170 protein-coding genes and 2 pseudogenes (2 of these 172 cut by a window edge) are annotated in these 230,686 nt (G+C 67.7%); 103 read left to right on the forward strand and 69 right to left on the reverse strand.

All coding sequences use genetic code 11. The features are described from left to right. Nucleotides 1-2,320 carry the end of an NAD-glutamate dehydrogenase gene (locus ABD188_RS05680; RefSeq protein ID WP_344059371.1) on the forward strand. It extends 2,471 nt beyond the left edge of the window, so 2,320 of the gene's 4,791 nt are visible here — the last part of the coding sequence; the start codon falls outside the window, past its left edge; the stop codon is at nt 2,318-2,320. Between the two features lie 68 nt (nt 2,321-2,388). On the opposite strand, the gene ABD188_RS05685 is transcribed toward ABD188_RS05680, so the two are convergent. The 4 genes from ABD188_RS05685 to ABD188_RS05700 all read right to left on the reverse strand — a co-directional run bounded on the left by ABD188_RS05685 (nt 2,389) and on the right by ABD188_RS05700 (nt 6,151). Next, nucleotides 2,389-2,880, reverse strand: coding sequence for a GtrA family protein (locus tag ABD188_RS05685; RefSeq protein ID WP_344059373.1), 492 nt, complete (start codon nt 2,878-2,880; stop codon nt 2,389-2,391). Next, a complete protein-coding gene (locus ABD188_RS05690) occupies nt 2,873-3,619 on the reverse strand; it encodes a polyprenol monophosphomannose synthase (RefSeq protein ID WP_344059375.1) in 747 nt (248 codons plus the stop codon). The genes ABD188_RS05685 and ABD188_RS05690 overlap by 8 nt, the downstream gene beginning before the upstream one ends. 4 nt (nt 3,620-3,623) lie before the next feature. Continuing rightward, entirely contained in the window at nt 3,624-5,132 is a 1,509-nt protein-coding gene (locus ABD188_RS05695; RefSeq protein WP_344059377.1) for a glycosyltransferase family 39 protein, read from the reverse strand. Nucleotides 5,133-5,314: 182 nt separating this feature from the next. Continuing rightward, nucleotides 5,315-6,151, reverse strand: a complete 837-nt coding sequence (locus ABD188_RS05700) for an undecaprenyl-diphosphate phosphatase (protein WP_344059378.1) — start codon at nt 6,149-6,151, stop codon at nt 5,315-5,317. Nucleotides 6,152-6,319: 168 nt separating this feature from the next. Between ABD188_RS05700 and ABD188_RS05705 the strand changes: the two genes are divergently transcribed. The 3 genes from ABD188_RS05705 to ABD188_RS05715 are packed head-to-tail and all read left to right on the forward strand — an operon-like array spanning nt 6,320 to nt 8,317. Then, nucleotides 6,320-7,003, forward strand: a complete 684-nt coding sequence (locus ABD188_RS05705) for a response regulator transcription factor (RefSeq protein ID WP_344059379.1) — start codon at nt 6,320-6,322, stop codon at nt 7,001-7,003. Continuing rightward, on the forward strand, nt 7,000-7,974 hold the full coding sequence (locus ABD188_RS05710) for a sensor histidine kinase (protein WP_344059380.1): 975 nt from the start codon (nt 7,000-7,002) through the stop codon (nt 7,972-7,974). The genes ABD188_RS05705 and ABD188_RS05710 overlap by 4 nt, the downstream gene beginning before the upstream one ends. A gap of 13 nt (nt 7,975-7,987) precedes the next feature. Continuing rightward, nucleotides 7,988-8,317: a hypothetical protein gene (locus ABD188_RS05715; protein ID WP_344059382.1), complete on the forward strand. Its 330-nt coding sequence runs from the start codon at nt 7,988-7,990 to the stop codon at nt 8,315-8,317. Between the two features lie 127 nt (nt 8,318-8,444). Here the strand turns inward: ABD188_RS05715 and ABD188_RS05720 are convergent, their stop codons facing one another. After that, nucleotides 8,445-9,089, reverse strand: coding sequence for a phosphatase PAP2 family protein (locus ABD188_RS05720; protein ID WP_344059383.1), 645 nt, complete (start codon nt 9,087-9,089; stop codon nt 8,445-8,447). A 111-nt stretch (nt 9,090-9,200) separates the two neighbouring features. Next, nucleotides 9,201-9,974, reverse strand: coding sequence for an ABC transporter permease (locus tag ABD188_RS05725; protein ID WP_344059384.1), 774 nt, complete (start codon nt 9,972-9,974; stop codon nt 9,201-9,203). 181 nt (nt 9,975-10,155) lie between these two features. On the opposite strand from ABD188_RS05725, the gene ABD188_RS05730 reads away from it, so the two are divergent. The 4 genes from ABD188_RS05730 (at nt 10,156) to ABD188_RS05745 (ending at nt 17,341) form a co-directional block, all read left to right on the forward strand. Next, on the forward strand, nt 10,156-10,989 hold the full coding sequence (locus ABD188_RS05730) for a COG4705 family protein (protein WP_344059386.1): 834 nt from the start codon (nt 10,156-10,158) through the stop codon (nt 10,987-10,989). 66 nt (nt 10,990-11,055) lie between these two features. Beyond that, the gene (locus ABD188_RS05735; protein ID WP_344059388.1) at nt 11,056-11,736 is read left to right on the forward strand and encodes a response regulator transcription factor; all 681 of its coding nucleotides are present in this window, start codon (nt 11,056-11,058) and stop codon (nt 11,734-11,736) included. Beyond that, nucleotides 11,733-13,082, forward strand: coding sequence for a sensor histidine kinase (locus ABD188_RS05740; protein ID WP_344059390.1), 1,350 nt, complete (start codon nt 11,733-11,735; stop codon nt 13,080-13,082). Before ABD188_RS05735 ends, ABD188_RS05740 begins: the two co-directional genes overlap by 4 nt. A gap of 305 nt (nt 13,083-13,387) precedes the next feature. Continuing rightward, nucleotides 13,388-17,341 carry a DUF7507 domain-containing protein gene (locus ABD188_RS05745; RefSeq protein WP_344059393.1) on the forward strand — a complete coding sequence of 1,318 codons (3,954 nt, stop codon included), beginning with the start codon at nt 13,388-13,390 and terminating at the stop codon, nt 17,339-17,341. Between the two features lie 165 nt (nt 17,342-17,506). On the opposite strand, the gene ABD188_RS05750 is transcribed toward ABD188_RS05745, so the two are convergent. Continuing rightward, nucleotides 17,507-17,851 carry a nuclear transport factor 2 family protein gene (locus ABD188_RS05750; RefSeq protein WP_344059395.1) on the reverse strand — a complete coding sequence of 115 codons (345 nt, stop codon included), beginning with the start codon at nt 17,849-17,851 and terminating at the stop codon, nt 17,507-17,509. Between the two features lie 272 nt (nt 17,852-18,123). Here ABD188_RS05750 and ABD188_RS05755 point away from each other — a divergent pair, with 272 nt between their 5' ends. Further along, nucleotides 18,124-19,230 carry a class I SAM-dependent methyltransferase gene (locus ABD188_RS05755; RefSeq protein WP_344059397.1) on the forward strand — a complete coding sequence of 369 codons (1,107 nt, stop codon included), beginning with the start codon at nt 18,124-18,126 and terminating at the stop codon, nt 19,228-19,230. Between the two features lie 446 nt (nt 19,231-19,676). Here ABD188_RS05755 and ABD188_RS05760 read toward each other — a convergent pair whose 3' ends face one another. Beyond that, the gene (locus ABD188_RS05760) at nt 19,677-20,645 is read right to left on the reverse strand and encodes a LacI family DNA-binding transcriptional regulator (RefSeq protein ID WP_344059399.1); all 969 of its coding nucleotides are present in this window, start codon (nt 20,643-20,645) and stop codon (nt 19,677-19,679) included. Between the two features lie 199 nt (nt 20,646-20,844). Here ABD188_RS05760 and ABD188_RS05765 point away from each other — a divergent pair, with 199 nt between their 5' ends. The 7 genes from ABD188_RS05765 (at nt 20,845) to ABD188_RS05795 (ending at nt 28,443) form a co-directional block, all read left to right on the forward strand. Next, a complete protein-coding gene (locus ABD188_RS05765; protein ID WP_344059401.1) occupies nt 20,845-22,374 on the forward strand; it encodes a mannitol dehydrogenase family protein in 1,530 nt (509 codons plus the stop codon). A gap of 43 nt (nt 22,375-22,417) precedes the next feature. Further along, nucleotides 22,418-23,422: an L-idonate 5-dehydrogenase gene (locus ABD188_RS05770; protein ID WP_344059403.1), complete on the forward strand. Its 1,005-nt coding sequence runs from the start codon at nt 22,418-22,420 to the stop codon at nt 23,420-23,422. Nucleotides 23,423-23,475: 53 nt separating this feature from the next. Then, complete coding sequence (locus ABD188_RS05775) at nt 23,476-24,873, forward strand: MFS transporter (protein WP_344059405.1); 1,398 nt, start codon at nt 23,476-23,478, stop codon at nt 24,871-24,873. A 79-nt stretch (nt 24,874-24,952) separates the two neighbouring features. Further along, a complete protein-coding gene (gene manD, locus ABD188_RS05780; protein WP_344059407.1) occupies nt 24,953-26,194 on the forward strand; it encodes a D-mannonate dehydratase ManD in 1,242 nt (413 codons plus the stop codon). After that, nucleotides 26,184-26,852, forward strand: a complete 669-nt coding sequence (locus tag ABD188_RS05785) for a bifunctional 4-hydroxy-2-oxoglutarate aldolase/2-dehydro-3-deoxy-phosphogluconate aldolase (protein ID WP_344059409.1) — start codon at nt 26,184-26,186, stop codon at nt 26,850-26,852. Before manD ends, ABD188_RS05785 begins: the two co-directional genes overlap by 11 nt. 14 nt (nt 26,853-26,866) lie before the next feature. Continuing rightward, nucleotides 26,867-27,802, forward strand: a complete 936-nt coding sequence (locus ABD188_RS05790; RefSeq protein WP_344059411.1) for a sugar kinase — start codon at nt 26,867-26,869, stop codon at nt 27,800-27,802. Between the two features lie 269 nt (nt 27,803-28,071). Then, entirely contained in the window at nt 28,072-28,443 is a 372-nt protein-coding gene (locus tag ABD188_RS05795; protein WP_344059413.1) for a hypothetical protein, read from the forward strand. Nucleotides 28,444-28,774: 331 nt separating this feature from the next. Here ABD188_RS05795 and ABD188_RS05800 read toward each other — a convergent pair whose 3' ends face one another. From ABD188_RS05800 to ABD188_RS05825, 6 genes are all read right to left on the reverse strand, one after another. Then, a complete protein-coding gene (locus tag ABD188_RS05800; RefSeq protein WP_344059415.1) occupies nt 28,775-29,128 on the reverse strand; it encodes a lycopene cyclase domain-containing protein in 354 nt (117 codons plus the stop codon). Continuing rightward, nucleotides 29,125-29,430, reverse strand: a complete 306-nt coding sequence (locus ABD188_RS05805) for a hypothetical protein (RefSeq protein ID WP_344059417.1) — start codon at nt 29,428-29,430, stop codon at nt 29,125-29,127. Before ABD188_RS05805 ends, ABD188_RS05800 begins: the two co-directional genes overlap by 4 nt. A gap of 456 nt (nt 29,431-29,886) precedes the next feature. After that, on the reverse strand, nt 29,887-31,293 hold the full coding sequence (locus tag ABD188_RS05810; RefSeq protein ID WP_344059419.1) for a cellulase family glycosylhydrolase: 1,407 nt from the start codon (nt 31,291-31,293) through the stop codon (nt 29,887-29,889). A gap of 140 nt (nt 31,294-31,433) precedes the next feature. Next, the gene (locus tag ABD188_RS05815) at nt 31,434-32,552 is read right to left on the reverse strand and encodes a LacI family DNA-binding transcriptional regulator (protein WP_344059421.1); all 1,119 of its coding nucleotides are present in this window, start codon (nt 32,550-32,552) and stop codon (nt 31,434-31,436) included. 101 nt (nt 32,553-32,653) lie between these two features. Further along, nucleotides 32,654-33,970 carry a diguanylate cyclase gene (locus ABD188_RS05820; RefSeq protein ID WP_344059423.1) on the reverse strand — a complete coding sequence of 439 codons (1,317 nt, stop codon included), beginning with the start codon at nt 33,968-33,970 and terminating at the stop codon, nt 32,654-32,656. 147 nt (nt 33,971-34,117) lie between these two features. Next, the gene (locus ABD188_RS05825) at nt 34,118-35,344 is read right to left on the reverse strand and encodes a low temperature requirement protein A (RefSeq protein ID WP_344059425.1); all 1,227 of its coding nucleotides are present in this window, start codon (nt 35,342-35,344) and stop codon (nt 34,118-34,120) included. A gap of 174 nt (nt 35,345-35,518) precedes the next feature. Between ABD188_RS05825 and ABD188_RS05830 the strand changes: the two genes are divergently transcribed. Next, nucleotides 35,519-35,755, forward strand: coding sequence for a DUF7455 domain-containing protein (locus ABD188_RS05830; protein WP_344059427.1), 237 nt, complete (start codon nt 35,519-35,521; stop codon nt 35,753-35,755). Nucleotides 35,756-35,832: 77 nt separating this feature from the next. Here the strand turns inward: ABD188_RS05830 and ABD188_RS05835 are convergent, their stop codons facing one another. From ABD188_RS05835 to ABD188_RS05860, 6 genes and pseudogenes are all read right to left on the reverse strand, one after another. Continuing rightward, complete coding sequence (locus ABD188_RS05835; protein WP_344059429.1) at nt 35,833-36,435, reverse strand: TetR/AcrR family transcriptional regulator; 603 nt, start codon at nt 36,433-36,435, stop codon at nt 35,833-35,835. A 94-nt stretch (nt 36,436-36,529) separates the two neighbouring features. Further along, nucleotides 36,530-37,396 carry an alpha/beta fold hydrolase gene (locus ABD188_RS05840; protein ID WP_344059431.1) on the reverse strand — a complete coding sequence of 289 codons (867 nt, stop codon included), beginning with the start codon at nt 37,394-37,396 and terminating at the stop codon, nt 36,530-36,532. Continuing rightward, a complete protein-coding gene (locus ABD188_RS05845; protein ID WP_344059433.1) occupies nt 37,393-38,442 on the reverse strand; it encodes an NADP-dependent oxidoreductase in 1,050 nt (349 codons plus the stop codon). The genes ABD188_RS05840 and ABD188_RS05845 overlap by 4 nt, the downstream gene beginning before the upstream one ends. Before the next feature lie 286 nt (nt 38,443-38,728). Further along, the gene (locus ABD188_RS05850; protein ID WP_344059435.1) at nt 38,729-40,291 is read right to left on the reverse strand and encodes an alkaline phosphatase family protein; all 1,563 of its coding nucleotides are present in this window, start codon (nt 40,289-40,291) and stop codon (nt 38,729-38,731) included. 66 nt (nt 40,292-40,357) lie between these two features. Beyond that, nucleotides 40,358-41,257, reverse strand: a pseudogene (locus ABD188_RS05855) (MIP/aquaporin family protein). Between the two features lie 243 nt (nt 41,258-41,500). Next, complete coding sequence (locus ABD188_RS05860; protein WP_344059437.1) at nt 41,501-42,199, reverse strand: TetR/AcrR family transcriptional regulator; 699 nt, start codon at nt 42,197-42,199, stop codon at nt 41,501-41,503. Nucleotides 42,200-42,264: 65 nt separating this feature from the next. On the opposite strand from ABD188_RS05860, the gene ABD188_RS05865 reads away from it, so the two are divergent. The 4 genes from ABD188_RS05865 (at nt 42,265) to ABD188_RS05880 (ending at nt 47,744) form a co-directional block, all read left to right on the forward strand. After that, nucleotides 42,265-42,963 carry a DUF4386 domain-containing protein gene (locus ABD188_RS05865; RefSeq protein WP_344059439.1) on the forward strand — a complete coding sequence of 233 codons (699 nt, stop codon included), beginning with the start codon at nt 42,265-42,267 and terminating at the stop codon, nt 42,961-42,963. A 495-nt stretch (nt 42,964-43,458) separates the two neighbouring features. Further along, nucleotides 43,459-45,420: a LuxR C-terminal-related transcriptional regulator gene (locus ABD188_RS05870; protein WP_344059441.1), complete on the forward strand. Its 1,962-nt coding sequence runs from the start codon at nt 43,459-43,461 to the stop codon at nt 45,418-45,420. Between the two features lie 180 nt (nt 45,421-45,600). Then, nucleotides 45,601-46,689, forward strand: a complete 1,089-nt coding sequence (locus tag ABD188_RS05875) for an NAD(P)-dependent alcohol dehydrogenase (RefSeq protein ID WP_344059443.1) — start codon at nt 45,601-45,603, stop codon at nt 46,687-46,689. A 2-nt stretch (nt 46,690-46,691) separates the two neighbouring features. Continuing rightward, nucleotides 46,692-47,744, forward strand: coding sequence for an oxidoreductase (locus ABD188_RS05880; RefSeq protein WP_344059445.1), 1,053 nt, complete (start codon nt 46,692-46,694; stop codon nt 47,742-47,744). 136 nt (nt 47,745-47,880) lie between these two features. On the opposite strand, the gene ABD188_RS05885 is transcribed toward ABD188_RS05880, so the two are convergent. Then, nucleotides 47,881-48,792, reverse strand: a complete 912-nt coding sequence (locus ABD188_RS05885; protein ID WP_344059447.1) for a helix-turn-helix transcriptional regulator — start codon at nt 48,790-48,792, stop codon at nt 47,881-47,883. Between the two features lie 249 nt (nt 48,793-49,041). Here ABD188_RS05885 and ABD188_RS05890 point away from each other — a divergent pair, with 249 nt between their 5' ends. The 3 genes from ABD188_RS05890 to ABD188_RS05900 all read left to right on the forward strand — a co-directional run bounded on the left by ABD188_RS05890 (nt 49,042) and on the right by ABD188_RS05900 (nt 51,195). Further along, nucleotides 49,042-49,437 carry a cyclophilin-like fold protein gene (locus ABD188_RS05890; protein ID WP_344059449.1) on the forward strand — a complete coding sequence of 132 codons (396 nt, stop codon included), beginning with the start codon at nt 49,042-49,044 and terminating at the stop codon, nt 49,435-49,437. 193 nt (nt 49,438-49,630) lie between these two features. Next, nucleotides 49,631-50,623, forward strand: a complete 993-nt coding sequence (locus ABD188_RS05895) for an NADP-dependent oxidoreductase (protein ID WP_344059451.1) — start codon at nt 49,631-49,633, stop codon at nt 50,621-50,623. Between the two features lie 77 nt (nt 50,624-50,700). Further along, nucleotides 50,701-51,195, forward strand: coding sequence for a hypothetical protein (locus ABD188_RS05900; RefSeq protein ID WP_344059453.1), 495 nt, complete (start codon nt 50,701-50,703; stop codon nt 51,193-51,195). A gap of 60 nt (nt 51,196-51,255) precedes the next feature. Here ABD188_RS05900 and ABD188_RS05905 read toward each other — a convergent pair. Further along, nucleotides 51,256-51,561, reverse strand: a pseudogene (locus tag ABD188_RS05905) (dihydrofolate reductase family protein); the annotation flags it as partial. A 57-nt stretch (nt 51,562-51,618) separates the two neighbouring features. Next, nucleotides 51,619-54,399, reverse strand: coding sequence for an Ig-like domain repeat protein (locus ABD188_RS05910; RefSeq protein ID WP_344059455.1), 2,781 nt, complete (start codon nt 54,397-54,399; stop codon nt 51,619-51,621). A gap of 166 nt (nt 54,400-54,565) precedes the next feature. On the opposite strand from ABD188_RS05910, the gene ABD188_RS05915 reads away from it, so the two are divergent. Beyond that, entirely contained in the window at nt 54,566-55,075 is a 510-nt protein-coding gene (locus ABD188_RS05915) for a phage tail protein (RefSeq protein ID WP_344059457.1), read from the forward strand. 83 nt (nt 55,076-55,158) lie between these two features. Beyond that, on the forward strand, nt 55,159-57,003 hold the full coding sequence (locus ABD188_RS05920; protein WP_344059459.1) for a phosphoenolpyruvate carboxykinase (GTP): 1,845 nt from the start codon (nt 55,159-55,161) through the stop codon (nt 57,001-57,003). Nucleotides 57,004-57,108: 105 nt separating this feature from the next. Here ABD188_RS05920 and dinB read toward each other — a convergent pair whose 3' ends face one another. Further along, nucleotides 57,109-58,305, reverse strand: coding sequence for a DNA polymerase IV (gene dinB / locus ABD188_RS05925; RefSeq protein ID WP_344059462.1), 1,197 nt, complete (start codon nt 58,303-58,305; stop codon nt 57,109-57,111). 165 nt (nt 58,306-58,470) lie between these two features. Here dinB and ABD188_RS05930 point away from each other — a divergent pair, with 165 nt between their 5' ends. From ABD188_RS05930 to ABD188_RS05940, 3 genes are all read left to right on the forward strand, one after another. Further along, entirely contained in the window at nt 58,471-60,051 is a 1,581-nt protein-coding gene (locus ABD188_RS05930; RefSeq protein WP_344059464.1) for a hypothetical protein, read from the forward strand. A 65-nt stretch (nt 60,052-60,116) separates the two neighbouring features. Next, entirely contained in the window at nt 60,117-61,664 is a 1,548-nt protein-coding gene (locus ABD188_RS05935; protein WP_344059466.1) for a tyrosinase family protein, read from the forward strand. Further along, complete coding sequence (locus ABD188_RS05940) at nt 61,661-62,428, forward strand: copper chaperone (protein ID WP_344059468.1); 768 nt, start codon at nt 61,661-61,663, stop codon at nt 62,426-62,428. The genes ABD188_RS05935 and ABD188_RS05940 overlap by 4 nt, the downstream gene beginning before the upstream one ends. Before the next feature lie 31 nt (nt 62,429-62,459). Here ABD188_RS05940 and ABD188_RS05945 read toward each other — a convergent pair whose 3' ends face one another. After that, nucleotides 62,460-68,930 (reverse strand): DUF5979 domain-containing protein, encoded by a 6,471-nt coding sequence (locus ABD188_RS05945; protein ID WP_344059470.1) that lies wholly within the window; start codon nt 68,928-68,930, stop codon nt 62,460-62,462. Between the two features lie 267 nt (nt 68,931-69,197). Between ABD188_RS05945 and gnd the strand changes: the two genes are divergently transcribed. Beyond that, on the forward strand, nt 69,198-70,259 hold the full coding sequence (gene gnd / locus ABD188_RS05950) for a phosphogluconate dehydrogenase (NAD(+)-dependent, decarboxylating) (protein ID WP_344059472.1): 1,062 nt from the start codon (nt 69,198-69,200) through the stop codon (nt 70,257-70,259). Nucleotides 70,260-70,329: 70 nt separating this feature from the next. On the opposite strand, the gene ABD188_RS05955 is transcribed toward gnd, so the two are convergent. Continuing rightward, nucleotides 70,330-72,318, reverse strand: a complete 1,989-nt coding sequence (locus ABD188_RS05955; protein ID WP_344059474.1) for an aldo/keto reductase — start codon at nt 72,316-72,318, stop codon at nt 70,330-70,332. A 246-nt stretch (nt 72,319-72,564) separates the two neighbouring features. Here ABD188_RS05955 and ABD188_RS05960 point away from each other — a divergent pair, with 246 nt between their 5' ends. The 13 genes from ABD188_RS05960 (at nt 72,565) to ABD188_RS06020 (ending at nt 102,893) form a co-directional block, all read left to right on the forward strand. Continuing rightward, the gene (locus ABD188_RS05960; RefSeq protein WP_344059476.1) at nt 72,565-73,566 is read left to right on the forward strand and encodes a Gfo/Idh/MocA family protein; all 1,002 of its coding nucleotides are present in this window, start codon (nt 72,565-72,567) and stop codon (nt 73,564-73,566) included. A 31-nt stretch (nt 73,567-73,597) separates the two neighbouring features. After that, entirely contained in the window at nt 73,598-73,972 is a 375-nt protein-coding gene (locus ABD188_RS05965; protein WP_344059478.1) for a cupin domain-containing protein, read from the forward strand. Further along, the gene (locus ABD188_RS05970) at nt 73,969-74,721 is read left to right on the forward strand and encodes a sugar phosphate isomerase/epimerase family protein (RefSeq protein ID WP_344059481.1); all 753 of its coding nucleotides are present in this window, start codon (nt 73,969-73,971) and stop codon (nt 74,719-74,721) included. Before ABD188_RS05965 ends, ABD188_RS05970 begins: the two co-directional genes overlap by 4 nt. A gap of 260 nt (nt 74,722-74,981) precedes the next feature. Further along, nucleotides 74,982-82,712 (forward strand): SpvB/TcaC N-terminal domain-containing protein, encoded by a 7,731-nt coding sequence (locus tag ABD188_RS05975; protein ID WP_344059483.1) that lies wholly within the window; start codon nt 74,982-74,984, stop codon nt 82,710-82,712. A 130-nt stretch (nt 82,713-82,842) separates the two neighbouring features. Further along, nucleotides 82,843-92,217, forward strand: coding sequence for a Tc toxin subunit A-related protein (locus tag ABD188_RS05980; protein ID WP_344059485.1), 9,375 nt, complete (start codon nt 82,843-82,845; stop codon nt 92,215-92,217). 238 nt (nt 92,218-92,455) lie between these two features. Further along, a complete protein-coding gene (locus ABD188_RS05985) occupies nt 92,456-93,187 on the forward strand; it encodes an alpha/beta fold hydrolase (protein WP_344059487.1) in 732 nt (243 codons plus the stop codon). Next, the gene (locus ABD188_RS05990) at nt 93,187-93,561 is read left to right on the forward strand and encodes a hypothetical protein (protein WP_344059489.1); all 375 of its coding nucleotides are present in this window, start codon (nt 93,187-93,189) and stop codon (nt 93,559-93,561) included. Before ABD188_RS05985 ends, ABD188_RS05990 begins: the two co-directional genes overlap by 1 nt. A gap of 319 nt (nt 93,562-93,880) precedes the next feature. Further along, nucleotides 93,881-94,660 carry a TolB family protein gene (locus ABD188_RS05995; protein ID WP_344059491.1) on the forward strand — a complete coding sequence of 260 codons (780 nt, stop codon included), beginning with the start codon at nt 93,881-93,883 and terminating at the stop codon, nt 94,658-94,660. Nucleotides 94,661-94,670: 10 nt separating this feature from the next. Further along, nucleotides 94,671-95,555 carry an LLM class flavin-dependent oxidoreductase gene (locus ABD188_RS06000; protein ID WP_344059493.1) on the forward strand — a complete coding sequence of 295 codons (885 nt, stop codon included), beginning with the start codon at nt 94,671-94,673 and terminating at the stop codon, nt 95,553-95,555. Between the two features lie 90 nt (nt 95,556-95,645). Continuing rightward, complete coding sequence (ggt, locus tag ABD188_RS06005; protein WP_344059495.1) at nt 95,646-97,487, forward strand: gamma-glutamyltransferase; 1,842 nt, start codon at nt 95,646-95,648, stop codon at nt 97,485-97,487. Nucleotides 97,488-97,571: 84 nt separating this feature from the next. After that, nucleotides 97,572-97,994, forward strand: coding sequence for a CoA-binding protein (locus ABD188_RS06010; protein ID WP_344059497.1), 423 nt, complete (start codon nt 97,572-97,574; stop codon nt 97,992-97,994). A gap of 120 nt (nt 97,995-98,114) precedes the next feature. Further along, a complete protein-coding gene (locus tag ABD188_RS06015) occupies nt 98,115-99,293 on the forward strand; it encodes an aminotransferase class I/II-fold pyridoxal phosphate-dependent enzyme (protein ID WP_344059499.1) in 1,179 nt (392 codons plus the stop codon). Between the two features lie 558 nt (nt 99,294-99,851). Further along, a complete protein-coding gene (locus ABD188_RS06020) occupies nt 99,852-102,893 on the forward strand; it encodes an ExeM/NucH family extracellular endonuclease (protein WP_344059501.1) in 3,042 nt (1,013 codons plus the stop codon). Here ABD188_RS06020 and ABD188_RS06025 read toward each other — a convergent pair. Further along, nucleotides 102,880-103,674, reverse strand: a complete 795-nt coding sequence (locus ABD188_RS06025) for a hypothetical protein (RefSeq protein WP_344059503.1) — start codon at nt 103,672-103,674, stop codon at nt 102,880-102,882. The genes ABD188_RS06020 and ABD188_RS06025 overlap by 14 nt on opposite strands. Before the next feature lie 52 nt (nt 103,675-103,726). Beyond that, complete coding sequence (locus ABD188_RS06030; protein ID WP_344059505.1) at nt 103,727-104,770, reverse strand: aldo/keto reductase; 1,044 nt, start codon at nt 104,768-104,770, stop codon at nt 103,727-103,729. A 497-nt stretch (nt 104,771-105,267) separates the two neighbouring features. Between ABD188_RS06030 and ABD188_RS06035 the strand changes: the two genes are divergently transcribed. Next, nucleotides 105,268-111,825, forward strand: a complete 6,558-nt coding sequence (locus ABD188_RS06035) for a neuraminidase-like domain-containing protein (protein ID WP_344059507.1) — start codon at nt 105,268-105,270, stop codon at nt 111,823-111,825. 10 nt (nt 111,826-111,835) lie between these two features. After that, nucleotides 111,836-115,129 (forward strand): Tc toxin subunit A-related protein, encoded by a 3,294-nt coding sequence (locus tag ABD188_RS06040; RefSeq protein WP_344059509.1) that lies wholly within the window; start codon nt 111,836-111,838, stop codon nt 115,127-115,129. Between the two features lie 12 nt (nt 115,130-115,141). Here ABD188_RS06040 and ABD188_RS06045 read toward each other — a convergent pair whose 3' ends face one another. Beyond that, a complete protein-coding gene (locus tag ABD188_RS06045) occupies nt 115,142-115,753 on the reverse strand; it encodes a glyoxalase (RefSeq protein WP_344059511.1) in 612 nt (203 codons plus the stop codon). Nucleotides 115,754-115,869: 116 nt separating this feature from the next. Continuing rightward, entirely contained in the window at nt 115,870-117,831 is a 1,962-nt protein-coding gene (locus ABD188_RS06050; RefSeq protein ID WP_344059513.1) for a heparinase II/III domain-containing protein, read from the reverse strand. Nucleotides 117,832-117,962: 131 nt separating this feature from the next. On the opposite strand from ABD188_RS06050, the gene ABD188_RS06055 reads away from it, so the two are divergent. After that, entirely contained in the window at nt 117,963-119,948 is a 1,986-nt protein-coding gene (locus ABD188_RS06055; protein WP_344059515.1) for a DUF2264 domain-containing protein, read from the forward strand. A gap of 19 nt (nt 119,949-119,967) precedes the next feature. Here ABD188_RS06055 and ABD188_RS06060 read toward each other — a convergent pair whose 3' ends face one another. Further along, nucleotides 119,968-120,594, reverse strand: a complete 627-nt coding sequence (locus tag ABD188_RS06060) for a GNAT family N-acetyltransferase (protein ID WP_344059517.1) — start codon at nt 120,592-120,594, stop codon at nt 119,968-119,970. A gap of 146 nt (nt 120,595-120,740) precedes the next feature. On the opposite strand from ABD188_RS06060, the gene ABD188_RS06065 reads away from it, so the two are divergent. The 3 genes from ABD188_RS06065 to ABD188_RS06075 are packed head-to-tail and all read left to right on the forward strand — an operon-like array spanning nt 120,741 to nt 124,277. Further along, complete coding sequence (locus tag ABD188_RS06065; protein WP_344059519.1) at nt 120,741-123,152, forward strand: hypothetical protein; 2,412 nt, start codon at nt 120,741-120,743, stop codon at nt 123,150-123,152. A gap of 13 nt (nt 123,153-123,165) precedes the next feature. Then, nucleotides 123,166-123,828 (forward strand): hypothetical protein, encoded by a 663-nt coding sequence (locus ABD188_RS06070; RefSeq protein ID WP_344059521.1) that lies wholly within the window; start codon nt 123,166-123,168, stop codon nt 123,826-123,828. A gap of 59 nt (nt 123,829-123,887) precedes the next feature. Then, on the forward strand, nt 123,888-124,277 hold the full coding sequence (locus tag ABD188_RS06075) for an MmcQ/YjbR family DNA-binding protein (protein ID WP_344059523.1): 390 nt from the start codon (nt 123,888-123,890) through the stop codon (nt 124,275-124,277). A 15-nt stretch (nt 124,278-124,292) separates the two neighbouring features. On the opposite strand, the gene ABD188_RS06080 is transcribed toward ABD188_RS06075, so the two are convergent. Continuing rightward, the gene (locus ABD188_RS06080) at nt 124,293-124,688 is read right to left on the reverse strand and encodes a VOC family protein (protein WP_344059525.1); all 396 of its coding nucleotides are present in this window, start codon (nt 124,686-124,688) and stop codon (nt 124,293-124,295) included. 161 nt (nt 124,689-124,849) lie between these two features. Between ABD188_RS06080 and ABD188_RS06085 the strand changes: the two genes are divergently transcribed. The 3 genes from ABD188_RS06085 (at nt 124,850) to ABD188_RS06095 (ending at nt 127,312) form a co-directional block, all read left to right on the forward strand. Further along, entirely contained in the window at nt 124,850-125,290 is a 441-nt protein-coding gene (locus ABD188_RS06085) for a VOC family protein (protein ID WP_344059527.1), read from the forward strand. A gap of 12 nt (nt 125,291-125,302) precedes the next feature. Continuing rightward, on the forward strand, nt 125,303-126,616 hold the full coding sequence (locus tag ABD188_RS06090; protein ID WP_344059529.1) for a glycoside hydrolase family 27 protein: 1,314 nt from the start codon (nt 125,303-125,305) through the stop codon (nt 126,614-126,616). 66 nt (nt 126,617-126,682) lie between these two features. Then, the gene (locus ABD188_RS06095; RefSeq protein WP_344059531.1) at nt 126,683-127,312 is read left to right on the forward strand and encodes an FMN-dependent NADH-azoreductase; all 630 of its coding nucleotides are present in this window, start codon (nt 126,683-126,685) and stop codon (nt 127,310-127,312) included. A gap of 26 nt (nt 127,313-127,338) precedes the next feature. Here ABD188_RS06095 and ABD188_RS06100 read toward each other — a convergent pair whose 3' ends face one another. Continuing rightward, a complete protein-coding gene (locus ABD188_RS06100) occupies nt 127,339-129,408 on the reverse strand; it encodes a DUF5054 domain-containing protein (protein WP_344059533.1) in 2,070 nt (689 codons plus the stop codon). 153 nt (nt 129,409-129,561) lie between these two features. Between ABD188_RS06100 and ABD188_RS06105 the strand changes: the two genes are divergently transcribed. Then, entirely contained in the window at nt 129,562-132,585 is a 3,024-nt protein-coding gene (locus tag ABD188_RS06105) for an alpha-mannosidase (protein WP_344059535.1), read from the forward strand. A gap of 290 nt (nt 132,586-132,875) precedes the next feature. Here the strand turns inward: ABD188_RS06105 and ABD188_RS06110 are convergent, their stop codons facing one another. The 3 genes from ABD188_RS06110 to ABD188_RS06120 all read right to left on the reverse strand — a co-directional run bounded on the left by ABD188_RS06110 (nt 132,876) and on the right by ABD188_RS06120 (nt 138,647). Then, nucleotides 132,876-134,795 carry a glucosidase family protein gene (locus tag ABD188_RS06110; protein ID WP_344059537.1) on the reverse strand — a complete coding sequence of 640 codons (1,920 nt, stop codon included), beginning with the start codon at nt 134,793-134,795 and terminating at the stop codon, nt 132,876-132,878. Continuing rightward, nucleotides 134,792-136,237 carry an alpha-N-arabinofuranosidase gene (locus ABD188_RS06115; RefSeq protein WP_344059539.1) on the reverse strand — a complete coding sequence of 482 codons (1,446 nt, stop codon included), beginning with the start codon at nt 136,235-136,237 and terminating at the stop codon, nt 134,792-134,794. The genes ABD188_RS06110 and ABD188_RS06115 overlap by 4 nt, the downstream gene beginning before the upstream one ends. A gap of 67 nt (nt 136,238-136,304) precedes the next feature. Continuing rightward, entirely contained in the window at nt 136,305-138,647 is a 2,343-nt protein-coding gene (locus ABD188_RS06120; RefSeq protein ID WP_344059541.1) for a glycoside hydrolase family 31 protein, read from the reverse strand. 17 nt (nt 138,648-138,664) lie between these two features. Here ABD188_RS06120 and ABD188_RS06125 point away from each other — a divergent pair, with 17 nt between their 5' ends. The 14 genes from ABD188_RS06125 (at nt 138,665) to ABD188_RS06190 (ending at nt 159,929) form a co-directional block, all read left to right on the forward strand. Continuing rightward, the gene (locus ABD188_RS06125) at nt 138,665-139,705 is read left to right on the forward strand and encodes a LacI family DNA-binding transcriptional regulator (protein ID WP_344059543.1); all 1,041 of its coding nucleotides are present in this window, start codon (nt 138,665-138,667) and stop codon (nt 139,703-139,705) included. A 38-nt stretch (nt 139,706-139,743) separates the two neighbouring features. Continuing rightward, entirely contained in the window at nt 139,744-141,558 is a 1,815-nt protein-coding gene (locus ABD188_RS06130) for a glycoside hydrolase family 2 TIM barrel-domain containing protein (RefSeq protein WP_344059545.1), read from the forward strand. A 35-nt stretch (nt 141,559-141,593) separates the two neighbouring features. Beyond that, nucleotides 141,594-142,826 carry a glycoside hydrolase family 32 protein gene (locus tag ABD188_RS06135; protein WP_344059547.1) on the forward strand — a complete coding sequence of 411 codons (1,233 nt, stop codon included), beginning with the start codon at nt 141,594-141,596 and terminating at the stop codon, nt 142,824-142,826. Further along, nucleotides 142,823-144,595 (forward strand): ABC transporter ATP-binding protein, encoded by a 1,773-nt coding sequence (locus ABD188_RS06140; RefSeq protein WP_344059548.1) that lies wholly within the window; start codon nt 142,823-142,825, stop codon nt 144,593-144,595. The genes ABD188_RS06135 and ABD188_RS06140 overlap by 4 nt, the downstream gene beginning before the upstream one ends. A gap of 153 nt (nt 144,596-144,748) precedes the next feature. Further along, nucleotides 144,749-146,806, forward strand: coding sequence for a beta-galactosidase (locus ABD188_RS06145; protein ID WP_344059549.1), 2,058 nt, complete (start codon nt 144,749-144,751; stop codon nt 146,804-146,806). Between the two features lie 179 nt (nt 146,807-146,985). Further along, the gene (locus tag ABD188_RS06150; RefSeq protein WP_344059550.1) at nt 146,986-147,963 is read left to right on the forward strand and encodes an ABC transporter permease; all 978 of its coding nucleotides are present in this window, start codon (nt 146,986-146,988) and stop codon (nt 147,961-147,963) included. Further along, nucleotides 147,950-148,930 carry a carbohydrate ABC transporter permease gene (locus ABD188_RS06155; RefSeq protein ID WP_344059551.1) on the forward strand — a complete coding sequence of 327 codons (981 nt, stop codon included), beginning with the start codon at nt 147,950-147,952 and terminating at the stop codon, nt 148,928-148,930. The genes ABD188_RS06150 and ABD188_RS06155 overlap by 14 nt, the downstream gene beginning before the upstream one ends. Before the next feature lie 118 nt (nt 148,931-149,048). Beyond that, a complete protein-coding gene (locus tag ABD188_RS06160; protein ID WP_344059552.1) occupies nt 149,049-150,599 on the forward strand; it encodes a DUF3502 domain-containing protein in 1,551 nt (516 codons plus the stop codon). A gap of 83 nt (nt 150,600-150,682) precedes the next feature. Then, nucleotides 150,683-151,351, forward strand: a complete 669-nt coding sequence (locus ABD188_RS06165; RefSeq protein WP_344059553.1) for a YesL family protein — start codon at nt 150,683-150,685, stop codon at nt 151,349-151,351. After that, nucleotides 151,348-153,750: a glycoside hydrolase family 2 TIM barrel-domain containing protein gene (locus tag ABD188_RS06170; protein WP_344059554.1), complete on the forward strand. Its 2,403-nt coding sequence runs from the start codon at nt 151,348-151,350 to the stop codon at nt 153,748-153,750. The genes ABD188_RS06165 and ABD188_RS06170 overlap by 4 nt, the downstream gene beginning before the upstream one ends. Next, nucleotides 153,747-155,060: an ROK family transcriptional regulator gene (locus tag ABD188_RS06175; RefSeq protein ID WP_344059555.1), complete on the forward strand. Its 1,314-nt coding sequence runs from the start codon at nt 153,747-153,749 to the stop codon at nt 155,058-155,060. The genes ABD188_RS06170 and ABD188_RS06175 overlap by 4 nt, the downstream gene beginning before the upstream one ends. Before the next feature lie 55 nt (nt 155,061-155,115). Further along, the gene (locus ABD188_RS06180) at nt 155,116-157,761 is read left to right on the forward strand and encodes a beta-galactosidase (protein WP_344066883.1); all 2,646 of its coding nucleotides are present in this window, start codon (nt 155,116-155,118) and stop codon (nt 157,759-157,761) included. 285 nt (nt 157,762-158,046) lie between these two features. Next, complete coding sequence (locus ABD188_RS06185) at nt 158,047-159,063, forward strand: diacylglycerol/lipid kinase family protein (RefSeq protein ID WP_344059557.1); 1,017 nt, start codon at nt 158,047-158,049, stop codon at nt 159,061-159,063. 83 nt (nt 159,064-159,146) lie between these two features. Continuing rightward, entirely contained in the window at nt 159,147-159,929 is a 783-nt protein-coding gene (locus tag ABD188_RS06190) for a uracil-DNA glycosylase family protein (RefSeq protein WP_344059559.1), read from the forward strand. Here ABD188_RS06190 and ABD188_RS06195 read toward each other — a convergent pair. The 3 genes from ABD188_RS06195 to ABD188_RS06205 all read right to left on the reverse strand — a co-directional run bounded on the left by ABD188_RS06195 (nt 159,926) and on the right by ABD188_RS06205 (nt 162,590). Beyond that, on the reverse strand, nt 159,926-160,276 hold the full coding sequence (locus ABD188_RS06195; protein WP_344059561.1) for an MmcQ/YjbR family DNA-binding protein: 351 nt from the start codon (nt 160,274-160,276) through the stop codon (nt 159,926-159,928). The two genes, ABD188_RS06190 and ABD188_RS06195, sit on opposite strands and share 4 nt — an antisense overlap. A 122-nt stretch (nt 160,277-160,398) precedes the next feature. Continuing rightward, nucleotides 160,399-161,781 (reverse strand): diguanylate cyclase, encoded by a 1,383-nt coding sequence (locus ABD188_RS06200; protein WP_344059563.1) that lies wholly within the window; start codon nt 161,779-161,781, stop codon nt 160,399-160,401. Next, the gene (locus tag ABD188_RS06205) at nt 161,778-162,590 is read right to left on the reverse strand and encodes an alpha/beta fold hydrolase (RefSeq protein WP_344059565.1); all 813 of its coding nucleotides are present in this window, start codon (nt 162,588-162,590) and stop codon (nt 161,778-161,780) included. Before ABD188_RS06205 ends, ABD188_RS06200 begins: the two co-directional genes overlap by 4 nt. A gap of 169 nt (nt 162,591-162,759) precedes the next feature. Here ABD188_RS06205 and ABD188_RS06210 point away from each other — a divergent pair, with 169 nt between their 5' ends. After that, the gene (locus tag ABD188_RS06210) at nt 162,760-163,521 is read left to right on the forward strand and encodes an EAL domain-containing protein (RefSeq protein WP_344059567.1); all 762 of its coding nucleotides are present in this window, start codon (nt 162,760-162,762) and stop codon (nt 163,519-163,521) included. 1 nt (nt 163,522) lies between these two features. On the opposite strand, the gene ABD188_RS06215 is transcribed toward ABD188_RS06210, so the two are convergent. From ABD188_RS06215 to ABD188_RS06225, 3 genes are all read right to left on the reverse strand, one after another. Then, nucleotides 163,523-163,777, reverse strand: coding sequence for a hypothetical protein (locus tag ABD188_RS06215; protein WP_344059569.1), 255 nt, complete (start codon nt 163,775-163,777; stop codon nt 163,523-163,525). Between the two features lie 22 nt (nt 163,778-163,799). Next, nucleotides 163,800-164,153 (reverse strand): DUF7882 family protein, encoded by a 354-nt coding sequence (locus ABD188_RS06220; RefSeq protein ID WP_344059572.1) that lies wholly within the window; start codon nt 164,151-164,153, stop codon nt 163,800-163,802. A 138-nt stretch (nt 164,154-164,291) separates the two neighbouring features. Beyond that, nucleotides 164,292-164,885: a fasciclin domain-containing protein gene (locus ABD188_RS06225; RefSeq protein WP_344059574.1), complete on the reverse strand. Its 594-nt coding sequence runs from the start codon at nt 164,883-164,885 to the stop codon at nt 164,292-164,294. A 229-nt stretch (nt 164,886-165,114) separates the two neighbouring features. On the opposite strand from ABD188_RS06225, the gene ABD188_RS06230 reads away from it, so the two are divergent. Next, nucleotides 165,115-165,666 (forward strand): RNA polymerase sigma factor, encoded by a 552-nt coding sequence (locus tag ABD188_RS06230; protein ID WP_344059576.1) that lies wholly within the window; start codon nt 165,115-165,117, stop codon nt 165,664-165,666. Then, entirely contained in the window at nt 165,653-166,429 is a 777-nt protein-coding gene (locus ABD188_RS06235) for an anti-sigma factor (RefSeq protein WP_344059578.1), read from the forward strand. The genes ABD188_RS06230 and ABD188_RS06235 overlap by 14 nt, the downstream gene beginning before the upstream one ends. Nucleotides 166,430-166,456: 27 nt before the next feature. On the opposite strand, the gene ABD188_RS06240 is transcribed toward ABD188_RS06235, so the two are convergent. Next, on the reverse strand, nt 166,457-166,807 hold the full coding sequence (locus ABD188_RS06240) for a metalloregulator ArsR/SmtB family transcription factor (RefSeq protein WP_344059580.1): 351 nt from the start codon (nt 166,805-166,807) through the stop codon (nt 166,457-166,459). An 86-nt stretch (nt 166,808-166,893) separates the two neighbouring features. Here ABD188_RS06240 and ABD188_RS06245 point away from each other — a divergent pair, with 86 nt between their 5' ends. The 3 genes from ABD188_RS06245 to ABD188_RS06255 all read left to right on the forward strand — a co-directional run bounded on the left by ABD188_RS06245 (nt 166,894) and on the right by ABD188_RS06255 (nt 168,991). After that, a complete protein-coding gene (locus ABD188_RS06245) occupies nt 166,894-168,207 on the forward strand; it encodes an NAD(P)-binding domain-containing protein (RefSeq protein WP_344059582.1) in 1,314 nt (437 codons plus the stop codon). 14 nt (nt 168,208-168,221) lie between these two features. After that, a complete protein-coding gene (locus ABD188_RS06250) occupies nt 168,222-168,716 on the forward strand; it encodes a GNAT family N-acetyltransferase (RefSeq protein WP_344066886.1) in 495 nt (164 codons plus the stop codon). Between the two features lie 83 nt (nt 168,717-168,799). Continuing rightward, entirely contained in the window at nt 168,800-168,991 is a 192-nt protein-coding gene (locus ABD188_RS06255; RefSeq protein ID WP_344059584.1) for a hypothetical protein, read from the forward strand. Between the two features lie 140 nt (nt 168,992-169,131). Here the strand turns inward: ABD188_RS06255 and ABD188_RS06260 are convergent, their stop codons facing one another. Then, nucleotides 169,132-169,557 carry a nuclear transport factor 2 family protein gene (locus ABD188_RS06260; RefSeq protein ID WP_344059586.1) on the reverse strand — a complete coding sequence of 142 codons (426 nt, stop codon included), beginning with the start codon at nt 169,555-169,557 and terminating at the stop codon, nt 169,132-169,134. Between the two features lie 135 nt (nt 169,558-169,692). On the opposite strand from ABD188_RS06260, the gene ABD188_RS06265 reads away from it, so the two are divergent. From ABD188_RS06265 to ABD188_RS06285, 5 genes are all read left to right on the forward strand, one after another. Then, nucleotides 169,693-170,232 carry a YaeQ family protein gene (locus ABD188_RS06265; protein ID WP_344059588.1) on the forward strand — a complete coding sequence of 180 codons (540 nt, stop codon included), beginning with the start codon at nt 169,693-169,695 and terminating at the stop codon, nt 170,230-170,232. 221 nt (nt 170,233-170,453) lie between these two features. Beyond that, nucleotides 170,454-171,713 (forward strand): ABC transporter substrate-binding protein, encoded by a 1,260-nt coding sequence (locus ABD188_RS06270; RefSeq protein ID WP_344059590.1) that lies wholly within the window; start codon nt 170,454-170,456, stop codon nt 171,711-171,713. Next, the gene (locus tag ABD188_RS06275; protein ID WP_344059592.1) at nt 171,713-172,666 is read left to right on the forward strand and encodes a carbohydrate ABC transporter permease; all 954 of its coding nucleotides are present in this window, start codon (nt 171,713-171,715) and stop codon (nt 172,664-172,666) included. The genes ABD188_RS06270 and ABD188_RS06275 overlap by 1 nt, the downstream gene beginning before the upstream one ends. After that, nucleotides 172,666-173,493, forward strand: coding sequence for a carbohydrate ABC transporter permease (locus tag ABD188_RS06280; protein WP_344059594.1), 828 nt, complete (start codon nt 172,666-172,668; stop codon nt 173,491-173,493). Before ABD188_RS06275 ends, ABD188_RS06280 begins: the two co-directional genes overlap by 1 nt. Before the next feature lie 12 nt (nt 173,494-173,505). Further along, nucleotides 173,506-175,629, forward strand: a complete 2,124-nt coding sequence (locus ABD188_RS06285; RefSeq protein ID WP_344059596.1) for a right-handed parallel beta-helix repeat-containing protein — start codon at nt 173,506-173,508, stop codon at nt 175,627-175,629. A 142-nt stretch (nt 175,630-175,771) separates the two neighbouring features. Here the strand turns inward: ABD188_RS06285 and ABD188_RS06290 are convergent, their stop codons facing one another. From ABD188_RS06290 to ABD188_RS06325, 8 genes are read right to left on the reverse strand one after another with little or no spacing between them, the layout of a single operon-like run. Next, a complete protein-coding gene (locus tag ABD188_RS06290) occupies nt 175,772-177,283 on the reverse strand; it encodes an aldehyde dehydrogenase family protein (RefSeq protein WP_344059598.1) in 1,512 nt (503 codons plus the stop codon). Continuing rightward, nucleotides 177,280-178,470 (reverse strand): fumarylacetoacetate hydrolase family protein, encoded by a 1,191-nt coding sequence (locus ABD188_RS06295; protein WP_344059600.1) that lies wholly within the window; start codon nt 178,468-178,470, stop codon nt 177,280-177,282. Before ABD188_RS06295 ends, ABD188_RS06290 begins: the two co-directional genes overlap by 4 nt. Before the next feature lie 60 nt (nt 178,471-178,530). Continuing rightward, complete coding sequence (locus tag ABD188_RS06300) at nt 178,531-179,313, reverse strand: enoyl-CoA hydratase/isomerase family protein (RefSeq protein WP_344059602.1); 783 nt, start codon at nt 179,311-179,313, stop codon at nt 178,531-178,533. Further along, on the reverse strand, nt 179,310-180,458 hold the full coding sequence (locus tag ABD188_RS06305) for a hypothetical protein (protein WP_344059604.1): 1,149 nt from the start codon (nt 180,456-180,458) through the stop codon (nt 179,310-179,312). The genes ABD188_RS06300 and ABD188_RS06305 overlap by 4 nt, the downstream gene beginning before the upstream one ends. Further along, the gene (locus ABD188_RS06310; protein ID WP_344059606.1) at nt 180,455-181,696 is read right to left on the reverse strand and encodes a CaiB/BaiF CoA transferase family protein; all 1,242 of its coding nucleotides are present in this window, start codon (nt 181,694-181,696) and stop codon (nt 180,455-180,457) included. Before ABD188_RS06310 ends, ABD188_RS06305 begins: the two co-directional genes overlap by 4 nt. 43 nt (nt 181,697-181,739) lie before the next feature. Beyond that, complete coding sequence (locus tag ABD188_RS06315; RefSeq protein ID WP_344059608.1) at nt 181,740-182,792, reverse strand: Gfo/Idh/MocA family protein; 1,053 nt, start codon at nt 182,790-182,792, stop codon at nt 181,740-181,742. After that, entirely contained in the window at nt 182,789-183,751 is a 963-nt protein-coding gene (locus tag ABD188_RS06320; protein WP_344059610.1) for an MBL fold metallo-hydrolase, read from the reverse strand. The genes ABD188_RS06315 and ABD188_RS06320 overlap by 4 nt, the downstream gene beginning before the upstream one ends. Beyond that, nucleotides 183,751-184,905 carry a mandelate racemase/muconate lactonizing enzyme family protein gene (locus tag ABD188_RS06325; protein WP_344059612.1) on the reverse strand — a complete coding sequence of 385 codons (1,155 nt, stop codon included), beginning with the start codon at nt 184,903-184,905 and terminating at the stop codon, nt 183,751-183,753. The genes ABD188_RS06320 and ABD188_RS06325 overlap by 1 nt, the downstream gene beginning before the upstream one ends. 111 nt (nt 184,906-185,016) lie before the next feature. On the opposite strand from ABD188_RS06325, the gene ABD188_RS06330 reads away from it, so the two are divergent. After that, a complete protein-coding gene (locus tag ABD188_RS06330) occupies nt 185,017-185,769 on the forward strand; it encodes a FadR/GntR family transcriptional regulator (protein ID WP_344059614.1) in 753 nt (250 codons plus the stop codon). 209 nt (nt 185,770-185,978) lie between these two features. Here ABD188_RS06330 and ABD188_RS06335 read toward each other — a convergent pair whose 3' ends face one another. Further along, a complete protein-coding gene (locus ABD188_RS06335) occupies nt 185,979-187,052 on the reverse strand; it encodes a YihY/virulence factor BrkB family protein (protein WP_344059616.1) in 1,074 nt (357 codons plus the stop codon). Nucleotides 187,053-187,241: 189 nt separating this feature from the next. Further along, entirely contained in the window at nt 187,242-188,714 is a 1,473-nt protein-coding gene (locus tag ABD188_RS06340) for a glycoside hydrolase family 43 protein (RefSeq protein WP_344059618.1), read from the reverse strand. 129 nt (nt 188,715-188,843) lie between these two features. On the opposite strand from ABD188_RS06340, the gene ABD188_RS06345 reads away from it, so the two are divergent. The 3 genes from ABD188_RS06345 to ABD188_RS06355 all read left to right on the forward strand — a co-directional run bounded on the left by ABD188_RS06345 (nt 188,844) and on the right by ABD188_RS06355 (nt 191,688). Then, nucleotides 188,844-189,713 carry a hypothetical protein gene (locus ABD188_RS06345; protein ID WP_344059620.1) on the forward strand — a complete coding sequence of 290 codons (870 nt, stop codon included), beginning with the start codon at nt 188,844-188,846 and terminating at the stop codon, nt 189,711-189,713. 173 nt (nt 189,714-189,886) lie between these two features. Further along, the gene (locus tag ABD188_RS06350) at nt 189,887-190,732 is read left to right on the forward strand and encodes a PfkB family carbohydrate kinase (RefSeq protein WP_344059623.1); all 846 of its coding nucleotides are present in this window, start codon (nt 189,887-189,889) and stop codon (nt 190,730-190,732) included. Then, entirely contained in the window at nt 190,729-191,688 is a 960-nt protein-coding gene (locus tag ABD188_RS06355) for a nucleoside hydrolase (protein ID WP_344059626.1), read from the forward strand. Before ABD188_RS06350 ends, ABD188_RS06355 begins: the two co-directional genes overlap by 4 nt. Here ABD188_RS06355 and ABD188_RS06360 read toward each other — a convergent pair. Continuing rightward, on the reverse strand, nt 191,673-192,752 hold the full coding sequence (locus tag ABD188_RS06360) for a LacI family DNA-binding transcriptional regulator (RefSeq protein ID WP_344059629.1): 1,080 nt from the start codon (nt 192,750-192,752) through the stop codon (nt 191,673-191,675). The genes ABD188_RS06355 and ABD188_RS06360 overlap by 16 nt on opposite strands. 272 nt (nt 192,753-193,024) lie before the next feature. On the opposite strand from ABD188_RS06360, the gene ABD188_RS06365 reads away from it, so the two are divergent. From ABD188_RS06365 to ABD188_RS06380, 4 genes are all read left to right on the forward strand, one after another. Further along, nucleotides 193,025-193,183: a hypothetical protein gene (locus ABD188_RS06365; protein ID WP_344059632.1), complete on the forward strand. Its 159-nt coding sequence runs from the start codon at nt 193,025-193,027 to the stop codon at nt 193,181-193,183. 40 nt (nt 193,184-193,223) lie between these two features. Further along, nucleotides 193,224-194,315: an alpha/beta fold hydrolase gene (locus tag ABD188_RS06370; protein ID WP_344059635.1), complete on the forward strand. Its 1,092-nt coding sequence runs from the start codon at nt 193,224-193,226 to the stop codon at nt 194,313-194,315. A 121-nt stretch (nt 194,316-194,436) separates the two neighbouring features. After that, nucleotides 194,437-195,282 carry a class I SAM-dependent methyltransferase gene (locus ABD188_RS06375; protein WP_344059638.1) on the forward strand — a complete coding sequence of 282 codons (846 nt, stop codon included), beginning with the start codon at nt 194,437-194,439 and terminating at the stop codon, nt 195,280-195,282. Between the two features lie 149 nt (nt 195,283-195,431). Continuing rightward, a complete protein-coding gene (locus tag ABD188_RS06380; RefSeq protein ID WP_344059641.1) occupies nt 195,432-195,695 on the forward strand; it encodes a hypothetical protein in 264 nt (87 codons plus the stop codon). Between the two features lie 25 nt (nt 195,696-195,720). Here ABD188_RS06380 and ABD188_RS06385 read toward each other — a convergent pair whose 3' ends face one another. Together ABD188_RS06385 and fdhA are read right to left on the reverse strand one after the other, a co-directional pair. After that, nucleotides 195,721-196,122: a GlcG/HbpS family heme-binding protein gene (locus tag ABD188_RS06385; protein ID WP_344059643.1), complete on the reverse strand. Its 402-nt coding sequence runs from the start codon at nt 196,120-196,122 to the stop codon at nt 195,721-195,723. 62 nt (nt 196,123-196,184) lie between these two features. Continuing rightward, a complete protein-coding gene (gene fdhA / locus ABD188_RS06390) occupies nt 196,185-197,405 on the reverse strand; it encodes a formaldehyde dehydrogenase, glutathione-independent (RefSeq protein WP_344059645.1) in 1,221 nt (406 codons plus the stop codon). Nucleotides 197,406-197,514: 109 nt separating this feature from the next. On the opposite strand from fdhA, the gene ABD188_RS06395 reads away from it, so the two are divergent. Then, nucleotides 197,515-200,460 carry a glycosyl hydrolase gene (locus ABD188_RS06395; RefSeq protein WP_344059647.1) on the forward strand — a complete coding sequence of 982 codons (2,946 nt, stop codon included), beginning with the start codon at nt 197,515-197,517 and terminating at the stop codon, nt 200,458-200,460. Between the two features lie 373 nt (nt 200,461-200,833). On the opposite strand, the gene ABD188_RS06400 is transcribed toward ABD188_RS06395, so the two are convergent. Further along, nucleotides 200,834-201,631, reverse strand: a complete 798-nt coding sequence (locus ABD188_RS06400; RefSeq protein ID WP_344066889.1) for an alpha/beta fold hydrolase — start codon at nt 201,629-201,631, stop codon at nt 200,834-200,836. After that, nucleotides 201,631-204,351 carry an MGH1-like glycoside hydrolase domain-containing protein gene (locus ABD188_RS06405; protein ID WP_344059649.1) on the reverse strand — a complete coding sequence of 907 codons (2,721 nt, stop codon included), beginning with the start codon at nt 204,349-204,351 and terminating at the stop codon, nt 201,631-201,633. Before ABD188_RS06405 ends, ABD188_RS06400 begins: the two co-directional genes overlap by 1 nt. Nucleotides 204,352-204,457: 106 nt before the next feature. Here ABD188_RS06405 and ABD188_RS06410 point away from each other — a divergent pair, with 106 nt between their 5' ends. From ABD188_RS06410 to ABD188_RS06420, 3 genes are all read left to right on the forward strand, one after another. Beyond that, complete coding sequence (locus ABD188_RS06410; RefSeq protein WP_344059651.1) at nt 204,458-204,760, forward strand: hypothetical protein; 303 nt, start codon at nt 204,458-204,460, stop codon at nt 204,758-204,760. Between the two features lie 34 nt (nt 204,761-204,794). Next, complete coding sequence (locus ABD188_RS06415) at nt 204,795-205,610, forward strand: MBL fold metallo-hydrolase (protein WP_344059653.1); 816 nt, start codon at nt 204,795-204,797, stop codon at nt 205,608-205,610. Nucleotides 205,611-205,711: 101 nt separating this feature from the next. Beyond that, nucleotides 205,712-206,602, forward strand: coding sequence for an aldo/keto reductase (locus tag ABD188_RS06420; RefSeq protein ID WP_344059655.1), 891 nt, complete (start codon nt 205,712-205,714; stop codon nt 206,600-206,602). A 16-nt stretch (nt 206,603-206,618) separates the two neighbouring features. Here the strand turns inward: ABD188_RS06420 and ABD188_RS06425 are convergent, their stop codons facing one another. Further along, nucleotides 206,619-206,924, reverse strand: coding sequence for a hypothetical protein (locus ABD188_RS06425; RefSeq protein ID WP_344059657.1), 306 nt, complete (start codon nt 206,922-206,924; stop codon nt 206,619-206,621). Nucleotides 206,925-207,127: 203 nt separating this feature from the next. Here ABD188_RS06425 and ABD188_RS06430 point away from each other — a divergent pair, with 203 nt between their 5' ends. The 3 genes from ABD188_RS06430 to ABD188_RS06440 all read left to right on the forward strand — a co-directional run bounded on the left by ABD188_RS06430 (nt 207,128) and on the right by ABD188_RS06440 (nt 209,374). Continuing rightward, on the forward strand, nt 207,128-207,685 hold the full coding sequence (locus ABD188_RS06430; RefSeq protein ID WP_344059659.1) for a putative immunity protein: 558 nt from the start codon (nt 207,128-207,130) through the stop codon (nt 207,683-207,685). Between the two features lie 196 nt (nt 207,686-207,881). Continuing rightward, entirely contained in the window at nt 207,882-208,481 is a 600-nt protein-coding gene (locus ABD188_RS06435) for a carboxymuconolactone decarboxylase family protein (RefSeq protein ID WP_344059661.1), read from the forward strand. Further along, entirely contained in the window at nt 208,478-209,374 is an 897-nt protein-coding gene (locus tag ABD188_RS06440; protein WP_344059663.1) for an RNA polymerase sigma-70 factor, read from the forward strand. The genes ABD188_RS06435 and ABD188_RS06440 overlap by 4 nt, the downstream gene beginning before the upstream one ends. A gap of 16 nt (nt 209,375-209,390) precedes the next feature. Here the strand turns inward: ABD188_RS06440 and ABD188_RS06445 are convergent, their stop codons facing one another. The 4 genes from ABD188_RS06445 to ABD188_RS06460 all read right to left on the reverse strand — a co-directional run bounded on the left by ABD188_RS06445 (nt 209,391) and on the right by ABD188_RS06460 (nt 213,199). Further along, nucleotides 209,391-210,143, reverse strand: a complete 753-nt coding sequence (locus ABD188_RS06445) for an ABC transporter permease (protein WP_344059665.1) — start codon at nt 210,141-210,143, stop codon at nt 209,391-209,393. Next, nucleotides 210,140-210,862, reverse strand: coding sequence for an ABC transporter ATP-binding protein (locus ABD188_RS06450; RefSeq protein WP_344059667.1), 723 nt, complete (start codon nt 210,860-210,862; stop codon nt 210,140-210,142). The genes ABD188_RS06445 and ABD188_RS06450 overlap by 4 nt, the downstream gene beginning before the upstream one ends. Further along, nucleotides 210,859-211,401: a TetR/AcrR family transcriptional regulator gene (locus ABD188_RS06455; RefSeq protein ID WP_344059669.1), complete on the reverse strand. Its 543-nt coding sequence runs from the start codon at nt 211,399-211,401 to the stop codon at nt 210,859-210,861. Before ABD188_RS06455 ends, ABD188_RS06450 begins: the two co-directional genes overlap by 4 nt. Nucleotides 211,402-211,699: 298 nt before the next feature. After that, a complete protein-coding gene (locus ABD188_RS06460) occupies nt 211,700-213,199 on the reverse strand; it encodes an MFS transporter (RefSeq protein WP_344059671.1) in 1,500 nt (499 codons plus the stop codon). Between the two features lie 97 nt (nt 213,200-213,296). Between ABD188_RS06460 and ABD188_RS06465 the strand changes: the two genes are divergently transcribed. Then, nucleotides 213,297-213,923: a TetR/AcrR family transcriptional regulator gene (locus ABD188_RS06465; protein WP_344059673.1), complete on the forward strand. Its 627-nt coding sequence runs from the start codon at nt 213,297-213,299 to the stop codon at nt 213,921-213,923. On the opposite strand, the gene helR is transcribed toward ABD188_RS06465, so the two are convergent. Further along, a complete protein-coding gene (gene helR / locus ABD188_RS06470; protein ID WP_344059675.1) occupies nt 213,818-216,139 on the reverse strand; it encodes an RNA polymerase recycling motor ATPase HelR in 2,322 nt (773 codons plus the stop codon). The genes ABD188_RS06465 and helR overlap by 106 nt on opposite strands. A gap of 185 nt (nt 216,140-216,324) precedes the next feature. On the opposite strand from helR, the gene ABD188_RS06475 reads away from it, so the two are divergent. Further along, nucleotides 216,325-217,803 (forward strand): amidohydrolase family protein, encoded by a 1,479-nt coding sequence (locus ABD188_RS06475; protein WP_344059677.1) that lies wholly within the window; start codon nt 216,325-216,327, stop codon nt 217,801-217,803. A 171-nt stretch (nt 217,804-217,974) separates the two neighbouring features. Here the strand turns inward: ABD188_RS06475 and paaI are convergent, their stop codons facing one another. Further along, nucleotides 217,975-218,397, reverse strand: a complete 423-nt coding sequence (paaI, locus tag ABD188_RS06480; protein ID WP_344059679.1) for a hydroxyphenylacetyl-CoA thioesterase PaaI — start codon at nt 218,395-218,397, stop codon at nt 217,975-217,977. A 175-nt stretch (nt 218,398-218,572) separates the two neighbouring features. Here paaI and paaA point away from each other — a divergent pair, with 175 nt between their 5' ends. The 6 genes from paaA (at nt 218,573) to ABD188_RS06510 (ending at nt 223,433) form a co-directional block, all read left to right on the forward strand. Beyond that, nucleotides 218,573-219,595, forward strand: coding sequence for a 1,2-phenylacetyl-CoA epoxidase subunit PaaA (gene paaA / locus ABD188_RS06485; RefSeq protein WP_344059681.1), 1,023 nt, complete (start codon nt 218,573-218,575; stop codon nt 219,593-219,595). Next, nucleotides 219,595-219,900: a 1,2-phenylacetyl-CoA epoxidase subunit PaaB gene (gene paaB / locus ABD188_RS06490; protein WP_344059683.1), complete on the forward strand. Its 306-nt coding sequence runs from the start codon at nt 219,595-219,597 to the stop codon at nt 219,898-219,900. The genes paaA and paaB overlap by 1 nt, the downstream gene beginning before the upstream one ends. Further along, nucleotides 219,897-220,727, forward strand: a complete 831-nt coding sequence (gene paaC / locus ABD188_RS06495) for a 1,2-phenylacetyl-CoA epoxidase subunit PaaC (protein WP_344059685.1) — start codon at nt 219,897-219,899, stop codon at nt 220,725-220,727. Before paaB ends, paaC begins: the two co-directional genes overlap by 4 nt. Continuing rightward, nucleotides 220,721-221,248 carry a 1,2-phenylacetyl-CoA epoxidase subunit PaaD gene (paaD, locus tag ABD188_RS06500; protein WP_425561331.1) on the forward strand — a complete coding sequence of 176 codons (528 nt, stop codon included), beginning with the start codon at nt 220,721-220,723 and terminating at the stop codon, nt 221,246-221,248. The genes paaC and paaD overlap by 7 nt, the downstream gene beginning before the upstream one ends. Further along, nucleotides 221,248-222,522: a 2Fe-2S iron-sulfur cluster-binding protein gene (locus tag ABD188_RS06505; RefSeq protein WP_344059687.1), complete on the forward strand. Its 1,275-nt coding sequence runs from the start codon at nt 221,248-221,250 to the stop codon at nt 222,520-222,522. Before paaD ends, ABD188_RS06505 begins: the two co-directional genes overlap by 1 nt. A gap of 143 nt (nt 222,523-222,665) precedes the next feature. Further along, entirely contained in the window at nt 222,666-223,433 is a 768-nt protein-coding gene (locus ABD188_RS06510) for an enoyl-CoA hydratase/isomerase family protein (RefSeq protein ID WP_344059689.1), read from the forward strand. Between the two features lie 314 nt (nt 223,434-223,747). Here the strand turns inward: ABD188_RS06510 and ABD188_RS06515 are convergent, their stop codons facing one another. After that, nucleotides 223,748-224,371 carry a TetR/AcrR family transcriptional regulator gene (locus tag ABD188_RS06515; protein WP_344059691.1) on the reverse strand — a complete coding sequence of 208 codons (624 nt, stop codon included), beginning with the start codon at nt 224,369-224,371 and terminating at the stop codon, nt 223,748-223,750. A 135-nt stretch (nt 224,372-224,506) separates the two neighbouring features. Here ABD188_RS06515 and ABD188_RS06520 point away from each other — a divergent pair, with 135 nt between their 5' ends. Further along, nucleotides 224,507-225,253: an enoyl-CoA hydratase/isomerase family protein gene (locus ABD188_RS06520; protein ID WP_344059693.1), complete on the forward strand. Its 747-nt coding sequence runs from the start codon at nt 224,507-224,509 to the stop codon at nt 225,251-225,253. A 31-nt stretch (nt 225,254-225,284) separates the two neighbouring features. Continuing rightward, nucleotides 225,285-227,351 (forward strand): phenylacetic acid degradation bifunctional protein PaaZ, encoded by a 2,067-nt coding sequence (gene paaZ / locus ABD188_RS06525; RefSeq protein ID WP_344059695.1) that lies wholly within the window; start codon nt 225,285-225,287, stop codon nt 227,349-227,351. 341 nt (nt 227,352-227,692) lie between these two features. Here the strand turns inward: paaZ and ABD188_RS06530 are convergent, their stop codons facing one another. Both ABD188_RS06530 and ABD188_RS06535 read right to left on the reverse strand, forming a co-directional pair. Next, nucleotides 227,693-227,821, reverse strand: a complete 129-nt coding sequence (locus tag ABD188_RS06530; RefSeq protein WP_344059697.1) for a hypothetical protein — start codon at nt 227,819-227,821, stop codon at nt 227,693-227,695. A gap of 84 nt (nt 227,822-227,905) precedes the next feature. Next, a protein-coding gene (locus tag ABD188_RS06535; protein ID WP_344059699.1) for a helix-turn-helix transcriptional regulator crosses the window boundary here: on the reverse strand, nt 227,906-230,686 show its 3' portion. Its footprint extends 153 nt past the window's final position; the window shows 2,781 of its 2,934 coding nt (coding positions 154-2,934); the start codon falls outside the window, past its right edge; its stop codon occupies nt 227,906-227,908.

Consider the following 230,686-nt stretch of genomic DNA (forward strand, 5'->3'; position numbering starts at 1 on the left):
GAACGCCGTGATCGTGCCCACCGGATCCAAGGGCGGGTTCTTCGCGAAGCGTCTTCCGGCGCCCAGCGGCGGGGCGGCATGGCTCGAAGCCGGCAAGGCCGCGTACCGCACCTTCATCCGCGGTCTGCTCGACGTCACGGACAACCGCGTGGGAACCGACATCGTGCCGCCCCGGGGCGTCGTGCGGCATGACGGCGACGACTCCTATCTGGTGGTCGCGGCCGACAAGGGCACCGCATCCTTCTCCGACATCGCCAACGCGATCTCAGAGGGATACGGCTTCTGGCTTGCTGACGCATTCGCGTCGGGCGGATCGGCAGGATACGACCACAAGGCAATGGGGATCACGGCCCGCGGTGCGTGGGAGTCTGTCAAACGGCACTTCCGCGAACTTGGTGTGGACACCCAGACGGAGGACTTCACGGTCGTGGGCGTCGGCGACATGTCGGGCGACGTGTTCGGCAACGGGATGTTGCGGTCGCCCCATATCCGACTGGTCGCGGCGTTCGACCACCGCCACGTGTTCGTCGACCCGCAGCCGGATGCCGCGGCATCCTTCGCGGAACGTCAGCGCCTGTTCGACCTGCCCAGGTCCTCCTGGGACGACTACGATCGCGCGCTCATCTCCGCTGGTGGCGGGGTGTTTCCGCTCACGCTGAAGTCGATCGCCGTCACGGCCCAAATGGCCGAGGCGCTCGGCCTCGACCCCTCGGTGACGACCCTCACGCCGCTCGAGCTCAAGAAGGCCGTGCTGCTGGCCCCCGTCGACCTCTTCTGGAATGGCGGCATCGGCACGTACATCAAGGCGAGCGACGAAACCGACGCTGAGATCGGCGACCGCGGCAACGACGCGATCCGTGTCAAGGGCAACCAGCTGCGAGTGCGGGTGGTCGGCGAGGGCGGCAATCTCGGCGTGAGCCAGCGCGGTCGCATCGAGGCCGCCCAGTCCCGCGTCAGCATCAACACGGACGCGATCGACAACTCGGCGGGAGTGGGGACATCGGACCGCGAAGTGAATATCAAGATCCTGCTCGGCGCCGTCGAACGCGCCGGACGGCTCGACCGGGATGCCCGCAACGTACTCCTCCGCTCCATGACCGAAGAGGTCGCCGTGCAGGTGCTGCGAGACAACTACGAGCAGAACGTGCTGCTCGGAAACTCGCGCGCCAGCGCAGCCGTGATGCTGCCCGTGCACGAACGCCTGATGGAGGTGCTCGAAGCGCGCGACGAACTCGACCGAGAGCTCGAATTCCTTCCGAGTCCGGCTGAGGTGCAGGTGCGCGTGGCCGACGAGCGCGGCCTCACCCGGCCCGAGTTCGCCGTGCTCGTCGCCTACGCGAAGCTCGCGCTCAAGACCGACCTCACCGCAACCCACCTCGCCGATGACCCGTGGTTCGCAGGAACGCTCGCCGACTACTTCCCCGAGCCGATCCGGGACGGGTATGCGGGAGACCTCGCCGCGCATCCGCTGCGCACCGAGATCATCGTGAACTCGGTCGTCAACTCGATGGTCAACCGGGGCGGCATCACCTTCGCATCCCGGGCAGCGGATGAGACGGGTGCGTCGAGCGAGCAGATCACCCGCGCGTACGTTGCGGTGCGGGAGATCTTCGACCTGCGCGGCTTCGTCATCGCCGTCGAGGCCACCGACAACGCGGTGCCCACCGCGGTGCAGACCGATCTGTACCTCACGTTCCGGCGGCTGCTCGATCGCGCCACGCGCTGGTTCGTGCAGCACCGCCCCGACGGGTTCGACATCGGGAGGCAGGTCGAGGACTTCCGAGGTCCGATCACGTCGCTGTGGGCGGATCTCGGCGACCTGCTGCAGGGCGGCGATCTGCGACGCTTCGAGGGGCGGATGCTCGAGCTTCAGGAGGCCCGCGTCCCCGCCGAACTCGCGCGGCACGGAGCGGGCGTGCTCGACGCGTTCTCGCTGCTCGACGTCGTCGAGTGCGCGCGCCTGCGCAGGTGGGACACCCGGAAACTGACCGCCCTCTACTTCGCGCTGTCCGCGCGACTGCGGCTCGAGCAGATCCTGACGAAGACGACCGCGCTGCCGCAGAGCGACCGATGGGGGTCGATGGCCCGTGCGACCATGCGCGACGACCTCTACGCGGTGGTGATCGAACTCACTTCGACGATCGCCCAGCAGACCGCACCGATCGAAGCTGCATCGCGCATCGACGCATGGCTCGACCAGCGCGGTCCATTGGCCCGGCGCACGCTGGAGGAGGCGCTCGCCGCCGCACACGCCGAGGACGGCTCAGGGCTTGCCACCCTCTCTGTGGCGGTCAGGCGTCTGCGTTCGCTCGTGCGGTGAAACCCTCCGGCCCGGTACTCGCCGGAGAGCGCTGTGGCGGCTGTCGCACCCCGCTGACGTGCGGTTCATCATCGGCCACCGCCAATCGGCAGCGCTGCCGCTGCATCCGAGGTCAGTCGGGCCCCCCGGTCGCGGAAAATCCAGGTCCTCGCGACGAGGAAACGGAATGCCGATCCCAGTGCGAGTCCGATGACATTCGCCGATACGTTGTCAGCGAGCACCGACGTCAGGTCGAGGACGTAATGGCTGACGGCGAGGCACAACAGCGAGATCCCGCTACCGACGAGACTGACGACGAAGAACATCACCGCTTCCGAGACCGCGTTCGACCGACGGTGCGCGCGGAACGTCCACCAGCGGTTGCCCGCCCAGTTCGCCATGATCGCCAGGCTGGCGGCGAGCGCCTTGGCGATCAGCACAGCTCCGCCCACATGCCCATCCGTCAGGGATGACTGGCGCAGAAGATTGAAGACGACCACATCCAGAACGAGGCCCAACCCGCCTACGAGCACGAACCTCGCGAGGTCCGCAAGCAGGGAACGCATCCGGCCGTCACGCATGGCTGGCAACCGTGCGGCGTCCGAGTGGCGCGAGTCGGGCGGCAAGGCCCCACATCGTGACCCGCCACATTGCTTCGATGACGATTCGGCCGCGCATCTTCGACGCACCGAGGATCCGGTCGCTGAACGTGATCGGCACTTCTCGCACCCGAAGCCCGGCACAAACGGCTCGCCACAGCAGTTCGATCTGGAAGCAGTACCCCTGGCTGTTCACGCTCTCGAGTTTCAGTGCGAGCAACGCGGATGCTCGATATGCACGGTAGCCGCCCGTCACATCGCGCAGAGGGATGTCGAGCATGACGCGTGCGTATGCGCTGCCTGCGCGCGACAGCAGACGCCGCGATATCGGCCAGTTCTCCACCTTGCCTCCTTCCACCCATCGCGACCCGACCACGAGGTCGCTGTTCTCGATGGCGACGAGCAGGCGGGGCAGGTCCTCGGGGCGGTGTGAGCCGTCGGCATCCGATTCGACGATGAGGTCGTACCCCTGGCGGAGCGCCCACGCGAATCCCTCGAGATATGCACCGCCGAGTCCGGCCCTGACGACTCGATGTGACACGTGCACGTTTCGGAGCTCGTCCGAGAGACGGTCGGCGAGCCATCCGGTACCGTCTGGCGAGTTGTCGTCGACGATCAGGATGTCGACGTCGGGAGCGCTCTGCTGCAAGCGGCGCACGACACCTTCGAGATTCTCCAGCTCGTTGTAGGTGGGCAGGATCACGAGTGTACGAGTAGTCATGATGTCAGTTCCTCGACAGGTCGTAGATGGTGGTGCGGTGTATGAGAACGGCGGAGTCGACGTGGTAGCCGAGACTCTTGAGCAGGGCGACATCCGGCGGTGTTGCGCCGCCGTGTGCGACTTCGATCGCCCACGCCTGCTTGGCATCTGAGGTGCGCGGTGTCACCACGGCGTTCGCGGCGACGGTGTCCCAGAGTCCTGGCCGCTCGTCGAATCGTGCTTCCAGAGCGACATCGTCGAGACTCGCGAACGCGGCTGGGTACAGATCCAGGATGATGCGCGGATCACGTGAGGGTTTGGTTGTCTGATCGAACAGCACCACACCGGCGTGCGCGTTCTGCTGGATGTATTCCGCGACAGCCCGCCAGTCGCTGCCGCCATCTTTCGCCCACGGCGTTCGCTGGCCGAGGTAGACGGGGACGGATGCCGCCACCAGCGTCGCGGTGAGAGCCGCGCTGAGGGTGAGGCGCCGGTGCGGTGCCACGGCCTCGGCGATGGCTGCGATTCCGAGGGCGATGAGCAGCGCCGCTGCAGGCGTGCAGAACGACAGGTAGCGCACGTTGTACATCGGCGAAAGCACGGCGTTGCCGATGAGGAGCCCCGCAGTCGGGATGACCAGCCACGACAGGGCGAGCACCGTCAACCGCATTCGTTGCCCCCGCGGCCGGCGTCCGCCAAGAGCGAGCACCAGCCACCACGTGGCGGCGAGGACGAGCAGCCAAGCGAAGACCGCCGGAAGGGGATACCCGAACCACTGCCTGGTCAGGACGTTAGCGGCGTTGGCGTACTGCCGGCGTGCGAGGAAGCCGATCTGCTCCCGCTGCGTAGCGCCGATCACCATGATCGGAGCGGCGAGCAGCATGGAGAGTGCCGCGAATCGTATCCATCTCCGAAGGGATGCGCTGTACAGCACCGCGACAACGATGCCGTGAACGAGGAGCAGCAGCCCCAGGTAGAGGAAGAGGTACATCGCTCCGGCGCAGGCAACGCCATACGCCAGCCACAGCCGCCTCGACGTTGCACGCCTCAGTGCGTGCCCGAGCAGGACGGTGATCCACACCGCGATGGCGGCGCCGACGGCGTAGGAGCGGGCCTCGGCAGCGATGGCGGTCGAGCGGGGGAGTATCGCGCAGACGATGCCGGCAACCACCGCGATGCGGGTGCCGACGAAACGATTGGCCAGGACGACCGTGCCCGCCGCCATCAGCCCGACACCGATCGCACTCGGAAGGCGGGTCGCCGCTTCGGAGGGGCCGATCATCGCAATCCACACCTTGAGAAACCCGTAATACAGGCCATGCACCGCGTCGACGTGACCGAGCAGAGCTGCGAGACTCGGCCAGGACCGCGAAGCCGAAAGTACACTCGCCGCCTCGTCGCCCCAGTACGAGGGGATCCAGGAACCCGCGAACCCCAGGACCGCGCCGACGATCCCGACGAGCAGAGCAGGATGCCCGAGCCATCTCTGGGTAGGCGAGCGCAATGGCTTGCCGGCTGCCTCGAGCTGGAGCATCCCGATACCTCCTCCCGTGACTAGCTGTGGTGCTTCTGGCCACCATGCCGATCGAGGATCGGAGGCTCATCTGTATCGCGACGATTGGGGCTGAGAAGGCTTTCAGGAAGAGACGGACGGTCTCGTGGAATCGACCCCGCGACGTCATGTCGCTGGCCCGGGAGGATTCGAACTCCCACTGATCAGGTCGCGCTGAGGACTCCTGTCACCAGCAGGATCGTGATGAGGGCCGCAAGTGCGAGCCGGTACCAGATGAACACGGTGATCGGATGCCGCGCCACGAGCCGAAGCAGCCATGCGATGGTCGCGTAGGCGACGATGAAGCTGACGCCTGTTCCCACGATGACCGGTGGCCAACCGATGCTGGCGCTCACGGCCGATGCTTCACTCACGCCTTCGTAGACGCCCGCCCCCACGAGCGCCGGGATCGCCAAGAAGAAGGACAGCCTCGTGGCCGCGACGCGGTTGAGGTTGCGCAGCAGCCCCGCGCTGATGGTCGCGCCGGACCGCGACACCCCCGGGACGAGCGCGATGCATTGCACGAAACCGATGATCAGAGCATCCTTCAGCGTCAGACTCTCCTCGGGGCGCGTCTGTCTGCCGAGACGCTCCGCGACGTACATGACGATGCTCCACAGTGCGAGGCCCGCGACCACCACCCAGAGGTTGCGCAACGGCCCGGCGATCAGATCCCGGGCCAAGAACCCGATGACACCGATGGGAATCGAACCGGCGATCACGTACCAGGCGAACCGATAGTCGGGATTGGTACGCGCCGCTCGGCTGAACAACCCTCGCCACCATGCCGCGATCAGTCGGCCGATATCGGCGCGGAAGTACAAGATCACCGCGACGATCGCGCCGAACTGGATGATCGCCGTAAAGGCCGTCACCCCTGGATCGTCGATCGGCAGCCCGAGCAGGTTCTCGGCGAGCGTCAAGTGCCCGGTGCTCGAGACGGGGAGGAACTCGGTGAGACCTTCGACGAGGCCCAGGATGACGGCGTCCAGGAAGTCCATGCGGGGTGTCCGTTCTGTCGGGTGGCAGATGATCAACCGCGCTGTCGGTGTGCTCAGGTTATGGGTGCGTGCCGACGCCAGTGGTGTGTCTGAAGGAAGTCTCAGACTCGCCAAGTCGACCACGGCTCGTTCCCCAGTGGCGTTGGAAAGGATCATGGCGGAGGTGCCATGCGAATCCTGCTGGTGGAGGACGACGCGCTGCTTGCCGCGACCGTCGCGCAACTGCTGCGCGAAGCCGGTTACGCCGTCGACGTCGAATCGGATGCCGCGTCCGGACTGGCGACGTTCGAGATAGAGCCGGTCGATCTCGCCGTGCTCGACGTGCGGCTGCCTGGCATGGCAGGTGGCGGGGTCGAGCTATGCCGGGGCATTCGGGATGCGGCAGCGGACACCCCGATCCTGATGCTCACGGCGATCAGCGCCCGCGCGACGATCGTGCAGTGCCTGGATGCCGGCGCCGACGACTACCTCGTCAAGCCGTTCCACGTCGAGGAACTGCTCGCCCGCGTGCGCGCGCTCCTGCGCCGCGCCCCCACCACGATTCCCCCTCGGCTCACCGTGGGGTCACTGACGCTCGACCCGGGCCGCCGCGCCGTGGAGCGTCGCGGCCGCATCATCCCGCTCAGCCCGAAGGAGTTCTCCGTGCTGGACTACCTGATGCGACACCCGGATTCCGTGGTGACGAGCAGCGAGCTCATCGACCACGCGTGGGATCGCAACTACGAGGGATACAGCAACGTGGTGCCCACCTACATCCGCTACCTGCGCCGCAAACTCGCCGTACCTGGTGCGGCCGACCCCATCGTCACCCACCGTGGCGCCGGGTACTCGGTGACCAGCGAGGCGTCGTGATTCTGCGACGCGCCCGCTGGCGTCTCACGCTCGGCTTCACGGCAGTCCAGCTGATCACCTTCGCCGTGTTCGCCGTCTCCGTCTACGCGTTCGTCACCACGACGTTCGACTTCGACGCAATCGAAGACGGCGGGTCAGCCCCGACCGCTGAGGCGGGCTTTTCGACACTTCGGACTGCTCTGCTCATCGCGTTCACCGGCCTCCTGCTGATTGCGCCCCTGTCGAGCTGGATCCTCGCCGGCATCGCGATGAAACCGGTCGCGGCTGCGCTCGCCGCCCAGCGACGATTCGTCGACGACGCATCTCACGAACTGCGAACGCCGTTGACGGCCATCCAAGCTCAGCTCGAGCTGGCGCTGCTGCGGCCCAGAAGCGTCGCCGAGTATCGGGACGCGTGCGAGAAGGCGCTCGAGGCGACGCACGCCCTCGGTGCAATTGCGGACGATCTGCTGGTCGCTTCAGAAGACGCCCGCGAGCGCTCGGATCTCAGCTTCGTCGCGATCGGCGACGCGGTCCAGCGAGCTCGAGCACTGCTCGTGCGGCCGGACCGGGTGATGATCGATGTGACCGGTCAGCCGAAAGTCGAGGCATCCGCTGCAGCCGTGCAGCGAGTGCTGCTGAACATCCTCGTGAACGCATGCCGCTACTCCGTTGATGAAGCTCCCGTCGTCGTGCGAATTTTCACGAAAGGGCGGTGGGCTGTCGTCGAGGTCGAGGACCACGGCATTGGAATGACGCGGTACGAGTCACGACGTGCGTTCGATCGGTTTTGGCAGGCAGATCCTTCGCGTGCAACCGAGGGGAGCGGACTCGGCTTGTCGATCGTCCAAGACATCGTGAACTCGCTGCGCGGCGATATCTCACTCAGCTCGATGCCGGGGGTGGGCACGGTGGTGCGCTTGCGGCTGCCCCTCTCACGTTCATCTCACGATCCCCTCCGTAGCGTCGAGGCGACGGCAGATTCCGTCTGAGAGGAAGTCACACATGGAAGCCGAAAAGAAGAAGAAGGTCCGGCTCGCGATCGGATCGGGCATTGCCGCAGTCGTGCTGGCATCGGGTCTGGCGATCGGGATCCCCGCCCTCGCGCAGGCATCCTCATCGTCGCCGTCGCCGTCGCCGTCGTCGACCGAGGTCGGGGTCGACGATGGCACGAACGACGGTGAGACTGCCGACGATCAGGGCATCGAGGATGGCACGAACGACGGTGAGACCGCCGACGATGAAGGCATCGAGGATGGCACGAACGACGGTGAGACCGCCGACGATGAAGGCATTGAGGATGGCACGAACGACGGTGAGACCGCCGACGACTGATTGGATTCCCCGCGCCGACCGTCCCTCGCCCACATGAGGAACGGTCGGCGTGCTGTGCTCAGGTCACCGCATCGAAGAGTCTCCTTGTTCAGCCCAGCCTGAGCGCGATCTCAGCAGCGCTGCGGACTCACGTGGCCGACAGATCGTTCGCCGCGATGAGAGCGTGTTGCTGGACGGCGCGCCGAAGATCGGCGATGACGGCCCAAACGAGTACGGCCACGGAGGCACCGAGAACGGCGCCGGCGGACACGTCGGTGAGCCAGTGCGCTGACAGGTATGTGCGGCTCCACGCCATCGCCATCACCCACAGCACGGCGGCCAGCCACATCGCATCCGCTCGGATCAGCAGCGCCAGCACCACCATGACCGTCGCTGCGAGCGTCGTGTGCCCCGACGGGAAGGACGTCATCGCGTCGGTGACGAGAGAATCCGGGGGTCGGGGTCGCGCGAACGAGACCTTCAGGACGCCCGTGATCGCCTGCGATGTCAGCATCGCCGCAGTGACGGTGAGTGCATCCCACGGTCGGCGGGCGGCGAGGAAGCCGACGACGATGACGATTCCGATCACCGTCATCGCAGTCACACCGCCGACGACGTCGAAAGCGAGCGCAACAGCCAGCCACGATTCCGTCCGCCAGGTGAGCATCAGATCATGCCACCACGTATCGATCGCGAGCGGGCCATTGCCGAGCGCGTTGATGCCGACGCCCAAGAGGATGACCGCCACGCCTCCGGCAAGCCCACTCGCGATAAGCGTGGTACGAAAACGCATCCACGCCTCCGTCACCTTGTCGTCGCCTCGTCCGACGAGTCCGGACGATCGACGCTAGAACGAGGCCCTGATCATTCGGGGTGATTCAAGCCCTCGCGCCTGAGAGAACACTCAGGACTTCGCTGCGCGGACCAAGACGTTGATGTCGGAAGGTCGCTGAGCGATTCCTCCCGGCATCCGGAGCAAAGTTGTTGCGGTGAGCGCGCCGGCCGCGAGGATTCCGGCGAGCACCACGAGCTGGAACCGCCCGGCTTCGAAGGGGGAGGCTCCGGCGAAGATCGCCCCCACGAACGCTCCGGGAAGGACCACGATCCCGGTCGTCCGGGTCTGGTCGATCGAGGGGAGCATCGCGGTGCGAATCGCACCGCGAGCAAGGCCTCGGGTGGACTCCCATCTGGAGGCCCCCAGTGCGAGCCACCCTTCAACCTCATCCCAATGATCGTGGACCGCACCCCGGTAGAGACGTTCAGTGAGGATGGCGACTGTCATGGTGTTGCCGATGATGATGCCGCCGATCGCCAGGGCATATCGCGGGGTGAGCTCGAGCGCACCGGTGGCGAAAGCGACGGTCATCACCGTCAGCGGCCCGAGCAGCATCGCCAGCGCCAACAGCGGTACGCCGCGCCACGGGATGCGCGAGCGGCGCGCCGCGGTCCAGACCGCGGCGATGAGCATGACCATCAACCCCAGCCCGACGAGGAGCGGGCTGTCGATGATGCCGGCGAGGACCAGGCTCAGCAATGACAGCTGGAGCACCGCGCGGGCCAGCGCCCACACTCCGGCCCACGGGGCGGGCACCCGCATCGCAATCAAAGCGACTGTCGCGACCGCGGCGAGGACGACAACGGCCAACACGGTCGAAAGCCAGGGCGGCAGAGCATCCATGGAGCCGACCCTAGTCACCGCCTCGATGCGCGGCCGCCCGGACCGTGCCGGCGCAGGCCGCTGAGTCCCACGGCTGAGAACACTTTCAGGAATCGCATCGAAGCAGGATTCCTGAGAGAACGCTCACGCCGCGCCGCTCCAGCCAGGGGAAACGCCAAGCCGCCGTCGGAAAGGTGACGGCATGACCAACACCATGCCGGAGCACATCCGAACCATTCTCTTCAACCGCGTCCCAGAGGTGACCCTCGCCTTCTGGGTCATAAAGATCCTGTCGACCACCACCGGAGAGACGTTCGCCGACTACCTCAACGTGGATGTCGGCCTCGGCCTCACGGTGACGACCTGGATCATGGGTGCGCTGCTGGCGATCGCCCTGGCCGCGCAGTTCGCAACGAAGCGGTATAAGTCCGGGATCTACTGGACAGTCGTGGTGCTGATCAGCATCGTCGGCACGCTGCTCACCGACAACCTGACGGACGTGCTCGGTGTGGAACTCTGGGTCAGCACGTTGATCTTCAGCGCAGTCCTGGCCATCACCTTCGGCATCTGGTTCTCTCGCGAGCGCACCCTCTCGATCCACACCATCTTCACCCGTCGCCGCGAGGCGTTCTACTGGGTGGCGATCCTCTTCACCTTCGCGCTCGGCACCGCCGCAGGGGACCTCATCTCGGAGGGTCTCGGGCTCGGATACCTGATCGGCACCATCTTGTTCTCAGCCCTCATTGCGGTAGTGGTGATCGCGCGCTTCGCCTTCAAGGCCAACGTGGTGTTCTGCTTCTGGGCCGCCTACATTCTCACCCGCCCGCTCGGCGCCTCGATCGGCGACCTGCTCTCGCAGGAGCCGGCAGACGGCGGATTGGGCCTGGGCACCACGGTGACAAGCGTTGTCTTCCTAGTCCTCATCGTGGGGATCGCGATCTTCCTCGGAATGAAGGTCCGTCGCCAGCGTGTCTCTGCCGTGGCTGAATTCGGCGGAACGCCAGCCGCCGCAGCGTGGGCGGAGGTCCCGGCGTAGACCCGTTCACGGTCAGCCCTCCTTGCGCGTCACCGTAGGATCACAGCAGGCAAGGAGGTCGGACCCATGTCGCTGCGCATTCTGACCGTCGAGGACGAGCCCGAGATGGCCGACCTGCTCGCCCGCGGACTTCGCGCCGAGGGCTACAGCGTGGATGTCGCCGACAACGGCATCGATGCGCTGACCCGCGCGAAGGACGGCAACTACGACATCGCAGTTCTCGATGTCATGCTGCCCGGGATGACGGGAATCGAGGTCTGCCGGTGGCTGCGGCGCCAGAACGACGGTCTGGCGATCATCCTGCTCACCGCCCGTGACGCCGTCGATGACCGCGTCGCAGGGCTGGACGCCGGTGCCGATGACTATCTGACGAAACCGTTCGAATTCGCCGAACTCGCCGCCCGACTGCGGGCTCTCCGTCGACGAGATGCGATCGGTGCCTCCCGGCTCGACATCGGCGGTTTGCAGATCGACATGCTCCGGCATGAGATCTCCGCGGGTGGCAGAGAGCTCCGGCTCAGTCGCACGGAGTTCGACCTGCTCAGGCTGCTGGCGATCAACACCGGTCAGGTGATGCCGCGCTCAGAGATCCTCGACTCGATCTGGGGATCCGCGAGCTACATCGATGCCAACATCGTGGACCAGTACGTCAGCTACGTCCGCCGGAAGCTCGAGGCGGTGGGCGCGCCCGTCCGGATCGCCACGACGCGAGGCGTCGGCTACGAGCTGATCTCCGACGTCTCGTGAACCTCTCACGGCTGTCGATCCGCGCCCGCATCACGTGGGGCAGCCTGCTGATCGCGATCATGATCTCAGTCGTCGTGGGGATCGTGATCTTCACGCAGGTCGAGCGCATCGTCAGCGAAGGTCAGCAGCGTCTCCTCGTGGGGATCGAGGGCCCATATGTCACGGCGATCAATGGCGGTGACACGCATGAGATGGACCTCCCCGGACCGGGTCAATTCGTGGCCGTCGTAGATCCCTCGGGGGCGGTGGTCCTCAACACCCTTCCCGACGCGCTTGCCGATCAGGTTGCGACGATCGCGGAGCGTTCCGACAGTGTGCGAACGCTCGGCGATGACTATCTGGTCCGGTCGGCATCGGTGTCCACCACCGATGGCGCGTGGCAGGTGATCACCGCGAGCGACAACGACGAGGAGGTCCTGCGGGCCGTTGCGCTGCTCCTCATCGGCAGCCTCACGGTGATCAACGTCGCATTCGGTGCGGCTGCATGGCTCATCGGATCGGCGGCGCTCGCCCCCGTGACCCGCCTTCGACGGAGTGCCGAGGAGTTGGTCACCAGCCCCGGTACGGACCTCCTGCCAGTCGGACCGGCCGAAGACGAGATCGCCGAACTCGCCGCGACCCTCAACGAGCTGATCGGCGATCTGCGCGCGTCAGCGGAACGCGAACGACAGATCGTCTCGGACGCTAGCCATGAATTCCGGACACCCCTCGCCATCATCCAGACTCGCCTCGAGCTTGCCCAGCGTCAGGCCGAGAATCTCCCCGACATGAAGGCGGATGTCGCCGCCGCGCAGAAGACGCTGTCCCGCCTCTCGTCGCTGGCGACGTCCATGCTCGAGTTGTCTCGTATCGAGTCCCAAGCTGAGCCGGGCAGATCATCGGCCGCCGACTTGGCGCGTGAACTCGCGGATGCCGCTGACCGTGGGCGCCAACGAGCGGCGGCCCGCGACATCCGCATCGACTACTCAGCCGATGTCGGCGGCGACGCCATCGTCAATGTGAGTGAGTCTGACTTCGGACGCGTGTGCGACAACCTGGTCGGAAACGCCCTGGAAGCGGTCGGCGACGCTGGCAGCATCGAGATGCGCCTCGTGAAAGTGGGTGACGCCCTCCGGCTCACGGTGAGCGACGACGGCGGCGGGATGGACCCGGCCTACGTTCCTCATGCCTTCGATCGCTTCTCCCGAGAAAGCAAAGCGCGCACCCGAGGCGGTACAGGGCTCGGACTATCGATCGTGGCGGGCATCGCGGCCCTCTCCGGAGGCACGGCCGCCCTCCACAATCAGCCCGGCGTCGGGCTCCGCGTTGATGTGACTCTCCCGGACGTCAGCTCTGATCCAGCCTGACAGCACAGCTGGCAGGCTCTATCAACTGACCCTGTCGCCGCGGCTGGGTGTGACAGGTGTCGCGCGAGTGCACTTCAACTGGCAGAGTGGCCTCGTGGAGCGACCGCGAGGGTGGGTCCGACGTGTGATGGCCGGTGCGGTCGCCACACTTCTTACTGCCGCCGCGCTGGTAGCCGTTACCGCGGCACCCGCGTCGGCGGTCGACCCGCTCCCCAAACCCTTCAATCCCTGCACAGTGCGGGCTCGGAGTCACACTTGTCCTCGACGCGAGTGGGTCCGTTCAGTCGTCGAACGCGGTGGGAGCGGTGCGCGCCGCTGCGGAGGCCTTTCTCGAAGCATTCCAGGACACCGGGTCGACGGCTCGGGTCACCCAGTTCGCGAGCCTCTCGGAAGAGCTCGCGCCGAGGGAGATCGTGGATGCCGCCAGCATGCAGAACGGTGGTCTCTTCCGGGAGGCGATCAACGGGTACTACAACCCCATCCCTCCTCGTCCTTCCGACGTCGAGATCAAGCGCTACAACAACGGGAGTGCCTCGAGCGCAGGGAGCTGGCAGAGCTCCAATTCCAGCAACCAGTACACAAACTGGGATCAGTCGCTTCGGGACGTCGCGACCGCTCCGGGCGGCCCGGGGGATCTCGTGGTCTACATCACCGATGGGGACCCGACCGCGTACGACTTCAATCGCCCGGGTGACCCGTTCAGTCCAGGGCCTCCACCCGATGTGGGGGTCGGCACGGACAAGAACAGCACCGTCGCGCGGCTCACCCTGGACCGGGCCGTCGAACGCGCCAACCAGGTGAAGACCGCGGGCGGCCGTGTGCTGGCCCTGGGCGTCGGTGCGGCGCTTCAGAACCAAGCAAGCGTTGACCGCCTCATCCAGATCTCCGGGCCCGATGTCGCTGACACGATCGACGAGTTCGATGTCGAGACGACGGATGTGGCACTGATTGCCGATTTCGATGACCTCGCTGAGGCCGTCCGGGCACTCGTGCTCGATCTGTGCTCTCCCTCGCTCACGATCCGCAAGTTCGCCCAGTCGGCGACCGACGCGTCCTACCAGCCGGCCTCCGGCTGGGACATGACGGTCACCCCGACGGTCGAGGGCGGGTTCGACTGGGTTCTGCCGGCTGGTGCGACGCCGCCCTCCACGACCGTGACCACCAGCACGAACGGCTTCGCGCAATTCCAATGGGAGCCCACCGCTGAGGACGCGACATCCGATGCGCTCGTCGTGGAAGATCTGGTCTCCGGATTCAGCCCCGGCAGACCGGGAGACGCCAACGACTTCCGGTGCGAGTTCCGCAACTCCGCAGGCGAAACCAGAGTGGTCACCGGCGAACTGACGGACGGCGGGACCACGGCGTCGTTCAACCTGACGGGCGTCGGCAATGAGATCGGAACGTGCTCCGTCTACAACTCGTTCGACTATGCGCCGGACATCGCGATAACGAAAGTCAACTCGCCCGCCAGTGTCCGTGCGGACCTGACCCCGCCGGCCGTCGTGCGATCGTCGTACGTGGTCACGAACCCGGGCAACACGCCGCTGGGCAACGTCACGCTGACCGATGACAAGTGCGCACCGGTGCAGCCCGTGCTCAACGGTTTGTTCAACGTCGGCGACCTCAACGGCAATGCGCGTTTGGAGACGACGGAGAGCTGGCAGTTCGTCTGCGACCGCGCCGCACGGGCGTCGGCGGGCAACATCGGCCCCGTGAACGTGGAGAACATCGCGACGGTGCACGGCACAGATCCCGCCGGCGCAACCGTGACGGACGCCGCGACTGACGATGTCGATGCGTTCGTGCCGCGCATCCAACTCACCAAGCTCGTGAACGGAGAGGAGTCCGTCACGGTGGCGGCGGGAACCACGGTCACCTACACCTACCAGGTCGTCAACACGGGCAGCACACCCCTGCAGTCGCTGACCCTGACCGACGACACACCCCCATGCCAGAGCCCCGTCCTCACACCACCTCCGGACGGCAACCTGGTGCTCGCGGTCGGTGAGACATGGAACTACACCTGCACGGCCGCCCCGACCACGTCGGTGGTGAACACGGCGACTGTCAGCGGCATCCCCATCGACCCGACGACTGGCGTTCCCTTCACCGGCCTGAATCCGCCGGTCACCGATACCGACATCGCCGAGGTGAACACGATCACTCCCGACCTCGTCCTGACCAAGGGGGTCGATCAGTCCGTGGTCTTCCCGGGCACGACCGTCCCATACACCTACGCGGCGACGAACAGCGGCACTGCGGATCTGCGGAACGACACCGGGAGCGCCGGCTGGGTCGCCGACAACCGCTGCGCCCCTGTCCAGCAGGTCGTGACGGCGGGTTTCAACGTCGGCGACGTCAACGCAGACACCCTCCTCAGCGTTGGAGAGACCTGGCAGTTCACGTGCCAGACCGCGATAGCCGTCCCGACGCTCAATCTGGCGACGATCGTCGCGCAGCCGGTCGCAGCCGGCGTCCCGGTCGGCGGCCCCCTGACTCGCGTTGACGTCGCATTCGTCGATGTCGTGCGGCCTGGCATCGAGATCGTGAAGACCGCCCTCATCCCGACCGTCCTCGATTCGGACGCCACCCCGTTCGACGGACCGGACTTCCCGGATCCGCGCCCTGCCCAGTACCTCTATGAGGTGTCGAACTCCGGCACCGTGCCACTGCGGGACGTGGCTCCGACCGATGATCATTGCGAGTCCGTCGAATTCGTCGACGGCGATTTCGACATAGACGACATACTGGACGTCGACGAGGTCTGGTCGTATTTCTGCGAGACCGCCCAGCTCCAGCGCGAGCAGGGCACACCTCCACCGCTGGGGGCGGAATCGGGACTCGTGATCAACACAGCGACGGTGACAGGGGTGCCCTTCCTGCCGGATGACCCGGCGAGCACCGGGCCCACGCAGACCGCGACCGACACCGCGCAGGTGCTGGTGGTTCAACCCGCCATCGCGATCACCAAGACAGCATCCGCCGCCGTCGTCCAGACGGACGGGGCCGTCACGTACACCGTGGCCGTCAGCAACACCGGCGACGTCGGCCTCGATGTGATCGGTCCGATCGACGACAAATGCGCCCTGGAGCCCGTCGACGAGAACGGGGATGGCATCATCGACGGCGACCAGGCACCCGGGCATCCGTCACCGGGGAACGGCATTCTGGATGGGGCGAACACCGCCGATCCCGAGACATGGACCTACACATGCACCCGGGTGATCGGCCTCCCAGCCGCGCCGGACACCACTGACGTCAACACCGCGTCCGTGGTCGGCGTCGACACCCTCGGCAACAGTTACCAAGCCGAGGCCAGCGCCGAGGTCGCGGTCCTCGACCCGGCCATCAACCTCGTCAAGACGGTCAGCGACAACCTCGTGCTCACAGGTAGCGGCGTGAATTACACCTTTGAGGTCACGAATGTCGGCCGCAGCCCCGTGGCGGCGGATGATGTGCTCGCCGATGTCATCCTCACCGACGTGGCGAACCCGGCGGCCCCATCGTGCTCGGCACCCACCTTCGTCGGCGGTGATGACACCGGGGACGGACTGCTCGATCGCGATCCCGCGGAGGTGTGGACGTACGAGTGCGCAACGGTGATCAGCGCGCCGACCACGAACCTCGCGGTGGTGGAGGGGATTGGCGGCACCACTCTGGGACTGCAGCTGCCCGTTTCCGCGTCCGACGTCGAATTCGTCCAGACCTTCAACCCGGCGATCGAAGTGCTGAAGACCGCCAACCCTACTCAGACGGTTGCGGGCGGTGAGGTGGTCTACAGCTATGAGGTCCGCAACACCGGCGATGTGCCGCTGGCCGATGTCGCTGACCGGATCACCGACGACACCTGCGCCCCCGTGCAGTATCGCAGCGGCGATGATGATGGGGACGGTCTGCTCGATACCCCGCTGAGCATCTTCGAAGACTCCGCAGACGAGGTCTGGCGGTTCGAGTGCACAACCACGGTTGGCGAGACCACCACCAACACGGTCGTCGTCGAGGGAACTCCGACCGACCCTGTCGGTGAGCGACTGTGCGAAGACGTGGCCGAGCCCGAGGACGACGGGCAGGTCATCGCGCTCGCGATCACCACGTGTGACCCGACCGATCAGGATGTCGCCACCGTCACCGTGGTGCCGCCACTGCCGCCGACGGGGGGACAGCTCATGTGGCCGCTGCTCGCGCTGGGGCCTCTTCTCATCGCGGTCGGCGCGTTCGCCGTCATCGCGGCACGCCGGGCTGCCCGACAGCTCGGCTAGCCGGCTGCCGTCCGCCTGGTCGCACCCGCCGGGATGTGAACAACGGCGTGACAAGTGAGGAGATCACGTGCCGGCGAGGTGACGTCTGCAGACTCGGGTGCACATCCCACCGTCACGGCCCATTCCATTTGTTCCGTTTCGTTCGGTTTTCGGATGTGGGTCTGATCAGCCGCCGATGCCGTAGCAACGGATCGCGACGATCAGGTCGTCCTGAACGTCGTATGCGACGCAGTAGTGGTCGCGGCCGACTGTTCCCGGCGCTTGCGCTGCGCAATCACCCTCCAGGTAAGCCGAGTCCTCTCCGACGACGAGCTTTGTACTGCGCAGATCCGTCAACGACGCATGAAGGGCGACCACATAGTCCCTCACGGCGTGGGCGCCCTGGATCACGTCGCCGGTGTCTGCGACAAGCCAGGTGACATCCTCCTGGTAACACGCGTCGAAGTCGATCCCCTGACGCATCAGGTTGAAGTACCGGTCCATGGCCCGTTGCGAATCGACGACGGTCATTGCACACACCTCCACGGATGACAGCGCGCTTCCGTGGACTCGTGGGGGCCCGGACGCGCGGACACCCCAGGGTCCCGTACGCATGCCATGAGCGCCAGACCACTTCCGTTTTCCACGCCGGTCGCGGTCGCGCCCCAGCACACCGTGCGGGACGCGCATCCCGGATCCCGCCCGCGAGCCGACCGTGCGTGGGCACGGAGAGCCTGGTGGATGGCGGGTGCGAGTTCTAGCATGTCGCTCGTGATGCCGTCATATCGACGGGGAGGGGCGCGATGGACGACACGGTGGATCGCGACGGCGAGAATGCCGATGAGCAGGCGGTCGAAGATTTCGCGGGGTGGGTGTTCGACAGGTTCCTCGGTGGGATGGAGACGCTATCCATCCATATCGGTTCCAGCCTGGGGCTCTACGCGGCGCTCCGGGATGCGCCGGCCACGGCGGCTGAGCTCGCCGCGCGGACCGGCATCGATCGGCGGTACGCGCGCGAATGGCTCGAGCAGCAGGCGACTGCCGGCATCCTCGACGGCGACGGCGACGGCGACGGCAAGGGCGACGACCTGAGGTTCCGTCTGCCCCCCGCGCAGGCCGAGGTACTCACCGACCGCGCATCTCTCGGGTATTCCGCGCCGCTGGCGGACATGTTCGCCGCGGTCGCGCTGCGCATGCCCGACCTCACGGACGCCTACCGGTCGGGTCGAGGCGTTCCGTGGGCGGCGTTCGGCGCTGCCGTGCGCGATGCTCAGGGCGATATCAATCGTCCGTGGTTCGAGAATGTGCTTGCGAAAGCGCTCGCATCCGTCCCGCGGGTGCACGAGGTGCTGTCGCGACCTGATGCCGGGATCGCCGATGTCGCGTGTGGGCACGGGTGGTCGACGATCGGTCTTGCCCGGGCGTACCCGGATGCGATCGTCGACGGGTTCGACATCGATGCGCCCGCCATCGAGGCGGCACACGAGCATGCCGCAGGGCTCGAGAATGTGACATTCTCCGAGCTCCGAGGAGAGCAGCTCGCCGACGAGGGCGAAGACCGCTACGACGCCGCATTCGTCTTCGAAGCACTGCACGACATGCCGGACCCCGTCGCCGTGCTCTCCTCGATCAGGCGCGCGGTCCGATCCGACGGTGTCGTCGTGGTGATGGACGAAGCCGTCGCCGAGACGTTCTCGCCCCCCGGCGACGACACCGAGCGGGCGATGTACGGATACAGCCTGCTGATCTGCCTCCCTGACTCGATGTCAACGCCGGGCTCCGTCGCCACCGGCACCGTCATGCGACACGCGACCCTCGAACGCTACGCACAGGAAGCAGGCTTCTCGGCAGTCAGCATCCTGCCGATCGACGGGTTCGCCGCCTTCCGGTTCTACCTCCTGGAGGGGTGAGGCGCGATTCCAGCCCGAGTATCAAGTCGCAACCTGATGTGGCGGCGATCATTGCGGCCCTGATCGCTGTCTGGTGGCCAAGCTTGCGAGCCTGACAGATTCGTGATCGCTTCCGAGGCAGCTCGAGGACGTCCAAGCTGACGTCAGACGCGAAGGTGTGGCAGGACCTCATCCGGGAATCAGCAGATTGAGGATTGGCTGCGGGACCCTGTCCACTCCGGCGGACGTCGGCCGAACACGACCGATTGGACACTCGTTACGGAGAGTCTGGGTTGCTCCCATCCCGAAGCGCTCTTCACCCGATGCGCGCGCCGAACCCTCGTTCTGGGCGTAGCTTGAGGTTGAAGCTGCCCCAGACCCCGGTACCCGGTCGCTGCGTCGCGTTACTGCGGGTTTGGAGTCTCATGGGCACTGGACAAGCAGCCGCGCTGCGCCGCCCCGACCCTTCAGGCGCGAGACTTCGGTCGACCCGTCGAACCCCGGACGATGAGCTGCGAGTCCAGTCGATACGTGGTCGGTTCGCTCGATCCCGCGATCTTCTCCAGAAGCAGGTCGACCGCGAGGGCGCCCGCTCGCTCGATCGCGAGGTGGACTGTCGTGAGCGGGGGCTGGACTGCCGCACCGATTTCGATGTCGTCGATGCCGACGATGCTGATGTCGTCTGGACAGCGCAGTCCGAGATCTGCGATTCCGGCCTGCACGCCGAGGGCGACGAGGTCGTTGTAGGCGATCACGGCGGTGGCCTTGCTCGCCATCGCAGTCGCCGCGGCCGCTCGGCCGCCGAGAATGGACGCCGCGTGGTGGGTGAGCCGAGTCAGTTCGAGCCCGAATTCCTCGCTGAGAGCCGTGATCGTGTCGGCACGGCGCCCATCCGCCCAAGAGTGCAGAGGGCCCGCCGCATAGGCGATGTGATGGTGTCCGAGCGCGCCGAGATGCTCAACCGTCTGCCGCAAACCGTGATCAGTGTCCATCATCACGGAAGGCGCACCCGAGATCTCTCGATTGACCACGACGAGCGGACGATCGCCGGCGTGATTGATGATCTCGTCCTCGGTCAGGCGAGGGGAGCACAGGAGGAGCCCGTCGAGCTGACCGCCCTCCTCGATCTGTTCCCGTTCCCGATGAGGGTTCTCATCCGTATTGAAGAGCATCACACGATGGCGCCCATGCCAGGCCTGGGCATTGATCGACCGGATCAGTGCGCCGTACACCGGATTCGAGACATCCGGAACCACCACGCCGAGCGTCCTGGTCGCCTGCGCTGCCTGCGGGGCCGCATACTCCAGATCGAGAGCCGCCCGGATGACCTTCTCGCGGGTCGCCGTGGCTAGGCGCGAAGGATCGCCGAATGCGCGCGAGGCCGTGGCGAGCGACACGCCTGCGCGCCGAGCGACGTCGGTCAGTGTGGCGCTCATCGGGCAGGTCCCTCCCCACGTGGTCCCTCATCCATTGTGCTTCATGCTATTCCTCTGAAAAGGACTTGACAAGCTTGTACAACTCTTGCAATCCTATTTTCATGCCAATCGTCACCGCTGACTCGACGTCCGTTTCGGCCCCGCCGCGCTCAGCAGTACGCGTCGACGCCGACCGCGGTACGGATGCCGGGGTGACGCGATGACGGCCCTCGAGCTGCTCCGGCGCGGTGCGCACGGTGGCCTCGCGGTTGCGACGAGTCCGACTTCGGCGGGCATTCTGCACCTGGGGCTCGGCAACTTCCATCGCGCACACCAGGCGGTCTACACAGCGGCAGCACTGGCGGATGCCGGTGGCGACTGGGGGATCGTGGGCGTCGCATCCCGCTCCCGCGACGTCGTGGACGCGATGCGATCGCAGGATCAGCTCTACACCGTCGCCGAGATCTCGCCGCGCGGATTGTCGCTGAGCGTGCCGGCCGTTCACACCGATGTCTTCGTCGGCGGGGAGGAGCCAGGCCGTGTCATCACGACTCTCGCGAACCCCAGCATCCGGATCGTGACGATCACGGTGACCGAGAACGGCTACAGCTACTCGCCTGCCACCGGTCACCTCAACACCTCCGACCCGCTCGTCATCGCGGATCTCCAGGGCGGCGCCCCTCGCACCACCATCGGGCAGCTCGCCCGCGGGCTGCAGCTTCGCGCAAGCAGTGGAGCGCCCATCACCATCCTGAGCTGCGACAACCTCTCCGCGAACGGAGCGCACACCGAGCGGCTCGTTCGCGAGTTCCTCGCGCTGCTGCCCGGTGCCGAGGGCACCGAGGCGCTCGCATACCTGGATCAATCCGTGGCGTTCCCCTCCAGCATGGTCGACCGCATCGTGCCGTCCACGGACGCAGGCCTCCGTGAGCGCGTCTTCTGCGCACTCGGAGTGTGGGACGAGGTGCCGGTGCCCGCCGAGCCGTTCACGATGTGGGCGATCGAGGATCGGTTCGCCGCAGGGAGGCCCCAGTGGGAGGCCGGTGGCGCGATCTTCACCGACGAGGTGGATCGGTACGAGCAGCTCAAGGTGCGTCTGCTCAACGGCACGCACTCGCTGATCGCCTATCTCGGCGCGCTCAGCGGGGTCGCGACCATCCCGGAAGCCATCGGGCTCAGCCATATCGAGCAGTCCGCGCGTGCCGTGCTCCGGCGCGAGTACGAGCCCTCGGTCGAGGTGCCGTCCGGACTGGATGTCCGCGAGTACGAGGCGCAGCTGTTCGACCGCTTCGGGAACACAGCGCTCGGTCACCGCACGTCGCAGGTCGGCACGGACGGGTCGGTGAAGCTTCGGCAGCGGATCCCGGAACCCGTCGCCCACGCGCTCGACAACGGCGAGATGCCCCACATGATCGCCCTCACCGTCGCCGGCTACCTCTGCTCGATTGCGCCGCTCCCCGGCTTCCTTCCAGGGCCGTTCGCGGAAGCCATGACCGACACCGCGCGCGGACGCTTGGGTGAACTCGCGACCACCTCCCGCGACGGCGCCGACCTCGCCCATCGCGTGATCGGCGACCTGCAACTGTTCGGCCAGGACCTGTCGACCCGTTCATCCTTCACCGCCCGGGTCGGCGAGCTCGTCGACATCATCGTCCGTCACGGGATCGGGGCAGCCATCACGGATGCGCTGGATGCCTCCGTCGCACCAACTCCCGCCAGCGGATCGCTGACCGCGCCACCGGCACCCTGACCATCCACATCTGACCCCCGATCGCACGCGACAAGGAGCAGCAATGAAGACGCTCGCCATCCACGGCAAGGAAGACATCCGCTGGGAGGACCGGCCCGTGCCCGAGCCCGGCGATGGCGAGGTTCGGCTGCGTGTGAAGTACGTCGGGATCTGCGGATCGGACCTGCATTACTACTTCCACGGCGCCAACGGCGAATACACCATCCGCGAACCGCTCACTCCTGGCCACGAGCTTTCGGCAGTCGTCGACCTCGATCCGTCGGGCCGACTGACGGCTGGCACGCAGGTGACTGTTCACCCGGCGCGCTACGGCGCTCCGGTCCAAGGCCTCGAGAACCGGCCGCATCTTCTGCCCGGAGGCGATTACCTCGGCAGCGCGGCGGCCGACCCGCATCGTCAGGGCGGCGCGGCCGAGCTGCTGATCGTCGAAGAAGGCATGATCCGGGTCCTTCCCGATGTACTCCCGCTCGAGCGCGCGTCGCTCGCCGAACCTCTCGCCGTCGCGTTGCACGCGGTGGGTCTGGCCGGCGGCCTCGACGGCAAGCGCGTCCTCGTCATCGGGGCGGGACCTATCGGCCTTCTGGTGATCGCCGCCGCGCGCAGGGCCCGAGCCGCCACCATCGGCGCCAGCGACCTGCGCCCCGAGCCCCTCACCCGGGCCGCGGGGGTGGGCGTCACGGAGTCCTACCTCGTCGGGCAGGACACGATCGCCGATGAATCCTACGACGTCGTGTTCGAGTGCTCCGGCGTCGGAGTTTCACTGACCCAGGCGGTGCGTGCCGCGCGCCGCGCAGGCACAGTGATCCAGGTCGGAATGCTCCCGAACGCCGACATAGGCGTCAACCTCGCCCCGATGCTCGCGAAGGAACTCACCCTTCGCGGCGCCTTCCGATTCTCCACGGAGATCGACGACGCCATCGCGATGCTCGCGGAGTCCGATGCGCTGGACTCCGTCATCTCGCACGTCATACCCGCTGCCTCCGCCGTTGAGGCATTCACCATCGCCCGCGACTCGTCCGCCTCGGCCAAAGTCCTGCTCAGCCTCTGAGCCTCGCAAGCCCCCGCCCACCCAGCAGCACTCACCTACAAAGGAGTATTCACATGAGTTCCAATGTCCCAGATGTGGACGCGCCCGCACCGCCGCCCACCGTCATCCGATCCACCGCGGACCTCGTCCGTGCCGCCGTCTCGGGCTGGCTCGGCACCGCGCTCGAGTTCATGGACTTCCAGCTGTACTCGCTGGCAGCCGCGCTCGTCTTCAACGAGATCTTCTTCTCGGGCAGCAACCCTGCCATCGCCGTCGTGCTCGCCATGGCGACGTACGGCGTCGGCTACCTCGCCCGTCCGCTCGGCGCGTTCTACTTCTCGCGCAAGGGCGACAAGATCGGCCGCAAGAAGGTGCTGTTCCAGACCATCCTGCTCATGGGCCTCGCGACGACCCTCATCGGCTTCCTGCCTACGTACGAGGCGGTCGGTGTCCTCGCTCCGATCCTGCTGGTGCTTCTCCGGCTCGCGCAGGGCTTCGGTGCCGGTGCCGAGATCTCGGGCGCAGGCGTCATGCTCTCGGAGTATGCCCCCACTCACCGCCGCGGCATCATCGCGTCGCTCGTGGCGCTGGGCACGAACTGCGGCACGCTCCTCGCTTCTGGCATCTGGGCGATCCTGCTGGTCGTGCTCACCCAGGAGGAGGTCATCGCCTGGGGATGGCGCATCCCGTTCATCGCCAGCGCGCTGATCATGCTGTTCGCCGTGTGGGTCCGGCTCAACCTCAAGGAGAGCCCGGTCTTCGAAGAGCGCACCGACGTGGTCGACGGACGCGCGATGACCCACGTGGAGTACGTCGAGCAGGCCGTCGAGACCAACGACATCCGCACGCTCCAGTCGCTCGAGCGCAAGCCCATCAAGGCCATCGTGGTCGCGTTCTTCCTGCGCTTCGGTCAGGCCGGCAACTCGGGCATGATCCAGACGTACCTGATCTCGTTCATCACGGTCACGCTCGCGATGGATAAGGGCGTCGGCGCGAATGTCGTCATCATCTCGTCCTTGATCGGGTTCGCCACGATTCCGATCGTCGGATTCCTCGGTGACAAGTTCGGGCGTCGCCGCATGTACATCATCATGACGTCCATCGCGCTCGTGCTCATCATCCCGACAATGCTCGCGATCAACTCGAAGGAGCTCGCAGCGGTCTTCGTCGGCTACGTCGTGATCCACAACATCGGGGTGCTCGGGCTGGCTTCTCTCGAGAACATCTCGATCCCCGAGATCTTCGGCGCTCGCAACCGCTACACGCTGACGGCAATGGTCCGCGAGATCGCGGCGATCATCGCGACGGGCATCGGCCCCGTCATCGTGGCAGCGTGGGTCGCCGCCACGACAGGCAGCGTCATCCCGATCATGGTGCTGCTGGGCGTGTACACACTCCTCGCCCTGATCGCCGCGATCATCGCCCGCGAGTGGACCGGTCGCGATCTGACCGACCCGCGCCCGGCGATGTAGCGCAGCATCCCGTCACCATGCAGCACTCCGGGGGCGGCCAGCAGCCTGGCCGCCCCCGCACACACGGAGAGGATGATCGATGAGCATCGAGAGCGTCGACGTCAACATCACAAGTCCCGGACGCAACTTCGTCACGCTGAAGATCGTCACGAGTGACGGCGTCGTCGGATGGGGTGACGCCACCCTGAACGGACGCGAGCTGGCGGTCGCCGCCTACCTGTCCGAGCACGTCGCCTCGACCCTCATCGGGCGAGACGAAGACCGCATCGAAGACACCTGGCAGTACCTGTACCGAGGCCCGTACTGGCGGCGCGGTCCGGTCACGATGGCGGCCATCGCCGCGGTCGACATGGCGCTGTGGGACATCAAGGCGAAGAAGGCCGGGATGCCGCTCTACCAGCTGCTCGGCGGCGCGAGCCGCGAGAGCATCCGCGTTTACGCGCACGCGTCGGGGCCGGACTATCCCGCTCTCAAGGACGCGATCGCGGCGTACGTCGACGACGGCTTCACCGCCGTGCGCGTGCAGACCGGGGTGCCCGGCCTCGGTCAGATCTACGGTGTCTCGGCCAGCAGTCCCGGCGGCAAGTACAACTACGAGCCGGCGCACCGCGCGGCCGACGGCAGCTCTGCCGTCGCTCCGATCGAGGAGACGTGGGACACGAGCGCGTATCTGGCGCACATGCCGGGCGTCTTCGCGAGCATCCGCGAGGACTTCGGGACGGGCCTGCGAATCCTCCACGACGGTCATCACCGGATGTCGCCGATCGAGGCTGCTCGTTTCGCCAAAGACATCGAGCCCTATCACCTGTTCTGGCTCGAGGACTGCACGCCCGGCGAGGACCAGACCGCGTTGCGGCTCGTTCGGCAGCACTCGACCACGCCTCTGGCCATCGGTGAGATCTTCAACACGGTCTGGGACTACCAGACGCTCATCACCGAACGACTCATCGACTACGTCCGCTCCGCAGTCACCCACACCGGTGGCATCACCGCGATGAAGAAGCTGCTCGACTTCGCCGCGATCTACGGCATCAAGTCGGGGATCCACGGACCGACCGACATCTCTCCCGTGGGCATGGCCGCTGCGCTGCACCTCGACCTCGCGATCCACAACTTCGGGATCCAGGAATACATGCCGCACAATGACACCACGCTCGAGGTGTTCCAGACCTCGTACACCTTCGACCGCGGGTTCCTGCATCCTGGCGACGCGCCCGGTCTCGGCGTCGAACTCGACGAGGCCGCGGCATCCGGATTCGAATACACGAAGGCGTATCTCCCGGTGAACCGCCTGCAGGACGGCACCGTCCATGACTGGTGAGGCGGATGCCGCGACCCCGCGGCTGCCACTGTCCCAGCGGACGGCTCGTGCGCGGCTGATCATCGTCGCCCGCGCCCAGGACGCGCGCGACTACGATCGGGTGCTCGAAGCGCTCATCGAGAGCGGCATCCGCAGTGTGGAACTGACGCTGACCACTCCGGGAACGATCGAGCGGCTGCCGGAGATCGTCGCCCGCTTCGGCTCGGATGCCGACATCGGGGTGGGCACAGTCACCGACGACGCTCAGCTGCGGGCCGCGATCGCGGCTGGCGCTCAGTACATCGTGACGCCGATCACCGATCCGCGACTCGTGGCGACCTCCATCGAACTCGGCGTGCCGATCGTGCCGGGAGGCCTGACGCCGACCGAGCTGTACTCGTCGTGGCGGGCCGGTGCGTCCGCCGTCAAGGTGTTCCCTGCGGGCCAGGTCACCGCCGGCTACGTCAAGGACCTCCGTGGTCCGTTCCCCGGCATCGAAGTCATACCCTCGGGCGGGGTGGACCTGACAGGTGCTGCGAAGTGGTTGAGCGCGGGCGCCGCGGCCGTGAGCGTGGGCGGCCCGCTTCTCGGCGATGCGTTCCATGGTGGCGACCTCATGGCATTGCGCGCTCGCGCAGCCGCCTTCGTCGATGCCTGTGCTCCAGGGGGCGAGGCATGAACGAGCCTCGAGTCGTGACCATCGGGGAGACGATGGCGCTCTTCCGCACTCGGGAGATCGGCTCGCTCCGGCACGCATCGGACCTTGTGCTCGGCATCGGGGGAGCGGAGAGCAACGTCGCCATTGCACTCCAGCGGCTGGGAGTCAGCACCTCATGGCTCGGTCGGGTCGGCGCAGATGCGCTCGGTGAACGGGTCGTCCGTGAGCTGCGGGCCGAGGGCCTCCAGGTGCACGACATCATCGACCCTCAGGCCAGCACGGGACTCATGGTCAAGGAGCGCCCGACGAGCGCAAGCACCTCCGTGTATTACTACCGATCGGGGTCCGCGGGATCACACCTCAACGCCGACGACATTCCCTCCGGCTGGATCGAGGATTCAGCTCTGCTCCACGTCTCTGGGATCACCGCACTCATCTCCGAGAGCGCGAGAGAGGGCATCTCGGCCGCGGTCGATCGGGCACGCGCCGCCGGCGTCCTCGTCAGCTTCGACATCAATTACCGCTCCGCGCTGGCTCCGGCAGAGCACGCCGGCCACATCCTGCGCTCGTTCGCCGAGCGCGCGGACATCGTCTTCGGCGGGCCGGAGGAACTGACCCTGCTGAATCCCGATCGCGACCCGGCCCAGATCGCGGGTGATCTCCTCAGAGGGGGATGTCGGGAGATCGTGCTCAAGCGCGGAGCCGACGGAGCCGCCGTGTTCAGCCCGGACTCCGTTGTCGAATCCCCGGGCTTCATCATCGATGTGCTGGACACCGTCGGCGCGGGTGACGCCTTCGTGGCGGGGTACCTCAGCGGCATGCTGCATGGACTGGATGTCACCGACAGGCTGCGGCGAGCCAACGCATGCGGCGCGTTGCTCTGCATGAGTCCAGGCGACTGGGAGGCGAGCCCTCGCCTCGTCGAGATCGAGCGCTTCGTCCACCCGAGCGGCGATCCCGTCGCCAGGTGAGCAGCCTCCAAGACCCGCGGCGGCCGCTTCCGAACGAGAACCAGCCCGAGCCGACGAGGTCGACGCAGGATCTGACCGTGTTTTGCCCACATTCGTTCAAGCGGGTTGGTCGCTCACCGCAGTCGCGCCACCACGGGTACGAACATCCGATGTCCCGTCGGAGTATTGCCTTGCGGTTCTCCAACCTGTCACTCACACTGAAACGGGCAATTGCCGGCTTCACCGTGTGGCTTTACCGACGATCGAGACTGAATTGAGGCGGCTCCGCAATGACCGACATAAAACTCGACAACACCGAAACCGTAATTGCTGTCGCTCCCGTATTCAAGGTGGAGGGCCACGACATCATCCTTGATGCAGCGGAGCGTAGGAGATCGGATGGCGCCTCATTTCGACGAGCGCTTGTGCATGATCAGAACGACGGGCTCACCGTCAACTTCAACAATGACTATCCTGGCGGCGTGACAATCAATGGCGTGACATCCTTGACAGTTGCAGGGGATATCGAGTTTCGGATATCCCACCAGGATGAGGTACTCCTCGAGGGGGGCCATCCGCCGGACGAAGTCGTCAACTTTGCCGAGGTCATCAAGACGCTCCGAAATGAGATTCGTCAGTTGCAGTCCCAACTGGCCGAATAGAGGGGAGTTCGCATGCCGACAGTGCGAGACGTTCTCCGCCGCCGTGAGCCCGAGCTCAGCGTTGTCTCGCTCAGGGCGCTCGCGACTCTGCCTCGCGTACGGCCGCACCTGACAGAGTCGCCTGATGAGGGGATTTCTTTGGTCGACCTGCTCCGGATGATCGAGATCTTCGACGTTACGCCTCGCCGCAGCCGCGGCGGACCCGAGCAGCGCGGACCCGAGTTCCCAGGACCGGATTTTCCTGAGCCGATCCGGCCGACTCTCTGAGTCGCGCAGACCTCGGCCCGCCTGCCGGCTAGGTTCCTCACGCTCATGAGCTCGCCGCCATGCGTCATCTGGGACTGCGATCCGTTTGTCGAACGCCGTGCGAGTTGCCGGGGTGTTCCGTCGAGCGCATGCGTCCGTACTTGTCGAGCACTGCCACGAAGAACACAACTCCGGCGATGTAGAGCAGATCTTCAACTGGTGCCCACGGCAGGTAGATCCCGAGAGTCTTCTCGCGGTTGAAGACATAGACGGGGAGCGCAGACAATACGTTGTCGAAAACGAGCGTGGTGACGACAAGAATGCCGGCGGTACGCAGAACGTGCCGGGTGAAGATCACCCGAGTGCGAAGGATGGCATAGTCCAGGACGATCGCCATCCCGATGAGGGCCAGCGCAAGCAGGAGGAATGTGGCCATCATTTGTGGATCCGCAGCATGACGAGTGTGAAGTACCCGAAGAAGGTAAGAAGGAAGATCTCCTCGAGCGGCATGTCTCGCGAGAAGAGGAAGATACCCATCACTCGCGAACCTGCGGCAAACACACCCAGCAGCAGGCCGCAGATGTCGAAGAGAAGAAGAACTACGAGGGTGATCGCGACGACGACGATTGTGTGGCCGGGATCTCGGAAGAGTGCAACCTTCCAGCGCCAATCGATGATTCCCATGCCCATGAAGGCGACAATGATGCCCCCGAGGTAGAGCAGATCAGGAATTGTCGTCATTGCGTCTGTCCAATGCTCGGTCCCTGCGTCGCGCGGGCCCGAGGATCGCGCTTAGCTGGTTGTACTCTCGCGGAACCCTCGCCCAGTGCTTGCCCGCTTCGGCGTGCGCGTGGTCGAGCGATTCAGGCCGTGGGTGCCGGTTGGGTCGGCGTGGCGTACCCGTACCGCCAGCATCCGCTCTTCGGTGCGCGCGCGCAGAGTCCAAGGTCCCGCGGTGAAGTCGACCCGGGGCGCACCGGTGCGCTCCCGCGGGGTGATGGAGCGAGTCGCGGTCGCCAGCGGTTGTGCAGTCGTCTCACCGCTTGCGGCGGAATGCGCGAGATGTGCACTTTGATCAGCACCCCGTCTTCGGCCACCGTTCACGATGTCCCGAAACCAGACACCTTCTGCAGCCCGACGCATCGTGCGCGCCCGCCCTCCACTGGAAGGCGGGCGCGACACGGCGCAGCCCGTCCGCTAGCCGCGGGTCCACTGCTGGGTCGGGGCGGCGGAGTCGCACGTTGCAAGCGCTACGCCCCACTGGTCTTGCGGAGTCGACCAGCACAGGTTCGGAGCCGCGACACTGCTGATTGTGAGGTCACTTCTGATCTCCCACTGCTGTTCGATTGCGTCGGTGCAGTCGGCGATCATCAGCTCGCTGCCCACAGCGACTGCGCCGACCGGAGTCACGCACATGTCCCCGTAGATGGACAGCTGCTTTTCGGACGTCCAGTTGAATGACTGGTTCCCGCCACCGTTGCAGTACCACAATCCGATAGTCGTGCCGGGGGTTGTGGAGAAGCCGGGCACATCGACGCACACGCCGTGCTTGACGCTGACGAGCGGCTCGCCGGGAGGGGCGGGGGGCCGGTCGTTGAGTTGCTCCTTCTTGAGGAGGCCCCATCCCCACTGGATCTGTGCAAGCCCGCTCTCATTCGTCACCTCGAGGTTCCCGTTGGAGGTGAGTTCCGTCAGGGTGTATGCATCGCCGGACCGCAGGCCGGGCCAGTAGACGACACCGATGCCCTGGTCACGGGCCACCTCGGTCAGGGCGCCGAGATACGACGTGTAGACGTCGCCCTCGTGATTGCCGTAATTCAGGCCGGTCGTCATGGGTGAGCCCGCCTCGGAGATGATCGTGCGCCACCCGTATTCACCGATTCGCGGCAGCAGGTTCGCCTTCCACTCCGCCTCCGTGGTGGAGGAGGCCCAGAATCCGTAGAAGTGAAGGGAGAGCAGCGTGCCGTCGAGCGCCTTGGCTGCACCCACTCCGGTGACGTTGTCGTTGTAGCCCGTGCCGGATACGATCACGCGCTTTCGCGGTACCTGGTGGTGGTCCTGGAGCCAGCCAGAGGCGACCGTCACCCACTCGTCCAGGGAGTAGCCGAAAGGCTCGTTCATGATCTCGAAGTAGACGTGGGGGTTCTTGCCGTACTTCGCGACGACGGTATCCCACATGGCGTCGAAGGCGGGTGGGCTGTCGACTCGGCCGTCCTTGGCGTTGTCGGCCTCCCAGTAGCTGAGGATGACCTTGAATCCGTGCCGGGCGGCCGCGTCGATTGCGCCCTGGTAGGAGTTCCACCAGTCGGTCCCGACACTCGAGGGATTTATGGGCAGCCGCACGGTGTTGGCCTTGAGCTCATGCCGGAACTCCGACACGACATTGGATGCCTTTGCATAGGTGGTGCGGTAGTCGTCTGCCGTGCTCAACCCGGCCGGTACGACCTCGTCGTCGGCGTAGTTGTCCCGCGGATCCGCCCAGTTCACTCCACGGAACTCGCTCGTACCGCCCGGGCCGTTCGAAGGGGCTGCCACGGCCGGAATGGGGGCGGCCATCGCAATCAGGAGGGCTGCGCCAACGGCGAGCCCGAGTGCTTTTCTCATCAGTCTCCAATCATCCGAGGCGCGTCGATGCGCCGCGGGCGTTCGCATGTTTTCGCAAACATCCAGACAAGCTCTCACAACAATCATCGGTTGGCAAGAGGCGGATGCTGAGACCGCCGGTTACTTGGGAGGCTCCAGACTCAGCCCGCCGGCGTCGCCGTGGGGCGCCCGGGAAGCGTCGGCGCGGGACCTGTGCTCGCTCGTACCATCAGTTCGGTGGGGATGAGCGTGGTCTGCGGTGCGGCGTCCGGAGCTTCGATCTGTGCCAGAAGTCGCGCCATCGCCACGCGCCCGACTTCGCGGAAGTTTTGACGCACCGTGGTGAGCGGGGGCCAGAAGGCGCGGGACTCGTCCATGTCGTCGAAGCCGACGACGCTCACGTCCGTGGGGATGAGGCGGCCGAGCTCGTGCAGCGCCTTCATGGCTCCGAGCGCCATCTGGTCGTTCGCAGCGAAGACTGCGGTGAGGTCTCTCTCACCCACCAGCTTCAGCATCGCGCGGTGGCCGGATTCGGTCGACCAATCGCCGTGAACGATCGGCGGCGGGGTGATGCCGGCGCGCTGGAGGGTCGCTCGCCACGACTCTGCGCGGTGACCCGCCGAGAACGATGTCGTGGGACCGGCGATGTGCCATACCTGACGGTGCCCCAAAGACAGCAGGTGCTCGGTCGCCATCCGCGCCCCCTGTGCCTGATCGGTGTCGACGACCGCGTACCCGGAGCCGGCATTCGAATCGATCACGACGACCGGGAGCCCGGGAGGCAGTGTGATCTCCACTCGATCGAGCAGCGACGCCTCGAAGATGATGATGACGCCGTCAACGGACTGTTCGCTCAGGCGTCGATAGGCCCCCGACACCGCCCCGAGCGTGGGATCGGGAACGGGCATCAGTGTCACGCTGTAGTCGGCTGCTGCCGCCTCAGTGGCGATCGCGTCGAGGGTGCGGACGTTTCCGAGCGTTTCCAACGTGAACATGATCACGCCCACGGTGTGGAACCTGCCGTACTTGAGTGCGCGCGCAGCACCGTTGGGCCGGTATCCGACCGCCCGCATCGAAGTCAGAACCCGCTCACGAGTCAATTCTTCGACGTTGCTCATGCCATTCGCGACGCGTGACACCGTTTGCGCCGATACGCCGGCGTGTCGAGCGACATCCTGCATGGACGGCGGACGGCGGCGGCTTCCGTCGGTCTGGTCGAGAGACCCCATCGCCTTGCCAGCCCTTCGCTCGGAGCAAGTCTTGCATGATTGGGCAATCATGCAAGACGGAGAGCCGCCCACCAGGTCCGTCCTGCAGCAGCGCACCGGAGTGGCCAATGGTGTCTACGCAGTGAGCACGCGAGAGGGCAACGAGCGCGGGTTCAGTCTTCTGCAAACGCGATCCTGTTGCCGCCGGCCGTCTTCGCCCGATACATCGCGAGGTCTGCGCGACGAATGACCTGCTCCGCGACCAGTTCGCTGCCGGGCGGAGCGATGGCAACCCCGATGCTCGCACTCAGTGGTTGGTGAGTGCTCGGGCGCGTCGGGTCGCCGCGGAGCAGGGTGAGGATCCGCTCCGTGATCTCCACTGCGACGGACGGCTCGGAGATCTGGCATACGACGACGAACTCGTCACCGCCATACCGGGCGACCAGATCGCCGGCCCGCACGCCCGTCAGCAGTCGCTGCGCCACGTCGTGCAGCATCCGGTCTCCTGCCTGATGGCCCCATCGGTCGTTGACGCTCTTGAAGCCATCGAGGTCGATGAACAGCACCGCGCACCCGGTCGCGCTCACGATCTCGCCCATCTGAGTTTCCAGCAGCCGCCGGTTCGGCAGGCCGGTCACCTCGTCGTGGGTTGCTGCGTGTGCCAGCCGGGCTTGCAATCGAAGGGTGGCGAGCGCCTGCGCGGCCTGGCCGGCCAGAGCTTCGGCCAGCGGAGCCGCCTCATCATCGAAGGTGCGCTCGTGATGGAACCAGCTGATGAACGCGCCGAAGTCGATCTCCTCATGGTGCAGCGGCGCCGCGATGAGCGCGCGGATACCGGCGGCCTTCATCGCGGACCCCAGGCCGGTCATCAGACGCTCGCCGTCCTCATCGTCGACCACCTTGACCACCTGTCGCGGCTCACTGACCAGTCCGATGAGCGAGTCGGCGTCGAGGCGGCCGCCGAGCGCATCGCGTCCGGCGGCGATCGCGCTGGTCCCGTCCTGCTCGTGCAGGTAGACCGTGGATTCCTCAGCCCGGTAGGCGCGCGCGGTGGAGTCGGCGAGGATCTCTGCGAGATGCTCTTCGGTCGATGCGGTCGAGAACGCGACGGACGTGTCCATGACGAGCTCGAGCCGAGTGCGCGTGCGGTCAGCCAGTGCGTAGCGGCGGCGCAGGTCGGTCAGTGCGCGGAACCGCTCGGATGCCTCGGCGATGACGAGGACATCGTCCGCACCGTCACGGTGACGGCTGACCATGACGGCTCGGTCGTGCTCACGCGCGTGAAGCATCACCCACGGGCCGGGTCCGACATCGGCAGGGAACAGATCTTCTTGTGCGTGAACCAGGAATTCATCGATCGACCTGCCCACGATCCCGTCGAGTGCGGTTCCGACCCACTCTGAGAACCACCGGTTCGCCTCGGAGATCTCGCCGGACCGTCTCAGGCGTACCAGGCCGACCGGGAGCGCATTCGCGCCGTCCTCGTCCACCCGCACCCCCCCATCAACTGCACGCCCCGCGGGAGTGGTGTTCGAACACTACCGCCGAAGGTCCGCCAGCGCTCTTCACGACGGCGGCAAATGCTGAGGAACGCCGCCCGGTTGCGTCGCGTCCGCCGGCGCGTCCCGCGGTGGATCTCAGGTCGTGTGCTCGTGCGCGTTCGATTCCGGTGAGGTGCGGAACGAGGTGACCGCCTCGAAGACGGCCAGCGTGCACGTCAGCGCAAAGACGCATGCCAGCGACCATAGGCCGGGTAGGAGCGACCAGACCGGGATCGCGGCGGCGATCACGATTGCCGCCACCAGCCGAGCGAGGAGCAGGCGTCGTGACATGCGAAGCCAGAACGCGATTGTCGCCACGAGGAACAGGGCGACGCCCCCTCCGAGCGCTGACGCTCCCACCCATCCGAGGTGTTCCTCACCGAGATGTCCCATGACCTCCTCTATGCCGAAGGCGGTGATGATCACGCCCAGGATGATCGGCAGATGGAGATACGTGTAGCCGTCGGAGGCCATCTTCGCGCGGGCGACCCCGTCGGTCATCTCCAGCAGGTGCTCGGCGTCATCGGCGATGCGCGGGAAGTACGCCCACCAGAGCGCGACCGACAGACCGATGGCGAGTACCGAGCCGAGGACGATCTGCGCGGTGATCGGATCGAGCGAGACACCGACGCCGATCGCGACGATCGACTCGCCCAACGCGAGGATCACGACGAGGCGGTGCCGCTCCGTGAAATGCGCGACCGACTGCACGCGCCATGACCCGCCGATGTTGGAGGTCACGTAGATGGCCAACAGGTCGATCACTACCGCGGCGCCCCAGATCGGCAGGCGCCACTGTTCATCGGCGAGCGCGCCGATCACGAGCAGCACGATTGACGGCAGCGCTGACGTCAGAAGACTCGCGAGCACCTGGCGGCGGAGCGCTGCGTCGGATCCAGCCGCGACCAAATAGGTCGAGAGATGGAAGATTCGTACGACGGCGTAGCAGCACGCGAAGACGATCGGCGCGTACAGACCGCCTTCGAGATCGTGGAACGCCTCGGGAATCGTCAGCGAGAGAACGAAGACCGCCGCCATCGCCACGATCAGCGCAGCACGCAGCACGCCTTCATTCGCGTGCGCCTGGTTGCCCAGCCACGCGAACGACGACCACGACCACCACAGCAGCGCCAGCACGACCACACCCTGCGCGATCGATGCCGGTGGCTCGCCGTGAGACATAAGGAATGTGACCTGGGTGAAGGCGAACACGAAGACCAGGTCGAAGAGCAGCTCGAGCGTCGTGACCTGGTCGCCTTCACTCGCCGTGCGCACACCGAGGATTCGCGGTCGTCGATCTCGTCCGGGCGGCCGTTGCGACATGGCAAGAACCCTAGCGGCGTCTCGTCGGTCCGTCGTGGTGTCGTCCAGGATGACTCTTCACGCACGGGATGCAGCTTGGTGATCGATGGCGACCGTATCAAGACCGCACCGATCGGCCTCAGTAGACGCAAAGGCATCAGGCGAAACCAGTCATAGCGAAAGGGGGTGCGACTCATGGATGAGCCACCGGTCGACATCGTCGACCGACACCGCGCCAACTGCATCGACGCAGCCCCGGAGTATTGCGACACATGCGCCGGCAGTGGCGCGAACGTCGAAGCGTTCGTGTTCGCCGAACTCCCTTCGGGGCTCTCGGTCACCTACTGCGCGCATCACGGCACGATCTACCTCGAACGGCTCCGCGAGATCGCGCTCGTCCTCATCGACCACCGTCACCTCGTGGTGGCGTGACCCGCACAAGCAGCCGAGGGAGAACGTCGAAGTCGTCTGCGGCCGCGCAGTCGGCGCGTCCTCGTGACGAAATCAGCTCATCGGAACAGAACGACGCTGACCTGCGCACGAATGTCTTGCATGATGTCGTCGACACTGAGGGCGGCGTTCGCGCTCGCGGCCATGCTGACGAACATGATGGCCGACACGACCCGGGCGAGGTTCGCAGCATCCGCTTCTTCTCGCCGATCATCCCTGCGAAGGACCGCGGCGATCGCATCGCCAGTCCGCGCGGCGATCGCGAGGGCTTCGCCGTGCCGGGGGTCGACCGGGTCGCCGAAGGCCATCTCTCGCAGGTAGCTGCGGCCGTTCTCGACCTGGATGCGGTTGCACTCCACGATTGATCGCACGATGGCCATGACGGCATCCAGAGGATCCCGGATGGCGTCTGCAGCCACGAGACCGCGGTCGAGAGCTTCGGCGTAGTGTGCGTTCTGCACCAGCAGGAGGAGCTCCCCCTTGGTCTTGGCGTAGAGGAACAGTGTTCCGGCCCCGATGTCGGCCTGGTCCGCGATCTGCTGCGTGGTGACCTCGTCGATGCCGCGCAGAGCGAAGAGCTCGCTTGCGGCAGCCCTGATGCGGTCGAGCTTCTCTTGCTTGTTCCGCTCGCGACGTCCCACGGTCTGTGACTCGACGGTCATGACAAACCTCTCTGCGCCGATCCAGCTCGGCTCAGTTCTGAGCGTAGTCACGACTCGAGCCGCGTCTGCGCCGGGAGCTGAGCCTGCCGTCTGCTCAGGGGGAGAGGAAGTTCGCGGCGATCGGGGCGAAATTCGCGTGGAATTGGAAGATGCCGCCGTGACCGGAGTCCGGGTAGATGATCAGTTCCGATCCCTTGATGCGGCGATGCAGGTCCTCGGAGAGCACGGAGGGCACCATGCGGTCGTTGTCGCCGTTCGCGATGAGCGTGGGCAGCGTCAGCTGGGACAGGTCTGATGGTGCGGAACGGCCGAAGTCCCGGATCGCTTTCAGCTGGGTCCGGAACGCGCGGGTGGTGATCGGCTTGTCGCGGTCGACGGTGCGCTCGTGCAGTCGGGCGATGAACGCCTTCGCCGCGCGCTTGCCGGTGTCGTTGCGGTTGAAGAACAGGAACTCCTTCGGGTCCGACCGGGTGAGCGTCGCACGGAGCAGGTCCCAGTAGGTCGTGCCGACGACCTTGTCCATGTCCTTGCCGCCCCGCGGTCCGGTGCCCGTGAGAACGAGCCTGCGAACGAGATCGGGGTGCCGGAGCACCAGGTCTTGGGCGATCATGCCGCCCATCGAGAACGAGAAGACATCGATTCTGTCGAAGCCGAGCGCTGCGATGAACGTGTACGCGTCGTCAGCCATCGCCTCGATGGTGGCCGGGACCTGCCCGCTGGAGGCACCGACGCCCGTGTTGTCGAACGTGATCACGTGGCGAGTCTTCGCGATGGGGTCGATGATGCGCGGGTCCCAGTTGTCCAAGGTCGCGGCGAGGTGCACGAGGAACACCACGGGGACGCCGCCCCTCGGGCCGAGCTCGCGGTAGGCGAATGTCGTCCCCGAGGCAGTGAGCGTGCGGGTGGGCGCGTCCGCGTACGACGTGATGGGGGAGGGTGCCGAGACGTCTGACTCGTTCATGACTTCTGGCTCTCCTGGTAGATCGTCCCTTGGCCCTGACCGACCGCTGGACGCGCGCCGATGAGGACGGCTTTGCCGCGGATGCCGCCTTGGGCGAGCGACCGGAGGGCTCGTGGTGTCTGCTCGAACGCAACGACCTTGCCGAGGATCGGGCGAAGCACGCCGCGGTCGCTGAGAGTCGCGATCTCGCGCAACTGGTCACCGCTCGCACGCATCCAGAGGAATTCGTATGTGACACCGAGCTTCTTCGCCCGGGAGCGAATCTTGGCGCTCAGTGCGGCGATCGCCCAGCGCAACGGCGCGTTCACACCGGACCGGCGGGCGAACGCGGGGTCCGGCGGTCCGGCGATACCGATCACCCTGCCGCCGGGCTTCAGGATGCCGAGTGACTTCTCGAGGACCTCGCCGCCGAGACTGTCCAGCACGAGGTCGTAGCCACTCAGCAGCTGTTCGAAGTCCTCCGAACGGTAGTCGACGACGATGTCCGCGCCCAGTCCACGCACGAAGTCGGCGTTCGACGCGCTTACCGTCGTGGCGACGGATGCACCGAGGTGCTTGGCGAGCTGGATCGCGATCGAACCGACGCCGCCCGCCCCGGCGTGGATGAGGACCTTCTGGCCGGGCCCGACCTTGCCGCGTTCGACGAGGGCTTGCCATGCCGTGAGTGCCACAAGCGGCAGCGAACCCGCCTCTGCCATGCTGATCGAGACAGGCTTGAGTGCGAGGTCTCCCTCCGCGACGGCGATGCGCTCCGCGAACGTGCCGATCCGTGCCTCCGAAGGGCGGGCGTAGACCTCGTCACCGGGCCTGAATCCGCGCACGTTCGCCCCGACGGCGATGACCGTCCCCGCGAGGTCGTGGCCCAGGATCACGGGCAGCCGGTAGGGCAGTATCCGCCGGAACGCACCCAACCGGATCCTCTCATCGAGGTGATTCACGCTCGCAGCCTCGATGCGGACGAGCACGTCGGCCGGCCCCACGGTCGGCTCGGCGACCTCCGCTTCCTGCAACGGCTGTCCGTACTTGCTGACGACGAATGCTCTCATCTCTCTCCTCCACGCGATACAAACCGAGTGTACTCGAAAATGAGCATACTCATAAATAGGTACGCCTCATTCGAGGTTGGAGGGAGGGTTGCCGTCGTTGTCAGTGAGGATCCGGAGCGGTCGGCCGCGAGTCTCGATGAGTGCAGCCCGACGTCTCGCGGCCACCTCCTGCCGGCACCCCGCAGATGGCAACGGCCTGCCGGCCCCGGCCGGCGCCGAGTGCCGGGACGGCATCGCGGACGAGCTCGCAGATGCCGTCAGACAGGTTCCGTTCGAGCTGGTTCGATCAGCTCTCCTCGCTCGGTGCCTGAAGGAGTGGGAAGAGGTGACCGACCGTGGCACGCAGGGCCGCGAGTGCGTGGGCGCCGTCGAGTTGGTCGACGTTGGGGATGTCTGGCGCCGTCGGGTCGAGATTGCGTGCGAGTGCGGCTCCTCCGCCGACGACGGCCTTCGCCAGCGGGGAGAGCGGCTTGTCGAGCGGAACCAGTGCTTCGTCGAACTCGGGCACTGGCTGGGGATGCACGTCGGGCCACTCTGCGGGTGGACGGGGTGTCTCCCGGGTCAGCAGTGGGGCCAGGTCGGGGGCGTCCGCGTCGCGTTGTGTCAGCGGGTCGCCGAGATCCCATCGTTCCCGCAGGGTTCGGATCACCGACGTGTGGTGATGCACGTCATTGACCACGGTGTGTTCATCGATCCACGGCGACACCGCAATGGCGGGAAGCCGAACGCCGAGCCTGTCGAATCTGAAGCCGTACTGGCCTGCGACGGTCGGGTCGGGAGGTGTGGCGGCGGGGGGCGGCACGTGGTCGTAGGTGCCGCCGTGCTCGTCGAACACGATCATGAACAGGGTGTTCCACCAGTTGGAGCCGCTTTCGGACGACGAGGAGCGGATCGCCTCGTAGATCCGTGCCAGCAGAGCTTCTCCGCCGAGCAGGGAGGAGGGTGCGTCGAACTCGAGTCCGGGCATCAGCGCGTTGATGGGCGGGTGCATGTCGTTGTGGCTGTGCAGCAGGTTGGGCTCGATGAACGAGTACGTCGGCAGGTTGCCGTTCGCGGCATCCGCGTAGAACTGATCGGTGGTGACGAAGTTGGTCGCGAAGCGGTGCTTCAGGCGGGCACCGTGGATGAGTCCGGTGAAGGGCGCGATCGCGGGCGGGTCGACGTAGACGTTCCAGGTCTGGCCATGGGCCTCGAGCCGCTCGAAGATCGTCTCTCCGGTGTTGATGAAGGGGAAGTTCTTGTAAGGGGCGTTGACGACGAGCCCGGACGCGGTGGCCGCGTGGAAGAACGACCGGTTCGTGAATGTCTGCGAGGGCACTTCCGCGAACCAGTGATCGAAGGTCGCGAAGCCCCGGGCGATCGCCGAGAGCACTGGCATCTGCTCCGGGGTGTAGCCGCGCATGATCTGCGAGTACACGTCGTACGTCGGCTGGGCGCCGGTCTCGGCCGTGTACGCGCTGATGTAGTCGGCGACGAACCCGTCCATCGTGGGAGTGCCCGGATCGGCGGGGAGGTTGAATGGCGCCGTCATGTTCTCGGCGAGCACTCCGCGATTGCTTTGCGGGTCGATTCCGCCGAACAGCTGGGTGTTGACGTGCTGATACTCCTCACCGGGATCCGGGTTCGGGGTGTCCATGTTCTCGGCGATGCCGTACGCGACCGAGCGATGCTCCGCGCCGTGTTCCGCCCAGTCGGGGATCGGATTGCTGAGGTCCTTGCCGATGACGCCCTCGAACGACTCCACCTCTCCAGGTTCGTAGAGGCGGCCCAGCAGATTGTCGAAAGAACGGTTCTCGAACATCACCACGACGAGGTGGTCGAGCGCCTGGCTGCGATCGGGAGTGGACATGCGCTACCTACCTCACAGATTCAGTGGAAAGGCGCGGATCCGTTCCGCGCCGACGATGCGTCGCCGTCAGGCCTGGCCGGGCTTCCGGATTTCGGTGTACAGGGCACCTTGCGCCGCACCCGAGCCGGCGCGCCCGCCCCCTGGGCCGCGCAGCAGGAACGCCACGCCCACGGCGATGAGCGCGCCCAGCAGAGGCCCCGCGATGTAGATCCAGTAGGCCGTGAAATCCCAGGCGACGAGGTCGGGTCCGAAGGTGCGGGCGGGGTTCATCGAGGCACCCGAGATCGGGCTGCCCCACAATCCTGCGAGGGCGATGTAGGTGCCGACGCCGACGGCGCCGATGATGCCGATGTTCTGCGCCCCGGACGCGGTGCCGAGGATCACGCTCACGAGCCTGAAGGTGAGGACAGTCTCCATCGTCAACGCGGACCAGTCCGACCAGCCCTCCGCAGGGTAGTTGGACCCTCAAGACGAAGACACCCCGATGACCAGTGTCAGGAACCAGGCGGCGAGTGCGGCGCCTGCCAGCTGCACCACGATGTAGCCCGGCACACGGCGCCACGGGAAGTCACCCCGCAGTGAGAACGCCAGCGTGACGGCGGGGTTCAGGTGGGCGCCAGAGATCTTCCCCATGAACAGGATGATGGCCAGCACCATCAGCGCGGGTGCGACCACCGCGGCGCCGCGGTCGATCGTGTCGGGGAACGCCTGCCCCATCATGCCGCCGCCGGCCGCGACAAGGACGAGGAAGAACGTCCCGAGGAACTCCGAAACGAGCCTCCGCCACTCCTGCTTCCGGTCCTGGAAGTTCGACGCCGGCTCGACCACTTCCATTTCAAACCAGCGATCGAACCGCCCCCGACTGGCCGCCTGCGGACTCTGCACGTCCATCACCGTCACCCCTCGAAGAGAGGCGTCAAGGCGCCCGCTGCCGGCGAGTGCTCGTCGCCTGATGCCCGTGAGCATAAACCCGGTGCCCCTCGTGGACAATGGCCCTGCGCGCGGCTCTCGCAGGCGCTTCGCTCGAGGCCTCGGCACGCCGCAGGGCGTGGACGGGAGGTTCGCCCATCGCGACCCTGCCGTGCCCCTCGTCGACCAATCGCTCGGCGCTGGGTGGCAGATGCGGGGTGTGCACCTGTCTACTCGCGACGCCTTCGCCCACGCGACTTGGCCTGGTCGCCGGTCGAACCGTGACCGGTTTCGGGTTGATCAGGCTTCGGCCTCCGCCGCCAGCGCACGTTCGAGGCCGTCGAGCAGCAGGTCGAGGCCGAAGTCGAACTCGTGGCTGAAGTTATAGCCCGGTCGGAGGACGTGCTTCGCGGTCAACTCGGCGAGGTAGGGGTAGTCGGCCATCGCCAGTTGGGCGAGCATGATCTGGGCCATCGCCGCTGTCTCCTCTTCTGTGGTGAAGGGGAGCGTCTTCTCCTGCATCGCGAAGCCGTAGATATAGCTGTCCAGTGCCGCGAATGCGTGTGCCGTCAAGGGAAGCGAGAAGCCGGCGTTGCGGAGCGTACCCAGAACGCGGTCGTGGTGTCGCAGGGTGGCCGGACCCGGGTTGGTGCCGGAGTCCTTCAGTGACGTAGCCCACGAATGGCGGGTGAGCATGTCGCGGAAGGACTCGGACCGCTTGTGCAGGGCCGTGCGCCAGTCGTCGCTGTGCGACGGCAGCTCGATTTCGGCGAACACGGCATCCACCATCCCGTTGAGGAGGTCCTCCTTGTTCGCGATGTGGGTGTAGACCGACATCGCCTCGATCCCGAGGGCCTCCCCGAGGCGGCGCATGGTCAGCGCGTCCAGCCCGTCTTCGTCCGCGATGTCGATCGCAGCCTCGAGCACTCGATCGCGGCTCAGCTGCGTTCTGCGCCCCGCGGGCTGGCGCCCCGTTCTTCGTTCTCTTCCAGCAGGCATGTTGACAACCTTACCTTGTAGCGGTACTTTCCTTACAACATAAGCATACAACGTAAGGAAATATCATGACGCGCACGATGCTCGATCACACCCAGTCCCCCTCCGAGACGTCGCCACTGAACTTCCGCAAGTGGTCGCAACGCACCGCAAGCCTGGTCGCCGGGTCCAGCCTGGCGGGAATGGCGGTGGTGATGTCTATCGGATGGTTCGGCCTCATCGTCCCGCTGATCGACCACAACGACGCCGATGCCACCGCCGCGGCGATCACCGCAGCACCCCTGATGTTCCTGGGCGGAGTTTCGGCCGTAGGGATCGTCATCCTGCTGGACTTCGTCGTCTGCGCGGCGTGGTACGCGCTGTTCAAGCCGGTGAACCAGACCCTGTCGGCGATTGCAGCGTGGGTGCGAGTGGTCTACACGGTGCTGTTCGCGGTCGCCGCTGCACAGCTGGTCAACGCGTTCACGATGCTCGAAGATCCGGCACAGGCCCTCGCCGCGGTCGAGGCCTACAACGCGATCTGGGTGGTCAGCCTCGGACTGTTCGGCATCCACCTGCTGCTGATCGCCTACCTGATCCTTCGCGCCGACTTCATCGCTTCCGTCTTCGGTGTCCTTCTGGCCATCGCCGGCCTCTGCTACATCGTCGACGCGATCGGCGTGCTGTTCGGCCTGGAACTGCCCATCCTGTTCGGCTCGTTCGGATTCGTCGGCGAAGTCGCCATCATCTTCTGGCTGTTCATCAAGGGACGCACCCTCACCCGCTGAGGCGGTTCGCAGATGCCGTGGTTCGACGCCACGGCATACCTACCGTCTCGAGGCCAACCTAGCGCTGCCTCACGTCGACGTCCGCTCGGAGCAGGTCTCCCGCCACTGCTCAGGTCGAGACCGCTGCGACCCACACCGCCGTAGACTACGCGCATGGGTGGCAGGGCCAAGCCCCGGGGTAACCTGCCGGCGGAGTTCAGCAGCTTCGTGGGCAGGCGCCTGCAGATCCAGCAGATCAAGACCCACCTGGCCGCCTCGCGTCTGGTGACCCTCACAGGGCCGGGCGGTGTCGGCAAGACGCGCCTGGCGTTGCGGACTGCTGCGGACCTCGAGCGCGGTGTCGCGGACGGCGTCTGGTTCGTGGAGCTCGGGGGCCTGACGGACGCACGTCTCGTCCCGAAAGCGGTGATGACCTCGGTTGGTCTCCGCGACGAATCGGGACTGTGGCCGCTCTCTCGGCTCATCGACCACATCTCGGCGAAGCGACTCCTGCTCGTGCTGGACAACTGCGAGCACCTGCAGGACGCCTGCGCCGTGCTGACCGATTCGCTGCTGCGGGAGGCGCCGGAGCTGCGAGTCCTCGCGACGAGCAGACAACCCCTGGGTGTAACCGGCGAACAAGTCGTCCACATCGATCCGCTGACTGTGCCCGCAGGTGGGGCGCCGTTCGTGCTCGCGCGGACGGCCCAGGCCGAGGCCGTCGCCCTGCTTGTGGCGCGGGCGAACGAGGCGGGCGCGGACCTCGTCCTGACCGACGCCAACGTGGGCGACGCCGTCGAGCTCGTCAGGCGCCTGGACGGCATCCCGCTGGCTATAGAGCTCGCGGCTGTGCGGTTGCGAACGCTCAGTCCAGGGCAACTGGTCGAGCGGCTGAACGACAGATTTCACCTGCTCACCGGCGGCAGTAAAGCAGCGCCGGCGCGGCATCAGACCCTTGAGGCAACGATCTCCTGGAGCCACGATCTCCTGGATCCCGAAGAGAGGACGGTGTTGCGTCGTCTGGCTGTCTTCCCCGCGTCGTTCACGTTGGGGGCGGCCGAGCGGGTCTGTGGCGGCGAGCCCGTGGCCCCGGACGTATTGGGTGCACTCGGCGCGCTCGTTGACCGGTCATTCGTGAATGTTGAGCGCGCCGGAGGCGATGCCCGCTACCGCCTGCACGAGACGACTCGCGAGTTCGCTCTCATCCGACTTCGCGAGGCGGGGGAGGAGGCCGTGGTGCGGCGCACGCAGCTGTCCTTCTTCGCAGAGATGTGCCGTGGTGCCGACTCCGATGGTCGCGACGCGGACGACGAGACGACGCTGGCGAATCTCGAAGCGCTGGAGGTGGAAGCGGACAACATCCGCGCAGCACTCCGGTATTGCCTGGCAGACCCCGGCAGCGTGCAGACCGGGTTGGAAATGGCCGCAGGGCTGGGGCGGTTCTGGACGAGTCGGGCGCTGAGCGAGGGCGTCCAGTGGATCGAGGCGCTGCTGGAGCGCGACGGCGGCGAAACGAGTGCGCGTGCTCGCGCGCTGTTCGTCCGAAGCTACCTGGCAGCGGCGCAGGGCGACCCGACCGCAGGACTTCAGGCATCCGCCGACGCCGCCCAACTGACGCGCGGTGCCGACGACGTGCTGCGCGTGCGGATTCTCGCGACCCGCGCCGCGTTGCACGTCCTGGACGGCGACATTTCCGAGGCTCGACGCTGGTCGGATGAAGCATCCACCCTCGCGAACATTCTCGACGACGACATCGCCCACGCGGCCGCCGCGCAGGCCGAGGCACTGATCGCTTCGCTGGATGGGGACTTCGTGCGCATGCGAGACGTCGGACTCGCCGCGGCCGAGCGCTGCCGACGTGCCCACGAAATCTACATGCTCAGCACGCACCTGACGAGCGCCGGAGTGGGTTCCATGATGCTCGGTGATCACAGCGCGGCGGAATCATCCCTGGTCGGCGCGCTGCATGCCACACTCGCCATCGACGACCGTCCTGGCCTCGTGATGCGTTTGCAGGCGTTGGCGGCGAACGCCGCGATGGCTCGCCACGCAGAACACTCCGCCAGGCTTCTAGGCGCCGCCGACATGCTGCGCACCGAAGGCGGGTACGACGTCAGCCCATTCATCCGGCCGCTGGTGGAACAAGCCGCGACCCGCGCGGCTACCCGCCTCGGCCGGGAGCGGTACGAACGAGAACGCAACGTGGGCGCGCACCTCGACCGCGACGCCGCCATACGGCTCGCACTGGGAACCGACCTCGCGCACAACCCCGAGCCGGCTCCCGCCGGCCCGAACCCGCTGAGCAAGCGCGAGCGGCAGGTCGCCGAGCTGGCCGCAGCCGGGTTGAGCAACAAGGAGATCGCGACCCGCCTGTTCGTCTCCGAGCGAACGGTGGAGACGCACATGTACAACATTCTGAACAAGCTGGGGCTGAACTCGAGAACCAAGATCGCCGACTGGGTCCTCCCCACCGGCTAGTTCGACGGTGGAACCTCGGCGGTCACGAGTCGTATGGCTCGCGCGCCCCCTGGGCAGCCGCCGCCCGCGCACGTGCGGCGGGCTTCTCAGTACCGGCTACGTGCTGCCCCGGAGTCGAGACGCGGCGCAGACCGAGCAGAGTTCAAGTAACCCACCACGTTCAGGATTCGAGGCAACACCATGACTACTTCAACTCTCCTCACCACACCGGCCGCCGACTCGAGGCCGGTAAGAGGATCATCGGACGGGCTTGCGACCGAGAAGGTCGTCCCCACGACGATGCGGGCCATCATCCAGGGCGCATACGGCCCCGCGGGCGACGTGCTCAGTCTGCAGGAGGTCCCCGTGCCGGTCCCCGGGGTCGGCGAGGTTGTGGTTCGGGTCCACGCCGCATCGATCCACGTGGGCGACCTGGTCACCATCGAGGGCGAGCCGATCATCGCCCGCTTCGCCTTCGGGCTTCGCAAGCCGCGCAACCCGGTGCCCGGGACCGACATCGCCGGAACCGTCGTCGCGGTCGGAGACACCGTCACCCAAGTGCGGATCGGCGACGAGGTGTTCGGCTGGTGCACGGGCGCGTTCGCGGAGTACGCCTGCGCCGCGGAGGATCACTTCCTGCCCAAGCCCGCAAACCTCACCTTCGAGCAAGCTGCGGCCGTGGGTGTATCCGCCACGACGGCCCTCCAACTCCTGCGCGACCGCGCGGTCTTCGGGGCGGAAGTGCTGATCAATGGAGCATCCGGCGGCCTGGGGTCCTACGCCGTCCAGATCGCCGCAGCCTTCGGTGCCGAGGTGACCGGTGTGTGCGGTCCCGGCAATGTCGAAACCGTGCGGTCGCTGGGCGCCCGCCACGTGATCGATTACACCAGGGAGGACTTCACCCTGGGGGGACAGCGTTACGACTTCATTCTCGACAATGTCGCGAACCACTCGCTGGCACGGACACGAGGCGTGCTCACCGAGCGGGGCGTGCTGCAGTCCAACAACGGAACGTCCGGCGGCCGCTGGTTCGGCACCCTCGGAACGGTGATCAAGACGGCTGCGGTGTCGAAGTTCACGCGCCGGCAGGCCCCGCCCTCCATCAAGTTCACGAACCGGCAGGACCTGCTCGTCTTGAAGGATCTCATCGAGGACGGCAGGGTGATACCGCTCGTCGATCGGACCTACCCGCTGTCGCAGGCCGCCGATGCGCTCGGACACGTGCGGAACGGTCACGCCCGAGGCACGGTCGTCCTGACGATCGCGGCGCCGCTGGAAGTGAGGAGCTGATCGTGAGCGATCCGACGCACGCAGTACGGACGCCCGTGCCGGCGTGGCGGACGCAGGTCCATGCGCGACCCCGACGCCGGGAGATTCCCGCGTCGGGGTGGACTGTCGACCTGATGCCTTCGCTGGTCGGCAAGACCGTCATCGTCACGGGCGCCAACAGTGGCATCGGATTGGAAACGGCGCGGGTCTTCGCCGCCAAGGGAGCCCACGTCGTCTTCGCTGTGCGCGATGAGACAAGGGGCCGGGATGCGGCGGCCGGTGTGTCCGGCTCGACCGAGGTCCGCCGTCTCGACCTCGCCGACCTGCAGTCGGTGCGGGCGTTCGCAGATGCGTGGACGGACGACATCCACATTCTCGTCAACAACGCCGGGGTGATGGTTCCTCCGCTGGGTCGCACAGCGGACGGGTTCGAGCTGCAGTTCGGCATCAATCACCTCGGTCATTTCGCGCTCACCAATCTGCTGCTGCCCCACGTTTCGGGACGTGTCGTCACCGTCGCCAGCAGTGCCCACCGTTCCGCCACGATGGACTTCGACGACCTCAACTGGCTCACGCGGCGGTATGGCACGGGGTCGGGCGGGTACGAGCAATCCAAACTCGCAAACCTGCTGTTCACCCTGGAGCTGCAACGCCGACTCGAACGGTCCGGCTTGCCGGTCATCGCCGTCGCGGCACACCCCGGGATGACCGCCACCAACCTCATGTCGAGCTCCGAAAGCCCAGCCATGATCGCCTTCGCCAAGGTGGCTGTCCGTCTCTTCGCTCAGGACCCGGCGATGGGCGCCACGCCTACCCTCTTCGCCGCCACAGCGGACCTTCCCGGGGGCAGCTACGCAGGACCCAGCAGACGCCGCGAGATGGCAGGACCGCCGATTCTCGTTGGCCGGTCGATGGTCGCGGCGGACCCCGTCGTCGCCGCACGCCTGTGGGCCGCGTCCGAGGAACTGACCGGGGTGCGGTATCCCGGGGCGATCTGCACGAGCGGACATGACCGCAATCGGGCGAAGTGGGCGCGTGGCATCTCTCGGCTGGAACGGCAGCGTCACTACCCGTAGGCGCGGCCTTGGGGGACCTGGGGCTCTTCGACGCGAGTGACCTCTTCGTCGGCGAGCGGGTCGAACGTCTGGCGACCGCATCCGTCTCCGCTCGTTTGGGGTCGGGGCACCGTCCGGCAGTACCTCCGGCGCCAGATCAGCGCGGGTGCGGCGTGACCGGCCCGGCGGTCTCGGTGCCAACCGGAAACTCGATCGGATGATCGGCGCCCCAGGAGGCGAGGAGTCGAAGGCGTTCAGCCGACGGAGAGCCCGGTTCCGCCGTGTAGATCATCAACACCTGGCCCGGTTCGGCGGTGATCGCGAGTTCCTCGTACGCGAGGGTGACCTCGCCGACGACCGGATGGTGGAACCGCTTGGTCCCGGAGCCGTGGGTGCGCACATCGTGGGCGCCCCACAATCGGCGGAATGTGTCGCTGCGCGTGGAGAGCTCGCCGACGAGGTCCTGCAGCCCCTTGTCGTGCGGGTCGCGGCCGGCTTCAGTTCGCATGATCGCGACGCACATCTCGGCGAACAGGTCCCAGTCCGGGTAGAACTCCTTGGCGGCAGGGTCGAGGAACTGGAATCGGGCGAAGTTGGGGGTGCGTCCGCGATCGCCGATCAGTGGTGAGTAGAACGCGCGCCCCAGCGCATTGGTCGCGAGCAGGTCTTGGTGCTGATCCCGCACGAAGGCGATGCCGTCGGTGATCGCCGAGAGGGCCCATTGCAGGCTGGGGCGCGGTGCTGTGGACTTCACGCCGCGCCGGCGGGGTCTGCCGGAAGACGGGATGCCGTCCGCAGCGCGAGCGAGGTCGAACAGGTGCGCCCGTTCGGTCTCATCGAGCTGCAGTGCCCGCGAGATTGCGTCGAGCACGGAAGCCGAGGCCCCGGCGATCGTGCCGCGCTCGAGCTTGGAGTAATACTCGACACTGACGCCGGCGAGCGTGGCGACTTCGGTGCGCCGCAGGCCGGCGACGCGTCGGTTCGGTCCGGCGGGCAGCCCGGCCGCATCCGGCGTCAGCTTCGCACGCCGTGACATGAGGAACTCGCGCACCTCGGATCGGTTGTCCATGCCGCCATCGTAGGTCGCGACATCCGCGTGAGGGATGCCCTGCCGGTACACCTCTCATCAGGAACTCCCTCGATCATCGGATACCCGATTGGCTGAGTCACATGCCAGCCACTTCCCGCACCTCCGACCGGTCCACGATCGGCCGATCCGCTCCGACACTGCTTCTTCTGCTGACGGTGTTCGGGCCGATCTCCATGGACCTCTACCTGCCCGTGCTGCCTGCGCACCGAAGAAGAGGTGCCTGAGACCATGACAACTGCTCCCGCCGATTCGACAACGCGCGATGGCAGCACGCCTATCCGCGTCACCGTGAATGACCAGGTCGTGACGGGGGTGCTGTGGGACAACTCCACCTCGCGGTCGTTGATCGACCAGCTGCCGCTCAGACTCACGTTCAAAGATCTCAACCGAGTCGAGAAGATCGGTCGGCTCCCGCGACCCCTGTCGATGGCCGGTATGCCCGAGGGCGATGACCCGGAGCCCAATGAGATCGGATACTACGCACCATCCGGCGATCTCGTCCTCTACTACGGCGACGTCGGATACTGGCCGGGCATCGCCCGCATTGGGCAGTTCACGTCGGATCTGTACCCCATCCAACAGCAGGACGAGGATTTCACCGCCACGATCGAACTCGACGGGTAACAGCCCGGAGGGACGTCAACTCAACGCGTGCTGCGCCGGCTAAGCGCCGTCACTCACGCGGCTGAATCCCGTGCGCTCCACTCCCGGCACGAAATCAGGTTTGCTGCATCCGTGAGGCCCCCTGCGCCGGAATCACCTTACGCGGGCTTGCGTCAACCTTCTGGCGATCGCCGCGCCGAAACCGAGGTGCGAGATGACAAGAAAACGCGACACGGGAACAGTCGTGGAATACGACCGGGTCGGGGGCGCCGATGTGCTGCAGGTGCGCCCGAGGCCGCTTGTTCCTCCTGGTCCCAGTGAGGTGACCGTCGAGGTGATCACGGCGGGGATCAACCACATCGACTCCTTCATCCGCGCCGGGATCGAGCCGGGGTGGGCGGACGACCCGTGGCCGCGCCGATCCGGGAGCGACTTCGCGGGAATAGTGGTGGCCGTTGGCAACGGCGTGCGGCGGTTCCGGCGTGGTTCAGAAGTGATAGGACACGTGCGCGAGGGCGCGCAGGCGACATTCCTCAATGTCGCCGAGTCGGCGCTCGTGAGCAAACCCAAGGATCTTGCGTGGGAGTCGGCGGGTGGCCTCTATCTCGCAGGGGCGACGGCGCTCGAGACACTCGATGAGCTGCGGATCGGCGCCGACGATGTCCTCGTCGTGTCCGCTGCGGCCGGTGGCGTCGGCAGCATCGAGGTGCAGCTCGCCCGTCGGCGTGGAGCCACGGTGATCGGTACCTGCGGCGATCGCAATTTCGACTACCTTCGCCAGCTCGGGATCAAGCCCGTTCGCTACGGGGAAGGCATCGCCGAACGAATCCGGGCCGCGGCCGGCGGTCCCGTCACCGCAATGATCGACAACTTCGGGCAGGACGGTCGCGAGCTGGCGGATGCCCTCAATCTGCCTCCATCCCGCTTTCGATCCAGCGAAGATCGCCGCAATACCGAGTTGCGACTGCTGCAGGAAGATGAGGTGTCGATCGAACGCGGCACGCTGCTGCTCGAGCGACTGACCGCGCTCGTGACGACGCGCGCCTTCACGCTCCTCGTCTCGGGCTTCTACCCTCTCGGCGATGTTGTCGAGGCCTACGAGGACCTCGCACGACTCCACTCGCGAGGGAAGGTGATCCTCGGCACACATCCCGTGACGACCGTCCGAACCCTCAGGGCTCGCGACGTCTTCGAACTCGCCGGCTGAGGTCTGCACCCCCGGCGGCATCGAACGCGAGCGCGGCCATAGTCCGCAGCAGAGTGAGGCGCCGGTTCGCCGCCTCTTTGACTGTCTTGCGAGGCGGATGCCGAGCGAGCGCGATCAGCATCAAGTTCGCCTGGCGCTGGCTCGCCGCCGTCGTCGCGGTCGTGATCGGACTCGCATTCGTGGTCGGGACGCGCATCATCCTTCGAGGTGGCGGACCGACGACGGTTGTCGAGTTCATCGTCGAGATCATGATCTGGGGAGCGCTGTGGTGGATCGCGTGCTGGATCGTGATCAACAGACAGGTCACCCTTCGCCGACTGCTGCCCGGCGCCGTGCTGACCGGGATCGGATTCGCCGTCGCCGGGGTGTACGGCAGGCTCTTCCTTCCCCCGCTGCTCGCGGACTCCGCTCAGCGTTTCGGCGTGCTGGGCATGGCATTCACGTATATCGGGTGGCTGCTGGTGCTGTCGTGCATCCTCCTGGTCGCCATGACGACGGGTCGGGTGGCGTATCTCACCCGCAGCGGGAGCGCATGGCATCGACACGTTCCACTGGATATGCAGGGCGCCTGAGTCGACCGGCCCGGTGGTCAACGCGACCCTCGCCGCTGCGCTCGAGCCCGATCCGATCGGTCAACGACGCACCCGATAGCCCAGGTGAAGCACGCGGTTGCCCTGAATCACCACATCCGGTTCCTCCAACAGGTGCTGTGCGTGGACCGACCCGAAGTAGCGCTTGCCGGACCCGAACGCGACGGGTACGACGTCCATGCGCACCTCGTCGACCAGGCCGGCGTCAAGCACCTGGCCACCGACGTCGCCGGCGGCGGCCTCGACGCCATCGACGAAGTGAAACGGTGCGGCGGGGTCCCAGCCCTCGGGCTTCGGGCGGTGCGTCACGACGACCACGTGGTGGACACCGCCCGGAGGCTCGCCGTCCAGGACCTCGCCCACGGGGTCTCCTCTGCTTGGGGATGTCCTCGGGTTGGAGTCCGCCTAGGTGCGTCGTGAGAGCCGACGTCTGCTCCCGGCTGCGACCATCGACGCTCCGAGGACGATCAGGAGGCCGGCTGCGAGAGCCGGGCCACTGGAGTCCGCGCCGGTCGGTGGGAGCGGTTCTCCGGGCGGTGGAGTCGGCGTCGGGGTTGGTGTCGGCGGCGGCGTCGGCGTCGCGGCGTCGGCGACCACCTGGACGGTGAGCGGATCGCCGGTCCCGCCGTCCTTGTCCGTCGACGTGAACGACGCGGAATACGTGCCAGGTGCCGTGTACGTGTGCGTCACCGGCGGGTCGGCGGGGCCGGGGACGGCCTCAACCGGTGACCCGTCGCCCCAATCGATGGTGTAGTCGAACTCCGCCGCCATGTCGGCGGAGGAGGGATCGTCCGCACCGACCTTGATCGTGAACGGCACCCCGACCGTCGCAGTGAGCGCCCCTGTCACGACTGTGCCAGGCGCTGTGTTGGCGACGTCGAGGTCGGCGGTGTCCGTGTCCTGCTCAAGTCCGAGCGTCACCCTCAGGGTCACCATACGCGTTGACGGACCGTCATCGATTCCGAGTCCCTCGAGTTGCAGCCAGGTCAGAGTCGGATTCATCCCGGTCGCGTCGGTGAAGTCTCCGTCCGCGTTGAGGTCCCACTCGTATGCCGCCCCGGGGGTCGATCCTGACCCATCGAGCGTCAGGCTTCCTCCCTCGGCCACCGAGTAAGGTCCGCCGGCATCCGCGACGACCACGACCGGAGGGATGACGACCTGGTCGAGGTTGGCGGTGCTGGTGGCGTACGCGGGAGTGGCGGCGTACGTCGCGGTGATGGGGTGAGTTCCGGCCGTGAGAGCGCTGGTCGTGAAGGTTGCTGTGCCCGTCGCGTCGACGGGGACGTTCGAGCCGAGCGTGGTGCCGCCGTCGGAGAACGCGACCGTGCCGGTGGTGACGGGTGCGCCGCCGGAGGTGACAGTGGCGGTGAACGTCACAGCCTGACCTACGGCGGACGGGTTCACATCCGACACCAGGACCGTGGACGTGGCGTTGGCCTCGACGACCTGGTCGAGGTTGCCGGTGCTGGTGGTGTAGGCGGGTGTGCCTGCGTAGGTCGCGGTGATGGGGTGGGTACCGGCGGTGAGGGCGCTGGTGGTGAAGGTTGCGGTGCCCGCCGCGTCGACGGGGACGTTCGCGCCGAGCGGGGTGCCGCCGTCGGAGAACGCGACCGTGCCGGTGGTGACGGGTGCGCCGCCGGAGGTGACAGTGGCGGTGAACGTCACAGCCTGACCTACGGCGGACGGGTTCACATCCGAGGTCAACGTGGTCGTCGTGGGGCTCGCGGTCGTGAAGGTGAGGCACCAGCCTCCGCTGATCGAACCCGAGTCCCCGGTGGCGTCGTCGACGACCCACAGGCTCCACACGCCGTTGCCGGCCGCCCCGTTGAACGTCGCCAGGGTGGTCGCGGAACTGACGATCGGCGCAGGCGCCGGGAACGCGGCATCCGCTGTCGCAGAGTCATCGTCCGTGGGCCGGAACGTCCCCGAGGTGAGCGGTGTCGGCACCGAGCCGACGGCGTCGTCGTCGAAGACGACCGTCAACCCGCTGACGGGAGCCGTGCCGCCGATGTCGCTCATCAGCAGGAGGTTGGTCGCCGGTACAGGGCCGGAGAGCATCACATCCAGATCGACGGGGACGGCGTGCGAGACACCGTTGAGCGTCGCGGTGACCTTGGTGACGGGAGCGGTCAGCCCCGACACGGTGATGTTCGACGGGTAAGGGACCGCAGGCCCGTTGGCCGGGACCGTCAGCGGGCCGGTGTTGCAGTAGGTGCTGCCTGTCACGACGGTCGCGTTGTCCACTCGCTGCGACACGGAGCCGTTGCTCGTCACGAATCCCGTGCTGCCCGAGTAGGTCCCGACGATCGGATGGGTGCCCTCGGCGAGGGCGCTCGTCGTCACCGACGCGACGCCGGAGGCGTTGACGGCGACTGTGCCGATCGGCGCGCCATCCGCCGTGAAGGCTACGGTGCCGGTTGTCACCGGACTGCCGGAGGCGCTCACCGTCGCCGTGAAGGTCACCGGGCTTCCGGTCGCCGACGGCGAGCCGGATGTGGTCACAGCGGTGGTCGTCGCGGCGGCCGCCACTTCGGTCGTGATCACCAGGCTCCATCCGCCGGCCATCGAACCCACGTCCCCCGTGGCGTCGTCGACGATGAACAGCTGCCACACGCCGTTGGGATTGATGCCGGTGAAGGCACCCGCCAGCGTCGTCTGCGCGGAGGGCGCAGGAGCGGGAGCAGGGAAGGACTCCGCTGCTCCACCGTTGGTGGGACGGTAGGTGCCGGTCGGGACGTTGCCGGCCGGCACGCCGGCGGCTGCAGCGTCGTCGAAGGTGAGCGTGGCGTTGCTGGCCAACGCGAGGGTGGCGGGGTCGCCGATGTCTGACAGCACCACGAGGTTCTGGCCGGATGGCGCGACCACCATCGCATCGACATCGTTGAGCGTCGAGTGGGTCAGGCCGTGGAACACCACCTGCACCGCGGTCACCGCCCCCGCCATGCCCGACACGGTGATGGCGGAGGGGTAGGGACTGGCGGGACCGATCTGGTCGGGCGACCCCGTCGCGGGGATCGCGATCGCCGCGCTGTTGGTGAACGTCGTAGGTCCGTCGGCCTGTGCCATCGACGGTGCGACCACGGCACCGGCGAGCACGGCGAGGACGGCGGCGATGGATGCTGCGGCCCCGCGTCGCTGCATCCGTCGGCGCGCCACCACTCCGCGCGTGGTGTCGGATCCGGCCATGGTCTGCCACTCCCTCGTAGCGATCCGCGTCACCGACCTGCCGAACGGCGGGGTCTGGCGGACTATGTCCTGTGAGGGCACACTATGACTGCGATGGGTGCCGTGTACACCCCAAGGGCCTCATCCCTCATCAGTGGAGACTCGTCTCTCGACCACAGGAGAATGCATGGACCCTTTCATCGGCGAGATTCGCTGCTTCGGCTTCACCTTCGCCCCGCAGGGATGGGCGCTGTGCAATGGGCAGCTGCAGTCGATCCAGCAGAACACCGCCCTGTTCTCGCTCTTGGGCACCACGTACGGGGGTGACGGGGTCACCACGTTCGCGCTTCCCGACCTGCGCGGCAGAGTCCCGCTCGCATTCGGGCAGGGCCCGGGGCTGGCGAACTACGCGCAGGGCGAGCTGGCTGGGACCGAAACGGTGACACTCACCGCTGCGACCTTGCCACCCCACAGCCACACCGTCGCCGCATCGTCCTCGGCCACCACGAAGAATCCGTCCGATGCCCTCCCGGCATTGACCGCCGGCGGATCCTCGTACGGCACGACGGCTGACCTGGCGATGAGCGCCGCCATGATCGGCGGGGGCGGGTCCGGTCAGCCGCACGCCAACATGCAGCCCTATCTGGTGCTGAACTGGTGCATCGCATTGACAGGCATCTACCCGTCGCGGTCCTGAGTCAGAGCCGGCGGACGGTCTCCGATGCCGGAACAGCAGAGCATCGTCTGGCGCGGGAGTGGAGGGCGAGCCATGCTGGGGTCATGAGCGTACCGGACTGGATCCAGCATCTCGGGCTTGTCGCCTGGGTGGAAGAGATGGTCGAACTGTGCACCCCGACGAACGTCCGTTGGTGCGACGGCTCCGATGCCGAGTACGACGAGCTCTGCACGCAGCTCGTCGACGCGGGCACCTTCATCCGGCTCAATCCAGAGAAGCGGCCGCGCAGCTATCTCGCGCGGAGCGATGCAAGCGACGTGGCCCGGGTCGAGGAGCGCACGTTCATCTGTGCGCGCAGTGAAGAGGATGCCGGTCCCACCAACAACTGGATGGACCCCAAGGAGATGATGCCGATCCTCCGCGGTCTGTTCACGGGATCGATGGCCGGTCGCACGATGTATGTCGTGCCGTTCAGTATGGGCCCGCTCGGTTCACCGATCGCGCAGCTGGGTGTGCAGATAACGGACTCCCCGTATGCCGTCGTCAGCATGAAGATCATGACGCGGATGGGGCGTGCCGCCGCCGAGGTGCTCGGCGCGGACGGTGAGTTCGTCCCGTGCATGCACAGCGTCGGGTCCCCGTTGGCTGAAGGTGAGCAGGATGTCGCGTGGCCCTGCAATCCGAGCGAGAAGTACATCGTCCACTTCCCTGAGACGCTCGAGATCTGGTCCTTCGGGTCCGGTTACGGAGGCAACGCGCTGCTCGGCAAGAAATGCTTGGCGCTGCGGATCGCGTCCACCATGGCCCGCGACGACGGATGGTTCGCCGAGCACATGCTCATCCTTGGGGTGACGGACCCGGAGGGGGAGAAGACGTACGTGGCGGCGGCTTTCCCGAGCGCGTGCGGCAAGACGAACTTCGCGATGCTCGTCCCGCCGCCGACGTTCGCCGACCAGGGGTGGAAGGTGAGCACCGTCGGCGACGACATCGCCTGGATCAAACCCGGTGACGACGGCACGCTGTTCGCCATCAATCCGGAGGCGGGCTACTTCGGGGTCGCGCCCGGCACCTCATACGCGACGAACCCGAACGGGATGGAGTCGATCCGCTCCGACACGATCTTCACGAACGTCGCACTCACCGACGACGGGGACGTGTGGTGGGAAGGGATGGACGGGCCGAAGCCGGCGCACGCGATCGACTGGCAGGGAAACGACTGGACCCCCGGCTTGGGAACGAAGGCGGCACACCCGAACTCCCGGTTCACCTCGCCCGCGACCTTGAACCCGGCGCTCGACGAATCGTGGGACGACCCTCAGGGCGTGCCGCTCCGGGCGTTCGTGTTCGGCGGCCGTCGCGCCGGCACCATCCCGCTCGTCGCGCAGAGCTTCAACTGGGCGTTCGGGGTCTATATGGCGGCGACCATGGGCTCCGAAACCACCGCCGCTGCGTTCGGGGAGCAGGGAGTCGTGCGCCGCGATCCGTTCGCGATGCTTCCGTTCTCGGGCTACCACATGGGCGACTACATCAACCATTGGCTCGCACTGGGCCGGAACGTCCGCAACGCTCCTCGCATCTTCCAGGTCAACTGGTTCCGTCGTGACGCAGAGGGAAACTTCCTCTGGCCCGGGTTCGGCGAGAACATGCGCGTCCTGGAGTGGATCGTCGCCCGCTCACGCGGCCGAGCGCTCGCCATCGAAAGCCCCCTCGGCTGGATGCCGCGCTACGAAGACCTCACCTGGGACGGCCTCGACTTCTCCGAAGAAGACTTCTTCGCCTGCATGGCGATCAACCGCCGCGACTGGACGGCTGAACTCCTGGATGTGGAGGAACTCTTCATGAAGCTCTACAACCGGCTGCCCAAAGAAATGGAAATGATCCGATCTCTGACGACGAGCGCACTCTGGCGCTCGCCGAAACAGTGGGAGATGAACGCCGACCCGACGTGATCGCTGAACGCTCTGCGATGAGCGCTCCATCGGGCGCCACCCGACACTGAGGTGGGGGCTCCTTGACCGCTCCGCAGGTCCGCACCCCGCTGTCTGTGTCGGGCGTCACTCGTGTTCCGGCAGCAGGGGCGTGGACCAGCCCGGATCGCGACCGAGTTGCGCTGCGCGGGCGACCGACGCCGCGCCGAAGCGATCGCGCACCGAGTCGAGCACGGTGTCGAGGCGCGCCCCGTCGTCCCAGTCGATCGGCAGCTCCGGCGGGATGCTGTCGGCCCGTCCGAGCTGCGACAGCGAGACGCCGATCAGGGTGATCCCGCGCTCCGCGATCGTCGGCTGCGCAGCGGCGAGCAGTCCTTGTGCGAGGGCGAGCAGCACCGCGGTACGGTCGGTCGCGGAGCGCATGGTGCGCGATCGGGTGGCCTTGGCGAAATCTCCGTAGCGGAGGCGCAGCACGACCGTGCGACATACCCGGTCGCGGTCGCGGAGACGGCGGGCGAGCCGATCGACGATCTGGGTGAGGATGACGTCGATTTCTTCAGGCGAACGCGGGCGGCTCCCGAGCGCGCGCTGAGAACCGATCGACCCGCGGCGCTTCGTGGTGTCGACCGGGCGCGGATCCCGCAGCCGGGCGAGCGCGTGCAGGTGCGCGCCCGTCGCCTTGCCCAGCAGCCGCTCCGCGGTCGCGGCCTCCAGCTCGGCCAGCTGCCCGACTGTGCTGATGCCCAGCCGGTGCAGCTTCTCGGCGGTCACGGCGCCGACTCCCCACAGCCGTTCGACCGGCAGCGGGAGCAGGAACTCCTGCTCGCGCTCCGGTTCGACCACGAGCAGCCCGTCCGGCTTGCTGACCGCGCTGGCGACCTTGGCGAGGAACTTGGTTCGCGCAACGCCGACCGAGATCGCCAATCCGACCTCGGCGTGGACGCGCTCACGCAATCGCACCGCGATCTGCTCAGGCGTCCCTGAGGTGCGTCGCAGACCGCCGACCTCGAGAAATGCCTCGTCGATGGAGAGCCCCTCCACAAGCGGTGTCGTGTCGCGGAAGATCGCGAACACGTCCCGGCTGGCCGCGGAATAGGCATCCATCCGCGGCCGGACGATCACGGCATCCGGGCACAGCTCGCGCGCCTGCCGCCCGCCCATCGCGGTGCGCACACCGCGGGCCTTCGCCTCGTAGCTCGCTGCCAGCACGACACCGCCGCCGACGATGACCGGCCGGCCACGCAGTTCGGGCGCGTCGCGCTGCTCGACCGAGGCGTAGAAGGCGTCGAGATCCGCGTGCAGCACGGTCGCCTCGCCCCGCATCCCGTCCTCCCGCCGACATCCGTCCTGCGGATCGTCGCACGCACCGGCGACATGCGGGGGCTCGCCCGCGTCCTGCCCGGCGCGCTGCGCTTCGTATCATCCGGTGGGTGACGGCGCTCTTCCATCCAACGGGCTCGCCCGGAGCCCGGTGGACGGAGGTGCGACATGGCTCGCGCATACACGGGGGTCTTCCTCCCCGGAAACGATGGACATGCCCTCTGGGCGGCCGGCTGGGCCGGTTTCGAGGCGAAGTGGAAGGAGCTGTCGAAGAGCGGACTGCGCCTGCACAGCATCTCGGTGTCTGTCGAGAACAACGTGCCGCAGTTCATCGGCACCTACCGAGCGGGCACGGGCGGCCATGCGCTCTGGGTCGCGAACTGGGCGAGCTTCGAGGCGAAGTGGAAGGAGCTGTCCGAGCAGGGCCTGCGCCTGGTGAGCATCGCGGTCTACGAGGTCAACGGGACCGCGATGTATGCGGGCGCGTTCCTTCCGGGCAACGACGGGTACGCGCTGTGGGTCGCGAACTGGGCGAGCTTCGAGGCGAAGTGGAAGGAACTGTCGAAGAACGGCCTTCGCCTCGTGTGCGTCTCGGCCGCCGTCATCGGCGGCACGCCGCAGTACGCCGGAGTCTTCCGCACCGGCAGCGGCGGCCACGCCCTGTGGGCCGCGCCGTGGAACAGCTTCGACGCGAAATGGAAGGAGCTCTCCGCCCAGGGGCTGCGCCTCGTGAGCGTCGACACATTCCAGCAGGGCCGCACCCGAATGTGGGTCGGCGCCTACCTCCCCGGCCAGGGCGGTCACGGACTGTGGGCCGGTCAGGACTGGGAGAGCTTCACCGCACGCTGGCACGAGTGGTCGCAGCAGGGTCTGCGCCTTGTCGACACGGCTGGATCGAAGCATCCGTGCACGGCGAACGCGCTCAACCAGGTGGTCATGCCGACGGGGACATACAACTACTTCGTCACCGGCCATAGCGACGTGTACCACTGGCCCGTGCAGGACACAACAGGCGCGACGCGCTACGCGCGGCTGAGCCACCTCATGGCGGTCGAGCCGTTCCTCACGCTGCCGTTCAGCGACCCCGACGTGAAGCGCAGCGGCATCTGGCGCTATGGCGACGGCGGCTGGCATCATGCGGGCGACTACTCGCAGGGCGACGCGACCTTCGAGGTCAGGGCGTCCGCCGCCGGCACAGTGGTCCACGTGGGATGGGACCAGTGGTCGGGTAACACGGTCATCGTGAGCCACGATGTGAACGGCGTCTCGGACGCGTATCGCACGATGTACATGCACCTGCGCGATGGCGCCGATCACGATGCGGATGCCGCGTGGAACGACACGATGACGGCGGGGTGGATCTCAGCCTCCGATCTGGCCGCCTACAAGACCCATCTGCTCGAGACAGGCAACACACAGGACCCCGCGACACGGGACCTCGACTCGGCGCACTGGGGCACGAACGCACAGACGATCCCCGTCTCAGTGGGTCAGCAGGTGGCACGTGGGGAGCAGCTCGCGTGGGCGGGGAACACAGGTCCCGGTGGCAAGAAGGGGAGCGGCGGACCGAACACCCACCTCCACATCTTCTGGACGCGCCGCGACACGGACGGCCAGTTCTACTTCTACGACCCGTACGGGGTCTACTCGACGCCCGACAACTACGCCGCGGGCGTCACGGATGCGACGAGTGGGCCGTGCGTCCGCTATCCGGTGGGCTGGAAGGGCGGCAAGCCGCAGTACCCGTGACCTGGTTCCCATTCGAACGCAGACGTCCTATCCTGCGTGCAGGGCTGACGCCGAAGGAGGCGCGGATGGCTCGGGTTCGGCGCGAAGTGCGCACGCTCGGTCCGGGATGGTCGGAACCGATGCTGTGGTACGCGACCGCGGTCAGGGCGATGCAATCCCGCCCGCTCACGGATCCGACCAGCTGGCTGTTCTTCGGCGCGATCCATGGCGTCCACCCGACGGTGTGGATCGAGTTCGGGCTGGTCGAGTCGGATGTGTCGGCCCCGCCGGCCCGCGTCCAGCGGCGCTTCTGGAACCAGTGCCAGCATCAGAGCTGGTACTTCCTGCCGTGGCATCGCGGGTACCTGACCGCGTTCGAGCAGGTCGCTCGCGAGGCGATCGTCGCGGCCGGCGGGCCCGAGGACTGGGCCCTGCCGTATTGGAACTACAGCGATCCGACCCGGGCGGATGCGCGGAAGCTGCCGGAAGTGTTCGCCGAAGCCTCGCTCCCCGACGGGACGGACAATCCGCTGCGCGTCGAACGGCGTTTCGGGAGCGGCACGATGCCGATCCTCATCGCACCGGGACTCGTGTCGGTGGCCGCGCTCGACGACATCGAGTTCACCGGCGGGGTGGGCGACATCCCACCGGGTTTCGGCGGTCCGCGAACGCTCTTTCACCACGGACCGGAATCGGAGACGACCAACGGGGGCCTGGAGTCGACACCGCACAACAACCTGCACGGTGCGATCGGCGGCAGCATCCCGGGTGCCGATCCGAATGACTGGCGCAACTTCGGCCTGATGTCCACGCCGCTGACTGCCGCGCTCGACCCAATTTTCTGGCTGCATCACGCGAACATCGATCGGCTCTGGAGTTCCTGGCGGCGCGTCAACGATGACCCGACGGACGAGAGTTGGCTCGACGGACCGGCGGACCGACCGTTCGTCATGCCGACGAGCGACGGCGAGTGGACCTACACCGCTCGCGATGTACTCGACACATCGGCACTGCCGCTCGACTATGCCTACGACGACGAGCTGCTGCCGATCGACGTGGGGCCCGTCATCGGCGGACCCCCCGACGCGGGGCCGGGGGGCGGCGTCGATCTGGATGAAGGAACGACCATGACCCCAGAAGCCACGCCGGAGTTGATCGGTGCCAGCGATGGCGGCGTGCACGTCGTCGGCGAGACCGACGCCGCCGTCAGGATGGATGAGCAGCGGACGGGGTCGCTGCGTCGCGGGTTCGACCGCGGCGGTGCGGCAGATGCCGACGGTGCGGTACCGCCGCCGCGCGTCTTCCTCAAGCTCGAAGGCATCCACGGAACGAGCGACGCCGCGTTGTACTACGTCTACGTCAATGTGCCCTCCGACGAAGAACCCGCCGCACACCCGGACCGCCTCGCAGGCACCCTGTCCCTGTTCGGCGTCTCGGCCGCGAGCGATCGCAACGGCCCGAATGCGGGCAGCGGCATCAATCAGGTGCTGGAGATCAGCCGCATCGTCGAATCTCTGCACTTGTCGGGCGACGACCTCGCGGCGCTCGACGTCCGCTTCGTGCCGGCGAACGAGACCGTGGCGGCCGCGGACTTCATGGTCGGCCGGATGAGCGTCTTCATGCTCGAGCCATGAGCGCGCGCCTGCGGCTGCGCGGTGTCTCCGGGCTCCTTCGCCGGCCGCCCGCACCGGGATTGCTCGTCGCCAGCATCATCGGCTGGGCCGCACTGGTGTGGTCGGTCGCGAGCGATGGCGCAGAACAGGCGGGCGACACGGGGCGCACCCTGCATGCCGCGCATGTCATGGATGCCGCATCGCAGACCGTGGGTTCGACGCTGATGCCGCACTCCGTCGCCATGTGGCTGGCGATGATCCTCGCGATGACACCGCTCCTGTTGCTGCGAGAGGTCGGCCGCCTGTGGCGCGGCAGTCTCCGAAGACGCAGGCTCCCGACGATCGCCGTCTTCCTCGCTGGTCATGGCCTCGTGTGGGTGCTGCTGGGGCTCGTCGTCGTGCCGCTCTCGCAGCTGATCGCGGCGAGCGCTGGGTCGATCTGGCTCGCGGTGGCGCTCACCCTGATCTGGCAGTGCTCGCCGCTGCGGCAGCGCTCCCTCAATGCCTGCCACCGCGCGCCGACGCTGCGGGTCTTCGGCGCCGTCGCGCACGGGGATGCGTGGCGGTACGGCGTCATCACGGGCGGGGCGTGCGCGGCCGCTTGCGGCCCCATCATGCTGCTGGTGCTGATCGCGCCGGAGTTCCACGTCGCCGCCATGGTCGTCGCGACCGTCATCCTGACCGCCGAGCGCTACCAGCCGGCCAGGCAGCCTCGATGGCGACTGCCGCTCGCACCCGAGTCGCCGGAGTGGCGGGGTGTGCGCGCGGGGGCGGCGCTGAGGTGATTTCGGGTGACGAGCCGGCCGAGGATGGCGGCTAGCGCTCGGGCGCGGAATCGGTGCGTCTGCGACTCCGGACGACGAAGACGACGCCGGTCCCGAGGATGAGCAGACCCGCACCCACCCACACCGCCGCGACGGCGATCGTGCCGCCTGTCGGAGGCAGAGGAGGAGGCTTGGGCGGCGTGTTGTGCTCGGTCGTGCACGCCGGGTCGAAAAGGTCGGCGCAGGTCGAAGGAGGAACATCCGCGGTGGCCAGAGCGGCGTTGCGGATCGTCGCATGCCACGCGTCACCGGCGACGGTCAATCGATACGTGAGGGTGACGCTCTGCCCAGGTGTGAGCGTGCCGATCGTCCAGACGAGCTTCGACGCGGCCGCGTCGACGAGCGCAGCGGTGCCCGTCGGCGGGCTCGTCGCGCTGACAGCGCCGAACGGCAGGACGGCGGCGAGGTCGTCGGTGACGACGACGTCGTGCACGGGCACGGTTCCGGTCGAGTCCACGGTGATGGTGTACGTGACGGCGTCACCGGGTCGGATCGTGGTTCCGGTGGGCGGGTCGCTCGTCTTGTGCACCGAGAACGCGCCCGCGGACCGATCGACGGAGTTGATGATCTCCAAGCCGATCGTCGGATCGGGGATGTCCTCCTGCGGGTGCGGCATGGAGATCACGACGGCACGAGCGCCCAGGCAGGGGAGCGTGCCGGAGTCGTCGCAGGGCTCCGTGACGGGTTCGGGCTGGCTCGCGAGGCCCTCGACGGTGAAGCCCGGAGCGTTCCAGTGCCAGGCGTCGTCGAGCAGGGCGGGCATTGTCGTCAGCGGCTCGGTGAGGGTGCAGACGGAGCCGACCGGGATGGTCACCGGCGGGTCGGTGTCGGGACCGACGACGATCCGCTCTCCTTCACTGAGGGCGAAGTCACCGCCGAGCGGGTCGCCGGTGCCGGGGACGCACTCCCACGTCATCGGGTACGACTGCGAGCGGTCCACAATCCCCTCCACGTTTCCGGTCACGAGCTTGGTGAGGAAGAACTCACCGAAGACGCGGCGGATCGGGTTCGTCACGAGGATCGGCGGGGCGAGCTCGACGTCGGGAATCGCTCGGTTCGTCCGTGTCACGACGATCGGTCCGCTGACGATCGCGGGCTCCCATGTGTACGACGGGTCGCCCTCGACGGGCTGGCCCTGCGCCCCCGGGACGTCCTCGGTCGCCGTGCAGACGGACCCGACGAGGATGCCGCCCTGCTCCCATTCCGCTGCCGTGGTGGCCTGCCACGTGCCGACCACAGGGTCATCCGAGCCGTAGACGCATGTCACGGTTCCCGTGAACACCCGATCGACGGGGACGAGGTCGCTCCCGGGTCCTGTCACGGCCTTGACGACCCGGACGTTCGAGTACACGCGGTGCACGGAGTTCGCGACGGATAGCAGCGCCGTCTCGCCGGACGTCAGCTCGACATCGTCGGGACTGTAGGTCGGCTCGTTCCATCCGAACGAGCCGTCGACCAGGTCGGCGGGATCGGGGGTGTCCTCGGTGATCGTGCACACGGCGGAGGCCGGTACCCGCTCGTCGGCAGGTGCGAACGCGGTGACGGTGGCGTTCGCCGTCACCGCGAAGCGGTCCGAGAACACCGCGTCGCCGAGCAGACATGTCCAGGTTCCGGCGAACGCGGCATCCGGTACAACGCCGCCGTCGGGGTCGACGAGCACCTTGGCGACGTCGAGTCCGGCGTAGAGGCGGCCGACCGTGTTCGTCACCGTGACGGTCGCGGTGCCGCCGGCCACGACGGTGACGGGGTCGCTCACTGTCGGCTCGAGCCATTCGAACGAGGCATCCGGGAGTCCCTCGGTGCCGGGGTCGTCCTCGGTCACGGTGCACACCGACTCCAGCAGCACATCGGGTCCGGTGAAGGTGCCGCCCGCGACCAGGGACCAGACGCCGGTGATCGGGGCATCCGTTCCGTAGACGCAGGAGTACGTGCCGGTGAACGTCGCTCCCGAGTCGACCGCGCCGAACGGGTCGACGACGTCCTTCGTGATCTGGAACGGGCTGCTCACGCGCACGATCGGGTTGACCGCCCAGAACGCGATGGTGGGGTCATCGCGTGTGAGCACGAACGGGCCGGTGTTCTCCGGAGTGGGTGCAGGTGGTTGGGTGTCGGCGGCGGGGCCCCACGTGAGGACGGGGGCTCCCCATGCGTAAGACGAGTCGACGAGAAGGTCGTTCGACGGCGTGTCTTCGTAGCCCGAGCACGTCCATCCGATGGACGCCGTGATCGGCACCTCGCCACCGTCTGCGATGACTCCATCGGCGTACCGCGTGGCGATCTCGGGTGCGTCGGGCACGGTGCACGATCCGTGCAGTGTGAAGTCATCGGCGCCGCCGCCGAGGTTCACGTAGCCCTGCGTCTGTCCCGTCACGAGCTTGCGCACCAGCACCGAGCCGGAGTCCCGGACGAGTGTGTTGGCGACGGTGATGACGTTGGGGCCCCCTGCCGACACCGTGACACCTGTCACCGTTGCCGCGAGCCAGCGGAACGCGGGATCGGCCGAGGGTGCTCCGAGGTCGCCCTCCGTAGCCGAGCAGTCCGCGGTGACGGGAACATCGTCGGCGAGCTCGACCCCGGCCGCACCGGCGGTCACGTCGACGGAGCCGCCGAACGAAGATCCGCCGTACGTGCATGACCAAGTGACGGGGTACGTCTGGTCGGGGTCGACGACGCCCTGCGCGCCCGCCACCGTCTTCACCAGACGCAACGGCACGAGCACGCGTTCGATCGGGTTCTCGACCTGGACCGTCGCAGTCCCGTCGACGGGCACCGCGATCGTCGCGTCCGCGGGCGTGTAGACCGGGGGTCCCCACGCATAAGACGCGTCCACGAGCTGCGACGGGTCGGGCGGTGCTTCGACCGCGACACAGGTCGAGCCGGCGGGAATGCCCGACTGCGTCGCGATCCCATCCGCCGGCACGGTCACCTGGTAGACGAAGCCCAGCCCGCAGTTCAGGTTCACGACGAACGTCGCGCCGGCCGCGAGCCCGCCGACCTCCCCGGTCACGTCCTTCTGTATCCCGACGGATCCGGTCCGCGGGGTGATGGGGTTCGTCGCGTTGATCTGCACTGGAACGGTCGCGTCGTTGAGAGCGAAGTCCACCGAGGGGCCTCCGGCGGGCGCTCCGCCGATGGAGAACTCCACGGGGTCCCAACCGAACGCCGGCGAGGTCGGATCGGGCGTCGCTGTCTCGGCGATCGTGCAGGTGGTGCCCAGCGGCAGGTCGACGCCGTCAGGAGGTGCCCAGTTCTCGCCGTCCGCAATGACGGCGATGTCGTCGAGGAGCGTCGCGCCGCCCAGCGAGCACACCACCGAGAAAGTGAACCCGCCGCCGTCGTAGCCGGCATCCTTCCCCGCGCCGACGACCGACTTCGTCAGCCGGAAGGTCCCGTCGAGGCGGTCGACGGTGTTGGTGACGGTGACCGCGGCGGGCGTCGTCGCCGACTCCACCACGACGGATGTCCCGGGGTCGTACGATGGCGGCAGCCATACATACGACGGATCGCCGGCGTTGGGCGGGGCCACCAGCGTCGCATCGTCCTCCCGCACCGTGCACGTCGACCCGAGCAGCAGACCCGTCACGGTCTGCGAGGACCCTTCCGTCAGGGCAACTGAAGCGCTGACAGGTGCGTCAGCGCCGTACACGCAGGAGTATGTGATGTCGAAGACGCGGCCGGGGTCGACGACGCCGTCGGGAGCGACGACCGCCTTGGTGATGGTGAGTGCACCGGTGACACGCACGACGGGGTTGTCGACCGTGACGGCCACGACCTGCCCTGGATCGGTGATCGTGACCGACGCCGGGGAGACGACCGGGTTCCCCCAGGCGTACGAACCGTCGATGAGGCCGCCGGTCGGGGAGGTCTCCGAGATGTCGCACGTCGTGCCGACGGGCAGATCGGGGGTCGTCGCTGCTCCGCCGACGCCCACCGGGATGGTCGCCGTGTAGCCGTTGTCGCACGAGAGGCCGATGTCGAAGGATGCCTGTGCCGTGACACCCGCCGTCTCGCCCGAGATGGACTTGGTCACCCGCACCGTCCCGAAGACGGCGATGGTGGGATTGGTGACCGTGAGTGTCGCGCTGCCGTTCGCGGGAACGATCGCCGTGATACCCGGAGCCCAGGTCGGGGTCCCCCACACGTATGCCGGCGACAGCAGGCCCGGGTCCGGCGTCTGCTCCTGCACCGCGCAGGAATTGCCGGCGGGAACCGTCACACTCGTGCTGCCGCCAGAAGCAACGGTGACCTGCCCCCGCGCCACGCCGCAGTCGTAGGTGACGACGAAGGGCTCACCCGTGCCGATGTAGCCGTCGCCGTCGACGACTTTCGCGATGATGAGCTCGCCGGTCTCGCGAGCGTAGGTGTTGGTGACCGTGATGCTCGTCGATGCGCCGTCGCCGATGGTGACCGAGGTCGGCGCGATCGCGCTGCCGGTCCAGGCGTAGCTGGGATCCGCGAAGTCGTCGGGTTGTGTCGTCAGCGTCTCCGAGAAGCTGCAGACGGAGCCCGCCGGGATGGGTGCGGTCGGTGTTGTGGCGGTGGCGGTTGTCGCGTTGATCGTGCCCGAGGTGGTGGGCCCGTTCGTGAGGGTGCACGAGTAGGCGACGGGGAAGACGCGCGCCGACCCGCCGATGTATCCGCCGGGGCCTTCTACCGACTTCGTGACGGCGAAGGTGCCGAAACGCTGCTCGACCTGGTTCGTGATGGTCACGGTGGCCGTCTGCTGGTCGGAGACCGTGACCGGCTGCGTCGAGTAGGCAGGTGCGCCCCATGCGAACGACGCGTTCAGGAGTCCCCCGGTGGGCGGATTCTCCGTCACCAGGCAAGAGCGGCCGGCGGGGATGCCGCTGACCGTGACGGGCGCCGACGTGGTCAGCGTCGTGAAGGTCCCGCTGTATCCGGCTCCGCAGTCGTAGGTGCCCGAGAAGGTCTTCGTGGCGCCACCCGTGTAACCCCCGACTGGATCGTCGACGACCTTCGAGATCTGCAGCGAGCCGGTCGCCTGCCGGTTGACGACGGCGCACGTGACCGTCGTAGCGGCCGGCAGGTCGGGCAGGGTCACGATTCCGGTCGCGGTCACGGGGTAGGACGTGCCCCCGGCGGTGCATGTCCAGTTCCCGACCTGGACGAACCCGGTCTCCGCTGCGCCGGTGCCCTGCTCGCTCAGCTGGTAGGTGCCCGCAATGACGCGCTTGCTCGTGACGGCATCCGATCCGGACGGTCCAGAGATGACCGTGCCTGCCGCCGCGCCCGACGTTCCGGTGGCAGTGAGAGTCCACAGCGCCGGACTGGCGGCGCCCCCCTGGACTTGCTTGACGAGAGTGAGCGTGGTCCGCGGCGTGTAGGTGTTGGTGAACGTGCAGGTGATGGACGGGTCGGGCAGGTAGGCCGGCGGTGGCACGTTCGCCAGCGTGACTTTGCGCGCGGCGACGTTCGTCGAGCCGGGGATCGTGACGAGCTGCCCCGCGGCGTTGTACTCCTGGCAGACGAGAGCCGACAGCGACCACCTGTCATCGCCGGGATCCGTCTCGGCCACCGTCACCGTGTTGCCGCTGACCAGCGACCGCTGCACAGTGCCTCCGTTTGCCAGGTTGAACGCACTGTTGGACCAGGGAGAGCCGTCGAGCGTCGATGTCGAGGTGAACGCGAACGACGGCGCACCAGGAGGACTGCCGACGACGTTCTTAACGATGCGCAGCGAACGCTCCTGCGCGATGGCGGCGTACATGCACGCGTGCGTCTGGGTGCCCTCGACGGTGGAGAAGACGTTCTGCGGAGTGCCGACTGGTGTTACGGGGCAGGTCGTCGAAGTTCCCGTGCCGATGAACCCGAGCATGACGAGCTTGAACGTGAGCCCGCCCTGCGACAGCGTCACGTTGGAGATCTGATTGGTGAACGTGAGGATGTCGTTGCAGCAGTTGCCGGCGCCGGTGTTGGGTGTCTCATCGAGTGTCCAGTTGAATGTCAGCGTGTTGGGGCTCGCGAAGCCCGTGAGGGTTGCGCGCAGGTCCCCTGTGAAGTAGCGGTCGTCGGCATAGACGGGGTTGTTGTAGTGCACCATCCGTCCGATGAGGAACGGGGCGCCATCGGTCACGGAGGAGACGGAGGAGGGCCGGAACCCGACCGCGCTCTGCGACGAGGTGCTGAGGTTCGCGGGGCACGACGAGGTGCTCTGGCCGGGGCGGCCGTGCGCGGTGAGAGCCTCGTTCGGCGCAGCGACGACTCCCGACGAGGTGGACGTGTTGGCAGGGGAGTAGCGGATGCAGTTGCCCGATGTGCCGTTGTCGACACCCTCTTGGTTGGCGAGCTGTCCCTGCACCGTGCCGAGGCTCACTGTGGCGGCGCTCGCGGCCGGCACAGGCCCGACCGTGGACGAGTAGAGGACGGACGATGCCGCCACCACGCCCACGACAAGCATCGCCAAAACGGAACGCAAACGTTTGCGGGCCGTGCGCTGCGCCATCAGAGACTTCCGATCCCACGAACCAAGCGGTGCTGCGATGCCCCGGCATCCGATGTCTCATTCAGTCACAAGGTGAGCTACTTGGACAAGCCCGATTCCAGTGCGTGCCTCGCGAGAGCTGCCGCCGCGGGGTGAAGACCGGTGCCGTTTCGATCCTCAGACTCCGGCACCGCTGCACCCCGAGAACCTCGCAGAAGCGAACCAGCCATAAACTGCCCTGAGGCCGAGGCGCTTCCGGCGCAGGCGACGGCGGGCGGGTGGAGAAGCATGCGACTGGGAATGATCGGTCTCGGGCGGATGGGCGCGAACCTGGTGCGGCGGCTGATGCGGGACGGCCACGAAGCCGTGGTCTTCGACGTCAGCCCCCGGGCGGTGGCCGCGCTCGCGAGCGAGGGCGCCGTCGGCATCGGCAGTGTCGCTGAGTTCGCGGCGACGCTCGAGTCGCCACGGGTGGTGTGGCTGATGATTCCGGCAGGGCTCACCGGGCGGGTCGTGGATGAGGTCGCGGCCGTGCTCGAGCCGGGTGACATCATCATCGACGGCGGCAACTCGAACTATCGCGACGACGTTCGGCGGGCTGCGAAGCTCAAGGAGAGCGGCATCCGCTACGTCGACGTGGGTACGAGCGGCGGCGTCTTCGGCCTGGAACGCGGCTACTGCCTGATGGTCGGCGGACCCGACGAGGCGCTGGAGATCATCGAGCCGATCCTGAAGACGATCGCCCCGGGACGCGGCGACATCCCACGCACACCAGGGCGCGAAGGGGACTACGCACCCGAGGAACTGGGGTATCTCCACTGCGGCCCGTCGGGGGCCGGTCACTACGTGAAGATGGTGCACAACGGCATCGAGTACGGCATCATGGCCGCACTCGCCGAGGGTTTGAACATCCTCGACAACGCGGATGCCGGCATCCGCGAGTCGGAGCATTCCGCCGAGGTCGCACCGCTCGAAGAGCCGGAGTTCTACCAGTTCACGATCGACACCCCGAAGGTCGCCGAGCTCTGGCGTCGCGGTTCGGTCATCTCTTCGTGGCTGCTGGATCTTACGGCGGCCGCGCTCGAGGCCAACCCCACGCTGGACGGCCTGGCGGGTCGCGTATCGGACTCGGGCGAAGGGCGGTGGACGATCAAGGCCGCGGTCGACACCGGAGTTCCCGTGCCGGTCCTTGCGGCATCCCTGTTCGAACGCTTCGCGTCACGGGGCGAGGACCACTACGCGAACCAGCTGCTCTCCGCCATGCGGCTGCAGTTCGGCGGACACCAGGAACTGCCCGCCGGCGATGTGCTGGAGGCGGGCAGTCGGAAGGCCGACTCCGACACCGCGTAGGTCTGGCAGGTCACGCGGGTCCGCGAGCCCACTCCTGGATCCGCGACAGTGAACCGCCGCGCAGCGTCGCCTACCGGTCCGACTCGAGGTTGAGCCAGGCCACCTCCTCGGGCGTCAGCGAGACCTTCAACGCGCCGAGACTGCTGTGCAGCTCGCCCGTCGTCGCCGGGCCGATCAGGGTCCAGGTGGGGAATGGCTGATACAAGACCCAGGCGAGCGCGATGTTGATCTCTTCGCAACCCTTCGCCGCTGCGAGTTCCGCCGCACGACGCTTGCGTTCGAAGTTCGCGTTGGAATACCAGCAGCGGACGAGCTCGGCATCCGATCGTCGGTCGGGAGCGGCGCGCGCCGTGAAGAACCCTCTCGCCTGGCTCGACCACGCGAGGAATGGAAAGTGGTTCTCCGCAAGCCATTGTCGGGAGTTCGGGTCGTTGGCGCTCAGGCATCCGGCCCACACCGGCTCGACAGGGGCCGCGAGACTCAGCTGGTTGTTGAGCAGCGAGAACCCCTGGAGGCCATGCGCGGCGGCATACGCGTTCGCCTCGGACAGCCGGTCGATGCTCCAGTTCGAGCCGCCGAAGATCCCGATCCGCCCCGCCACGCGATGGCTGTTCAGGACGTCGATGAACTCGCCGACCGGGACGTCGAGGTTGTCGCGGTGCATGATGTAGATCTCGCCGTGGTCAGTGCCCAGCCGCTCGAGACTGATCTCGAGCTGCTCGCTCAGTGCCTCGGGCGTGCAGTTCGGGGTATGAGCCCCCTTCACGATGAGCGACACGTCCTCGCGCACTCCGCGCGTCCGCAGCCAATGGCCGATCGATTCGTCGACCCCGTCGTAGTGGAAGGCGGTGTCGATGACGTTGCCGCCGCGTTCGAAGTAGTCGTCGAGCACGATCTGGCCACCGACTGTCGTCGTCGGAACCCCGCCCATCACGAGTCGGGCAAGTGGCCGTTCGACGCCCGGAAGGGAGGCGTATTCCATACCGGCCGTGTGATGGACGGACAGTCGCTCCGCCCAGAGCGGATGGACGAACTGGTCACGCCGCTCCGCACCGTAGACGACGCCGGCCTCCGCGCGCCAGGAGTCGAGAGCCCGCATATTGCCCAGAGTGTCCTCCGGGCTCATGGCCGGCGAGGGCGCCGCACGATCCGCGAGGTGACGAGCGACGGTGTCGACCTCGAAGTGGTACGCGTTGGCCGTGGTCTCTGTCTCGATCTCGCGATGCTCGCCGGAGTCGAGCGAGACGACGATCCGCGAGCCTGCTGCGCCGGGAAACCAGGGCTGATCGACGGTGATGCTGCCCTCTGATCCGTAGACGGCGACGGTGTTGGGCTGGTTCAAGAGCACGCCGGTGGTGAGTTCGGCCAGCAGGCCACCGTCGAACTCGAGCACCGCGGTCGAGTACAGGTCGGTCCCCTCGGCAGGGTCGAGCTGCGCGACAGCCTTGACCGAGACGGGTTCGGCGAACGGCAGGCCCTGCGCCGCACCCGCGAGAAGGCGGGCCATCGACATGCAGTAAGAGCCGACATCCAGGATGCCGCCACCGCCCAGGGCATTCGCGAAGAGCCTTCCCTCCGGATCGCGCGTCGTCTGGAAGCTGAACATCGCGCGGATGAGCCGGATGTCGCCGATCTCGCCGGATCGCACGATGTCGACCAGCTGTGCGGTCTGGGGGTGACACCGGTACATGAACGCCTCCATGAAGAAGACGTCGTTCTCGCGCGCGGCCGTGATGGCCGCCTCGGCCTGGGCGAATGTCAGGGCGGCGGGCTTCTCGGAGAGGATGTGCTTGCCGGCCCGGGCAGCCCGAATGATCCATTCCGCGTGCTGCGGGTGAGGCGTGCTGACGTACACGGCCTCGACGTTCGGATCCGCCAGAAGATCGTCGTACGAGCCATGCGCAGTCGGGATGTCGAACTCCTCGGCGAATGCGGTGGCCTTCGCGTGCTCGCGGCTGGCGACAGCCACGGCCGTTCCGGTCTCGGACGTCGCGAGCGTCTCAGCGAATCGATGCGCGATGTTGCCGGTGGCGAGGATGCCCCAGTTGACGTGCTTCATGAAAACGCGGTCCGTTCTGGTCGGGTGACGGTCTGTCTGAGGTGCCGGATGCCGGCGGCTCGCGGTGGGCTGATTCCCAGCGCGTCGGCATCCCACAAAGCTAAACGAGGGGGCTGGTCGCCGGTAGATCAGCTGTCGGGCGAGTCCGACATCCGACCTCATACGACAGGATGATGGAGAGCGCACACCGTTGTGCGCGGACCCGGGTCCGGGCACGGACCTCCGAGCATCTTCAGGAGGACATGGATGTCGGCACAACCTGCCCGCATTGCGGTGATCGGTGCAGGCGGCGTCAGCTCCATGCACTTCGACGGCTTTCAGATGCGTCCGGACCGCATCGATGTCGTGGCCGTGGTCGATCCGTCCGCCGAACGCAGAGAGTGGGCGACGCTCACGTACGGCATCCCCGAGTCGTTCTCGTCGATACGCGAAGCGCTCGACACCGTCGACTTCGACGTTGCCGTGGTGTGCACTCCGAGCCACGTGCGCCTCGAAACGGTGCGCGAACTGGCTGCAGCGGGCACGCACATCCTCGTGGAGAAGCCCATGGCCGCCGGGCTGGATGAGGCGCTCGAACTGGTGCGAGCCGCCGACGAAGGCGGAGTCCAGCTCGCCGTCGACCAGAACTTCCGCGAGTACTACGGTTTCGAGCTCGCCCGCGGGCTGATCGCGGCGGGCCGCATCGGACGGGTCCGCGCGATCAATCACCGCGAGCTCATGCACCGACAGGACGAGGGCTGGCGCAATGAGCAGGCGCACCATGCGCTGATGGTGATGGGGGTGCACTGGCTCGACGGCTTCCGCATGCTCGTTCCGGATGACGCCACATGGCTCGTCGCACGCACCTTCTCGGCGCCATCCGTCACCGCGATCGGCGAGACCGACGCGAGCATCCAGATCCACTTCGGCGATGTGACCGTCACCTACACCGACAGCTTCGCGAGCTGGATAACGGACTGGGACACCATCGTGCTCGGGGATGAGGGAACACTGCGGATCACCGACGGCAAGGTCGTCGTGGCCACGGCGGCGGGCGCCGAGGAGTTCGTCAATGAGTACTCACTCGACGGCAACAAGCCGCTGTCGGCCTACCGCGCTCTCGAGAAGCTGCTGGATGCGATCGACAGCGGAACCGAGGCATCCAACTCCGGTCGCGACAATCTGAAGACGATTTCCCTCATCGACGGTGCTTACCGATCCGCGGCCACCGGCGAGCCGGTGACCTTCGTCGATGGTCTGCTGCCCTGACTCCCCTTGACCTACCACCGAGAGAGAGAACATGACCCCCGAACACATCCGCCGCGGAGGGCTCGTTCCCGCGGGCACGGCACTCGTCGAACCCCAGGAATGGGGACGGCTGGAATGGATGGTCGCCGACTCGCAGGGCAACTCAGACGTGCTCACCGTGGGGAAGTGCTTCATCCAGCCCGGAAAGAACAACCCGGTTCACCATCACCCCAACTGCGATGAGGTGCTCATGGTGGTGCGGGGCACCATCCGCCACCGGGTGAACGACGAGTACGTCGAGATGCGCCCCGGCGACACGATCTCGATCCCGATGGGAGCGACGCACAACGCCGTCAACATCGGCGATGACGAGTGCGAGCTCTTGATCATCTTCGACACGGCTCGTCGGCAGGTGATAGGCGAGTGAGCGCACTGCGCAGGGCATTCTCCAAGCCCGTCGCCGCTGGTGAGCTGGGCGGCTACGTGTCCGGCTTCCGGGCCGAGGGATACGAGGGCTTGCAGCTGAAGGGCGCGCAGTACGAGCGGTACATCGATACTCCAGAGCGAGCGCTCGACGAACTGGGAACGGATGTCGGCATCTACTCCGGGCTTATCATGGGCGACTCGCTCGACCCCCAGGGGCTCGCCCGGATCGACAAGGTCATCGACTTCGCCGCGACGGTCGGCGCGGAGCGGATCATCTTCTGCCATGGTCATCCGCACGAAGGGGTGGACCGCGAGCTGCGGCGATCCTTCGCGCAGACGCTCGCCGGGGTGGCCGCGAGTGCACACGATCGGGGAGTTCGGTTCTCGCTGCACCACCACACCGATCAGCCCGTCATGGTGCTCAGCGACTTCCACGAGTTCTTCGAGGGGATGGAGCCGGGGCTGCTCGGACTCACCGTCGACACCGCGCACCTCGCGCGCTCCGGAGTGGAGGACCTCCCGGGCTTCATCGACGAGTTCGGTGGTTTCGTCGACAACGTGCATCTCAAGGACTACGCCGATGACGATTGGCGCATCGTCGGCCGAGGAGATCTGGATCTGGTCGGGGTCCTCACCGCACTGGATCGTGCCGGCTATGACGGCTGGCTGTGCATCGACGAGGAGAGCTCCGCATCGCTCCCGGACGGATTCCGGATGTCTCGCGAGTGGCTCGAGGCGCAGGGGCGCTGAGCCCTCCGTTCGGTCACCCGGGCGGCACGCCCCGGCCCATGGACGGCTCCGAGGGGTCTCGCCGAGTGTCGCGTTCTGTGTGAGAATCGTGGCGATCGGATCAACACGCTCAAGCGTCGATCGACCTCCCCTATCTCTGCATCCAGGGATGCCGGCCACGCTCGGGCCGCGGGTTCTCCTCGTGTGAGAACTTGGGAAGTGGATCTTTCGTGGACGAAGCAGGTCGGCCAGCTCACGGCGCTCAGCGAGTTCCCGCAGCGATGACCGCAGTGCCGGGCCGCGGCGAGCCTGCTCGAGAAGCGAACAGCGGCGGTGTCGAGTTCGGGCCGACTGCCCTATCGCTGCCCAAGGGCGGCGGCGCCATCCGGGGAATCGGCGAGAAGTTCTCGACCAACCCGGTCACCGGCACCGGTTCGCTGAGTGTTCCCATCTACACCAGCCCCGGGCGATCAGGTTTCGGTCCGCAGCTCTCGCTCTCTTACGATTCCGGTGCCGGAAATGGCCCGTTCGGCTGGGGCTGGAACCTGTCGACCCCCGCCGTGACCCGCAAGACGGACAAAGGGCTGCCGGCCTACCGGGATGGTGACGAGTCCGATGTCTTCCTTCTGTCCGGGGCCGAGGACCTGGTGCCGGTTCCGCACGGGGACGGTGACGACGGACAGCGCGAGATCGACGGTGTGACCTACCTCGTCCGGCGTTATCGTCCTCGCATCGAGGGCCCGTTCGCCAGGATCGAGCGATGGAGCGCGCCGTCCTCCGGCGAGACCCACTGGCGAAGCATCTCTCGCGACAACGTCACGACGCTGTACGGCAGGACGCCGGAGAGCCGGATCAGCGATCCCGCCGACATCCGGCACGTCTTCAGCTGGCTGGTCTGCGAATCGTACGACGACAAGGGCAACGCGGTCGCCTATGACTATGCTGCGGAGGATTCCCAGGGCGTCGACCTGTCACAGGCCAACGAGCGCAACCGCAGCCGGACGGCCAACCGCTATCTGAAGCGGATCAGATACGGCAACCGGGTCTCGCGGTTGATCGAGCCGGACCTCGACCGGGCAACGTGGATGTTCGAGGTCGTCTTCGACTACGACGAGGGCCACTGCGAACAGGTGGACTTCGATCCCGCTGTGCCCGAGGCCGAACAGCACCGGCGGGTTCGCGCATCGTCCGCACCGGCGGAGTCCTGGACGGCTCGCCCAGACCCCTTCTCGTCCCACCGCGCCGGATTCGAGGTGCGCACCTATCGACGATGCCGTCAGGTGCTGATGTTCCACCGCTTCGACGAACTGGGCGATGAACCCCGCCTGGTGCGCGCCACCGCGTTCGAGTACGCGGACCTCGACTATTCGCAGTCCCCGACGATCGAAGACGAGCTGCTCCATCAGGGCAGCACCCGTTCTGCCTCCTTGATCCGCACCGCCACCCAGTCGGGGTTCATCCGCGATGAGACCGTCTCGGTCGTACGGCGCGGCGCCGCCGCGTACGTCACCTACCTGACGAAGTCCCTGCCGCCGCTCGAACTCGAGTACAGCAGGGCCGCCATCCAGGAGCACATCCGAGAGCTCGATGCGGACAGCCTCGAGAACCTGCCCGGCGGGGTGGACGACGCCACGTACCACTGGGCCGACCTGGACGGGGAGGGGCTCGCCGGCATCCTGACGGAGCAGGCCGATACGTGGCTCTACAAGGCGAACCTCGGCGCAGGGCGGTTCGCCCGAGCCGAAGCGGTTGCCGCCAAACCCTCGACGGCCACCCTGCAAGGGGGAAGGCAGCAACTGCTCGACCTGGCCGGAGACGGCCAGCTCGACCTGGTGACCTTCGCCGGACCCACCCCCGGCTTCTTCGAGCGCACTCCTGATGCGAACTGGGAGCCTTTCAGAGCATTCGCCAGCCTGCCCAACCTCTCGTGGGATGACCCGAACCTGCGTTTCGTGGACTTGAACGGCGACGGGTATGCCGATGTGCTGATCACCGAGCACGACGCCCTGACGTGGCATCCGTCATTGGCGGAGGACGGATTCGGCCCTGCCGAGCATGCTCGCCGTTCTTCGGACGAAGAGCAGGGTCCACGCCTCGTCTTCGCCGATGGTTCCGAGTCGATCTACCTTGCGGATATGGCGGGCGATGGCCTCACCGATCTCGTCCGCATCCGCAACGGCGAGGTGTGCTACTGGCCGAACCAGGGATACGGCCGGTTCGGTCCCAAGGTCACGATGGACGATGCTCCGTGGTTCGACAAACCCGACCGGTTCGACCAGAAGTGCATCCGCCTCAATGACATCGACGGGTCGGGCGCCAACGACGTGATCTATCTGGGCCGCGACGGGGTCGATCTGTATTTCAATCAGTCCGGCAACCGGTGGAGCAGACCACGACGCCTTGGAGAGTTTCCATCGGTCGACTTTCTCGCCTCGGTGAGGACGGTCGACCTGCTCGGCACCGGCACGGCCTGTCTGGTCTGGTCGTCACCGTTGCCCGGTGACACGCGGCGGCCGTTGCGGTACATCGACCTGATGGGCTCCGTGAAACCGCATCTGCTGATCAAGGCGGTCAACAACCTCGGCGCGGAGACCCACATCCACTATGCGCCGTCGACGACGTTCTACCTCGCCGACAAGCTCGCGGGCACACCGTGGGTCACCAGGATCCCCTTCCCCGTCCATGTCGTCGATCGGGTCGACACGTTCGACCGCGTCAGCGGCAACCGCTTCGCGACGCGCTACTCCTACCATCACGGATACTTCGACGGGGTCGAACGCGAGTTCCGGGGCTTCGCCCGAGTGGATCAGACCGACACGGAGGAGTTCGCCGCACTCGGTGATCGACACCTGCTCGGCACGAACCTCGACGAGTCTTCCCACGTTCCGCCCGTTCTCACGCGCACGTGGTTCCACACGGGTGCGTATCTGGGACGGGACCGCCTCGCGAACTTCTTCGCCGGACTGCTGGATGACGCGGACACCGGCGAGTACTACCGAGAGCCGGATGACTTCGGGATGCCGGTGCCCGATGCGCGCGCGAGACGGCTCCTTCTCGGGGAATCCGTCATGCCGCTCGGGTTGACGGCCGGAGAGGAGCGCGACGCATGCCGCGCTCTGAAGGGCTCGATGCTGCGCCAGGAGGTCTATGCCTTGGACGGCACCGACATCCAGCAGCATCCCTATGTCGTCACCGACAAGAATTTCACCGTCCGTTGCCTGCAGCGCCAGGCGGGCAACAGCCGCGCGGTGTTCTTCACGCATCCCCGAGAGGCACTCACCACTCAATACGAGCGGAACCCCGGGGATCCCCGCATCGCCCACTCCCTGACGCTCGACGTCGACGACTTCGGCAACGTGCTGCGCTCCGCCGCTGTCAGCTATGGCCGTCAGGAGACCGATCCGGGATTGGAAATCGCAGACCAGATCGAGCAGGCGCGACTGCACGTCTTCTGCACCGAGAACGAGTTCACCAACCAGATCGACGAGGATGACGCCTACCGCACGCCGCTGGCCGCCGAGACTCGCAGCTACGAACTGGCCGGGCTGACCCCGGAAGGCGACGGTGCGCGCTTGGGGTGGGATGCCGTCTTCGCTGCTTTGGACGCTGCCGACGAGATTCCCTACGAGCAACCGGCGGGGCCCGGCCAGAAGCGTCTGATCGAGCATGTGCGCACCCAGTACCGGCCCGATGATCTGGGTGCCGCCGCCGGCGATCCGTCAGCGCTCCTGCCCGTGCGTGTGGCCGAGGCGCTCGCCGTGAGCGGTGAGACCTACAAGCTGGCCTTCACGCCCGGCCTCGTCCTGGACCTCTTCGGAGATCGCGTCTCACCCGCAATGCTCGCCGACGAAGGCGGGTACGTGGATGTCGACGGTGACGGACGCTGGTGGGTGCCCGCTGGCCGCACGTTCCTCTCGCCAGAGCCCGCCGACACCCCGGGGCAAGAGCTGGCGACCGCGCAGGAGCACTTCTTCCTTCCGCGCCGGTATCAGGACCCGTTCGGCAACGTGGCGACCGCGACCGCGGACGACTATGACCTGCTCGGCGTCGAAACACGGGACCCGCTCGGCAACACCGTCACGGCCGTCAACGACTACCGAACGCTTCAGCCGCGGCTCGTCTCCGATCCCAACGGCAACCGATCGGAGGTCGCGTTCGACGCGCTGGGCATGGTGGTCGGCACCGCCGCGATGGGCAAGCCGGATGAGGGGATCGGCGACACCCTGGAGGGGTTCGAGTCCGAGCTGACCGAAGCCGAGATGCTCGCGCATCTCGCCGACCCCCTCGGGGCTCCTCACAGCATCCTGCGGGGGGCGACTACTCGGCTGGTGTACGACCTTTCCGCCTACCAGCGCACCCAGTCCGCCGCACAGCCGTCGCCATCCGTCGTGTACTCGCTCGCGCGCGAGACGCACGCCGCCGACCTGCTGGAGGGCGAGAACACCAGAATCCAGCATGCCTTCGCCTATTCCGATGGATTCGGTCGAGACATCCAGCAGAAGATCCAGGCGGAGCCTGGACCTCTGGTCGAAGGCGACGCCCCCGTCGACCCGCGTTGGGTCGGCAGCGGCTGGACGGTGTTCAGCAACAAGGGCAGGCCGGTGCGGCAGTTCGAGCCCTTTTTCACCGGCACGCATGGCTTCGAGTTCGACACCCGCCAGGGCGTCAGCCCCATCCTCTGCTACGACCCGCTGGGGCGTGTCGTCGCGACCGTCCACCCCGACCACACCTGGCAGAAGGTGGTGTTCGATCCGTGGCGGCAGGAGAGCTGGGATGCCGGTGACACGGCGCGGATCGGCAATCCCGGAGCAGACCTCGATGTGGGCGGCCACTTCTCGCGTCTGCCCGCGGATTCCTACCTGCCCACGTGGTACCAGCAGCGCAGCGGCGGCGCGCTCGGTGCGCAGGAGCTTGCGGCCGCCATCCGAACGTCGGTGCCGGCGGACACACCGACGGTCGTCCACCTGGACGGTCTCGGTCGTGCGTGCCTGACGATCGCGCACAACAGGGTCGAGCGCACGGGAACCCCGATCGAGGAGTCATTCCTGCGTACGCGCGTGGCGTTCGACATTGAGGGCAATCAGCGCGACATCGTCGACGCACTCGATCGCACGGTCATGCACTACGACTACGACATGCTCGGCAACCAGGTGCACGCCGCCAGCGGGGAGGCCGGCGAACGCAGGATTCTCGGTGACGCAGGCGGCAAGCCGATCCGCACCTGGGATGGCCGCGGCCACGCCTTCCGCACCGAGTACGACGCGCTGCGCAGGCCACGGCACACGTTCGTCGCGGGGAGCGACGCCATGCAGTCAGACCCGCGCGTGCTCGGGCACGAGGTGATGTTCGCGAGCATCGAGTACGGCGAGGGGCAAGACGATGACGTCGCGCTGAACCTGCGCACCCGGACTTCGAAGGTGTTCGACGGCGCAGGCGTCGTCACCAGCGAAGCGTATGACTTCAAGGGCAACCTGCAGCGAGGCAATCGCCGTCTCGCGAGGGACTACAAGGGTGTGCCGGACTGGTCGGGGGTGGTCGCCTTGGAGGACGAGAGCCACACGACTTCCACCGCCTACGACGCCCTGAACCGGCCTGTTACCGCGACATCCGCCGACGGCAGCGTCATGCGTGCCGCCTACAACGAGGCGGGATTGCTCGAGCGCATCGACGTCAACCTGCGTGGCGAGGTGCGGGATGACGGGCCGGTGTGGACACCTTTCGTCACCGGCATCGAGTACGACGCCAAGGGACAGCGCCGATCGATCGCCCATGGCAGCGGCGCCGGGTCGGACCGGCGGGGGGTGACCACGACCTACTCCTACGACCCGCTCACATTCCGCCTGGTTCGCCTGCTCACGAGCCGGGATGCGACAGCCTTCCCGGATGAGGACGTGGTGCAGGACCTCCGCTACACCTACGACCCGATCGGCAACATCACGCACATCCAGGATGACGCGCAGCAGGCGGTCTTCTTCCGCAACCAGCGCGTCGAGCCGAGCGCCGACTACACCTACGACGCGCTCTCGCAACTGGTCGAAGCCACCGGCCGTGAGCACATCGGCCAGCTGAGCAACCCGGAGACGAGCTGGAGTGACGAGTTCCGCGTCGGTCGACCTCATCCCAACGACGAAGGAGCGATGCGGCGCTACGCCGAGCAATACGCGTACGACGACGCCGGCAACATCCGCGAACTGGCTCACCGTGCCGCTGACGGAGACTGGACACGCCTCTACTCCTATGCGGAACCCAGCCTGATCGACGGCGCGACGTTCAGCAACCGGCTGAGCTCGACCCGAGTCGGCAGCGGACCGCGGGAAATCCATACCTACGACGCCCACGGCAACATGACGCGGATGTCGCACCTCTCGGTGATGCAGTGGACCTTCCTCGACCAGCTGGGGGCGACCAGTCGGCAGGTGGTCAGCGCCGGCACGCCGGAGACGACCTGGTACGTCTATGACGGCTTGGGCCAGCGCGTCCGCAAGATCACCGAACGGCAGGCGGCAACGGACGTCGTGCCCACGCGGAAGACCGAGCGCGTTTACCTCGGCGGGTTCGAGCTGTACCGCGAGTACGGCGACTTCGACGCGGTGCCCACATTGGAGCGCCAGACGCTGCACATATCGGACGGCTCCCAGCGGGTGGCGATGGTCGAGACGCTCGCTTCGGGTGACGACGGTTCTCCGGCGCAGCTCATCCGGTACCAGCTCGGCAACCACCTCGGCTCGGCCAGTCTCGAACTGGATGATCAGGCTCGGATCATCTCCTACGAGGAGTACTACCCGTATGGCAGCACGTCGTATCAGGGCGTGGATGCCGGCATCCGGGCGGCGGCGAAGCGGTACCGCTACACGGGGATGGAGCGCGACGAGGAGACCGGTCTGTCGTATCACGGTGCGCGGTACTACGCCCCGTGGCTGGCGCGATGGACCGCTTGCGACCCTCTCGGAGCTCAGACGCCGACGAGGTCAACGTATTCGGCTTTCGCAAATAGCCCAACACTATTCATCGACCCCGACGGCAAACAACCACAATCTGATTTCATCGATGCGATGCATCGCCGAGTCGACGAGATACAAGCAGATCTCGACAATGGCGTGAGTGATGAAACGGCAAGAGCGTATGGGGCAGAACTGAGAGCCGACGAAAAGATCGCGACGGTATATGGCCTGGCGTCAATGACTGCGGATGACTGGGCGAACACTTTGATGCAGATCAAGCTCAGCGATCTCGATCCCCGCAAGATGATGGAGGATTGGGCGACAAGCACGGCCGAGAGCTTGGCTCCGCTGCTCAGCGACAACCCACAAGAAAGAGAGTTGGCGAAGGGCGGTCTGGGAATCGACTTCGGATTCTGGTCGATCGGGGCATTGATCGACGTAGGTCCTCTAGTGAGCGCCGTGCGCGGACCCCGTGGAATCATCAGTGGTTCTGTGGCGAAGCCATCGGCTGGGCCATCAATTTCGGGTGTACGAACGGCGCTGCACAACGAGCCGATAGCCACCAGGGCCGTGGACGGGATCGAAGGCGTACCCGTCATCATGGCGCAGGGACCGGACAGGGAGGCTGCCGCTCAACTCCGGCATTTCGCCGAGGGCCAGGGCTTCTCTGTCACCGTCGACCCTCGCAACCGAGAGTGGGTCGCGATTGCGACCGGTGCCAGGGAAACACCCGATGTTGCCTTCCTCCGATCGGGAGAGACCGTCCCCGCCGCACTTCGAAACGGGACCCACCTTCACGGCGCCAGTTTTCTTTCGCGAAGGCCGGTCACGTTCGCTGAGGCGCGGACAGGTCACACAGGGATGTTCGGCGGAGCGGCGATCCTGGGACCGGATGGTTCCGTCCAAATCACGCTTCAGTCCGGCGTACTCAACCAGTCGTATGTAATCAATCAATGCCGAATGGCCGGTCTCCCCGTGGGAATTCCGACAACCACGGCGCCTGATCTCGAGGGCGAGATGTTGAGATCGATCTTCGAAGGTATGGGTTTCGACGCGACTATTCGGCGGTGACGGCATTGCAATGGTGTGAATTTCGGCGCGCGCACTGCGTGACATTCGCGCGGCCATCTGCCCCTCACCGCCGCTGCCGGACCGATTGTCGAGAACAGCTTCGGATGAATGGACATGGTGCGGACTAATGATGAACAAGTTGCAAAGAGCTCTCACGCGGCTCGGCTTCATAGTCGATGCGGACGAAATGGCCAATGGGCGGATCGGCCCATCGACTCGGGCCGCGGTCCGACAGTTCCAGGCGGACCACGACCTGCCCGTGACCGGCCAGGCGAACAAGGCGACCGTCACCGCGATCGACGCGGCACTTGCTGAGATGGATGCCGCGGACCCGACACCCACCGACGCAGATGCACCCGCATCCAGTGCCCCGACCGGCGACCTCCCTCCGTCGAACCCGCCGACCGGCGAGCCTCTGCCGCCAGATTCGCTCGACACCTCCGCATTCAGCATCGAAGGGGAGGTCGTCAATCCGGACGGCTCGCCACTCCGCGGCCACATCATCCGCGCCTACGATCGGGCACTCTGCGATTGGCGCACGTTGGGAAGCGCCGAGACGACCGAGCGAACGGACGAGCAGGGCCGCTACCGCATCCGCTACGACCGCGCGCAGCTCAAGCAGTGGGGCAAGGAGCGCGCCGACCTCAAGGTCGAGGTGCATGACCCCAGCGACGACGCGAAGCTCGCCGAGTCACCGCTCATCCTCCAGGCGCTGCCGCACGAGGTCGTGAACTTCGCCATCGGCGAGGACCGCTTCCGCGGTCCGGACGAGTTCACTCGGGTCGGGGCAGCACTCGCTCCGATGCTGCGCGGTCACGACGATCTGCGCTGCCTCGAGGTCGCCGACGTGTTGATCCTCGCCCGGGAAGCAGAACTCGCCTCATCCAAGGTGGCTTACTTCGTCAAGGCGGCGCGGTGGTCGGCGGAGTACGACGCCCCGGCTGCGCTGTTCTACGGACTGATGCGGCGCGGCGAGCCGACCCGCATCGACGCGCTCCTCGCCCGGCCTCTGAAGCGGCTGCTGACCAGGCTCGAGGAAGCCACGTCGCGCAATATCGTCGACCTGCCCGTCACCGACGCGCTTCGCGACCGGCTCTCGCGCCTGCAGCAGGGCTACCTCTCCAACCCCGCTCATCCCTACGCGAAACTGCTGGGCACCACGAAGCTCACCGGCAAGCAGCGCGCCGCGTTCACTCAGAAGCTCACCGCCGGCAACCGGAGCAGGGACGATTTCTGGCAGGAGCTCGCAGATGGTGACGATTTCAGCGCCGCTGCCGTCGCCGATCTGCAAGCGGTCTACGAGATGCAGTCCCTGACCGGTGAGAACACCAGTCTGACCCTGCGCCTGCGGGCCGACCTGGCCGTCGGCGTGCCGCGAGAGGTGGCAACCTTCAGCGTCGCGAAGTGGCGCGATGATGTGCTGCGGGATGCGGCGGTCGCGATCCCCGACGAGGTGCTGCCGTCCGGCACCCCCGCGGCGCGTCGCGCGGCGTACGCGCAGATGCTCTACCGCGCGGCCGAGCTGCGCTACCCGACCCGATCCCTTGCCGGACAGCTCGCGCGCGACCCGCTGCAGGGCGAGGATTCGCTCCAGTTCTTCTTCACCGCGCACCCCGAGTTCGAGTTCCGGGACCAGCGAGTGCTGACCTTCCTTCGCGAACACCCCGAGACGCTGAACGGGCTTGCCGACACAGCGCGTGACGAGCTGCTCGGAGTCGAGCAGCTGTTCCATCTGGTGCCCGCTGAAGACAGGCTGGCGAACATCCGGCCGCTGTGGAACGCCGGCCTGCGCGCCGCGCCGCAAGTGGCGTACCTCGGTCGCAGCAACCTGATCCGCCGCGTCGGCGGCTCGCTCGATGTCAAGACTGCGCACGACATCTACCGCAAGGCGGTGCACGTCACTTCGCTCGCGCTCAACATCTACCTGCTTCATCACCCGCAGATGAACAGGCTGTCGACGACAGCCCTTCAGCTGCCGCAGGCGCCGACGGACGAAGCACTGGCGCGCGCGGCCGTCGCGATGCCGGAGTGGGAGGAGCTGTTCGGCTCACCCGATGCCTGCGCGACCTCGCCCTGCGACTCGGCGATCAGCCCGGCGGCGTATCTGGTGGACACTCTCGCCTACCTGGGCAGGGCGGTGGATGCCGACGGCAACAACGCGCTGGACGAGTTGCTGACTCGCCGGCCCGACCTTGGCACGCTGCGCTTGACCTGCGACAACACCGAAACGCTGGTGCCTCAGATCGACCTGGTGAACGAGATCCTGGAGGCCATCGTCTCCAGCGCCGACGGCGCAACCCTGTCGGGGTCGGCGATCGGAGAGACGGTCTGGGACGGCGATCTGCTCGCGGCGCAGCCGGAGCACCTTCGGCCGGAGGCGTACGACATCGTGCGGACGACGGCGTACCCCTTCACCCAGGCGCCCTTCGACCTCTGGGCCGAGGAGGGGCGCCGCTATCTCGCCCAGCTGGGTATCGCCCGGGACGAGCTGATGAGCGCGATGCCGCCTAAGCCCGGCGTGGGTGCGGTGCAGATCGCCACCGAGGCGCTGGGCATGAGCAGCATCGAGCGCGACCTGATCTGTCAGCCGAAGAAGCAGGCGAAGGACCTGGCGCCGAGCTGGGGAATCGACCTGGGGCGAGGCACGCTGCGGGCACAGCTCGGCTCGATCGAGACGCTGATCGCGCAGGCGGCTATCGACTACGACACAGTGCTGCGTCTGCTGAACACCCGTTTCGTCAATCCCGATCGGCTGATCTCGGTGAGCTTCGCAGGTGAGTCCTGCTCGCTGGATGCCGCGGTGCTTGCCGGTGAAGGCGGCGTCGCTCTCGCCGATGTGCCGTTCCGCGCCTTCCTCGACCGGCTGCACCGCTTCCTGCGCTTGCAACACCGGCTGGACTGCAGCGAGTACGACCTCGACGCGCTGATCCACGCGCTGGACGTCAGGGATTTCGACGCCCCGCTGTTCGTGCCGAAGGTCGCCGCCACCCAGGCGCTGCGCGACGCAGTGCGCCTCACGCTGCCGGAACTGAGTGCGTGGTGGGCAGATCTCGACACCTACCGGTTCGAGGACGATCTGCCCTCGCAGTACGAGGCGGTCTTCCTGGACGACGCACTGTTCCCCGCTGTGCACACCGGGACGGGGCCGGACCTGCGCGCGGTGTTCTCGCTCACGCCCGATCGCGCCGAGCTGGCGATCACAACGACGACCGACGCAAGCCTGAGCCCCTGGCTGGCCGAATCGGACGGCGCAGATCTGCCGGCCTACACGCTGCAGCCCGACTACGCCGCGTTCATCCAGAGCGCCACCCGTCTGACCGCCGGCGACGTGCTCCTGCTCGTGCGCGAGGTGCTGCCGAAAGACGGATCGTCCGGGCACGTCGCACTGAACCTCGCAAACGTCTCACTGCTGTACCGGATGGCCTCGCTCGCACAGTCGCTGGGAGTCACGGCGAACGATGTGCTGCAGCTCGTTGCGATCACGGATGTCGCGCCGCTCCGCACGGCGCTGATCTCTGCCGGTCCCATCGAGGCTCTGCGGTTCCACGACCGGTTCCAGGAGATCGAGGGAGGACGGCTGTCGGTCGAGGAGTTGGCCTACCTGCTGCTTCACGAGCCGGCATCCGTTGCTGCCCTCGCGCCGACGACGACGGATGTCGACGAATGGCTCGCCTCGGTCACCCCGGGTTTCGTGGGGATCCTCGCCGTCGACGACGACCGGATGACGGCGGAGCTGCGCGCGTCGGTGACGCAATCACTGGGAACGGCGTTGGGCGTCGACCCGGCAGTTCTCGACGCCCTGCTGTTCGAGCAGCGCACCGCGCTCGGCGACGCGCTTCTGGCGCACGTACTCATCGCTGCCAATGTCGGTGAAGCGGGTCTGCCGACCCCCGACCGGGACTTCGCCACGGTGTTCGGCCAGCTCCACGAGTTCGCGCTGGCATGGAGCGGATTGGCCCTCGATCCGAGCTTCCTGCCATTCGTGCTCACGGACGGTCCTGCCCTCGGGTGGTTCGACATCGCCGATCCGCCGATGACAGCTCGAACCGCAGCGGACTACGACGGATGGAGCCGCCTCACCACCGCGGCAGACCTGCAGGCATCGATCTTCACCGCCGAGCAGTCTGTCTTCGGCCTGATGCAGGATGCCGCGGCGGCAACGATCGATCCGGCCACCTTCATCCTGGACGACCTTCTCCTCCAGATCAGCGACTCGACGGGCTGGCCGCTCGGGGATGTGACCTATTTGGTCGGCCCGAGTGGCTTCAACCTCGACCTGCCCGCGGCATTGCGGGATGAGCAGGCCCTTTCGGGCCTGCAGCGCGTGTTCGCCCTGATTCAGAGCAGGGGGGTGAATGCCGAGCAGGCGCATTCCTGGACCATCCCCGAGCTGACCTTCGCCGAGACCCAATCGATCAAGCAGGTGCTCTCGCTGTGCTACCCGCCCGACAGCTGGCTCAGCGTCCTCGGATCGATTCAGGACGAGCTGCGCACGCTCAAGCGCGACGCCCTGCTCGGACACCTGCTCACAACGCTGGGCCTCGAAGACAGCGATGCGTTCTACCGGCACTATCTGATCGACCCGGATGGATCGGCGGTCGATCGCACCTCGCGCATCGTGCTCGCCCACTCGGCGGTGCAGCTGTTCGCGCAACGCATCCTTCTGAACCTGGAGGAGTTCTCGTTCGAGCGCCCGGACGCCGAGGCGTGGGCATGGCGGAAGAAGTACCGGGTGTGGGAGGCCGGGCGCAAGGTGTTCCTCTGGCCGGAGAACTGGCTGGAGCCCGAGCTTCGCGACAACAAGTCAGCGTTCTTCACCGAACTCGAGGATGCGTTGATGCAGGAAGATGTGACGACGGATGCCGCTGAGCGCATCTATCACGACTACCTGGTCAAGCTGGATCAGGTCAGCCGCCTGGACCTCCTGGGCATGTACGAGGACACCTGGTCGGTCAACGACGAGCAGGCGACGAATGTCCTGCACATCTTCGGTCGGACCAAGGACACCCCGGCCCTCTATTTCTACCGCCGTTGCGAGGATCAGACGCGGTGGACTCCATGGGAGCCGGTGCCGCTCGACATCCAGGGCGATCATCTGACCCCGATCGTCTACAACGGCCGGCTGCATCTCTTCTGGCCGACGTTCACGCTCACGCCGATCGAGCCCGATGTCGCCGAGTTGGACCAGGAGATCGCGGACCTTGCGGACCGCATCGGCGAGTGGAATGACGCCATCGATCAGACCAACAACCTCATCGACGAAAGTTCGGATCTGGTCGACGACCTGATGGAGGCCGTGTTGGCGGCCCAGCAGGTGCTGAGGGATGACCTGAAGGACGAGAAGGCCGCGAAGGTCGCGGAGCGGGCGGCGAAGATCGACGCCACCCCGGCGAACGTCGTCGAGATCGGCATGGCATGGAGCACATACTCCGACGGGAGATGGCTGCCCAAGCACGTGGCCGGCGACAACTCGTCGCCGATCGCCACCGACTTCCTGCCGAAGGACTTCTACTTCACCGGCTGGATCTCCAGCGAGAACCGGCTCTACCTTGCGGTGCGCGCCAAGCGCATGGTCGAACCCGATCTGGTCCTGCCCGACCAGGTGGCGAACGGGCAGATATTCGTCAAGACCACCGAGGGGTGGATTCCGCCGGAGGTCCCTCCCTCGGCTGTGGAAGAGGCCCTGGATGTCGGCTACTTCACCTTCGACGACTGCCAGTCCAGGTTGACGTTCGTCGTCGCCACTGCCATGTCGATGCCCTCCGGGATCCTCAACACCTTGCCCTCGTCGGCAACTGCCCGGAGCGCGCAGCTGATCGGTGGAGCGATCGAGGCCGAGATGCACCCGATCCTGATGGTGCCGTCGGGGATGGTCGATGTGCTGGAGTCCGAGCAGTCATTCGACTCGAGGAAGCTCACGGGAGCCGATCTGTCCTTCGAACTCGGTTCGCATGATCCCGCGGACGTTCGGATGCTGCTCGCCTCGGTCGACGCCGATGACGCCAAGGTCCTCTACACGCACCAAGCCGGGGGTGCGGGCAATGAGCTGTCGCCGTTCTTCTACACGGACCAACGGCGCTGCTACTTCATCCGGCCGCTCCCCGATGTGTGGGTGAGCCGCGACCTCGACATCTTCACCAGCACAGCGCAGCGACGATCCCGCACTGCGGGAAGGATGGCCCAGCTCTCGGCGCCTGCCGGGCTTGCGACCGACACCCACTACCAGGGCACGAGCGACATCCAGATCATCGACCGGGGCATCGTCGCGACCGAAGCGGGTGCGCTCGACACGGGTCTGATCGACGTCATCCTGGATGATCAGCAGATCCCCGTGGATGTGGTGGGGACGGAGATGACGCTCACCGGGTTCCGCTACGAGTTCACCCGATTCCACCATCCGCATACCTGCCTCTTCCTCAAGCAGGAGTCTCGGTACGGCGTCGAGGGACTGCTCAATCCGGATCCATCGTTGGGCGGCGACTCCGCGGATCTCTACCGGCAGGCGATGCCGTCCGTCTCGTTCGACTTCTCGAGCGAGTACGCGCCGAACCCCGATTGGGTGCTCGGCAATTTCGACTCGGAACAGCTCGCCGACCAGATCGACTTCGACCACTGGTCGCCGTACGGCGGATTCAACTGGGAGGTCTTCTTCCACATCCCCGTGCTGATCGCGACACGGCTGATGCAGAATCAGCGCTTCGCGGATGCCCGGCGCTGGTTCCATTACATCTTCGACCCGACCACCGCCAGCGACGGCGCCGGGCCTGAGCGGTTCTGGAAGATCAAGCCGTTCTATGAGGAACAGCGCGACGGAGCGCTCGGATCATTGGCCGAGCTGCTGACCGAAGGGAGCTCCGCATACGAGCAACAGGTCGAGGACTGGGAACGCGACCCGTTCCGTCCGGACGTGATCGCCAGAATACGGATGTCGGCATATATGCAATCCGTCGTCATGCGCTACCTGACCTGCCTCATCCAGGAGGCCGACACCCTGTTCCAGCGCGACACCCGCGAAGACATCGACGAGGCGCGGCTGCTGTACCTGCTCGCAGCCGAGATCCTCGGCGACCGGCCGACACTGCTTCCGGCGCAGGACCCGCCGGCGACAACGCCGAACCTGCTGCTCCAGCGATTCCAGAGTTGGTGGGAGGGGACACCGGGATTCGTCGACCCGCTGGACCTGCTGACCTCCTACATTCCGACGAGCAGGTCAGGCGCGCCCACTACTCGTTCGAGTGCCAGGACCTTCTCCGGCGGGAGCATCCTCGACACGACGATCCAGGACACCGGCGGGCTGCCCAGATCCACCACGACATCGGGGACACCCGCGCAGGGCGCCACGAGCAGCATCGACACTCTGCTGCTGTTCGGCATCCCGTACAACGACAAGCTCTACGGGTTCTGGGACACAGTGGCCGACCGGCTGTTCAAGATCCGCCACAGCATGAACCTGTCGGGCGTGCTGCGGCAGCTCGCTCTCTTCGCGCCCCCGATCGATCCCGCGCTGCTCGTGCGGGCCAGCGCCGCGGGGCTCAGCATCGAGTCCATCCTCAGCGGTCTGTTCGCACCGCGCTCCACCTATCGCTTCAGCTTCCTGCTGCAGAAGGCGCTCGAGCTGTCTGGCGAGGCGCGCGGCTTCGGAGGAGCGGTGCTGGCGGCGCTGAAGGATCAGGACGCCGAGCAGATCGCGGTGCTGCGGAGCACGCACGAGATCGCCCTGCTGGAGTCCATCCGCGCGCTCAAGGGCATGAGCGTCGACGAGACGGAGGCCTCGCTGGCCGGCTTGGTGAAGAGCCGGGAGTCGGCCGAGCTGCGGGCGAACTACTACGCGAGTCTCGAGAAGGTCAGCAGCGGTGAGCAGGAGAGCCTGGACAAGCTGAAGGGGAGCATGCACTGGCAGGAGGGGGCACAGGGTGTCGAAGTCCTCGGGGCAGGCGTGAGCCTGGTTCCGACAGCGACCTCGACGGGACCACAGTTAGGCGGACTGCATTTCGGCGCGGCCTCGCAGGCGATCGCGGGATCCCTCAGGGCGGTGTCCGCAGTCCTGGCGTACGAGGCGAACAAGGCCGGCACCATGGCCGGCTACGAACGTCGCTCGCAGGACTGGGCGTTGCAGGTCGACCTCGCCAAGAAGGAGATCGAGCAGCTCGACAAGCAGATCATCGCCGCCGAGATCCGCGCGCAGATCGCCGAGGCGGACCTCGCCAATCACGAGCAGCAGATCGCCCAGGCGAAGGAGGTCGAGGAGTTCCTCAAGACCAAGTTCACCAACCAGCAGCTGTACAGCTACATGATCTCCAAGCTGGCGTCCGTGCACTTCCAGGCGTACCAGCTGGCCTACCAGCTCGCACTTCAGGCACAGTCGGCGTTCTATCGCGAGCTGGGTCCCAACGAGCAGAGCATGCCGCCCTTCATCAAGCCCGACAACTGGGACAGTCTCAGGAACGGACTGCTGGCGGGCGAGCTGCTCACGCAGCAGCTGCGGCAGATGGAAGCGGCGCACCTGACCGCGAACCAGCGCGAACTCGAGATCACCAAGCATGTGTCGCTGGCTCAACTCGATCCGTCGGCGCTGCTGGAACTGCGAGCGACCGGCTTCTGCGAGTTCCACATACCCGAAGCGCTCTTCGCCATGGACTTCACGGGCCACTATTACCGCCGGCTCAAGGCGGTTCAGATCACCATCCCCTGCATCATCGGACCGTACGCGAATGTCAGCGCGACACTGAGCCTGACCGGCAGCTGGACGCGGTCCGACACCGACCTTGCGGATCCGGATCAGCCCCTGCAGGACACCGTAACCGCGCCGCAGGTGGCGATCGCGACGAGCAGCGCCAACCGCGACAGCGGGGCCTTCGAACTCAACTTCAACGACCCGCGCTACCTCCCGTTCGAGGGTGCCGGCGCGATCAGCAGCTGGAGTCTGGAGCTGCCTTCGGCCATCCGCCCATTCGACTACGAGACGATCTCCGACGTCGTCATGCACGTGAGCTACACCGCACGCGATGCCGGCGACCTCGCGTTCAAGTCCAGCGTCAACAGCACCCTGGTGGCCGAACTGAACGCGCTCCGGCCGCGACGACTGTTCAGCGTGCGACACGATTTTCCGGATGCCTGGCACCAGCTGGTCACCACGGCAGGCGAGTCGGCACGAACCGGCACGCTGGAGCTGAGCAAGGCCTACTTTCCGGCGTTCCTCGACTACGAGTGGCAGACCGTGGATGGAGCCGTCCAGCCGCGACCTATCGCGCTGGCGATAACCGGGCTCACCGGCTACCTGAGTCCGCACGGCGCGGCGCCGACGGATCCGGTCCAGCTCAACGGCCGGCCGTCGTCAGGTGTGGAGATGGGGATGCCGGTCTTCGACCTGACGAGCGCATTGTCGGGGACGAGCATCACAGACGACACCGTCGTCACGTGTGAGCTGACCACGGATGACGTCCTCCGCGCGGAGGACTGGGACGACCTCTACCTCCTGATGGAGATGGACTACGACGTCCGCTGATGCGCTCCTGTTCATCAGCTACGATCTCTCCGTCGTGCTCGCCGACCCGCAGCATCCGTATACGCAGCGTCTGCTCGCTTCCGTGTCCGAGCCGCTCAACCGCTGACGCAGTCGATCGCGGCCCCCCTTTCAGGCGTGGTGCGGGCGCCCTATCTTGGGTGTCAGCGTCTGGCGCAGCACTTGACGCGAGCCCCACCACATCGAGTCGCCTTCGGCGACGCCATTGAAGGGAATACGAATGCCAGAAAGCAAGCCCACGATCGTCCTCGTCCACGGTGCATGGGCGGACGCATCCAGCTGGAATGCCGTGAGCGTACCGCTGCAAGCTCAGGGATACACCGTCCTCGCGCCGCCGAACGAGCTTCGTGGACTGACGTCCGATGCTGCATACATCGCGTCGTTCCTCGCCCAGCGCACGACTGGGCCAGTGGTGCTCGTCGGGCACTCGTATGGCGGAGCCGTCATCACCAACGCCGCCGCACAGGGGGGTGACGTGAAGGCGCTCGTCTACGTCGACGCGTTCATTCCGGATGAGGGTGAGACCGTCGTGAGCATTCTCGAAGGCTCGGGGTCGGCGCTCGCTGTGGCCGATCCGACGACAGTGCTCGATGTGGCGGGCTACCCGGGAGCTCCTGAGGGCGCGGCCGAGGCCTTCCTCAAGCCCGAGACGGTGCACACCGCGTTCGCTCAAGACCTGCCCGAAGCGGACCGATGGACGATCGTCGCCACACAGCGGCCTGCCTCCTTCGTCGCGAACGTCACCCCGTCAGGTCCGCCCGCGTGGAAGACGATCCCGAGTTGGGCCGTCCTGGGCACCGACGACCGCGTCATCCCGATCGCGACGCAGCGCAGCATGGCGGAGCGCGCGCAGGCGACGATCACAGAAGTCGATGCGTCGCATGTGTCGATGGTGTCCAAGCCCGAGGCGACGCTCGCCGCGATCCAGGCCGCGGTCGAGGCGGTGAGCTGATGGAGAGCCCCGTCGAGAGCCTGTCGGCATCCGCCCCCTCGTGGGGCGCCAAGATGGCTTTCGGCGAGGCCGTCACAGTGGGCGGGCGGGAAGTCATACCGGCAGCCCTGGTCATCTTCGGTTTCGGTGGGGGTGGAGGCTCCGGCAAGTGGCCCGGCGCCGGGTCCGTTCCGCAGGGTGAAGGCGAGGGCAGCGGCGGGGGTGGGGGCGGCTATGTCCTGCCGATCGGCGCGTACGTGGGTGGTCCGAACGGACTGAGGTTCCGGCCGAACCTGGTGGCCCTGACGATCGTCAGCGTTCCGCTCGTGTCCGCCGCAGGCTGGGCCATCGCCCGGATCGTCACCGCCGTGAAGTCAGGTCGCGCCATGACCTGATGCCACCCGCACAGCGGCGTCGAGTGCCATCATGAATCTGGCGGCCCGCGCGGAACATTCGGGCAGATGCCCGGGCGACGGGGCGGGCCAGCCGAGAGGCAGTGCAGCCATGGGCCTTGGTCGCGTTCTTTCGGCTGTCTGCGTGGGCAGCCTCTTGGTCCTCACGGGATGCGGGCAGGGTGCCACTGATGATGCGCCGTCGGACGGTGCCCGAAGCCCTACAGCATCGGCGGGCGGGACGGCCGCACCGGTGTCCGGGGACCCGACTCTGACCTGCACTCTCCTGTTCTCCCGCTTCGACGAGGCCTCCCACACATTCGTGAGCACTCACATCTCGCGGGCCGACGGAACCGACGAGCGCGAGATCGATATGCCCGGCGATGAGGGCGGCGGCCGATGGTCGCGGTCGGGGGACTACATCGCTGTCACGACCGTGCTGGACGACGGTCGGATCGGGACCGCGATCATCACCCCCGATGGCGCTGTCGATCGCGTCTTCGACATCCCCGACGACACCCTCAACCTGGCGTGCACCGTGTGGTCTCCTGACGACCAGCGTTTGGCATGTGAAGGGTGGGACGAGGGGGACGCATCGCGAAACGGCATCTACACGGTCCGCTCCTCCGATGGCGGCGACGCGCTGCGTCTGACCGAGACTCCCGCCAACCTGGCGGACTTCGTCGGCGACTACTCTCCCGACGGCACGGCGTTCCTGTTCAAGCGCACCACCGAGGAGGATCCCGCACCGCTGATGCGGGTGTCGACGGCCGGCGGCGAGGCGACAGTTCTTTCGGACCTCGAGGTGGAGGATCCCGGTCGGTACTCGCCAGATGGCGAGACGGTCCTGACCTCTGCCGGTGGGCGCATCGTCTTGCTGGATACCACCGGGAACGAGGTCGGCGAGATCGTCGAGCCGGGCACGTACCTCTTCGGCCCGGTGTGGTCGCCAGATGGTGACCACATCGCCTACTCCGGCACGCCCGCCGGAGCTTTTCGGGCGGACATCTTCACTTCCCGGCCGGACGGCACCGATCGTCGCCGAGTGACCTCGACACCCGACAACGAGATTCGCGTCGAATGGGGCCGAACCACGGCGTAGCGTGGCCGGAGTGAGACACGGAATCGTCATTCTGCCGCAGGAGGATTGGCCGGCCGCTGCGCGTCGCTGGCGCACAGCTGACGAACTGGGTTTCGATCACGCGTGGACGTACGACCATCTGTCCTGGCGGAGTCTCGCCGATCAGCGGTGGCACGCGACGATTCCCACCCTGACGGCTGCCGCGACAGTCACCGGCCGGATCGGACTCGGGCTGTTCGTCGCCAGCCCGAACTTCCGGCATCCGGTGCCGTTCGCCAAGGAGCTCGCCACGCTCGACGACATCTCCGGTGGGCGCCTCGTGGTCGGCGTCGGGTCCGGAGGCACCGGGTTCGATGCGTATGTCCTCGGGCAGCGCGAGCTCACGCCACGGCAGCGGCACGAGCGGTTCATCGAGTTCGTCGAGGCTCTGGATGTGCTGCTGCGATTCGAACCTCCGGGGTCTGGCGGCATCTCGTTCGCCGGTGACTGGTTCACCGCGCACAACGCTCGGATGGTGGGCACGCCCTCGCGTCAGCCGCGCATGCCCCTGGTGATCGCGGGCAACGGCCCGAAGACCATCCGCTACGCCGCCACCTACGGTGACGGATGGGTGACCACCGGGGGAGATGAGACGGATAGAGAGCAGTGGTGGGCAGGTGTGGCCGCGGTGGCCCGCCGATTCGACGACGAGTACGCGGCGTCTGGTCGTCGGAATGAGGTTGCCCGAGTCGTGTCGATCGACACCGAGTCTCTTTACTCATTGAGCAGCGTGGGTGCGTACGAGGATGCCGTCAGCCGTGCAGAGTCGCTGGGGTTCACGGATGTCGTCGCCCACTGGCCGCGACAGGACGGGCCTTACGCGGGAGACGAGGCCGTGCTCGAAGACGTCGCCGCCATGCTCGGCCGCTCGGCCTGAACGGAGTGTGATCCCGTACCCGTTGCCGCGTCTCACGCGGCGGGCTACGGTGAACAGATCGACCCTCGCCACCCACTCTTGGGGGGTCTCATGGTCACCGTCACGCACCGTTCCGCACGTGCTCGTGCAATCATCGCTCTCGGCGCGACGATCGCGGTCGCATCCGTCGCGGTCGCAGCCCCGGCATCCGGAGCGCCATCCGTCGCCGCGAGCGTTGTGGTCGCAGCGGGGCGCCCGGCGCCACCGGCGCCATCCACCTCGACGGGCTACGGCGGCGCCGTGTCATCCGTCGACGCCGAAGCGAGCGCCATCGGACTCGCAGTGCTGCGCACGGGCGGCAACGCCGTCGACGCGGCCGTGGCGGCCGCTGCCGCACTCGGAGTGACGGAGCCATACAGCTCGGGAATCGGCGGCGGCGGGTACTTCGTGTACTTCGATGCCGCCACCGGGGAGGTGACCACCATCGACGGGCGCGAAACGGCCCCGGCCGACATGCCGACCACAGCGTTCGTCGATCTCGCCACAGGGCAGCCGTATGTCTTCGCCAACGCCGTGTCGTCCGGGCTCTCGGTCGGCGTGCCGGGCACGCTCGCCACGTGGCAGACCGCGCTCGACCGATACGGCACCAGGTCGCTGCGGCAGACGCTGGCGCCATCGATCGTGCTCGCCACCCGTGGCTTCAAGGTCGATGCCACGTTCGCGCAGCAGACGGCGGACAACCAGTCGCGGTTCGCGGCGTTCCCGGCCACGGCGAAGCTGTTCCTGCCCAAGGGTGCGCCGCCGGTGGTGGGAACGACCTTCCGCAACCTCGACCTCGCGAAGACCTACCTCAGGATCGCGTTGCGCGGCACCGACGCGTTCTACCAGGGCGCGATCGCGGACGAGATCGCTGCGCTCGTGCAGCATCCGGTGACGACACCGGGTGCGACGCTTCCGGCATACAGCGGCTATATGACAGCCGACGACATCGCCGGCTACAGGGTGCTCGAGCAGGATGCCACGCACATCGACTACCGCGGGCTCGACATCTACGGCATGGCGCCGTCGTCGTCGGGCGGTACGACGGTGGGGGAGTCGCTGAACATCCTGGAGAACTTCGACCTCTCATCTGCGAGCGCCGCACAGAGTCTGCATCTCTACTTCGAGGCGACCGCGCACGCGTTCGCCGACCGCAATGCATACGTCGGCGATCCGGCGTTCGTGGACGTGCCGACCGAGACGCTGCTCAGCCAGGACTTCGCCGATGCTCGCGCCTGCGTGATCGACCCGGATGCGGCATCCCCGAAGCCCGTCCCTCCCGCATCGCTCGATGCGGCGGGCTGCACCTCGGTCCCCGCTGCCGAGCACGCCGACACCGAGAACCTCTCGACCACCCACCTCTCGGTCGTCGACAGGTGGGGCAATGCGGTCGCGTACACCCTCACCATCGAGCAGACCGGTGGATCCGGGATGACGGTGCCGGGCCGCGGATTCCTGCTCAACAACGAGCTGACCGATTTCAGCTTCACACCGACTACGCCGAAGGATCCGAACACGGTCGAGCCGGGCAAGCGCCCGCGCTCATCGATGTCGCCCACGATCGTGCTGGACGACGGCGACGTCCGCTATGTCGTCGGCTCGCCCGGCGGGTCGATGATCATCACCACCGTGACGCAGGTGCTGATGAACCGCATCGATCTCGGAATGGCGTTGCCGGAGGCCGTGGCGGCGCCCCGCGCATCGCAGCGGAATTCGGCTGCGGTCGCGGCCGAGCAGGGCTTCCGCACGGCATACGAAGCGCAGCTCTCGCCCTTCGGGCACCAGTTCGCGACTTCGGCCGAGATCGGCGCGGTTGCCGCGATCGAGGTGGGCGCCGGCGGCTTGATGACGGCCGTGGCCGAGCCCGTACGCAGGGGTGGCGGCACCGCTCTGGTGGTCAAGCCGACGAAGTGAGTCAGGGCGCTCGCGACGATCTTCGCGCTGCGCCCCGTTTCGTCACGGGGAAATGCGTGCTCCACCCCCTGCGTTGTCGCGGACATGACAGATGAAGAACTGATGGCGGTGCTCGAGTCCTCCTCAACCGTGGCGATCGTGGGTCTCTCCACTGATCCTGCGAAGGCATCCAGCGGGGTCGCCAAGATCCTCATCCGTGCCGGCTACGACGTCATTCCCGTGCATCCCACTGCCGATGTGATCCTGGGCAGGAAGGCATATCCTTCGCTCGCCGACATCCCGGTGCCCATCGACATCGTGGACGTCTTCCGGCCCGCGGCGGAAGCGGCGGGGATCGCGCAGCAGGCGGCCTCCGTGGGCGCCAGGACTCTGTGGCTTCAACTCGGAATCGTCTCGGATGACGCCCAGGCGGTCGCCGCGGATGCCGGGCTGGTCTATCTCGAGGACTTGTGCATCGGCGAGACGACCAAGCGGCTCGGCAACCGACCGGCCGCCGCGGCGGCCTGACCGGCCGTCGGGCAGCCGCGGGCGGACGCACGGCACCGGCGCCAGGTGTCATTGACGCGGCATATCTCGCTTGGCATGCTGACATGGTCGGGTGCTGGGAACGGGAGGATCACCGTGGGGATGTCGACGCGTGCCACGGCGGCGAAGGCCTCGGTCAACATCGTCACCACGTTCCTTGCGCGGGTCCAGGCCCTGGCGGATGACCCCGACGCACTGGACTTCACGTTCGGCAACCCGCACGAGATGGCGCTGCCCGGTCTGCCGGCTGCCCTGCGCGCCCAGGTGGAGCCGCGGTCTGTGGACTGGTTCGCGTACCAGACCAGCGATCGCGGCGCGCAGGAGGCTGTGGCAGCCGGTCTGAGCGCGGAGCTCGGGCTCGCGTTCGAGCCCGACGACATCGCGATGACCCAGGGCGCATTCGGCGCGATCTCGCTGGCCTTCGCACTCCTCGCGGACGCGGGCGACGAGGTCGTCATCCCGGTCCCCGGCTGGTTCTGCTACGAGCCGATTCTGCATGCCGCGAATCTCGTACCCGTGCGTGCGGCTCTCGACACCGAGACGTTCGACCTCGATGTGGATGCGATCGCCCGGGCGATCACCCCGCGTACGCGGATCGTGATCGTCAATTCGCCCGCGAATCCGACCGGCCGTGTCTATCCCAAGGCGACGTGGGATGCGCTCGCCTCCGTCCTCGACGATGCCTCCCGCACCCACGGACGCCGGATCTGGCTGCTCTCCGATGAGCCGTATCGCCGCATCCGATTCGACGGCATCGCGTTCGCGAGTCCGGCCGGCTCATATCCGTGGACCGTGATCGACTACAGCTTCGGCAAGGTGCTGCTGGCGCCCGGTCAGCGACTCGGCTACCTCGCGCTCTCACCGCTCGTCCCTGCCGACGAGCGGGATGAGCTGCGCGCGGCATTCATGCCGCTGGGACTCGCGATCGGATGGGGGTTCCCCGATGCCGTCATGCAGTACTCGGTGGCGGCGCTCGAAAAGCTGTCGATCGACATGGCGGAGCTGACCCGCAAGCGCGACCGGATGTACGACGCGCTCACCGCCGCGGGGTACGAGATCACCCGGCCCGAAGGGACCTTCTACCTGTGGGGCAGAGCACCCGGCGGCGACGCGCAGGCGTTCTGCGACGCGCTGGAGGCGCGTGGTGTCTACGTGATGCCGGGATTGCTCTTCGACCAGCCGCACCACTTCCGCATCTCACTCACCGCGACCATGCCGACGATCGAGCGAGCGATCCCGCACCTTCTCGACGTCGGCGCGGAACACGATCAGGACGCGTAGCCGGCTCGCGGCGCTTCGATCGGCGCGTGAGATCGACATCCGCGCCATCGATCGATGCAGCGGATGTCGGAAACTGGCGCGGATCGGATACTCACGACGGCCCCCGATAGCTGCCGGCGCCATCCTGCTCGCGCGGACCAGCCGCCGAGGTGCTGCTCAGCCCGGTATCAGGTGGTCGTCCGAGACGAATGTCTCGCAGGAGCACTTGCGCCACGAAGCGCTGACGAAGATGTCGGTGCGGCACATGCCGAGGTGTTCAGAACTGTCGTGGCCGCAGTTGGAGCAATCGCGGAAGAAATCAGTGGTCATGGCGTCGGTCTCCGAGGATCATGGGACGGGGACTGGCAGCTCTGCCGGGAATGGACCCAGTTTATCCGGCAAGTGTTTCCGCAATGTCACCGTGGCCCACGGAAGTCGTGCGATATATCGCGCTTCCCGACCCGTCAGGGTAGCGTCGAAGAGTTCGCGCCGGGATCGTGTCGGCGCTGATCGCCTGCTCGTCCCAGGTGAGGGAACCACATCGTCAGTGATTCGCAGCTCGTCGCCGAGAGGACAGAAATGCCCCATTCCCTCAGATTGTGGACCGGAAGCGTGCTCGCCGTCGGGAGCCTGCTGGTCGGAACGAGCATCGTCGGGGCCGGAGCGGCCCAGGCCGCCGTGTCCCCCGCCGCGCCCGTCGTGATCAACGAGGTCTACGGCGGCGGCGGCAACTCGGGCGGGCTGTACAACCGGGACTTCATCGAGCTGCGCAACGTCTCCACGAGCCCCGTCGACGTGACCGGATGGGCAGTGCAGTACGGGTCGGCGACGAACACGGTGTTCTCGGGCGCGACCGTCCTGACGGGAACGATCGCCCCGGGTGCCACCTATCTCGTCGCCGAGGCTCCTGGTGCCACGACGACACAGCCGGACCTGCCGACACCCGACGTCAGCGGCAGCATCGCCATATCGGGCACCGCCGGCAAGGTCGCCCTGACCAGCACCTCGACGACACTCGCCTGCTCCTCGAGCATCGCCTGCACGACGGCGCCCGACGTCGTCGACCTCGTCGGCTGGGGCAGCTCCAGCGCCGTCGTCTTCGCGGGCACAGTCGCACCCCTCACGACGAACTCGACCTCCATCGCCCGAGCGGCGTCCGGCGCGAACACCGCCGACAACGGCGCCGACTTCACGGCCGGCGCTCCGACACCGACCACCGGAACCGTCCCCACGGAGCCGACCGACCCGATCGACCTCACGATCGCCGACATCCAGGGCACGGGCGCTTCGTCGCCCGTCGTCGGGACGCTGGTCAGGACGACAGGCGTCGTCACGGCTGCCTATCCCACCGGCGGGATCAACGGGTACGTCATCCAGACGGCGGGCAGTGGCGGCGAGCCGGACTCGACGCCCGGTGCATCCGACGCGATCTTCGTCTTCTCGTCATCGACTGCCGGCCAGGTCGCGATCGGCGACACCGTTCAGGTGACAGGCACGGTGAGCGAGTTCAACGGCTTGACCGAGATCTCGGTCGCTGACGCGACCGGTCTGGTGAAGCTGCCGGCGAGCGCGCCCGTGACCCCGGTCTCCCGTGCATGGCCGACGACGGACGCCGAGCGCGAGTCGCTCGAGTCCATGCTGTATCAGCCCATCGGCGACCTGACGATCTCCGACACCTTCTCCACCAACTCGTTCGGCGTTGTCGGGCTCGCCGCCGGAACCACGCCGCTGCTGCAGCCGACCGAGGTCGGTCGTCCCGGCTCCGCCGAGGCACTCGCCGCGATCGCCGACAACGCGGCGCGCAAGGTCGTGCTCGACGACGGGTCGTCGACGAGCTTCCTCTCAGCGGCAAACACCGGGCTCGCTCCGACGTACGTCTCGCTGACCAGCCCCGTGCGGGTCGGAGCCGCTGCGACGATCACCGCACCGGTGATCCTCGACTTCCGCAACAACGTGTGGACGCTGAATCCGACGTCCCCCGGTCCCGCTGCCGTCACGTTCGAGAACGACCGCACAGCCGCTCCCGAGCCGGTGGGCGGCGACCTCACGGTGGCGTCGTTCAACGTGCTCAACTACTTCACGACGCTCGGTGCCACCACAGCCGGGTGCACGGCGTTCCGGGACCGCACCGGCGACCCGGTGACGGTGAACAGCGGATGCCCGCCGCGCGGCGCCTGGGATCCGGACGACCTGGAGCGCCAACAGGACAAGATCGTCGCAGCCATCGACGACCTCGACGCCGATGTGGTCGGCCTGCTCGAGATCGAGAACTCGCTCGTGGTCGACGGCGTGGCGGATGAGGCGGCCGGCACGCTGGTCGCGGCGCTCAATGCCGCCGCGGGATCGGATGTGTGGGCCTACGTGCCGTCATCCACAGACCTGCCTCCCGCCGCAGAGATGGACGTGATCACCAACGCCATCATCTACCGCACCGCCGCTGTCGAGCGGACCGGCGAGTCGCACGCGCTCGGTACGCTCAGCGCCGACGACCAGGCATTCGGTAACGCCCGCGAGCCGATCGCCCAGGTGTTCACACCCACGGGCGGCGGCGAGCCGTTCCTCGTGGTCGTCAACCACTTCAAGTCCAAAGGCTCCGCCGGTCCCTGGCCCGGAGACGTCGACACGGGCGACGGACAGGGCGCATCCAACGAGTCACGCGTTCGTCAGGCCACGGCGCTGCGCGACTGGGTGCCGACCATCCAGGGCACCGCCGAGTCGGTCGCGCTCGTCGGCGACTTCAACTCCTACACGCTCGAGGACCCGCTGCAGGTGCTGTACGACGCGGGTTACGCGGATGCCGCAGCCGCTTTCGCGCCGGGGCAGTACTCCTACTCGTTCTCGGGTCTGTCGGGTTCGCTCGACCACGTCCTGCTCAACGAAGCGGCGATGGAGCGTGCGACCGGTGCCGACATCTGGGAGATCAACGCCGAGGAGTCGATCGCGCTCGAGTACGACCGCTACAACTACCACGGCACGCTGTTCTACGCGCCGGACGAGTACCGCTCATCCGACCATGACCCCGTCATCGTCGGTCTGTCGTCCGGTGTCACCACCAGTGCGACGACGCTCGCCGCGAGCCCGGCGACCCAGATCTACGGTGCATCGGCCCCCCGCATCCAGCTCACCGCCACCGTCTCGTCCAACGGCCCGGTGTCGGGAGCGGTCGAGTTCGTGGCCGACGGGTCCGTCATCGCCACCGCTCCGATCGAAAACGGCACGGCGACGTACCGTCTGCCGGCCAGCACGCCGGCAGGAACGTACGAGGTCGTCGCGCGCTGGGCGGGAACGGCGGATGTCGAGGGCTCGACATCCGCACCGGTGACGGTCACGGTCACGAAGGCGACGACGACGACCACACTCAGCGCTCTCGCTGGTGGCCGAATCCTTCCGACATACGTCTTCGTGTCCGTGACGCAGAGCAACGGCAAGGCGGCGACCGGAACAGTCGAGATCCGCGAGGGTCAGACGGTGCTCAAGAAGCTCCCGGTAAGACTCGGGGCGGCCGCCGGCACGATCTGGTCGCTCCCGCGGGGCTCTCATGTGCTCACCGCGACCTTCGTGCCGTCGACGGTGAACGTCGCGCCGAGCACCAGCAACAGCGTGACCGTCAGGATTCGCTGACCTGCGGCGCCCGCGTGGGCTGGCGAGGCTCAGCCGAGAGGCGATCGACGAAGCGACGGTGCCCCGTCGCGACGCCGACCGCGACGGCGATCCCTGCGAGCGCGATGCTCGCGGCGACGACCGTCTCGGTCCAGCGCGTCGTGTCGTACGACGTGCCGCCGGCGAACACAGGGGCGATCATGAACGTGGCCACCAGGTAACCCGGAAGCGTTGCGCCGGAGAGAAGGATCGCGGCCGCGGTCCACGCGGCCGATCGACGGGCGGCGATCACCGCCAATGCAACGATGCCGGGTAGCTGGATCACGATGAGAAGGGGACTGCTCGCGATCAACTCGAGCGAGCTGGGAGCGTCGGACAGCCCGGACAGGAGCCCGTGCACGCCGATGAGCCCGAAGGGGATCGACACCGCCAGCGCGATCAGCCACGAGCCAGGCGAGATCCAGCGCTTCGACGCGCACGCTGCGGTCAGACAGAGCGCGCCGGCCGCGAGGAGCAGGAATGCGACGCCCGAGAGCTGCGCAGCCTGACCCACGTTCTGCCAGGGATCCGCCGGAACGACGAAGTCGTAGAGATGATCCTCGATCAAGGACTGATGATCCTCCGTCACGAGGGCGCTGAAGGTTCCGAGGTCGGCTGCCCACACCCACCGCTGCAACGAGGCGACGAGCAGCGCCGCCGCCGCCGCCAGAAGCATCGCCGCCGAGACGATGGCTCGGACAAGGCGCCATCGCGGAAGACGCGACGCCGAGAGGACGGTATCCAAGGGGACCTCAGTTGTCATGCCCTGAACGTACACGCCGGCCGGTCCTCGCCGACCAACGGCAAGTGAACCTTCAGTCCTGCACGATGACCGAGGTGGGGAACGGGAGGCGCTCGGAGTTGTTCACGACCTGGTGCCAGTACGGGTAGATCGGAGTGAGCGCGCTCGCGGCATCGAGTCGGGCGATTTGATCGGCATCGAGCGACCACCCGACTGCGCCGAGATTCTCGGCGAACTGGGCCTCGTTGCGGGCTCCGAAGATGATCGACGAGACGGTCGGACGGCTGAGCACCCAGTTCAGCGCCAGTTGGGGGATCGTCTTGCCGGTCTCGTTCGCCAGCTCGTCGAGCACATCGACTGTGCGGTAGAGGGTCTCGCGGTCGCCGGATGCCTCCGTCTCGCCGGGCACGGCCAGGCGGCTGTCGGCCGGGACCGGCGTGTTGCGCCGCAGCTTGCCGGTGAGGCGGCCCTGCGAGAGGGGACTCCACACCACGGTCCCGACTCCCTGATCGACGGCGAGCGGCATCAGCTCCCACTCGAACTCGCGAGAGGCGAGGGAGTAGAACGCCTGATGGGCGACGTACCGGCCCCATCCGTACCGCTCCGACACCGAGAGCGACTTCATCAGCTGCCAGCCCGAGAAGTTCGAGCATCCGATGTAGCGCACCTTGCCGCTGCGCACGAAGTCGTCGAGCGTGCTCAGCACCTCATCGACCGGTGTCAGCGCGTCGAAGCCGTGGAGGTAGTAGACGTCGACGTAATCCGTGTCCAGCCGATTCAGGCTCGCCTCGAGCGCCCGGGTCAGGTGGTGGCGCGAACTGCCCGCGTCATTGCGGCCCGTCCCGGTCCGGCCATTGGCCTTCGTACCGATCAGCACCTGGTCGCGGCGGTCTGCGACCGCCTGCCCGAGGATCTTCTCCGCTCGGCCGCCCGAATAGATGTCGGCGGTGTCGAAGAAGTTGATTCCGGCGTCGAGCGCCAGATCGACCATTCGCCGCGCCTCGTCGACCTGCACGTTCCCCCACGAGCCTTCCTGCTCTCCGCCGGCGAATGTCGCGGTGCCGAAGGACAGGACGGGAACGCTGAGTCCCGAACGTCCGAGCTGACGATATTCCACGGGAACTCCTTTGCCGCTGCGTCGTTGGATCCGCCACTCATCGTGCCAGTGAACTGCCGGGATGTCGCCCCCGAGAGAGGCGCGACAGGTCCCTGGTCGCGGCCGGTCGTCGAGCCCCGCCGCGGGCAGCGGACCTCCTTGTGACGCCCCCAGGCGAGCGCTAGTATCTGGCCGAGTCGCCGGTTCGGTCTCACAATGCTGTGGCTATGCTCCGACCGGCCCGACGCCTCCTGGCCTTTCAGCCAGCCGAGATTCAACGGCCTTCGCACCGTGGTTCGGGCGTGCAGCTTCCGAGCCAGGTTTTCCTCCCGTCGACGAGTTACGTCGCTCCGCCCGTGCATGTATCAGGGGGATGAGTTGCACACTCGGTCCTCTCGGCGCCGCTCTTCGGTCGGCTGACGGTTGCGGAGCCATCGGCGACACGGGCGGCCACGCTGAGGCAACGTCATCCGGGCCGGCACCTGAACATCGAAACGCAGCGAACAGGAGACAGTGACATGGCGAACACCATCGACGGGCGCGTGTTCGATCAACGGAGCCGCAAGCCGCTCGAGGGGTTGACGGTCGAGGCGCTGACATTCGAGCCGCTGACGAGACGTGGCACGGCGAGCATCGGCACGGCGCAGACGAACGCCGACGGCTTCTTCTCCATCGACGTCGATCCGCGCCGCTTCAAGCTGCTCATCGAGAACGCACAGGACGTCACCTTCCGGGTCACCGGTCCGAACCGGGAAGCATGGATCGTGTCGGGCGCCCCCACGTGGAACGGACGCGAGGCGGGCGAACTGGTGTCGCTGATCGTCCGCGCCCCCGAGCCGGAGCCGGAGCCGGAGCCCGAGCCGCCCACCGGCGCCGACGAGACTTTCTCGGTCACGGGCGTCGTGACGGATGCCGCAGGTGTCGCAGTCGTCGGGATCGAGGTTGAAGCCTTCGACGAGTCGGTCACCGACGAGGTGCTCATCGGCTCCGCGCCCAGCGGCGCCGACGGCCGTTACATCATCACCTACGGGGCATCCGCGATCTCGGGCAAGACGGCCGCCGACCTGCTGGTGCGCGTGCGCTTTCCGGATAGCGCGGTCCTCGCCTCGAGCGACACCCGCTTCGCGGCGCCGCAGCACGCGACGGTCGACCTCGTCGTCGAGCGCGCAGACGTGCCCGTCGATCCCGAGTACGCCCGACTGCTCGGCACGGTGCGGCCCATCCTTCAGGACCGCACGCTCGGTGACGTCGACGCCCGCGGTGTCGGCTACCTCGCCGGCCGCGCCGGCTGGGATGCCCGTGGTGTCGCGATGGCGGCGCGGGCCGACAGTCTCAGCAGCCAGACGCGGATTCCGGCCGCGCACTACTACGCCCTGATGCGCGCGGGCCTCCCCGGCGAGTTGGATCAGATCCATCGACTCGGCGACGATGCGCTGGCCGGAGCGCTCGAACGGGCAATCGCGGACGGTGTCATCGGCGCCGACGACGACATCGAGCGCACGCTCGAACTGCACCGCACAGCCGCGGCAGACGCGCTGCGCGCATTCCGCCCGACCGGCACGGTGTCGAGCCTGGGCGACATGCTCGACCTGCGGCTCGACGCCGACCAGCAGCAGACCTTCGTCGACGTGCTCCGCGCGACGAACGGCGACCCCGACAAGCTGTGGACGGGGCTCGCTGACCGGGGGATCGCCGAGTCGACGATCACCCGCCTGCAGACCGACGGCGCGCTCGGCGAGCTGACCCGTCAGAACGCTCCGGTCATCGGTCGGCTCGTCGAGCGGACGAATCTCGAGGATGCCGCCGAGCTCGCCGACCGCGGCTTCTACCGCGCCGATGCCTGGAAGGAGATCGTCGGCGACGACGTGCCCGAGGGCCTCACGCTCGACCAGTACACCGCCGGCCTCGCCGCCCAGGTCGCCTCCCGGTTCCCCGGGCGCGTGACCGCGGCCCTGGTGCGCGATGACTCCATTGCGGTCGCGCCCGAGGCGAAGGCTGAGGTCGCCGCGTTCTTCGTGAAGCGCGGCGAGACGGCATCCATCGGCGTCGCCCCGGTGCGCACGTGGGAAGGCTTCACAGACTTGAGTGCGCCGGCACGCGAAGGGGCGCTCAAGGTCGAGCGGCTGTACCAGATCAGCCCGTCGGATGACGCGATGGTCGCACTGTCGAAGGCGGGCATCGACTCGGCGCTCCAGGTGATGAAGTACTCCCCCGACGGCTTCGTCGCCGCCTTCGGCGACCAGTTCCCGAGCACCATGGAGGCACGGCTCGCCTACGCGAAGGCGCAGGAGGTGCACACCACCGCGCTGACGATCGCGACCCAGTACCTCGCGTACCGCAACGCGCCGAACCTCTACGCCATCACCGGATCGCTCACCCACAAGGCGCCCGCGCCCGCCCCCGAGGTCGCCGCCTCGGCGACGCTCGAGGATCTGTTCGGCAGCATGGACTACTGCTCGTGCGACCACTGCCGATCTGTGCTGAGCCCGGCCGCGTACCTGGTCGAGCTCCTCGAGTTCATCGACGTGGGCGATGTTCCGCACGTGCTCGACAACCCGCTCGACGTGCTCCTCGCGCGACGCCCCGACCTGCAGCACCTCGGCCTGTCGTGCGAGAACACGAACATCGCGCTGCCGTACGTCGACCTCGTGCTCGAGATCCTCGAGCACTGGGTCGTGAATGGAACCCTCACCGGGTATGAGGGACACGACACGCGGCCGGATGCGGCGACCGCGGACCTGCTCGCAGACCCCGAGTACGTGGTCGACGCGGCATACGACGCCACAAAGGCGGCGGTCTATCCATCGCCGCTGCCGTTCGATGCCCCGCTCGCGCACCTGCGGACGCTCTTCGAGGTGTGGGACACCTCGCTGGCGACGGCGCTCGACGTGTTCGGCACCCCGGCGGACGCGCGCCGCGAATGGCTCGGCCTCAACGCGCAGGAATACGCGCTCGTCACCGACCTCGGGTTCCGGCCGCTCCCGGAGCTGTTCGGCGAGCCCGCCGCAACCACCCTCGCGGCGCTCAACGCGATCGTCGCGAATGCCAAGACCTTCAGCCGACTGACGGATGTCGCGTACACCGAGTTGGCCGACATCCTGCGCTCGCCGTTCGTCAACCCGGGCGTCGTCCTCGTGTCACTGCTGGAAGCGCTGAAGGTGTCGCTGGGACAGATCCAGCAGCGCTTCGACGGCGCCCTCTCCGATGACGAGTTCACGGACCTCCTGCCCGACGACCTCGACGCCGCGCCCTACGGCGGCGATGTCCTCGCGTGGCTCGACACGAACCGCGACCTGATCATGAGCACGATCACGCTCACCGACATGACGCCGCCCGACGACGACTCGCACGAGTGCGACTTCGGCAAGGTCGAGCTGCGCTTCGCACTGCCCGACATGACGGCGAACCTGCTGACCGAGATCGCATACCACCGGATGCTGCGCTTCATCCGGCTCTGGAAAAAGCTCGGCTGGAGCATCGACGCCACCGACACGGCGATCACCGCGTTCCTGGGTGTGGACCCCGGGACCCTCACGCTCGCGAACATCGACGACGCCTGGACGGCACTGCTCGATCGGCTCGCCGGCTTCCTGCGCCTCGCGGCGACGCTCGGCCTGTCGGCCAAGAAGCAGGACCAGTGGCTCGCGCTGTTGGCACCCGGGCTCGATCCCACGGTCCGGCACGAGCGGCTCGCACCGCTCGTCAAGCTCGGCACGGTCGACCTCACGCACCTGCTCGAGCTCACCGGGATCGACCCGTTCGCCGACGACCTCGGATCCGCTGATCCATCGCTGCTGCGACTGATCGACGGTGTTGCGCTCCTGAAGGGCACGAAGCTCAAGGTCGCCGACGTCGACTATCTGCTGCGGCATGCCGACCCGACAGGCAAGCTCGCACCGACGACGGTCGAGGTGCAGCGCGCCCTGGTGACAGTGCGCAACGCGCTCACGGCGGTCGACGTCGAGCTCGCGGTGGCGGCACCGACCGCCGACCTCGCGGCGGCAGCAGCACGGATGAGCCTCGTCTACGACGCCGCCGTGGTCGACAGGTTCCTTGCGCTCATCGCGGGGACCACGACATATGCCGTTCCGTTCATGACAGTGGAGGAGGTCGTGCCGACGCCGCTGGCGGCGATCACGGATGCCGTGCGCATCGATCCGTTCCACAACACGCTCACATCGACGGGCCCGCTCAGCGCCGCGACCCGCGCCGCGCTCCAGGGAGCGACGGCGGCTCTCACCCTCGCCGATGTCGAGGAAATCGACTCGGCGCCGGATCTGACCGCCTTCCAAGCCGCCCTCTCCACCGCGCTGCAAGCGCTGGAGGATGCCGCCGCAGACGACCTCGCTGCGCTGAACGAGGACTACCCCGAGCTCAAGACCCTGTACGACACGCTCGCGACCATCTCCGATCCGGCCGCGCAGGCCGCAGCGCTGGTCGCCGGCATCCTTCCCGAGCTGCGCACTGCGTTGCGTGCCACGGCCCTGCGCACGACGCTCGCCGCCGTCACGAAGGCCGACGTCGAGGTGCTCGACTCCCTCGCCTCGGCTCCGGACGTCCTGCACGCCGATGCCGATCCGACGGCCGGCTACCTCGACGACCTGACCGGGCTCGACTCGCCGCCGGCTCTCGGCACCGACGGCACGCACGAGCTCTTCATGGACCCGCCGGCGACCGGCGATTTCCTGGTCTATGTGGCAGCACCAGCGGGCACATCGGTCACGCTTGTCATCGACGGCATCTCCGCGATCCCGACCACCGCGGCCGATGCCGACGGAGAGCTGCGCAGCCTTGCCCCGCTGTCCTTCACGGCGAACGTGCTCGTCACCGTGTCGCTGACTGTGGCTGGCCTTCCTGCCGGTGCGTCGGCGGAGCTTCGCTGGCGCACGAACGCGCTCGCCAAGACGGCCGTGCCGCTGTCGCGGGCTTACGACGCGGGTGCGTTCGCGCGGGCGGCGCGCTCGTTCGTTCGCGTCCAGAAGGCTGTGATGCTCCAGGAGGCGCTCGAGCTCACGGCCGGCGAGGTCGCCGACCTCGGTGCGGTTCGCACGCAGACGGCCGGGCTGTGGAACGGGCTCCCGGCCGACGGCACCGTCGTGGCTGCAGACGTCGAAGCCGAGTGGGGGCGGCTGTCGTGGGCGCTGTGGTTCACGCGCCTGAAGAAGGACCACGAGCCGGAGCAGGACACCCTCCTCGGCATCCTCCGTGCACCCGACGCAGTGGATGCGCAGGGGCGGCTCGTGCTCGCGGGAGTCATGGAGTGGCAGGAGGCCGACCTGTCCGCGGTGCTCACCGAGTTCGGGCTGACCCTCGCGGATCTCGGCGACCTCGCCGGGCTCCGTCGCGTGGCGACGGCGCTCGACCTCGTCGGCATGACTCTGCAGCCGGCATCCGATCTCATCGCCTGGACCGTCGCCACCCCTGACGGAACCCTCGTGCGGGACCTGCGGGCAACACTCAAGCAGCGCATGGACGCCGCCGCGTGGCGCGAGTCGATGCAGAGCGTGAGCGATTCCGTGCGCAACGCGCGACGGGACGCGCTGGTCGCGTACATCCTTCATCACGACGTGCCGTCCGCCGAGATCGAGACGGCGGACCAGCTGTACGAATACTTCCTCGTCGATGTGCAGATGGACGCCTGCATGCAGACATCCCGCATCCGGCTGGCGCTGTCGACCGTTCAGCTGTTCGTGCAGCGCTGCCTGCTCAACCTGGAGCCCTCGGTGTCGCCCTCCTCGATCAACGCCGATCATTGGTCGTGGATGCGGCGGTATCGGGTGTGGGAGGCGAACCGCAAGGTCTTCCTGTACCCCGAGAACTGGCTCGAGCCCGAGCTGCGGGACGGCAAGTCGCCCTTCTTCCGCGACCTGGAGAGCGAACTGCTCAAGGCCGACATCACCCAGGACCTCGCCGAGACCGCGTACCTGCACTATCTGCGCAAGCTCGACGACGTCGCGCACCTCGAGATCGCCGGAGCGTACCTGGAGGAGAAGACGCCCGGGACGACGGATGACGACATCCTGCACGTCATCGGCCGCACCCTCGGATCGACACGTGAGCACTGGTACCGCCGGTACGAGTACGGGTACTGGACGCCCTGGGAGAAGATCGGGCTCAACATCGAGGGGGATGTCGTCGTGCCCGTCGTGTGGAAGAAGCGACTGTTCGTCTTCTGGCTGACGACGCTCGTGCAGGCTCAGGGGGATTCTGGGAAGACTCCGCAGGACATCTCGGCTGAGGCATGGTCGCTCGCCGCCAGGGTGGACGCGACCGTGACCCTGCATCGCGGAGAGTACTACCACGGCACCTGGCAGTCGCCGAAGTCGGCCGAGACGTCGACGTCGCTCACGTGGTACTCGCTGCCGTCGTTCGACCCGCGGCTGCTGAGGTGCGAGACGCGGACGTACACACCCCCGTCGACACCCGGCGGGCCGCCCCTCGCCGAACGCCTGGAGATCCGGCTCGGATATCGCGACGGTGCCGCGCTCACCGACTTCATCGTGACCTTCACGAGCACCAACGCCCAGCCGAATCTCTGGGGCGAGGATCCGTTCTGGGTCTACCTCGGCTACAACGCCTCGATGCTCGAACTCGGCCGGACGCCGGTGCCCCAGGTCGACGCGAACCAGTGGGTGTACCCCGACAAGGTCTTCACGATCCGCGTGGCGCAGCCATCCGAGCCGAAGACCGCGGTGCCCATGACGGTGCTCACCAAGACGTCGAGCCTCGTCGACGGGTTCCGGGTGCGGCCGCTCGTGCAGCAGGGGGGGAACCCCTGGGAGATGCCGATCTTCTACACCGACGAGCGCAGCCTGTTCTTCGTCACGGGAGACGAGCAGCTGTACCGCGAGGGGACGCGTCACTACTACGTCGACGACCTCGTGATCGACGCCGGCATGCTCGACCTGCCGCACCTCTACGAGGAACCGGTGAAGCCGAAGATCCCGAAGCCCGGCGACCCGGTGATCGACCCGACGTGGGGGCTGCGGATTCCCGGCAACACCGTCTTCGTGTTCGGCGGAACCACCTTCGACGCCGGTGGCGCCGCGGGTCTCAAGCAGCAGCGGAACGTGTGAGGTGAGTGCGATGGCCAAGGTGACGAACTTCCACGAGACGATCACGGATTTCCAGACGAAGCACGGCGACCTGGTGTGGCTCGCGGAGGGGCGACAGCGGCGACGCGTCCGCTACGGCGTCACTCCGCACTACCACCCGTGGTCCGAGGAGCTCATCCGCAAGCTCAACACCGACGGACTCCCGGCGCTGCTCGACGCGACCTGGCAGGCGGGCCTCGTGACGCCGCTGACGCCGGGGCTGTACACGCCCGGTTCGGCGTTCACGGGCGCGTTCCCGGAGGACGTGATCGACGTGTCGGACGACGGCCCCTACGCGATCTACAACTGGGAGCTGTTCTTCCACGCGCCTGTGCTGATCGCTGTGCACCTGTCGAAGAACCAGCGATTCGAAGAGGCGCAGCGCTGGTTCCACTACGTCTTCGACCCGACGAGCACCGACACGTCGGTCGACCCGCCGCAGCGGTTCTGGAAGTTCCTGCGGTTCCGCCAGGAGACGGACCCGGAGTTCCTGACCGAGATCCTCACCGAGCTGTCGAAGACCGGCGACAGCGAGCTCAAGCGCCGCACCGAGAAGGCGATCCAGGCCTGGCGAGACAAGCCCTTCCAGCCGCACGTGATCGCGCGCGGTCGCTATCTCGCCTACCAGTACGGCGTCGTCATGAAGTACCTCGACAATCTCATCGCGTGGGGCGACCATCTGTTCCGCCAGGACACCATGGAGACCCTGAACGAGGCAACGCAGATCTACGTCATGGCGGCGAACCTGCTCGGACCCAAGCCGCAGCGCATCCCGCAGCTGCACAAGCCGGTCAGCAAGACGTACGCCCAGCTCAGGGCCGCGGGCATCGACAAGTTCGGCAACGCGCTGATCGAACTCGAGAACCAATTCCCGTTCGCGTCTTCGACGACGGCGGGCGGCGACGCGACCGCGAGCGGGGCCGATGGCGCCGTGTTCGGCATCGGGCGAACGCTCTATTTCTGCATCCCGCAGAACGACCAGCTGCTGGCGTACTGGAACACCGTGGCCGACCGGCTGTTCAAGATCCGGCACTGCATGAACATCGAGGGCGTCGTCCGCCAGCTCGCGCTGTTCGATCCTCCGATCGACCCTGGCGCGCTCGTGAAGGCGGTCGCGGCGGGGCTCGACATCTCGAGCATCGTCAGCATCCTCAACCAGCCGGTGTCGAGCGTTCGCGGACCGCTCCTGCTGCAGAAGGCACAGGAGCTGTGCGCGGAGCTGATGTCGCTCGGCGCAGCCGTGCTGCAGGCGATCGAGAAGGGGGATGCCGAGCACATCGGCCTGCTGCGGTCCGAGTTCGAACTCAACATCCTCACCCTGACGCGGGACGTGCGATTCCTGCAATGGAAGGAAGCAGAGGAGGCGACCGCCGCGCTCCTCGCGAGCCGCGTCACGGTGTGGGAGAGATACCGCCACTTCAAGAAGATCCTCGGCGTGGACGACGGCGCGATCGATGGTCTCAAGGCCGTCGACCTCATCCGCGATGCGCTCACCGAGGAGACGTTCGAGGCCGCGTACCAGAGCCTCGTCACGGCGTACGCGGGCGGACTGCCGCGCGAGGCGTATCGCAAAGAGACGTCGGTCGGCGGGCTGATGGAGTTCGCCGGCGAGCAGGTCGTGAATCTGGTCGGAGGAAAGCTCGGCGAGACCCTGCCGCTCAACAAGAACGAGAACGCCGAGCTGAACATCTTCCTGCCGACATCCGATGCTTTCAGCACAGCCGCCACCATCCTGAGCATCGCGGCCCCGATCCTCGGGCTCATCCCCCAGTTCGCCGTGCACGGCACCCCGCTCGGCGTCGGCGGCGCGGCGACCTTCGGCGGCGAGCAGCTCTCCAAGGCGGCGAAGTACGGCTCCGACGGCGCGAAGATGATCTCGGACGCGTTCAAGGGCTCTGCGGAGCGGGCGTCGAAGATGGCGGGCTACTACCGGCGCGCCGAGGACTACGTGTTCCAGGCCAACCTCGCGACCAGCGAGCTGGAGCAGTACGGGCGGCAGATCATCACCGCGCTCCTGCGGGAGCAGATCGCCAAGAAGGAGTACGACAACCACGTCGCCCAGGTGGAGCAGTCGACCGCCACCGACGAGTTCCTCCGCGCCAAGTTCACGAACGAAGACCTCTACACGTGGATGCAGGGTGAGCTCTCGCAGATCTACTACGACTGCTACAAGCTCGCGTTCGACGTCGCCAAGCGGGCCGAGGTCACCCTCAAGCGCGAGGTCATGCGCCCGGAGTTCGACAGCCAGGACGTCATCAAGTTCGGCTACTGGAACGACGCCCGTCGCGGGCTTCTGGCCGGTGAGGCACTCGCGCTCGATCTCAAGCGCCTCGAGATCAGCTACCTCGAGGCGAACAAGCGCGAACTGGAGCTCACGAAGCACGTGTCTCTCGCACGGCTCGACCCGCTCGCTCTGCTGCGGCTCAAGGCGACCGGCTCCTGCGAGGTCGAGGTGCCGGAGTGGCTCTTCGACATGGACTCGCCTGGTGTCTACATGCGGCGCCTCAAGACCGTTGCCGTGACGATCCCCGCCGTGACCGGCCCCTACACCGGCATCCACTGCGCCCTCTCGCTGCTGCGCTCGAGCGTGCGGACTTCGCCCGAAGCCGGCGACCAGTACGCACGAAACGCCGACGGCGACGACACGCGATTCCGGGACTTCGCGGGAGCGATCCAGCAGGTCGTGACGAGCACCGCGCAGAACGACAGCGGCCTGTTCGAGACGAACCTGAGCGACGACCGTTACCTGCCGTTCGAGGGCGCCGGCGCGATCAGCACCTGGCGGCTGGAACTGCCGATCGCTCTGCCGCAGTTCGACGTCGAGACGATCTCGGATGTCGTCCTGCACCTTCGGTACACGGCGCGCACCGCTGGTCAGCTCGCCGAACCGGCCATCGCATTCCTCACCGACGAAGTGCTCGCCGACCCCGAGAACCTGGTTCAGCTGTTCACGCTCAACCACGACTTCAGCGCCGCGTGGCAGGCGTTCGCCTCGGCACCGTCGGACGCCACACGCCGGCTGCAGGCCGCCGTGCTGACGGACATGTTCCCGTACTGGGTGGAGCGCACGGGGATGGATGACGCGCTCGTCGCGACGTTCTCGGTCATCGACTTCGCCAAGGGAAAGCTGACGCTTGCGCCGTCGGTCGTGACGCTTGCCGGTGATGCCGACAATGGCTGGCAGCTCGACATCACCTCGGCCTCGCCGGTGTTCGCATTCCTCAAGAAGCACGCCCTCGCAGGCGCGACGGTGCACATGTCGGTGTCATACTCGGCGTCCTCGTGATGCCCTCCCTTCTCAGGCCTCGGTGGCCCATTCGAAACCGTCGGGATCGGTGAAGCCCCCTGCATCCCCGGTCATCACGATCCGGTGCGAGCCGGTCCCCTCGGCGGGCAGACCGGCGACTTTGGCGAGCCCGCGTCGCTGATAGAGCGCCAGCGTGACCGGACTCGATGGATCCCCCAGCTGGACGTACTTGCGCCCGTAGGCCTTCGCCACCGGGACGCCGTGGTCGACGTAGAACTGCTTGCTCTCGTCGACATCCTCGACGCCGAGCTGGAGCACGAACTCGTCGATCTCGCGAGTGGCCGGCCCGGTGTCCTTCTTCGAGGATGACGCGATCGTCCACACGGCTCCGTCCGGCGCCTGCACGACACCGCCGTAGCCCCAGAGCGACTTCGCGCCGGGCTTCAGCGAGGTGGCGCCGGCGGCGAGTGCGATGCTCAGGAAGCCGTCGACGGTCGACGGCTGCGACACGACGAGCGAAAGCGTGAAGCCGCGGAAGCCCGTCGCCGGCTCGTCGCCCGGTGCCACCCGAACCCGATCTCCGAGCCCGAAAGCGGCGGCGTAGAACTGTTCGGCGGCCGTGGTGTCGGCCACCCCGATGGTCACGAAGTCAATGGTTGCCATGGGTCCAGGCTAGAAAGCCGCAGCATCCGTCGCTTCTCGGATCCTGCTCGATCGCGTGGGCCCGGCCGACTGTGCGCGAGCAGCGTCGAGGCTCGGTGCGGAGCCGGTCTACGGCGTTACTCGTCGGGGTTCTGCTCGACAGTCACAACCACGCGATCACGGGCTGTGACATCGAGTTCGATGCGGGTGAGGGTTGGGCCCCACACGTCCGAGAGCATCGGATCGTCGAGGTCGCGGACCACGGTGGCAGCGCGGATGCCGGAGTCCCAGGCGACCCGCACGGGTCGTGCGTCACCGAGGGGGGTGACGCGCAGCCCGTCCTGGAGGGATTCGACGGCGCCCGCCACGAGCAGGCGAACCGTCGTCGTGCGTTCGGTGTCGTCTGGTTCGTACCCCCACGAGTCATCGATCACGACCCGCGCGCATTCGCTGTCGCGGTGAAGCGTCACGGAACGACGCCAGCTGCGGACGCCGACGTCAGGGTAGGCCGCGGCGAGGTCCAGCGAGAGCCCGCTGGCATCGTCTGCGACGCTCGCCGTGACGTCGGTCGCGCGGAACGCCGCACCGGCGCCCTGCGCGGACTCCCGCAGCTCCGGCACGTTGTGCCACGAGCTCTGCATCGTCCAGATCAGGTAGCGGTCCGGGCCGAAGGTGGCGGCGGTGTAGGTCGGGCGACCGGCGTCGACGATGACCGGCACTCCGTCGCTGGCCACCACGAACGAGCCGACGTCGTTGTGATTGTGGTGCTCGCCGTTGTGGCCGCCCTTGGCGGCGACGGTGACGCCACTGGCCGAGCCGCCTCGCTCCCGCGCGATGATGACCTGCACGGACGGCAGCCACACGTCGCGGGGGAGCGGCGACGGGGAGTTCTCAGCGGCGAGCCATGCCTCATCCGTGATCCCCTGCAGCAGCCGTCCAAGACCGGCGTGCTCCGTGGTCCCCGGCACATCGGGCCGACGGTGCGCCGCGGCGTGGGCTTCCGCGTCCTGGTCGCCCGCGCGACGGGCTGCGCGGTGGAGCGCGTGCCACGGCTGGTCGACGGGTGGCCGCGCCTGACCGTCGGCGACGTTGACGTACCAGTCGCCGCCGAGGTGCATGCGATGGGGAAAGGCGACGGTCTCGCGCAGTGCCGGGATCTCGCCGACCGGGTCGAGCGCGCCATCCGTCGCATGGGTCAGGATGTCGAGAGCCTCGAGCGCACGGCACGCACCGTTCCACCAGTACGAGTAGCCCTCGTCGATCGCGCCATCCGCCGGCAGCGAGGCCACGTACCGGTCGATGCCCTCGATGGCGAGGCTGATGACGCGAAGACGCTCGGCCCCGTCATCCGGACCGTCGAGCAGGCGGAGCGCCGCGACGAGGACGTTGCCGTGGATCCACGGGTTCCAGTTGTGCACGTCACCGTCGAGGCCGATCCAATGCCAGTCGCGGCGCCGGACGAAGGGCTCGAGCACTCTGGTGCGGGCTTCGTGGCGGATGCGTCCCCGGAGTCCGGGGTAGTGCGTGTCGAGGGCGGCGCCGAGCAGGTGGTCGATCCACGCGAGTTCACCGGCGACATCGCCGGCGCCCAGATCGAGGTACGGGTCGGTGACCGTCGCGAGGACCGCGCCATGACGCCGGCGGGTGTCGTCGTGCGCGGGCCAGCACCACGAACTCTGCTCGCACAGCAGCACGACGCCGTCGGCGACCTCGTCGATCCAGCGCTTCTCGTCCGTGGCGGCGGCCGCCACCACGGCACGGTTCAGACGGTACTGGCGGTTGAACGCGGCGCTCTCCCACTCGACGCGATCCCCGTCGGTGTGCACACGTGCAGCTGCGCTCGCGAGCGGGAGTGGCCACGGTGTGCCGAGATCGGCCGTCGCGCGGCGGAGCAGGTCGGCCATCGTCACACTGTCGGCGCGTCCCGTGCCGAGATCCCACACCGAGCGGTCGGAGGCCGGCGGAAGGGGCAGTGCGCGGTCCGGCGCGACAAGGAGGCCTTCCAGCGCCTCCGTCAGCAACCCCGCCGAGGCACCTGTCTGACGTTCGAAGACGGCGGTCAGCGGCCCGGCGAACGCAGCCGGCTGATCCTCGAGCATGTCGCCTCGTCCGTCGCGTCGATCAAACCGATCACAGACGAGCATAAGCGGAACAGAAGTTTGCCTGGGGACGAGGGAGATTGCTAACCTGCCAGGCGCCGGCAGCGGCCGTTCCACGGCAAGGAGAAGGTGTGACCCCCGAGCGATCACGTCAGCCGTCGGGCGGCAACGTCGCCACGGACTGGACCCGTGAGGAGTGGCTGGCTTACGCCGACGGGCTGCTCGACACGGCGGCTCGGTTCGCCTCACCCGGTCACGGACAGGTCCTCTTTCCCGGTGCCGAAGGCGGATACGGACGAGCCGTCGATGGTCTCGAAGGTTTCGCACGTACGTTCCTCCTCGCCGGCTTCCGCATTGCGGGAGAGCGAGGGGCCGGCGTCGATGACCTCATCCAGTTCTATGCGGAAGGCATCGCAACGGGCGTCGACCCCGACGCCCCTGACCGCTGGGTGCGCCTCGACGAGCACGCCCAGGCCAAGGTGGAGGCGGCATCCATCGCCCTGATCCTCGACATGACCCGGCCCTGGCTCTGGGACAAGCTCGACACGCTCACCCAGCGGCGCGTCATCGACTATCTCGCCCCCGCGGTCGGCGACGACACGTATCCGCGCACGAACTGGCTGTGGTTCCGGCTGGTCGTCCAGACCTTCCTCCGCTCGGTCGGGGGCCCGTGGTCGCCCGCGGACATCGCAGCCGATCTTGCGCTCCACGACTCGTTCGTCCGTGCCGACGGCTGGCTGTCGGACGGACCTGAGCGCTCGTATGACCACTACGTGGGCTGGGCGCTGCACCTCTACCCCGTGCTGTGGGCGCGGATGCGGGGAGCCGCCGATCTCGCGGGCGGCCGGACGGCCACGGATGTCGCCCGCCTCGATCGCTTCCTCCAAGACGCCGTCGCCCTCGTCGGCGCAGACGGCTCACCGCTCATCCAGGGACGCAGCCTCATCTATCGCTTCGCCGCGGCAGCGCCGTTCTGGGTCGGGGTGATCGCGGAGGTTCCATCGGTGTCTCCGGGCCTGCTGCGCCACGCCGCGACCAAGGTGGTGACCCATTTCGCCGACCACGGAGTACCCACGGCGGAGGGACTGCTGACGATGGGCTGGCACGACGAATGGCGCGCGCTGGCTCAGTCCTACTCCGGCCCGGGTTCGCCGTACTGGGCGGCGAAAGGCCTCATCGGCATCGCGCTGCCCGCCGACCATCCGGTCTGGGCCGCGGCGGCTGAGCCGCTGCCGGCGGAGGTGGGCGACACACTCGCGATCGTGCGCGCCGCGGGGTGGGCGCTGTCGGGCACCGCGGCAGACGGCATCGTGCGCGTCGTGAATCACGGCACCGACCATGCCGCCGCCGGCACTCTCGTGGGTGACTCACCGCTGTACGCGCGCCTCGGCTATTCGACCGCGACGAGCCCGCTGCTCGACGATGCCGCGTGGCACCAGCCGCTCGAGCAGTCGGTCGCCCTCATCGACGCCGGTGGGCATGCCACGCACCGGGCGGCGCTGGAGCTCGCCGACATCCGGATTCAGGACGATGACGGCGGCAGGATCGCGATCGCCGGCTCCACCTGGCTCGCCCACTGGATCGACCCCGACACGACGCAGCGCCATCACGGATCGGGCTGGGAGGGCCGGGTCAACGTGGCGGGTCGCCTGACGGTGCATTCGATCGTGCGCGGGCCCTGGGAGCTTCGCCTGGCGAGGTTCGATGATCCGCGGCCCGATTGCGGCGCGGTGCGCCTGCGCGTCGGCGGCTGGCCGCTTGCGGCAGGGGTCACCCCGCTTGCGCACACGGCGGCTGCCACCGCCGGAGTCTCCGTGGACGGCCTGCGCAGCGGCATCCGCTCCCTGCGCGGTGCTGCCTCGGCCGAGGTCGTGGTGCGTCCAGCCGCGAGCCCGCTGGGCGCCGTATCGTCTGTGCCGGTGCTGGACTACGCGGTCGCACCGGGCGAGTGGGTCTCTGCCCTCATCGAGCTCACCGCCGACCCTGCGGTGGTGGCGAGGGCTCTGTCCGCCGACCTCGCGTTCGACCTTCCGTCACTGACCGCCGTCGTCACCTGGCCGGACGGAGTGGTGACACGCAGTCGGCTCATCGACCTTCGGGAAAGCGAGACGGCGTGACATCCACCGGCTTCGCCCGTCACTGCTCCGAAGCCGACCCCTTCGCAGCTTTCAGCGTCGACTGCTCGCGCTGCGCCAGCCACTCCCGACGCAGGACGCCCATCACCACCGAGTCGTAGCGCTCGCCGCGCACTTCGCGGGCCTCCCGGAACCGCGCCTCTTCGACGAACCCGAGCCGATGCCCGACGCCGAGCATGCGGGTGTTGCCCGACCAGGTCGAGAAGTCGAGGCGCACGACACCCGTGTGCTCGAAGAGGTAATCCGTCCAGATCCGCAGCGCCTCGGTGCCCGTGCCGTGTCCGCGCAAGTGCGGGTCGAACACACTGACGCCCATGCGCCGCCAGTCCGACTCCTCGGCCTCCCAGTGCCACGACACCATGCCCACGAGGCGCTGTGGGTCGTCCGCCACCGCGACGACCGCGCGTTCGATCGGCGCGACGCGCAGCGACCCGTCCTCGATCCGTGCACGCAGGCGCTCGATGCCGGCGTCGACCTCGGCGGTCCCGCGCGGCGGACCGTACGGTCCGTTCCACCGGTGCCACTCCTGATCGGGCTGCAGCCACATCCGGTAGTCCGCCAGGTCATCGACCGTGAAATGCCGCAGCAGGATGCCGCGGCTCTCGCCGATCGGTTCGTCGGATGTCACGGGGCCAGCCTGCCACGGCGCGCGCGCGCCCGGGGATTGGCCGTTGCGCACACGCGACGGGGAGAGGAACCTGGTCCCGCGGGCGCCGGTGCATCCGCGTCGCGGCGCCGAGCGGCGCAGCGGGCCGTGCTCACGTGGGGGTAGCGATGACGGTGACGGAGGTCAATGGCGCAGTCTGGCGTCGCAAGCACGATGACCCGGCGGCGCCGACGAGGTCGACCACGACGCGCATCCTGTACCCGACCTCGCTCGAGGAGGTGATCGAGCTGTGCGCGAACCGGCCAGGCGGAGGGCGCGCGACATCCGCCGGCAGCCATTGGTCGCTGTCGGTCGGTGCCGTGGCCGACTCGACCTTCGTCGAGACCCACGATCCGAACAACGCGTTTCCTGCGATGGGTCGCACGCTGTTCGAGGTCGTGCCCGGGTGCCTCTCGGATGCGATGCTCGACCGTCTCGAGCACGAGTTCCAGCCCGAATACTCGACCACGACCTTCGGCGAGGATGTCGGGGAGTATTACGTGCACATCGAGACCGGCAAACGGGTCTACCAGGCCTACGCCGAGCTCGACCAGGGCGACGACGCCAACGCCGACAGCCTCGCGGTGCTGATGCGCGACCAGCGTGGCAATGCCTCGTACCTCGGCCCGTGGGGGTTCCGCACCCTCGGCGGCGCGGGCGGTCAAACGGTCTTCGGCGCGCTCACGACGGGCACGCACGGGGGCGACTTCAGGATCGGCCCGATCGCCGAGTCCGTCGTGGCCCTCCACCTCGTGACCGACGGCGGCCGCCATTACTGGATCGAACCGGAGTCGCTGCGGGTCACCGGAGCACGGTTCACCGACGATGAGCGACTCCGTCGGGTCTACGGAGATGATCGTTTCAAAGGTGCGGCGGGGTCGGGTGCCGAGAACTTCGAGATCATCCGCGACGACGACGTCTTCCACGCTGTGCTCATCGGCTCGTGGCGCTTCGGGGTCGTCTATTCGGTCGTGCTGCGCGTGGTGCGCCAGTACACGCTGCACCAGGAGCGGCGTCTGACGACGTGGGCGGCTGTGAAGGACCTCATCGCCGACCCTGCGTCGTCGCTCTGGTCCAGCGATGCGGCAGCGCCGCCGTTCGACAGCAAGTTCCTCCAGATCGCGGTGAACGTCGTGCCGAACCACGACTCCACGGGAAACCTCGTCGGCGTGACGAAGCGGTGGAACGTGCCGATGGCGCTCAACCCGGTGACCGGCTCGCCCGCAGGGCGCGACGAACGGGTCGGAGCGATCGTGGATGCGTTCGATGCGTGGATCGGCGGACCCCGCTTCGACAAGGCGGGCAACAGCCACACGTACTCCCCGGATCCGGCGCGACCCGGCGCCAGTGCTCCGCCCAACTTCCTCGAGCGGGCGTGCCAGGATGCCGACTTCGTGGTCGGCGTCCTCCGCGTCGTCGCCCAGGAGGTCGAGGACTTCATCGCGAGCAATGGCGCCGTGATCGGCGGAACACTCGCCGGCGTCGTCGCCATCGGCGGCGGTGCCGCCCTGCTCGCACTCCTCGCGGCGCTGGCCGTGATCCTCCTCCTCCTGCTCGCGTTCATCGCCGCGCTCGAGGCCGCACTCGGCCCCCGTCTCGGCAACACGCTCAACGACCTCAAGGACACGCTCATCAATCGGTCCGACCCCGACGAGCGCGCTGCCGGCATCCTGGTGTGGCAGATGATCGGCGAGCGCCTCTTCTCGAGCCAGCAGAACGACCTCGACGTCGAGGCGATCAGTTACGCGGCCATGGACGGGCACGACTACTTCGACCAGAGCTGCAACGTGAACGTCGACTCGATCGAAGTCTTCTTCGATGCGACGAGCCCGATGCTCGTGGCCTACGTCGACGCTCTCCTCGCATTCGAGGTGGCGCAAGAGCGACTGGGGCGCGCGTTCGTCGGATACTTCTCGCTGCGCTTCACCGGACCTACCGCGGCGCTCATCGGCCCCGAGCAGTTCTCGAGGACCTGCGTGATCGAAGTCGCCGGCCTCAACGACGTCACGGGCGTGCGCGAACTGGTCGACTTCGCCGCCATGCTCGCACTCGACCCGAATTTCGGCGGAATCCTCCACTGGGGCCAGCGCAACCCGTCGACGATGGCCGAGATCGAGGCGCGGTTCGGGGACACCGCGGGGGACCCCAAAGAGAAGCTCACGCGCTGGCGACGTGCGTTGAGCCGACTGACCGACAACGGTGCTCGAGACGGCTTCAGCAACGCTTTCACCCGCACGACCGGACTCGAGGTCGTGACGCCGGTCGTCTCGTCGGCGAGTGCGGCAGCCGGACCGGTGGCTCGGGGTGACGCATTCCCGGTCCAGTGGGACTGCCGGCGCAATCCGCCGGCCACGAGCGTGTCGGTCCGAGCGGTCTCGCCCGTGGGGGTGGTGGCTTCGTGGCCGGCGCTGCCGCTGTCGGGCATGTTCGATGTGACCGCGGTCGAATCCGGGACCTACACCGTCACCATCACCGCATCGCTCACCGTCAACGGGCGCACCCGGCAGGCGTCGTCAGACGTCTTCGTGACGGTCGTCTGAGAGGAGAGGGACAATGGACGAGATCTTCTACGGACCATGGGATGTCCGGGTTCTCACCAAGGACGCCTGGTTCTCGCAGCAGATCGTGATCACAGGGTCGGATGCGTCAGACGGCGCGTATCCGGGAACGCCAGGCGGCGGGCCCGGCCCCGTGTCGGGGGCGCGGTGGACGCTGCACGCGGAGTGGAACGACAACGCGGGATCGGGGTGGCAGCGCAGCGCCCTGCGTCGCAGTGCCGCGTACACCCTTGCCGACGGCCTCACCGTGACGATCGGCATCGACGACAACCAGGAGGCGCTGCGCGACTACGACTATGACGACGTCGTCATCGTCGCCCGCTCGCTCGACCCCGCGCACACTCCGCTGCACCCGGTCGCACCCCCGCTCGACTTCACCGTGCCCGAGAAGGTGTGGTGGCGGTACTGGAAGCGCGCGAATCGCGACCCCGAGGACCCGTATCGCGGGTACCCGCCGAAGGACGATCCTCAGGACCCGAACGACCCGGATCAACCGAGAGACCCGAAGGACCCGAAGGACCCGAAGGACCCGAGAGAGCCGGCGGATCCCAAGGACCCGAGGACGCCGAGGGACCCCTGGCAGCCCAGGGAACCGCTTGACCCCAAGCCCCCGAAGGAACCCCGGGAGCCGAGGGAGCCCAGGATGCCTCCGGGCTGATCGAGTTCGCTGCCGCCCGCTCGATTCGCGTTGTCGGCGGTTCCGCATACGCTCGCTTCGTGGCCACCCTCGATGACGTGCGTCGCATCGCGGCAGGGCTGCCCGGCAGCGAGGAGCAGACGATGACCGGCGGCGCCGCGTGGTTCGTTCGCCGCAAGCTCTATGCGTGGGAGTGCCACCCGTGGCCGAGCATTCCCGAGGCGATGCGTGAGATCATCGCGGCGGAGCTCGTCGTGGGGGTGAAAGTCGCAGACCGCCTGGACGCGCTCGCCCTCGTCGAGATGGCGCCGGAGGTGTTCCTGCCCAGCACGACGGGGTGGGGCGAGCCGAAGGTCGCATTCCGCATGGCCGGCATCGACCAGGACCATCTCGTGGAGCTCGTGACCGAGGCGTGGCGCGTTCAGGCGCCTCAGTATCTGAGGCGTGCGTTCGACGACCTGGCTCGATGACTCAGCGCACAGCCGTCACTTCGGCGGATTGTGCATGAACTCGAGCCGGATGCCGTTGTCGTCCTCGACGAAAGAGGCGTAATACCGGTCGTTGAACCGCGGGTACAGCTTCGGATCGCGGACAGCCGTCCAGCCTGCGTCGAGTGCGAGCGCGTGCAGCTGATCCACCTCCGCGCGCGAGTCGACGGCGAAGGCGAGGTGCTGCCAGCCGACACGTCCGTGCCGGTGGGGCCCGGTGTCCGCCTCGCGAGCGGGGAAGAGGATCAGTTCCGGCTCGCCCTCGCGGTACCACGCGACCGAGTCGTCGGCGTCTTCGCGGGCGAATCCCAACGCCTGAAGCACCGGATCGAACTGGGCGATGGCGCGCGGGAGGTCGTCGATGGTGATGCCGAGATGGTCGAAGACAGCCATCCCGCCAGTCTGTCTGATCCCATCGACACTCGCCGCGTCGGATCTGCTCGGGACGTCAGGTCCGAAAGCCGGTGTGCCGTTCTCGTCAGCACGGTAGCGTCGCGTGAGGTATGCCACATCCATCGACCGCGAGATGTCGCAGCCCGAGCCGAAGGATGCCCATGACCATTCAGCGGATGGACAACGTCGCCATCGTCGTGCCCGATCTGAGCGCAGCCATCGCGTTCTTCACCGCGCTCGGGATGGAGCCGGGGAACAGCACCCCGATCGAAGGCGTGTGGGCTGACCGGACCGTCGGACTCGAGGGGGTGCGGAGCGAGATCGCGATGATGCGGACTCCGGACGGCCACAGCCAGCTGGAGCTGACCACATACCAGCACCCTGAGGCGCTCGGCGGAGAGTGGGCGAATCCGGCACCCAACACGCTGGGCCTGCATCGCATCATGTTCGCCGTCGACGACATCGACGACACCATCGCCCGACTGCGGCCGCACGGCGCCGAATTGCTCGGCGACGTGGTGAACTATGAGGGCGTGTACAAACTCTGCTACCTCCGAGGCCCCGCCGGCATCATCGTCGCGCTCGCCGAGCAGATCGGCTGAGGCGAGGAACCGATGGTATTGCTGCGACCGCGCACGCCCCCGATGGGCTGGAACAGCTGGGACTGCTACGGCACGACCGTGACAGAGGCCGAGGTGCTGGCCAATGCCGAGATCCTCGCGGGCGAGCTGCTGCCGCAGGGCTGGGACACGGTGGTGATCGACATCGACTGGTCGGACCCCACCGCTCGCTCCCACGGCTACAACGGCGAAGCGCCGCTCGCGATGGACGATCACGGACGGCTCATCCCCGACGTCGTGCGCTTCCCGAGCTCGGCCGGCGGTGCCGGCTTCGCGCCACTCGCCGAACGCATCCACGCCCTGGGACTCAAGTTCGGCATCCACACGATGCGCGGCATCCCGCGTCGCGCCGTGGCCGCGCGGACCCCGATCCTCGGCGCGGACGCGACAGCGGCGGTTGTCGCGGATCCCCGCAACCTGTGCGAGTGGAACCCCGACATGCTCGGCCTCGACCATTCCCACCCTGCGGCTCAGGCCTATTACGACTCCACGATCGACCTGTACGCGTCGTGGGGGGTCGACTTCCTCAAGACCGACGACATGCTGTGGCCGTACCAGACCGCCGACATCGAGGCGTACTCGGCGGCCGTCGAGCGCTCGCCGCGCGGATTCGCGCTGAGTCTCTCGCCCGGCCGGGACCTGTCGATGGCGCACCTCGACCACCTGCGCGCGCACGCCACGATGTGGCGGGTGAGCGATGACCTCTGGGATGACTGGTCCGCCGTGGTGGCGAACCTTGCGCGTCTCGGGAGGTGGGCGCCGCACGCCATCGAAGGAGCGTGGCCCGACGGCGACATGCTGCCGCTCGGCCGGCTCGGACTGCGCGCGGAACGGGGTGCTCCCCGCGACGACGCGCTCACGCCCGCCCAGCGCCGCACCCTGCTCACCGTCTGGCTCATGGCGCGTTCGCCGCTGATGATCGGCGGCGACCTGCCCACGACCGACCCCGCGACGATGGCGCTGTTCGCATCGCCCGCCGTCGCGCGCATCGTGAGCGACTCCATCGGCGGTCGTGAAGTGCTCCGCGAAGAGCCACTCGTGCTGTGGACGGCCGAGGGTCGCAGCGGCGCCCGCTACGCGGCGGTCATCAACCTCGGCGATGAGCCGCTGGCCACAGCGGTGGACGCTTCCGCGATCGGGTTCGACGGCGGCGCACCAGTGCGCGACCTGTGGACCGGGGCGACCTTCGACCGTGCGCCGGTCGCGGTGCAGAGCGACGACGCGCGCGGGGTGGCACCGGGCTCCACTGCCTTGCGCGTCGTGCTCGAGCCGCACGCGAGCGCGCTCCTCATGCAGGAGGGCGACTGACCGCATCCTCGGTCGCTGCGCTCCCTCGCTCAACGACCAGGGGCGCGGCGCGAGTAGCCTGCGAAGGTGCCCATCCTTCTCCAGATCGACTCGTCCGCCGACGCCAGCACATCGCGCACACGAGCGCTGACCGCCGCCGTCGCGGCCGCATGGCGCGGACGCGGCGTTGACTACGAAGTCGTCGTCCGCGACCTTCACGCCGACCAGCTGCCGCACCTGCGAACGCCGGCGCAGCATTGGCCGCGGCGACTGCGCGAGGGCGCGAGCATCCCCGATGATCTCGAAGAGCTCCAGCGGTCCGTCCTCGACGAGCTGCTGAGCGCCGACGCCGTGGTCATCGGCGCACCGATGTACAACTACTCGATGCCGTCGACCTTGAAAGCCTGGGTGGATCTCATCCATGTGCCCGGGGTCACGGCATCCTTCGACGAGCCGTCGCAGCCGCTCGCCGGGCGTCCGGCGGTCATCGCGACTGCGCGCGGAGCCGCCTACGATCCCGGCACGCGCACCGAGGGCTGGGATCACGTCGTTCCGCCTCTCCAGCTCGTGCTCGGCGAGGGACTCGGGATGACGGTGCACGTCGTCGCGACGAGCCGCACGCTTGCGGAACGCGTGCCCGACCTGGGTGCGCGGCGGGCGGCGGAGGAGTTGGAGGCGGCTCTAGCCGAGGCGCGCCGGCTCGGCTCGACCATCTGACGGAGCTCATTCGACCGCGAACCTGCTCAGGCGAGCTCGAGCGCGAATCTGAAGCGGATGTCGTCGTCGAACCACATCGTGAAGTTCGTGCCCCACACGTTGTTGTGCAGGTTCACGTGGAACCCGTCGTCGGGGTCGGGCACCGAGTTGTCGAAGCGCAGCAACGCGGGCTGACCCACCGCGACGAGCGCCGCGTCGAGGGGGCGCAGCGAGAATCGGCGTTCCGCGGTGTGCGTGATCTCCGAGACCGCATGAAGCCTGCGGTTGCCGTTGCGCACGACCGCCTGCGGGTCGACCGCGGTGCCGAGCTTGCCGAGGCGCCACTCGCCCGCCGCTGTTCGGGGGCGGAATCCGAGCCAGCCCGCTTCGGGCAGCCGTGATGCGTCCTTGCCGCGCAGGTCGAGGGTGATCGCGATCGGCCCCGGTTTCGCAGGGAAGCTGTAGGAGAGTCGGATGTCGCGCGGCCCGCCCCACGCCTCGCGCGCCTGCTCGGGCAGCTCGAGGCTCAGCACGGCGGTCGGCCCCGTCTCGTGGTCGAGGCGATGGGCCGATACGACCCGCGCCGAGAATCTCGTCGCCGGCAGAACGTCGGCGATCGCGAGGCCCGGCTTCGACTGGTCGGGCACCGCCCAGAACGCGTGCTGGTCGAGGTTCCGGCAGTACTCGCGCAGCCAACGCGCCTCGTCGCGCTCGTCGAACGTCTGGTAGCTGTAGGCCGCGAGAGGATGCTCGAGGTCGGCCCAGTTCACGCCGTTCGCGTCGGTGAGCCGGACGAGGGAGCCATCCTCGCCGAAGCGCACCTCGTAGTGGCCGAACGTGTGGCTCCTGGTGACGTCCATGGCGAGTGCGCCGTCGGTGTCGGCGACCTTCGGGCGCGTCTCATCGATTGCAGCCAGAGCGTCAGCGCGTCGCTCGGGCGTCAGCGCGGCGAGCGCTCGGTCGAGATGAGCACGCTGCTCGGCCCACGAGGCCTCGAAAGCCGAGTACGAGAGACCCCGCGGATTCGGGTGCTCGCTGTAGGCCCACGCGAACGCGTCGAATTCCTCGGGGTTGGCGGCCGGGTCGACGACGTCGATGGCCCGGGCCCGCTGGAATGCGGCCTTCTCGTAGTTCACGTAGTCGGGCAGGTAGGTCTTCAGGTCTTTGCCCCACGTGTGCTCGGGCACGAGCAGCAGTCCGTCGCTGAACTCATCGCACTCGGGCGTGCCGGGCGTCAGTGCGCCCGAGGCGACCCACTCCGTCCGCAGCCGCAGCAGCGCTCGCAGTCTGGCCGTCAGCACCGGGTCGCTGGCCACCCCGTGGATCCACGAATCGCCGATCTCCCGCTCGACGATCGGCAGTCTCGCCCTCGCAGCCGTCGCCCCTGCCCCGAATGCGTCGAGTGTGGAGGCGATGATCCGGGCGTCCGGGTACGCGGCCTGCAGGCGCGCGAACAGCGCCTCGATCTCGTCGACCGGCGGCGGCCCGAGGTTGTCTCCGGTGTGCGCGAGGTGGAGGGCCTCGCCGCTGCCGGGCACGACCGCGACTCCGAGCTCGGTCGCGCCATAGCTGCGGGCGTAGTTCACGACCACCTCGCTGCCGTCCGGCGCGCGCCAGACGAAGAACTCCGGCACGTCGGGCACGGCGGAGGCGTCATTGACACCCAGATGCAGGAAGTCGAGCCCGGCCGTTGCGAGGAAGGGCACGAGACCGATCGTATGACCCGGGATATCCGTCATCTTCGCCGCGGTCGTTCGCACGCCGAACCGATCGTCGAGTCGGCGACCGATCGCGATGCCGTGTTCGACGAGTCCGGCATCCACCAGCTCGGTGTGGGTGGTCAATGGCAGCCCGTGCCAGCGGACATGACCGGAGCGGATGGCTCGCTCGAGGGCGGTCCGCTCGACGGGGGTGCCCAGCCGGAGCGCCTCGTGGATCAGCCACGATCCGGTCGTCCAGATGAACCGGGCGGCACCGCCGCGGTGCGCGAGCTCGTCCGCCAGCGCTATCGCACGCGGCAGATACTCGTGGACGTACCGATCGGTCACGTTCGCTGCGGTATCGGTGAACCCGAGGTCGAGGTGGGTCTTGAAGACGACGTGAACGGTCGAGATCATCGTTGCATCCTTCGTGCATAGCGAGCCCGCGATCCGCGGCGCCTGTGCCGCGGTAGCGTCCAGAGAACTTTGCCACATCCGCCCCGTCGAGCCGTAGGGATTTCCACCGCTTACCGGCATACTTTTCTCGGCCCTTGAAACACTGGAGTTTCCATGCACGACAACCGTGTGATCACCGAAGGAAGAATCGAACGCTTCGTTCGCGACACCCTCATTCCAGCGCTGTACATCGAGACCGCGCCGCTGGCGATCAGCGTGTGGGACGACCTCGACGAACCGCTGCCGTTCGCCGACGCCGTGGGTCAGTCGTATCGGCCGATCGAGGTTCCCTACACGTGGGGCAGGGCCTGGTCGACGTCGTGGTTCCACGTGACCGGGCGGGTGCCGGAGGAATGGCTGCGCGGCGACGGTGCGAGGACGCGCGCCGAGCTCGTGATCGACCTCGGCTTCACTCACGACCGGCCCGGCTTCCAGGTCGAGGGGCTCGCGTACCGTCCGGACGGAACGACGCTCAAGTCCATCAACCCGCGCAGCAGCTATGTCTCCGTCCCGCAGGACGGCAGCGGCGAGGTCGACCTGTACGTCGAGGGTGCTGCGAACCCCAACATCGCCGGCGACTGGACGTGGAAGGCCACGCCGCTCGGCGAGAAGAGCACAGCCGGCGACGAGCTGCTCTACGTGCTCCAGCAGTGCGATGCCGCCCTCATGGACGTCACGGTGTGGGAGCTCATCCAGGACGTGTGGACCCTCGCCGGGCTGATGAAGGAGCTGCCCTTCGAATCGCCACGTCGTCACCGCATCCTCGGCGCGCTCGAGAAGCTCGTCGACGTCGTCGACCCGGCCGATGTGTCGGCATCCGCTTCCTCCGGTCGCGACGTGCTCGCGCCGGTCCTCGCCCTGCCCGCCTCGGCGAGCAGCCACCGCGTCGTGGCGATCGGGCATGCGCACATCGACTCCGCATGGCTCTGGCCGATCCGCGAGACCATCCGCAAGTGCGCGCGGACGTTCTCAAGCGTGCTGGCACTGATGGATGCCGACCCTGAGTTCCGGTTCGCCTGCTCCTCGGCGCAGCAGCTCAAGTGGATGAAGGACGGATACCCCGAGATCTTCGAGCGGATCAAGGAGAAGGTCGCCGTCGGGCAGTTCATCCCGGTCGGAGGGATGTGGGTCGAGTCCGATATGAACCTGCCCGGGGCCGAGGCCATGGCTCGTCAGTTCGTCGCGGGCAAGCGCTTCTTCCTCGAGGAGTTCGGAGTCGACACGCGCGAAGCCTGGGTGCCCGACACCTTCGGCTACTCCGGTGCGGTCCCGCAGATCATGAAAGCGTCGGGCACGGAGTGGTTCCTCACCCAGAAGATCTCGTGGAACCAGACCAACACCATGCCGCACCACACGTTCCTGTGGGAGGGCATCGACGGCACGCGCGTGTTCACGCACTTCCCTCCCGCCGACACCTACGTGGGCGAGGTCTCAGGGGCGGATCTGGCGCGCGCCGAGCGCACGTTCCACGATCACCGCGACGCATCCGTGTCGCTGCTTCCCTTCGGATTCGGCGACGGCGGAGGTGGCCCCACCCGCGAGATGATGGCGGCCGTACGGCGCACGCGCTCGCTCGAAGGCTCGCCCACCGTTGAGATCGACACCCCCGAGCACTTCTTCGAGCGCGCCGAAGCCGAGCTCCCCGAGCCGCCGGTATGGAGTGGCGAGCTCTACCTCGAGCTGCACCGCGCGAGCTACACGACGCAGCACCTCACGAAGCAGGGCAACCGCCGCAACGAGCACTGGCTGCGTGAAGCTGAACTGTGGGCGACGACGGCCGCCGTCCGCGCCGGCGCAGACTACCCGTACGACGACCTCGAGCGCATCTGGCAGCTCGTGCTGCTGCAGCAGTTCCACGACATCCTTCCCGGCACGTCGATCGCGTGGGTGCATCGCGAGGTCGAGTCGAACAACCGTGGGCTCGCTGTTGAGCTGGAAGGGCTGATCACGTCGGCCCTCGGGCACTTCGACGCCGGGGACGGTGTCGAGTACGTCGCGAACGCCGCACCGTTCTCACGCGATGGGGTTCCCGCGCTTTCCGCTGGGCCTCGGGTGGCGCACGCCGGGGCCGTGAGGCTCCAGCGGACCGCTGACGGACACGTGCTCGACAACGGCCTGGCTCGCGTCGTCGTCGACGAGCGCGGCCTGATCGTGTCGCTCGTGGATGTCGCGAGCGGGCGTGACGCGATCGCTCCGGGTGCCGGGGGCAATCTGCTTCAGCTCCACCGCGACCTGCCGAACCAGTGGGACGCCTGGGACGTCGACGAACACTACCTCCGCGTGGCGACGGACATGACCGGCGTCGACGCGATCACGGCGATGCAGGCGCCGGATGCGGCATCGCTCACGATCGAGCGCTCGTTCGGCGCGTCGCACGTGACGCAGGTGCTGACGCTGCGCGCCGGCGACCCGGCCCTCCACATCGACAACGACATCGACTGGCACGAGCGTCGCAAGATGCTGAAGATCGCCTTCCCGCTCGACGTCCACGCCGATCGGGTCGCAGCCGAGACGCAATTCGGCCACATCCAGCGTCCTACGCACGCGAATACCTCGTGGGATGCCGCTCGTTTCGAGCTGTGCGCGCAGCGGTGGCTGCACGTCGCCGAGCCCGGGTTCGGCGTCGCGATCGCGAACGAGTCGAGCTATGGGTACGACGCGCAGCGTTCGACGCGGTCGGATGGCGGCACGACGACGACCGCGCGCGTGTCGCTGCTGCGCGCCCCGACCTTCCCCGACCCGGTCGCCGACCAAGGGCGCCACTCGATCGGCCTGTCGATCAGGGTGGGTGCGGACGTGCGCGCGGCGATCCGGGAGGGGTACCGCATCAACCTGCCTGAGCGGCACGCGCCCGGTCGGGTGGCGCCGCTGGTGCACATCGATCACCCTGCCGTGCTCGTCGAGTCGGTGAAGCTCGCCGAGGACCGCAGCGGTGACGTGATCGTGCGCCTTTACGAGTCGGAGGGCGCCCGCGCCAAAGCCGCCGTGGACTTCGATTTCGACGTAGAGGATGTCGTCGCGACAGATCTGATCGAGCGCGAAGTCGCGCCGCCCGCCGGCTTCGTGCGAGACGGCGCGTCGGTGAAGCTCGTCCTGCGTCCGTTCCAGCTGGTGACCCTGCGGATCCGCCGGGCCTGACTCCCGGTGAGGTGACCGTCGGGCATCCACCTGCGTCGTTCCCGTGCTGGCTCAGCGAGCCCGCACGGGAACGACGCATCCCGCGTGGACTCTCGGCGAGCCAGCACGGGAACGGCAGTGGGGTGCAATTGCGGCGTGCGCCGGGGGCGTTGAGGGTCGACGACCGGCGTGGTTGCCGCGGTGTTGCGCTTCGACCGAATCAGGATGATCGACGGTCTCAGGACGATTCAGCGGCATCGGTCTTGAATCCGTCGATCCTCCTGGTTCCGTCGACGGGGTGAGTCGGGCGGTCAGCTCGGAGCAAGGTGGATGGCGGCGCCGGGGGCGAGGGTCAGCGGCGCGCCGTGGTAGAGGCCGCCTCCAGGCAGCTTCACCGAGGCGAAGAGCGCGCTCGCGTCGACGCGGAACGTGCGCTCGACCTCGGCCAGGTTCGAGACCGTGAACCCGTCCGCCCCATAGCGGTAGCGCACCCGGTAGGCGGCCTGCTCGAGAGTCACCTCGCCGTACTCCGCGAGCCGCGGCGCGACGAGCAGGTCGGCGTCCAGCGCGGGCCGCACACCGAGGTACTCGTGGAACAGCACCCACGAGAACACGCAGGGGTACTCGTAGTAGTGCTCGGCGCCGTGCCACGACGTCCCGTCCACGTAGTACACGTGGTTCATGTCGTAGCGCTCGCCCATGATCCACGCCTCCTGGGCGCCTTGCCGGGCGACGCGCTCCAGCTGGTCCTTCAGCATCGCCCCCGCTCCGCGCGACGACCAGAACGCCGCATCCCAGCACCAGTAACGGCCGGCGGCGCACAGGTCGTACGGTCCGCCGTCGCCGATCTCGGCATCCGTGTAATCCGCGATCCTGGCCGACAGGAACGTCGGAAACCGCTGAAACTCGGGCAGCTCCCGCTCGACCAGCGCCTGCACCGCCTGCTCCTGCGTAGGCGACGCCGCCCCGACGAGCACGGGCAGGATGTTGGCGAGAAGGTGGATGTGGTCGTGCACACGCCCCGACCGGTCGACCCAGTCGACGAAACGAGAAGTCTCGGGATCCCACCACCCCGCGGGCAGCGGCTGCGACAGGGAGGCAGCCAGCGCATCGCGCACGCTGCGGTAGCGAGCCGCGAAAGACGAGCGCGCAAGCAGCTCTTCGAGCTGAGCGAGCAGCTCGAACGATCGCACCGCGAGCGCCTGGGCCATCGTCTCGCGGCCATCCTTGATGACCTGGTCCTCGTAGTAGACGTCGCCCCAGAGCCGGCCCAGAGGGTCGATGTACTCCTCGATGCCGGATGCCGCACCCTCGAGGTCCTCGATATGCCGGCGCAGCCACGAGAGGTCCTTCGTGCGGGCGACGTAGAGCCAGATCGACTCGAGCACCTCGATGTTGCCCGTGACGAGGAACATCACGGCGTTCTCGGAGCCATCCATCGACCCCCGGCGCACGTGGTACTCACGATCGCCGTTCGGCTGCACGGCGCACGGATCTCGCCAGAGTCCGATGGGGTCCTCGCGCATCAGCCGCAGCTGCAGCTCGATCATCCGCCGAACGACGTCGCGGTCGACGTGGTCGCCCCATGCCAGGCGCCCCTTGATCTGGAACTCGTGGTCGACGTCGGGGTACGTGCCCGCGTACATCCCGGCCATCGTGCTTCGCACGTACCCGAGCGGGTCGGGGTAGCCGGCGGCCGTCGTGCGCTCGATCACCGAGGGGAGCATCGTGCCCCAGTAGAACCCGGCGGCGGCGTCGGCGAGCAGCTCGCCGCCCGCGAGGTCGAGCGTGAACCGCCCGCCGGTGACGTCGGCGTGCGGTCGTGTGCGGTGGCGCGTGAGGCGAGCGGATGCCGCATCCGCCGTCACGGTCCACCCGGCGTCATCGGGCCGGGCTGTGATCGGCCCCTCGGCTTCGATCAGCCACGCCGGTTCGGAGCCGAAGGCATCGGCGGGCAGCACCCAGCACGCACCGGACCCGGAGAGCACGCGTCCGGTCGCATCGCTCGGCAGGACGAAGAGCTCATCCGACCCGTCGAGAACGAACGCCGGGCCGGGCGGAAGCCGAAGCTCGATGACCGCGGCACCGTCGGGCGCGGTGAGGACCCAGGTGGAGTCGTCGACGGGCGAGATCGAGCCCGTGGGTGGCAACGGAGGTCCGGGCCGTTTCGTCCCGCCTTCGGCTCGCGCAACGACCCGGGTCCCACCGGCGACCGAGGCGCCTTCGATCATGACGCGACGCTGACGCGCAAAGACGCGACCGCGCGTGGCGGCAGGGTCACCTCGAGGGTTTCGCCCTCGACCCGGTACCCGTCGAACACGACGGGCGTGACCACATCCGGTGCATCGAAGGTGTTGTGCGCGTCCGACGTCTCGCCCACGAGCACGCGCGCCGAGATCACGTCGGCGATCGCCGAGGGCAGCCGGACCGACGCGGAAGCCTCGCGCTCGAGCCCCGTGTTCACGAGGCCGATCGTGTATGCGCCGTCCTTGTGCGAGACGGTCCAGTCGAGGAACGGGTCGACGTCGTCGGCTGCGGCATCCACCCATTCGGCGTCCTGATGATCGGAGTAGAGGTCGAAGACGTGATAGGTCGGGGTCTTGATGAGCCGAGGGCCGTCGGTGAGCAGCATGCTCTGCAGCACGTTGACCATCTGCGCGATGTTGGCCATGCGCACGCGGGAGGCGTGCTTGTGGAAGATGTGCAGGTTGAGGGCCGCGACGACCGCGTCACGGATCGTGTTCTGCTGGTACAGGAATCCACTCTCGGTGCCGGGCTCGACGTCGTACCACGTGCCCCACTCGTCGACGATGAGGCTGACGCGCCGAGCGGGATCGTGGCGGTCCATGATCGCTCCGTGCCGGGTGAGCAGCTCGTCCATGAACCGGGTGCGGCGCATCGTCTCGTGCCACGCTCGATCGTCGAACCCGGTTGCCGCGCCCTTCACGTCCCACTCGCCGGTGGGGAGCGTGTAGTAGTGCAGGCTCAGACCGTCCATGTGTCCCGCCGCCCGCGCCATGAGAACCTCGGTCCACTCGTAGTCGTCGGCGTTGGCGCCGCACGCGATCTTCGAGATCGGCTGCTCGCCGTACTTGCGCACGTAGGTCTGGTACTGCCGGTACAGGTTCGCGTAGTGCAGCGGCAGCATGTTGCCGCCGCATCCCCAGCTCTCGTTCCCGACGCCGAAGAACTCGAGGCTGAACGGCTGGTCGCGCCCGTGGCGCTTGCGCAGGTCGGCCATCGGAGAGCCGGTGTCGAGCGTCATGTACTCCACCCAGTCCGCCATCTCGGCGACGGTGCCGCTGCCCACGTTGCCGTTGATGTAGGCCTCGGAGTCGAGCTGCTGCAGCAGCTCGAAGTATTCGTGCGTGCCGAACGTGTTGGGGTCGACGACACCGCCCCAGTGGGTGTTGACCATCGACTGCCGCTCGGGTCCGACGCCCTTGAGCCAGTGGTACTCATCCGCGAAGCATCCGCCCGGCCACCGCACGACGGGCACCTTGATGGCGCGGAGTGCCTCGACGGCATCGCGCCGGATGCCGTTCTTGTTCGGGATGTCGGAATCCGCGCCGACCCACAGCCCCTCGTAGACGCACCGGCCGAGGTGCTCGGCGAACTGTCCGTAGACGCGGCGGTCGATGTGGTGGCTCGGAGCCTCGGCGATGGTGATCATGGTGTCCTTCCGGCCGGATGTCGGCGGTGCGGGTCGGCCGCAGGGGCGGCGATGGTCATGGTGGGCGTCAGCGTGCGGCGAGCTGCTCGACGATCGCGCCCACGAGCGGGGCGGGCAGAGCGAGCGCGTGCAGGTCTGCGAAGACGTCGGCGGGCGCGCGACCCGACGTGATGATCCTCCAGGCCATGGCTTTGTCTTCGTAGAGGTACTGTGCGCCGTTCAGCACGGCGAAGATCCGGTCCTCACGGCCCTGCGTGCGGGGGGCGGGGTCGTGCGTGGTCGCGACAGTCAGGCTCACGCGCGCGTCTCCGGCGACGGTCACGGTCGCGCCACGTGACGAGACGCCCGCCCCCTGGACCTCGTCCTCTCCCAGGCCGAGGAACGTCACCGTCCACGTGCGCACTGCGGGCACGACGTCGTCGGGGCCCTCGGCGGGTCCGATGACCAGCTCGCCCCGCTCCTGGCTCCACCGGATCGGTGTGCGGACGACGGCCCCGTCGAGGTGGTCGTCCTCTTCCACGAGTGTGAACGCGCCGTCCGCGCCGACCGCGACGACGATCTCGAGCCGTTCCGGGTTGCGCGCGGCATCCGTGTCCTGCTCGCTCGCCAGGGGCAGGATGCCGCCTGACTTCAGGAAGACCGGAATCGAGTCCGCACCGCGGTGCAGTTCGATCGTGCGATCACCCTGGAGGACTGCGCCGGTGTGGATGTCGGTCCACACCCCTGGCGGCAGCCACGCCGTGACCGATCCCAGCAGGGTGACCGGGTCACGCGGCGAGGTGATGGGCACGACGAGCAGCTCGCTGCCGAACAGGAACTGGTTCGGCGTCTCGTACGCCCGAGGGAGCTCGGGCCACGCGTAGTACAACGGAAGGACGAGGGGGATGCCGGCCCTCCCTGCGCGGTGATTCATCGCGTGCAGGTAGGGCACCATGCGCACGCGCAGGCGCAGTGCGTCGTCGAGCGCCGCGCGCGTCTCGGCGGGGAAGGCCCACGGTTCCTTCGCGAGGAACGGGTTGTCGGTCGAGTGCAGGCGCAGGATGGGCGAGTAGACGCCGAGCTGCACCCAGCGAGCGGTGAGCTCGTCGTCGCGCGAGCCGAACATGTGGCCGCCGATGTCATGGCTCCACCACCCGTACCCGATGTTCGATGCGGTGGCCGTGAACTCGGGCTGGAACGCGAGCGACTCCCAGCTGAGGAAGACGTCGCCCGAGAAGCCGATCGGGTAGCGGTGGCTGCCCGGTCCCGCGTAGCGGGAGAGGAGGAGCGGGCGACCGCCGTCCCGCGCGGCGTCGAGGAAGTGGAAGTGGTTGAGCAGCCAGAGCGGATCGATGCCGGTGACGCGGGAGTGCGGGCCGTGCTGCCAGTCCATCCACCAGAAGTCGACGCCTTGGGCCTCGAGCGGGTGGTGCAGCACCGCGAAGTACGCCGCGAGGAACTCGGGATCGTTGATCTCGAACGCGATGCGCTCGCCCGACGCGGGATCGCGGCCGAGTGCCTCGGCCATGGCCGGGTAGGCGTCCTCGAACGCGCGCACTCCGTCGGCGGGGTGGAGGTTCAGCGTCACCTTCATGCCGCGGCGGTGCACCTCGGCGAGGAAGCACTCGGGGTCGGGGAAGAACTCCGGCTCCCAGCTGTAGCCCGTCCAGCCGCCGTTGAACTCCGAGGGCACGCTGTCGACGCGGTGCCAGTCCATGTCGAGCACCGCGACCGAGAACCGTACGCCCTCCCGCTCGAAGCGGTCGAGCAGCTCGACGTACTCGTCGGCGGTGTACCGGTGGTAACGGCTCCACCAGTTGCCGAGCGCCCAGCGGGGGAGGACCGGCGGCGAGCCCGACACGGCATACAGCGCGCGCACTGCCTCGCCGTACTCGTGCGCGTAGGCGAAGACGTAGAGATCGGTGCGCTCGCCGTCGCGTGGGCTCACCCATCCGTCGTCGGTGAACAGCAATGACGCCGAGTCGTCGATGACGCCCACGCCCTTGCGCGAGACGACACCGCTCTCCAGCGGATGCCGGCCGTCGACCCCGTCGAGCGTGCGGGCGGTGCCGCCGAGGTCTTCCACCTCGCCGAACTTCCAGTCCTCGAGGCCCCGGCCGCCGCCAAGCGGGCGGACTCTGAGGCCGCTCGGACTGAAGGGCTTGCGGTCGTACCGCAGGTGCAGCCGCGCGGTCACGATCTCGAGGGTGTCCGGACCGTCGATGATGCGGAAGTCCGGCACCGGCAGGTCACGGTGCACCGCGAACGTCGAGGCACGGTCTTCGAAGAGACCGTCGTCCGACCACTCCGCGCGCACCAGCCCGTCGGTCAGCACGGTGAAGCGCCAGCGGTCGCCGCGCACCACGGCCTCCGGATGGGCGAGCGGAGTGGCCTCGATGCGGAGGTGCGGGGGAATATCAGCGCTGTACATTTCATGAGGATCCTAAGATGAGCGACATGAGCAGCGGAAGGCCCGGCCAGCGTGTTCGTCTCGAAGACGTCGCGAAACTGGCCGGCGTTTCGATGAAGACGGTGTCGAACGTCGTCCACGACTACCCGCATGTCTCGGTCAAGATGCGGGAGCGCGTGCAGGCGGCCATCGATCAGCTCGGGTATCGGCCGAATCTGACGGCGCGACGGCTCGCGACGGGACGGACCGGGATGCTCGCGCTCGCGATCCCCGAGATCGACCAGCCCTACTTCGCCGAGCTCGCCCGCCGCATCGGCGAGGAGGCGGTGCGCCGTGGATACCGGGTCATCGTCGAGCAGACGCTGAATGACGCCGATGCGGAGCGGGCCGTCATCCGTGATCGCGAAGAGGGTCTGGTCGACGGCGTCATCTTCCAGCCCGCGTACATGGACACGATGGAGATCGCCCGGCTGCGCCCCGGCACCCCGCTCGTGCTCCTCGGTGAGGCCGGACGCCCGCTCACCGCCGACCACGTCATGATCGACAATGTCGCGGCTGCGCGCGAAGCAGTCGAGCTGCTCCTTGGACAGGGACGGACCCGGATCGCGTTCTTCGGAATGGTGCACGGCGATCCGACGGAGTCCACCCATCTGCGCCTGCTCGGATACCAGGAGGCTCTGCTCGCCGCGGGTGTCCGCACCGGCCCCGAGCTCGTGATCGAGACCGATGGATTCGCGATCGACGATGGAGTCGCCGCACTGAGTGCGGCCCTGGACGCCGGGGTGCGGTTCGACGCCCTGGTCTGCCGCGACGACCTGTTCGCGATGGCGGCGCTGAAGGTGCTCGACCGTGCGGGGCTTCGGGTTCCGGGCGATGTCTCGGTGCTCGGCTGGGACGATACGGCGCTGGCGCGCTACAGCACTCCCGCGCTCTCGAGCATCTCGCCCGGCAAGGAGGCGATCGCACGCATGGCGCTCGAACTTCTCGAAGACCGGATGGCCGGATACGACGGAGTCGGACGGCACCGCATCGCGCCCCATGTCATCATCGAACGAGAGACGACCGGGCATCCGACCTGACCATTTCCAGCGCTGGAATTTCTGGGTAGGCTTCCCGCATGCGTCCCGAGGTGCGTGCGACCGCGCAAGACGGCTCCTACCCGCGCCCACAGCTCGTGCGTCCGCAGTGGTTCGATCTGGGCGGAGCGTGGGATTTCGCGTTCGACGAGGATGTCAGAGCGGGTGCCGCAACCGGCATCCCGGATGAGTTCCCGACGACGATCATCGTTCCCTACCCGCCCGAGTCGCCGCTTTCGGGCATCAACGACACCGGCTACCACGGCATCGTCTGGTACCGAAGGTCGATCGCCGAGGCCGACCTCGAGAACGCAGGACACGCGGAAGGCCGCACGCTGCTCCTCCATTTCGGCGCTGTCGACTACCGCGCCGACGTGTGGATCGGCGGGCGGCACGCGGCATCCCACGAGGGCGGTCACACGCCGTTCAGCGTCGAGGTGCCGGCGTTCGACGGTGAGGTCGACATCGTCGTGCGAGCGGAGGACGACCCGCACGACCTGACCCAGCCACGCGGCAAGCAGGATTGGGAGCTCGAGCCCCACGCCATCTGGTACCACCGGACGACCGGAATCTGGCAGCCGGTGTGGCTGGAGTCCGTGCCCCAACAGCACCTGACGCGCGTCGCATGGCGACCGGACATCCGGGACTCGTCCGTTCGACTGACGCTCGAGCTCGGCGGGAAGCCCACCGACGGCACCCGTGCGAACGTGACTCTGCAGCTCGGTGCGGTTCAACTCGCCGACGTGAGCGTCGCGGTCGCAGATGCTCGGGAAGAGATCACGATCTCGATCCCTGCCGTCCGAAACGGCGAACAGTACGACCACCTGCTCTGGTCGCCCGAGCACCCGAACCTGATCGACGCGCGCATCGAGCTCGTCGACCCGGACGGGTCCGACGTGGTTGCGTCCTACTTCGGGCTTCGCTCCGTGGGCACGGCGGGTGGCCGATTCCTCCTCAACGGCCGTCCGTACCCGATCGCGGGCGTCCTCTCGCAGGGCTACTGGCCGCAGTCGCACCTCGCCTCGCCGACCGCGGCAGCGCTGCGCACCGAGGTCGAGCTCATCAAAGCGCTCGGCTTCACCACCGCGCGCTTGCACCAGAAGATCGAGGACCCGCGCCTGCTGTACTGGGCCGACCGTCTGGGCCTTCTCGTGTGGACTGAGATGCCGAGCGCCATCGAATTCTCGGATGCGACGGTCACGCGCGTGACGCGGGAGTGGACGGATGTCATCCGCCGCGATTCGTCGCACCCGTGCGTGGTGGCGTGGGTGCCGCTCAACGAGAGCTGGAGTGTCCGGTACATCGCCGTCGACGTGCGCCAGCAGAATTTCGCCCGGTCGCTGTACCGCCTGACCAGGGCGCTCGATGACACCCGGCTGGTGATCTCGAACGACGGCTGGGAGCATACGCGGTCCGACCTGTTCACGATTCACGACTATGAGAACGACCGCGACCGGCTCCAGGCGAGATACGAAACGCCCGACGCCATCGCGGCGACGGTGGACGGCATCTCGACGAACGGGCACGCGATGCTCGTCGGCACCGCCGCGGAGTCGGCGGTGACCGCATCCGCCCCCGTCGTGCTCAGCGAATTCGGCGGCGTGAGCTTCGCGCCCGACGACGGCAGCAACGCCTGGGGATACCGTCTGGTGCAGTCACCCGCCGACCTCGATCGCCACCTGAGCGGGCTGTTCGCCGCTCTCCACGCGAGCTCGGCGCTCGCCGGTTGGGTCTACACGCAGCTCACCGACACGGTGCAGGAGACCAACGGGCTCACCGACGAGAACCGCGTGCCCAAACTGCCCGCCGCGCGGATCCGCGCGATCGTCCGCGGCGCCGACGAATCCGCTCGATAAGCCCGTTCACCCCGACCACCGGAGCCTGATCCGCCATGCGTCCCGACTTCCACTTCACTCCCGCGGCCGGCTGGATCAACGACCCCCACGGCCTGCACCACTGGAAGGGCGAGTACCACGCCTTCTATCAGTATGTCCCCGAGCGCACCGAATGGTCGGAAGACATCCACTGGGGCCACGCGAAAGGCCTTGACCTGCTCTCACTCGAAGAGCTTGCCGTGGCGATCTTCCCCGGCGACGGCGACGTCGGCATCTGGACCGGCTCTCTCGTCGTCGATGACGAGGATGCCGCGCACATCTTCTACACGTCGGTCAGCCAGCCCGTCTTGGATCACGCGCGCATCCGCATCGCCACGCCGGTCGATCCCGACTGGGCGACGTGGCGGAAGGGCGCCTTCGTCGCGGAGATGCCCGCTGAGCTGACCGTCTACCGCGACCCGTGGGTCTTCCGAGACGGCGCCGCCTGGAGCATGCTCGTCGGCGGACGCCATCAGGACGGCGGCGGTGCCATGGTCTCGTACCGCTCGGACGACCTGCGCGACTGGACGTATCAGGGCATCGCGCTGCGCACGCCGACCGACGGTCCGCTGGCACGGAACGTGCTCTGGGAGTGCCCGCAGCTGTTCGAGATCGACGGTAGGCACGTGCTCGTCCTCTCGGTGGGAGACGAAGGCGAGACACCGTATGTCGGCTATGCCATCGGAGAGTGGGCGGACGGCCGGTTCGACGCTGCGAGCTGGGGTCGGTTGACGTTCAGCCGCAGCCACTACGCACCCACGTTCGTGCGTGACGCGTCCGGCCGTCCGACCCTCGTGTTCTGGCTCCGTGAGGTCAGCGACGTTGCTGCCGGGTGGGCGGGCGCCCTGAGCGTGCCGTATCTTCTCGCACTGGACCACGGCGAACTGGTCGTGAGACCGCATCCGGATCTCGGGCGGTTCCGCCTGGACGCCGTGGCAGCGGATGCCGGGGCCCCGGCGGCAGACATCGTCTGGGCCGCGCAATCCGGCGCCGAACTGTCGATCGCGACCGACGCGGGCGATATCGTCGCACTGCGGATGACGGACGATCGGCTGTTCGTCGAGACGGCCTCGGAGGCCTCGAGCATGCCGGCGGGGGGCGAGGTGCGGATCGTCCTCGACGGCCCGATCGTCGAGGTCTCGACCGAGCGCGGGGTCTACGGCGCGCAGATCCCCGTGTCGCGCGGCTTCCGGGTGACCGGCGACACCGGTGCCGTTCAGGTCCACCCGCTCGCCAGGCCCGCCCCGTGACCACCACGCCTGCGAGCACGCCGGTGGAGGTCGACGGCGCACATCCGGTGCGATCGGTGTTCCGGCTGCTCGGCCGGTACCGCAGCCGAGTGATCCCGTCCGTCCTGATCTTTCCCATCAAGGACTCGCCGCAATGGCTCATGCCGGTCGTCACTGCATCGGTGATCGACCTCGTCGTCTCGGGCGGACCACTGAACCAGCTCGCGTTCTGGGCGGCAGTGGCGTTCGTCGCGCTCGCCCAGAACTATCCGACGCACGTGCTGTGGACCCGCCTGTTCATGGGAGCCGTACGCCAGAGCGGCGCGGATCTGCGAAACGCCCTCGCCGCCCGCCTGCAGAGCCTGTCGATCGGGTTCCACACCAGCGTGTCGTCGTCGATCCTGCAGACCAAGGTGGTGCGTGACGTCGAGAACATCGAGCTGATGCTGCAGCAGGTGACCCACGCGGTGCTGGCCCAGGCGATGGTCATCACCGGCGCGCTCGTGGTGACGGCGATCACCATGCCCTACTTCCTGCCGGTGTACGCCCTGACGATTCCGATCGCGGTGCTGATGCGCTCGCTGCTCGCCGCGCGTTCGCGGCGGCGCAACGAGGCGTTCCGCCAGGACGTCGAGATCTTCGCCAGCCGGGTGGGCGAGATGGCGACCCTCATGCCCATCACGCGCGCGCACGGACTCGAGGAGACCGCGCAGGCCCGTGTCGCCGAGGGTGCCGAAGGTGTGCGCACGTCGGGCTACGAGCTCGACATGCTCAACGGGCGGTTCCAGTCCTTGTCGTGGGTCGTGCTGCAGCTGCTCTCGGTCGGGTGCCTGGTGACGGCCGCATGGGTGGCCATCACCGATCCGGGAACCATCACCGCGGGCCAGGTCGTGCAGCTGTCCGCATACTTCGGCCTCATCACCGGCGGCATCACGCAGGTGCTGATGCTCTGGCCCATCGCCTCAAAGGGCATCGAGTCCGTGCGCTCGGTGGCCGAAGTGCTGGCCGAACCCGACCTCGAAGAGAACGAGGGCAAAGCCGTCGTCACCACCGTCACGGGCGATCTGCGGTTCGAGCGTGTGGTCTTCCGCTACCCCGATGCGCGGCATCCGGCGCTCGACGGCATCGATCTCGAGGTTGCGGCAGGCGAGACCGTCGCGTTCGTCGGGCCGTCAGGCTCCGGCAAGTCGACCCTGTTGAACCTCGCCCTGGGATTCATCCGGCCGACGGGCGGGCGGATGCTGCTGGACGGGGTGGATGCCGCCACCCTCGATCTGCGCACGTACCGGCGCCAGGTGTCGGTCGTGCCGCAGGAGTCGGTGCTCTTCGAAGGGTCGATCCGCGACAACATCACCTACGGCCTGGGGGACGTCTCAGACGAGCAGGTGCGCAAGGCGCTCGACGACGCGAACGCCGCTGAGATCATCGATGCTCTCCCCGATGGGTGGGACACGGTGGCCGGCCAGCGCGGCGCACGGCTGTCGGGTGGCCAACGCCAGCGCATCGCGATCGCACGCGCGCTCGTGCGCAATCCGCGCGTGCTGCTTCTCGATGAGGCGACCTCTGCGCTCGACCCCGAGTCGGAGGCGCTGGTGCGTGACGCGCTCGCGCGGCTGATGCGCGAGCGCACGACACTCGTGGTCGCGCATCGGCTCTCTACGATCCGCGGCGCGGACCGCATCGTCGTGCTCGAGCGCGGGAAGATCGTCGAGATCGGCCGTCACGACGACCTCATCGCGCGCGGCGGGCGATACGCGAGCCTCGAGCGCGCTCAACAGGTGCCGGAGTGAGTGATGCGTACAGCGGACAACATGGTCCGGTTATCCACAGCCTCGTCTCGCTTCGGTTGCGCCGACTGCAACCGGCCTACCCTTGCCGGACTGGGTGCGTGACGTCCTGAGGGCCCTTCAGCCCTCACCGATTCGACCGAGGAGAACTTCGAGATGAGCACGCAAGACGCAGGCGCGGATCGCTACCGGTGGGTGAAGGAAGGTTCGCTCGGCGCGGGCCGTCTGCGCTTCGGGGCGGATTACAACCCCGAGCAGTGGTCGCGCGAGGTATGGCGCGATGACATGCGCCTCATGCAGCGGGCCGGCGTCAACATCGTCTCGCTCGGCATCTTCTCGTGGGCACTGCTCGAGCCGCGGCCGGGGGAGTGGGACTTCGGCTGGCTCGACGAGATCATCGATCTGCTCCACGAGAGCGGCATCGACATCGACCTCGCCACGGCGACCGCGTCCCCTCCGCCGTGGATGTCGCGGCTCCACCCGGAGGTGCTGCCCGTCACCGAGGACGGCACTGTGCTGCACCCGGGCGGACGCCAGCACTGGCGCCCGACATCCCCGATCTTCCGCTTCTATGGCCTGCGTCTCGTCCGCAAGATCGCTGAGCGGTACGCGGACCACCCAGCGCTCGTCGCGTGGCACATCTCCAACGAGCTCGGGTGCCACAACGTGTTCGACTACTCGGATGACGCGGCGCGGGCCTTCCGCACGTGGCTCCAGGATCGCTATGCCACCCTCGATGAACTGAACGACGCGTGGGGGACGGCCTTCTGGTCGCAGCGGTATGCGGAGTGGGACGAGATCCTTCCACCCCGGGTCGCGCCCACCCATCTGAACCCCGGCCGGCAGCTCGACTTCGAACGGTTCTCGTCCGATGCGCTCCGCGACTACCTGCGCGCCGAGTCCGCTGTGCTCGCCGAGGTCACGCCGTCGGTTCCCCGCACCACGAACTTCATGGTGACGGAGGTCTTCCCCTCCATCGACTACGCCACCTGGGTCGACGACGTCGACTTCGTGTCGAACGACCACTATCTGCGCCCGGGAGCGGGCGGACGTGACGAGCTGTCCTTCTCGGCGAACCTGACGGGCAACCTCGCGCTCGGCCGGCCGTGGTTCCTGATGGAGCACGCGACGAGCGCGGTCAACTGGCGCGACGTGAACACCGCCAAGCGCGAAGGCGAGCTGGCGCGCGACGCCCTCACCCACGTCGGCCACGGCGCCGACGCCGTGTGCTTCTTCCAGTGGCGACAGTCACGCGCCGGCGGGGAGCGGTACCACTCGGCGATGGTGCCGCACGCCGGCGAGGACAGCCGCGTCTACCGCGATGTCGCGGAGCTCGGTCGAACGCTCACGGATCTTGCGCCCGTGACCGGCACCACGAGGCTGCCCGCCCGGGTTGCGATCCTGTTCGACTGGGAGTCGTGGTGGGTGGCAGAGCGCGACTCGCATCCGTCGAGTCGCCTGCGATACCGCGCCGAGGCCCTCGATTGGTACACCGCCCTCCTCGACCTCGGAGTCCGAGCCGACGTCGTCCCGCTCGACTCGTGCTTCGACGACTACGAGGTGGTCATCGCGCCGATGCTCCACGTGGTGTCCGAGAGCGTGCGCAGTCGGCTGGTGGCGTTCGTCGCGAGCGGACGCGAGCTCGTCGTCACCTACTTCTCGGGCATCGTCGACGAGCACGACCGGGTGTGGCTCGGTGGTTATCCCGGCGCCCTGCGTGATCTGCTCGGCGTCCTGGTGGAGGAGTTCGCACCGCTCCTTCCCGACCAGCGGACGGCCCTGTCCAACGGGGCGACAGCTCGGGTGTGGACCGAACGCGTGCGACTGGCGGATGAGTCGGTCACGGTGCTCGCCACATATACGGACGGCGATCTCGAGGGGGCACCGGCGATCACCCGCCGGCGGGTCGACGGCGGCGGGGCGACCTACGTCGCGTCCGACCTCGGTGCAGACGGTGTGCGGATGGTGCTGAGCGGATTGAGCGCCGACATCCCCGCTCTTCAGGGCGACGTCCGCGCCGCGGCCGGCGCGCTCGAGATCGTCGTGAGAGCCGACGAGCGGTCCGAGTACTGCTTCCGGATCAACCGCACCGACGCGGATGTCTCGAGTCCGCTGCGGGGCGGTATTCCCCTGATCGAGGGCGATTCCGACGAGTCCGACGTCAGGGTTCCGGCCCGAGGGGTCGTGGTCACCCGAGCGGCTCTGGGCCGATGAAGCCCGCTGACCGCGGTCGATCGATCCACGGAGAACGGGTGCTGAGAGCGAGACGAAACTGTGTCTTGCACGACGACAGACCCCGGGGTATGGTTGCCGTCACGAGTTAAGTTGACGGTTAGGTTAACTGGTAGGCAGGTCGCGATGAAGCGGCGCAACGAACGCGAAGAGGCGGACGGATGTCCTTGAAAGAAGCAGCACCGCAGCGGCGCTCTTCGAAAGAAGAAGAACCGCAGCAGCGGCGCATCTCGCTGTGGCGCAGGTTCACGAGCAGCAGGATGCTGCTGCTCATGTGCCTGCCGGCGATCGCGTTCTTCGTCATCTTCAACTACGCCCCGATGCCAGGCATCTGGATCGCGTTCACGAACTTCAACTATCGGGACGGGATCTTCGGCAGCCCGTTCGTCGGCTTCAAGAACTTCGAGTTCCTGATCAAATCCGGCCAGCTGTGGCTGCTCACGCGCAACACGGTGCTCTACAACCTCGCGTTCATCGTGCTGGGGAACATCCTCGCGATCACCTTCGCGGTCATGCTCAACGAGATCCGGCTGAAGTACTTCAAGAAGATCACGCAGAGCATCATGTTCCTGCCGTACTTCATCTCGGTCGTGCTCGTCGGCGTCATCGCGTTCAACCTGCTCAACTACGACAACGGCGCACTCAACGGCATCATCGAAGGCGCTGGCGGCGAGCCGATCAAGGTCTACAGCACGCCGGGCGCGTGGCCGGGCATCATCACGTTGACCCATCTCTGGCAGAGCACCGGCTACGGCACCATCGTCTACTTCGCCGCGATCATGGGCATCGACCGGGTGCTGTTCGAAGCAGCGGCCATCGACGGCGCGACGGCCTGGCAGCGCATCCGGTATGTGATCCTGCCGAGCCTCAAGCCGATCTTCGTGATCCTGCTGCTGTTCGCGCTGGGCGGCATCATGCACGGCAACTTCGGGCTCTTCTGGAACCTCGTCGGCAACAACGCGGCGCTGTTCCAGACCACCGACATCATCGAGACATCCGTGTATCGCATGGTGATGTCGCAGAACAACTTCACGACGTCCACAGCCGTGGGCCTCTACCAGTCGATATTCGGGTTCGCGATCGTGATCACCGCGAACTGGATCGTCCGGAGGATGAACCCCGATTATGCTCTCTTCTGATTTCGGCAGCGTGGCGGTGACCGAGACCGTCAGCAAATCGACCCGGCGGCGTGCGACGGTCGCGGCGGAGCGCACCCGCGCGATCAAGCTCGACAAGAGCGACCGTGTCATCCGAGGGGTCTCGTACTTCGCGATCACGATCTTCACGGCGATGTGCCTGCTGCCGTTCATCCTCATCGTGTCCGCCTCGTTCTCGAGCGAGTCCGAGATCATGAAGAGCGGGTTCGGGCTGCTCCCGAAGGGCTTCACCTTCACCGCATACGAATACATCTTCCGGGCGCCGCGACAGATCATCGGCTCGTACGTCGTCACTGTCGTGATGACCGTCGCGGGCACGGCGATCGGCTTGTTCATCATCGCCATGACGGGGTTCGCGCTGTATCGACAGGACTTCCGCCTGCGCAACTACATCGCGTTCTTCATCTACTTCACGACGCTGTTCTCGGCGGGCCTCGCACCCACCTTCCTGTGGATCGGGCGAGACCTCGGGCTGCGCGGAAACTACCTGGCGGTCTTCCTTCCGCTCCTCATGACGCCGTGGCTCATCATCCTGATGAAGAACTTCATGCGCACCATCCCCTACGAGATCATCGAGTCGGGGAAGATCGACGGCGCCGGCGACTTCCGGATCTTCGTTCAGCTGGCGCTGCCCATGATGAAGCCCGCGCTGGCGACGGTCGGTCTGTTCCTCGCCCTCGGCTACTGGAACGAGTGGTACCTGTCATCGCTCTATCTGGGCAGCACGGTCGAGTTCAAACCGCTTCAGTACTACCTGTACAACGTCATCAACACGGCCAATGCGCTCCGCAACTCGGTCGCCGGATCGAATGTCAGCATCACGGATCTGCCGAGCAACACCCTGAAGATGGCGAGCGCCGTGGTGGCGACGCTGCCCATCCTCTTCGTCTATCCCTTCGTACAGAAATACTTCGTCAGCGGCATCACGGTCGGTGCCGTCAAGGGCTGACCAGCGCTGCTGACGAGGTGCGGCCGGTCACCGATGTCCGGTCGCGCCACCAAGACGCCTCCTCGAGGCGACACAACTGCAATCACCAGGTAATGAATGAGAGCCGAAGGAGCCTCACATGGCAAGGAAATACATCAAGGCTGGAGCAGCGCTTCTCGCGCTCGGCCTCAGCGCCACCGCGCTGGCCGGATGCACCGGCGCGAGCGACGAGGAGACCGAGGGTGGCGACCCGACCGAGATCACGATGCTCGTGCTCGGCGACAAGCCCACCAACGGACGCCTCGAGGCGATGCTCGACAAGCTCAACGAGCGTCTCGTCGACCAGGTGAACGCGAAGCTCGACCTGTTCTACGTCGAGTGGGCTGACTGGCAGACCCAGTACAACCTCCAGCTGCTCTCGGGCGACGACAACGTCGACCTCATCACCACGGCCACCGACTGGCTGTTCGCGTGGGAGAACGCCGAGAAGGGCGCCTTCCTCCCGCTCTCCGAGGAGATGCTGCAGGAGCACGCACCCAAGACGTGGGCGCAGGTCGACGGCGACGGAGACTGGGACCTCACGAAGCTCGACGACGGTCAGATCTACTTCATCCCCGAGGACAACTTCACGCAGTACACGAACCACGGATTCTTCTACCGCGGTGACTGGGCTACCGAGGCCGGCTTCGAAAACGGCGACATCACCAAGTTCGAGGACTTCACGAAGTACTTCCAGTGGGTCAAGGACAACAAGCCCGACGCGTACCCGTGGGATGTCGCAGGCGACCCCTCGGCCGACCTCACTGGTTACCTGCAGGGTCACACCGACGGTCAGACGATCCAGCAGGTCAGCGCCGGAAACTACTACCCGTTCCAGACCACTGCGGCGGACCCGAACACCGTGACCTCGTGGTACATGGAGGGCGACGAGCTGCTCGCGGCCGCCGAGCTCGCCAAGCAGTGGAACGACATCGGGGTGTGGCGTGAAGACGCGCTGAACTACGACGGCGACACGCGCGAGGAGCTGTACGCGGGTCTCTCCGGCGCCGACCAGCACCACACGCAGACGTTCATCGGCCAGATCTACGACAACCTCTCGAAGAAGCAGCCCGGGTCGGACCCGAAGTTCTTCTACTGGGGTCAGGAGAACGGCAACGTCTTCAAGGACATCAAGACGCACGGCGCCATGGCCGTCAGCGCCTACTCGGCCCACCCCGAGAAGGCACTCGAGGTCTACGACCTGCTTCGCAACGATGAGGAGAGCTACCGCCTCATCAACTACGGCATCGAGGGCACCGACTACATCATCACGGATGACGGCAAGCTGGGCTTCCCTGAGGGCTACGACTCGTCCACCGACTCGCTCGGCTCGAACTTCTGGGCTGGACGCATGGACGAGCTCGAGCTGGACAGGGTCACCGACGCGCCCAACAAGGCGGAGATCTACGCAGGGCTCGACGCTGTCGCCGAGGACTACCCGTACTCGACGCTGCTCATCAACAAGGACGCGATCGACCCGACGCTCGCGGCCATGAGCGGGGTGTTCTCGCAGTACATCCCGCAGCTCGCGCAGGGCAAGTTCGACGACCCGGCTGCGGCCATCGCAGAGATGCGTCAGGCGCTGAAGGACGCTGGATACGAGGATGCCCGTGCTTCCATCCAGGCCGATCTCGACGCCTGGTCGAACTAGCACCGGCTGAACCGACACGGTGAGATGGTCGGGCGGGTCCGCACACCGCGGGCCCGCCCGACCCCTCTAGACAGGACGAGCGAATGAGCGGCTTCTTCGCCCCGGACTCCGCGCCGATGCGATTCCTGACCAGGATCGCCGATCTCATGATCCTCAATCTGATCTTCATCGCGACATCCATCCCGATCGTGACGCTCGGGGCCTCAGTGACCGCACTCAACTTCACGGCGATGCGCATCGCGAGGGGACGGAGCGATTCCGTCACGCGCGACTACTTCGGCTCGTTCCGGCGAGAGTTCCGCCAGGGGACGCTGATCGGGCTCATCTTCGCTGCCCTGGCCGCGGTGTTCGCGGCCTGGTTCATCGTCATCACCAATCTGGCGTTCGGCGCGGTCGTCGAGCTCATCCTGCTCATCATCTGGTACCTGGTCGCGTTCGGGTTCGCCCTGAATCTGATCTTCGTCTTCCCCTATCTCGCCCACTTCGAAGGCACCGTTCGCGCGGTGCTGCGCAACTCGCGCCTGATGTCATGGCGGCACCCGTTCACCGGACTGACCGCCTTCGCGATCATCGCGCTGGCCGTCGTCGTCACGCTGTTCTACCCGCAGGCGACGGCCTACGGCATCCTCTGGCTCGCGATCGGGTTCGGTGGCATCGCATTCCTCACCGGCATCCTGTTCATCCGGGTCTTCGACATCTACGCTCCCCAACCCACATCCGATGAGACACCCGACGAGGAAGAGGTCGCATGAAGACCGTGCCGATCAGCCGATGGGCGTTCGCCCTGGCAGACGACCCGGGTGCCTCGGCGAAGGGCTACGACGAGGACTCGTCGTGGCGCAGTGTCGTCGTGCCGCACGACTGGAGCGTGGAGCACGAGTTCTTGCCGTCGCTATCGAGCGGCACCGGCTATCTGCCGGGCGGCATCGGCTGGTACCGCGCCCATGTGCGGCTGCCGGAACTCGGCCATCGGGACGGAAAGCATGTGCGACTCGTCTTCCACGGTGTGTACAAGAACGCCGACGTCTGGGTGAACGGCTATCACCTCGGGGGACGGCCGTCGGGTTACGCGCAATTCTCGTTCGACCTGACCGAGATCCTGTCGTACGCGCCCGATGACGACCTGGTCGTCAGCGTCAGAGTGGACCACACCGACATCTCGGATTCGCGCTGGTACAACGGCGCCGGCATCACACGACGCGTCGAGATCGAGGTGCACGAGCCGGTGCGCCTGCGCGAGTACGGCACCGTGTTCACGACCCTCGAGGCTGATGCCGCAGCGGCGACCGTCCGGGTCGTCCAGACCCTCGCCAACGACACGGCATCTCCGGTCACGGTGCGCGTGCGCCAGCGACTGCGGTCGCTGACCTCCGGGCGCGTCCACGAATTCGGAACCGAGGTCGAGCTGGCCGCCGGCGGCTCGGCCGACGCTGCGATCACTGCGCGGCTGCCCGAGCCCGAGCTGTGGTCCGACACCGACCCTCGCCTCCACCGTCTGACCACGACTCTCGAGTGGCAGAGCGATCCCGGGCCGGAACGCGCCGTCTACGACGAGGTCGTGGGAGTTCGCACCTTCCGTTTCGACCCTGACGAAGGCTTCTCGATCAACGGCGAGGCTCGTCTCCTGAAGGGCGTGTGCCTGCACGAGGATGCCGGCTGCTTCGGCACCGCGGTGCCGGCGAGCATCTGGCTCCGCCGTCTGCTCAAGCTCAAGGAGATGGGCGCCAACGCGATCCGGATGGCGCACAATCCCCACGCCCCCGAGCTGTATGCGCTATGCGACATACTCGGGCTCTACGTGATCGATGAAGCATTCGATGAGTGGGAGAACCCCAAGAACAAGTGGTGGCAGGGCCATAATGTCTACCCGCCGCGGCACGAGGGGTACGCCAAGGACTTTCCCGCGTGGCATCAGGCCGATCTCGAGGCCATGATCGACGCCCACCGCAACCACCCGTCGATCATCGCGTGGAGCATCGGCAATGAGATCGACTACCCGAACGACCCCTACGCGCACCCCTTGTTCAAGGATGCGGTCGGCAACAACGATGCGGGCAAGCCGCGCGCCGAACGCCTGTACGACCCCGACAGGCCCGACATCCGTCGCCTGACGACGATCGCCCGACGGCTCGCCGACATGGTCCGTGCGAAGGACCCGACACGGCCGGTGACACTGGCGGCGGCGCTGCCCGAACTCTCCAGCCAGACCGGCTTCCTCGATCCGCTCGATCTCGTCGGCTACAACTACAAGGAGCACCTGTACGAAGCGGATCACGTGCGGTTCCCCGACAAGCCGTTCATCGGCAGCGAGAACTCGCATCGCTACAGCGACTGGCGGTACGTCGAGCAGAACGACTACGTCGCCGGTCAGTTCCTGTGGACGGGCATCGATTACCTGGGCGAGGCGCGAGGGTGGCCGGTTCACGGCTCCGGTGCCGGGCTGCTGACGCTCGCGGGCTTCGAGAAGGAGACGTGGCATCTCCGGCGCAGCTGGTGGTCGGACGAGCCGGTGGCGCACCTCGCGGTCCGGCCCCACGTCGCCGTCGGGGCCGCCGGGGGGAGGACCTTCCGGTCGCACCCGATCTCTCGTGACTGGGCGGCCGCGGACGGGCAGCCGGTCGAGGTGCTCTGCTTCGGCAACGGGGACGAGCTCCGCCTGATGTGCGGTGAAGAAGACGTCCCGCTCGAGCGCGACGATGAGCACGGGTACTGGTCGGCGGTCACGGTCGCGCGCCCCCATGCACTCGTGCTCGAGAATCGCCGCTCGGGTGAAGTCGTCGCGCGCGACATCCTGCGTCCCCGCAGAGAGCCCGTCCGGATCGATGCCGTCGCGTGGAGTGCGCCCGAGGGCGTCGTCGATCGGCTCAGCCGCTCGGGCATCGCATCCGACGGGGTGGTTCAGATCGAGTGCACGCTGCTCGACGAGCACGGCGACGTCGCGCGTGGAGAGCGCGTGGTGACAGCCCGTGTGAACGACGGCGAGCTGCTCGGGTTGGAGAATGGAGACCTGAGCGACGAGACCCCCTACACCGCGAACCGCCGAAGCACCCTCGCGGGCCGACTGATGGTGTTCGTGCGGCCAGGAGCGAACGCGACTGTACTGCTCAGCTCCCCGGGTCTGCCCGAGGTACGAATGGAGTGGTCCTCATGACATATTCGCCGAATCCGATCCCGGGTCGCCCCGAACCGGCTGCACGTGAGGGTGGGTTTGCGGCTCCTGGCGCGAGCATGGTCGTGCCGCGGCGGACCTCGCGCGACATCCGCAGCGATTCGCGGTTGGATGTCCTCCACGCGGTGCTCTCCGCGGGCGAGACGACGCGCAACGAACTCGCGCAGTTCACCGGGCTCAGCGCCGCCACCGTTGTCACGGTCGTCGGCGAGCTGCTGGCTGAAGGCATCATCGAGGAGCGAAAGGTGACCGCGGGGCGGATCGGGCGGCCGACGGCCACGCTCGGCATGAACAAGGCGCGCGGGCTGGTCGTCGGAATCGACGTCGCCGAGACCTATGTCCGGGCGGTCATGTTCGACGCGGCGCTGAACCAGATCCTCGCCGTGGAGAGCGCGCGCGATGAGCATGTGCTCGATCCGGACTCGGTCGTCGAGGGCATCGGTCGCACGCTGGACCGCCTGCTCGACGAGGCAGGCGTGTCGCGCGAGGCCGTGCTCGGCGTCGGCGTGGCGCTCCCCGGTCTCATCCAGGGTCCGCAGGGAGTATCGGTCGTCGTGCCGCACTGGACGTGGCAGACGGTCGAGCTCGAGCACCTGCGTGAACGCCTCGGGCTGCCCCTCGTGATCGAGAACCCGCTCAAGTCGATCGCGATCGCGGAACTGTGGCTCGGCCGCGGCCGCAACTGCTCGAGTCTGGCGACCATCAACCTCGGCACCGGTGTCGGCGCCGGGATCGTGCTCGGCGGGCGGATCCTGCGCGGCGCGACGAACACGGCCGGCGAGTGGGGTCACACCCTGCTGGTGCTGGACGGCCGGCGCTGCCGCTGCGGACGCAACGGCTGTGTCGAGGCCTACATCGGTGCACCCGGCATCCAGCAGACCCTGCGCGAGATCGATCCCACGCACCCGCTGGTGGATCTGGACATGCAGAACGACTTCATCGTGGCGCTTGCGGCCGTAGCGGACGGCGACGAACCCGATGAGGCGGTCGCCGAGACGATCGCTCGCACTGCCTACTATCTGGGGTCCGCACTGGCCGATCTCGTGGCGGTCGTCAATCCCGAGGTCGTGACCCTGACGGGCTGGACGACCTGGGCGCTCGGCGAGCATCTGCTGCCGCCCACGCGCAGGCACCTGCTCGAGCAGTCCCCGGGCGGGTCTGCCCTCGGAGTGGAGCTGGACGTGTCGACAGTGCTCGGAAACTCCGTCGCCACGGGCGTCGCGACGGTCGTGCTGGAGCGGTTCCTGGTGGATGCCGGACTCCTGACCTCGAACATCCCCGTAGCGCTCTGAATCTGCTCGAATCTCCGAAAGTCGAATGAACATGACAGTTGCAAGCGTGAGCGGCATGAGGACCGGGATCGATTCGGTGGTGCGGGTCAGCCCGGCCGGCCTCTCGGTGCGGGGGCGCGACGAAGTGCTCCTGTGCGCATCGCTCTTCCCCTTCCGCATTCCGCGTGAGGAATGGAAGCCGCGCCTCGATGCCGTGCGGGAGTCGGGCTATCAGGTGATCGATGTCTACCTGCCGTGGAACTTCCACGAAGTGGCGCCCGGAGAATGGGACTTCACCGGCCGCCGCGACGTCGGCACCTTCCTCGACCTCGCCCACGACGCCGGGCTCGCCGTCATCGCCCGCCCCGGTCCGTACATCTGCTCGGAGTGGGATGGCGGGGCCCTGCCTGCTTGGCTCACCCTCGAGAACGGGCTGCGCATCCGCGACGCCGACCCGCAGTTCCTGGCGCACGTCGAGCAGTGGTTCGCCCGTGCGCTGCCCATCATCGCGGATCGTCAGGCGGATGTCGGCGGCGCGGTCATCGCGGTCCAGCTCGAGAACGAGCTCGACTTCTTCGACACCGCCGATCGGCCGGGCTACCTCACGGCACTGCGCGATCTGGCTCTGGCCTCGGGCATCACGGTCCCGCTCATCGCATGCGCCGGCCAGGGCGACATGTCGGGTGCGACCGGCGGCGTCGACGGAGTCACCCCGACGTTCAACTTCTACCCCGATGACGACTGGTCCGACCTCGAGCCGCTCGTGCGCCGGTACGCCGACATGCTCGCTGAGCAGGGACTGCCGCTGCTCATCACAGAGACGAACCGCGCCCATCGGACGCTGCGACGCCTGCTCGTGAGCGGTGCGCGGGTGATCGCGCCCTATCTGCAGGCCTCGGGCTACAACTTCGGATACACGCCCTCGGTGGGCAACTGGGGCGATCCCGGCGGGTTCATGACGCACGACTACGACTTCGACGGCTACCTGTCGCCCGACGGCGAGCCGCGCGCCGAATACACCGAGGCCCGGGTTATGGCCGCAGTCGTCCGCACCCTCGGCGCCGAGCTCGCGCGGGCGACGGTCGAGGCGGCACCGGACGGGTACCGCACCGAGGCGCCGACGTCGACATCGCCGTCGCGCCTCGTGCTCGCCGGAGGAGGAACTCTCCTCGGCATCCCGAATCTGGGCGATGGTGACGCGGATGCCGTTCTCCCGGCGCATGGCGGCCTGCCCGATGTGACGGTCCGGCTGCTGCCGAAGTCCTGCACACTTGTGACGCGCGACATGCCGCTCGAACGGTTCGGACTGCCCGGCATCCTCGCTCTCACCACCGCCGATCTCGTCGGTGCGGACGGCACCGGTGTGGTGCTCTCCGCACGGGGAACCAGTGTCGTCGCGTTCAGCCTCGGATCCGCAGCAGCGGAGACCCCAGCCGCGGTGCCCGCCGCGAGCATCGGAACCGTCCCCCCCGCCGCAACGGGCGTCGTGCTCGCCGAGCTGGCGGCGCCGGAACCTGGCACACCGGTCCGCACCGTGCTCACGCTCGGGCGAACCGCGTGGCGGGTCACCGTCTGGCACCCCGATGACCTCCCCGCGTCGGACGGGTCGGTTCGCACAGTGCCCACGGCTCAGGATGCGCAGCCGGCCGTGCTCACCGAGGGCACCCGGCTGGATCTTGCGAGCCGCACCGGGCACACGACCCGCCACGATGTCGCTCCGACGTCGGAGTCGCTGGGAGTCCACCGCGGCCGCGTGCACTACGCCACCGAGGTGTCGTCCACCGAGACGCTCGTGATCGAAGAGGCGTGCGACATCGTCGATCTCGCTCTCGACGGCCGCGTCCTGCCGACGATCGCACGGTTCGGAGCGACCGAACTCATCCCGACAAATGGTGCGGCACGGCTCGACGCGACGGTCGAGACGTGGGGTCACGCGAACTTCGACGACGCCCGCCTTCCGGCGCTGCGGCTCGGATCACTCCGCGGCATCGGGCGAGTATGGGGCGTCGCAGCAGAAGAGGACGTCAGCGGCATGTGGACGATCGACGGGCCAGGCCAGTGGGCCGGCGACCCTGCGCCGCTGCCGGTCCTCGGCGGCTGGAGCAGCACCCGCGTCGGCGTTCCCGTGACCTACCGCAGACGGCTTGCGGTGGACGGCATCCACCATCACGCGCTGCGGTTCGGGACGGTTCCCGGCACGATCAGCGTAGAGGTCGATGGCCGGACGCACGTCGTGTCGGCCGTCGATCCGTGGCTGCACCTTGCGCCCGGCGAGGGCCACGACATCGCCGTGTCGTTCGCTCACCAGCCGAGCGCTCTGGCGGGTGCGACCCTGTTCCGCCTTCGGGAGCTGCAGGGGTGGGATGTCGAGCCGCAGCCCGACAGCGCGCTGCTCGCCCTCGCCACCGCTGACGCGCCGGGCACGGAGACGGGTCTTCCGCTGGAGCTTCAGCCCGGCGAAGAGGCGTGGCTCGACATCCCCGTCCCCGAAGGCGGACTGTCGCTGCGTTTCGAGGGCTCGCACGTGCGGGTGAGCGTCTTCGCCGCAGGAGAGCTGCTCGGACGGGTGTGGCTGGAGGACGCAGCGCGTCCGCGGTTCACCGGCGGCGACGCGGGTCGCGTCCTCGTACCCGCGTCGTGGAACACCGGGCGAGTGCGGGTGCTGGTCCGCGGTGCCGCCGGCGGCGACGCGCCTGTGCTGAACGCCGTGCTCGCGGGCTGACACTGCCAATGGCCATCGACACGGCAGAGGTCTGGGCGCCGGGCGCCCTCGCTAACGGGAGTGAGGTGGGAGCCGCCTCGCTGCGCGCGAGGGTGACCGGCTGACGACATCCCGCCCAAGCACCTCCTGAGGGCGATTGTCAAGCCTGTCGCATGAAGGCCGACGCTCCCTAGGGTTGTCAGCGCGGCACCCGACGAGCCGCGGGACGATGGGAATGATGTTGAAGAACCTCGCCGCAAGGGCTGAGCGCACTGCGCGGCCTGCAGCACAGAACGGTCGTGCATCGTGACCGATCTCCAGGAATCCATGAACGAACCCGCAGCGGAGCGGTCGACGACCAGCCGTGTCGCCGCGGTCGTGTACAACCCGATCAAGGTCGATCTCGCAGCCATCCAGGCCGCCGTCCGCGTCGAAGAGTCGGCCGCGGGCTGGGGCGAGACCCTGTGGTTCGAGACCTCCGAAGACGATCCGGGCCAGGGCGCCACGGAGCGGGCACTCGCCGAGGGAGTCACGATGATCGTCGTGGCCGGTGGCGACGGCACGGTCCGAGCGGTCGCCGAGGCCGTCCGCGGCCACGACGTCGCACTGGCGCTGCTCCCGTCGGGCACCGGCAACCTGCTCGCCCGCAACCTCAAGCTGACGCTGGACGACCTCGAGCACTCCATCCACTCGGCGTTCACAGGCGAAGATCGCCGGATCGATCTCGGCATGATCGAGATCCGCCGGGCCGACTCCCAGGTCGACCAGCACTCGTTCCTCGTCATGGCCGGTCTCGGCCTCGATGCGAAGATGCTCGCGCACACCGATGACGAGTTGAAGGCGAAGATCGGCTGGCTCGCCTACGTCAAGGCGATCGCCCTCGCGCTTCGCGACAAGAACCGGCTGCGGCTGCGCTACGCGCTCGATGGGGGTGCCGTTCGCTCGATTCGCGCCCACACGGTCATCGTCGGCAACTGCGGTTCGCTACAGGGCAACGTGCTGCTGCTGCCCGATGCAGCCGTGGACGACGGTCGCCTCGACATCGTCCTGATGCGCCCGGAGACGTTCTTCCACTGGCTGCAGATCGTCACCAAGATCGTCTGGGAGAACGGCGTGCTCAGTCGCACGCGTCTCGGTCGCAGTATGCGCACGAAGGACGTGAACGCACTGAACTACATCAAGGGCGAGCGATTCACCCTCAAGCTGAGTCGCGCAGAGAAGATCGAGCTGGACGGCGACGAGTTCGGAGAGGCCGTCGCCATCCGCACCTGGATCGAGGCGAAAGGACTCACGGTTCGCGTGCCCGGGGGCTCGCAGGACTGACACTGCAACCGGCCCCGCCCCAGGTGGTCTTGCGCCGACCCCGGCGACGCGCTGAACTGAGACCGCCGATCAAGGGGGCTGCGATGATCACTGATCCTTTCGATGCCGGACCGACGGGTGCCTTCAAGACGCTATGTCAGAACTACCCGGATGACACGGTCTTCAGGGACGCCGACGGCTTCCGGGCGCTGTGGGGGCCCATCTTCTACCGCGGACGTGCGAACGGGACCGCACGTCTGCTCGTCATCGGGCAGGACCCCGCCCAGACCGAGGCGGTCACACGCCGGATCCTGTCGGGCCAAGCCGGACGGCGGGTGCAGGGTTTCGTCGAGAAGCTGGGCTATACCAAGCGCTATCTGATGCTCAACGCGTTCCTCTACGGCATCTACAACCAGAACATGGCGCTGCCGCATCTGAACGATCCCGACATCCAGGCGTATCGCCACCAGTGGCTCGAGGCGGCCTTCGCACCGGGCAAGATCGAAGCGGTCGTCACGTTCGGCAACCCCGCCTTCGCGGCATGGACGGCGTTCCGGGCGACGCCGGCCGGGCAGACCGTCACGGCGGTGCACCATCGAGCACTCCACCCCACGGCCGACAAGCCCGGTGGGCCGATCACGCGCAAGGAGCTGCTCGAGAACTGGAATGTCGCTCTGCAGAGCCTTCATGCCGACATCCAGCACCCTGATGTGGCCAAGCCTCTCGTTCCCTACGGCGACGACTTCACGCCCGAAGAGCTGCCAGAGATCCCGAGCCGGGACTTTCCCGCGGGACTCCCCGCCTGGATGCGCGGCACAGACTTCTGGGCGGGGATGTCGCCCACGCCCGGCACGCAGCGGGCGAACATCTCCATCGAGGTTCCCTAGGGGCGCAGCTTCTTCGGCAACCCCGCACGCACGAGCTCATACGACGTGTCGATCGCCTCGCGGAGCTCGTCGTCGGGGATGGCGCCCGCGGTGTGCAGTCGATTCCACCCCGATCGCCCGATGTAGGGCGATGCTTCGGCATCGCCCGGATACCGCACCAGCCACTCATCCGCCTCTTCACGAGTCGTCGCGGCTTTGACGCCGATCCACGTGCCATCGCCGAAGAACGCGAAGATCTTGCCCCGGTCTGCCGCACCGACCTTGAACACGAGGTCGCCTTCCCACGGCTGGTCCTCCCACGCTCCCGGCTTCGCGGCGCAGTACGTGTGGACATCGTCAGGACTCACGACGCCAGTATCGCCCATGTCGACCGGAAATCAACGCTGATCAGGGGCTGCACGGACGCACACGGCATTCCGCCGGTCCAGCGATGGCGCTCCGGTGGGCCTGACCGAACGGGTTCGATCCGTCACACCCCAGTGTCGAGCGTGACCCGGTCCTTGCCGCTTCCCTTGGACTGATACATCGCGCCATCGGCACGGATCAGAAGCTGGTCGCCGGTCAGTCCGGAGTGCTGGTCGGGAACGTAGGTTGCGACACCCGCGCTCATCGATACGGACAGCGCGACCCCATCGACCATGACCGGCGCTCTGCTCGAGACGAGGATGCGGTCAGCGATGGTCGCCGCCGCTTCTCGGTCGGCTCCGGCACAGATGACGATGAACTCGTCGCCGCCGATCCTGCCCACGACATCACCCGACCGCACGCCACTGCGAAGCCGATCGGCGAGTTCGCGCAGGACGGCATCTCCGGCGCGGTGGCCCCATCGATCGTTGACCGACTTGAAGTCGTCCACATCGAAGAACACCAGGGTCAGCGGCTGCTCGGCGTGCTGGGATTGCTCGATCGCGGCTTCCAAGCTCCGTTGGAGGAGCTCTCGGTTCGCCAATCCGGTGAGCGGATCGTGCAGGGCCAGATGCTCGAGCTGCCGCTGCAGCCGCACGCGCAGCAGTGTCTGGGACGCCTGGCGGCCGAGTGCCCGCTGCAGATCGAAGAACTGCTCGTCGAACTCTCGGCGTCGTGCGAAGAAGCACACGAGAAGCCCCAGACGCTCCGTGTCGTTCAGCAGCGGTGTGATGCTGAGCGACTCCAGTCGCGCCTGGCGCAGGCCCGCCGCCAGCGTCGGATACGTCGAATCCGCCTCATCGGCGTGGACCGCGATCTCGAGCGGCGTGTTGCGCAGCGCCTCGATCGGCGGCACCGTCTCGGCCAGGGGGTTGGCGCCTGCGACCACCTGGAGAACGCCGTCGTCGTCGCGCAGCAGCACGGCGGTCTCCACTGCCGAGAACGCGTCGCGGGCGACATCCGTGAAAGCCTGAGCGACGTCTTCGTCGCTCACGCTGACGCCGAAGGTGCTGGACACGTCCTGCAGGATGCGCACCCGCGCCTCGGAGGATTCGGCGGAGCGGCGGGCCTGCAGCAGCTCGCTCTCGTACTCCAGCCGATCGGTGGCATCGAAGATCGCCGTCCGCACGACGGGTGGATCCTCTCCTGCCATCACCACCGAATTCATCAGCACCGACAGGCGGGATCCGTCCGCGCGGCGCAGCGTGAGAGCGACCTCCTTCAGCTGCCCCCGCAGGTGGAGCGTCTGAGCGTGACGGGTCTCATAGAAGATCTGGCTTCCGGCATCCAGCAGATGGGTGAAGCTCCTGCCCTCGAGATCGGATGCGCGGTACCCCGTCCATCCGAGGAGCGTGTCGTTCACGTCGGTGACGACGCCGGCGATACTCGTCGTGAGCAGCCCGCATGCGGCCTGGTGGTACAGCTTCGCGTAGTCCGGGCCGGTCATGACAGGTGCGCGCGAAGGGCGGCGATGACCTCATCAGGCCCGGAGAGGATCGGGATGTGCCCTGTCGCCTGCAGCAGTTCGAACGTGCTGTTCGGGATCGACGCATGCACGTACTCGCCCACCTCGCGTGGTGCGATCGCATCCTCGCTGCACTGCAGCACCAGCGTGGGCACCGAGACGCGCGCGAGGTCGCTCCGGTTGTCGGAGAGGAACGTGACGTGGGCGAAGTGCCGAGCGATGTCGGGGTCGGTCCGGCAGAAGCTCTCCGTCAATCGCTCCCCCAGCTCCGGCCGATCCGGGTTGCCCATCATCATCGGTGCGGCGACGGCAGACCATCCGAGATAGTTCGCGTCCAGGGCATCCAGCAGCGCCTCGATGTCGGCCGTTTCGAAGCCGCCGCGGTAGCCGCCGTCGTTGACGTAGCGCGGTGACGGGCCGATGAGCACCAGTGAGGCGAATCGCGAGGGGTCGCGATTCGCGGCGAGCACGCCGATCATGGCGCTCACCGAATGGCCGACGAACACGACGTCGTGCTCGTCGAGGGCCTCGAGGATCTCGAGGAGGTCGTCGGCATAGCCGTGCAGGGAGTCGTACTTGCCGCGACTGTAGGCGGCCAGGTCGGACCCACCGGCACCCACGTGGTCGAACAGCACGACGGTGAAGTCCTCCTCGAACTGAGGTGCGACGAGATTCCAGGCGGCTTGACTGCATCCGAATCCGTGTGCGAAGACCACGGTTCGTCCGGATTGGTTGCCCGTCACGGACACGTTGTTGCGGCGGAGGATGTCCTGCGCCCGCGGTGATACCACTGCTTTTCTCCTGGATTTCGACGCTGTGCCGTGGGCGAGACGGACTCATCAGCGATCGTAGACGACCGAGAGCTGCATCCTGACCAACAGGCGCTGAGCGGACTATACGCTCAATCGTCCGCTCGCGGGGGCTCTTGCAGCGATCGACAGGACGGGGCTGACTGAGATCATGCTCGACCGAGATGACCTGTCGCAGGAGCTGGAGGCAGACCTGCGCGACGGCGGGGTCTATGCGGTGTACCAACCTCTCATTGAGGTCGCAACCGGTGACCTCGTCGGGGTGGAAGGCCTGTGCCGGTGGGATCGATCCGGCGGGGTGCCGGTAGGGCCGGATGTCTTCATCCCCGTCGCCGAGTCGAGCGGCCTCATTCATGCGCTCGGCCGCTTCATGGTCGATGAGTGCCTCGCAGCGGGCGACCGCTGGCGGCTCGCCGGGTGGAACGTGGAGGTCTCGGTGAACGTGTCGCCGGTGCAGCTGACGACTGCGACGTTCTCGTCCGACCTCGCTGCGAAGATGATCGACCGTGTCGCACCGCCTGTCGCTTTCACGATCGAGATCACGGAGTCGCTGCCGCTGGCCGACCTGGACGACATCGTGCCTCGCCTGGAAGAGCTGCGCTCGATCAACGTCGGGGTGTCGTTGGACGACTTCGGCTCCGGTCACGCGTCGGCAGGTCAGCTTCGCCGACTGCCGCTCACGGAGGTGAAGTTCGACCGCTCGCTGATCCAGAGCCACAGTCCCTCAGCGATGAGCGCGCTTCAGCAGGCCGTGGCACGAGCGAGGGAGCTGGGTCTGCGGACCGTGGCCGAGGGCATCGAGACGTCGCAGCACCTGGAACGCGCACGAGAACTCGGGTGCGACCGCGCCCAGGGTTTTCTGTTCGGCGCCCCTATGCGCATCGCCGAGGTCGACGCGATCCTGGCCGGCTGACCTAGAGGTCGGGGTAGCCGTCCTGCGTGGAACCGTCGTCGGCGTCGGGCTCGCCGCCGACATCGATGCGGGTCCAGACGACCGGCATTCCGGGCGAGAAGAGGATGTCGATGCCGGGTCCGGTTCGCAGCGGCGGGATGTTGACATACCCGCCACCGGCACGGACCGCTTCGAGGATCTTCTCGCGCAGCTCGGTGACCGGATCGGGCAGGAAGTAATCCCGCCCGTCCACGGTGAGCCTGTTGATGCTTGTCATTCCGACCTCTCGTGTCTGCGTTTCACGGTTCGCGCGAAGATGAGGTGGTCGCCGGCTTGTTCTTGACTGCATCGGCGGTTCCCGGCTCGGGCACCAACTCGAGTCCGCCCGGGCTGTTCGCGGTCAGCATGAGCTCTTCGATCCAGGCACGGTTCAGTGCGGGTTCACGGCCGCCGTAGAACTCGAACTGCAGCGGGATGGCGGGATGCAGCCACAGCGAACTTCGGCCGCTGCCGAACGCGGCCTCGAACTTCCACGAGAACGAAAAGCTCTCCTGTCGCCGCAGCTTGGCGATCATCACGATGCGGAGGTGAGCCAACGCCCGATCGTCGAACTCCACCGACCACGTCGGAGCACCATAGATCAACTTTCCCACTGAACCTCCCGGTCGTCGCTAGTCTGTCACGCGGTCGGCCCCTCGGCGAAGGGCGCCGGGAGCGATCCCGAACGAGGACGGGCTCACCGCGGCGCGCTGGGGGAGTCGCCGCGGTGAGCCCCGGGTGCGTCCGCCGGGTCAGGACCCCGGAACGAGGACGCGGTCGATGGTGTGGATGACGCCGTTGGACGCCTGGATGTTGATCGCCCGCAGCACGAGTCGGGGGTCGGTCAGCGTCGGGCTCTCATCCCGCAGCGTGATGCCCCGCGGCTTGACGATTCCGCCGTTGGCCATCGTGAGGGACTTCGACAGGAGCACCTTCACCGGACCCAGCTTCTTGCCCGCGACCACGTGGTACAGCAGGATGTTCGAGATCTCATCGGTCGTGAAGGCAGTCGTGATGGTCGCGAGCGCTGCCGCCTCGGATGCCGGCGCCTGACCGGTGAGGTCCTTCACCAGGCGAAGGAAAGCGCGGTCGTTCGGCGCGAAGACCGTGTACGTGGTGCTCGTGTCCGACAGCGCCGCGTCGAGGCCGGTCGCCACGACCGCCTGCACGAGGATGTCGTAGTCGGCGTGGTTGCCGTCGGGGGTGCCGCCGCCGGATGCCGCGACCGCGACATCCACGATCGTGCCCTTCGGCGCGGGGCCCCAGCTGGCCTGCGCGGGTGCGGCGGTGAGCATGAGTGCTGCCGCTGCCGCGGCGGCGATGGCGATGCGTACTGTCTTGTTCATCGTTCAACTCCTTCGGTGAGGTGATGGCGACCGAGCTTGGACCGGGCGTCAGGAGTGTCTTCTGCGGGTGGGGCGTCCGTGGATGCAGGTGGTGGAAAATACTTCGAATCCGGTGAAGTGCATCCGAATGCCGGGTTGCGGCGGAACAACTTCACAGGGGCGAGGCCGTCGCAGATAGCGTGGTCAGTATCACCTCAGCCAACACATGAACCATCGAAGCCGGCTACGCATGGACGAAGACCTCGAGAGCGCACTCGACGAGCGCTTCCGCGCGGGTGACGAACGCGCCCTCGAGGAGGTCTACCGGCGATGGTCTCCGGTCGTGTTCACACTCGCGCTGCGTTCCCTCGGTGACCGCAGCGACGCCGAGGACGTCACGCAGCGGACGTTCGTCTCGGCGTGGACGTCACGAGCGTCGTACGACTCATCGAAGGCGAAGCTGTCGACGTGGCTCATCGCCATCACGCGGCGCAGGATCGCCGACATGCACGAATCCCGCACGAAGGTGCGCGCCCTCCAGCAGCAGCTGGAGCGTACGACACGACCTGACGACCTCATCCACGAGCCGCCCGACCTCGCAGACAGCATCCTCGTCGCCGATGAGATCGAGCGACTCGAGCCGGACGCCCGCCAAGTGGTCAAGCTCGCGTTCTTCGACGATCTCACCCACGAGCAGATCTCCCGCAAGCTGGATATGCCGCTGGGGACGGTGAAGAGCCACATCCGCCGAAGTCTCACCCGAATGCGCGACAGATTGGAGGTCACCGGTGTCGCACCTTGACCCCGACCAGCTCGCACTGCTCGCGATCGGCGAGCCCGTGGCCTCGCCCGACGAGCTCGCGCATCTCGCCTCGTGCTCGACCTGTGCCGCAGAGCTGTCCGAAATGACCCGTACGGTGCGGATCGCCCGGTCCACCCTCGGCGAGGATGCGCTCGAGTCGCCACCCGATCGCGTCTGGGCCTCCATCTCGGCGGAACTCGGCCTCTCGAGCACCTCGGAGGCCGGGGGCGACGACGTGTCGGAATCCGACGAACCGTCCGACGAGCCCCGGGCGTCAGCCGACGGCGGAGTGACCGAGACGTCCGCGCGCCCCGAGCGTCGCCGCCGCGTCATCCGAGCGATCTGGGTGCTCGCCGCCTCGCTCGTCCTCATCGCCGGCGTGGCGCTCGGCACCACGTGGGCGGTCACTTCGCGCCTCGCGCCGACCCCGATCGCCGAGGCATCACTGGACGCCTTCCCCGCGCACGTCGGCGCGGTGGGCACGGCCGATGTCGAACAGCGACGCGACGGGTCGCGCACGCTGGTCGTCACCCTCGAGACCGATGACGTGCCCGACACCTATCGCGAGGTCTGGCTGATCCGCAACGACGCCGCCGCGCTCATCAGTCTCGGAGTCCTCGACGGGGACCAGGGCACGTTCCCGATCCCGGACGGGGTGGATCTCACCGATTACAGCCTGGTCGACATCTCGGTGGAGCACATCGACGGCGACCCCGCGCACTCCGGCGACTCCATCGTGCGTGGCAAGCTGACCTTCGCCTGATCGGGTCGCTCCGATGGCGTTCGGGCGTCAAGAGGCGACGAGCAGCTGCGAGATGCGGTCGAGCGCGCCGGGGACCAGCTTGTAGTACGCCCAGGTGCCGCGTTTGCTGCGTTCGAGGAACCCCGCGGTCATCAGCACCTTGAGGTGATGAGAGACTGTCGGCTGGCTGAGGCCGACGGGTTCGATCAGGTCGCAGACACATGCCTCCGCATTTTCCGAGGCGGCGACGATCGAGAGCAGGCGCAGTCGCGTCGGATCCGCGAGAGCCTTCATGGATGTCGCGAGCTGCTCCGCCTCGCCCGCTGTCAGCGGCTCGCGTACCAGTGGCGCGCAGCATGCGGCGGCTGAGACATCCGTCACCTCGAGCATCGTGGTCATACATCGAAGGTAGTCGATATTGACAGATGTCGATAGATAGTCGCAGAATCAGATATCGACGTTCATCGATATCCCAGGAGGATGCTGTGACCCTGCTCGAGCTGACCACACGCGTGACCGAGAACGACCGCCTGGCCACTCTGCCGATCGCGATCGTCGGCGCCGGGCCGATCGGACTTGCCGCCGCGGCGCACCTCGTCGAGCGCGACATCGACTTCGTCGTGTTCGAAGCCGGAGACGCGATCGCTGCGAGCATCCGCGAGCGGGGCCACACGCGACTCTTCTCACCGTGGAGGCATCTGGTGGATCCGGCATCCCGCCGGCTGCTCGAGGCCCACGGCTGGGAACTGCCGGCACCCGACCGTGCGCCGACCGGACGCGAACTGGTCGAGCACTATCTCGTGCCCCTGGCGGAGCTCGAGCCGATCGCGTCGCGGGTGCGCACCGGCATCGAGGTCGTCGGGGTGTCACGCGAAGCTCTCGACCGCACCCGCACCCGGGGCCGGTCCGCAACCCCCTTCGTGGTGCGGATCCGCAATCGGCACGGCGAGGTCGAAGAGATGAGCGCGCGCGCGGTGATCGACGCGTCGGGTACGTACGGGTCGCCCAACTCGCTCTCGTCGAGCGGGCTCGAGCTGCTCGGCATGGCCGAGATCGCCGATCTCGTCTCCCCCGCGCTGCCCGATGTACTGGGTCGCGACCGCGCGCGGTTCGCCCGGCGTCACACCACAGTCGTCGGCGCGGGGCACTCCGCCGCGAACACGCTGCTCGGGCTTGTGGAACTCGCACGGCAGGAGCCGGGGACCAGGGTCACCTGGGTCATCCGCAACACGCAGGCGGTGCGCGTGTCGTCGTCCGCCGATGACGAGCTGGCTGACCGGGCACGGCTCGGCAGTCGCGTCGATCGCGCGGTGGCCGCGGGCGCGATCGAACTGCTGGACAGGTTCGAGATCATTCGCGCGCGCCGGTCCGGCAGCGCCGCGGAGCTCGTCGGCCGCCGAGGCGACGATGTGGTGGTCCACGCCAGTGACCTTGTCGTGAATGCCACGGGCTTCCGCCCTGATCTCGACATCCTGCGCGAGATCCGGCTGGAACTCGATGACGTCGTGGAGGCGCCCAAGCGACTCGCACCGCTGATCGACCCGAACGTGCACTCCTGCGGCACCGTGGAGCCGCATGGGTTCCGCGAGCTCGCCCACCCTGAGAAGGGCTTCTTCATCGTGGGCATGAAGTCGTACGGACGCGCGCCGACGTTCCTTCTCGCTACCGGATACGAGCAGGTGCGATCGGTCACCGCGTGGCTCGCGGGTGACGCCGAGACAGCGGCGAAGGTCGAGCTGGTGCTGCCGGCGACCGGGGTGTGCTCGACCGATGGCGGCGCGGGAGGCTGCTGCGCGTGACTCGGATTCGCGAGATGGATGCCGCGGACTGGCCGGCGGTCGAGCAGATCTTCCGTGAGGGCATCGAGGCCGGTGACGCCACCTTCGAGATCGAGACACCGACGTGGGATGTCTTCGACGCGGGCAAGCTGCGAACGCCCCGACTGGTGGCGGTGGACGGCTCGAGCGGAGTGGTCGGGTGGGTGGCGGCATCCCGCGTGTCGTCGCGAGAGGTCTACCGGGGAGTCGTCGAGCACTCGGTCTACGTTCGTGAAGACACGCGAGAGCAAGGCGTCGGGTGGGCACTGCTGGATGCCTTCACAGCCGCAGCGGATGCCGCGGGGATCTGGACGATCCAGTCGAGCATCTTTCCCGAGAACCTCGCCAGCCTGCGGCTGCACGAGCGAGCGGGCTTCCGGGTCGTGGGGTATCGCGAACGGATCGCGCGCTCGCGGCTCGGGCCGCATGCCGGCGAGTGGCGCGATACCGTACTGGTCGAGCGACGCAGTCCGTTGAGCGGCCTCGACTGATACCGGCCCGAAGGCCGATAGCACACCCGCGATCGCGGGGCCAGGCAGGGGCGCACGGCGGCTCGCGCACGTAGGTTCGCATCATGGAAGAGATCGAATCCGAGCCGGCGAGCGAGATGTCTGCCGACGAGAAGCGTCGCGACCAGCTGCTGCGCGCCGCTGAATCCGTTGAGGAGGATGCCGCGCCGCGCGTCCAGGTCACCAAGCGGGGCAACGTCACGCGGGTCGATGTCGATCCTGACGCCGCGGTGCGCCCGGGCCTCGGCCCGACCTGACGGGCGCCGCCGGTCAGCGGCCCACGTCATCCTGACATCGGCGCGGATGACCACGAGCGGCCATCCCCGCCGCGAGCATGGTCGCCGCACCAGTCGCGGGGCCAGGCTCGTCCGGGGGCGCGTGCGCAGCGCCCGCATTCTCAAACGGCTCGGAATACCGCCATGACCTTCTTCACGGGCAGGTACGCTCGCAACTCGCTGATTCCTTGGTCGGCCACGTCGTAGAACACCACGTACGGAACCGTCAGCTGCTCCCTCGTGGCCGCGACACCCTCGAAATCGCCGGTGTTGGTGCCCACGAAGTCGAACTCGGCGCCGACGATGCCCTCCCCGATGACGATGCTCTTGACGACCGGGTGGGCGTCGTACAGCAGCGTGTGCATCGAGCCGATGAAATCAGCGACCGCCGTGCGGCCGACGATCTGCTCACCCGACTCGATCGTCACCCATCGCACATCATCCGTGAAGTACTGGGCGAAGTCACCGCCCGAGATCAGCGCCTGCAGGTACGCATCCATCGTCTGCTTTGTCGCATCGATGGTCAGCGTCGTTGTATCAGGGGACATGTCGATTCCTCCTCGGTGCGGCTGCTCCGGTGCGCCCGCGCTTCGAGCTTCAATCTCCTCTTGCACGCGTCGCCTGTCGAGGGGTGCACCCGCATGGGATCGACCCTCCATCACGACGCCTTAGGCTCGAGCCTTATGGTAGCCGGCGCGACGATGCACACCTTCACGGTGCAGCTCGCCGATGTCGACCGGGGCGTGTATGACGAGCTCGCGCTCCGCGTCGCACGCCACCCGTCCGAGACCGATGCGTACATGCTGACCCGCGTGCTCGCCTACTGTCTCGAGTTCGAGGAGGGGATCGCCTTCAGCGAGGGCATCTCGTCGACCGACGAGCCTGCCGTGCTCGTGCGCGATCTGACCGGCCGCCTCATCGCATGGATCGAGGTCGGCGCACCGGATGCCGCCCGGCTGCACTACGGCAGCAAGCTGGCCGACCGGACCACGGTCTACACGCATCGCGATCCCGCGAAGGTGATGGCGTCCTGGGCGGGCAAGCAGATCCATCAGGCGGAGTCGATCACGCTCCACAGCTTCGACCCCGGCTTCGTCGACGCCGCCGTCGCTGAGTTGGAACGCCGCAACACCATGACTCTGTCGATCACGGAGCGACAGCTCTACCTCGAGCTCAATGGGGTCGCTCTGACGTCGGCGGTGCACGACCACCAGCTCGAGTAGACGGTCGCCGTGAGGTCAGGACGGCGGCTCCGGGACCGAATGCCGCGGTCGCAGCCTGTGGACCGGGACCTGCAGGATCGCTCCTGCGTGCGCCGATGTTGCAGTATGACATGATACGTAGTACATTTCGAGAACCCACCAAGAACGATGCGCGCGGCCCTTCGGACGAGCGTTGATACGTTACAAAGTCAGTGATGAGAGGGAACGCAATGAAGCGGACAATGGCGACAGCAGCCTTGGGACTCGGTGTCGCACTCGTGCTCACCGGCTGCGGCGGTGCCGCAACCAGCACGCCCAGTGCAAGCGGCGGAGGTGACGAGGAATCGGGCAAGCTCGTCGTCTGGAACTGGGGCAGTGCCGACGAAGCCGCGACGGCCTTCGAAGAGGATGTCCTCGCCGCCTTCAATGAAAAGCATCCGAACGTCGAGGTCGAGATCGTCTCTCAGCCGTTCGATCAGTACTACACGCTGCTCGGCACGGCGATCGAATCAGGCACGGGACCCGACCTTGCTCTCTTCAACGGCGGAACGCAGCTGAAGTCGCGTGTCGACATGCTCACGCCCGTCACCGAGGAGCTCGCGGACCTGGAGGAGACACTGGCCGGTTGGCCGGCCTTCCAGGCGGACGGCGAGACGTACTCGGCGCCGATGTTCCTGCAGGGCTTCCCCATCTACTTCAACAAGGCGATCTTCGAAGCGGCCGGCCTCGATGCCGACAACCCGCCCACGACCTGGGAGGACCTGACCGCAGCCTGCGACGCGATCCTCGCCGAGACCGACAAGTCGTGCTTCGCGCTCGGCAACAAGGAGGGTCTCGGCATCGAGTTCTTCCTCTCGGGCTTCGCGTCCGGACTCTTCACACCCGAGGAGTACGACGCGTGGATCGACGGCGATCGGGACTGGACGAGCGAGCACGCGACACAGGCCCTGCAACTATGGCAGGACACCTCCGAGCAGGGCTGGTACAACGATGGCGCGAACTCGACAGCGATGTTCAACGATTCGTTCGACCTGTTCTCGGCCGGAGAGGCCGCCATGGTCATCGGGCTCACGAGCGGTATCGCGCACTGGAAGCAGTTCGATGAGTTCCTCGGAAAGGACCTCGGCTTCATGATGCCTGTCACTGTCAACGACGGCACGACTCTCGCGCTTCCGGTCGAGGGTGGCATCGGCTATGGGGTCCTGAACCCCGACAAGCTGGACCTGGCCGTTGACTGGATCCGTTCCACCGTCGATCATGACGCCCTGGCCGCGTATTCACTCGCCGGCGGTCAGATCACGTCCGACACGACCATCGAGCTCGATACCGACATCCAGTCTGCTCAGGACATCGTGAGCGAACTGCCGGAGTCGAAGCCCCTGCTTCACACCGCGCTGTCGGGTGAGACGCTCGACCTGCTGCACCGTCTCGGCCAGCAGCTGCTCATCGGTGAAGTGACCGTCGAGGACGCTGCGAGCCAGCTGGCCGACAGCGAAGGCTGATGGCCGTCGACACCACCTCGACCCGGAGCCTGGTCCTCGCGGACCGGGCTCCGGGCCGGTCGCGCAAGACGAAGGTTCCTCGCCGCAAGCGCCCCTGGAACTCCGAGCGCATCATCCCCTACCTGATGGTCGCGCCCGTTCTGCTGATCCTCCTCGTCTTCCGGATCTACCCACTGCTGCTCGGCGTCAACTTCTCGTTCACCGGCGATCGCGAGCTCAACGGGGTCTTCGTCGGCCTCGACAACTACGTGACGCTCCTCGGCGATGAGCGCTTCCAGGCGTCGGCGCGCAACGTCCTCGTCGTGCTGCTGTTCGTTCCCATCGAGGTGTTCGTCGCCGGGATCCTCGCCACGTTCATCTTCCTGAGCGTGCCAGGGCACCGCTTCTACCGCAGCGTCTACTTCCTGCCCGTGGTGCTGTCGCCGATCATCATCGGCGCGATCTTCAACATCGTCCTCGGCGCGAACGGGCCTCTGAACGGCATCGGCGAGTCCATCGGGCTTCCCACGGTCGACTGGCTCGGCCAGACCTTCACGGCACTGCCCAGCGTTCTGACGGTCCACATCTGGGCGACGTTCGGCATGGCGATGGTGATCTTCCTTGCGGGCCTCTCGACCCTCGATCAGCAGCTGCTGGATGCCGCGAAGATCGACGGCGCGAACCTCCGGCAGTCGATCGTGCACGTGATCATCCCGGGGCTCAGCCAGACCATCGTGTTCGTGTTCGTCACCACCACGATCGGCATGCTCACCGGGCTGTTCGGCCTGCTGTACACGATGACCGCGGGCGGACCCGGCGCCGCGTCATACCTGCCCGAATTCCTCATCTGGAAGCTCAACGGCGAGGCGCGCCCCGCGCTCGCATCGGCGGCATCCGTGTTCCTGCTGGTGATCGTGCTCGTCATCGGCTTGATCCAGATCCGCATCCTGCGGCGCGCGACCAAGGAGGTCTGATGCGCAAGGAGAAGCTCAGCCGGTGGCTTCTGGCCATCCCCATGATGATCCTCGCGATCGCGACGATCTACCCGATGGTGTACGCCGTCAACATCTCGCTGAAGTCGCGGCGGGAGTACGTGCTGGACCGTCTCGGCCCGACGACCGAGATCATGTTCTCGAACTATGTGGATGCCTGGGTGCAGGCCGACATGGGCCGGTACTACATCAACTCGATCATCGTGACCGTGGCATCGGTCGCCATCATCCTGCTGCTCTCGTCGATGGCCGGCTATTCGCTCAGTCATCTGACCTTCCGCGGGAGCCGCGTCGCGTTCCTGCTGATCCTCGCAACGATGATGGTGCCGTTCCAGGTGATCATGGTGCCCCTGATCAAGGTCCTGAGCGACATGGGCCTGCTCGACTCGTATCTGGGTCTGATCACCGCCTACGTGTCGCAGTTCCTGCCGTTCACGGTGTTCTTCATGACGGCGTACTATCACGGCATCCCGAAGGAGATCACCGAAGCCGCCCGCGTCGACGGGAACGGACTCTGGGGAGTGTGGGGGCGCATCATGCTCCCGATCGGACGCCCGGCGCTGCTGTCGATGGGCATCCTGAACGCGCTCTTCTGCTGGAACGACATCCTGATCGCACTGCTGATCATGCAGTCTCCGGCGAACCGCACTGTCATGGTGGGGGTCAGCGCGCTGCGCGGTCAGTACCCCGACAACGTGCCCACCTACCTCGCCGGAATTCTGCTGGTCGTGCTGCCGCTCGTCGTGGTCTACATCATCTTCCAGCGTCAGATCACCGCCGGAGTCACCGCCGGCGCCACGAAGGGCTAGAGAGAGCTGCGAATGCCCACCGATCGGCTTGAAGTCTTCATCGGACCCCACGGCTCGCATCACGGCATCGGTTCGAGAGGCTATCCGGTCCGTGAGCTTGCACAGGCGATGGCGCTCGTTCGAGGTCGCCGCGACCCCGGGCAGGACGCCGTCATCTGGGTCTTCCCAGGGACCTACCGAATCGCCGAGACGCTCGTTCTCGGTCCGGATGACTCCCACACGACGGTCGCGGCGATCGGCGGCGGCGACGTCGTCTTCGACGGATCCGTGAGGATCACCGATTGGGAGGAGATCTCGATCGCCGATCGCACCGTGTGGGCGGCGGCCGTGCCAGAGCGCGGCTTCGTCAGCCTCTACGCCGACGGTGAGCGACGGAACCGGCCGCGTTACCCCCGAACCGGTGAGCTCAGGATGCTCGATCAAGAAGGCCTCGACGTGACGGCCGACTTCGACGGCACGCTCTTCGATGGTGCCGACCGGTTCATCGCCGAGCCCGGCGACATCCCCGAGCTCGCCGATCCATCGGCGGTGGAGGTGGTGGTCCCGCACTTCTGGGTGCAGGAGCGGATGCCGATCCACTCGATCGACCGTGCGTCCGGTCTCGTCACCTCGACGCGGCGCAGCATCTTCGCCCTCCGCGACGACGCCGCCGAGCGCTTTGCCCGATACTGGCTCGACAACGTCGCCGAGGCTTTCGGCGAAGTCCCGGGAGAGTGGTACCTCGATCGCTCCGGGGTTCTCACCGGAGAGCCCCGACTGCTCTACGCGCCCTTCGCGGACGAGTCGATCGAGAGCACCGTCATCACGGTGCCGGCGATCGAGCAGTTCGTCCGAGTGGTGGGGGATGCGGCATCCGGGGCGGTCGTTCGCCGCATCCGGTTCGAAGGGATCACGTTCACCGGTGGCGGCTTCGAGGAGCTTCCCGCGGCTCGTGCGCCGTTCGGGGTGCGCGAGGACGAGCTTCTTCCGACCGACGTCGACTTCGCCGCATCCGTGCAGGGCGCCACCGAAGCGACCGCTGCCGTGAGCTTCGCGGGCGCCCGCGACTGCGCGTTCATCGGTGGCGGGGTGCGGCGCGTGGACGGCTATGCGATCGAGCTGACGGATGGCAGCCGCGGCAACGTGATCAGCGGGGCCGACCTGTATGACCTTGGCGCAGGGGCCATCAGGGTATCCGGAGACGGCAGTGAATCGTCGCCGCTCTTCAGCCAGAGCAACGAGGTGAGCGACTGCGAGATCCATCGCGGGGGCCGGGTCTACCCGAACGCCGTGGCCGTGCTGTTCCAGCACGGTGCGGACAACGTGATCGCCCACAACGCGATCCATGACTTCTTCTACACGGGCATCTCCGTGGGCTGGTCATGGGACTACGTGCGCAACGCGTCCGGTGGGAACGACATCGCGTTCAACCACCTCTACGACATCGGCCAGGGCCGGCTCAACGACACCGGTGCGATCTACCTGCTGGGAATCGCCCCTGGCACGCGGGTTCGCGGCAATCACATCCACGACGTCCGCTGCCGCAACTACGGCGGGTGGGGGATCTATCTCGATCAGGGCTCGTCGCACGTCGTCATCGAGGGCAACGTGGTGCACGACTGCAGCCATCAGGCATTCCACGTGAACTACGGCCGAGAGAACACGGTGCGCCACAATGTCTTCGCCTACGGCGGCGAGAGCCAGGTGGCGATCACCAAGCCCGAGGCGCATCTGCCCTTCACGTTCCAGCACAACATCGTCGTGGGGGCGGGCACGCCGGCGTTCGCCGGGCGCAGCGATCATCGCGACATCCGCAATCTCACGCTCGAGAGCGACCTGAACCTGTACTGGGATGAGGCGCCGATCGAGGGAGCGCGCTTCGCTGCGAACGGGGGGTACTCCGCCGAGATGGAGTGGCGAATCCTCGAGGGGTGTGACGATGTGTGGCGCGATGCGGGTCGCGATCGGCACTCGAAATTCGACGACCCCCGATTCGTCGATGCGGCGGGCCGCGACTTCCGCGTGCGCCCTGGCGGACCCGCAGATGAACTCGGGATCCGCGTGCCGGACGTGTCTCGCGCCGGCCCGCGCCCGGCCTCCGAACGCTCGCATCCTGCACTCGGGCTGGCCCTGCCCGACAGCGCGATAGAGGACTGACGCGGCGTTACCCGGCGCCGAGTTTGGCGCCTGGCGCCCGCGTGTGCCGTTGAACCCACCCGATTCAGCGCGAACCCACCCGTTCTGGGCGCGAGGACGAGTGGGTTCGAGCGGAGACGCGTGGGTTCGGGTCGAGAGGGCGTCAGGCGGATGCGGCGAGCTCGAGCACTCCGTCGACCCGGCGAGGCACGTCGGCCGCGCCGTCGCGCAGCTCCTCCGGGAGCACCGCCTCCGGCGCATCCTGCCAGGCGAGTGGTCGAAGGAATCGGCGTATCGCCGAGATGCCGACCGAGGTGTGCTGTGTATTCGTCGCGGGCCAAGGACCGCCGTGGTGCATGCCCCACGACACCCGCACGCCGGTCGGGTAGCCGTTGTAGACGATGCGGCCGACGAGGTCCTGCACCTCGGAGGCCAGGGTCGCGACGAGGTCGCTCTCGCTTGCTTCGCCGTGGATGGTCGCGGTGAGCGAGCCCGGTATCGCCTCCAGGGCGATCCGCACCTCGTCGACCTCGCGATAGCGGGCGATCACGATCAGCGGGCCGAACGCCTCTTCGGCCACTGCCGCGGTGACATCCGCGGCGTCGATCTCCAACACCGCGGGAGACAGCGTGAATCCGTCGGCTCCGGTATGCGGCGCCACGAGGCTGCGCGCCTTGCCGTCATCGATCAGCCGCTCGCGGATCTCATCGAACGCGCCGAGGATGCGCGAGTTGAGCAGGGCCTGCGGCGCGGCATCCTGCGCGCGCGCGACGATCGCGTCGACGATGCCGCCGGCCTCGGCGGGCAGGAACGCGATGCCGGGCTTCGTGCACAGCTGTCCGGCTGATCCGGTGAACGACGTGAACAGGCCGTCCGCGATCGCGTCGGCGCGTGCGCTCGCCGCGTCGGGCGTGACGATGAGCGGGTTGAGGCTCGACAGCTCGCCGAAGAACGGGATCGGCGTCTCGCGCTGGTCGATGATCTCCTGCAGGATGCGCCCCGTCGAGAGCGAGCCGGTGAACCCTACGGCGGCGATCGCGGGGTCGGCGACGAGCGCTGCGCCGGCGGCCTGGCCGTAGACGATGCCGAGCGTATGAGCGGGGGCGCCGTAGGCCGCGGCCGCGTCGGCGAGGGCGCTGAACGAGCGCTGCGAAGTGAGCGGATGCGAGCTGTGCGCCTTGATGACCACGGGGTTGCCCGCGGCGAGTGCCGAGGCCGTGTCACCACCCACCACCGAGAACGCGAACGGGAAGTTGCTGGACCCGAACACGGCGATGGGCCCGATCGGCACCAGCATGCGCCGCACGTCGGGTCCGGGACCCATCGGGGTGGATGCCGCATGGTCGATGATCGCCTCGAGGTAGCCGCCCTCATCGACGGCGTCGGCGAAGAGCCGGAACTGGAAGGCGCTGCGGGTCAGCTCGGTGTTCAACCGCGCCTCGGCGAGGCCGGTCTCCGCCATCGCCGTCTCGACCAGCTCGACCCGTCGCTCTTCGAGCGCGTCGGCGAGGGCGCGCAGCAGACCGGCACGCCAGACCCTCGGATATGCGCGGAGCGCGCGGAACGCCTCTGCGGCGGCGGAGGCCAGCGCACCCACTTCGGCCGCAGACGTCGGTTCGATACCCGTCGACGTGGCCGCTCCGGTGCGCGGGTCGGTGGTGGTGAGGGTGCTCATGCTGCTCCGATCAGTCCGCGTGCCGCGAGATTCGTGATGAGGGCGCCGATGCCGAACTCCCACGCCGGCAGCTGCTCGCTTCGCCGCACCCGATTCACGAGCGTGCCGAGGCGCGGCGATGAGATGCGCACGATGTCGTCGAGGTGGTGCGTGAAGCCGCGCCCGACGTCGTCTCGATCGTCGATCGGCGCGAACATCGTGCCGAGATACAGCACCAGGCCGTCGGGGTACTGGTGGTGCGCGCCGAGCGCCTGATCGGAGAGATCCGCGGGGTCGCGGCTGATCTGCGCCATGTGCGAGCTCGCGGTCATGGTGAAGCCGTCGGTGCCGTCGACCGTGAGGGTGACGGTCTCGGCCCGCACGTCGTCGAGCGTGAAAGAGGCGTCGAACAGCCGGATGACGGGACCGACCGAGGCGGAGGCGTTGTTGTCCTTCGCGTGCCCGAGCAGCAGCGCCGAGCGGCCCTCGATGTCGCGCAGGTTGACGTCGTTTCCGAGAGTCGCGCCGACGATCGCGCCGGCGGACGAGACGACGAGCACGACCTCGGGCTCGGGATTGTTCCACTCCGAGTCGGATCGGATGCCGACATCCACACCCGTGCCGACGGTCGCGAGCACGGGGGCCTTCGTGAAGATCTCTGCGTCCGGTCCGATTCCGACTTCGAGGTACTGACTCCACAGGCCCTCGCCGATCAGGTACTCCTTGAGCCGCACGGCCTCCGGCGACCCGGGTACGAGCTCGCTCAGTTCGCTGCCCACCGCGTCGAGCACCGATGCTCGCACACCCTGCGCCGCATCGGCATCGCCGCGCGCCTTCTCTTCGATGATGCGCTCGAGCATCGACACCGGGAACGTGACGCCCGCGGCTTTCACGACGTGCAGGTCGATCGGCGAGAGCAGCCACGGCAGCGAGACGTCGCGAGTGTCGGGATCTGTGTTGCGGATGAGCGCCTCCAGAGAACCGAGCACCGGACCCGCCGCGGATGCCGTCGCAGCGGCCGGATCGGACGCCTCGGTGAGCGTGCTCATCGTCGCGAACGAAGACGAGAGGTCGACGACATCCGCCCCCCGGACGACGACTACGCTCGGTCCTCCCGCCGCCGGATCCCACGCTCGTCCCACGAGCAGCGCCTGGTCGGCATCGTCGGGAAGTGTCGCGGCGACACCGCCGGTCCAATCGGTGGTCATGGATTCTCCTCGGGTCGGATCGGCGCGTGGGCTCGAGCAGGCGGTTGCGGATGCCGCGGCTCAGCGCCCGTGGAACACGCCGGGTCTGCGCTCGGCGAACGCCGCCCGGCCCTCGGCGGCATCCGCTGTCGCGAAGGTTATCGCCTGCATCTCGCGTTCGTATGCGATCGCGTCGTCGAGCGGCTGGTTGTAGGCGGCACGCAGGTTGGCCTTGGCCGTCTCGGCGGCGATCGGCGGACGCGATGCGATCGTCGCGGCGAGCTCCTGCGCGCGGGCGAGCAGGGCGTCGGGCTCCACCACCTCGCTCACGAGACCCCACGACAGGGCACGCGCGGCATCGATCGGGTCGCCGGTCATCAGCATGAGCGCCGTATTGCTCGCGCCGATCGATGCGGCCAGCAGCGCCGACATCCCGCCCCCGCCGATCCAGCCGAGCTTGATCTCGGGTGCCGCGAAGGTTGCGGTGGATGCCGCGACCCGGATGTCGCACGTGAGTGCGGCCTCGAGTCCGCCGCCCATCGCGTAGCCGTTGACCGCCGCGATGACCGGCTTGCGCAACTGCCGCAGCGCGTCGCAGTAGTCGCGACGGTTGCGGAAGTCCCACGGCGTCGCGTACTGGTCGAGCGTGGTGATGTCGGAGCCTGCGCTGAACGCGCGGCCGGTCCCGGTGTACACGACGGAACGTATGCCCGGATCGGAATTCATCTGCGCGACGAGGTCGACCAGCACGTCGGACATCTCCTGCGTGACCGCGTTGAGCTTCTCGGGACGATTGAGCCGGACGGTCGCCACCGCGCCGTCGACCTCGACGACGATGAGTTCGGTGCCGGATGCGAGAGTCATGCGGGCTGCTCCTGGAGGGCGTGGGCGAAGGCGGGCATGCGGGCGGCAGCCGCGCGGATGTCGGTGAAGCGGCGTTCGATCAGAGGGATGGCCTCGGCGGGGCTGAGGCGCCCCGCGACGGTGTCGCGCACGATCGCGGACGCCGCGGATTGGAACCGGGTGAAGCCGGGGAGCCGCGGACGCACCCACGACTGGTCGATCGTCGCCGCTGTGGCGCGGTAGAAGCCGGATGCTGCGGCATCCACGTGGTCATCGTGCCAGGCGATCGCGGCGCTCGGCTGGCCGTCGTGCTCGGGGATGAACGTCGACTGCGTCTCGGCGTCCAGCAGCCAGGCCAGATGGGCGAGCAGAGCCGGTGTGGCACTGGTGCGGGTCGTGACGGCGATGCCGGTGCCGCCGATCGTCGAGCCGATCCGACCACCTGCCGTGGGCGGCGGGCCGAACACGACGCTCGGCGAGCTGTGGGTGACGTAGCCGTAGATGAGCGGCACGTAGCCGATGTCTCCGGCATCCCGCATCCGATCCAGCAGACCGATCGGGTTCAGGGCAGCGGTTCCCGCCGGTGCGAGGGCGGAGAGCGCGATCAGCAGCCGCAGCGCCTCGGCTGCGATTGCGGGATCGAAGAGCCGATCGGATGCCGCGGCAGGGTCGTCTCCCAGCGAGACGGCGATCGAGCACAGGCTCAGGAACGCGTGGGGACCGGCGAGCGTCGTCGCGACGAGTCCGTCGCCCGCGAGCCGAATGGCGTCGTCCCAGGACTCCGGTGCTACCGGCACGAGCGCAGGATTGCGCGCCGACACCTGGGTCGCGGCGTCGAGGGGGAGCGCCCACACGTGCCCGCCCAGGCGGTAGGACTCGAGGCTCGGGCCGATGGCGGCGTCCGTCCACTGCGCGAGCTGCGCCGGGGGGAACAGCGTGTCGACCGGCACGAGGCACTGGGCGACGAGCGCATCGCCCAGGTGCGGATGATCCAGCACGAGCAGATCGTACCGGCGCGCGAGCTCGTCGATCGGCGCCGATTCGAACCCTTCCAGCGACTGCGCCTCCCATCTGAGGGAATCGCCCGAGCCGATCGATCCGGCTGCGGCCTCCAGCGCATGGCGACCGCGCGGGTGGTCCCACGTGAGCCCGACGAAATCGGTCATGACACCACCACGGCCTCGGTCGCGGGCTCCGCGATCGAGGTCTCGGCGACCGCCCCGGCGGCGAGCATGGCGTCGACCGCGACGTCGTCGAACCCGAGCTCGGCCAGCACCTCTCGCGTGTGCTCGCCGGTCAGAGGGGCGCCGCGGTCGATCCGAGCGGGGGTCTTGGCGAAGCGGTACGGGAAACCCGGGGTCTTCACGTGTCCCTCGGTGGGGTGCTCGTACTCGACGAACGTGCCGTTGTGGATCACCTGCGGATCGTTCACGAGCTCTTCGTAGCCATAGACCGGCCCCGCCCACATGCCCGCTGCCAGCAGGGCATCGAGCCAGTGCTCGGTGGTGTCGGTCTTCAGCCGGTCCGCGGTCTTGGCGTACAGCTCGTCGCGGTGGCTCCAGCCGTGGATCTCGGCGTCGAGCCCTGCGAACGAGGGCTCGCCGATGACCTCGCCGAGCTTTTCGAGGTCGGCGAAGCCGAGCGCCAGGTAGCCGTCCGAGGTCGCGAACACGCCATACGGCGCGCGGATGTAGACATGGGCGTTCGGCTCGTCGCCCCGCTCCTGCGGGATGCCGCCCACGGTGTAGACCGACAGCTCCTGCATCTGCAGCGTCGTGAGCGCATCGAGCATGTTGACGGTCACGAGCTGGCCTTCACCGGTGCGCTCGCGATGCAGCAGCGCGGCGAGCACCGCCTCGAACGCGGTGGAGGCGGTCACGGCATCCGCGAGGTACTGGCCGGCCGGGGTGGGCGGCTCGCCCTTGCGGCCCGACGAGAGCATCGCCCCGCTCATGGCCTGCAGCAGCAGATCCTGCCCCGGGCGATCCCGGTACGGGCCGTCTTCGCCGTAGCCCGACATCGACACGTAGATCAGGCCCGGGTTGAGCGCGCTGAGGGTGTCGTAGTCCAGTCCGAGGCGCCCTGCGACACCGGGGCGGTAATTCTGCAGGAACACGTCGGCGGACGCGACCAGCTCGCGGACGACCTGCTTGCCGGCATCCGACTTGAGGTCCACCGCGAGGGACCGCTTGTTGCGGTTGAGGGCGAGGAACGACACGTTTATGCGGTTGCCCTGCGCGCCGCCCGCAGAGGCGAACCGCTGCCACTCACCAGCCGTCGGCTCGACCTTGACCACATCCGCACCCAGGTCGCCCAGCCGCTGCGCGGCGAACGGGCCCGCCATCGCGATGGAGCAGTCGACGACGCGGTAGCCGGAGAGGATGCCTCGGAGTGAGTCGGTCATGTGTGAATGCCTCGGATGTCGTGGGTGGGTGCGTGCCGGAAGGTCAGGCGTGGACGCGGGTCTCGGCGCCGTCCGCGGCGGCTGACCGCAGCAGCGCCTCGATGAGCTCGACCGATCGGGCGGCGACGGTCACGTCGGAGTTGTTCTCGGTGCTCGCCCCGGTGATGAGCTCGATGAAGCGGGCGGGCGGCACCAGGCACTCGTACTCGCCGTCGCCCGGCGTGATCGCGACCTCTTCGCGCTCGCCGTCGTATCGACTGAGCGTCACCCGCTCCCGCTCGACGTCGATCATGAGCACGCCCTCGGTGCCGAACAGGCGGATGTCGACCTGATACTTGTCGCCGTCGGCCAGCGTCGCCGCGCCCGAGAGCGAGCCGAGCGCGCCGTTGTCGAAGCGGATGACGCCGGCGTCGAACAGATCGACAGGGGCCCCGGCATTGAGCACCCGCCCCGCCACGGTCGCCGCGCGCAGGTCGGTGAGCCAGAACAGCAGAGCGCTCGAGTGCGTGACCTGCCCGTGGGCGTAGCCGCCGCCGTGCTCGGGGCTCGACCAGGTCGACGGGTCGGGTGCCGTGTCGGAGTTCCAGCGCTCGAGCATGTGGGTCGGGTCGCTGCCGAACAGGCCGCGCGTGGGTGAGGCCATGTGACAGAGGGCGTACTGGATCTCGCCGATCCTGCCGGCCGCGAGCATGCGCTTCGCCGCGACCGTGAACGCCTTGTAGTTCCATCCGTATGGCACGAGGAACACGGTGCCGGCGCGCTCAGCGCGGGCCGCGAGGTCCCACGCATCGTCGGCGCGGAGGGTCATGGGCTTCTCGCACAGCACGTGGAGCCCGCGATCGAGCGCCATGGCGGCGAGCGGATGGTGGAGGTCGTGCGGCGTGCTGATCACGACCGCATCCAGGTCGGCGTCGAGCAGGGCTTCGGCGGACTCCGTCGCGAAGCCGAACCCGAATCGCTCGCGGATGCCCTCGAGTCCCGGCCCCAGTCCACAGACTCCGACGAGTTCCACATCGTCGCGCGCCGCGAACAGCGGAAAGTGATTGCTCGTCGCCCACCAGCCGGCGCCGATCGCGCCCAGCCGCACGCGGCTCACCGAGCCACCCACTCCCACACGCGGCGTCCGCCCTGCTCGCTCACCGCGACGCGGCCCTGCGTCACAAGCCGTTCGAGGTTGCCGGTGACCGGGAAGATCAGGTAGTCGGCGGCAGCAGGCGCCCAGGGACCCAGGTCCGAGGCGATGTCACGGATGAGCTCGAGCGAGCTGAGCGGGCGGGATGCCGCGCGCAGCGCCGCCTCGATGCGTGCGTCGACGCGGTCGGTGTAGACGAGCGACTCGTCGAGGAATTCCTGCACGGCCCCGCCCTCGTACAGGGGGTAGTGCGCGGTCAGGAGCAGGTCGGCGCCGTACTCGCGCAGGGTGCGGATCGTCTCGACGTAGGCTGCGGTGTCGCGATAGGTGGGCGGGAAGGCGGGGTCGCCGATCGCCGTCGGCACGGTGACGCCGAGGACGGCATCCGAGATCACGAGGGCGCGGTTCGCGGCATCCCACACGGCGAGATGTCCGGGGGAGTGCCCGGGAACGTGCAGCACCTCGAGCTCGCGATCACCGAGGTCGAACCGCTCCCCGCCGTGGAGCGGGGTGTCCACGGCCACCAGTCGCGTCGAGGCGCGCACCAGGGCCGTGATCTCGGGCGGATCGTCGAACCCGTCCGAGTCGGCGAACTCGCCATAGCGACCGCGGATGAGCTCATCGACATCCTGCGTCATGGCCACATCCGCCGCGCCCGCGAGGAACTCGACGTGCGGAGCCGCCGCCTTCAGCGCCGCATTTCCGCCGGTGTGATCGAAGTCGCAGTGCGATGAGACGACCCAGCGCAGGCGCGAAAGGTCGAAACCGATCGACGACAAGTACGGCAGCAACGTGCCTTCGACGCTTTCATCGACGCCGGTGTCGAAGAGCAGGGCACCGGCGGGACCCTCGAAGAGGTACATCGCGATGAACCGCTCCCCCAGCGGCGCCTGGATGCGGTGCAGTCCCGGTCGCAGTTGCATCATGCCTCCCAGGTCGCGTCCGTGACCATCCGCAGACCCGACCGGCTCGATCGCACGTGGGGCCCTTCGGGAGTGAGCCACGACGCCGACTCATGGTGGCTCGCGATCGCCTTCTCATCGACCGTGATGCCCGCGCCCGGGGTGTCGCCCAGCACGATGCCGCCGTCGATGAGCTCGTGGTCGAGGGTGACCCCGAACGGGGCGCCGAGGTCCTGCACCTCGGCCGACAGGTGGTTGGGCACTGCGGTGGCCGCCGCCGCGATCGCATGGTTGGCCGTGAGGCCCACGGGGCTGACCGGCAGGTCGCGTCCGTGCGCGGCGATCGCGACGCGCAGGAAGTGGGTGATCCCCCACACCGCGCCGGCCTGCACGATGTCTACGGCACCCGCGTCGAGCAGCGGACGATACTGCTCGAGGCCCGTGAGGTTCTCGCCGGTGGCGACCGCGGCCTTCACCGAGGCGCTCAGGCGCGCGTGGCCCTGCGCATCCCATCGCCGGAGCGGTTCCTCGATCCACGTGAGGTCGATCTGCTCCTCGAGCGCCGCGACGTAGCGCACCGCCTGCTTGAGGTTCCACGACTCGTTCGCATCGAGCATGAGGGCGGGATTGGTGGCATTGCGGCGGAGCGCGTCCGCCATGATCTCGAGCCGGCGGATGTCGTGCGCGACATCCCGCCCGCCCTTCAGCTTGCCGCTCGAGAACCCGCGCTCCGCCATCACGGCGTAGAAGGCCGCGAGTTCCTCGTCGTCGAGGGCGATGTCCAAACCAGACGCATAGCCGGGCACGAATCGGTCGGCTCCGCCGAGCAGCCGCCACAGCGGCTCGCCGACGAGCTTGGCCTTGAGGTCCCACAGTGCCGAGTCGAAGGCGCCGACACCGCCGAAAGTCGCGCCGGTGTGGCCGCTCTTGAAGACGCGAGCCAGCATGCGGTCGTAGAGCGACGAGACGGCGCGGGGATCGTGCCCCTCGAGGGCGGGGAAGAGACGGTCGAGATCCTGGTGAGAGCCCATGCCGACGCCCTCGATGCCCGCGTCGGTCTCGACGATCACGATGGGCACTTCGGTCACGCCTGAGTCGATGTAGCCGTTGGCGTCCCCCACCGGGCGACCCCAGTCGTGGTAGGTCCGCAGGCAGCGGTATCCCGTGATCCTCATATCGCCCTTGATCCTCGATCCGGCTTGTGTGCGATAACAGCATACATCATATGTCTGGTAAATTTCCTGCCGTGATGGTTGAGAGGTCGACGCCCGTCTAGAGTGGCGAGCATGACGCTCGGCGATGCGACACCGATCCCGCAGGGCACTCGTGCGCCCATCGATCGGATCGGCGCGACGGTGCTGAAGGAACTCGTGGAGACGATCGTGTCCGGTCGCGTGCAGCCCGGCGAGAATCTGCCCCCCGAGGGAACCCTGAGCCAGGAGTTCGGCGTGAGTCGCACGGTCATCCGCGAGTCGGTGAAGCGCCTCCAGGAGAAGGGCATGGTCACCGTCGCCCAGGGGCGCGGCACGCACGTCAATCCCATGTCGGCGTGGAACCTGCTGGACCCTCTCGTCATCACCGCGCTCATCGGCCACGACGACGACCTGGGCATCCTCGACGATCTCAGCGTGGTGCGCGGCGCGCTCGAAGCGGCGATGGCCAGTGCCGTGGCGGCCGAGCATTCCGACGACGGAGTCGAGCGCCTTCGCGAGAGTCTCGAGTGGATGCGAGTGTCGATCGACGACTCCACCGCGTTCCGCGAGGCGGATGTGCGATTCCACCTGATCGTCATGGAGCTGTCGGGCAACCTCCTCGCCGAGAACGTCGCCCGAGTGCTCTTCGAGCGGGCTCTGGAGAGCACCCGCTACCAGGGTGTGGATCCGGAGCGGGCGTTCGAGCTCACCATGGTCGAGCACGAGAACGTGGTCGCGGCGATCGCGGGGGGCGATCGCGAGGCCGCCCGTCGCGCGATGGAGGAGCACATCCTCGGCTCGTGGGAGCGCCGTCGGCTGCCGACCGCCAAGCGGGGCAAGGACTGACCTCGCTTTTTTCGCCGAGAACACACGCTCTCGGCGAGAACTCATCTCGCTGCCGCCCCTACCGTGGTGCCTGGCCGAGAGCATGTGCTTTCGGGACGGTGTCCTCGCCGATGCGGCGACAGCAAACGCATGCCGACGGGCGAGAGGCTGGTGGCCGCCTCAGCCACGCGAATGGCGATCGCTGACCCAGGTGGGCGCGCGGGTGGCTGCTAACCGATGCTCGTGCTGTCGTCTCCGCCGCGCTGCTGGCGGATGCGGCGACCCTCGATGATGTCGTCCCGCTCCTTCTTCTCGCGCTTGTCGCTCTGTCGGGTGTCGCGAGCCGGGAGCTGGATCTGGCGCTCCGCGGCGATTCCGGCCTGCAACTGCCTGCCGCGCTCGAGCTCCGCGTCGAACTCCGCGCCGAACAGCAGGGCGAGGTTCGCGATCCACAGCCAGAGCAGGAACACGATCACTCCGGCGAGCGAGCCATAGGTCTTCTCGTAGTTGGAGAAGTTCGTCACGTAGAGCCCGAATCCCAGCGTCGCGGTGCCCAGGATCACGATCGCCAGGATCGCGCCCAGGCTGATCCAGCGGAACTTCGGCTGCTTGGCGTTCGGCGTGGCGTAGTAGAGCACGGCGACGAGCAGCACCACCACGACCAGCAGGAGAGGCCACTTGAGGATGCTCCACGCGAGCTGGACGCCTTCACCCACGCCGAGCGCCTTGCCCACCGCGTCGACGACGCCGCCCGACAGCACGAGGGCGAGCGCGACGATCGTGAGCGCCAGCACCGTGATGATGGTGACGATCAGCTGCATCGGACGCAGCTTCCAGAAGGGCCGGCCTTCTTCGATCTCGTAGATGCGGTTCATTGCGCGACTGAACGCGCCGACGTATCCCGACGCCGACCATAGTGCGACGAGGATGCCGGCCACGAGCGCGAACCCGGCTCCGGGTGCCTGCGACAGCTGCTCGATCGGACCGCGGAGCGCATCGGCGGTGTCGCCGGGTGCGACATCCTCGATGATCCCGAGGATGGCGTCGGCCGCGGCGCCGCTCTGTCCGACGACGCCCAGCAGCGAGAAGATCGCGATCATCGCGGGGAAGATCGAGAGCACGGCGTAGTAGGTGAGCGCGGCGCCGGTGTCCATGCACTGGTCGGCCGAGAATTCACGCAGCGTCTTGCCGAACACGTACTTCCAGGAGCGCTTCTGCAGGTCGGTGGGACTGTCGGGCTTGCTCGCCGCATCCGGATCGGGGGTGCCGCCGGGGGCACTCGACGTCGTCTGCTGATCGGTCATCGCGATCACCGACCCGTTCCCGCTGAACTCCTGGCGCGGCACTCCGACATGACTTCTCCCTCGTCCGCGACTGAACGCCGCGAAACCACATTCAAAGCCCAATCCCTGGGATCCGTAGAGGGCTTGCGGCACAGGGACCGCCTGTGCATGGGCATGCTGCGCACCCAGGCTCAGCGCGGCATCCGCCGGTCACAACCCCCGGTACGAGAACCGGCGGAGGACGGCGTCTGTCGTTCCCGTGGGCTCGACCCCGATCACTCGTCCGGTGAAGCCTGCGGCGACCTCGGTGGAGAGGTAGCGGCCGTCGACGGTCGCGAGTGCTCGGAACTCGTCCTCCGCGACATAGCCGAGAGTGAGATCATCGGCCGCGGCTACCCGGCCGTAGGGCTCGGCGGCAGGCAGTGTGGCGCGAATCGCAAGCGTGACCTTCGGGGCATCGGGTGCCGGGACGCCGGCGAGCACCTGATCGAGCGGCCCGACGACCATCCGGACCGAGATCGCACCATCCTGCGACCCGACCGCGACCCAGTGCGAGTCATCCAGCCGCAGCACCAGTCGCCCGCCGTCGGCGTCCACGGTGGCTCGGGCATCCCACTCCTGATCCTCGACGCGGATCGCAAGCAGCGAGCGATGGCCCGTCGAGTCCGAGGGGCGGATGACGCAGCCGACGTCGACAGCCGCTTCTATGAATTCATGCGGATGCCGGCCCGGCGCGATCCAGCGTGAGTCGAGGTGCGGTGACGAGAAGTCGTCGTCGAAGTCAGTGTGCGACTTCGGCACGTCGAAAGCGGTTTCATCGACAACAGGCCAGTCGTCGAGCCAGCGCACGCCCGCGATGAACGTCTCGCGACCGTTCACATGAAAGCTCGGCGATGGTCCGACCGGGCGAACGCCGAGGTGCACCATCGCCCATGACCCGTCCGCGCGCTCGACCAGGTCGGCGTGACCCGTGTTCTGCACGGGATGGGAGGTGCTGCGGTGGCTCAGGATCGGGTTGGCCGGGTCGCCTTCGTACGGACCGCGGACGGAACGCGACCGGGCCACGGTGACGGCGTGGCCGCGCTCGGTGCCGCCTTCGGCGAGCAGCAGGTAGTACCAGTCGCCGCGGCGGTAGAGGTGCGGACCTTCGGGATGTGCGAGTCCGGTGCCACCCCAGACGTCGGTACGCTCCGACAGGAGTTCGCCGGTCTCCGGATTCACGACGGCCTGCGAGATGGGGCTGCCCGGCCGGCCCGATGCCCAGGTCAGGTAGCAGGTGCCGTCGGTGTCCCAGAACAGGTCGGGATCGATCCCGACCGCACCGGTCGCATACACGGGGGTCGTCCACGGGCCTGCCGGATCCGTCGCCGACACGATGAGGTGTCCTTCGCCGACGCGATTGATATTCGTCGTGATCATCCAGAACCGGCCGTCGTGGAACCGCAGCGTCGGCGCGAAGATGCCTCCGCTGCCCTCCGATGACGGCAGGGACAACTGGTCCTCGCGGTCGAGCACGTTGCCGATGAGCCGCCACCTGACGAGGTCGCGGCTGTGGAAGATCGGCACACCCGGGAGGTACTCGAACGTCGACGTGATCACGAAGTAGTCGTCGTCGACGCGGCAGATCGACGGGTCGGGATGGAATCCGGGGAGAATCGGCGTCGTGGAATCGGGATGCGGCATGGCCTCATCCTCTCGTCCGCGGGGTACTACGACCAAAGTTCGATTGTCGGGCATACCGCCGTCCACGCACTGTGGGATGCACCACCACGGGGCCTCCTGGTGGGTGATGAGTCACCTGAAAGGCAGCGTATGTCCGTCTCCAGAACCCCGCTCGCGGTCGTCCGCGCAGCGATCATCGCCACGGCGCTCGTAGCCGCGTCGCTGGTCGTCGCCGGACCCGCTCAAGCGAAGACCTCAGCCACCGGCGGCGATTTCGCCGTCACTGTCAACGGAGCCACCTACAACCCCGCCCCCGGCAAAGACATCAAGCTCGAGGGTGGTCTCACAGCCAACGGGCGCGTGCTGGTGCGCGGCAAGCACGTCGGCTTCGACATCGACGTGGCCACGCTCGGCGTCTACGACTACACGCTGACCGGTGCCCCTGACACCCAGCGGATGGTTACCGCGCCGACCAAGATCTTCGCCTCGAAGATTCCCACCCTGACCGCGGCGCAGCGCGCCGGGGCGAGGATCTCGAGGCTCGAGGTGAAGGACGACTCAGTCGTCATCCTGTTCCAGACGTCTCTCGGCACGTACAAGATCCAGGCGAAGGATGGCGCGCAGGGCGGCATCTTCCAGATGGAGACCGAATTCGCCGGTCCGGTCGAGTTCACCCACACCCTCGCGCCGGGCATCTTCTACTTCCTCAACTCGTTCACCGGCAAGATCAACTTCGGCAACGGGATCGACGCTGTCAGCGCGGCGCAGAGCGCGACCGGCTACCACCAGATGCTCCTCGGCAAGGACAGCCCGCAGGTCGCCACCAAGACACTGCAGACCTCGACCGTCACCAAGTGGCTGGTCCAGCCGGGCGGACGAGTCGGCGGCGTGCTCGGCGAGGACGCCATCGAGCTGTCGGCCGGAGCGACGAACTGCACCAGCCAGTGCCAGGCGCAGAACCGCATCCGCGGCTCGCTGCCGGTGCCGCCGGATCCGGTGAACCCCACACCGCTCCCGTAGCAGGACGGGGAGAGGGGGAAGCGGCGGGCGCGACTCCGCCGCTTCCCTCGTGTGCATCGCACGGTTCGAGAGCTCCGGATGCCGCGCCCGCCCGAATGGACTGTCGGCCATGACCCCGTTACGGTGCTCACTATGACGCGTCCGGCGAAATCGCTCTTCCCGTCGGAGCCAATGTGACCGTCCGCCCTGAGCTCACGGTCGTCGGAGCGATCAATCTCGATCTGACTGCGCGCGTGCGACGTGCGCCCGAGCGGGGCGAGACCGTCGCAGACGGCATCCTGACCCGGCAGTCGGGCGGCAAAGGCGCGAACCAGGCCGCGGCCGCGGCGCGGCTGGGAGCGCGGGTGCGTCTGATCGGCGCCATCGGCGATGACCCCGACGGCATCGAGCTGCGGCGAGCACTCGACTCCGCCGGCGTCGACACGACACAGGTGCAGGTGGTCGAGGCGGCCACCGGCACCGCACTCATCGTCATCGATGCGACGGGCGAGAATTCGATCGTCGTGTGTCCGGGCGCGAACTTGCAGATCGACGTGCGCCGCATGACGGTGGACCCGCACGCACCGGTGATCTCTCAACTCGAAGTGCCGATCGACGTGGTGGCTCACGTCGCGACGCAGACGGACGGCTTCTTCGTGCTCAATCCGTCGCCGGCGAGGGCGCTGCCTTCCGCCCTGGCGCAGCGTGTGGACCTGTTCATCGTCAACGAGGGCGAGTATGCCCAGCTGCCCGAGGTGCACGCCGCGCCGCTGGTCGCCCTGACCCTCGGCGCAGACGGCGCGGTGCTCTATCGTGACGGCACCGAGATCGCTCGAGCGCGGGCGACAGCCGCGAGGGTGACGAACACGGTCGGCGCCGGTGATGCGTTCGCCGCCGCGCTCACACTCGGGCTCATACGCGGCGACGAGCCGGCCGTCGCGCTCCAGCGCGCCTGCGCCGTGGGAGCGGCTGCCGTGGCGGACGACCGATCCCAACCGGACTTCCTGCCCCTGACCGACTACCCCGGAGCACCCCGATGAATTCGCCCGAAGCGATACCCCTCTATCTCGACTGCGACACCGGGATCGACGACGCGCTGGCTCTCGCATACCTCCTCGCCGAGCCGGCGGTGCGCATCGTCGGGATCGGAACGGTGTCGGGCAACGTGTCGGCCGAACGGGCAGCGAGCAACACGCTCGCACTGCTGGAACTCGCGGGCAGGACCGACATCCCCGTGGCGGTCGGTGCGACGGATCCGCTGCACGGGACATTCCACGGCGGCGCGCCGCAGGTGCACGGCAAGGACGGGGTCGGTGGCATCGGACTCGTCCCGGAGACGTCCGCCGTCGTCGCCGCCTCGGCCGTGGACCTGTTGCGCGATCTCGCAGACGAGTGGTCCGGTCAGCTGCATGTGCTCGCCGTGGGTCCCCTGACGAACCTCGCCCGTTTCGCGTCGACCCACCCCGAGTCGGTATCGAACATCGCCGACGTCGTCGTGATGGGCGGGGCGTTCGATCGGCGCGGGAACGTCAGCGAGACCGCCGAGGCCAACATCCACAACGACCCCGAGGCCGCGGCCGCCACGTTCGAGGCCGAGTGGCCGATCACGATCGTGCCGCTCGACATCACGATGGACCATGCGCTGACGGAGGCGGATGCGCGGCAGATCGAAGCCATCCAGGGGAGCCTCCCGCCTCAGCTCGCCGCCATGCTGGCGACGTACCTCGACTACTACGAGCAGGGTGTGTTCGGCATCCGGCAGTGTGCCCTGCACGATCCGCTGGCGGCGATCATCGCCGCGGACGCGGCCGAGGTGCTGCGCGAAGACCAGCCTGCAGCCGTGCGCGTGGAGACGGAGGGGGAACATCGCGGGCGCACTGTGGCCGTGTCGGATGTCGCCCTTGCGTCATCCCACGATCGACGGATCGTGCTCGAGATCGCTCACCCCGCCGCCGCGACGCTGATCACGGCGCTGCGATCTTACGACTGGCCCTGATCGGCGTTCGCAGGAGAACGTCCGGCGGTGCTCTCGCGGATGCGCAGCCGGGGCTCGAGGATGATCGTGGTGTGCGAATGCGTGTCGGCCGGCTCGGTGAGCTCGGCGACGAGCAGGCCGACCCCCGCGGCGCCGATCTCTTCGCCACGCATCTCCACCGAGGTGAGGGGAACGGCGCCACCCCACGCGGCCGAGTTGTGGTCGCATCCCATCACCGCGATGTCGTCGGGGATGCGGATGCCGCTCGACGCCAGCTGATTCACGATCGCCATTGCAAGCACGTCGGTGACCGCCAGGACGGCATCGGGGCGCTGACCGGCGGGCAGCGCGACCAGATCCTGTCCGATCCGAGCACCCTCGCGGGGCTTCAGCCCCTCGGCGAAGAGCTCGGTGAGAGTGACGGCTCCGTCACTCTCCGCGACGGCGCGAAGAACACCCGCGCGCCGCAGGACCACTGGCTGGTAGTCCACGCGCGCGATCACGAATGCGAGGTGAGTGCGTCCGAGGTCGATCAGGTGGCGAGCCGCGAGGTAGCCGACCGCCTCGTTGTCGACCAGCACCCGGCACGAGGGAACTTCGCCGTCATAGTTCAGCTCGACCACAGGGCATCCGAGCCGTCGGGAGCGTTCGATGCCCTCGCCGTGGTCGGCCATCGGCGCGACCAGCAGCCCGGCGACGCGCTCGTCGTTCAGCGCACTCATGTGCGCATCGAGCAGAGTGGGATCGTCGTCCGCGAATGCCAGCTGCAGGTACAGGCCGTGCTCGAGGGCACGGCGCTGGGCGCCGCGCGCGATATCGACGAACAGCGAGTTGCTCAGGTCGATCGTGACCAGCCCGATCGTCTTCGACCGACCGTGGGCCAGGGCGCTCGCGAGCTTGTTGCGCGAGAACCCCAGCGCCTCGATCGCCTCGAGCACCCGCTCTCGCTTTTCCTGGCTCACGATCGCCGGACGATTCAGCACGTTCGAAACGGTTCCCGTCGAGACGCCCGCGCGCTTGGCCACATCCAAGATGCTCGGGCGGATCGGCCCGTCGGCACCGGGTCTGCGCGGAGAATCGGACACTGACAGGCCCTCCTCGGGTGCGGTAGCGCGGCCGGCCGCTCGAATCGGCGGCCGATCGCCGGCCGTTTCGCGGATCTGACGGCAATCCTTGCACCCCCGTCGCGCCGCTGCGAATGCCGGCGCAGCCACGGCTTGGCCAGGCGGAGTTGATCCGGCCCGTCGTCGTGTCGGTGCTCGGTCTCTGAGGTATTGCTCCGACAAGCCCGGTACGCGCCGGGGCCGGCGCTGTCAAGCCATCGACGCGACCGCCTCGAAGCGGCGAGAGTGTGACGATGACCGGACTCGCAGTCATTCTGCTCATCATCGGAATCGTCCTCCTCCTCCTCGGCGTCTTCGTCGCGGCGGCGAAGTTCCTCCTCTGGATCGGCATCGTCATCGTGGTGATCGCCGTCATCGTCTGGCTGATGAAGTACATCCGCCGCTCGACCTGATCCCTTCGCTTCACGCACCCGGCCTCCTAGACTGGCGGCCGTGGGCACGACCGAGGCGGACGCGGTGCAGGACATCCGCTTCGCGCGCTCGGCCGACGGCGTCGGGATCGCCTACGCCGTTCACGGCTCGGGACCGCCGCTGCTGATCGACGCGTGCTGGCTGAGCCACCTCCAGTTCGACTGGCAGAGCCCGGTGTGGCGTCACTTCCTGGTCGAGCTCGGTCGAGTCGCCACCGTCATCCGGTATGACGAGCGCGGACACGGTCTGTCGGACCGCGGTGTCACGGATCACAGCCTGCAGGCTCGGGTCGCGGATCTCGAGGCTGTCGCCGACGACGCGGGATTCGACCGATTCGCCCTGATGGCGATGGCGCAGGGCGGGCCGGTGGCGATCGAGTACGCCGTGCGGCATCCAGCGCGACTCACGCGCCTGATCTTCTACGCAAGCCACGCCGGAGTGCCCCAGGGGGCGTCGCAGGACCAGCTCGAGCTGGATGAGGCGTTCCAGTCGCTGATCAAGGTGGGCTGGGCGCGGCCGACATCCGAGTTCCGTCGCGTCTTCACGAGCATGATGATCCCCGACGGCACCGAAGAGCAGATGAAGTGGATCGACGACCTGCAGGTGATGGCCGTCGATGCGGAGACTGCGGCGCTCGCCCGGTCGCAACGCCAGTTGACCGACTCGAGTGACCGCCTGCCCGAGCTCGACCTGCCGACGCTCGTGGTGCACAGTCGGGGCGACCGCATGGTCGACTTCGCGCGCGCACGGCACCTGGCATCCAATATCGCGGGCGCGCGACTTGTGGCGCTCGACAGCGAGAACCACATCGTGCTGGCGGATGAGCCCGCGTGGCCCGTGTTCCTCCGCGAGGTGACGGACTTCCTCGCGCCTGACCGCGTCTCCGGCGGCGTGGAGTCGACCGCCGAGGATGTCACGGACGTGCTGTCGCCGCGTGAGCTCGACATCCTGCGGCTTGCCGCCGAAGGCCTCGACAACGATGCCATCGCGGGCGAGCTGGTGCTGTCGGTGCGAACCGTGGAGCGGCACCTGCAGAATGCGTACGCCAAGCTCGGACTGCAGGGCCGGACTGCGCGCACGGCGGCGGTCGCGCGGCTGCTCTCGCACACCTGACCGACTACGCGTCAGCCGCCATCGCCCCGCGTCACACGGGTGAGGATTGCGCGCTGGCGCCGATGTGGCGGGGTACGGGTCGTTTCTACGGTTGCGGTATCAACCACCGACCGGAGGAATCATGTCCACCACAACCACCACCTCGCCGCGGATCACGGCGACGCCCGAAGACCGGGCGCTGAAGGCCAAGCACGCCGCCATGTGGGCGAGCGGCAGCTACCGCACCGTCGTCGAGGATGTCGTCGGCTCGCTCGGCGGCATCCTCGTCGACACCGTCGACGTGCGGCCGGGACAGCGTGTACTCGACGTCGCCGCCGGCACCGGAACGTCGGCCATTCCGGCCGCGCGTCGGGGCGCCGACGTGGTCGCGACCGACCTGACACCCGAGCTGCTCGACGTGGGCCGCGCGGCGACTGCCGCCGAGGGCCTCGACATCACGTGGCAGACCGCGGACGCCGAGGCGCTCCCTTTCGCCGATGCCGAGTTCGATGTCGTGCTGTCGAGCATCGGCGTGATGTTCGCGCCTCACCATCAGCTCGCCGCGGATGAGCTCGTGCGTGTCACGCGCTCGGGCGGCACGATCGGCGTGCTCAGTTGGACACCGGAAGGCTTCATCGGCCAGATGTTCGCCGCCATGAAGCCCTACGCGCCGGCGCCGCCTCCCGGAGCATCGCCGGCGCCGCTGTGGGGTCGCGCCGACCACGTGCGCGCACTGTTCGGCGACGAGGTGACCGACCTCGTGGCCCGCCAACAGGCACTGCGTGTGGAGCGGTTCGCCGACGGCGCGGAGTTCCGCGACTTCTTCAAGGCCAACTACGGCCCGACGATTGCGGTATACCGCTTCCTCGCGGACGACCCCGAGAAGGTCGCCGCACTCGACGCCGACCTCGCCGCGCTGGGTGACCGGTTCCTCGCGGACGGCGCAATGGCCTGGGAGTACCTGCTGGTGACGGGTCGGCGCAGCTGACGCACTGGCCAGGGCACATCGGGACGCAACGAGACGGATCGGATCGCTTCGGCGGTCCGGTCCGTCTCGTGTGCGGCGTCTTGGAGGCTTGGACAGGCTCAACGACCGATGCTCGGCCTCGGCCGGTCCAGGTTTCGCCGGAATCAGGCGTGCAGAACCTGCGCTTCCTGGACCGCGGGATGATCAGTGACGTCGAGCGCGTGCGGCCGGTCCAGGTTTCGCCGGAATCAGGCGTGCAGAACCTGCGCTTCCTGGACCGCGGGATGATCAGCGACGTCGAGCGCGCGCGGCCGGTCCAGGTTTCGCCGGAATCAGGCGTGCAGAACCTGCGCTTCCTGGACCGCGCCCTATTGAGAGCGGTGCTCGGCCCCGTCGTATGGCGCGGATGTCGGGACCGCCCGCGGACGTGGTGACCCGAGCCGAGAAGGGCAGCACTGACTAGAAGGCGGCGGCTCCTGCTTCGGCCACCGAGTGGTCCTGTTCGCCCGACCCGCCGCTCACCCCGACGGCGCCGACGACCTCACCGTCGCGAGAGAGCGGGATGCCGCCCGCGAAGATCGCGACCTTGCCGCCGTTGGTGGTGTGGATGCCGAAGAACTGCTGCGTAGGCTGCGAGTTGTCGCCGAGGTCCTTGGTGGTGATGTCGAAGGCTCTCGAGGTCCAGGCCTTGTTGATCGAGATGTTGACGCTGCCGATCCAGGCGCCGTCTTGGCGCACATGGGCGACGAGGTTTCCCCCGGAGTCGACGACGGCGATGTTCATGGGCTGACCGATCTCGTCGGCCTTCTTCTCGGCGGCGGCGATGACGCGACGAGCGTCTTCGAGGGTGACGGTGGGCATGGGCGTTCCTTTCAATCGGGGTGACGACATGACGAATGCCGCGGGCTTGCGGCAGCGGCGGCTCAGGCCGCCTTGATGTACCCATTCGGGTTGAGGACGAACTTGCGTGCTGCGCCCTGGTCGAAGTCCGCATACCCCTGCGGAGCCTCATCGAGCGAGATCGCGGTCGCGTTCACGGCCTTCGCGATCTGCACCTTGTCGTGCAGGATCGCCATCATGAGCTGACGGTTGTAGCGCATCACGGGACACTGCCCGGTGGTGAACGACAGCGACTTGGCCCAGCCGAGTCCGAGGCGGATCGACAGGGATCCGACCTTCGCGGCGTCGTCGATACCGCCAGGGTCGCCCGTGACATAAAGACCGGGGATGCCGAGGCCACCGCCCGCGGCGGTGATCTCCATCAGCGAGTTGAGCACCGTCGCCGGCGCCTCGTGCGCGGCATCCGATCCGTGTCCTCGTGCCTCGAAGCCGACCGCATCCACGCCGCAGTCGACCTCGGGAACGCCGATGATCTGCTCGATCTGGTCTTTGGGTTCGCCGGTGGACACGTCCACCGTCTCGCAGCCGAACGAGCGCGCCTGCGCGAGCCGCTCTGCGTTCAGATCGCCGATGATGACGACGGCGGCACCGAGCAGCTGCGCACCGACCGCTGCGGCGAGTCCGACCGGGCCCGCACCCGCGATGTACACCGTCGAACCGGGAGCCACGCCGGCGGTGTAGGCGCCGTGGAACCCCGTGGGGAAGATGTCGGACAGCATGGTCAGGTCGAGGATCTTCTCCAGTGCCTGGTCGCGGTCCGGGAACTTCAGAAGATTCCAGTCGGCGTACGGCACGAGGACGAACTCCGCCTGACCGCCGACCCAGCCCCCCATGTCGACGTATCCGTACGCGCTCCCGGGCCGATCCGGATTGACGTTCAGGCAGATGCCGGTCTTGCCCTCTTTGCAGTTGCGGCATCGTCCGCAGGCGATGTTGAACGGCACCGAGACGATGTCGCCCACCTTGATGAACTCGACGTCCGGGCCGACGTCGATCACCTCGCCGGTGATCTCGTGCCCCAGCACCAGCCCCTCGGGCGCGGTGGTGCGCCCGCGGACCATGTGCTGGTCCGACCCGCAGATATTGGTGCTGACCGTGCGAAGGATGGCGCCGTGCGGGACCTTGCGACCGATGTTCGCGGGATTGACCCCTGGGCCGTCCTTCAGCTCGAACTCCGGATACGGCGTATCGATGACCTCGACCACGCCCGGGCCCTTGTAGGCCACAGCTCTGTTCCCCGACATCATTGTCCCTTCGCGAATCGCGCCATCCCCACGCTCCTCCACGGGATCGAAGTTCGCAATAGCACCAGAGGGTGATGAAATCGTTTCACTCACGTTCGAAGGAGAACCGATGTCGACTGTCGATGACCACCTGCGAAACCTGCAGGACCCGCCCATCGAGTTCCGACCGGAGCTGCGCTGGTGGCTCGCGGAAGGACTGCACACCGACGAGACGCTGCGCTTCGAGATCGACGCCGCGCACCGGCTCGGCTTCGGCGGCATGGAGTTCCTCGCGATGGATGAGGCCGCCATCGATCACAGCCGGTACGGCTGGGGATCGGAGGAATGGGTGCACGACTCGGCGATCGTGGTCGAAGAGACGACGGCGCGCGGGATGTCGGTGAGCTTCACATCGGGCACCAACTGGTCGAACGCCAACGTGCCGACCATCGACGCCGACCACCCGGCAGCCGCGAAGGAGCTCAACTTCATCGTCGAGTCCGTGCGCCGAGGCGCCGGCCGCGATGGCGCGCTCCCCCGGATCGACCTCGACGAAGATCGTGCGGTCGGGATGCTGCCCGGCCATCGCATCGCACCGAGACAGCAGCACTTCGTGGCGGCCGTCGCCGCTCCCGTGGTATCCGAAGGGGCGTCCGGCGCGGTGATCGACGTCGACGGGATCGTCGACCTGACGGCATCCGTCGTCGATGACACGCTCGCGTGGGAGCCCGCCGACGACCGCGACTGGCGACTGTTCGTCTTCTGGTGGCACGGCACCGGGCAGACGGCGTCTCCTTCTGCGAGCGTGAACTACACCGTCAGCTACGTCGATCGCGACGGCGCAGACGCCGTCATCGAGTACTGGCGCGACATCGTGCTCACGCCGGCACTGCGCGAGCAGATCGACCGCAATCCGCGGGCGCAGATGTACATGGACTCGCTGGAACTGACGACGTGGGGCGCCGGCGGGATGTTCTGGGGGCACTCCGTCGCGGAGGAGTTCCGCACCCGCAGGGGCTACGAGATCCGCCCCTGGCTGCCGTTCCTCACGCGGCAGATCATGATGATGGCCGCCGCCACGACGTACCTCTACGAGCCGACCGCCGAGCACGCCACGACGGTCGCGAAGGTGCGGCACGACTACGTGCAGACGCTCACCGACCTCTACATCGAGAACATGCTGCGTCCGTTCGCGCAGTTCCTCCACGAGAACGGGATGCTGCTGCGCTCCGAGATCAGCTACGGCCTGCCGTTCGAGCTCACCCGCCCCGGGCCAGAGGTCGACGGCATCGAGACGGAGTCGCTCGAGTTCGGATCGCAGATCGACGCATACCGGCTGCTCGCGGGCCCCGCTCACCTGTTCGGCAAGCAGTACTCGTCGGAGACCGGGGCGACGACGCGAAATCACATGCTCGACCACCGCTTCTACGACCAGATCATCGCGACGCAGCTCGCGGCCGGCGTCACCAAGACCGTGCTGCACGGGTGGGCGAGCACCGCCGGTGCCGAGGACACGACGCAGTGGCCGGGCCACGAGGGGATGTGGTCGATGTTCTCGGAGCGGTTCGACCTGCGTCAGCCCGCGAGCGAGTTCTACCCGCTGTGGAACCGGGCGATCGGCCGGTTCCAGTACCTCCTGCGTCAAGGGCGGCCGCGCATCGATGTCGGGATCCTCCGCACCGACCACTTCGTCGACAACCTCTCGGGGATGGTGTTCCACGACGGGAACGGCGAGCGGGTGCCAGACGAGGACGCCTACGGGCAATGGTGGATGCGCAACCGCGAGAACCACTGGTGGCAGGACCTGGGGATGCAGGATGCCGGCTGGAGCTACGACTTCTTCGACCCGAGCCTCCTCCTCCACGAGGACGTGACCTTCGGCGACGGGGTTGTGCAGCCGGACGGGCCGGGCTATCAGGCTCTGATCGTCTACCAGGAGGCGCTCGATGCGGCAGCCGCAGCCCTGCTGCTGGACTGGGCACAGCAGGGGCTCCGGGTGCTCATCGTCAACGGGGCGCGCGAACTCAAGCTGCTGCTGACGCGCGATTACACGACGCATGACCGCGCCGCCTCGCAGACGCCCGGCCTCGACGGCCGCGACGACGAACTCGAGGCGACGATGCGGCAGCTGCGCGCTCTGCCCGGCGTCGCCGCGATCGACGACCCGGTCAAGACGGTCAGCGCCCTTCGTGGCCTCGGCGTCGTCGGACGGGCCGAGTTCGTGGACGACAACCAGAGTGTGCTGACGTATCTGCGCGAGGACGGGGACCTGCTGCATCTGTACGCGTACAACTTCCTCTACGAGACGGGCGAGCCGACGACGGTCGAGGTGATGCTCCCGGGCGAGGGCTTCGTCCATCGGATCGACGTTTGGAGCGGGGATGCCGCACCGCACCACGGAGTGCGCATCGCCGACGGACGGACGGTGCTGAGCGTGCGGCTCGCACCTGGGGAGACCGCTCTGTTCACGGTCGATCGCTCCACGCCGACGGTGGAATCCGCCCCGGATGATCTCTGGGAGGCCACGAGCATCGACGAGTGGAGCATCAGCGTCGAGAGCTGGGATGCGGGCGAGCCGGTCGTGCTCCGCGAGGATCGCGGCCTCGGGTACGAGACACGGGAGGCGCGCCCGACGACCGCGGTGACCCTCATCCGCTCAGCGAGCACCGCGCTCGCGTCATGGCAGGACCTGCCGGATGTGGGTCCCGAGGTGTCGGGCGTCGGTGAGTACTTTGCGGTGTTCGAGCTCAACGCTCGGCCGGACGGCGGTGCGCGAGTGCTGCTCGACCTGGGATCGACGAACGGCGGACTCGGCTCGGTCGTCGTGAACGGCGGGGAGGCGCGCGGGTTCGACACGTCGCATCCCCTCGTCGACATCACGGATGCGGTCCGTGCCGGGCGGAACGACCTCACCGTTCGCGTCGCGAGTTCGCTCAACAACCGCCTGATCGCGCGCGGCTACTACGAGACGTTCCACGACATCGCCCTCGGATTCCTCGGTCAGGAGGGATACCACGCCACGCGCGTTCGACCACACGGGCTCGTCGGACCAGTCCGCGTGCTGCGCACGGGCTGAGCTCGGGTCAGCGCCGGCGCACTCGCGCGGTGCGTTCGCTGACGAGCGTCACCGGATCAGCCCCGGCGAGCGACCCTGTCACGCGGATGGCGCGGCCGCTACGCGTCCCGCGGGCTCTCGTGCGCTTCGGCGGCTGCACCCGACGCGCGCAGCACCTTCCGCAGCAGCCGTCGCAGATCATCGCGCTCGTCCGGGGTGAGCGCGTCCGTCAGAACGTGCTCGACGCTCGACGGATGAGGAAGCCGGTATAGGCCGAGGGCTCCGCGCTGCTGGGGCCGTGCCGCCTGCGATTCCGGTATGCATCACTGTAATTCTGGCGCGTGGTCGGGGGATGAGTGCCGATCGGGTCGCCGCGTCGCCGGCAAGGACACGCCTATTCCCGCGTGAGGAACTCCACGCCGGTGTCGCGGAACACCCGCGAACCCGGCGCATTGAAGTGATGTCTGCCGGGGATCTCGGCGAATTCGCCGGCCGGAGTCACCGCGGCGAGGTGCTTCGAGCGTTCGAGGATCGCGTCTTCGCTGCCGGTGGCGAACAGCACCGGCTGCTGGGGCGGTCGTGCCGGATCTGGATCGGAGTCCCCGAGCCGCATGCCCTCGGCAAGCGCGATGAGCACCAGCAGGTCATTGCCCGGCACGCGCTCGGCGAGGGTCACGTAGGTCTGGGTCACCCGGTCGGCGATGGCCATGCCGCTGACGGCATATGCCCGTGCCTGTTCGACTTCGAGGCGGGCGAGGGGGCGTCCGTCGGGGATTCCGCCGAGGATGCCGCGAGTCACGCGGTCGGGCGCGTCGACGAGCAGCTGCCACCCCACTCGGCCGCCCAGCGAGTATCCCGCGTAGAGCACGCGGTCGAGCATGTGGGTGTCGAGCACCGTCAGCAGATCGCCCACGAGAGCCGTCATCGTGTAGTCACGCGGATCGTGTGGCTTGTCACTGGCGCCGTGGCCGCGCTGGTCGACCCCCAGTACGCGGAAGCCCGCACGCAGGAGGTCGCGCACCCAGCCCGTGCTCACCCAGTTGTCGCGGCAGCTCGATGCGAAGCCGTGGACGCACAGGACGGTGGGCGCGGCATCCTCACCCCACGAGTAGGTCGCGATCCGGTGCCCCTCGGCCGACATCACGAACTGCGGCGGCGGCACTTCAGTGAGCGGCAACCCTGTGCGGGTCATCACGAGGCCTCAGTCCTTCGGCCGGTGGCCGCACCGGGCTGCAGCAGATCTCGCAGCGAGCCGATCTGCGAGTTCGGGGTTCTTCGGATGAGGTCGGCGACGATCCCGGTCCACCCCGTCTGGTGCGATGCGCCGAGCCCCGCGCCGTTGTCGCCGTGGAAGTACTCGTTGAACTGCACGAGGCCCGCCCACCGGGGGTTGTTCTGAAGCGTGTCGACGTCTCCATACGCGGGCCGGCGCCCGTCGGGTCCGATCAGGAAGATCGAGATGAGGCGTCGCCGAAGGTCGTCGGCGATGTCGTCGAGCGTGCGCTGGATGCCGGATCCGGTCGGGTACTCGAAGGTTCGCGTGTCACCGAAGAATGCCCCGTACGCGCCCAGTGCGCTCACCAGCAGATAGTTGAGCGGGAACCAGATCGGACCGCGCCAGTTGGAGTTGCCCCCGAACATGTTGTTGGTCGACTCAGCCGGTTCGTAGTCGATCGACGCGCGGAAGTCTCCGATCCGGAGTTCGTAGGGCTGGTCGCGGTGCGCCTGGGAGATGGCGCGAAAACCGTGCGGTGAGAGGAACTCCCGCTCGTCGAAGATCCGCGCGAAGATGCGGTCGATCCGGTTCATGTCGACCACCCCGAGCAGCAGCTGCCGGGCACCCGGTTCGCCTCGCAGCAGCCCTGCCGCCCGAGCAGATTCGAAGTTCACGCGATCGGGTCCGAGCATGCGCGAAAGCTCCTTGCCGAGCACCTCCGCGCGCTCGATGAGCGATTCGCCCACGACCACGCTGGCGAGCACCGGCAGTACGCCGACCAGCGATTTCACCTCGACCGGCACGCTCGTGCCGTCCTGGAGTTCGATGCGGTCGTAGAACAGTCCGTCCGCTTCGCTCCAGAGTCCCTGGCTCTCGAACGCGCGCCGGATGAGCGCGAAGTGCTCGAGGAACTTCAGGCTGAGGTCCTGCGTCGGCTGGCCGTTCTTGCGGAGCACGGACGAGATCGCCGCCATCTCGAGCGAGTACAGCGCCATCCATGCGGTCGCGTCGGACTGGTGCAGTCGTCCGGCGACAGGGAGATGGTCGCGATCGATCGGGCCGATGTTGTCGAGCCCGAGGAATCCACCCTCGAAGAGGTTCGAGCCGTCGGCATCCTGCTGGTTGACCCACCACGTGAAGTTCACGAGCAGCTTGTCGAAGGTGCGCCGGAGGAAGGCGACGTCCGTCGCTCCATCGATGGCGAACACCTCGAGGGCGGCCCACGCCTGTACCGGAGGATTGACGTCGTCGAACGACCACTCGTATGCCGGGAGTGCTCCATTCGGGTGCTGGAACCACTCGCGGCAGATCAGGATCAGCTGATACTTCGCGAACGCCGGATCGATGTGCGCGAGGGCGACGCAGTGAAACGCGAGGTCCCACGCCGCGAACCACGGGTACTCCCACGGATCGGGCATCGACATGATGTCGAACGAGTTGAAGTTGCGCCACCGGGCGTTGCGACCGCTGAGACGGGATGCCGGTGGCACGGGCTGACCGGGATCCCCGTCGAGCCAGCGGCCGACGTCATAGTAGAACAGCTGCTTGGACCACAGCATCCCGGCGAACGCCTGTCGCATGACGAGTGCCTCGTCGGCGCCGACGTCGACGGGAGTGAGCTCTTCGTAGAACTCGTCGGCCTCACGTCGACGGGTGTCGGCGACATCCGTGAATTCGCTCTCCAGCGCTTGCGCCTGATCGCCCGGCGCCGACCCACGAGGCCGCAGCCGGATGCGGAGTTCGACCGTCCCACCCGCCGGCACCTCGACCTGGTACCCGAAGGCGGCCTTGGTGCCCTGCCGTTCCGGGTTCACGGTCGCCGATCCCGACACGACGTGGTCGTTGATGCCGTCTTTCGGGTATGCCGGCCCATCCGGATCCCCGAACAGGCGGGCGGTATTGGTGTCGTTGTCGCAGAACAGCGTCCGGGGGTCGGTGCCGTCGGGCGCTGGTGCGGCGATCACCTCGAGTTCGCCGAACAGCGGGTGCTCGACCTCGATCGTCGAGCCGGCTCCGGCACGCAGCGACGGGCGGCCGACCTCATCGCCCCATGACCAGGTGTTGCGGAACCACACCGTCGGCAGGACATGGATCGTGTCGGCTTCGGCGGACGCGTTGGTCACCGAGATCGACATCAGGATGTCGGTCGGATCCGCCTTCGTGTATTCGACCTCGACGCTCCAGAAGCGGTCGTCGTCGAACGCGCCGGTGTCCAGCAACTCGTACTCGGGGTCCAGCTTGCCGCGCCGCCCGTTCTCTTCCACGAGGTCGCCGTAGGGGAATGCGCACTGCGGGTAGTGGTAACGCCACCTGTTGTACGCGTGGCTCGGCAGGGAGTCGACGAACCACCAGTACTCCTTCACATCCTCGCCGTGGTTGCCCTGCGATCCTGTGAGGCCGAACATCCGCTCTTTGAGGATCGGGTCGCGACCGTTCCAGAGTGAGAGCGCGACGCAGAAACGCTGCTCTACGTCACTGAATCCCGCCATCCCGTCCTCGCCCCAGCGGTACGCCCTCGATCGGGCGTGATCGTGCGGAAGGTAGTCCCAGGCGGACCCGTCGGCGCTGTAGTCCTCGCGGACTGTTCCCCACTGCCGCTCGCTCAGGTAAGGACCCCACAGATACCAGTCGCCGGCCTGCAGCAAGCCGTCCTCGAGGTGTCCGAAAGTCGCAGTTCGGTCGCGTTCGACGCTCATCGCTGCATCCGTTCCGGCAGGGCCGCCGGGCCGTTGCCGGCGCCGGAGGGCGATCGTGAGATGTGTGCTCAGGCTAGGGCCAACCAGGGGAGACGTCGGGCGCCCTGTGAAAAATGCAGGAGGTGCGGGACTGCCCGAGCCGATCCACTCGATCATCATCAACGCCTACAACGGCGCGCTGACCCCGATCTTCCTTTACCTGGTGCCGCTCGTGCTCGTCGCCGCCGCGCTGCTGCTCTTCGTGGTCGAGAAGCCGCTCGCCACCCGCATCGAGAAGGTGGAGGGCGAGCCGTCGCTGAACATGGAGGTGTTCGACGAGTCGCTCTCGGCGAGCGCGAACCCGACGGTCGAGCCGGTGCTCTCGGTCCACAGCGGAACCATCCGCCTGCCCGAGCGACCGGAGCGATGACCCACTAGAGTCACCTCGACGAGAGGTGCCGCAGATGTCCTTCTGGATCTGTGCGACCTGCGCGGTCGAACATGCCGAACGCGTCGACGTGTGCGCCATCTGCGCGGACGAGCGGCAATGGGTGCCCGCCGACGGGCAGAAGTGGACCACGCTGACCGAGATGACCGAGGCCGGCTACCGCACCGAGCTCGTCGAGGTGGAGCCCGACCTATGGGCGATCAGCAGCCGGCCGGACGCCGGAATCGGGCAGCAGTCGAAGCTTGTGCGCACCCGCTCTGGCTGCCTGCTGTTCGATCCGATCGGCTTCCTCGATGACGCCGCGATAGACCGCATCCGGCAACTCGGCCCGGTCGTGGCGATCGTGGCGAGCCATCCGCACATGTACGGCGTGCAAGTCGAGTGGAGCCGGAGCCTCGGCGGAGTGCCGGTGCTCATCGCGGAGCAGGATCGGATGTGGGTGGCGCGGCCCGACGCGGCCATTCGGACCTGGTCGGGTGAGATGGAGGTGCTGCCGGGGGTGACCCTCACGCAGCCGGGCGGGCACTTTCCGGGAAGCGCCGTCGTGCATTGGGCTGCGGGCGCGGACGGGAAGGGCGCGCTCCTGTCGAGCGACACCATCTTCGCCAACCTCGACCGCACCTCTGTCAGCTTCATGCGCAGCTACCCGAATCGCCTTCCGCTCTCGGGGGCCGTCGTCGACCGGATCGCCACGCACGTGGAGCGGTTCGACTTCGACCGGCTCTACGGCAACTTCGACAACGTGATTCCGACAGACGCCCGCGATGTCGTGCGCTGGTCGGCGAACCGCCACATCGGGTGGGTCCGAGGGGACTTCGACCATCTGACCTGACACCTCACTGGCCACTCGCACGAGTGCGTGGACACTGTCCAGCCCCGCCGGACATCCGCATCTGCCTGGCAGGGTGGGAGCACACGACCACGAGGAGAATCATGAAGCAGCGCACACTGGCCGGGCGACAGGTGTCGGCGATCGGGCTCGGCGCCATGCCGCTCTCGATGAACAACGACAAGGTGCTCCCGGCGCGCGAGGACGCGATCGCCACCGTGCACGCCGCACTCGACGCCGGTGTCACCCTCATCGACACCGCGGACTGCTATGCGCCGGCATGGAACGAGATGGGCCACAACGAGCGGATCGTCGCCGAGGCGCTCCGCACCTGGAGCGGAGACACCTCCGGCATCTTCGTCGCGACGAAGGGCGGCATCACCCGCAACGAGGGCGAAGTGTGGGGCAGGGACGGCTCGGCGACCTACCTCCGCACCGCCGTGGAGAAGTCGCTCGACAACCTCGGCGTGGACGTGATCGATCTGTACCAGTACCACCGCCCCGACCGGTGGATCGTCTACGGCGAGATCATGGTCACTCTCGCCAGCCTCCAGGAGGAGGGCTTGATTCGCGCTGTCGGCATTTCGAACGCGAGTGTCGAAGAGATCGCGATCGCGCGGCAGGTGCTCGGCGACGGGAATCTCGCGAGCGTGCAGAACGAGTTCTCGCCCAAGCATCCGGGCAGCATCGACGAGCTGCGCTATTGCGGCAAGCACGGCATCGCGTTCCTTCCGTGGAGCCCGCTCGGCGGCACCGGGGGCGGAGCGCGCGAGGTCGGCGAACGCTTCTCAGCGTTCCGCGAGGTCGGCGAGAACCACCGCGTCAGCCCGCAGCAGGTCGTACTCGCCTGGGAGCTGGCACTCGATCCGCAGGTGATCCCGATCCCCGGCTCGCGGCGCCCCGCATCCATCGCCGACTCCGCGAAGGCGGCGGACCTCGAGCTGAGCGACGATGAGCTCGCCCGGCTGACGGATGCGGTCGGCATCAGCGAGTAGGGTGCCGGCGAGTGGGTTAGGCGGGTACCAGGCGGATACGTCCCCGGAGAAAGGGGAGCGCCGGCGCCCGGTAGGCGAGCGACCCGGTGTGATTCGGCTCGAGGGTGATCTCCGCCTGGCCGAAGCGCCACATCCGATTGAAGAGGAAGACGCCCAGGACCACCGATTCGTCGGTGGGCACTTGCCACGTGCCCAGGCCCCACTGGACCGGCTGGCCGCGCCCCCCGATGACGAGCGTCGGCTTGATGCCCCGGTACAGCGCGAACCACGGCTTGTGCAGGGTCAGTTCGATGCGCCGGGTGTTGGTCTCGCCGGTGCTCACGCGGCCACCGACCTATTGGCCTCGGCTACGGCGATTCCAGACACGGGGCTCCTTCGGGTCGGAAAGACGACTGACAGGGTGGTTCAGCCGGCGGATGGGCGGGGTCGGATGTCGCAGACGCGGCTGTCTGCGACATCCTGGACACTCTCGACCGTAGCGGGCGATGCCAGCCACCGCTGGCGCCCGCGTGGGAGGGTGCTGACATGGCTTCACGTCAGACGTTGAGCGAGTCGGACCGTCGGGTCGTTGCAGGATGGGCCGCGGACTGTGCGGAGCGGGTTCTCGCGGCGTTCGAGGCAGAGGCGCCGGCGGATGGCCGACCTCGCGATGCGATCGGCCGAGCCCGGGCATTCGCCCGAGGAGAGCTCAGCGCGGCCGAGGAGATCCGCAGGCGGTTCGTCGCCGGCCGGGCCGCGTCGCAGGCGGGCACTCCTGTCGCCGCTGCGGCTGCTCGGTCCGCCGCACAGGCGGCCGCCGTCGCGCACATGGGTGCGCACGCGCTGGGCGCGGCGGCCTATGCGGCCCAGGCAGCGGCGCTGGAGCGCCCGGACCGGCCCGGCGCGCTCCACGACGAGGTGCGGTGGCAGATCGATCACCTGAGTGACGAGGCCCGGACGGCGCTTCGGCGCCTGCCGGCCCTTGGCGAGGACTCCGCCGGCCCCCTGGGTCCAGGACTTCTCTCGTCCGGCCAGCTCGCCACGGTCATCCGAGCCATTCAGGCTGATCTCGCCGATCCGCAGCGGCGCGCGCCATCCGTCTGAAGCGAGCGCTCGGGTGCGAAGCCGACGCTGAGCTTGTCGAAGAACTCGGGTGGAAGCCGGTCGCTGAGCTTGTCGAAGCGCCCGGCGGCCCTTCGACAGGCACAGGGTCCTCCTGGGTCATGGTGTCGCGTCGGGATGTCACAACCCCTGCCCGCCCGGTGTCTCCATGTAAAAGCAGCCGAACCTTGGAGGACCCATGACCAACGAAGCCCGAGTGCCTGCGATCGAGATCACGGGTCCGATGGGCGCCGTGATGAAGTTCGCGGCCCGAAAGATGCTGGGTGAGGTTCCCGACTCGCTCGGCGTGATGTGGAACAACCCCAAAGTCCTCATGGACATGATGGGCGTCAACCGCAAGGCCGAGAAGTGGCACGAGCTCGACAAGAACCTCGGCGTCCTCGCCAACATGGCGGCCGCCGCCTCGGTGGGGTGCAGCTTCTGCCTCGACCTCAACTACTTCATGTCGCGCAGTCACGGACTCGATGAGACGAAGGCCCGCGGGGTGCCGGGGTGGCGCGAATCGGTCGTCTACACCCCGCTCGAGCGTCACGTCATGGAGTACGCCGAGGCGATGTGCCAGACGCCTGTGGCGGTCACCGATGAGCTCGCCGCGACGCTGCTCGACAGGCTCGGCGCCCCCGCGCTGCTCGAGCTGACCGCACACATCGCGATCATGAACATGTCGGCCCGGGCCAACATCGCGCTCGGCATCCGCTCGCAGGGTCTCGCCGCTTCGTGCGGGATGCCCCCGCTCGCGACGGGGGCGACCACCGCGGACGTAGGCTCGACCGCATGAGCAGCCCGCGCGGCTCGGACGGCGCCGACCCATTCGTCACCCATCGAAGCCTGCTGTTCACAGTCGCCTACGAGATGCTCGGATCGGCTGCCGACGCCGAAGACGTGCTGCAGGAATCCTGGCTGCGGTGGGCGCATGTCGATCAGCAGCACGTGCGGGATCCCCGTGCCTACCTGGTGCGGATCGTGACCCGTCAGGCACTCAATCAGCTGCGCACGGTGGCGCGCCGACGTGAGGATTATGTGGGCGAGTGGCTGCCCGAGCCGCTTCTCACGACCCCGGATGTCGCCGACGACGTCGAGCTCGCCGAGAACGTGTCCATCGCGATGCTGACGGTGCTCGAGACGCTCGCGCCGACCGAGCGCGCGGTGTTCGTGCTTCGCGAGGTCTTCGATGTGCCCTTCGACGAGATCGCCGAGGCCGTCGACAAGTCGCCCGCCGCCGTGCGCCAGATCGCGCATCGCGCGCGGGATCATGTCGCCGCACGTCGTCCGCGCATCCGTGTCGGCCGCACCGAGCACGAGGAGGTCGTCGAGCGCCTGGTCGCGGCGTTGAGCGCCGGCGACATCCAGGCTCTGATGGACGTGCTCGCACCCGACGTCGTCTCGGTCGCCGACAGCGGCGGACACGTGCGCGGCGCCGCACGTCGTCCGGTCGTCGGAGCGGACCGCCTGGCCCGCTACCTGCTCGGGGGCATCGCGAAGGCGGGTGCGTCCTTCGCGATGTCGCCGATGTCGCTGAACGGCGAGCCCGGGGTGCGGATCGAGGTCGATGGGATCCTGGCTGCCGCGGTCAGCGTAACCGTCGAGAACGGGCGTATCACCCGCATCTACTCGGTCGCGAACCCCGACAAGCTCGCGTGGCTGGATGCGGAGCTCGCGCTCACGCGATGAGACGGATGTCGCCGCGTCAGCGATCGAGTTGCAGCCGATGCCAGGACCACACGGTGACAGCCCCGACGACTCCGGCGAGCACCACCGGCGCCGCAAGCTGGACCGCAGAGACGGCGGTTCCGCCGGAGATCGCCCAGAGCGACGGCGCGGCGACGGGCATCCATCCGCCCATGCCCGTCAGGGCGCCGACCTGCGCGACGACGACGAGCCCGATGGCACAGCTCACGCCGGCCAAGAGCGACCGCGCCGCGGTCGCGACCCATGCCACAGGCAGAGCGACCGCAGCAGTGAGGAAGCCGAGCGCCGACTGCCGGCCGATTCCCGCCCACGCGGCCGCATCGGGGGGTCCGAAGCCGAGGATGAGACCCAAGACGAGCAGGGCCGCACTGAGCAGCAAGGTCGCACCGATCGCCCAGAGCGCGTAGATCGCGAGTTTCGCGGCGGCGATGGTGCCTCGTCCGACGGGCAGGCCGAAGAGGCCGGTGATGGTTCCGTCGGCGAACTCGCGCGCGAAGAGCCACGCCAGCACCACCCCGAAGCCGATCAGGCCGCCGGCGCCGGTGATCTGCGCCGCGCCGCTCACCAGGCCCGACCAGTCGAATGTGGCGTCCGCCCCCAGCTTGGCGGTCAGCTCCAGATTGCCGGAACGGATCGCCGCCATCATCGTCGCGATGAGCACGACGACCCCGCCGACGATCGACGCGGCGGCGATGACGCCGACGGGCGATCGCACGAGTTTCAGCGCCTCGACCTTCATCGCGGCCTTCACGCGGCCACCGCCCTTCGCTCCTCGTCATCGATCCGCACGCGCTCGAAGAACACGCGTTCGAGTTCGGATGTCGCAGGCTCCAGCTCTCCGATCAGGCGGCCGCCGTTCATCACGACGATCCGGTGCGCGATGCGGGCCACCTCATCGAGGTGGTGGCTGCTCACCAGCACGGCGGCGCCGGCATCCGCTCGCTGCAGGAGGGCATCTCGAAGCACGAGCACGCCCGCGGGGTCGAGCGCGTTGCTCGGCTCGTCGAGCACGACGAGCCGTGGAGCGTGCTGCAGCGCCGAGGCGAGCCCGACCCGCTGCCTGTTGCCGAGCGACAGGCGGCGCACTCGGCGATCGGCGTACCCATCGAGCTTCCACTCCGTGATTGCTCGCTCGACGCACGACGGGTCGGCGCCGCGGAGCGCCGCCGCCGCGCGCAGGTTCTGTCGCGTCGTCAGTTCGGGGTAGGCGAGCGGCACCTCGATGAGGTGTCCGACCTCGCGCCACACCGCAGCGGGAGCGGTGGCGAGATCACCGCCGGCGATCCGGACGGTGCCTTCCTGCGGCCGCAGCATGCCGAGCGCAAGCCGCATCAGCGTGGTCTTGCCGGCGCCGTTGAGTCCGACAAGGGCGACGATCTCTCCCGGTGCGAGCGACAGCCGGAGGTCGTGCACACCGTCACCTCCGCGGAACCTCCGAGTGGTGCCATCGAGTTGCAGCAGCGGAGTCATGCTTCCCCCAATGCCCGGAAGGCCGTCTGCAGCGCGGTCGAGATGTTCGCGTCATCGCTCAGCGACCAGTCGATGAGTGCCGCATTGAGCCCGGCAACCACGGCTGCAGCGACGACCCTGCTCTCGGGGGCGGGCGTGTCGCGCTCCACGAGGGCGTCGACGATCGCCTGTTCCGTCGCCGCACTGCCCGCCGCAAGCGCGCCACGCAGGGAAGGCGTCGTCGCGACGATCCGCAGTCGTTCGCGCACGATGGCGACGTCGGGAGGTTCCACGGCAGCCCACGCGGCCCGGATGCCGCGAATGGTTGCGGGCAGGGCGGGCTCGTCGCTCGGACGAGCGCGCACCGCAGCGGCGATGAGTGGGTCGTAGGGGTCTTCGACGAGGAAGGCCGACTTGCTCGCGAAATGGCGGAACAGTGTCATCTCGCTGACGCCCGCGCGACGCGCGATCTGCGCCGTGGTCGTCGCGGCGTACCCGCGCTCGACGAACAAGGCCATCGCCGCGGCCTCGAGCTTTCTGCGTGTCGCTTCTCGCGCCATCCTCAGATGTTAGTCACTAACATTCGAGTCTGTCCACCCCGAAGGCGAAGGACGTCGGACGCTTCGACAGGCTCAGCGACCGGGGCCGGCGTGCTGACGGGCCGCGGACGCTTCGACAGGCTCAGCGACCGAGGCCGGCGTGCTGACGGGCCGCGGACGCTTCGACAGGCTCAGCGACCGCGGCCGGCGTGCTGAAGGACGTCGGGACGCTTCGACAGGCTCAGCGACCGAGGCCGCCGTGCTGAAGGACGTCGGGACGCTTCGACAGGCTCAGCGACCGCGGCCCTTCAACCCGGCGTCAGTGCGCGATCACCGGTTCGGCACCGACCTCCGCTGCGGGCGCAGGCGCGTGGCTGAGCGAGAGGCCGTGCCCGCGGCGCCGGAACAGCAGTGCCGACATGACCGCGCCGGCGGCGAAGAACCCGGCGCCCCACAGGTACGCCGTCGAGTAGCCGGCGAGCGCGGCATCCGTCGCCACCTCCGCGGTCAGCGGCAGGTGAGCTGCGAGGTAGTCGGTCGTCGCGGTGGCGGCGAGGGTGTTCAGCAGCGCCGTGCCGACCGAGCCGCCGACCTGCTGACTCGTGTTGACCGTCGCACCGGCGACACCGGCGAACGCGCGGTCGACGCCGAGCGTGGCGGTCTGCATCGAGGCGGGCATGATCGTTCCCATCGCGAAGCCCATGATCATGAGGGGCGGCAGGACGTCTGCGATGTAGACGCTCGTGGCGGTGAGGTGCGTGAGGTAGATCATCGCGATGACGCCCAGCGTCATTCCGATCGGCACGAGCACCTTGGGGCCGAAGCGGGGCACGAAGATGTTGGTGCCGAGCTGCGCGGCGAGCACGAGCATCGCGATCATCGGCAGGAATGCCAGGCCGGTCTGGATCGGTGAGTATCCGAGCGTCGCCTGGAGGTAGTACGTGACGAACAGGAAGATCCCGAACATCCCCGCTCCGGCGACCATGACAGAGAGGAACGCTGCGCCGCGGTTGCGGTCCAGGACGATCGAGAGCGGAAGGAGCGGGTGCTCGGCGCGGGTCTGCCAGAACACGAATGCGGCGAGCAGGATGACGGCTGCGGCGAGCATTCCCCACGTCAGGGGCGAATCCCAGCCGTCGGTCTCGGCGTTCGAGAAGCCGTAGACCAGGCTGAAGAGACCACCCGACACGAGCAGGGTTCCGGGGATGTCGAGCTTGGGTCGCGGTCCCGTGCGAGCGTGGAACGGGATGAAGATGAGTGCGCCGACGAGGGCGAATACGGCGATCACGACGTTGATGTACAGACTCCAGCGCCATCCGGCGTACTCCGTGAGCACTCCGCCGAGGAGGAGGCCGATCGCGCCGCCGGCGCCCGCGATAGCTCCGAAGACACCGAAGGCGCGTGCGCGCTCCTTGGGGATGATGAAGGTCGTCGTCAGCAGCGCAAGGGCTGTCGGGGCCAGGAGAGCGCCGAAGGCTCCCTGCAGGGCGCGGGACGCCACCAGCAGTTCGAAGGTGTCCGCCGCGCCGCCGAGCGACGAGGCGACCGCGAATCCGATGAGGCCGATGATGAAGGTGCGTTTGCGGCCCCACAGGTCGCCGAGTCGGCCGCCGAGCAGCAGCAGGCTGCCGAAGGCGAGGGAGTAGGCGGTGATGATCCACTGACGCTGACCGTCCGAGAACCCGAGATCGGCCTGTGCCGAGGGAAGAGCGATGTTCACGACGGTTGCATCGAGGACGACCATGAGCTGAGCGAGGCCGACGACGGCGAGTGTGACCCAGCGACGACGATCGGTCGCCGGCAGTGTGGTTTCAGGCATGACGTCACTCTATACGGTACTGTGGAGTTCCGGATCTCACTAGTTCAGGAATTAACCCGCTGGTAATGTGAGGCAGAACAGAAAGGGGCGACTGTCGATGGCGCAGACCGACCTTCTCGAAGGCAAGGCGCGCCTCGGTCGCAAGCGGGATCACACGCGCGATGCCGAGATCCTGGATGCCGCACTGGACGTCCTCGCTGAAGAAGGCTACGACGGCATGACCATCGACATGGTCGCCGCCCGGGCCAAGGCCGGCAAGGCGACCGTCTACCGCCGATGGGCGTCCAAGACGGACCTCGTCCTCGACGCCGTCGCGTGCCTCAAGCCCAACGACATCGACTACGCCTCCCCTCCCGACACCGGCACGCTGCGCGGTGACCTCGTCGCGATGGTCAAGACGCCCACCATCCGCGAGAGCGAGCGCAAGCTCAAGATCATGGGCGGCATCGTGTCGATGATCGCCCGCGACTCCGAACTCGCCGACGCGGCGCAGGCCGCGCTCGTCGAACCGCGCGCGGGCGCCAATCGCATCATCTTCCAGCGCGCTGTCGATCGAGGCGAGATCCCGGCCGACAGCGACATCGACACCCTCTGCATGATCGGGCCCGCGATGATGACCTACCGGTCGCTGATGCTGCAGCTGCCCGCATCCCGCGATCTCGCGATCGCCACGATCGACCGCGTCATCCTCCCCGCCGCCGGTATTCGACCGACCACGAATTGAGCCGGGGGAACCCCGGGAGCGGTCGCTGAGCGTGTCGAAGCGTCCGCGGCCCTTCGAGGCTCAGCGACCGGGTGCGTGAGCACGACGAGCTGCTGGGTCGCCCGTGTCATCGCGACATAGCGGTCGACGGCTCCTTCGATCCCACCGCCGAACGAATCGGGATCGACCAGCACGACCAGGTCGAACTCGAGCCCCTTCGACAGCTCGGGGGTGAGTGATCTCACGCGACTGGTCGACTCGAAGGCCCCGTCGCCGATGACGCAGGCGATGCCTTCGGCGTGCTCGTCGAGCCACGTGTCGAGGATCGCGTGCAGTTCGGATGCGGCTCCGTGTCGCACCGGAATGCCCGTGCTGCGGATGGAGGTCGGTACGTTCGCATCCGGCAGGATGGTTCGGATGACGGGCTCGGCCGCTGCCATCACCTCCTCCGGCGTTCGGTAGTTGACGGTGAGCGACGCCAACTCCATCCGTGGGAACCCGACTCGGCGCAGACGGTCCTGCCACGATTCGGTGAAGCCGTGCCTGGCCTGGGCGCGGTCTCCGACGATGGTGAAGCTCCGCGAGGGACAGCGAGCCAGCAGCATCTGCCACTCCGCGTCGGTGAGCTCCTGGGCCTCGTCCACGACGATGTGCGCGAACGGGCCCGCGAGAACATCGGGGTCGGCGGACGGCAGGCCGGCGTCATCCGCCAGCGTGTTCTGGAAGTCCCGCCCGCGCAGCATCGACATGACCGCCATCTCGGAGTCGTCGGCGGCGATCAGGTGGTCGATGACCCTCGACATCTCCTCTCGCTCGGCCGCGAGCACCGCCTCGCGCTCCCGTCGGCGCCGAGACTCGTCCGGATCACCGATCCGCTGCCGTGCGGCATCCAGGAACGGCAGATCGGATAGGGTCCATCCGTGCGATTCGTGCCGCTGCAAGGTCGCCACCTCGTCGGAACTCAGCCATGGTGCGCAACGCTGCAGGAACGATGGCGATGACCACAGCTGGGCCACGAGAGCGGTCGGATCGATCAGCGGCCATGCACGATCGAACGCGCGCACGAGCTGCTCGTCCCGCAGCAGCGCTCGGCGGAACAGTCCGGCCGGCACGTCGCCCCGCCTGTCGACGAGGATGTCGAGGAGCGTCGCCCAGACCTGATCGCGTGCCTCGTTGTGCGCGGCGCCCGGCTCGGCTGAGCGGAATGCCTCGGTCCAGTCCTCGGCGTCCAGCCACACGTCGAGCCAGGGGGTTTCCGCCGTCAGACCGGTCGACGGAGGTCGCTCGTAGAGGGCGGTGGCGGCTTCGATCGCGGTCAGCAGTCGCACCGACGACTTCAGGCGAGCGGCATCCGGATTCTCTTCGACGCCTGCCGTCGCGCCCTCGGCGACGAGATCTCGGAGGGTGCAGATCTGCACGCCGTCTTCGCCGAGGCTGGGCAGGATGTCGTCGACATAGGCCAGGTATGCCTGGTGCGGTCCCACGAAGAGCACGCCTCCACCACCGCGTCCGATCCGCGCATCGGAGTAGAGCAGGTAGGCCGTGCGGTGCAGGGCGACGACGGTCTTGCCGGTGCCCGGGCCGCCATCGACGACCAGTGGCCCCTGCGAGCCGGCGCGGATGATGGCATCCTGGTCGGCTTGGATCGTGGCCAGCACATCGCGCATCCGGCTCGTCCGGCCCACGCCGAGGCTGGCGATGAACGCGGACTCGTCGTCGAGCGCGATCCGCCGCTCCAGCCCGTCGGCGGTGAACACCTCGTCCCAATAGTCGATGATCCGGCCGCGGCGCCAGCGGTATCGCCGCCGGCTCACCAGGCCCATCGGGTTGGCGTGGGTCGCTCCGAAGAATGGCTCGGCCGCAGGAGAACGCCAGTCGAGCAGCAGCCGACGACCCGCACCGTCCGTGAGGCCGAGCCGGCCGATGTAGAGGTCGCCGCCGCTTCCGCTGTCCGCGCTGACCATCTGTCCGAGACACAGGTCGAGTCCGAACCGCCGCAGCGTGCTCAGCCGGGCCGTGAGGCGATGGATCTCGAGGTCGCGGTCCAGCGCCTGCTGGCCCGTTCCGCCTCGCTCCGTCCGAACTGCATCAAGGCGACGGGACAGGTCGGCGATCGACTCCTCGAGACTCCGGGCGAGGGCGGCGAAGTGCTCCTCGTCGGCGGCGATGAGTGATGGGTCGGCCTTCGGCGCAAGGCGGGCGGGAAGGTCGAAAACGCTCGTGGTCAGGGGGTTCACGGGGGGAGGCTCCGATCTCGAGAACGCGGTCTCCGCTCGGCATGTGGGTCGCGACCGACCAGTATGCGCCATGGAGGGGGCCTTGCGGCAAGGCCCTGTCGGGGCGGTATCCTGGAAATGCGAGAAGGTTCCGCGCGCGATGCCGCCCGCTCCGCAGCCCCGGCGATCGCGGCAGAATGAGCCGCATGGACCGCACCATTCTGCGCGGCGGATGCGTCATCGATCCAGCCACCGCCACTTCGACCGTCGCCGACGTCGTGCTGCGCAAGGGACGAGTGGCGAGCGTCTCGTCGACGCCGGTCCCGGATGCCGGTGCCACGGTCGTGGACGTCGCCGGCCTCATCGTCGGGCCCGGCTTCATCGATATGCACAGTCATGTTCATTCCATCGCAGGGCAGCGGCTGCAGGCGTTCGACGGCGTCACGACGAACCTCGACCTCGAGGCGGGACTCATGCCGATCGAGCGCGCGTACGCCGATGCCGCCGCGGCGGGACGCGTGCTGAACTACGGCTTCTCCGCATCATGGGCGCAGGCACGCGGAGCGGTGCTGGCGGGCGTCGAACCGACGGCGACCTTCGCCGGAACGGCCGCACTGTTCGGCGATGTGGAGTGGCAGCGCAGCTCATCTGCGGCCGAGCTCGGGGAATGGCTGGGCCTGCTCGAGCGTGAGCTCGCGGCCGGTGCACTCGGCATCGGTGTGCTGATGGGCTACGCGCCGCGCTCCGATCCGGCCGAGTACCTCGCGGTTGCGCGCCTCGCTGCATCCGCCGGAGCATCCACCTTCACCCACGTTCGGGAACTCGTCGAAATCGACCCGACAACCCCGGTCGACGGGTCGCTCGAGCTCGTGGTCGCGGCGGCCGAGACGGGCGCGGCGATGCACCACTGTCACGTCAACAGCACGTCGAAGCGCCACCTCGACCGGGTGCTCGCGAACCTCGACGATGCCCGCGCCGCGGGGTCGCGAGTCTCGGTCGAGACCTACCCCTACGGCATGGGAAGCACCGGCGTCGGCGCGTTCTTCCTCGCCCCGGAACGGCTCGCGCCGGCGGGCCTCACGCCGTCGAGCATCATCATGCTCGGCAGCGGTGAGCGAATCGCCGACGAGCGCCGGCTCCGCGAGATCCGCGCCACCGATCCCGCCGCGATCTGCTTCGTGGAGTTCCTCGACGAGCGGTCGGATGCCGATCGCGAGCTGCTGCGGCGCGCGCTGGCCTATCCCGACTCCATCGTGGCGAGCGATGCCATGCCGGTCGAGTGGGCGGACCGCCGCACCGACAGCAGGGAGTGGCCGCTGCCAGCCGGGGCGGCGACGCATCCGCGCACCGCGGGGACGTTCGCGCGCAGCATCCGGCTCATGGTCCGTGAGCACGGACTCTGGGACTGGATCGAGGCCTTCCGGCGGTGCTCCTATCTGCCCGCCCGGGTCCTGGATGACATGGCCCCCGCGATGCGCACCAAGGGGTTCCTCGCGGCGGGCGCGGATGCGGATCTCGTGGTGCTCGATCCGGCGACGCTCACCGACAACGCGACGATGGCCGACCCGGTGCGCGTGTCGAGCGGGGTGCGTCACCTTCTCGTCGGCGGCACATTCGTCATCCGCGATGGACAACTCGATGTCGGCGCCTACCCCGGTCGGCCGGTGCGCGGCGAACCGCGCTGATCGCGCGCGGTCACTGGGCGCGCGGTCCCTGGGCGCGCGGTCCCTGGGCTCGCGGTCAATGGGCTCGCGGTCCCTGGGCGCGCGGTCAATGGGCGCGCGGTCCCGGGGCTCGCGGTCCCTGGAGCGCGGTCCCTGAGCTTGTCGAAGGGCAGCCCGACGTCTCGCCGGTGGCTACTCGGTGGGTGTGCGGCGGGTCGTGATCGACCGCCCGCGGAACTCGGCGACGATGTCGCCCCTCTCGTCGGTGACGGTGACGTCATAGAGCCCGGTGCGGCCGACGACCACACGGCGTCGAGCGTTCGCAGTGAGCACCTGACCCGCTCGCGTGGACTTGAGAAAGGTGATGTCGGCACCGCCTGCCACCGTCACAGAGTCGTCCTCGTTGCAGGCGATTGCGAAGGCCGTGTCGGCGAGGGCGAAGACCAGCCCTCCGTGCGTCACCGCGAACCCGTTCGTCATGTCGTCGCGCACCGTCATCGAGACCGTCGCGGAGCCCGGCTCATCGCGCTCGACCACCATGCCGAGCGCGGCCGACGCGCGGTCGCGCTGCATCATCGGGCGGACGTCGGAGCGGGGTTTGTCGGCCGCCGTCATGGCACTCTCCATCGAGTCGGTCAGAGTCGAGGATGACTATACCGGGGAAAGTGAACGCTCGGTCTGTAAATACGGGGAGAGCTGAAGCGACTCAGCTTGCCGCTGTCTCGTGAGCTTGATATTCTTACTGAACGATCGTTCTGTAAATGTGCAGAGTGAAAGAGGAGAGTCGACGATGATCGCACCCGACCTTCGTTCCGTTGGTGGGCCTGTCGAACCACAGGGACCGGTCGCGCTCGAACGCGACGATGAGGCACAGGCGACGTTCGACGCCCTCATTGCCGCCGAACAGCGCATCGAGCCGCGGGATTGGATGCCCGACGCGTACCGCAAGACGCTCATCCGCCAGATCTCCCAGCACGCGCACTCCGAGATCATCGGCATGCAGCCCGAGGGCAACTGGATCACCCGTGCGCCCAGCCTCAAGCGCAAGGCGATCCTCATGGCGAAGGTACAGGATGAGGCGGGCCACGGTCTGTACCTCTATTCCGCCGCGCAGACCCTCGGCATCACGCGCGACGAGATGACGCAGCAGCTCATCGACGGCAAGGCAAAGTACTCCTCGATCTTCAACTACCCGACTCCGACGTGGGCAGACATGGGCGCGATCGGCTGGCTCGTGGACGGGGCTGCGATCTGCAACCAGGTGCCGCTGTGCCGCGCGTCGTACGGCCCCTACGGTCGTGCGATGGTACGCGTCTGCAAAGAAGAGTCGTTCCACCAGCGGCAGGGCTTCGAGATCCTCCTGACGCTGATGCAGGGCACGCCCGCGCAGCGTCAGATGGCTCAGGATGCCGTGAACCGCTGGTACTGGCCGTCGCTCATGATGTTCGGCCCGCCCGACGACTCATCGCCCAACTCGGCGCAGTCGATGGCGTGGAAGATCAAGCGCTTCTCGAACGACGAGCTGCGCCAGCGGTTCGTCAGCATGCTCGTGCCGCAGGCCGAGATCCTCGGCGTCACGCTGCCGGATCCCGAGCTGCGATGGGACGACGACGCGCAGGAGTGGCACATGAGCGAGATCGACTGGCCCGAGTTCTTCGAGGTGCTTGCCGGCCGTGGACCGATGAATTCCGTGCGACTGCAGAACCGTCGAGCGGCGCACGATGACGGCGCGTGGGTGCGCGAGGCAGCGGCCGAATACGCCCGGAAGCAGGAGGAACGGTCCCTGAGCCTGTTGAATGGGGCGGTGGCGTGATGGCGACTCCCGGTGGATCCGACCGCGAGACCTGGCCTCTGTGGGAGGTCTTCGTCCGCGCCAACCGCGGCCTGTCGCACGTGCATGCGGGATCTCTCCACGCTCCCGACGCCGACTTCGCGCTGCGGAACGCGCGGGATGTCTACACGCGCCGCGGCGAGGGCACGTCGGTGTGGGTCGTACCCTCCGATGCGATCACGACGAGCGACCCCGATTCGAAGGGTGCGTTCTTCGAGTCGCCCGCAGGCAAGAACTACCGGCATGCCCGGTATTACACGGCCTCCGAGGGGGTGCCGCACCTGTGACCGAGATCGACATCCACGGTGACGTCACCGTCGACCAGGTCGAGCTCTCCGACGAGCTGGCCGGCGGCGAGGGGCGCGCGACGACGGCGGATGTCGCCGAGTACGCCCTGTGGCTCGGCGACGACGCGCTCATCCTGTCGCAACAGCTCGGCGCGTGGATCGCGCGCGCTCCCGAGCTCGAGGAAGACGTCGCGCTCGGCAACATCGCCCTCGACCTGCTCGGCCATGCCCGGTCGCTGCTGCGCTACGCAGGCACGTTCGACGGTCGCAGCGAGGATGACCTCGCCTACTGGCGAGACGAGCCCGAGTTCCGCTGCGCATGGCTTTTCGAACAGCCGAACGGCGATTTCGCACACACGATCGCACGTCAGCTCGCGGCATCCGTCTACCAGTTCGAGCTGTACTCCGCCCTTCGCTCATCGGGTGACGCGACCCTCGCGGCGATCGCCGAGAAGTCGGTCAAAGAGGTCGACTACCACCGTGACCACGCCGTGCAGTGGACCCTTCGCCTCGCCGGCGGCACCGACGAGTCGCGGCGACGGATGGTCACCGCGATCGATGACGTCTGGCCGTATGTCGACGAGCTGTTCGGCGATGAGCCGCTGACAGATCGGCTTGCCGAATCCGATGTCGCACCGCGGCCCTCGAGCTTGCGCCCCGGATTCGACGAGGTCATCGACGCGGTGTTCGCCGAGGCGGATCTCACGGTGCCCGCAGGATACGTGTCATCGGGCGGCGGCCGGCGGGGTTCGCACTTCTCCACGCTCGGCTATCTGCTCGCCGAGATGCAGGTGCTGGCGCGGCAGCATCCGGGGGCGACATGGTGACCGCCGCTCAGCGCGTATCGACGCGCTCAACGACCGAGGGAGGCGATGCCACCTCGCGGGCTCGGGCGATCGCCGCGGCCGTCAAGGATCCCGAAGTGCCCGTGCTGACCATCGAAGACCTCGGGGTGCTGCGCGACGTGCGCACGGACGGCGACCGCGTGACGGTGACCATCACCCCCACTTACTCGGGATGTCCGGCGATGGACGTCATCCGCGACGATCTCATCCTCGCGCTCTCGGAGGCGGGCTTCGGCGACGTCGACGTGCGGCTCACGCTGTCTCCCGCCTGGACGACGGACTGGATGTCGGATGCCGGCAAGCGCAAGCTCACCGAATACGGCATCGCACCGCCGACCGGCCGGGCCGCTGTCGGGCCCATCAAGCTGTCGCTCGGTGTGAAGTGCCCGCGGTGCGGCTCGCTCGACACGCGCGAGGTGTCGCGCTTCGGGTCGACATCCTGCAAGGCCCTTTATGAGTGCCGTGCGTGTCTCGAGCCGTTCGACCACTTCAAGGTGCACTGATGCCCCTTCGAGCGGTGGGTGAGCCCGTCGAAACACCGGGACCGCGGATCGGCGGCGTCGAGGACGCCGCACAGGTCGCCGACGCGTTCCTCGCGAGCGCGGTCGGGGGCCCCACCGGAGGCCGCAGACGGGCGCGCTTCCACACGCTGCGGGTCGCCGACATCCGCCCTCTCACCGACGCCTCGGCGGAGGTGACCTTCGCGGTTCCCGAGCGGCTCGCGGGGGAGTTCGAATACCTCGCCGGCCAGCACGTGGCGCTGCGCGCCGACATCGACGGCCGGGAGGTGCGTCGGTCGTACTCGCTGTGCCGGGCCCCTTCGACAGGCTCAGGGACCGGAGGCGTGGGCTCAGGGACCGGAGGCGTGGGCTCAGGGACCGGAGGCGTGGGCACCGTGAGCGTCGCGATCAAGCGGGATCTCGGCGGGCGATTCTCGACGTGGGCGCTGAGCGAGCTGAGCGTCGGCGACGAGGTCGACGTGATGAGTCCGCAGGGCACGTTCACCTCGACCCTCGCCGACCTCGACGGAGCGCATGTCGCCGGCATCGCCGCGGGCTCGGGCATCACGCCGCTCATGGCGCTCGCCGCCACCGTGCTCGCGCGCTCGGAAACCTCCCGGTTCACCCTCGTCTACACCAACCGGTCGACGACCGACGTGATGTTCCTCGACGAGCTGGCCGACCTGAAGGACCGGTACCCGACGCGCCTCGCGCTGCACCACGTGCTCTCGCGCGAGCAGCGCTCGGCGCCGCTGCTGTCCGGACGCATCGACGAGGAGCGGCTGCGCCATATCCTCGACGCACTCGTACTGCCCGAGACCGTCGACGAATGGTTCCTGTGCGGGCCGTTCGAGCTCGTGCAGCTGTGCCGCGACACCCTCGAGAGCGTCGGCGTGGATCGGGATCACGTGCGATACGAGCTGTTCACCACGGGCGAGCCCGGGCGCGACGAGGGCGACGCCGGGCGGCCGGTGATCGTGCAGCGCGGCGATCCCGTCGTGACGATCGAGATCACCCTCGACGGCCAGTCCTCGACGATCGACAGTCCCGTCAGCGCACACGAGTCCATTCTCAACGCCGCACTGCGCGTGCGCCCTGACGTGCCGTTCGCCTGCGCCGGGGGGGTGTGCGGCACGTGCCGGGCACGGCTGCTCGTCGGCTCGGTGGCGATGACCGAGAACTACGCGCTCGAGCCCGACGAACTCGAGCGCGGCTACGTGCTCACGTGTCAATCGCACCCGACCACCGAGCGCGTGGTTGTCGACTACGACGTGTGATGCGGCATCCTGATGGGGCGGTCCATCCGGGCGCGAGTTCAGGCGATGCGCCGACATCAGACCGGACGCCGGCTCAACCGGCCTGCCGCCGCCGCATCGCCTGAACCCGTGGCATCCGATCTGTCAGTCAAGAGGAGCACCCCATGATCGACCTGCGCATCGAGCGGAACGTCGCGCACATCGTCCTGAACAATCCCGCGAAGCTCAACGCGCTGGATGAGGCGGCGCTCGCCGAGTTGGATGCCGCGTACGTCGAGGCCGAGGCCGCCGGGGCTCGCGCGTTGGTGCTGCGCGGCGAGGGGCGCGCGTTCTGCGCGGGACGGCTCATCTCGAGCGTCGATCCCCGCGATGACGACGTGATGGGATACCTCGACCGGCTCGTCACGCCGTTGATGAAGCGGATGTCGGCGTTCCCGGCGCCGACCTTCGCTGCGGCCCACGGCGCCTGCCTCGGCGTGGGGCTCGGCCTCTTGATCGCGACCGACGTGGTCTACGTTGCCGAGAGCGCCAAGATCGGATCCCCCTTCGCGGCGCTCGGCGCGACGCTCGATTCGGGCGGGCACGCCCTCTTCTTCGAGCGGCTCGGCGCGCACCGCACGCTCGACCTCATCTACACGGGCCGGCTCATGACGGGCACCGAAGCGGTCACCGCCGGCCTGTTCTCGCGCGTCTTCCCGGACCACAAGCTCACCGCCGCGACGATCGAGGCGGCTGAGAAGGCGGCCTCCGGCGCGACGCAGGCGTTCCGGGCGAGCAAAGCGCTCGTCGCGCGCCTGCGGGATGAACGCCTCGGCCTCTGGCAGGCGATGGATGTCGAGAACGCTGCGCAGGCGGCCCTCTGCGACACCGACGACTACCGTGAGGGGTTCGCCGCGTTCCAGGAGAAGCGCACGCCGACCTTCCACGGCTGACCGCCCGGACCTCCCGTCACCATCCACTTCGTCGCGGGCGGTCCGGGTTTCGCGGGTTTTGGGTGCCGGAATCCTGCGTTTGCCGGACCCGACCTGGATCGGAGGGTCGGGTGAACGCGGGCGGTCCGGGTTTCGCAGGTTTTGGCTGCCGGAATCCTGCGTTTGCCGGACCCGACCTGGATCGGAGGGTCGGGTGAACTCGGGCGGTCCGGGTTTCGCAGGTTTTGGCTGCCGGAATCCTGCGTTTCCTGGACCGCGGGAAAGAGAAGGTCGCGTGGGGCGGGTGGCGGCGAGCGTCCGAGTGGGTTCGAGACTCAGCGCGGGCTGATGCCGTCGAACGCGACCGTCAGGATGTCGTGCGTCAGCGCGTCGCGATCGATCGGGCCGGTCGGGCGGTACCACTCGATCGTCGAGTTGAGCATCCCGAAGATGAGGCGCGTGACGATGGCGCTGTCGACATCCGGTCGCACAGATCCGGCGGCCTGTGCTTCACGCACGAGCGACGCCATCTGGTGGTCGAACGCGCGACGTCGCTCGAGCGCGCGGCGCTCCACGTCGCTGTTGCCCCGCACCCGCAGCAGCAGCGTCACGTAGGGCAGCCGGTCGAGCAGCACCTGAGTGGCTGCCCGAAGCACGAAGTGCAGGCGTTCGGATGCGGTGCCGCTCTGCGCCTCGGGTAGCGCGAGCACTCCCTCCAGGCCGTCGAGCGCTTCGCCCAGCGCCATCTCGAGCAACTGCTCCTTGGACGAGAAGTGGTGGTACATCGCCGACTTGGTCAGACCCAGCCGCACTGCGAGGTCGGAGACGGATGTCGCGTCATACCCCTGCTCGTTGAACAGGGTCACAGCGGCGGTGAGCACGTCGTCGCGGTCGTACCCTGGCCGTCCGCGACGGCGCGCGGGGGCAGTCGCTGCGGGCGCAGGATCGACGGCGGTCACCCGTTCAGTCTCGCACTCGATGGGCCCGACTTTGCGATACCCACGCGCTTCTGGGATGATTTCTGAACGATCGGTAAGCAATTCACCTTGGGCTGCCGATCGGTGCGAGGATGCACGGGTGTCGAGAGGATGACGATGGCTCACGCCGCATCGCCCCTGCGCGTCGCGCGAACGCCCGATCGGGTCGTCGCGGCCATCGACCGCCCCGCAACCCGCAACGCGATCGACCAGCAGCTCATCGACGCCCTCCACGCGCTGTGCGCCGAACTGGAGGCCGCGCCGCGCATCCTGATCCTCACGGGTTCGGACGGCGTCTTCGCGTCGGGCGCCGACATCTCGCAGCTGCGGGAGCGTCGTGCCGAAGATGCGCGCCGCGGGATCAACACCACGGCCTTCCGCCGCATCCGCAACCTGCCCATGCCCGTCATCGCCGCGGTCGACGGTTGGGCGCTGGGTGGCGGAGCAGAGCTCGCGTACGCGGCCGACATCCGCATCGCCACGCCCTCGGCGAGGTTCGGCAACCCCGAAACCGGCCTCGGGATCATTGCGGCGGCGGGTGCCACGTGGCGGCTGCCCGAGATCGTCGGTCACGCGCGAGCGAGCGAGCTGCTGCTGACCGGTCGCTTCCTGGCGGCCGACGAGGCTCTCGCGTGGGGTCTGGTGTCGTCTCTCCATGAACCCGACGAGCTGTTGCCCGCGGCGCACGCGATCGCCGACCGCATCGCGGCGAACGACGCGCTCGCCACCCGGCACACGAAGACCGCGCTGCTGGCACCCGCCGAAGCGCACCCCGCCATCGAGCTCGAGCTTCAGGCCGAGCTCTTCGAGAGCCCCGAGAAGATGCGCCGCATGACCGACTTCCTCGAGAAGCGACGCCGATGACCGGCCGCGGATCCTATGAATGGAGCGAATGATGCCCGACATCCTTCCCAGCTACGTGCAGGGATCGTGGTGGACCCCGTCCGATGAGACGGATGCCGCGATCGTCCGTGACGCGTCGACCGGTGAGGTCGTCGCCCGCGTCAGTACGAAGGGCCTCGACCTCGCCGCTGCGTTGGACTACGCGCGCACGGTCGGGCAGCGGAGTCTCGGCACGCTGACCTTTCACCAGCGCGCGATGCTGCTCAAGGAGTTCGCGCTCGCACTCACGGCCCGAAAACAGGAGCTCTACGAGCTGTCCAAGCGCGCCGGGTCGACGGTTCGAGACTCGCGGAGCGACGTGGACGGCGGCATCGGCGTGTTGTTCACGTATTCATCGAAGGGCCGCCGCGAGCTGCCCAACTCGAAGGTCTACGTCGACGGGCCCGTCGAACCGCTCTCGAAGGACGGCTCGTTCCTCGGCCAGCACGTCTACACGCGACTGCCAGGCGTCGCGGTGCAGATCAACGCCTTCAACTTTCCGATGTGGGGCGCACTGGAGAAGTTCGCGCCCGCATTCCTCGCCGGTGTGCCGAGCCTCGTGAAGCCCGCGACCCCGACCGGATACGTGGCCGAGGCGTGGGTGCGCATCCTCGTCGAGACCGGCCGGCTTCCGGAGGGCGCCCTGCAGCTCGTGAGCGGGAGCGTGCCGACGCTCTTCGAGCACCTGCGACTCGGTGACCTGGTCGGTTTCACCGGCAGCGGCTCGACCGCCGAGCGGCTGCGACAGCACGACAGCGTGCAGACCGGGGGAGTGCGTTTCACGAGCGAGACCGACTCGATCAATGCGTCGGTGCTGGGTCCGGATGTCGCACCGGGCTCGCCGGGCTTCGACGCCTATGTGAAGCAGCTCCTGGTCGAGCTGACGACGAAGGCCGGTCAGAAGTGCACGGCCATCCGCCGAGCCATCGTTCCGGAGGGCGTGGTCGACGCGCTCGTCGATGCGCTGCGGACCAAGATCGACGAGCGCGTCGTCATCGGCGATCCGCACGCGGAGTCCGTCACGATGGGCCCGGTCGTCTCGATCGAGCAGCGCGATGAAGTCCTGCGACAGGTGGTCGCGCTCGAGGCCGCTGGCGGTGGCATCCTGCTCGGCTCGACCGCGGCTCCCGACGTGGTGCGCGCGGACGGCACTCGTGGCCCCGCACCCGAGGGCGCGTTCATCACGCCGATGCTGGTCGGCTTCGCGGATGCGGCGACCCCGGCGGCCCATGACATCGAGGCGTTCGGCCCGGTGTCGAGCGTCCTCACGTATTCCACCCTCGCCGAGGCCGCCGACCTCGTCGGCCGCGGCGGCGGATCCCTCGTCACCAGCGTTGCGACCGACGATCCCGATGTCGCCGTCGAGCTCATGACCCGCATGGGGTCGTTCAACGGGCGGGTGCTCTTCCTCAGCCGAGAGAATGCCCGCACCTCGACAGGCCACGGCTCGCCCGTGCCGCATCTCGTCCACGGCGGACCGGGACGGGCGGGCGGCGGCGAGGAGCTCGGCGGCATCCGTGCCGTGCTGCACCATATGCAGAGGACGGCGATCCAAGGCTCACCCGAGATGCTGACGGCGCTGACCGGTGTGTGGCACGCGGGCGCCGCCGTGCAGAACGGCAGGCATCCGTTCCGCAAGTCGCTCGCAGAGCTTGCGCTGGGTGACCAGGTCGTTTCGGCGTCGCGCGAAGTGACGCTCGACGACATCGAGGTCTTCGCGCGCTTCACAGGGGACACGTTCTACGCCCACATGGACGAAGATGCGGCTGCGGCGAACCCGTTCTTCCCCGGACGCGTCGCGCACGGCTACCTGCTGGTCTCGTGGGCCGCCGGGCTCTTCGTGGACCCCGAGCCAGGGCCGGTGCTCGCGAACTATGGTCTCGAGAACCTGCGATTCATCACCCCGGTCTCACCCGGAGACACCATCCGTGTGACGCTCACCGCGAAGCAGATCACGCCGCGCGAGACGGACGAATACGGCGAAGTACGGTGGGATGCCGTCATCCTCAACCAGAACGACGAGATCGTCGCCACGTATGACGTGCTGACCCTCGTCGCGAAGGAGCCGACGCGCGTCTAGGCGTGACGTTCCCGGACGGAGGCGGTCCCTGAGCTTGTCGAAGGGCCGCCGGGCGCTTCGACGGGCTCGGCGACCGGCTGTGTGCCGGGCGCTTCGACGGGTTCAGCGACCGGCTGTGTGCCGGGCGCTTCGACGGGTTCAGCGACCGGCTGTGTGCCGGGCGCTTCGATGGGCTCAGCGACCGGCTGTGTGCCGGGCGCTTCGATGGGCTCAGCGAGCGGCTGTGTGCCGGGCGCTTCGACGGGCTCAGCGACCGGCTGTGTGCCGGGCGCTTCGACGGGCTCAGCGACCGGCTGTGTGCCGGGCGCTTCGACGGGCTCAGCGAGGGGCTGCGCGCGGGTCTAGGGGTGGCGGAGCAGTTCAGGTCGCGTGGGAACCGCGCGGTATCCGTCGCGGCCGACCTGAACGAGGGTTGCGGCGATCGCAGCGATGACGATGACTGCGAGTGCGATGAGCATGATGATTGCCATGATCGGCCTCCGATGACGAGTTGATCGAACAATCAGGACTCTCGTCTCTGAGGTAGGGATGCCGCATGCGGCGATAGCCCTATTTCAGTGCGACGTGTTGTGCGCGAGGTAAGCGGCTTCGGTGCGGGTCGTCGCGCCCGTCTTGCGGAGGATGTTCGATACGTGCACGCTCGCCGTCTTGGGGCTGATGAACAGCTGCTCGGCGATCTTTCCGTTGCTGAGACCGTGTGCGATCAGGTCGAGCACCTGGCGCTCGCGCTCGGTGAGCAGGTTCTCGAGGGAACCGGCGTCGTCCGGAGTGTCACCGCGGTGGTCGCCGCTGATCGAGCCGACACGGCGCTCGAGCTCGGTGACGGAGTCGACGATGAGGCCCAGCCCGATGGCCTCAGCCCACTCGCGCGCCGTCTGGGCCCAGGTGCGGGCGCCCGCACGATCGCCGGCGTTGGCCAGGGCCTCGGCCAGGCGGAACCCGGCATACGGCGCGAGCTGAGCGGGGGCGACCGCGGCGCGCACCACCGATACCGCTCGCTCCCACAGCGCGACATCTGTTCCGGTACCGCGCGGGCCGCCCAGTTCGGCATCGACGATCGCGGAGTACCCGGATGCCGTTGGCCAGCGCTCGGCGAGCGAGAATGCGGAGCGCACGGCGCGTTCGAGTTCGTCCGGTGGGCTCGGCTCGCCGCTCGCATCGGGGAGCGCGACGCCGGTGGTCCGGGCGACCGCCACCACCCGCGCGGCCAGGGCGATGAGGGGCAGATCATAGGCCGGGAAAGACCGGTGCTCCGGGTCGATGAGCACGCTGGCGTGCTGCCACGCTTCGGCTGTGTCGCCGCGGGCGAGGGCGAGTTCGCCGCTGACCAGCGCGACGCCGAGCATGCACTGCGAGTCCATCCGCTGTTGCAGCCGCAGCGATCCTCGCCAATCGCGCAGCAGGCGTTCCGCGAGGGGGCGATCGCCGGACCACAGCACCGACTGCACCTTCAGGCGACGCAGGTTCGCACTGAAGCCGATCGGAGCGTCGAGTTCGAGGGCGCGATCGAGCATCTCGTCGGCGCGTGCGGTCTGGCCGAGGGCGTAGAGCGGGCTGACGACGTTCGAGAGCAGCACGGCCCCGGAGGTGCGCTCGACGCCTCGCTGCCGTGCACGTTCGGCGCCCTCTTCTGCGGTGCGCACCGCCTCTTCGTAGCGCCCGATCAGGTGGAGCGCGTCCGACTGGTTCACCCAGTACCGCAGGCGCGCGGAGTCGTTGCCGACCGCAAGCTCACCCGCCAGCGCGAGATCCGCCAGTCCTGCCTCGACGTCGCCCCCCGCAAGGCGCGAGAAGCCGCGGATGTTGGAAGCGACCGACATCCGCGGCCTGTTGTCGACCGCCGTGGCCTCGACGAACGCGCCGTCGGCCATCTCGATCGCCTCGTCGAAACGCGCGAGGAGCATGAGCCGGGCCGCCAGCTCCCCGAGGACGTTCGCACGCAGCACGCTCCGCGGCTCGCCTTCGAGCACCAGCAGCGCTTCGCGCAGCAGTTCGATCGACCCCGTCTGGCCGATGTTGGCGAGATAGGAGGCCTTGTTGCGCAGCAGCAGTGCGTAGACCTGCACGTCAGACGGGTCGCACTGTGCGATCGCCTCGTCGATCAGGGCGATGGCGCGCTCGCTCTCGCCGGCATTGCGAAGCACATAAGACGTGTCGCCGAGCATGGCGACCTTGCTGCGTCCCGCGAGCTGCGCGGCATCCGGCACCTGATCCCACAGCTCGATCGCGCGCTCGCCCATGTTGGCCGAGGTCGCGTGCGCGTATGCCGACCGCGCCTGCTGGTACGCGGCGATCGATGCGATGAACGCTTCGCGCACGTTGTGGGCGGCCATCCAGTGGTACGACACCGCTGTCGCATCGGCAGCGCCCGCACCGGATTGATCGAGCAGGGCTTGGGCGTAGCGGGTGTGGAAGCGAACGCGCTCGCCGGGCAGCAGCTGGTCGTGGATGGCTTCGCGCACCAGCGCGTGGCGGAAGGCGTAGGCCGTGTCGTCGACCACGAGCACGCTGGCGGCGATCGCCTCGCTCGCAGCGGCGTCGATCGCGTCGGGGGACTCGTCGCAGACGGCGATCAGCAGCTCGTGCTCCACGCGCACGCCGCCGGCGGCGATCAGCCGCAGCATGCGCTGCGTCGTGTCGGCGAGCTGGTCGTACCGGGCGAGCAGGATGTCGCGAAGGGTGTCGGGGAATCCGTCGAGGCTTTGCACGCCGCTGCAGCACACCAGCTCTTCCACGAAGAAGGGCACACCGTCGGTTCGAAGGTAGACCTGAGCCAGTTCGTCCTCGTCGGGCGTTCCGTCGAGGATCGCGGTCGCCATCTCGCGCACCTGGCGGCGATCGAGGCGGGCGAGTTCGAGCCGCGTCACGCGACGGTTGCGGTCGAGCTCGGGAAGCCACGCGCGCATCGCGCTGCCTCTGCCGAGTTCGTCGCTGCGGAACGTGAGGACGATGAGCAGGCGGGAGTCTTCGATGACCCGGATGAGGAAGCGCAGCAGACCGAGGCTCGCCTGGTCCACCCAGTGCAGGTCTTCGATCACGAGCACGACCGGTCGGACGGCAGCGACGTTCTCGAGCAGCTCTGCCACCGCGTCGTAGAGCCGCTCGGCGCTGCCGCGGATCGGGCCCTCGGTCATCGAGGCGCTGAGGCTCAGGTCTGGCAGCAGCAGCGCGAGCGCGTCTGCCGCGGGACCGGAGGCGTCGAACAGCGCCTGCTCACCGACCTCCTGGGCAAGCGATCGCAGCGCCGACAGAATCGGCGCGAACGGCGGGGCGTCGCGATCGAGGTCGACGGACTGCCCGCGCAGCACGATCGCCTGTTCGGGGAGCGCCCTGAG

It is taken from the genome of Microbacterium pumilum (genome assembly GCF_039530225.1).
Classification (GTDB): Bacteria; Actinomycetota; Actinomycetes; order Actinomycetales; family Microbacteriaceae; genus Microbacterium; species Microbacterium pumilum.

Coding starts and splice junctions, on each gene's coding strand:
- ABD188_RS05685 (WP_344059373.1), bottom strand. CDS start 2,880: ATGCGTGACGGCCGGATGCGTTCCCTGCTTGCGGACCTCGCGAGGTTC.
- ABD188_RS05690 (WP_344059375.1), bottom strand. CDS start 3,619: ATGACTACTCGTACACTCGTGATCCTGCCCACCTACAACGAGCTGGAG.
- ABD188_RS05695 (WP_344059377.1), bottom strand. CDS start 5,132: ATGCTCCAGCTCGAGGCAGCCGGCAAGCCATTGCGCTCGCCTACCCAG.
- ABD188_RS05700 (WP_344059378.1), bottom strand. CDS start 6,151: ATGGACTTCCTGGACGCCGTCATCCTGGGCCTCGTCGAAGGTCTCACC.
- ABD188_RS05705 (WP_344059379.1), top strand. CDS start 6,320: ATGCGAATCCTGCTGGTGGAGGACGACGCGCTGCTTGCCGCGACCGTC.
- ABD188_RS05715 (WP_344059382.1), top strand. CDS start 7,988: ATGGAAGCCGAAAAGAAGAAGAAGGTCCGGCTCGCGATCGGATCGGGC.
- ABD188_RS05720 (WP_344059383.1), bottom strand. CDS start 9,089: ATGCGTTTTCGTACCACGCTTATCGCGAGTGGGCTTGCCGGAGGCGTG.
- ABD188_RS05725 (WP_344059384.1), bottom strand. CDS start 9,974: ATGGATGCTCTGCCGCCCTGGCTTTCGACCGTGTTGGCCGTTGTCGTC.
- ABD188_RS05730 (WP_344059386.1), top strand. CDS start 10,156: ATGACCAACACCATGCCGGAGCACATCCGAACCATTCTCTTCAACCGC.
- ABD188_RS05735 (WP_344059388.1), top strand. CDS start 11,056: ATGTCGCTGCGCATTCTGACCGTCGAGGACGAGCCCGAGATGGCCGAC.
- ABD188_RS05750 (WP_344059395.1), bottom strand. CDS start 17,851: ATGACCGTCGTCGATTCGCAACGGGCCATGGACCGGTACTTCAACCTG.
- ABD188_RS05755 (WP_344059397.1), top strand. CDS start 18,124: ATGGACGACACGGTGGATCGCGACGGCGAGAATGCCGATGAGCAGGCG.
- ABD188_RS05760 (WP_344059399.1), bottom strand. CDS start 20,645: ATGAGCGCCACACTGACCGACGTCGCTCGGCGCGCAGGCGTGTCGCTC.
- ABD188_RS05765 (WP_344059401.1), top strand. CDS start 20,845: ATGACGGCCCTCGAGCTGCTCCGGCGCGGTGCGCACGGTGGCCTCGCG.
- ABD188_RS05770 (WP_344059403.1), top strand. CDS start 22,418: ATGAAGACGCTCGCCATCCACGGCAAGGAAGACATCCGCTGGGAGGAC.
- ABD188_RS05775 (WP_344059405.1), top strand. CDS start 23,476: ATGAGTTCCAATGTCCCAGATGTGGACGCGCCCGCACCGCCGCCCACC.
- manD (WP_344059407.1), top strand. CDS start 24,953: ATGAGCATCGAGAGCGTCGACGTCAACATCACAAGTCCCGGACGCAAC.
- ABD188_RS05785 (WP_344059409.1), top strand. CDS start 26,184: ATGACTGGTGAGGCGGATGCCGCGACCCCGCGGCTGCCACTGTCCCAG.
- ABD188_RS05795 (WP_344059413.1), top strand. CDS start 28,072: ATGACCGACATAAAACTCGACAACACCGAAACCGTAATTGCTGTCGCT.
- ABD188_RS05800 (WP_344059415.1), bottom strand. CDS start 29,128: ATGATGGCCACATTCCTCCTGCTTGCGCTGGCCCTCATCGGGATGGCG.
- ABD188_RS05805 (WP_344059417.1), bottom strand. CDS start 29,430: ATGACGACAATTCCTGATCTGCTCTACCTCGGGGGCATCATTGTCGCC.
- ABD188_RS05810 (WP_344059419.1), bottom strand. CDS start 31,293: ATGAGAAAAGCACTCGGGCTCGCCGTTGGCGCAGCCCTCCTGATTGCG.
- ABD188_RS05815 (WP_344059421.1), bottom strand. CDS start 32,552: ATGATTGCCCAATCATGCAAGACTTGCTCCGAGCGAAGGGCTGGCAAG.
- ABD188_RS05825 (WP_344059425.1), bottom strand. CDS start 35,344: ATGTCGCAACGGCCGCCCGGACGAGATCGACGACCGCGAATCCTCGGT.
- ABD188_RS05830 (WP_344059427.1), top strand. CDS start 35,519: ATGGATGAGCCACCGGTCGACATCGTCGACCGACACCGCGCCAACTGC.
- ABD188_RS05835 (WP_344059429.1), bottom strand. CDS start 36,435: ATGACCGTCGAGTCACAGACCGTGGGACGTCGCGAGCGGAACAAGCAA.
- ABD188_RS05840 (WP_344059431.1), bottom strand. CDS start 37,396: ATGAACGAGTCAGACGTCTCGGCACCCTCCCCCATCACGTCGTACGCG.
- ABD188_RS05845 (WP_344059433.1), bottom strand. CDS start 38,442: ATGAGAGCATTCGTCGTCAGCAAGTACGGACAGCCGTTGCAGGAAGCG.
- ABD188_RS05850 (WP_344059435.1), bottom strand. CDS start 40,291: ATGTCCACTCCCGATCGCAGCCAGGCGCTCGACCACCTCGTCGTGGTG.
- ABD188_RS05860 (WP_344059437.1), bottom strand. CDS start 42,199: ATGCCTGCTGGAAGAGAACGAAGAACGGGGCGCCAGCCCGCGGGGCGC.
- ABD188_RS05865 (WP_344059439.1), top strand. CDS start 42,265: ATGACGCGCACGATGCTCGATCACACCCAGTCCCCCTCCGAGACGTCG.
- ABD188_RS05875 (WP_344059443.1), top strand. CDS start 45,601: ATGACTACTTCAACTCTCCTCACCACACCGGCCGCCGACTCGAGGCCG.
- ABD188_RS05885 (WP_344059447.1), bottom strand. CDS start 48,792: ATGGACAACCGATCCGAGGTGCGCGAGTTCCTCATGTCACGGCGTGCG.
- ABD188_RS05890 (WP_344059449.1), top strand. CDS start 49,042: ATGACAACTGCTCCCGCCGATTCGACAACGCGCGATGGCAGCACGCCT.
- ABD188_RS05895 (WP_344059451.1), top strand. CDS start 49,631: ATGACAAGAAAACGCGACACGGGAACAGTCGTGGAATACGACCGGGTC.
- ABD188_RS05910 (WP_344059455.1), bottom strand. CDS start 54,399: ATGGCCGGATCCGACACCACGCGCGGAGTGGTGGCGCGCCGACGGATG.
- ABD188_RS05915 (WP_344059457.1), top strand. CDS start 54,566: ATGGACCCTTTCATCGGCGAGATTCGCTGCTTCGGCTTCACCTTCGCC.
- ABD188_RS05920 (WP_344059459.1), top strand. CDS start 55,159: ATGAGCGTACCGGACTGGATCCAGCATCTCGGGCTTGTCGCCTGGGTG.
- dinB (WP_344059462.1), bottom strand. CDS start 58,305: ATGCGGGGCGAGGCGACCGTGCTGCACGCGGATCTCGACGCCTTCTAC.
- ABD188_RS05930 (WP_344059464.1), top strand. CDS start 58,471: ATGGCTCGCGCATACACGGGGGTCTTCCTCCCCGGAAACGATGGACAT.
- ABD188_RS05935 (WP_344059466.1), top strand. CDS start 60,117: ATGGCTCGGGTTCGGCGCGAAGTGCGCACGCTCGGTCCGGGATGGTCG.
- ABD188_RS05940 (WP_344059468.1), top strand. CDS start 61,661: ATGAGCGCGCGCCTGCGGCTGCGCGGTGTCTCCGGGCTCCTTCGCCGG.
- ABD188_RS05945 (WP_344059470.1), bottom strand. CDS start 68,930: ATGGCGCAGCGCACGGCCCGCAAACGTTTGCGTTCCGTTTTGGCGATG.
- gnd (WP_344059472.1), top strand. CDS start 69,198: ATGCGACTGGGAATGATCGGTCTCGGGCGGATGGGCGCGAACCTGGTG.
- ABD188_RS05955 (WP_344059474.1), bottom strand. CDS start 72,318: ATGAAGCACGTCAACTGGGGCATCCTCGCCACCGGCAACATCGCGCAT.
- ABD188_RS05960 (WP_344059476.1), top strand. CDS start 72,565: ATGTCGGCACAACCTGCCCGCATTGCGGTGATCGGTGCAGGCGGCGTC.
- ABD188_RS05965 (WP_344059478.1), top strand. CDS start 73,598: ATGACCCCCGAACACATCCGCCGCGGAGGGCTCGTTCCCGCGGGCACG.
- ABD188_RS05975 (WP_344059483.1), top strand. CDS start 74,982: ATGACCGCAGTGCCGGGCCGCGGCGAGCCTGCTCGAGAAGCGAACAGC.
- ABD188_RS05980 (WP_344059485.1), top strand. CDS start 82,843: ATGAACAAGTTGCAAAGAGCTCTCACGCGGCTCGGCTTCATAGTCGAT.
- ABD188_RS05985 (WP_344059487.1), top strand. CDS start 92,456: ATGCCAGAAAGCAAGCCCACGATCGTCCTCGTCCACGGTGCATGGGCG.
- ABD188_RS05990 (WP_344059489.1), top strand. CDS start 93,187: ATGGAGAGCCCCGTCGAGAGCCTGTCGGCATCCGCCCCCTCGTGGGGC.
- ggt (WP_344059495.1), top strand. CDS start 95,646: ATGGTCACCGTCACGCACCGTTCCGCACGTGCTCGTGCAATCATCGCT.
- ABD188_RS06010 (WP_344059497.1), top strand. CDS start 97,572: ATGACAGATGAAGAACTGATGGCGGTGCTCGAGTCCTCCTCAACCGTG.
- ABD188_RS06015 (WP_344059499.1), top strand. CDS start 98,115: ATGTCGACGCGTGCCACGGCGGCGAAGGCCTCGGTCAACATCGTCACC.
- ABD188_RS06020 (WP_344059501.1), top strand. CDS start 99,852: ATGCCCCATTCCCTCAGATTGTGGACCGGAAGCGTGCTCGCCGTCGGG.
- ABD188_RS06025 (WP_344059503.1), bottom strand. CDS start 103,674: ATGACAACTGAGGTCCCCTTGGATACCGTCCTCTCGGCGTCGCGTCTT.
- ABD188_RS06035 (WP_344059507.1), top strand. CDS start 105,268: ATGGCGAACACCATCGACGGGCGCGTGTTCGATCAACGGAGCCGCAAG.
- ABD188_RS06040 (WP_344059509.1), top strand. CDS start 111,836: ATGGCCAAGGTGACGAACTTCCACGAGACGATCACGGATTTCCAGACG.
- ABD188_RS06045 (WP_344059511.1), bottom strand. CDS start 115,753: ATGGCAACCATTGACTTCGTGACCATCGGGGTGGCCGACACCACGGCC.
- ABD188_RS06050 (WP_344059513.1), bottom strand. CDS start 117,831: ATGCTCGAGGATCAGCCGGCTGCGTTCGCCGGGCCGCTGACCGCCGTC.
- ABD188_RS06065 (WP_344059519.1), top strand. CDS start 120,741: ATGACGGTGACGGAGGTCAATGGCGCAGTCTGGCGTCGCAAGCACGAT.
- ABD188_RS06070 (WP_344059521.1), top strand. CDS start 123,166: ATGGACGAGATCTTCTACGGACCATGGGATGTCCGGGTTCTCACCAAG.
- ABD188_RS06080 (WP_344059525.1), bottom strand. CDS start 124,688: ATGGCTGTCTTCGACCATCTCGGCATCACCATCGACGACCTCCCGCGC.
- ABD188_RS06085 (WP_344059527.1), top strand. CDS start 124,850: ATGACCATTCAGCGGATGGACAACGTCGCCATCGTCGTGCCCGATCTG.
- ABD188_RS06090 (WP_344059529.1), top strand. CDS start 125,303: ATGGTATTGCTGCGACCGCGCACGCCCCCGATGGGCTGGAACAGCTGG.
- ABD188_RS06100 (WP_344059533.1), bottom strand. CDS start 129,408: ATGATCTCGACCGTTCACGTCGTCTTCAAGACCCACCTCGACCTCGGG.
- ABD188_RS06105 (WP_344059535.1), top strand. CDS start 129,562: ATGCACGACAACCGTGTGATCACCGAAGGAAGAATCGAACGCTTCGTT.
- ABD188_RS06110 (WP_344059537.1), bottom strand. CDS start 134,795: ATGATCGAAGGCGCCTCGGTCGCCGGTGGGACCCGGGTCGTTGCGCGA.
- ABD188_RS06115 (WP_344059539.1), bottom strand. CDS start 136,237: ATGATCACCATCGCCGAGGCTCCGAGCCACCACATCGACCGCCGCGTC.
- ABD188_RS06120 (WP_344059541.1), bottom strand. CDS start 138,647: ATGTACAGCGCTGATATTCCCCCGCACCTCCGCATCGAGGCCACTCCG.
- ABD188_RS06125 (WP_344059543.1), top strand. CDS start 138,665: ATGAGCGACATGAGCAGCGGAAGGCCCGGCCAGCGTGTTCGTCTCGAA.
- ABD188_RS06130 (WP_344059545.1), top strand. CDS start 139,744: ATGCGTCCCGAGGTGCGTGCGACCGCGCAAGACGGCTCCTACCCGCGC.
- ABD188_RS06135 (WP_344059547.1), top strand. CDS start 141,594: ATGCGTCCCGACTTCCACTTCACTCCCGCGGCCGGCTGGATCAACGAC.
- ABD188_RS06145 (WP_344059549.1), top strand. CDS start 144,749: ATGAGCACGCAAGACGCAGGCGCGGATCGCTACCGGTGGGTGAAGGAA.
- ABD188_RS06150 (WP_344059550.1), top strand. CDS start 146,986: ATGTCCTTGAAAGAAGCAGCACCGCAGCGGCGCTCTTCGAAAGAAGAA.
- ABD188_RS06155 (WP_344059551.1), top strand. CDS start 147,950: ATGCTCTCTTCTGATTTCGGCAGCGTGGCGGTGACCGAGACCGTCAGC.
- ABD188_RS06160 (WP_344059552.1), top strand. CDS start 149,049: ATGGCAAGGAAATACATCAAGGCTGGAGCAGCGCTTCTCGCGCTCGGC.
- ABD188_RS06165 (WP_344059553.1), top strand. CDS start 150,683: ATGAGCGGCTTCTTCGCCCCGGACTCCGCGCCGATGCGATTCCTGACC.
- ABD188_RS06170 (WP_344059554.1), top strand. CDS start 151,348: ATGAAGACCGTGCCGATCAGCCGATGGGCGTTCGCCCTGGCAGACGAC.
- ABD188_RS06175 (WP_344059555.1), top strand. CDS start 153,747: ATGACATATTCGCCGAATCCGATCCCGGGTCGCCCCGAACCGGCTGCA.
- ABD188_RS06180 (WP_344066883.1), top strand. CDS start 155,116: ATGAGGACCGGGATCGATTCGGTGGTGCGGGTCAGCCCGGCCGGCCTC.
- ABD188_RS06190 (WP_344059559.1), top strand. CDS start 159,147: ATGATCACTGATCCTTTCGATGCCGGACCGACGGGTGCCTTCAAGACG.
- ABD188_RS06200 (WP_344059563.1), bottom strand. CDS start 161,781: ATGACCGGCCCGGACTACGCGAAGCTGTACCACCAGGCCGCATGCGGG.
- ABD188_RS06210 (WP_344059567.1), top strand. CDS start 162,760: ATGCTCGACCGAGATGACCTGTCGCAGGAGCTGGAGGCAGACCTGCGC.
- ABD188_RS06215 (WP_344059569.1), bottom strand. CDS start 163,777: ATGACAAGCATCAACAGGCTCACCGTGGACGGGCGGGATTACTTCCTG.
- ABD188_RS06225 (WP_344059574.1), bottom strand. CDS start 164,885: ATGAACAAGACAGTACGCATCGCCATCGCCGCCGCGGCAGCGGCAGCA.
- ABD188_RS06230 (WP_344059576.1), top strand. CDS start 165,115: ATGGACGAAGACCTCGAGAGCGCACTCGACGAGCGCTTCCGCGCGGGT.
- ABD188_RS06240 (WP_344059580.1), bottom strand. CDS start 166,807: ATGACCACGATGCTCGAGGTGACGGATGTCTCAGCCGCCGCATGCTGC.
- ABD188_RS06250 (WP_344066886.1), top strand. CDS start 168,222: ATGGATGCCGCGGACTGGCCGGCGGTCGAGCAGATCTTCCGTGAGGGC.
- ABD188_RS06255 (WP_344059584.1), top strand. CDS start 168,800: ATGGAAGAGATCGAATCCGAGCCGGCGAGCGAGATGTCTGCCGACGAG.
- ABD188_RS06260 (WP_344059586.1), bottom strand. CDS start 169,557: ATGTCCCCTGATACAACGACGCTGACCATCGATGCGACAAAGCAGACG.
- ABD188_RS06265 (WP_344059588.1), top strand. CDS start 169,693: ATGGTAGCCGGCGCGACGATGCACACCTTCACGGTGCAGCTCGCCGAT.
- ABD188_RS06270 (WP_344059590.1), top strand. CDS start 170,454: ATGGCGACAGCAGCCTTGGGACTCGGTGTCGCACTCGTGCTCACCGGC.
- ABD188_RS06275 (WP_344059592.1), top strand. CDS start 171,713: ATGGCCGTCGACACCACCTCGACCCGGAGCCTGGTCCTCGCGGACCGG.
- ABD188_RS06280 (WP_344059594.1), top strand. CDS start 172,666: ATGCGCAAGGAGAAGCTCAGCCGGTGGCTTCTGGCCATCCCCATGATG.
- ABD188_RS06285 (WP_344059596.1), top strand. CDS start 173,506: ATGCCCACCGATCGGCTTGAAGTCTTCATCGGACCCCACGGCTCGCAT.
- ABD188_RS06290 (WP_344059598.1), bottom strand. CDS start 177,283: ATGAGCACCCTCACCACCACCGACCCGCGCACCGGAGCGGCCACGTCG.
- ABD188_RS06295 (WP_344059600.1), bottom strand. CDS start 178,470: ATGACCACCGATTGGACCGGCGGTGTCGCCGCGACACTTCCCGACGAT.
- ABD188_RS06300 (WP_344059602.1), bottom strand. CDS start 179,313: ATGACTCTCGCATCCGGCACCGAACTCATCGTCGTCGAGGTCGACGGC.
- ABD188_RS06305 (WP_344059604.1), bottom strand. CDS start 180,458: ATGACCGATTTCGTCGGGCTCACGTGGGACCACCCGCGCGGTCGCCAT.
- ABD188_RS06310 (WP_344059606.1), bottom strand. CDS start 181,696: ATGACCGACTCACTCCGAGGCATCCTCTCCGGCTACCGCGTCGTCGAC.
- ABD188_RS06320 (WP_344059610.1), bottom strand. CDS start 183,751: ATGCAACTGCGACCGGGACTGCACCGCATCCAGGCGCCGCTGGGGGAG.
- ABD188_RS06325 (WP_344059612.1), bottom strand. CDS start 184,905: ATGAGGATCACGGGATACCGCTGCCTGCGGACCTACCACGACTGGGGT.
- ABD188_RS06330 (WP_344059614.1), top strand. CDS start 185,017: ATGACGCTCGGCGATGCGACACCGATCCCGCAGGGCACTCGTGCGCCC.
- ABD188_RS06335 (WP_344059616.1), bottom strand. CDS start 187,052: ATGACCGATCAGCAGACGACGTCGAGTGCCCCCGGCGGCACCCCCGAT.
- ABD188_RS06340 (WP_344059618.1), bottom strand. CDS start 188,714: ATGCCGCATCCCGATTCCACGACGCCGATTCTCCCCGGATTCCATCCC.
- ABD188_RS06345 (WP_344059620.1), top strand. CDS start 188,844: ATGTCCGTCTCCAGAACCCCGCTCGCGGTCGTCCGCGCAGCGATCATC.
- ABD188_RS06355 (WP_344059626.1), top strand. CDS start 190,729: ATGAATTCGCCCGAAGCGATACCCCTCTATCTCGACTGCGACACCGGG.
- ABD188_RS06365 (WP_344059632.1), top strand. CDS start 193,025: ATGACCGGACTCGCAGTCATTCTGCTCATCATCGGAATCGTCCTCCTC.
- ABD188_RS06375 (WP_344059638.1), top strand. CDS start 194,437: ATGTCCACCACAACCACCACCTCGCCGCGGATCACGGCGACGCCCGAA.
- ABD188_RS06385 (WP_344059643.1), bottom strand. CDS start 196,122: ATGCCCACCGTCACCCTCGAAGACGCTCGTCGCGTCATCGCCGCCGCC.
- fdhA (WP_344059645.1), bottom strand. CDS start 197,405: ATGTCGGGGAACAGAGCTGTGGCCTACAAGGGCCCGGGCGTGGTCGAG.
- ABD188_RS06395 (WP_344059647.1), top strand. CDS start 197,515: ATGTCGACTGTCGATGACCACCTGCGAAACCTGCAGGACCCGCCCATC.
- ABD188_RS06400 (WP_344066889.1), bottom strand. CDS start 201,631: ATGACCCGCACAGGGTTGCCGCTCACTGAAGTGCCGCCGCCGCAGTTC.
- ABD188_RS06405 (WP_344059649.1), bottom strand. CDS start 204,351: ATGAGCGTCGAACGCGACCGAACTGCGACTTTCGGACACCTCGAGGAC.
- ABD188_RS06415 (WP_344059653.1), top strand. CDS start 204,795: ATGTCCTTCTGGATCTGTGCGACCTGCGCGGTCGAACATGCCGAACGC.
- ABD188_RS06420 (WP_344059655.1), top strand. CDS start 205,712: ATGAAGCAGCGCACACTGGCCGGGCGACAGGTGTCGGCGATCGGGCTC.
- ABD188_RS06430 (WP_344059659.1), top strand. CDS start 207,128: ATGGCTTCACGTCAGACGTTGAGCGAGTCGGACCGTCGGGTCGTTGCA.
- ABD188_RS06435 (WP_344059661.1), top strand. CDS start 207,882: ATGACCAACGAAGCCCGAGTGCCTGCGATCGAGATCACGGGTCCGATG.
- ABD188_RS06440 (WP_344059663.1), top strand. CDS start 208,478: ATGAGCAGCCCGCGCGGCTCGGACGGCGCCGACCCATTCGTCACCCAT.
- ABD188_RS06450 (WP_344059667.1), bottom strand. CDS start 210,862: ATGACTCCGCTGCTGCAACTCGATGGCACCACTCGGAGGTTCCGCGGA.
- ABD188_RS06455 (WP_344059669.1), bottom strand. CDS start 211,401: ATGGCGCGAGAAGCGACACGCAGAAAGCTCGAGGCCGCGGCGATGGCC.
- ABD188_RS06460 (WP_344059671.1), bottom strand. CDS start 213,199: ATGCCTGAAACCACACTGCCGGCGACCGATCGTCGTCGCTGGGTCACA.
- ABD188_RS06465 (WP_344059673.1), top strand. CDS start 213,297: ATGGCGCAGACCGACCTTCTCGAAGGCAAGGCGCGCCTCGGTCGCAAG.
- ABD188_RS06475 (WP_344059677.1), top strand. CDS start 216,325: ATGGACCGCACCATTCTGCGCGGCGGATGCGTCATCGATCCAGCCACC.
- paaI (WP_344059679.1), bottom strand. CDS start 218,397: ATGACGGCGGCCGACAAACCCCGCTCCGACGTCCGCCCGATGATGCAG.
- paaA (WP_344059681.1), top strand. CDS start 218,573: ATGATCGCACCCGACCTTCGTTCCGTTGGTGGGCCTGTCGAACCACAG.
- paaB (WP_344059683.1), top strand. CDS start 219,595: ATGGCGACTCCCGGTGGATCCGACCGCGAGACCTGGCCTCTGTGGGAG.
- paaD (WP_425561331.1), top strand. CDS start 220,721: ATGGTGACCGCCGCTCAGCGCGTATCGACGCGCTCAACGACCGAGGGA.
- ABD188_RS06505 (WP_344059687.1), top strand. CDS start 221,248: ATGCCCCTTCGAGCGGTGGGTGAGCCCGTCGAAACACCGGGACCGCGG.
- ABD188_RS06510 (WP_344059689.1), top strand. CDS start 222,666: ATGATCGACCTGCGCATCGAGCGGAACGTCGCGCACATCGTCCTGAAC.
- ABD188_RS06520 (WP_344059693.1), top strand. CDS start 224,507: ATGGCTCACGCCGCATCGCCCCTGCGCGTCGCGCGAACGCCCGATCGG.
- paaZ (WP_344059695.1), top strand. CDS start 225,285: ATGCCCGACATCCTTCCCAGCTACGTGCAGGGATCGTGGTGGACCCCG.
- ABD188_RS06530 (WP_344059697.1), bottom strand. CDS start 227,821: ATGGCAATCATCATGCTCATCGCACTCGCAGTCATCGTCATCGCTGCG.